General features: G+C 59.5%; 202 protein-coding genes, 3 tRNA genes and 1 pseudogene (1 of these 206 cut by a window edge). 89 read left to right on the top strand and 117 right to left on the bottom strand.

The window, feature by feature from the left end:
- Positions 1 to 12: 12 nt before the first annotated feature.
- Positions 13 to 789 carry a 3-deoxy-manno-octulosonate cytidylyltransferase gene (kdsB, locus tag P0N66_RS08090; RefSeq protein ID WP_275804161.1) on the bottom strand — a complete coding sequence of 259 codons (777 nt, stop codon included), beginning with the start codon at positions 787 to 789 and terminating at the stop codon, positions 13 to 15.
- 217 nt (positions 790 to 1,006) lie between these two features.
- Between kdsB and P0N66_RS08085 the strand changes: the two genes are divergently transcribed.
- The gene (locus P0N66_RS08085) at positions 1,007 to 1,786 is read left to right on the top strand and encodes a class I SAM-dependent methyltransferase (RefSeq protein ID WP_275804158.1); all 780 of its coding nucleotides are present in this window, start codon (positions 1,007 to 1,009) and stop codon (positions 1,784 to 1,786) included.
- Here P0N66_RS08085 and P0N66_RS08080 read toward each other — a convergent pair.
- Positions 1,770 to 2,978 (bottom strand): DegT/DnrJ/EryC1/StrS family aminotransferase, encoded by a 1,209-nt coding sequence (locus P0N66_RS08080; RefSeq protein ID WP_275804156.1) that lies wholly within the window; start codon positions 2,976 to 2,978, stop codon positions 1,770 to 1,772. The genes P0N66_RS08085 and P0N66_RS08080 overlap by 17 nt on opposite strands.
- Before the next feature lie 12 nt (positions 2,979 to 2,990).
- Complete coding sequence (locus P0N66_RS08075) at positions 2,991 to 4,163, bottom strand: iron-containing alcohol dehydrogenase (protein ID WP_275804154.1); 1,173 nt, start codon at positions 4,161 to 4,163, stop codon at positions 2,991 to 2,993.
- A 237-nt stretch (positions 4,164 to 4,400) separates the two neighbouring features.
- Here P0N66_RS08075 and yjgA point away from each other — a divergent pair, with 237 nt between their 5' ends.
- Both yjgA and P0N66_RS08065 read left to right on the top strand, forming a co-directional pair.
- Positions 4,401 to 4,994 (top strand): ribosome biogenesis factor YjgA, encoded by a 594-nt coding sequence (yjgA, locus tag P0N66_RS08070; RefSeq protein WP_275804152.1) that lies wholly within the window; start codon positions 4,401 to 4,403, stop codon positions 4,992 to 4,994.
- A 102-nt stretch (positions 4,995 to 5,096) separates the two neighbouring features.
- The gene (locus tag P0N66_RS08065; RefSeq protein ID WP_275804150.1) at positions 5,097 to 5,537 is read left to right on the top strand and encodes a PPC domain-containing DNA-binding protein; all 441 of its coding nucleotides are present in this window, start codon (positions 5,097 to 5,099) and stop codon (positions 5,535 to 5,537) included.
- Between the two features lie 118 nt (positions 5,538 to 5,655).
- Here the strand turns inward: P0N66_RS08065 and P0N66_RS08060 are convergent, their stop codons facing one another.
- The 7 genes from P0N66_RS08060 to P0N66_RS08030 all read right to left on the bottom strand — a co-directional run bounded on the left by P0N66_RS08060 (position 5,656) and on the right by P0N66_RS08030 (position 13,399).
- The gene (locus P0N66_RS08060; protein ID WP_275804148.1) at positions 5,656 to 7,329 is read right to left on the bottom strand and encodes a phytoene desaturase family protein; all 1,674 of its coding nucleotides are present in this window, start codon (positions 7,327 to 7,329) and stop codon (positions 5,656 to 5,658) included.
- A gap of 276 nt (positions 7,330 to 7,605) precedes the next feature.
- Positions 7,606 to 8,481, bottom strand: a complete 876-nt coding sequence (sucD, locus tag P0N66_RS08055) for a succinate--CoA ligase subunit alpha (RefSeq protein WP_275804147.1) — start codon at positions 8,479 to 8,481, stop codon at positions 7,606 to 7,608.
- A complete protein-coding gene (locus P0N66_RS08050; RefSeq protein ID WP_275804146.1) occupies positions 8,478 to 9,887 on the bottom strand; it encodes a succinate--CoA ligase subunit beta in 1,410 nt (469 codons plus the stop codon). Before P0N66_RS08050 ends, sucD begins: the two co-directional genes overlap by 4 nt.
- Before the next feature lie 252 nt (positions 9,888 to 10,139).
- A complete protein-coding gene (locus tag P0N66_RS08045) occupies positions 10,140 to 10,733 on the bottom strand; it encodes a 2-oxoacid:acceptor oxidoreductase family protein (RefSeq protein WP_275804145.1) in 594 nt (197 codons plus the stop codon).
- A gap of 179 nt (positions 10,734 to 10,912) precedes the next feature.
- Positions 10,913 to 11,848 carry a 2-oxoacid:ferredoxin oxidoreductase subunit beta gene (locus tag P0N66_RS08040; protein WP_431190030.1) on the bottom strand — a complete coding sequence of 312 codons (936 nt, stop codon included), beginning with the start codon at positions 11,846 to 11,848 and terminating at the stop codon, positions 10,913 to 10,915.
- Positions 11,849 to 11,874: 26 nt separating this feature from the next.
- Positions 11,875 to 12,960: a 2-oxoacid:acceptor oxidoreductase subunit alpha gene (locus P0N66_RS08035; protein WP_431190029.1), complete on the bottom strand. Its 1,086-nt coding sequence runs from the start codon at positions 12,958 to 12,960 to the stop codon at positions 11,875 to 11,877.
- A gap of 166 nt (positions 12,961 to 13,126) precedes the next feature.
- A complete protein-coding gene (locus P0N66_RS08030; protein ID WP_275804139.1) occupies positions 13,127 to 13,399 on the bottom strand; it encodes a 4Fe-4S dicluster domain-containing protein in 273 nt (90 codons plus the stop codon).
- A 328-nt stretch (positions 13,400 to 13,727) separates the two neighbouring features.
- Between P0N66_RS08030 and P0N66_RS08025 the strand changes: the two genes are divergently transcribed.
- Genes P0N66_RS08025 through P0N66_RS08015 form a run of 3 tightly spaced genes read left to right on the top strand, consistent with a single transcriptional unit; the run spans position 13,728 to position 17,105 of the window.
- Complete coding sequence (locus tag P0N66_RS08025; RefSeq protein WP_275804137.1) at positions 13,728 to 14,387, top strand: succinate dehydrogenase/fumarate reductase transmembrane subunit; 660 nt, start codon at positions 13,728 to 13,730, stop codon at positions 14,385 to 14,387.
- A 19-nt stretch (positions 14,388 to 14,406) separates the two neighbouring features.
- Entirely contained in the window at positions 14,407 to 16,335 is a 1,929-nt protein-coding gene (locus P0N66_RS08020) for a fumarate reductase/succinate dehydrogenase flavoprotein subunit (protein WP_275804135.1), read from the top strand.
- The gene (locus tag P0N66_RS08015) at positions 16,332 to 17,105 is read left to right on the top strand and encodes a succinate dehydrogenase/fumarate reductase iron-sulfur subunit (protein WP_275804133.1); all 774 of its coding nucleotides are present in this window, start codon (positions 16,332 to 16,334) and stop codon (positions 17,103 to 17,105) included. Before P0N66_RS08020 ends, P0N66_RS08015 begins: the two co-directional genes overlap by 4 nt.
- Positions 17,106 to 17,336: 231 nt before the next feature.
- Here P0N66_RS08015 and P0N66_RS08010 read toward each other — a convergent pair whose 3' ends face one another.
- The 8 genes and pseudogenes from P0N66_RS08010 to P0N66_RS12810 all read right to left on the bottom strand — a co-directional run.
- Positions 17,337 to 18,263 carry a GGDEF domain-containing response regulator gene (locus tag P0N66_RS08010; protein WP_275804130.1) on the bottom strand — a complete coding sequence of 309 codons (927 nt, stop codon included), beginning with the start codon at positions 18,261 to 18,263 and terminating at the stop codon, positions 17,337 to 17,339.
- A gap of 126 nt (positions 18,264 to 18,389) precedes the next feature.
- Positions 18,390 to 19,667, bottom strand: coding sequence for a sensor histidine kinase (locus P0N66_RS08005; protein ID WP_275804128.1), 1,278 nt, complete (start codon positions 19,665 to 19,667; stop codon positions 18,390 to 18,392).
- A gap of 182 nt (positions 19,668 to 19,849) precedes the next feature.
- A complete protein-coding gene (locus tag P0N66_RS08000) occupies positions 19,850 to 20,170 on the bottom strand; it encodes a putative quinol monooxygenase (protein WP_275804125.1) in 321 nt (106 codons plus the stop codon).
- A 62-nt stretch (positions 20,171 to 20,232) separates the two neighbouring features.
- Positions 20,233 to 20,388, bottom strand: a complete 156-nt coding sequence (locus tag P0N66_RS07995) for a lmo0937 family membrane protein (RefSeq protein ID WP_275804122.1) — start codon at positions 20,386 to 20,388, stop codon at positions 20,233 to 20,235.
- 12 nt (positions 20,389 to 20,400) lie between these two features.
- Positions 20,401 to 20,631, bottom strand: a complete 231-nt coding sequence (locus P0N66_RS07990) for a DUF3185 domain-containing protein (protein ID WP_275804119.1) — start codon at positions 20,629 to 20,631, stop codon at positions 20,401 to 20,403.
- Positions 20,632 to 20,644: 13 nt separating this feature from the next.
- On the bottom strand, positions 20,645 to 21,280 hold the full coding sequence (locus P0N66_RS07985; RefSeq protein ID WP_275804117.1) for a DUF2959 family protein: 636 nt from the start codon (positions 21,278 to 21,280) through the stop codon (positions 20,645 to 20,647).
- Between the two features lie 299 nt (positions 21,281 to 21,579).
- Positions 21,580 to 23,307: a sigma 54-interacting transcriptional regulator gene (locus tag P0N66_RS07980; protein WP_275804115.1), complete on the bottom strand. Its 1,728-nt coding sequence runs from the start codon at positions 23,305 to 23,307 to the stop codon at positions 21,580 to 21,582.
- Between the two features lie 12 nt (positions 23,308 to 23,319).
- A pseudogene (locus P0N66_RS12810) lies at positions 23,320 to 25,854 on the bottom strand (chemotaxis protein CheB); the annotation flags it as partial.
- A gap of 556 nt (positions 25,855 to 26,410) precedes the next feature.
- Between P0N66_RS12810 and P0N66_RS07965 the strand changes: the two are divergent.
- A complete protein-coding gene (locus tag P0N66_RS07965) occupies positions 26,411 to 26,755 on the top strand; it encodes an isoamylase early set domain-containing protein (RefSeq protein ID WP_275804112.1) in 345 nt (114 codons plus the stop codon).
- A 184-nt stretch (positions 26,756 to 26,939) separates the two neighbouring features.
- On the opposite strand, the gene P0N66_RS07960 is transcribed toward P0N66_RS07965, so the two are convergent.
- The 3 genes from P0N66_RS07960 to rnc form a co-directional block, all read right to left on the bottom strand.
- A complete protein-coding gene (locus tag P0N66_RS07960) occupies positions 26,940 to 28,847 on the bottom strand; it encodes a biotin/lipoyl-containing protein (protein ID WP_275804110.1) in 1,908 nt (635 codons plus the stop codon).
- Positions 28,848 to 29,125: 278 nt separating this feature from the next.
- Complete coding sequence (locus P0N66_RS07955) at positions 29,126 to 30,568, bottom strand: acetyl-CoA carboxylase biotin carboxylase subunit (RefSeq protein ID WP_275804109.1); 1,443 nt, start codon at positions 30,566 to 30,568, stop codon at positions 29,126 to 29,128.
- Positions 30,569 to 30,828: 260 nt separating this feature from the next.
- Positions 30,829 to 31,527: a ribonuclease III gene (rnc, locus tag P0N66_RS07950; protein WP_275804107.1), complete on the bottom strand. Its 699-nt coding sequence runs from the start codon at positions 31,525 to 31,527 to the stop codon at positions 30,829 to 30,831.
- A gap of 51 nt (positions 31,528 to 31,578) precedes the next feature.
- Here rnc and P0N66_RS07945 point away from each other — a divergent pair.
- From P0N66_RS07945 to P0N66_RS07910, 8 genes are all read left to right on the top strand, one after another.
- Positions 31,579 to 31,653: transfer RNA gene (locus P0N66_RS07945), tRNA-Cys, on the top strand.
- 100 nt (positions 31,654 to 31,753) lie between these two features.
- Complete coding sequence (locus P0N66_RS07940) at positions 31,754 to 32,251, top strand: hypothetical protein (RefSeq protein WP_275804105.1); 498 nt, start codon at positions 31,754 to 31,756, stop codon at positions 32,249 to 32,251.
- A gap of 103 nt (positions 32,252 to 32,354) precedes the next feature.
- Positions 32,355 to 34,289 (top strand): putative nucleotidyltransferase substrate binding domain-containing protein, encoded by a 1,935-nt coding sequence (locus tag P0N66_RS07935; protein ID WP_275804103.1) that lies wholly within the window; start codon positions 32,355 to 32,357, stop codon positions 34,287 to 34,289.
- Positions 34,290 to 34,326: 37 nt separating this feature from the next.
- Complete coding sequence (locus P0N66_RS07930) at positions 34,327 to 35,043, top strand: 3'-5' exonuclease (RefSeq protein ID WP_275804102.1); 717 nt, start codon at positions 34,327 to 34,329, stop codon at positions 35,041 to 35,043.
- A gap of 166 nt (positions 35,044 to 35,209) precedes the next feature.
- Positions 35,210 to 35,461, top strand: coding sequence for a DUF4212 domain-containing protein (locus P0N66_RS07925; RefSeq protein WP_013163189.1), 252 nt, complete (start codon positions 35,210 to 35,212; stop codon positions 35,459 to 35,461).
- A 238-nt stretch (positions 35,462 to 35,699) separates the two neighbouring features.
- Positions 35,700 to 37,475 (top strand): sodium:solute symporter family protein, encoded by a 1,776-nt coding sequence (locus tag P0N66_RS07920; protein ID WP_275804096.1) that lies wholly within the window; start codon positions 35,700 to 35,702, stop codon positions 37,473 to 37,475.
- A 338-nt stretch (positions 37,476 to 37,813) separates the two neighbouring features.
- Positions 37,814 to 39,226, top strand: coding sequence for a sigma-54-dependent transcriptional regulator (locus tag P0N66_RS07915; RefSeq protein ID WP_275804094.1), 1,413 nt, complete (start codon positions 37,814 to 37,816; stop codon positions 39,224 to 39,226).
- Positions 39,223 to 40,965, top strand: coding sequence for a two-component system sensor histidine kinase NtrB (locus tag P0N66_RS07910; RefSeq protein WP_275804092.1), 1,743 nt, complete (start codon positions 39,223 to 39,225; stop codon positions 40,963 to 40,965). Before P0N66_RS07915 ends, P0N66_RS07910 begins: the two co-directional genes overlap by 4 nt.
- A 72-nt stretch (positions 40,966 to 41,037) precedes the next feature.
- Here the strand turns inward: P0N66_RS07910 and P0N66_RS07905 are convergent, their stop codons facing one another.
- Together P0N66_RS07905 and P0N66_RS07900 are read right to left on the bottom strand one after the other, a co-directional pair.
- Positions 41,038 to 42,105 (bottom strand): polysaccharide deacetylase family protein, encoded by a 1,068-nt coding sequence (locus P0N66_RS07905; RefSeq protein ID WP_275804089.1) that lies wholly within the window; start codon positions 42,103 to 42,105, stop codon positions 41,038 to 41,040.
- A gap of 62 nt (positions 42,106 to 42,167) precedes the next feature.
- Entirely contained in the window at positions 42,168 to 43,208 is a 1,041-nt protein-coding gene (locus P0N66_RS07900) for a glucosaminidase domain-containing protein (RefSeq protein ID WP_275804087.1), read from the bottom strand.
- A gap of 169 nt (positions 43,209 to 43,377) precedes the next feature.
- On the opposite strand from P0N66_RS07900, the gene P0N66_RS07895 reads away from it, so the two are divergent.
- Entirely contained in the window at positions 43,378 to 43,956 is a 579-nt protein-coding gene (locus tag P0N66_RS07895; RefSeq protein ID WP_275804085.1) for a peptidylprolyl isomerase, read from the top strand.
- Positions 43,957 to 44,037: 81 nt separating this feature from the next.
- Here P0N66_RS07895 and P0N66_RS07890 read toward each other — a convergent pair whose 3' ends face one another.
- Both P0N66_RS07890 and P0N66_RS07885 read right to left on the bottom strand, forming a co-directional pair.
- The gene (locus P0N66_RS07890) at positions 44,038 to 46,020 is read right to left on the bottom strand and encodes a DNA topoisomerase IV subunit A (protein ID WP_275804083.1); all 1,983 of its coding nucleotides are present in this window, start codon (positions 46,018 to 46,020) and stop codon (positions 44,038 to 44,040) included.
- Positions 46,021 to 46,181: 161 nt separating this feature from the next.
- Positions 46,182 to 48,011: a DNA topoisomerase IV subunit B gene (locus P0N66_RS07885; RefSeq protein ID WP_275804081.1), complete on the bottom strand. Its 1,830-nt coding sequence runs from the start codon at positions 48,009 to 48,011 to the stop codon at positions 46,182 to 46,184.
- 338 nt (positions 48,012 to 48,349) lie between these two features.
- Here P0N66_RS07885 and P0N66_RS07880 point away from each other — a divergent pair, with 338 nt between their 5' ends.
- The 14 genes from P0N66_RS07880 (at position 48,350) to P0N66_RS07815 (ending at position 62,070) form a co-directional block, all read left to right on the top strand.
- The gene (locus P0N66_RS07880) at positions 48,350 to 50,122 is read left to right on the top strand and encodes a M3 family oligoendopeptidase (RefSeq protein WP_275804079.1); all 1,773 of its coding nucleotides are present in this window, start codon (positions 48,350 to 48,352) and stop codon (positions 50,120 to 50,122) included.
- A 132-nt stretch (positions 50,123 to 50,254) separates the two neighbouring features.
- A complete protein-coding gene (locus P0N66_RS07875; protein ID WP_275804077.1) occupies positions 50,255 to 50,581 on the top strand; it encodes a hypothetical protein in 327 nt (108 codons plus the stop codon).
- 364 nt (positions 50,582 to 50,945) lie between these two features.
- Complete coding sequence (gene rpsB, locus P0N66_RS07870; protein WP_275804075.1) at positions 50,946 to 51,719, top strand: 30S ribosomal protein S2; 774 nt, start codon at positions 50,946 to 50,948, stop codon at positions 51,717 to 51,719.
- A 185-nt stretch (positions 51,720 to 51,904) separates the two neighbouring features.
- Positions 51,905 to 52,498, top strand: a complete 594-nt coding sequence (gene tsf / locus P0N66_RS07865; protein ID WP_275804073.1) for a translation elongation factor Ts — start codon at positions 51,905 to 51,907, stop codon at positions 52,496 to 52,498.
- A 14-nt stretch (positions 52,499 to 52,512) separates the two neighbouring features.
- A complete protein-coding gene (pyrH, locus tag P0N66_RS07860; protein WP_275804071.1) occupies positions 52,513 to 53,286 on the top strand; it encodes a UMP kinase in 774 nt (257 codons plus the stop codon).
- A gap of 71 nt (positions 53,287 to 53,357) precedes the next feature.
- Entirely contained in the window at positions 53,358 to 53,912 is a 555-nt protein-coding gene (frr, locus tag P0N66_RS07855; protein WP_275804069.1) for a ribosome recycling factor, read from the top strand.
- Positions 53,912 to 54,646, top strand: a complete 735-nt coding sequence (gene uppS / locus P0N66_RS07850; protein ID WP_275804067.1) for an undecaprenyl pyrophosphate synthase — start codon at positions 53,912 to 53,914, stop codon at positions 54,644 to 54,646. The genes frr and uppS overlap by 1 nt, the downstream gene beginning before the upstream one ends.
- A gap of 10 nt (positions 54,647 to 54,656) precedes the next feature.
- Positions 54,657 to 55,457 (top strand): phosphatidate cytidylyltransferase, encoded by an 801-nt coding sequence (locus P0N66_RS07845; RefSeq protein ID WP_275804065.1) that lies wholly within the window; start codon positions 54,657 to 54,659, stop codon positions 55,455 to 55,457.
- Between the two features lie 93 nt (positions 55,458 to 55,550).
- Positions 55,551 to 56,750: a 1-deoxy-D-xylulose-5-phosphate reductoisomerase gene (locus P0N66_RS07840; RefSeq protein WP_275804063.1), complete on the top strand. Its 1,200-nt coding sequence runs from the start codon at positions 55,551 to 55,553 to the stop codon at positions 56,748 to 56,750.
- Positions 56,747 to 57,820, top strand: coding sequence for an RIP metalloprotease RseP (rseP, locus tag P0N66_RS07835; protein ID WP_275804061.1), 1,074 nt, complete (start codon positions 56,747 to 56,749; stop codon positions 57,818 to 57,820). Before P0N66_RS07840 ends, rseP begins: the two co-directional genes overlap by 4 nt.
- Positions 57,821 to 57,960: 140 nt before the next feature.
- Complete coding sequence (gene tsaB, locus P0N66_RS07830; protein WP_275804058.1) at positions 57,961 to 58,728, top strand: tRNA (adenosine(37)-N6)-threonylcarbamoyltransferase complex dimerization subunit type 1 TsaB; 768 nt, start codon at positions 57,961 to 57,963, stop codon at positions 58,726 to 58,728.
- 4 nt (positions 58,729 to 58,732) lie between these two features.
- On the top strand, positions 58,733 to 59,392 hold the full coding sequence (locus P0N66_RS07825; RefSeq protein WP_275804056.1) for an HAD family hydrolase: 660 nt from the start codon (positions 58,733 to 58,735) through the stop codon (positions 59,390 to 59,392).
- A gap of 95 nt (positions 59,393 to 59,487) precedes the next feature.
- Positions 59,488 to 59,886, top strand: a complete 399-nt coding sequence (acpS, locus tag P0N66_RS07820) for a holo-ACP synthase (RefSeq protein WP_275804054.1) — start codon at positions 59,488 to 59,490, stop codon at positions 59,884 to 59,886.
- Positions 59,887 to 59,907: 21 nt separating this feature from the next.
- Complete coding sequence (locus tag P0N66_RS07815) at positions 59,908 to 62,070, top strand: thioredoxin domain-containing protein (RefSeq protein ID WP_275804052.1); 2,163 nt, start codon at positions 59,908 to 59,910, stop codon at positions 62,068 to 62,070.
- Here P0N66_RS07815 and P0N66_RS07810 read toward each other — a convergent pair.
- Genes P0N66_RS07810 through P0N66_RS07800 form a run of 3 tightly spaced genes read right to left on the bottom strand, consistent with a single transcriptional unit; the run spans position 62,067 to position 64,099 of the window.
- Positions 62,067 to 62,216, bottom strand: coding sequence for a hypothetical protein (locus P0N66_RS07810; protein ID WP_275804050.1), 150 nt, complete (start codon positions 62,214 to 62,216; stop codon positions 62,067 to 62,069). The two genes, P0N66_RS07815 and P0N66_RS07810, sit on opposite strands and share 4 nt — an antisense overlap.
- Positions 62,213 to 62,923, bottom strand: coding sequence for an arginyltransferase (locus P0N66_RS07805; protein ID WP_275804047.1), 711 nt, complete (start codon positions 62,921 to 62,923; stop codon positions 62,213 to 62,215). The genes P0N66_RS07810 and P0N66_RS07805 overlap by 4 nt, the downstream gene beginning before the upstream one ends.
- Positions 62,924 to 62,935: 12 nt before the next feature.
- On the bottom strand, positions 62,936 to 64,099 hold the full coding sequence (locus P0N66_RS07800; RefSeq protein WP_431190028.1) for an exo-beta-N-acetylmuramidase NamZ family protein: 1,164 nt from the start codon (positions 64,097 to 64,099) through the stop codon (positions 62,936 to 62,938).
- A 299-nt stretch (positions 64,100 to 64,398) separates the two neighbouring features.
- Here P0N66_RS07800 and P0N66_RS07795 point away from each other — a divergent pair, with 299 nt between their 5' ends.
- Both P0N66_RS07795 and P0N66_RS07790 read left to right on the top strand, forming a co-directional pair.
- Positions 64,399 to 65,157 (top strand): ATP-binding protein, encoded by a 759-nt coding sequence (locus P0N66_RS07795; RefSeq protein WP_275804043.1) that lies wholly within the window; start codon positions 64,399 to 64,401, stop codon positions 65,155 to 65,157.
- A complete protein-coding gene (locus tag P0N66_RS07790) occupies positions 65,154 to 66,302 on the top strand; it encodes a glucokinase (RefSeq protein ID WP_275804041.1) in 1,149 nt (382 codons plus the stop codon). Before P0N66_RS07795 ends, P0N66_RS07790 begins: the two co-directional genes overlap by 4 nt.
- On the opposite strand, the gene P0N66_RS07785 is transcribed toward P0N66_RS07790, so the two are convergent.
- The gene (locus P0N66_RS07785; protein WP_275804039.1) at positions 66,289 to 67,509 is read right to left on the bottom strand and encodes an amidohydrolase family protein; all 1,221 of its coding nucleotides are present in this window, start codon (positions 67,507 to 67,509) and stop codon (positions 66,289 to 66,291) included. The two genes, P0N66_RS07790 and P0N66_RS07785, sit on opposite strands and share 14 nt — an antisense overlap.
- A 350-nt stretch (positions 67,510 to 67,859) precedes the next feature.
- Between P0N66_RS07785 and P0N66_RS07780 the strand changes: the two genes are divergently transcribed.
- The 5 genes from P0N66_RS07780 (at position 67,860) to hrpB (ending at position 73,082) form a co-directional block, all read left to right on the top strand.
- On the top strand, positions 67,860 to 68,270 hold the full coding sequence (locus P0N66_RS07780) for an MFS transporter (protein WP_275804037.1): 411 nt from the start codon (positions 67,860 to 67,862) through the stop codon (positions 68,268 to 68,270).
- A 95-nt stretch (positions 68,271 to 68,365) separates the two neighbouring features.
- On the top strand, positions 68,366 to 69,169 hold the full coding sequence (locus P0N66_RS07775) for a DUF3786 domain-containing protein (protein ID WP_275804035.1): 804 nt from the start codon (positions 68,366 to 68,368) through the stop codon (positions 69,167 to 69,169).
- Between the two features lie 108 nt (positions 69,170 to 69,277).
- Entirely contained in the window at positions 69,278 to 69,991 is a 714-nt protein-coding gene (gene pgl, locus P0N66_RS07770) for a 6-phosphogluconolactonase (RefSeq protein ID WP_275804032.1), read from the top strand.
- A 51-nt stretch (positions 69,992 to 70,042) separates the two neighbouring features.
- Complete coding sequence (locus P0N66_RS07765; RefSeq protein WP_275804030.1) at positions 70,043 to 70,483, top strand: NUDIX hydrolase; 441 nt, start codon at positions 70,043 to 70,045, stop codon at positions 70,481 to 70,483.
- A 25-nt stretch (positions 70,484 to 70,508) separates the two neighbouring features.
- A complete protein-coding gene (gene hrpB, locus P0N66_RS07760) occupies positions 70,509 to 73,082 on the top strand; it encodes an ATP-dependent helicase HrpB (protein ID WP_275804028.1) in 2,574 nt (857 codons plus the stop codon).
- Between the two features lie 41 nt (positions 73,083 to 73,123).
- On the opposite strand, the gene P0N66_RS07755 is transcribed toward hrpB, so the two are convergent.
- The 10 genes from P0N66_RS07755 to P0N66_RS07710 form a co-directional block, all read right to left on the bottom strand.
- Positions 73,124 to 73,846: an N-formylglutamate amidohydrolase gene (locus P0N66_RS07755; protein WP_275804026.1), complete on the bottom strand. Its 723-nt coding sequence runs from the start codon at positions 73,844 to 73,846 to the stop codon at positions 73,124 to 73,126.
- Positions 73,836 to 75,086 (bottom strand): carboxylate-amine ligase, encoded by a 1,251-nt coding sequence (locus P0N66_RS07750; protein WP_275804023.1) that lies wholly within the window; start codon positions 75,084 to 75,086, stop codon positions 73,836 to 73,838. The genes P0N66_RS07755 and P0N66_RS07750 overlap by 11 nt, the downstream gene beginning before the upstream one ends.
- Entirely contained in the window at positions 75,083 to 76,567 is a 1,485-nt protein-coding gene (locus tag P0N66_RS07745) for a RimK family ATP-grasp domain-containing protein (protein ID WP_275804021.1), read from the bottom strand. The genes P0N66_RS07750 and P0N66_RS07745 overlap by 4 nt, the downstream gene beginning before the upstream one ends.
- Entirely contained in the window at positions 76,536 to 77,282 is a 747-nt protein-coding gene (locus P0N66_RS07740; protein ID WP_275804019.1) for a C39 family peptidase, read from the bottom strand. The genes P0N66_RS07745 and P0N66_RS07740 overlap by 32 nt, the downstream gene beginning before the upstream one ends.
- A 35-nt stretch (positions 77,283 to 77,317) precedes the next feature.
- A complete protein-coding gene (locus P0N66_RS07735; protein WP_275804016.1) occupies positions 77,318 to 78,265 on the bottom strand; it encodes a YihY/virulence factor BrkB family protein in 948 nt (315 codons plus the stop codon).
- On the bottom strand, positions 78,249 to 78,986 hold the full coding sequence (locus P0N66_RS07730) for a class I SAM-dependent methyltransferase (protein ID WP_275804014.1): 738 nt from the start codon (positions 78,984 to 78,986) through the stop codon (positions 78,249 to 78,251). The genes P0N66_RS07735 and P0N66_RS07730 overlap by 17 nt, the downstream gene beginning before the upstream one ends.
- Entirely contained in the window at positions 78,983 to 79,786 is an 804-nt protein-coding gene (locus tag P0N66_RS07725) for a class I SAM-dependent methyltransferase (protein ID WP_275804012.1), read from the bottom strand. The genes P0N66_RS07730 and P0N66_RS07725 overlap by 4 nt, the downstream gene beginning before the upstream one ends.
- Positions 79,787 to 79,914: 128 nt before the next feature.
- A complete protein-coding gene (locus tag P0N66_RS07720; RefSeq protein WP_275804009.1) occupies positions 79,915 to 80,208 on the bottom strand; it encodes a type II toxin-antitoxin system RelE family toxin in 294 nt (97 codons plus the stop codon).
- A complete protein-coding gene (locus P0N66_RS07715; RefSeq protein ID WP_275804007.1) occupies positions 80,198 to 80,449 on the bottom strand; it encodes a type II toxin-antitoxin system Phd/YefM family antitoxin in 252 nt (83 codons plus the stop codon). Before P0N66_RS07715 ends, P0N66_RS07720 begins: the two co-directional genes overlap by 11 nt.
- 158 nt (positions 80,450 to 80,607) lie before the next feature.
- A complete protein-coding gene (locus P0N66_RS07710; RefSeq protein WP_275804005.1) occupies positions 80,608 to 83,850 on the bottom strand; it encodes a type I restriction endonuclease subunit R in 3,243 nt (1,080 codons plus the stop codon).
- 241 nt (positions 83,851 to 84,091) lie between these two features.
- On the opposite strand from P0N66_RS07710, the gene P0N66_RS07705 reads away from it, so the two are divergent.
- The 4 genes from P0N66_RS07705 (at position 84,092) to P0N66_RS07690 (ending at position 85,460) form a co-directional block, all read left to right on the top strand.
- Positions 84,092 to 84,346 carry a type II toxin-antitoxin system RelE family toxin gene (locus P0N66_RS07705; protein ID WP_275804003.1) on the top strand — a complete coding sequence of 85 codons (255 nt, stop codon included), beginning with the start codon at positions 84,092 to 84,094 and terminating at the stop codon, positions 84,344 to 84,346.
- Positions 84,347 to 84,356: 10 nt separating this feature from the next.
- Positions 84,357 to 84,728, top strand: a complete 372-nt coding sequence (locus P0N66_RS07700; RefSeq protein WP_275804001.1) for a helix-turn-helix domain-containing protein — start codon at positions 84,357 to 84,359, stop codon at positions 84,726 to 84,728.
- Positions 84,729 to 84,791: 63 nt separating this feature from the next.
- The gene (locus tag P0N66_RS07695) at positions 84,792 to 85,112 is read left to right on the top strand and encodes a type II toxin-antitoxin system RelE/ParE family toxin (protein WP_275803999.1); all 321 of its coding nucleotides are present in this window, start codon (positions 84,792 to 84,794) and stop codon (positions 85,110 to 85,112) included.
- 15 nt (positions 85,113 to 85,127) lie between these two features.
- A complete protein-coding gene (locus P0N66_RS07690; RefSeq protein WP_275803997.1) occupies positions 85,128 to 85,460 on the top strand; it encodes a helix-turn-helix domain-containing transcriptional regulator in 333 nt (110 codons plus the stop codon).
- Positions 85,461 to 85,483: 23 nt separating this feature from the next.
- Here the strand turns inward: P0N66_RS07690 and P0N66_RS07685 are convergent, their stop codons facing one another.
- Positions 85,484 to 85,708: a hypothetical protein gene (locus tag P0N66_RS07685; protein ID WP_275803995.1), complete on the bottom strand. Its 225-nt coding sequence runs from the start codon at positions 85,706 to 85,708 to the stop codon at positions 85,484 to 85,486.
- 1 nt (position 85,709) lies between these two features.
- Complete coding sequence (locus tag P0N66_RS07680) at positions 85,710 to 86,258, bottom strand: DUF6933 domain-containing protein (RefSeq protein WP_275803993.1); 549 nt, start codon at positions 86,256 to 86,258, stop codon at positions 85,710 to 85,712.
- 181 nt (positions 86,259 to 86,439) lie between these two features.
- Here P0N66_RS07680 and P0N66_RS07675 point away from each other — a divergent pair, with 181 nt between their 5' ends.
- Both P0N66_RS07675 and P0N66_RS07670 read left to right on the top strand, forming a co-directional pair.
- Positions 86,440 to 86,715, top strand: a complete 276-nt coding sequence (locus tag P0N66_RS07675) for a type II toxin-antitoxin system RelE family toxin (RefSeq protein ID WP_275803991.1) — start codon at positions 86,440 to 86,442, stop codon at positions 86,713 to 86,715.
- Entirely contained in the window at positions 86,684 to 87,049 is a 366-nt protein-coding gene (locus P0N66_RS07670; protein WP_275803989.1) for a helix-turn-helix domain-containing protein, read from the top strand. Before P0N66_RS07675 ends, P0N66_RS07670 begins: the two co-directional genes overlap by 32 nt.
- Positions 87,050 to 87,075: 26 nt before the next feature.
- On the opposite strand, the gene P0N66_RS07665 is transcribed toward P0N66_RS07670, so the two are convergent.
- The 6 genes from P0N66_RS07665 to P0N66_RS07640 all read right to left on the bottom strand — a co-directional run bounded on the left by P0N66_RS07665 (position 87,076) and on the right by P0N66_RS07640 (position 93,290).
- Positions 87,076 to 88,323, bottom strand: a complete 1,248-nt coding sequence (locus tag P0N66_RS07665) for a restriction endonuclease subunit S (RefSeq protein ID WP_275803987.1) — start codon at positions 88,321 to 88,323, stop codon at positions 87,076 to 87,078.
- Positions 88,313 to 89,887 (bottom strand): type I restriction-modification system subunit M, encoded by a 1,575-nt coding sequence (locus P0N66_RS07660; RefSeq protein ID WP_275803985.1) that lies wholly within the window; start codon positions 89,885 to 89,887, stop codon positions 88,313 to 88,315. The genes P0N66_RS07665 and P0N66_RS07660 overlap by 11 nt, the downstream gene beginning before the upstream one ends.
- 69 nt (positions 89,888 to 89,956) lie before the next feature.
- Positions 89,957 to 90,646, bottom strand: a complete 690-nt coding sequence (locus P0N66_RS07655) for an HNH endonuclease (protein ID WP_275803983.1) — start codon at positions 90,644 to 90,646, stop codon at positions 89,957 to 89,959.
- A 303-nt stretch (positions 90,647 to 90,949) separates the two neighbouring features.
- A complete protein-coding gene (locus P0N66_RS07650) occupies positions 90,950 to 91,540 on the bottom strand; it encodes a reverse transcriptase domain-containing protein (RefSeq protein ID WP_275803981.1) in 591 nt (196 codons plus the stop codon).
- A 545-nt stretch (positions 91,541 to 92,085) separates the two neighbouring features.
- Positions 92,086 to 92,850: a DUF1829 domain-containing protein gene (locus P0N66_RS07645; protein WP_275803979.1), complete on the bottom strand. Its 765-nt coding sequence runs from the start codon at positions 92,848 to 92,850 to the stop codon at positions 92,086 to 92,088.
- A complete protein-coding gene (locus tag P0N66_RS07640; RefSeq protein ID WP_275803977.1) occupies positions 92,847 to 93,290 on the bottom strand; it encodes a DUF6978 family protein in 444 nt (147 codons plus the stop codon). The genes P0N66_RS07645 and P0N66_RS07640 overlap by 4 nt, the downstream gene beginning before the upstream one ends.
- A gap of 421 nt (positions 93,291 to 93,711) precedes the next feature.
- On the opposite strand from P0N66_RS07640, the gene P0N66_RS07635 reads away from it, so the two are divergent.
- Positions 93,712 to 94,128 carry a secondary thiamine-phosphate synthase enzyme YjbQ gene (locus P0N66_RS07635; protein WP_275803975.1) on the top strand — a complete coding sequence of 139 codons (417 nt, stop codon included), beginning with the start codon at positions 93,712 to 93,714 and terminating at the stop codon, positions 94,126 to 94,128.
- Positions 94,129 to 94,183: 55 nt separating this feature from the next.
- Here P0N66_RS07635 and P0N66_RS07630 read toward each other — a convergent pair whose 3' ends face one another.
- From P0N66_RS07630 to xerC, 4 genes are all read right to left on the bottom strand, one after another.
- Complete coding sequence (locus P0N66_RS07630) at positions 94,184 to 94,702, bottom strand: zinc ribbon-containing (seleno)protein DG (protein ID WP_275803973.1); 519 nt, start codon at positions 94,700 to 94,702, stop codon at positions 94,184 to 94,186.
- Between the two features lie 16 nt (positions 94,703 to 94,718).
- Complete coding sequence (hslU, locus tag P0N66_RS07625; protein WP_275803971.1) at positions 94,719 to 96,218, bottom strand: ATP-dependent protease ATPase subunit HslU; 1,500 nt, start codon at positions 96,216 to 96,218, stop codon at positions 94,719 to 94,721.
- A 218-nt stretch (positions 96,219 to 96,436) separates the two neighbouring features.
- A complete protein-coding gene (gene hslV, locus P0N66_RS07620; protein ID WP_275803969.1) occupies positions 96,437 to 96,967 on the bottom strand; it encodes an ATP-dependent protease subunit HslV in 531 nt (176 codons plus the stop codon).
- A gap of 81 nt (positions 96,968 to 97,048) precedes the next feature.
- On the bottom strand, positions 97,049 to 98,032 hold the full coding sequence (gene xerC, locus P0N66_RS07615; RefSeq protein ID WP_275803967.1) for a tyrosine recombinase XerC: 984 nt from the start codon (positions 98,030 to 98,032) through the stop codon (positions 97,049 to 97,051).
- Positions 98,033 to 98,270: 238 nt separating this feature from the next.
- Here xerC and xseB point away from each other — a divergent pair, with 238 nt between their 5' ends.
- From xseB to dxs, 3 genes are all read left to right on the top strand, one after another.
- Positions 98,271 to 98,501: an exodeoxyribonuclease VII small subunit gene (gene xseB, locus P0N66_RS07610; RefSeq protein ID WP_275803965.1), complete on the top strand. Its 231-nt coding sequence runs from the start codon at positions 98,271 to 98,273 to the stop codon at positions 98,499 to 98,501.
- Between the two features lie 80 nt (positions 98,502 to 98,581).
- Positions 98,582 to 99,475 carry a polyprenyl synthetase family protein gene (locus P0N66_RS07605; RefSeq protein ID WP_275803963.1) on the top strand — a complete coding sequence of 298 codons (894 nt, stop codon included), beginning with the start codon at positions 98,582 to 98,584 and terminating at the stop codon, positions 99,473 to 99,475.
- 20 nt (positions 99,476 to 99,495) lie between these two features.
- Positions 99,496 to 101,391, top strand: coding sequence for a 1-deoxy-D-xylulose-5-phosphate synthase (dxs, locus tag P0N66_RS07600; protein ID WP_275803961.1), 1,896 nt, complete (start codon positions 99,496 to 99,498; stop codon positions 101,389 to 101,391).
- Between the two features lie 225 nt (positions 101,392 to 101,616).
- Here dxs and P0N66_RS07595 read toward each other — a convergent pair whose 3' ends face one another.
- Together P0N66_RS07595 and pal are read right to left on the bottom strand one after the other, a co-directional pair.
- A complete protein-coding gene (locus tag P0N66_RS07595; RefSeq protein WP_275803959.1) occupies positions 101,617 to 102,168 on the bottom strand; it encodes an OmpH/Skp family outer membrane protein in 552 nt (183 codons plus the stop codon).
- 162 nt (positions 102,169 to 102,330) lie between these two features.
- Positions 102,331 to 102,918: a peptidoglycan-associated lipoprotein Pal gene (gene pal, locus P0N66_RS07590; protein WP_275803957.1), complete on the bottom strand. Its 588-nt coding sequence runs from the start codon at positions 102,916 to 102,918 to the stop codon at positions 102,331 to 102,333.
- Positions 102,919 to 103,451: 533 nt separating this feature from the next.
- Here pal and glgP point away from each other — a divergent pair.
- Positions 103,452 to 105,641 (top strand): alpha-glucan family phosphorylase, encoded by a 2,190-nt coding sequence (gene glgP, locus P0N66_RS07585; protein ID WP_275803955.1) that lies wholly within the window; start codon positions 103,452 to 103,454, stop codon positions 105,639 to 105,641.
- 59 nt (positions 105,642 to 105,700) lie between these two features.
- Here glgP and P0N66_RS07580 read toward each other — a convergent pair whose 3' ends face one another.
- Complete coding sequence (locus tag P0N66_RS07580) at positions 105,701 to 107,095, bottom strand: PAS domain-containing sensor histidine kinase (protein ID WP_275803953.1); 1,395 nt, start codon at positions 107,093 to 107,095, stop codon at positions 105,701 to 105,703.
- 264 nt (positions 107,096 to 107,359) lie between these two features.
- On the opposite strand from P0N66_RS07580, the gene P0N66_RS07575 reads away from it, so the two are divergent.
- Entirely contained in the window at positions 107,360 to 107,746 is a 387-nt protein-coding gene (locus P0N66_RS07575; RefSeq protein WP_275803951.1) for a response regulator, read from the top strand.
- 10 nt (positions 107,747 to 107,756) lie between these two features.
- A complete protein-coding gene (locus tag P0N66_RS07570; protein WP_275803949.1) occupies positions 107,757 to 108,578 on the top strand; it encodes a pyruvate, water dikinase regulatory protein in 822 nt (273 codons plus the stop codon).
- 18 nt (positions 108,579 to 108,596) lie between these two features.
- Here the strand turns inward: P0N66_RS07570 and P0N66_RS07565 are convergent, their stop codons facing one another.
- The gene (locus P0N66_RS07565; protein ID WP_275803947.1) at positions 108,597 to 110,069 is read right to left on the bottom strand and encodes a sensor domain-containing diguanylate cyclase; all 1,473 of its coding nucleotides are present in this window, start codon (positions 110,067 to 110,069) and stop codon (positions 108,597 to 108,599) included.
- Positions 110,070 to 110,478: 409 nt separating this feature from the next.
- Between P0N66_RS07565 and P0N66_RS07560 the strand changes: the two genes are divergently transcribed.
- Positions 110,479 to 111,195, top strand: a complete 717-nt coding sequence (locus P0N66_RS07560) for a response regulator transcription factor (RefSeq protein ID WP_275803945.1) — start codon at positions 110,479 to 110,481, stop codon at positions 111,193 to 111,195.
- The gene (locus P0N66_RS07555) at positions 111,185 to 111,532 is read left to right on the top strand and encodes an Hpt domain-containing protein (protein WP_275803943.1); all 348 of its coding nucleotides are present in this window, start codon (positions 111,185 to 111,187) and stop codon (positions 111,530 to 111,532) included. The genes P0N66_RS07560 and P0N66_RS07555 overlap by 11 nt, the downstream gene beginning before the upstream one ends.
- A gap of 92 nt (positions 111,533 to 111,624) precedes the next feature.
- Here P0N66_RS07555 and P0N66_RS07550 read toward each other — a convergent pair whose 3' ends face one another.
- Positions 111,625 to 112,380, bottom strand: coding sequence for a DUF362 domain-containing protein (locus P0N66_RS07550; protein WP_275803941.1), 756 nt, complete (start codon positions 112,378 to 112,380; stop codon positions 111,625 to 111,627).
- A gap of 328 nt (positions 112,381 to 112,708) precedes the next feature.
- On the opposite strand from P0N66_RS07550, the gene P0N66_RS07545 reads away from it, so the two are divergent.
- From P0N66_RS07545 to P0N66_RS07520, 6 genes are all read left to right on the top strand, one after another.
- Positions 112,709 to 114,331 (top strand): putative bifunctional diguanylate cyclase/phosphodiesterase, encoded by a 1,623-nt coding sequence (locus P0N66_RS07545; RefSeq protein ID WP_275803939.1) that lies wholly within the window; start codon positions 112,709 to 112,711, stop codon positions 114,329 to 114,331.
- A 12-nt stretch (positions 114,332 to 114,343) separates the two neighbouring features.
- The gene (locus P0N66_RS07540; protein WP_275803937.1) at positions 114,344 to 115,519 is read left to right on the top strand and encodes an RtcB family protein; all 1,176 of its coding nucleotides are present in this window, start codon (positions 114,344 to 114,346) and stop codon (positions 115,517 to 115,519) included.
- Between the two features lie 278 nt (positions 115,520 to 115,797).
- Positions 115,798 to 117,579 (top strand): putative bifunctional diguanylate cyclase/phosphodiesterase, encoded by a 1,782-nt coding sequence (locus tag P0N66_RS07535; RefSeq protein WP_275803934.1) that lies wholly within the window; start codon positions 115,798 to 115,800, stop codon positions 117,577 to 117,579.
- Between the two features lie 179 nt (positions 117,580 to 117,758).
- Entirely contained in the window at positions 117,759 to 119,879 is a 2,121-nt protein-coding gene (locus P0N66_RS07530; RefSeq protein WP_275803932.1) for an ABC-F family ATP-binding cassette domain-containing protein, read from the top strand.
- A 69-nt stretch (positions 119,880 to 119,948) separates the two neighbouring features.
- On the top strand, positions 119,949 to 120,998 hold the full coding sequence (locus P0N66_RS07525) for a deoxyguanosinetriphosphate triphosphohydrolase (protein ID WP_275803930.1): 1,050 nt from the start codon (positions 119,949 to 119,951) through the stop codon (positions 120,996 to 120,998).
- A 3-nt stretch (positions 120,999 to 121,001) separates the two neighbouring features.
- On the top strand, positions 121,002 to 123,755 hold the full coding sequence (locus tag P0N66_RS07520; protein ID WP_275803927.1) for a valine--tRNA ligase: 2,754 nt from the start codon (positions 121,002 to 121,004) through the stop codon (positions 123,753 to 123,755).
- Positions 123,756 to 123,911: 156 nt separating this feature from the next.
- Here P0N66_RS07520 and P0N66_RS07515 read toward each other — a convergent pair whose 3' ends face one another.
- Entirely contained in the window at positions 123,912 to 126,407 is a 2,496-nt protein-coding gene (locus P0N66_RS07515; protein ID WP_275803925.1) for a pentapeptide repeat-containing protein, read from the bottom strand.
- A gap of 450 nt (positions 126,408 to 126,857) precedes the next feature.
- Between P0N66_RS07515 and P0N66_RS07510 the strand changes: the two genes are divergently transcribed.
- Both P0N66_RS07510 and P0N66_RS07505 read left to right on the top strand, forming a co-directional pair.
- On the top strand, positions 126,858 to 129,677 hold the full coding sequence (locus P0N66_RS07510; RefSeq protein WP_275803923.1) for a transglycosylase domain-containing protein: 2,820 nt from the start codon (positions 126,858 to 126,860) through the stop codon (positions 129,675 to 129,677).
- 25 nt (positions 129,678 to 129,702) lie between these two features.
- Positions 129,703 to 130,230 carry an SEC-C metal-binding domain-containing protein gene (locus P0N66_RS07505; protein ID WP_275803921.1) on the top strand — a complete coding sequence of 176 codons (528 nt, stop codon included), beginning with the start codon at positions 129,703 to 129,705 and terminating at the stop codon, positions 130,228 to 130,230.
- A gap of 162 nt (positions 130,231 to 130,392) precedes the next feature.
- Here P0N66_RS07505 and P0N66_RS07500 read toward each other — a convergent pair whose 3' ends face one another.
- Both P0N66_RS07500 and P0N66_RS07495 read right to left on the bottom strand, forming a co-directional pair.
- Positions 130,393 to 131,580 carry a hypothetical protein gene (locus P0N66_RS07500; RefSeq protein ID WP_275803919.1) on the bottom strand — a complete coding sequence of 396 codons (1,188 nt, stop codon included), beginning with the start codon at positions 131,578 to 131,580 and terminating at the stop codon, positions 130,393 to 130,395.
- 74 nt (positions 131,581 to 131,654) lie between these two features.
- Positions 131,655 to 133,649: a BCCT family transporter gene (locus tag P0N66_RS07495; protein ID WP_275803917.1), complete on the bottom strand. Its 1,995-nt coding sequence runs from the start codon at positions 133,647 to 133,649 to the stop codon at positions 131,655 to 131,657.
- Positions 133,650 to 133,728: 79 nt separating this feature from the next.
- On the opposite strand from P0N66_RS07495, the gene P0N66_RS07490 reads away from it, so the two are divergent.
- Entirely contained in the window at positions 133,729 to 133,857 is a 129-nt protein-coding gene (locus P0N66_RS07490) for a hypothetical protein (protein ID WP_275803915.1), read from the top strand.
- A 122-nt stretch (positions 133,858 to 133,979) separates the two neighbouring features.
- Here P0N66_RS07490 and P0N66_RS07485 read toward each other — a convergent pair whose 3' ends face one another.
- Positions 133,980 to 134,531 (bottom strand): YqgE/AlgH family protein, encoded by a 552-nt coding sequence (locus tag P0N66_RS07485; RefSeq protein WP_275803913.1) that lies wholly within the window; start codon positions 134,529 to 134,531, stop codon positions 133,980 to 133,982.
- Positions 134,532 to 134,789: 258 nt separating this feature from the next.
- On the opposite strand from P0N66_RS07485, the gene glgB reads away from it, so the two are divergent.
- The 6 genes from glgB to P0N66_RS07455 all read left to right on the top strand — a co-directional run bounded on the left by glgB (position 134,790) and on the right by P0N66_RS07455 (position 141,075).
- The gene (gene glgB, locus P0N66_RS07480) at positions 134,790 to 136,994 is read left to right on the top strand and encodes a 1,4-alpha-glucan branching protein GlgB (RefSeq protein WP_275803912.1); all 2,205 of its coding nucleotides are present in this window, start codon (positions 134,790 to 134,792) and stop codon (positions 136,992 to 136,994) included.
- Positions 136,991 to 137,197 (top strand): hypothetical protein, encoded by a 207-nt coding sequence (locus P0N66_RS07475; protein ID WP_275803911.1) that lies wholly within the window; start codon positions 136,991 to 136,993, stop codon positions 137,195 to 137,197. Before glgB ends, P0N66_RS07475 begins: the two co-directional genes overlap by 4 nt.
- A 117-nt stretch (positions 137,198 to 137,314) precedes the next feature.
- Positions 137,315 to 138,148 carry a 4-hydroxy-3-methylbut-2-enyl diphosphate reductase gene (gene ispH / locus P0N66_RS07470; RefSeq protein WP_275803909.1) on the top strand — a complete coding sequence of 278 codons (834 nt, stop codon included), beginning with the start codon at positions 137,315 to 137,317 and terminating at the stop codon, positions 138,146 to 138,148.
- 67 nt (positions 138,149 to 138,215) lie between these two features.
- The gene (gene ftsY / locus P0N66_RS07465) at positions 138,216 to 139,424 is read left to right on the top strand and encodes a signal recognition particle-docking protein FtsY (protein WP_275803907.1); all 1,209 of its coding nucleotides are present in this window, start codon (positions 138,216 to 138,218) and stop codon (positions 139,422 to 139,424) included.
- The gene (locus P0N66_RS07460; RefSeq protein ID WP_275803905.1) at positions 139,421 to 140,278 is read left to right on the top strand and encodes a DnaJ domain-containing protein; all 858 of its coding nucleotides are present in this window, start codon (positions 139,421 to 139,423) and stop codon (positions 140,276 to 140,278) included. The genes ftsY and P0N66_RS07460 overlap by 4 nt, the downstream gene beginning before the upstream one ends.
- Before the next feature lie 53 nt (positions 140,279 to 140,331).
- Positions 140,332 to 141,075 (top strand): TVP38/TMEM64 family protein, encoded by a 744-nt coding sequence (locus P0N66_RS07455; protein ID WP_275803903.1) that lies wholly within the window; start codon positions 140,332 to 140,334, stop codon positions 141,073 to 141,075.
- Positions 141,076 to 141,173: 98 nt separating this feature from the next.
- Here P0N66_RS07455 and P0N66_RS07450 read toward each other — a convergent pair.
- The 3 genes from P0N66_RS07450 to malQ form a co-directional block, all read right to left on the bottom strand.
- Positions 141,174 to 141,249: transfer RNA gene (locus P0N66_RS07450), tRNA-Glu, on the bottom strand.
- Positions 141,250 to 141,299: 50 nt separating this feature from the next.
- A complete protein-coding gene (locus P0N66_RS07445) occupies positions 141,300 to 141,878 on the bottom strand; it encodes a flavodoxin family protein (protein ID WP_275803901.1) in 579 nt (192 codons plus the stop codon).
- Positions 141,865 to 143,430, bottom strand: coding sequence for a 4-alpha-glucanotransferase (malQ, locus tag P0N66_RS07440; RefSeq protein ID WP_275803899.1), 1,566 nt, complete (start codon positions 143,428 to 143,430; stop codon positions 141,865 to 141,867). Before malQ ends, P0N66_RS07445 begins: the two co-directional genes overlap by 14 nt.
- A 270-nt stretch (positions 143,431 to 143,700) precedes the next feature.
- Between malQ and P0N66_RS07435 the strand changes: the two genes are divergently transcribed.
- The gene (locus P0N66_RS07435) at positions 143,701 to 145,038 is read left to right on the top strand and encodes a sigma-70 family RNA polymerase sigma factor (protein ID WP_275803897.1); all 1,338 of its coding nucleotides are present in this window, start codon (positions 143,701 to 143,703) and stop codon (positions 145,036 to 145,038) included.
- 13 nt (positions 145,039 to 145,051) lie between these two features.
- Positions 145,052 to 147,661, top strand: a complete 2,610-nt coding sequence (locus P0N66_RS07430; RefSeq protein WP_275803895.1) for a DNA internalization-related competence protein ComEC/Rec2 — start codon at positions 145,052 to 145,054, stop codon at positions 147,659 to 147,661.
- A 79-nt stretch (positions 147,662 to 147,740) separates the two neighbouring features.
- On the opposite strand, the gene P0N66_RS07425 is transcribed toward P0N66_RS07430, so the two are convergent.
- Complete coding sequence (locus P0N66_RS07425) at positions 147,741 to 148,823, bottom strand: type IV pilus twitching motility protein PilT (RefSeq protein WP_275803893.1); 1,083 nt, start codon at positions 148,821 to 148,823, stop codon at positions 147,741 to 147,743.
- A 245-nt stretch (positions 148,824 to 149,068) separates the two neighbouring features.
- On the opposite strand from P0N66_RS07425, the gene P0N66_RS07420 reads away from it, so the two are divergent.
- The 4 genes from P0N66_RS07420 to P0N66_RS07405 all read left to right on the top strand — a co-directional run bounded on the left by P0N66_RS07420 (position 149,069) and on the right by P0N66_RS07405 (position 152,518).
- Positions 149,069 to 149,962, top strand: a complete 894-nt coding sequence (locus P0N66_RS07420; RefSeq protein WP_275803891.1) for a PHP domain-containing protein — start codon at positions 149,069 to 149,071, stop codon at positions 149,960 to 149,962.
- Positions 149,963 to 150,148: 186 nt separating this feature from the next.
- On the top strand, positions 150,149 to 151,534 hold the full coding sequence (locus tag P0N66_RS07415; RefSeq protein WP_275803889.1) for a sigma-54-dependent transcriptional regulator: 1,386 nt from the start codon (positions 150,149 to 150,151) through the stop codon (positions 151,532 to 151,534).
- 176 nt (positions 151,535 to 151,710) lie between these two features.
- Positions 151,711 to 152,091 (top strand): DUF948 domain-containing protein, encoded by a 381-nt coding sequence (locus P0N66_RS07410; RefSeq protein WP_275803887.1) that lies wholly within the window; start codon positions 151,711 to 151,713, stop codon positions 152,089 to 152,091.
- A 34-nt stretch (positions 152,092 to 152,125) separates the two neighbouring features.
- Positions 152,126 to 152,518, top strand: a complete 393-nt coding sequence (locus P0N66_RS07405) for a YtxH domain-containing protein (protein WP_275803885.1) — start codon at positions 152,126 to 152,128, stop codon at positions 152,516 to 152,518.
- 11 nt (positions 152,519 to 152,529) lie between these two features.
- Here P0N66_RS07405 and P0N66_RS07400 read toward each other — a convergent pair whose 3' ends face one another.
- From P0N66_RS07400 to lpxK, 4 genes are all read right to left on the bottom strand, one after another.
- On the bottom strand, positions 152,530 to 153,363 hold the full coding sequence (locus tag P0N66_RS07400; protein WP_275803883.1) for an NAD(+)/NADH kinase: 834 nt from the start codon (positions 153,361 to 153,363) through the stop codon (positions 152,530 to 152,532).
- A 1-nt stretch (position 153,364) separates the two neighbouring features.
- Positions 153,365 to 154,189: a pyrroline-5-carboxylate reductase gene (proC, locus tag P0N66_RS07395; protein ID WP_275803881.1), complete on the bottom strand. Its 825-nt coding sequence runs from the start codon at positions 154,187 to 154,189 to the stop codon at positions 153,365 to 153,367.
- Positions 154,190 to 154,545: 356 nt separating this feature from the next.
- Entirely contained in the window at positions 154,546 to 155,526 is a 981-nt protein-coding gene (gene lpxC / locus P0N66_RS07390) for a UDP-3-O-acyl-N-acetylglucosamine deacetylase (RefSeq protein ID WP_275803879.1), read from the bottom strand.
- Positions 155,527 to 155,870: 344 nt separating this feature from the next.
- Complete coding sequence (gene lpxK, locus P0N66_RS07385) at positions 155,871 to 156,968, bottom strand: tetraacyldisaccharide 4'-kinase (RefSeq protein WP_275803877.1); 1,098 nt, start codon at positions 156,966 to 156,968, stop codon at positions 155,871 to 155,873.
- Between the two features lie 326 nt (positions 156,969 to 157,294).
- On the opposite strand from lpxK, the gene P0N66_RS07380 reads away from it, so the two are divergent.
- The gene (locus tag P0N66_RS07380) at positions 157,295 to 158,224 is read left to right on the top strand and encodes a 16S rRNA (uracil(1498)-N(3))-methyltransferase (RefSeq protein WP_275803875.1); all 930 of its coding nucleotides are present in this window, start codon (positions 157,295 to 157,297) and stop codon (positions 158,222 to 158,224) included.
- 29 nt (positions 158,225 to 158,253) lie between these two features.
- On the opposite strand, the gene murJ is transcribed toward P0N66_RS07380, so the two are convergent.
- Positions 158,254 to 159,849: a murein biosynthesis integral membrane protein MurJ gene (gene murJ, locus P0N66_RS07375; protein WP_275803873.1), complete on the bottom strand. Its 1,596-nt coding sequence runs from the start codon at positions 159,847 to 159,849 to the stop codon at positions 158,254 to 158,256.
- A gap of 354 nt (positions 159,850 to 160,203) precedes the next feature.
- Here murJ and P0N66_RS07370 point away from each other — a divergent pair, with 354 nt between their 5' ends.
- Positions 160,204 to 160,704: a MogA/MoaB family molybdenum cofactor biosynthesis protein gene (locus P0N66_RS07370; RefSeq protein ID WP_275803871.1), complete on the top strand. Its 501-nt coding sequence runs from the start codon at positions 160,204 to 160,206 to the stop codon at positions 160,702 to 160,704.
- Positions 160,705 to 160,768: 64 nt separating this feature from the next.
- On the opposite strand, the gene purM is transcribed toward P0N66_RS07370, so the two are convergent.
- Positions 160,769 to 161,833, bottom strand: a complete 1,065-nt coding sequence (gene purM, locus P0N66_RS07365) for a phosphoribosylformylglycinamidine cyclo-ligase (RefSeq protein ID WP_275803869.1) — start codon at positions 161,831 to 161,833, stop codon at positions 160,769 to 160,771.
- Between the two features lie 812 nt (positions 161,834 to 162,645).
- Here purM and P0N66_RS07360 point away from each other — a divergent pair.
- Both P0N66_RS07360 and P0N66_RS07355 read left to right on the top strand, forming a co-directional pair.
- Complete coding sequence (locus P0N66_RS07360; RefSeq protein ID WP_275803866.1) at positions 162,646 to 163,308, top strand: zinc ribbon domain-containing protein; 663 nt, start codon at positions 162,646 to 162,648, stop codon at positions 163,306 to 163,308.
- Between the two features lie 91 nt (positions 163,309 to 163,399).
- Positions 163,400 to 163,476, top strand: a tRNA-His gene (locus P0N66_RS07355).
- A 124-nt stretch (positions 163,477 to 163,600) separates the two neighbouring features.
- Here the strand turns inward: P0N66_RS07355 and P0N66_RS07350 are convergent.
- From P0N66_RS07350 to P0N66_RS07330, 5 genes are all read right to left on the bottom strand, one after another.
- Entirely contained in the window at positions 163,601 to 164,989 is a 1,389-nt protein-coding gene (locus tag P0N66_RS07350; RefSeq protein ID WP_275803864.1) for a BUD32 family EKC/KEOPS complex subunit, read from the bottom strand.
- The gene (gene cysC / locus P0N66_RS07345) at positions 164,986 to 165,588 is read right to left on the bottom strand and encodes an adenylyl-sulfate kinase (RefSeq protein ID WP_275803862.1); all 603 of its coding nucleotides are present in this window, start codon (positions 165,586 to 165,588) and stop codon (positions 164,986 to 164,988) included. Before cysC ends, P0N66_RS07350 begins: the two co-directional genes overlap by 4 nt.
- 254 nt (positions 165,589 to 165,842) lie before the next feature.
- A complete protein-coding gene (locus tag P0N66_RS07340) occupies positions 165,843 to 166,946 on the bottom strand; it encodes a glycosyltransferase (RefSeq protein WP_275803860.1) in 1,104 nt (367 codons plus the stop codon).
- Between the two features lie 60 nt (positions 166,947 to 167,006).
- Positions 167,007 to 167,771, bottom strand: coding sequence for an FkbM family methyltransferase (locus P0N66_RS07335; RefSeq protein ID WP_275803858.1), 765 nt, complete (start codon positions 167,769 to 167,771; stop codon positions 167,007 to 167,009).
- Between the two features lie 23 nt (positions 167,772 to 167,794).
- Complete coding sequence (locus P0N66_RS07330; RefSeq protein WP_275803856.1) at positions 167,795 to 168,859, bottom strand: glycosyltransferase family 4 protein; 1,065 nt, start codon at positions 168,857 to 168,859, stop codon at positions 167,795 to 167,797.
- Positions 168,860 to 169,169: 310 nt separating this feature from the next.
- Between P0N66_RS07330 and P0N66_RS07325 the strand changes: the two genes are divergently transcribed.
- The 3 genes from P0N66_RS07325 to P0N66_RS07315 are packed head-to-tail and all read left to right on the top strand — an operon-like array spanning position 169,170 to position 171,592.
- On the top strand, positions 169,170 to 169,970 hold the full coding sequence (locus tag P0N66_RS07325) for a sulfotransferase family protein (RefSeq protein WP_275803854.1): 801 nt from the start codon (positions 169,170 to 169,172) through the stop codon (positions 169,968 to 169,970).
- Between the two features lie 56 nt (positions 169,971 to 170,026).
- Positions 170,027 to 170,788 carry a sulfotransferase family 2 domain-containing protein gene (locus P0N66_RS07320; protein WP_275803852.1) on the top strand — a complete coding sequence of 254 codons (762 nt, stop codon included), beginning with the start codon at positions 170,027 to 170,029 and terminating at the stop codon, positions 170,786 to 170,788.
- A 51-nt stretch (positions 170,789 to 170,839) separates the two neighbouring features.
- Complete coding sequence (locus P0N66_RS07315) at positions 170,840 to 171,592, top strand: sulfotransferase family 2 domain-containing protein (RefSeq protein ID WP_275803850.1); 753 nt, start codon at positions 170,840 to 170,842, stop codon at positions 171,590 to 171,592.
- Positions 171,593 to 171,762: 170 nt separating this feature from the next.
- On the opposite strand, the gene P0N66_RS07310 is transcribed toward P0N66_RS07315, so the two are convergent.
- The 11 genes from P0N66_RS07310 to P0N66_RS07260 all read right to left on the bottom strand — a co-directional run bounded on the left by P0N66_RS07310 (position 171,763) and on the right by P0N66_RS07260 (position 182,749).
- On the bottom strand, positions 171,763 to 172,509 hold the full coding sequence (locus P0N66_RS07310; RefSeq protein ID WP_275803848.1) for a hypothetical protein: 747 nt from the start codon (positions 172,507 to 172,509) through the stop codon (positions 171,763 to 171,765).
- Between the two features lie 3 nt (positions 172,510 to 172,512).
- On the bottom strand, positions 172,513 to 173,322 hold the full coding sequence (locus P0N66_RS07305) for a phosphotransferase (protein WP_275803846.1): 810 nt from the start codon (positions 173,320 to 173,322) through the stop codon (positions 172,513 to 172,515).
- 300 nt (positions 173,323 to 173,622) lie between these two features.
- Entirely contained in the window at positions 173,623 to 174,714 is a 1,092-nt protein-coding gene (locus tag P0N66_RS07300; RefSeq protein ID WP_275803843.1) for a glycosyltransferase, read from the bottom strand.
- Positions 174,711 to 175,619 carry a sulfotransferase family protein gene (locus P0N66_RS07295; protein WP_275803841.1) on the bottom strand — a complete coding sequence of 303 codons (909 nt, stop codon included), beginning with the start codon at positions 175,617 to 175,619 and terminating at the stop codon, positions 174,711 to 174,713. Before P0N66_RS07295 ends, P0N66_RS07300 begins: the two co-directional genes overlap by 4 nt.
- Positions 175,616 to 176,782: a glycosyltransferase gene (locus P0N66_RS07290; protein WP_275803839.1), complete on the bottom strand. Its 1,167-nt coding sequence runs from the start codon at positions 176,780 to 176,782 to the stop codon at positions 175,616 to 175,618. The genes P0N66_RS07295 and P0N66_RS07290 overlap by 4 nt, the downstream gene beginning before the upstream one ends.
- Positions 176,783 to 178,198, bottom strand: coding sequence for an O-antigen ligase family protein (locus P0N66_RS07285; protein ID WP_275803837.1), 1,416 nt, complete (start codon positions 178,196 to 178,198; stop codon positions 176,783 to 176,785).
- A complete protein-coding gene (locus P0N66_RS07280; protein WP_275803835.1) occupies positions 178,195 to 179,055 on the bottom strand; it encodes a sulfotransferase domain-containing protein in 861 nt (286 codons plus the stop codon). Before P0N66_RS07280 ends, P0N66_RS07285 begins: the two co-directional genes overlap by 4 nt.
- A 123-nt stretch (positions 179,056 to 179,178) precedes the next feature.
- A complete protein-coding gene (locus tag P0N66_RS07275; protein ID WP_275803833.1) occupies positions 179,179 to 179,904 on the bottom strand; it encodes a sulfotransferase family 2 domain-containing protein in 726 nt (241 codons plus the stop codon).
- A 66-nt stretch (positions 179,905 to 179,970) separates the two neighbouring features.
- Complete coding sequence (locus P0N66_RS07270) at positions 179,971 to 181,074, bottom strand: glycosyltransferase (protein ID WP_275803831.1); 1,104 nt, start codon at positions 181,072 to 181,074, stop codon at positions 179,971 to 179,973.
- 8 nt (positions 181,075 to 181,082) lie between these two features.
- A complete protein-coding gene (locus P0N66_RS07265; protein ID WP_275803829.1) occupies positions 181,083 to 181,781 on the bottom strand; it encodes a sulfotransferase family 2 domain-containing protein in 699 nt (232 codons plus the stop codon).
- A gap of 230 nt (positions 181,782 to 182,011) precedes the next feature.
- A complete protein-coding gene (locus tag P0N66_RS07260; RefSeq protein ID WP_275803827.1) occupies positions 182,012 to 182,749 on the bottom strand; it encodes a 3-deoxy-D-manno-octulosonic acid kinase in 738 nt (245 codons plus the stop codon).
- On the opposite strand from P0N66_RS07260, the gene P0N66_RS07255 reads away from it, so the two are divergent.
- A complete protein-coding gene (locus tag P0N66_RS07255) occupies positions 182,748 to 183,830 on the top strand; it encodes a glycosyltransferase family 9 protein (RefSeq protein WP_275803825.1) in 1,083 nt (360 codons plus the stop codon). The genes P0N66_RS07260 and P0N66_RS07255 overlap by 2 nt on opposite strands.
- On the opposite strand, the gene P0N66_RS07250 is transcribed toward P0N66_RS07255, so the two are convergent.
- Genes P0N66_RS07250 through hldE form a run of 3 tightly spaced genes read right to left on the bottom strand, consistent with a single transcriptional unit; the run spans position 183,809 to position 186,435 of the window.
- Positions 183,809 to 184,363: a D-glycero-alpha-D-manno-heptose-1,7-bisphosphate 7-phosphatase gene (locus tag P0N66_RS07250; protein ID WP_275803823.1), complete on the bottom strand. Its 555-nt coding sequence runs from the start codon at positions 184,361 to 184,363 to the stop codon at positions 183,809 to 183,811. The two genes, P0N66_RS07255 and P0N66_RS07250, sit on opposite strands and share 22 nt — an antisense overlap.
- A 36-nt stretch (positions 184,364 to 184,399) precedes the next feature.
- Entirely contained in the window at positions 184,400 to 185,005 is a 606-nt protein-coding gene (locus tag P0N66_RS07245) for a D-sedoheptulose 7-phosphate isomerase (protein ID WP_275803821.1), read from the bottom strand.
- Complete coding sequence (gene hldE / locus P0N66_RS07240; protein ID WP_431190026.1) at positions 185,002 to 186,435, bottom strand: bifunctional D-glycero-beta-D-manno-heptose-7-phosphate kinase/D-glycero-beta-D-manno-heptose 1-phosphate adenylyltransferase HldE; 1,434 nt, start codon at positions 186,433 to 186,435, stop codon at positions 185,002 to 185,004. Before hldE ends, P0N66_RS07245 begins: the two co-directional genes overlap by 4 nt.
- Before the next feature lie 341 nt (positions 186,436 to 186,776).
- Here hldE and P0N66_RS07235 point away from each other — a divergent pair, with 341 nt between their 5' ends.
- Together P0N66_RS07235 and P0N66_RS07230 are read left to right on the top strand one after the other, a co-directional pair.
- Positions 186,777 to 188,024 (top strand): serine hydrolase domain-containing protein, encoded by a 1,248-nt coding sequence (locus P0N66_RS07235; RefSeq protein WP_275803817.1) that lies wholly within the window; start codon positions 186,777 to 186,779, stop codon positions 188,022 to 188,024.
- A gap of 214 nt (positions 188,025 to 188,238) precedes the next feature.
- Positions 188,239 to 189,711 (top strand): ketol-acid reductoisomerase, encoded by a 1,473-nt coding sequence (locus P0N66_RS07230; RefSeq protein WP_275803815.1) that lies wholly within the window; start codon positions 188,239 to 188,241, stop codon positions 189,709 to 189,711.
- Between the two features lie 186 nt (positions 189,712 to 189,897).
- Here the strand turns inward: P0N66_RS07230 and P0N66_RS07225 are convergent, their stop codons facing one another.
- From P0N66_RS07225 to P0N66_RS07215, 3 genes are all read right to left on the bottom strand, one after another.
- Positions 189,898 to 190,467, bottom strand: a complete 570-nt coding sequence (locus tag P0N66_RS07225; protein ID WP_275803814.1) for a response regulator — start codon at positions 190,465 to 190,467, stop codon at positions 189,898 to 189,900.
- Between the two features lie 231 nt (positions 190,468 to 190,698).
- Positions 190,699 to 192,429: an ATP-binding response regulator gene (locus P0N66_RS07220; RefSeq protein WP_275803812.1), complete on the bottom strand. Its 1,731-nt coding sequence runs from the start codon at positions 192,427 to 192,429 to the stop codon at positions 190,699 to 190,701.
- 1 nt (position 192,430) lies between these two features.
- Positions 192,431 to 193,633 carry a deoxyguanosinetriphosphate triphosphohydrolase family protein gene (locus P0N66_RS07215; RefSeq protein ID WP_275803810.1) on the bottom strand — a complete coding sequence of 401 codons (1,203 nt, stop codon included), beginning with the start codon at positions 193,631 to 193,633 and terminating at the stop codon, positions 192,431 to 192,433.
- Positions 193,634 to 193,800: 167 nt separating this feature from the next.
- On the opposite strand from P0N66_RS07215, the gene P0N66_RS07210 reads away from it, so the two are divergent.
- From P0N66_RS07210 to P0N66_RS07195, 4 genes are all read left to right on the top strand, one after another.
- Positions 193,801 to 194,886 (top strand): histone deacetylase family protein, encoded by a 1,086-nt coding sequence (locus tag P0N66_RS07210; RefSeq protein ID WP_275803808.1) that lies wholly within the window; start codon positions 193,801 to 193,803, stop codon positions 194,884 to 194,886.
- A gap of 109 nt (positions 194,887 to 194,995) precedes the next feature.
- Positions 194,996 to 195,781 carry a CBS domain-containing protein gene (locus tag P0N66_RS07205; RefSeq protein WP_275803806.1) on the top strand — a complete coding sequence of 262 codons (786 nt, stop codon included), beginning with the start codon at positions 194,996 to 194,998 and terminating at the stop codon, positions 195,779 to 195,781.
- A gap of 72 nt (positions 195,782 to 195,853) precedes the next feature.
- The gene (locus P0N66_RS07200; protein ID WP_275803804.1) at positions 195,854 to 197,956 is read left to right on the top strand and encodes an acetate--CoA ligase family protein; all 2,103 of its coding nucleotides are present in this window, start codon (positions 195,854 to 195,856) and stop codon (positions 197,954 to 197,956) included.
- Positions 197,957 to 198,054: 98 nt separating this feature from the next.
- Positions 198,055 to 199,941, top strand: a complete 1,887-nt coding sequence (locus P0N66_RS07195) for a bifunctional acetyl-CoA hydrolase/transferase family protein/GNAT family N-acetyltransferase (protein ID WP_275803802.1) — start codon at positions 198,055 to 198,057, stop codon at positions 199,939 to 199,941.
- Between the two features lie 13 nt (positions 199,942 to 199,954).
- On the opposite strand, the gene P0N66_RS07190 is transcribed toward P0N66_RS07195, so the two are convergent.
- The 25 genes from P0N66_RS07190 to P0N66_RS07070 all read right to left on the bottom strand — a co-directional run bounded on the left by P0N66_RS07190 (position 199,955) and on the right by P0N66_RS07070 (position 224,685).
- Positions 199,955 to 201,049: a beta-ketoacyl synthase N-terminal-like domain-containing protein gene (locus P0N66_RS07190; protein WP_275803800.1), complete on the bottom strand. Its 1,095-nt coding sequence runs from the start codon at positions 201,047 to 201,049 to the stop codon at positions 199,955 to 199,957.
- Positions 201,046 to 201,510: an acyl-CoA thioesterase gene (locus tag P0N66_RS07185; protein ID WP_275803798.1), complete on the bottom strand. Its 465-nt coding sequence runs from the start codon at positions 201,508 to 201,510 to the stop codon at positions 201,046 to 201,048. The genes P0N66_RS07190 and P0N66_RS07185 overlap by 4 nt, the downstream gene beginning before the upstream one ends.
- A gap of 102 nt (positions 201,511 to 201,612) precedes the next feature.
- Positions 201,613 to 202,005 carry a 3-hydroxyacyl-ACP dehydratase FabZ family protein gene (locus tag P0N66_RS07180; RefSeq protein ID WP_275803796.1) on the bottom strand — a complete coding sequence of 131 codons (393 nt, stop codon included), beginning with the start codon at positions 202,003 to 202,005 and terminating at the stop codon, positions 201,613 to 201,615.
- Positions 202,006 to 202,090: 85 nt separating this feature from the next.
- A complete protein-coding gene (locus P0N66_RS07175) occupies positions 202,091 to 202,648 on the bottom strand; it encodes a hypothetical protein (protein ID WP_275803794.1) in 558 nt (185 codons plus the stop codon).
- Positions 202,645 to 205,167 (bottom strand): MMPL family transporter, encoded by a 2,523-nt coding sequence (locus tag P0N66_RS07170; protein WP_275803792.1) that lies wholly within the window; start codon positions 205,165 to 205,167, stop codon positions 202,645 to 202,647. Before P0N66_RS07170 ends, P0N66_RS07175 begins: the two co-directional genes overlap by 4 nt.
- A complete protein-coding gene (locus P0N66_RS07165; RefSeq protein ID WP_275803790.1) occupies positions 205,103 to 205,768 on the bottom strand; it encodes a LolA family protein in 666 nt (221 codons plus the stop codon). Before P0N66_RS07165 ends, P0N66_RS07170 begins: the two co-directional genes overlap by 65 nt.
- Positions 205,765 to 206,214 (bottom strand): hotdog family protein, encoded by a 450-nt coding sequence (locus P0N66_RS07160; protein WP_275803788.1) that lies wholly within the window; start codon positions 206,212 to 206,214, stop codon positions 205,765 to 205,767. The genes P0N66_RS07165 and P0N66_RS07160 overlap by 4 nt, the downstream gene beginning before the upstream one ends.
- A gap of 90 nt (positions 206,215 to 206,304) precedes the next feature.
- On the bottom strand, positions 206,305 to 207,033 hold the full coding sequence (fabG, locus tag P0N66_RS07155) for a 3-oxoacyl-ACP reductase FabG (protein ID WP_275803786.1): 729 nt from the start codon (positions 207,031 to 207,033) through the stop codon (positions 206,305 to 206,307).
- A gap of 25 nt (positions 207,034 to 207,058) precedes the next feature.
- A complete protein-coding gene (locus P0N66_RS07150) occupies positions 207,059 to 207,910 on the bottom strand; it encodes a beta-ketoacyl synthase chain length factor (RefSeq protein ID WP_275803784.1) in 852 nt (283 codons plus the stop codon).
- The gene (locus tag P0N66_RS07145; RefSeq protein WP_275803782.1) at positions 207,907 to 209,148 is read right to left on the bottom strand and encodes a beta-ketoacyl-[acyl-carrier-protein] synthase family protein; all 1,242 of its coding nucleotides are present in this window, start codon (positions 209,146 to 209,148) and stop codon (positions 207,907 to 207,909) included. The genes P0N66_RS07150 and P0N66_RS07145 overlap by 4 nt, the downstream gene beginning before the upstream one ends.
- A gap of 55 nt (positions 209,149 to 209,203) precedes the next feature.
- Complete coding sequence (locus P0N66_RS07140) at positions 209,204 to 209,458, bottom strand: phosphopantetheine-binding protein (protein WP_275803780.1); 255 nt, start codon at positions 209,456 to 209,458, stop codon at positions 209,204 to 209,206.
- A 219-nt stretch (positions 209,459 to 209,677) separates the two neighbouring features.
- Positions 209,678 to 210,616 (bottom strand): lysophospholipid acyltransferase family protein, encoded by a 939-nt coding sequence (locus P0N66_RS07135; protein WP_275803778.1) that lies wholly within the window; start codon positions 210,614 to 210,616, stop codon positions 209,678 to 209,680.
- A 63-nt stretch (positions 210,617 to 210,679) separates the two neighbouring features.
- Positions 210,680 to 211,858, bottom strand: a complete 1,179-nt coding sequence (locus tag P0N66_RS07130) for a DUF2062 domain-containing protein (protein ID WP_275803776.1) — start codon at positions 211,856 to 211,858, stop codon at positions 210,680 to 210,682.
- Positions 211,842 to 213,194 (bottom strand): lipid biosynthesis B12-binding/radical SAM protein, encoded by a 1,353-nt coding sequence (locus P0N66_RS07125; protein WP_275803774.1) that lies wholly within the window; start codon positions 213,192 to 213,194, stop codon positions 211,842 to 211,844. Before P0N66_RS07125 ends, P0N66_RS07130 begins: the two co-directional genes overlap by 17 nt.
- A 10-nt stretch (positions 213,195 to 213,204) precedes the next feature.
- A complete protein-coding gene (locus P0N66_RS07120) occupies positions 213,205 to 214,473 on the bottom strand; it encodes a B12-binding domain-containing radical SAM protein (protein ID WP_275803772.1) in 1,269 nt (422 codons plus the stop codon).
- Positions 214,470 to 215,021 (bottom strand): beta-ketoacyl-[acyl-carrier-protein] synthase family protein, encoded by a 552-nt coding sequence (locus P0N66_RS07115; RefSeq protein ID WP_275803770.1) that lies wholly within the window; start codon positions 215,019 to 215,021, stop codon positions 214,470 to 214,472. The genes P0N66_RS07120 and P0N66_RS07115 overlap by 4 nt, the downstream gene beginning before the upstream one ends.
- A gap of 69 nt (positions 215,022 to 215,090) precedes the next feature.
- Complete coding sequence (locus P0N66_RS07110; protein WP_275803768.1) at positions 215,091 to 215,723, bottom strand: acyloxyacyl hydrolase; 633 nt, start codon at positions 215,721 to 215,723, stop codon at positions 215,091 to 215,093.
- Positions 215,690 to 216,742 carry a radical SAM/SPASM domain-containing protein gene (locus tag P0N66_RS07105; protein ID WP_275803766.1) on the bottom strand — a complete coding sequence of 351 codons (1,053 nt, stop codon included), beginning with the start codon at positions 216,740 to 216,742 and terminating at the stop codon, positions 215,690 to 215,692. The genes P0N66_RS07110 and P0N66_RS07105 overlap by 34 nt, the downstream gene beginning before the upstream one ends.
- Entirely contained in the window at positions 216,742 to 218,061 is a 1,320-nt protein-coding gene (locus tag P0N66_RS07100; RefSeq protein WP_275803765.1) for a phenylacetate--CoA ligase family protein, read from the bottom strand. The genes P0N66_RS07105 and P0N66_RS07100 overlap by 1 nt, the downstream gene beginning before the upstream one ends.
- Positions 218,062 to 218,233: 172 nt before the next feature.
- Positions 218,234 to 218,983 carry a lysophospholipid acyltransferase family protein gene (locus P0N66_RS07095; protein ID WP_275803763.1) on the bottom strand — a complete coding sequence of 250 codons (750 nt, stop codon included), beginning with the start codon at positions 218,981 to 218,983 and terminating at the stop codon, positions 218,234 to 218,236.
- On the bottom strand, positions 218,967 to 219,236 hold the full coding sequence (locus tag P0N66_RS07090; protein WP_275803761.1) for an acyl carrier protein: 270 nt from the start codon (positions 219,234 to 219,236) through the stop codon (positions 218,967 to 218,969). Before P0N66_RS07090 ends, P0N66_RS07095 begins: the two co-directional genes overlap by 17 nt.
- Positions 219,233 to 220,465, bottom strand: a complete 1,233-nt coding sequence (locus P0N66_RS07085) for a beta-ketoacyl-[acyl-carrier-protein] synthase family protein (protein WP_275803759.1) — start codon at positions 220,463 to 220,465, stop codon at positions 219,233 to 219,235. Before P0N66_RS07085 ends, P0N66_RS07090 begins: the two co-directional genes overlap by 4 nt.
- Positions 220,456 to 221,958, bottom strand: a complete 1,503-nt coding sequence (locus P0N66_RS07080; protein ID WP_275803757.1) for a phytoene desaturase family protein — start codon at positions 221,956 to 221,958, stop codon at positions 220,456 to 220,458. The genes P0N66_RS07085 and P0N66_RS07080 overlap by 10 nt, the downstream gene beginning before the upstream one ends.
- 40 nt (positions 221,959 to 221,998) lie before the next feature.
- On the bottom strand, positions 221,999 to 223,258 hold the full coding sequence (locus tag P0N66_RS07075; protein WP_275803755.1) for a beta-ketoacyl-[acyl-carrier-protein] synthase family protein: 1,260 nt from the start codon (positions 223,256 to 223,258) through the stop codon (positions 221,999 to 222,001).
- A complete protein-coding gene (locus P0N66_RS07070) occupies positions 223,258 to 224,685 on the bottom strand; it encodes a B12-binding domain-containing radical SAM protein (RefSeq protein ID WP_275803753.1) in 1,428 nt (475 codons plus the stop codon). The genes P0N66_RS07075 and P0N66_RS07070 overlap by 1 nt, the downstream gene beginning before the upstream one ends.
- Positions 224,686 to 225,062: 377 nt before the next feature.
- Between P0N66_RS07070 and P0N66_RS07065 the strand changes: the two genes are divergently transcribed.
- Both P0N66_RS07065 and P0N66_RS07060 read left to right on the top strand, forming a co-directional pair.
- Positions 225,063 to 226,358: a B12-binding domain-containing radical SAM protein gene (locus P0N66_RS07065; RefSeq protein ID WP_275803751.1), complete on the top strand. Its 1,296-nt coding sequence runs from the start codon at positions 225,063 to 225,065 to the stop codon at positions 226,356 to 226,358.
- 4 nt (positions 226,359 to 226,362) lie between these two features.
- Positions 226,363 to 226,860, top strand: the beginning of a protein-coding gene (locus P0N66_RS07060) for a beta-ketoacyl-ACP synthase III (protein ID WP_431190027.1). Its footprint extends 654 nt past the window's final position; 498 of the gene's 1,152 nt are visible here — the first part of the coding sequence; the start codon lies at positions 226,363 to 226,365; the stop codon falls past the right edge of the window.

Genomic DNA, 226,860 nt, shown 5'->3' with positions numbered 1-226,860 from the left:
ATTTTTTTCTCCTTAGTCTTTAATCAGTTGCTCTACTCGCTGCAAATCATTGGGGGTATCAACCTCCACCGAGTCGTGTTCGGTGAGCACCACCTGGATGGTGTAGCCGTACTCCAGGGCCCGCAGCTGTTCCAGTTTTTCAAAATATTCCCATTCTCCCTCCGGCAGGCCGACAAAGGTGAGCAGAAAACCTTTGCGGTAGGCGTAGAACCCCAGGTGCTTGTAGTAGGTGGGGGTGCCGCCTTCGGGGTCGCGCTGGTGCGGGATGGGGGAGCGGGAAAAATATAAGGCCCGACCTTGGCGGTCGAAGACCGTTTTTACGTGGTTGGGGTCGTTGATCTCCTCGGGGCGGATAATGCGGTAAATCAGGGTGGCCATGGGCAGGGCCGGATCGGCCAGCAGCGGGCCGGCCACCTGCCCCACCACCGCCGGGTCGAACAGGGGCTGATCGCCCTGGATATTGACCACCACGTCATGTTCGTCGATATCCATGATGGTGGCCGCCTCCGCCAGGCGATCGGTGCCCGAAACATGATCGCTGCGAGTCATCACCGCCTCGCCGCCGAAGGCGCGCACACACTCGGCAATGCGCTGATCATCGGTGGCCACCGCCACCCGCGAGAGCATGGGCACTGCCTGGGCGCGCTCATAGACCCGCTGGATCATGGGCTTGCCCTTGATCAGGGCCAGGGGTTTACCCTCGAAACGATTGGAGTGGTAGCGGGCCGGAATCACCGCCACCACTTGCGGCTGTTTTTTTGAGGGCTGTTCTTTCGCTGCGGAATCCATTATTTTGTTCCTTTATAACGGCCGGGGCATTCGGCCAAAGATACACTGCAACTTTCCAGACACGGTTGTAATGATAACGGTCCAGCAACGCACGATAAGCGATAAGCGGGTCCTCATTGCCGTGTTTCTCAAAGACACCGAAAACCGGCCTTGTCACCACCTCAAAAATGTTGGCGAGCTAACGCCAACTACCAACTGCCATGATTATAAAAAAAACATGACCAGCAATCTCGCCGTATCCGCCACCGATCCTGCACGGTGGGCCGATGCCCGCCAACTGGCCGAGCGTTTGGGATTACCCCTGTTCGACCCCGACGGCCAAGACAACCCGCCACTGCTGCTGCAACTTACCCCGAAACGCCTGGAGTTGCGCCAAACCGGCAAGCAAGCGCCGGGGCCGGTGTATGTCGATTTTGCCGCCGAGCGGCTGGCTTATCGCCGCCGCCAGAGTGGCCGTCGCCGGGAAAACCTGGCCCGGGCCGTGGGCCTCAAGGGCGGCTATCGCCCCGCCGTCATCGACGCCACCGCCGGCCTGGGCCGGGATGCCTTTATCCTGGCCGCGTTGGGCTGCCGGGTGCAAATGCTGGAACGCTCTCCCATCGTCCACGCCCTGCTGGCCGATGGCCTGCAGCGAGCCGCCGGCACGGCCGACATCGCCGCCCTGGTACGGGAAAATTTGCAGCTTCTGGCCGGCGACGCCCTCACCTTCCTTACACAAAGCCCTTTCCCGGCCGCCGATGTAATCTACCTGGACCCCATGTTCCCGGAACGAACCAAAAGCGCCCTAGTCAAAAAGGAAATGCGCCTGCTGCGCCAAATCGCCGGCGACGACACCGACGCCGGGCCACTGCTGGCCGCCGCCCTGCAAAAGGCCGGCCGCCGGGTGGTGGTCAAAAGGCCCCGCCACGCCCCCGCCCTGCCCGGCCCGGCCCCCGGCTTCTCGCTCAGCGGCAAAAGCAGCCGCTTTGATGTTTATTTGCTCAACAGGCGGCCTTGACCGCCTGTTCGATCTGTTCCAGGCGTTCCTCGCTCAGCTTGATGGGCACCGGGTAGACCAGCAGCCGGTCCATGATGGCCGCCGACTTGGGCAGGGCCCGGGGGTCGTAGTGGACCCGGCGGCGGCCGTCGGCTCCCCCCTCCTTGACCTTGAAGGGCCAGCCGCTCTTGGCCAGGGTGGAGCCGGCCAGCAGATGCTCCCACTTGGGGTAGTAGTGCCAGGTGTTGTTGGCGAAATAAACCGCCCCGGCGCCGTTTGCCGCCAGGGTTTCGTTGACCTTCAGGGCAGAAGCGGCATCGGGCAGGAAAAAGGCCAGAAAAGAGGCGTTGTCGCCGGCGGGGTCCAGCACGGTGCGGAAGGTTACCCCCGGCAACCGGCTTACCACCTGGCGCAGGGCCTCCTTGTTGCGCCGCTGGGCGGCGATAATGTGGTCGAGCTTGGCCAGCTGGGCCAGGCCGATGGCCCCCTGCAGTTCCATCATGCGATAGTTGAAGCCGATGAAGCTGCGGCCCTCGCCGCCCCTGGCGCCGGGGTTGGGCACATGGTCGTGGCCGTGGTCCTGGTACTCGCTCATCCGTCGCCACAGATCCTGGTCGTCGGTGATGATCATCCCCCCCTCGCCGGTGGTCATGGTCTTGACCGGGTCGAAGGAGAAGGTGCCGCAAAGCCCGAAGGATCCGCATTTTTTGCCATCAATGGCCGTCCCCGGCGCCTGGGCGGTGTCTTCCAGCACCGGAATCCCGTGGCGGTCGGCGATGGCCATGATCTCGGCCATGCGGGCCGGAGCACCCATCATGTGCACCGGGATGATGGCGCGGGTTTGGGGGGTGATCTTGGCTTCCAGGTCGGTCGGGTCCAGGTTCAGGGTGTCGTCCACCTCGGCAAAGACCGGTACCGCGCCGACATCGAAGATGGCCTCCCAGGTGGCGACGAAGGTGAAGCCCTGGGTGATCACCTCATCGCCGGGCCCCACCCCCATGGCCGCCAGGGCCACCTTGAGGGCGGCGGTACCGGAGGTCACCGCCTGGGCGTGTTTGACCCCGCAGTAACGGGCGAATTCCTCTTCAAACTGGCGCACCTTGTAGATGCCGCGCCGCTCGTTGGGAAACTCGTAGCGAAACAGCACCCCGGTGTCCAGCACCTCGGCGATTTCCTTCTTTTCTTCCGCCCCAAAAACTTCAAAACCAGGCATCGTTATTTCTCCTTACTGCCAACCGTTAAATGCTTCTTCGTAGACCGCCATCACTTCGTCAAGGATTGGCCGGCGGGGGTTATTGGCCACCGGGCGGGCCACGGTAAGGGCGATCTTAGCCATCTCCGGAATATCTTCTTTGGATACTCCCAACTCTTCCAGGTTACGGGGAATCCCTACATCCTGATTAAGGTTCCAGACCGCCTCCACCGAGGCCTCCGCCGCTTCCCGCAGATTCATGGCCGCGGTATCAACCCCGAACATCTCGGCCAGGGTGGCAAAACGCTCCGGGGCGCCGATGAGGTTGTAGGCCATCACGTAAGGCAGCAGCACCGCGTTGGCGAGGCCGTGGGGGATCTGGTGCATGCCGCCCAAAGGATAGGCCATGGCATGCACCAGCCCGACCCCGGCGGTGGCCAGGGCCTTGCCCGCCAGCAGGCTGCCCAACAGCACGGCGCTGCGGGCCTCCAGGTTGTCGCCGTGAGCGTAGGCCTTGCCCAGATTACCGGCGATCAGCTCGATGGCCTCCAGGGCGTACATGTCGGAGATGGTGTGGGCCTGGGTGGAGGTGTAGGCCTCCAGGGCGTGGGTCAGGGCGTCGATGCCGGTGGCGGCGGTGATGTGCGGCGGGATGCTGAGGGTCAGGGCCGGGTCCAGGATGGCGGCGTCGGGGTACAGGGGGTCGCCGTTCATGCCGGCCTTGGAGCTGGTCTTCTCGTTGATGAAAACAGCGGTGAAGGTCACCTCGGCGCCGGTGCCGGCGGTGGTGGGGATCATGATCTTGGGCACTCCGGGCTTGCTTATCTTGCCCAGGCCGATGTAATCCTCGGCCTTGCCGCCGTTGGTCAACAGGATGCTGACCGCCTTGGCCACATCCATGGCCGAGCCGCCGCCGACACCCACCACGCAATCGCACTTGCCCTTCTTGGCCAGCTTGGCGCCGTTGTCGGCCAGCTTCAGCCCCGGCTCCGGGTCCACCTGATCGTAAACGGTGAAGGGAATCTTGTCGGCCTTGAGCGAGGCCTCAACCTTATCGAGCAGGCCGGCGGCCACCACGCCGGGGTCGATGACCAGGAAAACCCGGCTGCCCCCCAGCTCCCGCACCATGGCGGCCAGGTCGTTGACGGTATCCACTCCGAAGCGGATTCGGGTGGGCTGGGTGACGGTGAAATTCTGCTCTTGCATGGTCGTATCCTTGATGTCGGAATTTGGTTTACAAAACCACCGGCGGCTGGTTAGTTGCGGGCAACCGCCGGTTTTACCGGTTAGTGAAAGGGGCAACTTTGATGGCCTTGCCAAAAACACCAAACGCATTGGTCGGCAAAGCGAAAACAAGCAGCTACAAAGCGTGCCCAGTCGGCGGCGCGGCTTCTTGCGACGCCGACAAGTTTAACGTAGCTCAACTAGGAATACACGCAAAAGATGCAAATGGACATCAGCCGATCAGAAAAAAAACGCCAGGCTGCCCGGGTGGAAAAGATGGCCGGTGAACTGGCGGCGCTGTCGGCCGGCGAGATCAAAAATCTGCCGGTGGCGGAACCCCTGCGGCGGGAGATCCTGGCCGCCGGCAAACTAAACGCCGGGGCCCGCAAGCGCCAGGTCAAGTTTATCGCCAAAGAATTGCGCCAGAACGAGGAAGATTACCGGCAACTGGGGGATTTTCTGGCCCGCCGCAAGGGCTCCAAGCTCAAGGATAACGAGGAGTTGCACCAGGTGGAGCAGTTGCGCCAGGGGATTATCACCGACGCCATCGCCGCCTTTGAAGAGGCCCGACAGCAGGAAGAACCCATGCCCGCCCACTGGCCCAGCCCGGCCCTGGACCAAGCCCGACAATTGCTGCCCGAACTGGATTCCCAGGAGATTCGCGGCCTGGCCGCCCGCTACGCCCGCAGCCGCAAAATCACCCACAGCCGGGAGATTTTCCGCCACCTCAAGGGGCTGCAGGAAAGACAAAAGCTGCTGGCAGCCCAAGAGGCGGCGCAAGGTACCGCCCGGAGCGACAGCCCGCAAGACTAATCAGTCCTTTTAAAAAAAGTCCGATAGCCTTTCAACAGGCTGTTAAGTCACGACTGAACCAACTCAACGAATCAACGAAGTAACGAGCCAGGGAGGCAAGAGATGGACTACCGCAGCGGCACCTGCGGCCGCGTGTTCAGCGTCCGCTTTGACGAGGGGGATGATTTTCTGGACGGCCTCACCGAGGTGATCCGCCGGGAGGAGATTCGCAGCGCCTGGTTCTGGGTGATCGGCGGCCTGCGCCAGGCCGGAGTGGTCACCGGCCCCAAAGAACCGGTGATGCCCCCGGACCCGGTCTGGCAAGAGGTGGAGGGGGCCCGGGAAACCCTGGGCAGCGGCAGCATCTTCTGGAACGAAAACAACGAGCCCAAAATCCACCTCCACGCCGCCCTGGGACACCACGGCGACACCATCACCGCCTGTGTGCGCAAGGGCACCAAAACCTACCTGGTGCTGGAGGTCTGCATCATGGAAATCAACGGCCTCAACGCCTCCCGCCCCTGGTACCCGGCCGGTGGCTTCAACCGCCTGACTTTTGACTGACAATCAACACTTTGAGGTAGACTGAAAATGATGGACACCTCCACTCTGGGTTATGAATGATCAGAGTTTTCGTGTCCATCATTTTCAGCCTACCTCATTCCAAGAGAGTTCACATTAATCATGAAATAGTTGGACTTGAGAGTTGAAAGTTACCTGTAGAGCTATTTTGCTTCCGCGCAATTCGATCAACGAGCGCAGCCGGCCAGGTCTCCGGCTTTTCAGCCGAAAAGGTGCGCATCCGTTGGGTTGAATTTCTTAACAGGTCTTTTCGTTTGCAAGCAAGAACAGCGACGGCGGCATCGAGCCCCGAGAACGCAGCGCCGCTCACCCCGTGGGACGAGGTACTTGCACCACACAGATAAAGATTTTCGATTTCGGTCCGAATTTTATAGGCAAAAGGACCAATCTGAAAACGGCTTTTTTCAGTTCCGTAACTGGCCCCTTCGGTAGTGTTGATAAAATGCCGGCTTGTCGTAGGCGTACCCAACTCACTAAAGACAATGTGCCGGGAAAGTCCGGGCACCGCACGATCAAGAGTCTTGATCATCATCTTTGATATTTTTTCTTTTAATTTGAGATATGCCGCCGGTCGAGAGTTGGGATTTGAATTTTCAAACTCTTTAAAGGCCTCGAATCCCACAAAAGTCACAGCCTCAAGCGTATGATGCCGGCCGTTGTATTGCGTAGGATCCTTAAGGCTCAACGCCGTAACAAAGAGTCCCTCAAATTCGTCCTGCTCAAAAAGTTTTGCTGATATCGCGCGATCAAAAATCCCATCAAAGTCGGTGCTCTTCATGTACCAGACATTCCCCGAACTCATTCCAAGTTTACGAACATCCACGTCGACCGCAAAAAATAAACTGATGGCCGGAAGCGAGTAGCGGGTTTTGTCGAGCTTCCTTTTCAGGCCCCGGCTCAAATTAACAAGGCCAACGAGGTTCGAGTAAGTTTGATGAGGATCCGCATTTGAAACCACAAACTTCGCCCTTAGTTTAGTTCCGTTGATAAGTTCCACACCCACGGCTCGGCGATTTTCTAACAGTATTTTGGTGACTCGAGAGTTCAGCCGAATTTCTCCGCCGTGCTTTTTAAGAGCTTTTCTCAACGCCAGCGGAATCGCCATCCCGCCGCCGACAGGGTAATATCCGCCATTAAAATAATGGCCCATGACTCCGCAATGAAGACCAAATGGCGCAAGACGCGGAGGAAGACCATGGTCGCCCGTCTGAATCGACAAAAAGGCCCGGGCCAACGGATCGCAAACTCTTTTTTTCAGCATTGATTTTAGAGAAAATAATCCGTACCTGCCGAGATGCCTCGTACGGTAAGGCACGGTCACCAGATCCAGAACGGAACTAACGTCAGACATTAAGGGGATTTGATTGTACGCAAGCTCCAAGATTTGAAAATAGTCCTTCAATCCTTTGGCATCGGCCGGAAATCTCTGTTGAAATCGATCGCTTAACTTGTGGACGTCCCGGCAATAGTCAAAGCGCCGGCCATCAACTATGCATTGCTCAAACGCATTTGAATCAAGTTCGAAAAACTGAAGATCGTCGGCTACACCAAGGCCCTCGTAAATTTTTGCGGTAGTACCGCCCGCCTCCAATTGTCCGACGTAGTGAACACCAGGAGAAAAATGATAGCCCCCGCGGTTGAAGCTGTGGCACCAGCCGCCCGGCGCCTCGTGCTGCTCTAAAACCAGGACTCTTTGCCCGCTCTGAGCAAGGCTTACTGCCGCAGTCAAGCCGCCTGAACCCGATCCAATGACAATGACATCTGCGTCTAACACTCAATTACCTCTCATCGAGACGGCGAATTGACATCCGAGACAACCCCCATGCAACTTGCTCATCAAGAACCGAGTTTCATAATACTTGCACGCCCATGGGGTTTTTCGCTTCATATAAATATTGCTGGAAGCCAATGAACAGTTCCCGGATCTCCGGGATACTGCCGAGACTAGCGGCGGCGTCACTTAGGACATTGTATTTCACTTCCAGCAAGGTCGGTAGTGAGGTCGGTCGTCAATAGTGGACATCCATCATTTTCAGCCTACCTCAGTATATTACTTGTCGAAAAAGCGGGCGCAAAAACCGCCCAGCCCGGCCAACTCTTCCACTACCTGCACCCCGTGCTCGCGCAGGGCCGCCACCTTGCCGGCGGCGCTGCCGCTGGTGCCGCTGACAATGGCCCCGGCGTGGCCCATGCGTCGTCCCGGCGGAGCGGTCAGGCCGGCGATGAAGGCCACCACCGGCTTGCGCATGTGGGTGGCGATGTAGCGGGCCGCCTCCTCCTCGGCGCTGCCGCCGATCTCCCCCACCAGCACCACCCCGTCGGTCTCCGGGTCGGCCTCGAAGGCGGCCAGGCAATCGATGAAACTGGTGCCCTGGACGGGATCGCCGCCGATCCCGACACAGCTGCTCTGGCCCAGGCCGGCCCGGCTCAACTGCCACACCACCTCATAGGTCAGGGTACCGGAGCGGGAAACCACCCCGATGGGGCCGCCGGGCGCGTGGATGGCCCCGGGCATGATCCCCACCTTGCACTGGCCGGGGGTGATCAGGCCGGGGCAGTTGGGGCCGATCAGGCGAACCGGGCGGGAGGCCAGAAACGCCTTGACCCTGAGCATATCATGAACCGGAATCCCCTCGGTGACGGCAACGATCAGCCCCACCCCCGCTTCCGCCGCCTCCATGATGGCCTCGGCGGCAAAGGGCGGCGGGACGAAGATCAGGCTGCAGTCGGCGCCGGTGGCCTTAACCGCCCCGCCGACGGTGTTGAAAACCGGCACCCCGTCCTGCTCCAGGCCGCCCTTGCCGGGGGTGACGCCGGCCACCACCCGGGTGCCGTACTCGCGGCAATGCCGGCTGTGGAACTGCCCCTCGCGGCCGGTGATCCCCTGGACCACCACTCGGGTATCACCATTGACAAAGATACTCATGGCCGCCGCTCCCGATGGCGATTAACGGCCCCGGCCACCGGTGATGCCGGTGACGTCGGCGACGCGACGGGATTGCCAGCGGCTTGCCCGGTCATCGCTTCCTGCTTGTTCGCAGCGCCAGCGTCCTGCTTACCGGCGGTCAGGGCGGCCACCGCCCGACTTACCTCACCAAGGTCGGCGGCAAAGGTCAGGTCAAGCCCGGCGTCATTCAAGATTTGCCGCCCCTGCTCGACGTTGGTCCCTTCCAGCCGGACAATCAGCGGCACCTTGACGGCGGTGTGGCGGGCGGCCTCCACCACCCCTTGGGCCAGGAGATCACAGCGGAGAATGCCGCCGAAAATATTGATCAACACCGCCTCCACCCGTGGGTCCTGGAGGATGATCCGCAGCCCCTCGGCCACCATTTCGGCACTGGCGCCGCCGCCCACGTCGAGGAAGTTGGCCGGCTCGCCGCCGGCCTGCTTGATCAGGTCCATGGTCGCCATGGCCAGCCCGGCGCCGTTGACCATGCTGGCGATATTGCCATTAAGGCCGATATAGTTAAGGCCCGCCTCCCGCGCCCGCCGTTCCGGCTCCGACTCTTCGTCGGGGTCGCGCAGCTCCGGCAACTCGGGGTGGCGAAACAGGGCGTTGTCATCAAATTCCAGCTTGGCATCCAGGGCGACAAAACGGGGTGCCGGGCCGGAGTCCTCTTCCGTCGCGCCTGAACGGGGGCCGCTACCGGGTTTCGCGGCCCCCACCCCGGTGCCGCGACCAAGAACTTGGCCGGCAAGAGCTTGGCCGGATTCCCGGCTGGTCAAAACCAGGGGGTTGATCTCCAGCAGCAGGCAATCCAGGCTGGTGAAACAGTGGTAGAGATTGCGGCACAGGGCGCCGAACTCCCGGTGCAACTCGGGCGGCAGTTCCAGGCCGAAGGCCAGTTGGCGCAGGTGAAAGCCCTGCAGGCCGGCCAAGGGGTCCACCGCCACCCGGACCAGCATTTCCGGGCGGCTGGCGGCCAGCTCTTCAATGGCCATGCCGCCAACGGCGCTGGCCAGGAAGGTGATGGTCGCCGTGGCCCGATCCACCAGCAGGCTGAGATAAAACTCCTGCTCGATGGCCACCCCCTGCTCCAACAGGATCCGGTTGACCAGTTGCCCCTCGGCCCCGGTTTGCGCGGTGACCAGGCGCATCCCCAAAATGTCCGCCGCCGCCGCCAGGGCCTGCTCGCGGTTGGCGCACACCCGAACCCCGCCGCCCTGGCCCCGGCCGCCGGCCAGCACCTGGGCCTTGACCACCAGGGGGAAGGTGTCGGCCCGGGCGATAATTTGCCGCACCACGGCCATATCCGCCGCCACTGCCCCCGGCGGCACCAACACCCGGTGACGGCTTAACAGCTCCTTGCTCTGAAATTCGTGGATTTTCACAGATGTTTTCCATCTTCCAGCGCCGCGCCACAACCTGGCACGAACTGGACAGTTACCGTTCTCATGATAAAAGTTCGCTGTTGAAGGAGTTTTTCCCGTAACTGTTGCCGAATGGCTTGTCAATAAATATCGCCCACCCTGCTATTGATCTGGTACCTCAAGGGCAACCAAAAGGCCTATAATGAACAGATTTTTCATGTTTCCGAAGAGATATCCGTTGAACCGGGAAACTGGCCGGAAGACAACCCGGCCTTAAATTTCCTGCTCTTCCTGGTCAGGGACGATGGAGCGGGGGAGGTTTTCCAGCTTGATTTTTTGGGCGGCGGCCAGGCCGGCGGCGAAGGCTTCGCGGTTGAGGGTTTGGGTGTGGGGAGGGACCCGGGCCAGCACCGCCTCCAGCAGGTGGGCTTCCTCCACCCTGGGGCAGAGGTGGGCCAGGGCGCCCAGGGCCACCACGTTGGCCACCATCTCTTGCTCGAACTGTTCGCGGGCGATACGGGTGAAAGGAATGGCAATGGCCCGGCTGGTGGGCGTCTGCTTAACGAAGGTGGCGTCCACCACCAGCAGGCCGTTGGGTTTGAAGTCGTAGAAGTAGGCGTCCAGCGAGGCCTGGTTCATGGCCAGGAAGAGGTCCATCCGGATTACCTTGGGGTAGTCGATCTCGCGGCTGCTGATCACCACCTCGGCCTTGCTCTTGCCGCCCCGGGCTTCGGGGCCGTAGCTCTGGGTCTGACAGACGTGGTTGTCGCCGTGCAGGCCGGCGGCCTCGGCCAAAATCACCGCCGCCAGGATGATACCCTGGCCGCCGGAGCCGCCCAGCCGTATTTCGTAGCGTTCTTCTTCCATAACGGTCATTTCCCCAACGGTGATGATGTCGCAAAAAGTCCGTCCATGGACTTTTTGCTCCCCGGAAAGCGAAAACGCGGTTTCCGCTTTCCTTACAAATCAATAGCTTACACGGCAAGCTATTGATTTGCGCGCCCATCCATGGGCGCGTTGATGACTTCTTGCGAAGTCATCAACGGTTATTTTCCCGCATTCCCGGCGTTTTGGGCGTTGAGGCGGGACGCCGCCCGGAGCCTGGCGTATTCGGCGATGTAGTCGGGTTTTTCCACGTCGGTGAGCACCCCGATGGCGAACTTGCCGTCCAGCGTATCGAGGGAGTCGGAGTCAAGGGCGCCGGCTGACGCGGCGGCGCCCGGGGTGTCGGAAGCGCCAGCGGCAACGGCAGTGCCGGGAGAACCGGCAGCGCCCGGGTCCTTGACGGCCACCGCCCGGTCGCGCAATTTCTCCATCATGGTCACCGCGTCGCCCATCTTGTTGCGCCGACCAAACTGGGTGTGGCAGTAGGCCATGATCTCGATCACCGCAAAGCCGTTTTTGCGAATCCCCTGCTCGATCAACTTGTCCAGGTGGGGCACATGGTAAACCGTACCCCGGGCGACGAAAGAGGCGCCGGCGGTCACCGCCAGGTCGGCGATGGAGAAGGCGTGTTCCAGGTGGCCGCCGGTGGCGGTGGCGGCCTTGGCCCCGTAGGGGGTGGTGGGGGAATACTGGCCGCCGGTCATGCCGTAGATCTGGTTATTGATAATGATGGCGGTGAGGTTGAGGTTGCGGCGGGCGGCGTGGATGAAATGGTTGCCGCCGATCCCGGTGGCATCGCCGTCCCCCATCACGGTGATCAGGTTCAGCTCGGGCCGGGCCAGCTTGATGCCGGTGGCAAAGGTCAGGGCGCGGCCGTGGGTGGTGTGCAGGGTGTTGAAATCGGCATAGACCGGCATCCGCCCGGCACAGCCGATGCCCGAGGCCAGCACCACCTCGTCCTTGCTCAGGCCGATTTTATCGATGGCCCGGATCAGTGAACCCAGAATGATGCCGTTGCCGCAACCGGGGCACCAGACATGGGGAAACTTTTTGTCGTGGCGCAGGTAGTAGTGGCGCAGCTGTTCGACTTTTTCCATTTTCATGCCGGCCTTGCTCCCCTCGCTCAGTTACTGATTTCCTGAAAAATTTCCGCCGGGGTGATGAGCTGGCCGTCGATCCGATTAACGGTGAAGACCCGGCAGGTACGGTTGACCCGCTTGACCTCGCGACTGATCTGGCCGAAGTTCATCTCCGGCACAATCACCGCCTTGCACTGGCGCAGCACCTGGTCCACCGCCTTGCGGGGAAAGGGAAAGAGGGTCACCAGTTGCAGCAGCCCGGCCTTGATCCCCTGCCGGCGGGCCATCCGCACCGCCCGCTTGGCGGAACGGGCCACCGCCCCGTAGGCGATCACCGCCACCTGGGCATCCTCCAGCATGAAGGAGCGGGTCAGTTGAATTTCGCCAAAACCGCTGCTGATCTTGCGCATCTGGCGCTTCAGCTGGGTCTTGACCTCGTCGGAGCGTTCGGTGGGGTAACCGGACTGGTCGTGGACCAGGCCGGTGACGTGGTGGCGATAACCGTCGCCCATGGTCGCCATCGGCGGCACCCCGCGAGAGTTGTCGGCATAGGGCTTGTACCACTGCGGCGGGACGCTGGGGCGAATCCGGTCCACCACCTCCAACTGGGCGCTTTCCGGCAGGACGATATTCTCGCGGGTGTGGGCCACCACCTCGTCGGAGAGCAGGATCACCGGCACCCGGTATTTTTCCGCGAAGTTGAAGGCGGTTACCGTGATCTCAAAGCATTCGGCCACGGTTGCTACCGACAGTACGATGATGGGATGATCGCCGTGGGTGCCCCAGCGGGCCTGCATCACGTCGCCCTGGGCCGGGCTGGTGGGCATGCCGGTGCTGGGGCCGCCCCGCATCACGTTGACCACCACACAGGGCACCTCGGCCATGCAGGCAAAGCCCAGGTTTTCCTGCATCAGGGAAAAACCGGGGCCGCTGGTGGCGGTGAGCGACTTGACCCCGGCCAGCGAGGCGCCGATGACCGCCCCCATGCTGGCGATTTCATCCTCCATTTGAATGAAGGTACCGTTTTCCCGGGGCAGCCGCACCGACATCAGCTCGCTGATCTCCGAGGCCGGGGTGATGGGGTAACCGGCAAAAAAGCGGCAGCCGGCGGCCAAGGCGCCCTCCACCATGGCCTCATTGCCCTGCAGTAAACGGCGTCGGGGCACCGCATTTTGCGACGATCGGGCCGGCTCACGGGCTGGAACACGCATCGCCGTCCCGCTTGCCGCAACCTGCGGTGCCCCGACGCCGTTTACCCCGGACTGGGGCTGATTATCATTTTCACGGCTGGCTTTTTTATCGCTCATCGGCCGCCTCCTCTATGCTGGTTTGGGCGGTGTGGGCGGCGGCGGATCGGGATGGGGCGTCGACGGCGCTGATGGTGATGGCGAAATCCGGGCAATGGAGTTCACAAAAGCGGCAGCCGACACACTTGGCGGCATCGGCAACCACCGGCTGGCCCTCTTCATTGCGGCGGTACACCTGCTTGGGGCAGAAGGCCACGCATAAACCGCAGGCCTTGCACCAGTCATAAAAAATATGTTGGCGATAGCTTTTTTTCTTGGCCATTTTCCCTACCTAACATATTTGCCGGAGAGTTTCCGCCATTTTCCGCCTTTTTTTCATCGCCGCTTTCGACGGTGCCCCGTGATCGCTTACGACACGATTGATCATTTACCACCGGCGCATTACGTGGTAAAAGCGGAACTGATCTGATCAACCGAACTTTTGTGGTTAAACGGGGTTGTAACTATCCAGTTCATTCTGGCACGTAACTGTTCAGCAGTGCCCCAGGTTGCGGTAAGCCAAGTCGGCGTAGCGTACATCAGATACTCAAGCCGACCTGATCGCCGCAAGATGGGGTGCTGCTGGACAGTTACACGGAGTTAAGCAAGCTATGGCCTGGGTTGCACGGACCATTAATTCTTCCATCGGCAAAAAGGCGGTGATGGCGGTCAGCGGGCTGCTGCTGGGGCTTTTCGTGCTGGTGCACATGCTGGGCAACAGCACCGCCCTGGCCGGCCGCGACGCCTTTCTGGCCTACGCCGCAGCACTCCACGCCCATGACCGCCTGCTGCTGGTCTTTGAGCTGCTGCTGCTGGTCTTTTTCCTTGTCCACGTGACCCTGGCCCTGCTGCTGACCCTGGCCAACCGGGCCGCCCGGCCCGTCCCTTACGCGGTCACCGGCCGGGCCGGCGGCGGCGCCGGAATCGGGCCGGGCTCCCGGACCATGCTGTACAGCGGTCTGTTCCTGCTGGTTTTCCTGGTTGTCCACCTGGTGCAGTTCAAATTCGGCGGCCGGGAGTTGCCGGTGGCGGACCTGTTGCGCCAGGTGCTGGCCCAACCCCTCTTCACCATTTTTTACCTGGCCGCCGTCCTGGCTTTGACCCTGCATCTCAGCCACGGCTTCTGGAGTCTCTGGCAGTCACTGGGGGTCGAGCACCCCAAGTACAACCCGCTCTTACAGCGCGGCGCGGTGGCCCTGGCCGTCCTCACCGGTTTGCTGTTCAGCCTGGTGCCTCTGGCCATCCTCTTTTTTCCCGATTTTCTCCGCTAACCCAAGCCCCCGGAAAGCAATGACCGCATCGCCCTCCCCTGACCTGGACGCCAAAATCCCCGCCGGCCCGCTGACGGAAAAATGGGATCGTCACCGCAGCGCCCTGAAGCTGGTCAACCCGGCCAACAAGCGCAAATATTCGATTATCGTGGTAGGCGCCGGCCTGGCCGGGGCGGCGGCCGCCGCCAGCCTGGCCGAACTGGGTTACCGGGTCAAGGTTTTCTGCCTGCAGGACAGCCCCCGTCGGGGTCACAGCATCGCCGCCCAGGGCGGCATCAACGCGGCCAAGAATTACCGCAACGACGGCGACTCCATTTTCCGCCTCTTCCACGACACCATCAAGGGCGGCGACTTCCGGGCCCGCGAGGCCAATGTTTACCGCCTGGCCCAGGTCAGCAACCAAATCATCGACCAGTGCGTGGCCCAGGGAGTACCGTTTGCCCGTGAGTATGGCGGCGGCCTGGCCAACCGCTCCTTCGGCGGCGCCCAGGTTTCCCGGACCTTCTACGCCCGCGGCCAGACCGGCCAGCAACTGCTGCTCGGCGCCTACGGCGCCCTGATGCGCCAGGTTGGGGCAGGGCAGGTCACCATGCTGCCCCGCCGGGAGATGCTGGATTTGGTGGTGGAGGACGGCCGGGCCAGGGGCATCGTGGCCCGCAACCTGCTCAGCGGCGCTGTGGAGCAACACGCCGCCCACGCCGTGGTGTTGGCCACCGGCGGTTACGGCAACGTCTATTTTCTCTCCACCAACGCCATGGCCTCCAATGTCACCGCCGCCTTCCGGGCCTGGAAAAGGGGGGCCTTTTTTGCCAACCCCTGTTTCGTGCAGATCCACCCCACCTGCATTCCGGTGCACGGCGATTACCAATCCAAGCTGACCCTGATGAGCGAAAGCCTGCGCAACGACGCCCGGGTCTGGGTGCCGCGCCGCCCCGGTGACCATCGGCCGCCTGCCCGGATCCCGGAAACGGAGCGGCATTACTTTCTGGAAGAAAAGTACCCTGCCTTCGGCAACCTGGTCCCCCGCGACGTCGCCTCCCGCAACGCCAAGGAACAGTGCGACCAGGGCAAAGGGGTGGGGGAAACCGGCCGGGCGGTCTACCTTGATTTCAGCGAGGCCACCGAACGGGAGGGTAAGGCGACGATCCTGCAAAAATACGGCAACCTGTTCCAGATGTATGAAAAGATCACCGCCGTCGACCCGGTTCGGCAGCCGATGATGATCTACCCGGCGGTCCACTACACCATGGGCGGCCTCTGGGTGGATTACAACCTGATGAGCACGGTGCCGGGGCTTTTTGTCCTCGGCGAGGCCAACTTTTCCGACCACGGGGCCAACCGCCTGGGGGCCAGCGCCCTGATGCAGGGGCTGGCCGACGGTTATTTTATTCTGCCGGTCACCGTCGGCAACTACCTGGCACAGCTGCCGCCAATGCCACCGGACCCGGAAAGTCCCGTTTTCAATGAAATTAGCCGGCAAAGTGAAGAGCGGGTCAAGGGCCTGCTGGCCATCGGCGGCAAACGCCCGGTCGATGAATTTCACCGCCGGCTGGGTTTGCTGCTCTGGGATCATTGCGGCATGGCCCGTAACGAGGCGGGCCTGCGCCAGGCGCTGCAGCAGGTTCCCGAAATCCGGGCCGAATTCTGGCGCGACCTGCGATTGCCGGGCAGCGGCGCCGAGTTGAACCAGTCCCTGGAACGGGCCGGCCGGGTGGCCGATTTCCTGGAGTTTGCCGAGCTGATGATCCTGGATGCCCTGACCCGCACCGAATCCTGCGGCTGCCATTTCCGCCAGGAGAGCCAGACCGCCGACCACGAGGCCCGCCGCGATGACCGCCGCTTTGCCCACGTCAGCGCCTGGGAGTACCGCCCCGGCCACCAGCCCCTGGAACACCGCGAATCGCTGGATTTTACCAGCGTGACCCCCAGCCAAAGGAGTTATCAGTGAGCACTGCCAAGGCTCCGATCCGCTTGACCCTGAAGATCTGGCGGCAAACCGGCCCCGACGCTCCCGGCGCCTTCCGGGAGTACCCGGTGGGGCCGCTGTCGCCGGACATGTCTTTGCTGGAAATGCTTGACGTGTTGAACGAGGAGCTGACCCGGCAGGGCGAGGAGCCGGTGGCCTTCGATCATGACTGCCGGGAGGGCATCTGCGGCATGTGCGGGGCGGTGGTCAACGGCCGGGCCCATGGTCCGCAACCGGCCACCACCCTTTGCCAGTTGCACCTGCGACATTTCAAGGACGGCGACGTGGTGGTGATCGAACCCTTCCGGGCCGGCGCCTTCCCCCCGGTGCGCGACCTGGTGGTGGACCGGGGCGCCTTTGATGTGCTGATCGCCGCCGGCGGTTATGTTTCGGTCAATACCGGCGGCGCGCCGGAGGCCAACACCCTGCCGGTGCCCCGGGCGGCGGCGGAAAAGGCCCTGGACGCGGCGGAGTGCATCGGCTGCGGCGCCTGCGTGGCCGCCTGCCCCAACGCCGCGGCCATGCTCTTTGTCGGGGCCAAGGTTTCCCACCTGGCCCTGCTGCCCCAAGGCGAGCCGGAGCGGGCCCGCCGGGCCCTGAACATGGTCCGCAAGATGGATCAACTGCGGTTCGGCAACTGCGGCAACGAGCAAGAATGCCAGGCGGCCTGCCCCAAGGGGATCAAAATCGACAACATCGCCCGCCTCAACCGGGAGTTTCTGCGGGCCGCCATAAAATCCGAAGAAACGTAAACCAAGAGGCCACACATTTTTTTTGTTGACATAACCGGCTGCGATTATCCAATACGGCAAAAGGGTTACCCGTGCGGGGCTGTTTTTTGTTTCAAGAAAAGTGGACGGCCAGTGGCTCAATGAGTACCACGTCGACGGCCTGTGTTGGGACATGATCATCTATATCAACAGCGTTGACGGGAATGAAGGATGAATTATGCCATTATGTTGTCGGAGATACCGTGGCAACCTTCACGCCATCGCCCCGTCAGCAGGGGCAACTTCCACGCAATTACGGCCGTTTTCTTTCGCCCGGTAAAGTGCCTTGTCGGCGGCATTGATGAGTGAATAAGCATCTTTAAGCCGGTCATTACTGCTCGCCGCTACGCCAAAACTGAGGGTGATGGAGATCATTCCCTCCGGAGTGTCAATACTGTCGCTGCTCACGGACAGCCGGAGTCTTTCGGCAAACGCGGAAGCGTACTCAAGACTGCATTCGGGAAGGATAACCAGGAACTCCTCGCCGCCATAACACCCGATAAAATCGTAGGCACGCATCATGGAAAGCATTTTTCCGGCAGTCAAACGAAGCACCATATCGCCCGCCAGATGACCATGGGTGTCATTGATTTTCTTGAAGAAGTCGATATCGGCCATGATCACGCCCACGCTATTCTTTTCCCGCTTGGCCCGGGCCAGCTCATGGCTCAGGATCTCGACGATTTCCCCATGGTTCCACAGGCCGGTGAGAGCATCGTGGGAAGCTTTGGTCCGAAACATGTCACGAGCCGCAAGCAGCTCGTTCTGCAGTTCGATGATGCGCCTTCCGGCGCGCAGGCGTAACCGCAGCTCATTGTGCTTGAATGGCTTCATAATGTAGTCGTCGGCACCGGCTTCCATGCCGGTAATGATATCACTGTCCCGTCGCTGGGAAGTCAGCATAATGATGTACTTATAGGCTTCTTCCTTTTTTTCCCGAACTATCCGGCAGACTTCCACTCCTTCCAGGCCAGGCATTATCCAGTCAAGCAGGGCGAGTCGCGGCGAGTCATCGGATTGTAGAATCTGCAGAGCCTCATTGCCATCCTCAGCAATGACGGCTTCGAATCCCCAGGCGGTCAGCTTTTTTTCCATGAAGCGACGAAAACTCAGATCATCTTCAGCTATCAATATTTTCAAGGCTTTCCTTATTCAATTTATGGTGGAGGGTCCGTTTCTTCAGGGAAGCGACGTCCCCGGATTACCAGTTATTTTCGTGCTCTATTCACCAGGACTTTGAGGTTGGATGAAGAGTGAACGGCTAAATTACTCCAAGGTAAAATAGAAGGTCGCTCCCTTGCCGGGCTGGCTTACGGCCCACACCTTGCCGCCGTGCCGTCTGACGATCCTTTCCACTGTGGCGAGGCCGATACCTTGTCCTTCGGTGCCCGCCCCGACGAGGCGCTGGAAAGGGATGAACAGCTTGTCAGCCAAGGCCATGTCGAAGCCCGGCCCGTTGTCACGAACAAAGTAGGCTGGCTTGCCGTCAACCTCAGTCGCGCCGAATTCTATGACTGCTTCCTCTCGACTGCCGGCAAATTTCCAGGCATTACCGATTAAATTATCCAAGACCACCTGCAAAAGGCCCGGATCACCTTCGGCCACAATCCCGTCGGTGATCTGGAAGGTGACCCGGTTCTCCGGTGTGGCCAGTTTCAGTTCCGCTGCCACCGAATTCGCCTTGGCGCTCAGATCAACCAATTCATGGTTGATTGCGACACGGCTGACACTGGAAAAGGTCAGTAGGGTGTCAATGAGCCGATTCATGCGCAGGGAACCTTCATTAATTTCCTGGATAAAATTTCGGCATTGGGGGTCGAGTTTGTCGCCGCACAACTCCTCGATCTCCTGACACAAGCTGTTGATTAGGGTCAAAGGGCGGCGAAGGTCGTGGGAAACGCTGTAGTTGAATGCCTCCAGCTCGACATTCGCAGCTTCCAGTTCGGCGGCGCGGCTTGTCAGGTCGGCGTTAAGCCTCTCGACCTCTTCCTCCGCCCGCTTCCGCTCGGTAATGTCGATCAAGGCCAGGCGGCAATTCTGCATCGAAGCGGTGGCCAAGGCTTCGATCTGCACGATGAGTTGTTGCCTGTTCTCATTCAGGAGCGCCACTTCGCTCACTTCCTTGACCTGGCTGGTAAAGACTTTGCCGAGGAAGGCTTTAAAGGCGAGGAGATGTTCTTTCGTGACGAACTGCCCAAAGTGCCAGCCGGCCAGCCGTGATCGCTCAACACCGAGGAGAGCGGCGCCACTGAGGTTTGCGGCATGGATGACCCCGTCGCGATCGAGGGTTAAATAGCCTACCGGGGCAAAATCGTAGAGGTCGGTATACTTTTCCAGCGCATTCTCCACCTCGTCCCTGGCCTGGCGAAGCTCGGAGTTCTGCATCTCCAGTTGGATCTGGTGAACCTGCAGTTCGTGAAGGACACTCTGCATTTCAACAACCGTCCTGGAAGCATTCTTTTTAGGCCCTTGCGCGATCAGATAGTTTTCCGCCCGGCGGCGCAACTCATCTATTTTTACTAACGGGTTCTTGTTTGTTTCCAATGTATGACCTCGCATTATCAGCACTTACCAACTTAATCCAACACCATGATCTTTGATGGGCGCTTCGGGGGGATCCCGTCGTTGTCCCTGGTTCGTTGTCCGAAACGGCCCTCTCAGAAACATTTTTCCGGAACAACCGAATATATATTCAGCACAGCGGTCATGATGAGTAGCTGGAGTTGTCACACTTGCAACTTTTTCAGCTCCTCCACTCCAGTTGTGGAAATAATGGAGTTGAATCTAATTTCCGGCTCTTCGGTGAGCATTTTCATTGCGCCGAGCAGAATGCCGAAATGAACGGATCGTACGTGTGCGCCCAGATAGCCGCGGGTTTCCCATTCTTCCTTGATGTAGATTGAGTTTTCAGACTCAATATCGACGTAGCAATGACAGTTAATGCAGCCCTGCTCGAGCCTGATCGGCCCAAGTATCGCTTTAACGGCTTGCAGTATCTCTTTACGCTTGGCGGGTGGGACCGTCAGCTTGATTGAGGCATCCATCATGATTACACCTTGGCTGTTTATAGCAGGCTCAACTCAAAACCCCCTCACTTCCCAATGTTCGTTCAGTCTAATGTTCTGCCTCTCCCTTGGATGAGATTAAGCAGCACAACGATAACGGCAATAACCAGAAGGACATGTATAAGGCCCCCCATGGTGTAGCTGCTCACCAGCCCCAGCACCCACAGAACGATTAGTATTAACGCTATTGTCCACAACATGATAACACCTCCTTAATTTTTTTTGCGGCCCATAACCAGCAGCACAACGCCGCCTACAAGCGCGACGGCTCCCACAATCGGGGGCAGCGGCAGCGTTCTCGTCCGCTCCGCCGTCATATGAAGTGGTCCAATATCGACAACTTTCTCTCTGGTCGTGTAGTTAATTCCCTGATAGGCAAAAGCAAGGACCGCTATGCCAACCAGGATGATTCCTAACAACATTTGTGTTTTCATTTTTTTCATATCCTCGTCATTATTAATTTCCCTGGACCATTCCTGATCTAACCTGGCCAATGGCGACCAGCACAGATTTGATCGATTCCTGCAGACGGTCGCCATCCTTAACAGCCCGATCAGCGGTCGGCCTGATGGAATCAATCCCCTGGGGGGTCAGGTCGTTGGAGAGATACCTTTGTATTTCTCTGATGTCATTCAGATATGACTGGAGAGCACCTTTCACTCCTATGCTGGCTTCGGGGATTTTTTCGTAGGCTGCCCGCATCTCGACGCGGCGCTGTTCGCTAAGCTCCTGGATTTCGGCGCTGTCGTACGAAGTTTCCCATTTTTCGAAATACGCGTCGCGCTGGCTCTGCATCTCATCGGCATGCCGGTTCAAACGGGTGCCCAGAGCCTCCATCTTTTTGACCTCTGTGGTATAGACATTGTAGGCTTTTCGAGTGTCTATCTGAGTCGGCAGCACAAGATTCCTCAGAGCTGCGTTGGTGGCATCGATCTGTAAACTGGCCTGTTGATAGTCGTTCTCCAAGGCCTGCATGGTGTCGGTGGTTTTTTTCGCCCGATCCATTCCAATCGTTGCGCAGCCGGACAAATAAATGATTGCACCGAAAAGCACGACGCTGGAAAGAACGGCCTTTGCGAGTCTTGATTTCATAAATGCTCCTTTGTGTAATAGGTGGTACCCATGCCGTTTTTCCACCGGCTGCGGAATGTCTCCCGGAGAAAACCGACGCCACTACGTTAAAATGCACGACGGGGCACATGTGCCGCACTAAGTGCCACTCGCAACTAGCGTGCCAGCGAAAAGCTGCCAACACCAATAAGTGCAAGATACTGATTATGCTAGACAAGACGAAAAGAAGACAAGCGGAGTGGAGGCAAAGATGGTAAAGACATCCGTCATATTTGATACAACTGTCATATATGGTGGTTAGGGTGATAGTAATTTTTATTTTATGGGCGCTGGAGGTTGTATTTCCGCATGCGGGCTCGAAGTGTGCTGGGATTGAGGCCTAGAATAATCGCCGCCCCCTTTTTCCCCTCGATGCGCCAACCGGTTTCCTGCAGCACCTTTAGAATGTGGTCGCGTTCCAGGTCGGCGAGGACATGGGTCTCGTGTTGTGCGCCCCCCGGATTCCGAAACGTATCGAAGCGGTCCAGCACCTGGAGTTCAGACCCATGACTGGTGATGATCGCCCGCTCGATGACATTTTCCAGCTCCCGTACGTTGCCGGGCCACTGGTATTCCTGCAGGGCGTTCATGGTTTCCTGCGAAACGGTACCGATCTCCTTGCCTATTTTCTTGTTGTACTTGGCGACGAAATACTGGACGAGGATGGGGATGTCGTCCTGGCGCTGCCGCAGGGGGGGGATGGTGATGGGAAAAACGCTGAGCCGGTAGAACAGATCCTCTCGGAAGCGGCCGGCACGAATCTCTTCCTCCAGCTTGCGGTTGCTGGCGGCGATGATCCGGACATTGACCTTGATGGTGTGGGGGCTGCCCAGGCGCTCGAACTCGCCGTCCTGAATGACCCGCAGCAGCTTGCACTGCAGCGACAACGGCATTTCGCCGATTTCGTCGAGAAAGATGGTGCCGCCATTGGCCAGCTCGAAGCGCCCCATCTGCTGGGCGTTGGCGCCGGTGAACGCCCCTTTTTCCCGCCCGAAGAGTTCGCTTTCGATGAGGTTTTCCGGTAGCGCCGTGCAGTTGACGGTGATCATCGGCCGGTCCTTGCGCGCGCTGCGACTGTGGATGGCTCGGGCGATCAAACCCTTGCCAGTACCAGTCTCCCCCAGGAGAAGCACCGTTGCATCCTGCGGCGCCACCTGCTCAACCCGGAAGAAGACATACGAGATAGCGTCGCTTTTCCCGATGATATCACCGAAGTCGTAACCCCGGGAGATCTCCTGCTGGATGTTGATATTCTCCTCCTGCAGCCGATCCGACAACATTTTGATTTCTGCGTTTGCCTTACGCAGCGAAGCTTCGGTTGCCTTGTGTTCCTCGATTTCCTGCAGCAGTTGTTCGTTTGCTCTGACCAGCGCCTGGGTTCGTTTCTCTACCATCTGCTCCAGTTGGCCATAGGCTTTTTGCAGTGCGTCTTCCGCCCGCCGGCGGTCGCTGACGTCGACGACCGTGGTATGGATATAGTCGACCCTGTCGCCGATATTTCCCACCATGATGCTATGCAGTTGAACAGGCAGCGTCGTGCCATCTTTTCCCTTAAGGTCGATTTCACATTTCTGCATGCCCTGGTTATGTGAAACCGCGTCGCGGTGCCTGGAAAAAACCTCCCTGCTGGCAGCATTGATAAGCAGATCGACAAAAGACATTTTGACCAGCAGTCGCCTCTCTATCCCCAGAAGTTGCGCCCCGGCAAGGTTCACCTCGCGGATCAAGCCGCGCGCATCAATGGTGAAATAGCCCACAGGGGCAAAGTCATAGAGTTCAGCATACCTGTTCCGCGATAATTCCAGCTGCTCCCTGGCGTTGTGCAATTCAGCATTCTGCATCTCCAGTTCGATCTGGTGGACCTCAAGTTCATGCAGGAGACGCTGTTTCTCTGGCTCGGTTCGGGCCGGGTGCCCTCCCCCTCCCCCCGACGACCGCAGTTGCTCGGCCTGCTGGTGGCGCGGTTCGCCGGCTGCGGTCTGCTGGGGACTACCTTTGTCGATTTCCATGGTCAACCTCCTCTAACTCCTGGCCTTGAGTCTGGCAATCTCCGCGCGCAGTTCCGCTTCCAACGTCTTGGCGGCGGTGATGTCGGCAAAGGTAATCACCACCCCCCCGATGACGTCATCAATGGTGCGGTAAGGCATGATGCGCACGGTAAACCAGCGTCCGTTGGTGGCGGCGATCTGCTTCTCCGTAAAGGCCAACGTCCGCAAGACCTCCTGCACCTCTTCGGTCATCCCGGGATAAAACAAGTCACTGACGATGTCGGAAAGCGGCCGCCCCACATCGCCGGGGATCAGCTTGAAGAGTTTGTTCGCTCCGGGGGTAAAGCGCTGGACGCGAAGCTCGTTGTCCAGAAACACGGTAACGATTTCCGTGCTGTTGAGCAGATTGCGCATGTCATTGTTGATGCGCGCCAGCTCGTCCATTTTTGACTGTTGCTCGGCATTAACCGTTTGCAACTCTTCATTCAGAGACTGCATCTCTTCACGGGAGGTGGTCAGTTCCTCGTTGGTGGACTGCAACTCCTCGTTGGTGGACTGCAACTCCTCGTTGGTCGATTTAAGCTCCTCCTGCGAGGATTGCATTTCCTCCTGGAGCATGTGCCTTTCTTCAAGGGCCTGTTGGATTTTCTGCTCCAATTCGCGCACCCTGGCGTTGTTGGCAGCCATGGTCCGGGAGCGTCCGGGAGCTTTCTTTTTCACGGGGGTCGGCACGTCCCTGAAAACGATCATCGCCGTGCCCCGCAGCGCTTCCGGCTCATTGATCACCTGGACGGTGAGATCGACGGTCTGCGAAAAGCCGCCCTCACCGACCCTGAGCCCCTTGACGGTGATCGCCTCTTTCTGCCGGAAAGCTTTCTGGAAGGCGACCCCAAGTTCGAATCGGATCCCGTCACGGGCCATGGCGAAAATATTCCAGTTGGCCTTGCCGGCCGCCGGCTCCAGGTATTTGCCGGTTCGCCCGCTGATGTAGATGATGTCGCCCCGGTCATTGACCAGCACGGCGGGCGGGGCAAAGTGCTGCAACAGCACCTGATCCGCAAGCGACTGGACATTGGCGGTGGATTTCAAAATCGTCCGTTCCTTGGAAGCTCCCGGCGGAGCGGGGACAGACATGGCGGGAAACGCAATCGGTTCGTCCGGCTGAACCGATTCACGCCGCCGGAAGAGCCGCGACTTAAGGTTCAAGGGGACAAACAGATCGTTGTGGGCGCTGACGGTCTCCGCGCTCCCCAGAAACAGGATCCCGCCGGAGTTAAGACTGTAGTGAAAAAGCGGCAGAAGTTTTTTCTGTAGTTTTGGTGTCAAATAGATCAACAGGTTGCGGCAGACGAGGATATCCAGTTTGGTGAAGGGCGGGTCCATGATGACGTTCTGTGTGGCGAAAGTCACCATCTCCCGGATTTCCGTACCGATCCGAAAGCCATTTTCTTCGGGGATGAAAAACCGATCCAGGCGTTCGGCGGAGACATCCGCGGCGATGTTGGCCGGATAGATCCCCTGACGGGCCTTATCGATGGCGTCCCGGTCGAGGTCGGTGGCAAAAACCTGCAAGGTGGAACCAGCCTTGGGCTTGATTTGGGTCAGTGCTTCCTTAAACACCATGGCCAGCGAGTAGGCCTCCTCCCCGGTCGAGCAGCCGGTCGACCAGGCCCGTAACTGGCCGGTGGGGTTGCCCTCCAGGAGCGCCGGGATGGCCTCGTCCCGGAGTTGCTCCCAGGCCGCCGGGTCGCGAAAAAAACTGGTCACACCAATCAACAGTTCCCTGAAAAGAAACTCCACCTCCTGGGGATTTTCCTGCAAGTAGCGGACGTAGGCGGCGATCCGGCCGATCTGATGGATACCCATACGCCGCTCGATTCGGCGATAGACGGTGTTCTTTTTATACAGCGAGAAGTCGTGACCGGTTTTGGCGCGCAACAGGATGACGACCTTCTCCAGGGCGCTCCGCTCCTTCTCCGCCAGAGGGGAGGCGGCCCTGGCGCTGACACGGGCATGACGCAGATAGCCGATGATCTTGTCGGGCAGCTCTTCCGCCGGGGCAACCAGGTCGGCCAGGTCGGCATCGATGGCGCTGCGGGGCATGCTGTCGAACTTGGCCGAGGACGGCTCCTGCACCAGCGCCAAGCCAGCCTTTTCCTTGATGGCCCGCAGGCCCATGGTGCCATCTGAGCCCATGCCGGAAAGGATGACCCCAATGCTTTGCTCCCGTCGGTCGTCGGCCAGGGAACGGAGAAAAAAATCGATGGGCAGCCGCAGGCCACGGGGCGCCGTCGGCGCAAGCAGATGCAGCGTACCATGCAGAATGGACATGTCCTTGTTGGGGGGGATCACATAGACGCAGTTTGGCTTGACCTTCATCCGGTCCCGAACCTGCAAAACTTCCATGCCGGTGGCGCGCTGAAGAAGTTCGGGCATAACTCCCTTGTGGGTCGGGTCGAGATGCTGGACGACAACAAAGGCTATGCCGCTGTCTTCCGGGACATGCTGCAGGAACTGCAACAGCGCCTCCAGCCCGCCGGCGGAGGCTCCGAGGCCGACGACGGGAAAGGGAGGACTTTCTTACGCCATCGAGGCGTCTTCCGCCGCAGGCCGGGTTTTAGTGCTGTTGGTCGTGGGCTTAAGTCGTTTTTTCATGGTGAAATCATATGATGATTTAGTCAGGTGTCAATAACTAATTGGCCCAAATATTTACCATAAGGAGATCCGGACCGTGAACCATCGTATCACAACGTCTGAGCCAATTGCTGGATTTCTGCCCAGACGTGAATTTGAGTTACCGCCTGAATCCGTGAGCGTCTCTGGCCAGATGCGGGTCATTCCTTGAACTTGGCGTTGAGATTCCGCCGGCCGATTTTCATGGAACTGGCCCATGGCATGAAAACAAGGGAGAGTTGAATCAACCACGGCCCTCGCTGATGGTGATGGCGAAGTCCGGGCAGCGGCGTTCACAAAAGCGACAAGTTATTCAGCGGAGAACTTCCGCTTTTTTTATTGACACAACCGGCCATCATTATCCAATATAACAAAAGGATTATCAGTGGGGAGTTCCCGGAGTGTGCGGGTTTATTTTTATTTAAGGTAAAATTGACCGGAGGAGATTTTCATGTCAACCAAAGCTTCCACAGCCCCGAAAACGCAAAAGAAGACCTGTAAAAGCAGTAAAACCTGTAAGCAGGGTACCACATCGGCCGGCGCTAACCAGGAATTCAGCCTGATGGCCCCGGACGCCGCCGAGGTTTACGTGGTGGGGGATTTCAACGACTGGAAAAACGGCAGTGACAAGATGCGCAAGCTGAAGAGCGGCCTGCACAAAAAGAGCAAGAAACTCAAACCCGGTCGCTACGAGTACCGTTTCGTGGTGGACGGCCAGTGGCTCAACGACCCGGCCTGCGACCAGCGTTGCGCCAACCCCTTCGGCGGAGAAAACTCGGTAATCGAAGTCCGCTAACACCAGCAAACAAAAGACGCCCCGGCCGAATGCAACCGGTCGGGGCGTCTTTTGTTTGGGGCATCTGCCAGGATGGACCCGTAAACGTTCAGCAGTGCCGCAGACTGCGGCAAGCGGACCGGCGCCGCGTACAACAGGTACGCAAGCCGGGCCGATCGCCGCAAGGTGCGGTGCTGCTGGACGTTTACGAGTTTACTTCGACCAACTCGCCGCCGGCTTTTACCGCATCGCCCACCTTGACGGCGACCTTTTCCACCTTGCCGTCGACTTCGCTCTTGATGGGGGTCTGCATCTTCATGGCCTCCAGGACCAGCAGCTGGTCGCCGGCCTTGACCTCGTCGCCGACCTTGACACTGACCTCACAGACATTGGCCCCGAACGGCGCCCGGTAGTCGCCGGCGGCGGCCAACTCTTCAATCTCCTTCTTGGAGAGCTGCACTGCCTTGGCCGCCCCGCCGGCGCTTTCACTGACCTCCGGCTCGAACTCATAGCGCCGCTCGCTGTGATCCACGTTGAGGTAAACGTGGGCGGTGCCGGACTCGTCGGACTGCATGGGGCCAACTTCCACCACGTGCTCCTTGCCTTCGTGGTCGCGGAATTTCAACATCTCGCCCAGCTTGAAACCGCCCCGCCGCAAAAAGATCGCGGGCGGCAGCACGTAAACCCTGCCGAATTTTTCCTCGAACTTGAAGAAAGCCACGGCGTCGTTGGGGTGCTGCAGGTAGTTGACCAGTTGCTGCTCGGTGGGCTCATAGCCCAGCTTTTCGGCCAGATCCCGGCGTTCCTGCTCGATATCCATGTCGGCGATTTCGTCCATGCCGCCTTCCTTCTCCAAGGTCTCCTTCCAGTTGGGGCCGAAGATCTTTTCATAGATCCAGTCCGCCGGCTGGTAGAAGGGAAAGGGTCCGTACTTGCCCAGCAGCAGGTTTTTCAGGTCACCGGAGGGGGTGGAGTAGCGATCGCCGGCCTGGACGTTGGCCACCGCCGTGGTCCAGAGGATCTGGGAACCGGGGGTCACACTCCAGTAGTTGCCCAGTTCTTTTTGTACCTTGGGCAGCTCATCATGCAGGATAGTCGGCATCTTATCGAGAAAACCGCCCTTGGTGGCCTGCTCGAAGCTGCTGCCGGCCGCCCCGCCGGGCAGCTTATGGATCTGCACGGTGGGGTCGAAGCCCTTGAACTGGGATTCGAAATATTCGTAGTACTGGCGCTCGTTGCGCAAGGCTTCCGAGGTTTCAATCACCGCTTCCTCGCTGAGGCCGATGGCTTTATAGCCGTACTCGGTCAGGGTGTTGACGGCGGTGAGAATGGAGGGCGGGCCGTAGAAGCCGGAAAAGGCGTGGTCGGAGGCATCGACGATCCGGGCCCCGGCCTGGACGGCGGCGGTGATCCGCCCCACGTCGTTGCCGTCGGTGTTATGCCCGTGGTAGTGGATTACCAGGTCCGGGTATTTTTGCAGGATGGCGCTGACCAGGTCGCCGATCCGCTTGGGGGTGCCCAAACCGCCGTGGTTCTTGATGCACAGCACGATTTCCCGACCGGTGACATCAAGGATTTCACCCACCTTCTTGACGTAAAAGTCATCGGTATGCTCAGGACCGGTGGAAAAGCAGACCGCCGGCTCCAGGATCTTGCCCGCCTTCTGCACCTCTTCAAAAACCGCCACCATATTGGGAACATGGTTGAGAAAATCGAACACCCGCCAGACATCCACGTACTTGGCGTACTCGCTGACCACCATGCGGATCACGTTCTGGGGATAGGGCCGGTAACCAAAGAGGTTGATGCCGCGGCAGAGGGTCTGAAACATGGTCTTGGGCATCCGTTCCCGCAGCAGTTCCAGCTTGAGAAAGGGATCCACCTGTTTGCGCAGCATATCGACGTGGATGGAGGCCCCGCCGGTGATCTCCAGGGAAAAGAACCCCGCCGCCTCCCGGGCCGGGGCGGCCAGCAGGTCGGTGTGCAGCAAAATCCGGTTCTTGTAGTCGGACTGGGACAAATCGCGGGCGGTGTTGGTCACATAGTAACCATCGGCCTTGCGCAGGGTCTCAATCGCCTCGCCGGGACTCATACCGTGGACAATACGTTCCATGTCTATCTCCTTATCAGCTTTGTGCCGGACCAAAGGAATCACCAGAGCCGGCGTCTATTTAAAAAATCGTGCGTCCAAAAAACCATATTATCAAAAACACCGAATCAAGCAGTAAACGAGCAGCAATTACCAAGCCAGCAAACACCAAACCCGGAGTATAGCCAAAGGCCGGAGTGTAAACGTTCAGCAGTGCCGCAGATTGCGGCAAGCGGACCGGCGCCGCGTACACCGGTACGCAAGCCGGTCCGATCGCCGCAAGCTGCGGTGCTGCTGCACGTTTACACAGCGTAGGGGTTTTGTTGGCGGTAGTGTATTTCGGCAATCAAATGGGCCAGCTTGTTGCCCTCCGTGGTGAAATCTTCGTATTCCAACAGGTAATCGTGGGTATCGAGAAAGGAGGTATTGAAATCACCGCCCTTGAAATCCGGATCGTCGATCACCCGCAGGTAGAAAGGAATGGTGGTCTTGGGGCCGACAATGACGAAGTTGTTAAGGCAGCGCCGCAGCCGATCCACCGTTTCGTTCCAGGAAAAGCCGTGCACGGTCAATTTAACCAGCAGCGAGTCGTAAACCTCGGGGATGGTGTAACCCTGGTAGGCAAAGCCGTCCAGCCGCACCCCGTAGCCGCCCGGTGAACGATAAACGGAAACGGTCTTGCCGCCCTCGGGCATGAAGTTGTTCTGGGGGTCCTCGGCGTTAACCCGCACCTCGATGGCGTAGCCGCGCACCTGGACGTCATCCTGGCAGAAGGCCAGCTTCTTGCCCAGGGCCAGCTTGATCTGGGTGCGGACGATGTCAATCCCGGTGACCATCTCGGTGACCGTGTGTTCCACCTGGACCCGGGTGTTGATCTCCATGAAGTAGAAGTTCCAGTCCTTATCCACCAGGAACTCCACGGTACCGGCGTTGAAGTACTTGGCGGCCTTGGCGGCCTGTACCGCGGTTTCACAGATCTTGTCCACCAGGGCCTGGTCGGGGATCAGGGAGGGGGCGATTTCGATCAATTTCTGGTTGCGGCGCTGGATGGAGCAGTCCCGGGAACCCAGGTGCACCGTGGTGCCTTCCTTGTCGGCGATCACCTGCACTTCGATATGCTTGGGGGTGAGCACCAGTCTTTCCAGAAACACCGCGTCGTTGCCAAACGCCGCCTTGGCCTCGGCGCGGGCCACCGGAATTTCGGCCTTGAGCTGCTTTTCGTCATCAATACGACGAATACCGCGGCCGCCACCGCCGGCGGTGGCCTTGAGCATCACCGGGTAACCGTGGGTGTTGCAGAACTCAACGGCCTCGGCCACCCCGGCATCACCGGGGGCCAGGCTGGAGGTGCCGGGCACCAGGGGAATGCCGGCCTCCTGCATGATCCGGCGGGCCGTAACCTTGTCACCCAGGGCCTGGATGACGTCGGAGGGCGGGCCGATGAAGATGATCCCGTTATCTTCGCAGGCCTTGGCAAAGTCGGGGTTTTCGGCCAGGAAGCCGTAGCCGGGGTGAATGGCGCAGGCGCCGGTTTTCTTGGCCGCCTTGATCACCTTATCGATATTGAGGTAATCACTGCGGGGGCCGTCTCCCAGCCAGACCGCTTCGTCGGCGGTGCGGATATGCAGCGCCTCGTTGTCCGGGGTTTCGTAGACGGCCACGGCGGCATGGCCCAGTTCCTGGATGGCGCGGATCAGCCGCAGGGCGATCTCGCCTCGGTTGGCGACAAGGATTTTCTTTTTCAAGGCACACCTCTCTGGCTAAGAGTTTATCTTACCTGGCAAACCAGTTGTTGACGGGGCGGGAAAAGGGTCCGAAACACGAAAAATGACCGCAAAAAAGGGGACCACCAAGCCACGCGGTGGTCCCCTTTATGGACCCTTACAGAACACGCTAAAAACGCTATCTACCATAAATTGTGATCACGGGCAAGTTTTGCGGGATGTTTTTCCAGGGAACCGTCAAGGTCATTGGTCACGGCACCCGGGTGGGGCCTGAACGTTTTTTAACGGTTGACCAGCGTGGCCAAAGCGGCGCGGGCGGCGGCCTGTTCGGCCTCTTTTTTGCTGCGGGCCCGGCCCTGTCCCATCACCTGCCCCCGAAAATCGACCTCCACCGTGAAGCGTTTATCGTGGGCGGGACCCTCTTCATCCACCAGCCGATAGCCGGGGGCCGCGCCGTGGCGTTCCTGCAAGATTTCCTGCAGGGCGGTTTTGGCGTCACTATCCTCGGGGCCGGCCTGGTTGACAACCCAAGGGTCAAAAAGCTCGCCTAATAAATCCAGGGCCGCCTGGCACCCGCCATCCAGATAAACCGCCCCCAACAGGGCCTCAAAGGCATCGGATAAAATCGACGGTTTGTCGCGGCCGCCGCTTTGGGCCTCGCCCCGGCCCAACAGCAGCAAGTTATCCAGTCCCAACCGCCGGGCCATCCGGGCCAAGTGGGCCTCATTAACCAGAGCGGCCCGACGACGGGACAGCTCACCCTCGCGCATTTTCGGGTATTGACGATAAAGCAGTTCGCCTACGGCCAAATCCAGCACCGCATCGCCCAGAAATTCCAGCCGTTCATTGTGGGGGTGCCCCCGCCCGCCCGCCTCGGCGGCATACGAGCGATGGGTAAGGGCCTGGCGCAGCAGTTGCGGGTTGTGAAAACGATACCCCACCCCCGCGCACCATTCTATTAGTTGCTCATTTGTTGCCATAAATCTCTTGTCAAACCAGGCAAGCCTGTTTATGATTGCTCCTTCCAAAACGGCGGCGTAGCCAAGTGGTAAGGCAGTGGTCTGCAAAACCATTATTCACCGGTTCAAATCCGGTCGCCGCCTCCAGCATTACCAAAGGGGGGCACCGTTTTTCGGCTGTCCCCCTTTTTTCTTAGCAACTTTAAGAAAAGTATCCCCAATCACCTTCGCGGAGCATCGGCAAAATATGGCCCAACCGAAACCCCAACCCCAGTCGCTGGAAGAAAAAATCGAAGAATCCCTGCTGGCCGGGCAATCCCGGCGGCAGATCATCGACCGCCTGAAAAACGAAGAAGACCCCCAGAAGCTACTCTTCCACGCCAACAATATCTCCAATCCGGCCGTGCGCGGCAAATACGTTTATCTCAACCTGCTGCTGGCCTTTTTCCTGCTGTTTGTCACCAGTAAAAAACTGCTGACCATCGTACAGTTCGGCGCCATCGACCTCTTTTTTTTCCTGTCTTTGGTGCCGGTGGTAATCAACTTCTATCTGTTGCGGGAAATACTCCGTTTTCGCCGGATCGGCTACCATTTTCTCCTGGTACTGGCCCCGCTTTCCCTGCTGTTACCGGAAAACCGCCTCTACCCTGAATTGCCCATGATCCTGGCCATGACCGTGCTCAGCGGTTTTCTGTTTTTTCGAATGTTCCCCCCCGGGGAATTGATTAAAACCCTGGAGAAATGATAAGCTGACCAAGTCAGCCTGCCCTGGGGCGACATGACGGGCAAGAAACCTACCGTCCCTCGGCCCCCAACCAGCGTAACCGTTCAGCGGAGCACAGCCAACCATGAGCACCGGCAAAAACGACGCCCACAACATCGCCCCGGAAACGGTGCTGGAGTTTTTGCGCCACACCATGCCTTTCAACGAACTGGACGACGACCACCTGCGGGAACTGGCCAGGCACTGCATTATTGACTTTATCCCCAAGGGCACCCTGATCTTCCGCCAGGGGGAAACCGAGGTGGAACACTTTTACCTGATCCAGAAAGGTGGGGTCAAAATTTATCTGGAAGACGATCAGGGCGAGGTAACCCTCAAGGATTTCCGCGGCGAAGGAGAATACTTCGGCGCCCTGCCGATTATCCAGAATACCCGGGCCAACCTCAACGTGGAAACGGTTGAAGACACCTTCTGTTTTCTTTTCACCAAGAGCGCTTTTCGCCAGCTGCTGGACACCTCTCCCCGGGTCAGCCAGTATTTTTTGCGCAGTCTGTCGGAAAAGATGATCAACACCGCCTATGCCGAACTGCGCCACCACCGGGTAACCCCCCGCACCGAAAGCGCCCTGTTCCTGTTTTCCACCCAGGTGGGCTCCGCCGTTAAAGGTGAGCCCAAAACCATTCCCGCCGACGCATCGGTACGCCGGGCCGCCGCCCTGATGGCCGAACTTAAAATCGGCTCGCTGCTGGTCACCGACCCGGCCGGGGAAATTATCGGAATCGTCACCGACAAGGATCTGCGCACCAAAGTGGTGGCCGCCGGGCTGGATTACCAGACACCGGTGGAAAAGATCATGGCTTCACCGGTGATCACCATTCCCGGCCACGCGGTCTGCTTCGACGCCATGCTGCGAATGATGCGACAGCGCATCCATCACCTGGCCATTGAAAAACAGGGAAAAATCGTCGGCATGATCACCACCCACGACATCATGCTGCTGCAGGGCACCTCACCCCTATATCTCTTCCGGGAAATCGTCGCCCAGCGCACCCTGGAAGGGCTGCACCCCCTGGCTCGCAAGGTACCGTCGGTGGTCCGCACCTTGATCGAGGAAGGAGCCAAGGCCAACAACATCACCAAAATGATCACCGTACTCAACGATCATATCCTGGAGCGACTGCTGACCCTGCTCATTGAAGAACTGGGGCCGCCCCCCCTGCCCTTCTGCTGGCTGCTGATGGGCAGCGAAGGGCGCAGCGAGCAGACCTTCAAAACCGACCAGGACAACGCCTTGATTTACGCCTGGCCCCAAGATGAAAAAAAAGCTGCCGAGGCCGAAGAATACTTCAAAGCGCTTGGCGAACGGGCCATCGAAAACCTGGTGTTGTGCGGTTATCCTTTATGCCCCGGCGAAATGATGGCCTCCAACCCCAAATGGCGAATGTCGGCCCCAGCCTGGCAGCAATGTTTCGACGGCTGGATCATGACCCCGGAGCCCAAAGAGGTGATGCATTCCACCATCTTCTTCGACCTCCGGCCCGGCTACGGTGATTTTGGCCTGGCCGACAAGCTGCGCCACCACCTGGCCCGGACCATCCCCAAACAGGAGCTGTTCCTCTATCATCTGGCCCAGAACGCCATGGAGGCCCGGCCGCCGCTCTCTTTTTTCCGTAACTTAATCGTGGAAAAAGACGGCGAGCACCGTAACGCCCTGGATCTGAAGACCAAAGGTCTGGTGCCCTTTGTCGATTTTGCCCGGCTCTTTGCCTTAAAGCACGGCATTGGCGAAAGCAACACCCTGGTGCGGCTGCAACTGCTCCGGGAGGGAGGGCACATCAGCGCCGAAATGTACCAGGAAACGATCAAGGCCTATGAGTTTCTCATGCAGTTGCGACTGGTCCACCAGTTGCACATGATGGAAAACGGGCAGGAACCCAACAATCACATCAACCCCGCCAATCTTTCCGACCTGGAAAAACAGACCCTCAAGGAATCATTCGAGGTGGTCCGCCGTCTGCAAAGCCACATCAAAGCGGAATTCCGCCTTGGCGAGCGCTAACCCACCATCGCACCGCCCCCGGGCGCCAAGGCCGAACATGTTTAAAAAAATGCTGAGCCGTTTCGGCCTGATTCCGCCGGCCCATCCGCTCTTTGCCGACAACTGGCATTATTTCCGACGGCTCGACCAGAATCGCCCTTTGAGCGATTACGAGTTCGTGGTTTTCGACACCGAACTCACCGGCCTCAACCGGCGGCAGGATGAAATCGTCTCCATCGGGGCGGTTAAGGTCCGCCACCTGCAGATCATGGTGGGAGAAACCTTCCACGTTTACGTCAAGCCTTCCCGCCCCCTGCCCAAGAACAGCACCCTGATCCACCGGATCACCCCGCAGCAGATCGACCAGGCCCCACGGCTGGCCGAAGTGTTGCCGGATTTTATCTCTTTCTGTGGCCAGGCCCTGCTGGTGGGGCACTATGTCGGGCTGGACGTGGCCTTTCTCAACCGGGCCTGTCGCCGTCATTACGGGGCGCCGGTCTCCAACCCATGCCTGGACACCATGCGCCTGGCCCAGACCTACACCGAAATGCAATGGCAACAGTACCATGACCGTTTCCGTATGGATGTCGCCTATAATCTGGCCGCACTCGGCCGGGAATACGGTCTGCCCGACTTCACCCTCCACGACGCCTACGAAGACGCCCTGCAAACCGCCTACCTGTTTGTTTTTCTGATTAAGCAAATGCGCTCCAAAGGGATCGTCACACTAAGGGATATCTTCAGCGCCGGCCAGGCCTGGCGCAACCTTTTCTGATACCACATTGTAACACATCAAAGAGGGTAAATTTTCCAGTTGATTTTTTTTCGTGCTTTGCTTAGAGTGCCGTGCTGTTCAGGTTCCGGTACACTAAAAAATTGAGCACGTCACGGAAACGGGGGTTTCGGACACGTGCTCGCCAGCTTACTGCGAGGAGAGAGAAATGACCAAAGACCTATCGATGTACTGGAAGAAGAACCTTACCTACATGGTGATTCTCCTCACCATCTGGGGCGTGGTTTCCTATGGCTTCGGCATCTTTTTTGTCGAACAACTCAACAATTTTTACCTGGGCGGCTTTCCATTGGGGTTCTGGTTTGCGCAACAGGGTGCCATCTATGTTTTTGTGGTCCTGATCTTCGTCTACTATTTTCTGATGCAGAAACTGGACCGGGAGTTTGACGTCAACGAATAAGCTCCTTCTGTTCTTTAGCATTTTCAAACAGTCTCGCTTTACCATCGAAAAAACAATCAGCTAGCGGTTCGCCGGGCACCTGACCTCGCGGTCGGCCCCGCCACCGGCAAGTTGGGTCCCAAAAAGCTGCGCCCGACAAGCCCGCCACGGCTGGCAAAAAGACAATTGTCATCAATCGTTGACAGTCGGCGACCCGGCCCGCGGCCGTCCCGACCATAACCGAAGAGGAGAATACACCATGTCGATTCTGGCCTGGACTTACATCATGGTCTTTCTGACCTTCAGTCTTTATCTAAGTATTGCCTGGATTGCCCGGGTAAAAACCACCAAGGGCTTTTACGTGGCCGGCGGCGGCGTCTCGCCGCTGGCCAACGGGATGGCCACCGCCGCCGACTGGATGAGCGCCGCCTCCTTTATCTCCATGGCGGGCATGGTCTCGTTCATGGGTTACGGCGGTTCCATCTACCTGCTGGGCTGGACCGGCGGTTATGTTTTGCTGGCCTTGTTTCTGGCCCCCTACCTGCGGAAATTCGGTAAATTCACCGTGCCCGACTTTGTCGGTGACCGTTACTACTCGGACACCGCCCGGCTGGTGGCCCTGATCTGCGCCATATTTGTTTCCCTGACCTATGTCGCCGGCCAGATGCGGGGCGTGGGCATCGTGTTTAGCCGCTTTCTGGAGGTGGATGTCAACACCGGGGTGATGATCGGTATGGCCATCGTCTTTTTCTACGCCGCCCTGGGCGGTATGAAGGGCATCACCTACACCCAGGTGGCCCAGTATGTGGTGCTGATTTTTGCTTACGTGATCACCGCCGTGGCCATCTCGATAATGATCACCGGCCATTTCATTCCCCAGATCGGTTTCGGCTCGGTGATCACCTCCGGCCCGGACACCGGCAAGTACCTGCTGGAAACCATCGACGCCCTGCACCGTGATTTGGGCTTTTCCGAGTATACCCAGGCCTTCGGCCCCGGCAGCAAGGGCATGCTGGATGTCTTCTGCATCACCCTGGCCCTGATGGTGGGTACCGCCGGTCTGCCCCACGTGATCATCCGTTTTTACACCGTACCCAGCGTGCGCGGTGCCCGGATCTCCGCCGGTTACGCCCTGCTGTTCATCGCCCTGCTCTACACCACCGCCCCGGCCGTGGCTTCTTTTGCCCGTTACAACATGATCAACACCCTGCATGAAACCCCTTACAGCGAAGCCCCTTCCTGGGTGCGGAACTGGGAACAAACCGGGCTGATCGCCTGGGTGGACAAGACCGGCGACGGCATCATGCACTACGCCCCCGGCGACGCTTTTGAGGGCCGCCCCAGCTTCACCGGTGAAACCGGCGAGTTCGGCCAGCGCCTGGTCAGCAACCCCATCACCGACAACGCCAACGAGATGTTCATCGACCGCGATATCATGGTGCTGGCCAACCCGGAGATCGCCAACCTGCCGGCCTGGATCATCGCCCTGGTGGCGGCCGGTGGCCTGGCAGCGGCTCTTAGTACCGCTTCGGGGCTGTTGATCGTGGTGTCGTCATCGATTTCCCATGACCTCTATTACCGGATGATCAATCGCCAGGCCACCGAGGCCCAGCGACTGTTGGTGGGTCGGGTGATGATCGGCGTGGCGGTGATGATCGCCGGTTACTTCGGGATTAACCCGCCAGGCTTCGTGGCCCAGGTGGTGGCCTTCGCCTTCGGCCTTGCCGCCTCGTCGTTCTTCCCCATCATCGTGCTGGGGATCTTCGACAAACGGACTAACCGCGAAGGTTGCATCACCGGCATGATCCTGGGGATGGGCTTCACCTTTTTCTACATCATCCATGTTAACTTCATGGGTGCGGCCCCGTGGTTCCTGGGCATCAGCGCGGAAGGCATCGGTGCGGTGGGCATGGCCATCAACTTCATCGCCGCCGTGGTGGTTTCCCGCCTGACCCCCCCGCCGCCCCAGGAGGTACAGGACATGGTGGAGAGCATCCGCTATCCCCGCGGCTCCAGCAGCGCTTACGACCATTAAACGGGCAGCAGCACCGCATCTTGCGGCGATCGACCCGGCTTGCGTACAGGAGTACGCGGCGCCGGGTCGCTTGCCGCAACCTGCGGCACTGCTGACCGTTTAATTTTCATTTTGCTCCTTTTTTTTGGGGGGACGTTGCCTGGCGGCACGTCCCCCCCTTTTTTTGTTCTCCTTTTCCCTTTTCCCTTTTCCCTTTTCCCTTTTCCCTTTTCCCTTTTCCCGTTTCCCGTTTCTCTTTCCTTTCCTGTTCTCTGGTCTTTGTTTCTGGTTCTCTGACCCCTGATTTGTGATTACCGTTTTCTGTTTTCTGTTTTTTGCATCCGCGTTATAGTCTGGTTATGAAACGGATTCTGGTGGTTGATGATGAGTTGAGCATGCGGGAGTTTCTGAAGATCCTGCTGGAAGAGGAGGGTTATGCGGTCAGTTGCGCCGACGGTGGGGTGGCGGCGCTGGAGCGGCTGACGGCGGAAGATTATGACCTGGTGATCTCCGATATCCGCATGCCGCCGCCCGACGGACTTGAGCTTTTGACCCGGATCAAGGAAATCAGGCCCGAACTGCCGGTGGTCCTGGTCACCGCCTTCGCCTCGCCGGATGATGCGGTGAGCGCAATGAAAAACGGGGCTTTTGACTATATCACCAAACCTTTCAAGGTCGGCGAAATCAAGGATATCGTCGGCACCGCCCTGCACAGCCAACAGCCTGTTCCGGCCGTGCACGGAGAGGGCGACCTTGAGACGGTCAGCGAATTCGAGGGCATTATCGGCGGCAGCCCGGAAATGCGCAAAATTTATGATATTATTACCCGGGTGGCCCCCACCCGGGCCAACATCCTGATCCAGGGCGAATCCGGCACCGGCAAGGAACTGGTGGCCCGGGCCATTCACCGCTTGAGTCCGGCCACCAACCATGAGTTCGTCCCCATCGTCTGCAGCGCCATTCCGGAAAGCCTTTTTGAAAGCGAGGTGTTCGGTCACACCAAGGGCGCTTTCACCGGTGCTTCCAGCAGCCGGGCCGGACTATTCGAACAGGCCAATCACGGCACCGCCTTTCTTGATGAAATCGGGGAGTTGCCCCCCATTATCCAGACCAAACTGCTGCGGGTGCTGCAGGAGCGGGAAATCAAGCGGGTGGGCGGCACGGAAAACGTGCGCATTCAGATCCGGGTGATTTCGGCCACCAACAAGGATCTGGAACAGGAGGTCATGGCCGGCCGCTTCAGGGAAGACCTCTTCTACCGCCTGGCGGTGGTGCCCATCCGGGTGCCGCCGCTGAGGGAACGCAAGGGGGATGTGCCGCTGCTGGTGGAGCATTTCCTGGCCAAGTACGCCCGCCTGTTCGACAAGGACATCCACCGGATCTCCTCCTATGCCATGCAGGTGCTGCTGGACTACGATTTTCCCGGTAACGTGCGGGAGCTGGAAAATATCATCGAGCGCGGGGTGGCCATGGAAAACTCCCAGATCATCCTGCCGGAAAGCCTTACCCTGGCTGGCCATCGCCGCAGCCAGACAACATCCCCCACAACCGGCACCGCCGTCACCGCCACCGGCGACCGCCAGGCCATCACCGAAGAGGTTTTCAGCCGCGGCCTGGAGCCGACCCTGGCCGATCTGGAACGGGAGATGATCGTCAGCGCCCTGGAAAAAGCCGGCAACTCCAAGACCAGGGCCGCCGAATTGCTGCGCACCAGCTTCCGCTCCCTGCGCTACAAAATCAAAAAATACGGCATCGACGCCGACCGGCCATGAGCAGTCAACAGCCCGAATTTCCGGCCAGTACACCCCCGGTAAGCCACGAGGGGAGCCACCCTCAGCCACTGGCGCAGTTACCTGCACCAGACTCCGAACCTGCCGACCCCGGCCGGTTATTAAAAAAACAGTTGGCCTGGTATTTTCTCCTGCGGGTCACCTTTCTTACCCTCATCCTTGGCATCACCGCGGTTCTGGAGGCCCGCGGACACCGGCTGACCACCGACCTGTACCATTATCCCCTGCTGTTTGTCGCCGGGTTTTACCTGTTTACCATTATCTCCGCCACCCTGCTGGCACGGATAAAAAACACGCAACGTTTCGCCTTTCTGCAGATCTGCATCGACATCCTGCTGATCTCCTGCCTGGTCCTGTTTTCCGGCACCAGTCAATCGCTGTTTACGGTGGTTTATTTTCTGCCCATCATCGTCGCCGCTTTCATGCTCTTTAAGCGCAGCGCCCTGCTGATGGCCTCCCTCTGCACCTTTGCCTACGGTTTTCTGCTGCTGCTGGAATACAGCCACTATGATTTCAATCTGCTGACCATCGGCCCCCGAGCCGAAGTCAGTCTGGAGCGGCTGCTCAACCTGTTTGCCATCAACGGCCTTTCCTTTTTTCTGGTCGCGGCCCTGGCCGGCACGCTGGCCGGGCGTCTTTACCGCACCGAAGCCGCCCTGTCGCGGACCGCCTCCCATTATGACCGCCTGAGCAACCTCTACAAACAGATCTTCGATGATATCACCACCGGCATTATCACCGTCGACGGCCAAGGCCGCATTACTTCCTGCAACCGGGCGGCGGAAGGCATCAGCGGCTGGTCGGCCGATGAGATTAGGAGCCGCAAGGCGGAGGAGATCATGCCGGAAATCAAGTCCGGCCTGGAACCGGGCACCAAAGGCCGGGCGGAAAGTGAGCTGACCCGCAAAAACGGCGAAAAAATCCCGGTGGGCTACTCCTGGAGCCGCCTGTATGGCACCCACCGGGAAGAGGACGGCGGCGCCATTCTTTCCCTGCAGGATCTCAGCCTGATCCGGGAAATGGAAGCCCGGGTGCGGCAAAGTGAAAAGATGGCGGCGGTGGGGGAAATGGCCGCCGGGGTGGCCCACGAATTCCGCAACCCGCTGGCCGCCATCTCTGGTTCCAGCCAGCTTTTAGCCCAACGCTTGCGAAACCACCCCGGCCAGGAAAAACTGCTGACCATCATCACCCGGGAGTGCGACCGCCTGGAAGCGGCGGTAAGCAATTTTCTGCTCTTCTGCCGGCCTTCAAGCCCGCAAAAACAATATTTTAACCTGAATGACCTATGGGAGGAATGCGCCGCCCTGATCCGCCAAATCCCGGACTGTACCGAACGCCACCGACTGACCGGCGGGATACCTGCAAAGTTGGAAATTTGGGCCGACCGGGAGCAAATGCGGCAGGTGCTGCTCAACCTGCTCAGCAACGCCTGCCAGGCCACGCCCACCGGCGGGGAGATAACCTGCCGGGTGGAGACCTTTCACTCTGACAATGATAACAGGGAGAAAGGGGTTACCATCCGTATCCAGGACCAGGGCAAGGGCATCTCCCAGGAGGTTCTGGACCGGATCTTCGACCCCTATTTCACCACCCGCCAGGAGGGCACCGGCCTGGGCCTGGCCATCGTCCACCAGATCATCGAAGGCCATGGCGGCCGCATCCGGGCGACCAGCACCCCCGACCGGGGCACCACCTTCAGCATCGAGTTAACAGCCCTTTGAAAAACGAGCTGTTGGCGGCCGGCCCATGGATGGCCGCCAACTTCATTGGCTCTTTCGGTGCCAATGAAGTTGTCAATGGGGCCGAGTTAACATCCAGAAGCGCAACGCGGTGCGGCCAGTATCCTTTTCCCGGGCGCTGATCATCACCCGATTGATGCGTCGCTCCAGCACGGTGTCGTTGTCGATATAAACAAAATCGCCGTCAACCTTGGCCGGCTGCCAACCCAGTTCACTGACAAATATCCCGAAAGTGCCCGGCCGGTAGCGCTCAGGATAGAGCAGGCGAGCGCCGATCCGGGGCGGCGGATTCTCCTGGAGGGGCTGCAGCCCCGGAATATGGTCGGTGAAAGGCAGGTCCACCCGCTGGAGCACTTCCTGAAAATGATCCAGGGTCGACCAGTTGGTGCCCAAGATGGGCTCCCGGGAGATCATGAACAGCTCGGTGTCGTCGCTCACCGAGCCGGCATCCTGGGTAAAAATCGCCTCATAGCCGAATTTCTGCGCTTCCTCCAGAACGATGTGATTGTACTCCCCGTAGGGAATAGCAAAAAAACGGGGTTCTTCACCCAGCCGTCGGGTCAGAATCTCCCGCCCCTGTCGCAGATCTTCCCGAATCCAGCGACGGTATTCTTCCTCACTCTGCCCTTGGGGCCAGTCGGCCAAACGGTGATGGGAGTAGCTGTGGTCCTGAAAGTCCACCCCGGAGGCGGCCATCTCCTCCACTTGATCCCAGGTCATGTAGTTGGAGTATCTTCTCTCCAGCCCCTCGACGTAGATAAAGACGGTGAAGGGGAAATCGTACTCTTTAAAAACCGGCCAGGCTTTGGTGTAAGTGGTCCGGTAACCGTCATCGACGGTAATAACCACCGTCCGGGGCGGCAGGGGAATACCATCACGCAGCATCTCGACCAGCTCCGCCAGAGGAATAACGTTATAGTCATGAGCCGCCAGGTAGGCCATCTGCTCTCGGAACTGTTCCATGCTCACATTGGTGGTGGGGTAGCGGTCGTCACCAAAATGATGGTAAATAAAGATCGTTGCATCACCGCGCGGCGCCTCCGCGGCTGTCACCACCGGCAACCCCGCCGGTACCGCCAGCATAAGCATGAAAACTAAAAACAATCGACATCGATAAAACATGGTCTCACCTCTTTTGGCACTACCGTTCACAAGTGGCTAAACACTTCTTCGCCGGTTCAAGCTCAATCAAGTCTGGTTTGCCGAAACGACTCCGTAGACAACTGTTTTTGTACTTCCGCCGGCTCCAGGGAAATGGTCAGGATATCATAACGCTGCATCTGGTTGGTTTTGATCAGCCGGCGCAAGTCATCAACATAGCGCTCTCTTTTTTCCGAATAATAACGCAAGCCGTTAACCAGGGCCAGGGAGTCCATGGACTCACGCCGAATTTCCCGCAAGGTGCTGTAGGCGGAAACCCGGTTGAGCATCAACAGGTAGGCCCGCACGGAATCCAGCAGGGAGTCATAAATGGCCACCCGATGGGTCATCCCGGGAGCCCGGTTGGCCGGGACCATCCCCTCACTGCCCCAGGTCCAGACGCCAAAGATGTTGTTACCCTCCTGAACAAAACGGGACCCCCCCCAAGCCGACTCCATGGCCGCTTGCGCCAGCACCAGGCTCAACGGTATCACGTTGACCCGGTTTAGCAAGACATCCATTCGTGCCGTGCGATATTTGGCGCTCAAGAGCCGCAGAAAATCGGCCTCCGCGCTGACCAGACCGCAATCCTGGTAAGAAACTTCCTCCCTGATAAGTTTTTCCAGGGTGCACTCGGCAAAATCCATGCGGCCCACCACCCGCAACAACTCGGCTCTCTCGTGGGCCACTTCCGCCAGGGCAACCATGGCGGTGGGCGCCAGGGTGTGCAGGAAAAGGCGTTTGCGGGTCGACGCCCGCAATTGGCCCATATCGACCGGAAAAGAGGTAAAAACCAGCGGTGGCAGAGGCTTTTGGGCATCCATCTCCCACATCCCTTCCGACCGCAGAAAATCGATTACAGCCCGGCTATCACTGGCCTCAATCATTGTAACATACGACTTGTCCTGCTCCAGGGTTGTCCAATCGGCACCATCGACCCAAGGTAGCCTGACGGCGCCCAGAATCAGCAAAACCAGCAACATCGCCAAACCGACCACAAATCTGGTATAATCAGGATCCACCGCTCTTTGGCCGAAATAGTGGCAACAACCTTCCCGATCTGCTATGCTGTCCGTCCCTGTCATCTATCCACCAAATTGCATTTTATTGAAGGTGACATCTGTTTACGGTTTCATACTGCAGACCGTGCCCCGCAGCTTGTAAACAAACGTCAATATAGTAACACAAACCTGCATCAACTGCAAAACCGGCCTTACGCGGCCATTGAGCCATTGACCAAAAAGGAGAGAAAAAATGAAACTGCTGCTGCTTGCAACCATTTTCTGTCTGCTGTTGACCGCCCAGGGCAAAGCGATGGCCGAGTCCGCCGACCCCCGACCCCGGGTAACCATGGAAACCACCGCCGGCAATTTGACCATTGAGCTGTTCACCCCTGAGGCCCCCATTACAACCGCCAATTTTCTGCAATACGTCCAGGACGGTTTTTATGACGGGCTGATTTTTCATCGGGTGATCCCCGGTTTTGTGATCCAGGGCGGCGGTTTTGCCCCGGACATGGAGCAGCGCCCCACCCGTGAGGCGATCAAAAACGAAGCCGACAACGGCCTGAAGAATCTGCGCGGCACCCTCTCCATGGCCCGGACCGGAGTAGTGGACAGCGCCACCAGCCAGTTTTTCATCAACCTCAGCGATAACGCCAATCTGGATCACCGGGGCACCAGCCCCAATGCCTATGGTTATGCCGTTTTCGGAAAGATAATCGAAGGTATGGATGTGGTGGACCAGATCGCCGCTCAACCCACCACCAGTAAGGGTTTTTTCCAGGACGTACCGGTAAAGGAGGTCAAAATAATCAAGGCTTACAGCCGTTAAGGCCGACGGAAACCATAGAAGATAGACGTACTCCGGGCGGTAGCCAGTCGCAGCCGCCCAGACAAGACCGCCAAGGCGGTCTTATTTTTTGTCAAACAACTGGGTTTGCGGGTTTTTTTCCTCTTCGGCCTTGGCCGCCACCGCGTCACTGATCTCCTCCACCCGGCGGATGGGCCGCGGCGCCAGGCGTTTACCGATGGCCGCCGCTCCCTTGATCAAAAAATCGTCACAACGAAAAACCTCCCGGTTTCTCCGGGTCCGGGGTGACGGCGAAAGATGGGCACGGAGGTTGATCCCTGCCCCGGTCTTCAAGAAAATAATCTCCGAGCGCCGGTGCTCTTCAAACAGCCGGTATTCCTTGTCTACAATGAACTTGGGAGTTACAAAGCGTTTCAGGTAGCACAGGTTCTGTTTGCCATCGCGGTAGACCACGTTGAAGGTCTGCTTATCAGCCACCCGCCCCCACCAGAGCAGATCGTGGCCGATGAAGATCTTCTCCGGCACGTTGACTACCTTGTACCACCCGCTTTTGTCAATCAGCATAATCTTATCGTACTCCGAGCAGGCCAGGGAGCTCTCCGCTCCAGCCTTGACCTGGGTGCCGAAAAAACCGCTTTCCCGATCATAGCCCAGGGTTAGATTGGTCAGAGCCACTTGGCTGGCCTGGACTTCGGCAAAGGTGGCCAACTCGGTGCGCCGGGGGTAATCCTGGCCGTAACGGGTCAGCAGATCATCAAGGAAACGGATACAGAAACCGGTCATGTCCCTGAGATTTTTCTCCACCTCCTTGATCTGCCGCTGAGTGGCTTTAACCTCTTTCTTCTTGCGCTCAATATCGTAGCGGGAGATCCGTTTGATCTTGATCTCCAGCAGTTTTTCAATATCTTCCCGGCTAACCGGCCGCACCAGGTCGGCAGCATAAGGTTTTAAAGCCTCATCAACGGTTTTGATCACCAGTTCAAAGCTGGGACATTCCTCGATCTCTTTATACAGCCGCTCTTCAATGAAAATACGCTCCAACAGATGGGATTGCAGCCGCTCCTGGAGGCGGTTGAGTTCCAACTGCAACTCCTTTTCCAGCAGGTAGTAAAGACGGCTGGTATTTTCCCGCAACACCTCACTCACCGATAAAACCGCCGGATTATGGTCGCGGATTACCGTGAGGTTAGGACTGATGGCAAGCTCGCAGTCGGTGAAGGCGTAAAGCGCCTTGATGGTCTCCTCGGCCTTGATTCCCCGGGCCAGCTTGATTTCGATCTCCACCTCCTCGGCGGTGTAGTCGTTGATGGAGAGAATCTTGAATTTGCCCGCCCGGGCCGCCTTCTCGACACTTTCAATCAACCCCTGGGTGGTTGTACCAAAGGGGATTTCCCGAATGATAATGGTCTTGTCGTCCTTCTCCTCGATGCGGGCCCGGCAGCGCAGCCGGCCATTACCGTCGTCATAGGCGGCAACATCCAGCAGGCCGCCCTGGTAAAAATCGGGATAAACCACAAACTCTTCACCATGGAGGATCTTTTTCTGCGCCTCCAGCAACTCACAAAAATTGTGCGGCATGATTTTGGTGGCCATGCCCACGGCAATCCCCTCGGCCCCTTGGAGCAGCAGCAGCGGAAGCTTGGCCGGCAGGATCACCGGCTCTTTCATCCGGCCGTCGTAAGAGTCGGTGAATTCGGTAAGCTCCCGGTTGAACATGGTCTCCCGGGCCAGCGGGGTCAAGCGGCACTCTATATAGCGAGCCGCCGAGGCCGAATCGCCGGTGTAGATGTTGCCGAAATTGCCCTGCCGGTCAATAAGGTAACCCTTGTTGGCCAGGTTCACCAGGGCCGAGAAAATGGAGGCGTCCCCATGGGGGTGCAGCTTCATGGTCTCACCCACCACATTGGCCACCTTGTGAAAACGGCCGTCATCGACGTTGTGCAGAGTCTGGAGCAGTCGCCGCTGCACCGGCTTAAGCCCGTCGGCCACGTCGGGGATGGCCCGCTCTTTGATTACATAGGAGGTGTAGTCGATGAAATTTTCATCGAACATTTTATGTAAATTGCCGTATTTCGCTGTTTCCATCGGTTACACCGTAATCGTTCACGAGGACCAACAAATTGTTGGCTTAACGAGCTGCAAACGAACACCCGTGCCCCAGATTCGGGCAAGCAGCCAAGCGCCGCGTCCCCCCGTACGTGAGCTTGGCTGATCCGCCCGAAGGTGGGTGCGGCTGTTCGTTTACGTTACACCAAGTGCGCCATAATGTAGTCGCGGCGTTGAGGGGTATTCTTGCCCATGTAAAATTCCAGAATCCGGGGTACTTCGCTTAAGGTATCGATATCCACCTGCTGCAGGCGCATTTCTGAGCCGATAAACTGCTTGAACTCCTTGGGAGAGATCTCCCCCAACCCCTTGAAACGGGTAATTTCCACCGGGCGGCTTTTTTTACCCCGGCCGGCCAGCTTTTTCTCCGCCTCGGCTCGTTCCCGGTCAGAATAGCAGTAAATCGTCTCTTCCTTAGTCCGCACCCGGTAAATAGGGGTTTCCAGGATGTAGATATGGCCCCGTTTGACCAATGATTCAAAATAATGAAGAAAAAAGGTCAGGATCAGGTTGCGGATATGCAGCCCGTCCACGTCGGCGTCGGTGGCGATGATGATCTTGTCAAAACGCAACCGACCGATGGAATCTTCAATATCCAGAGCCCGCATGATATTGTACATCTCATCGTTTTTGTACAAAGTGGCCAGGGGCTGGCCATAGACATTGTAAGGCTTGCCCTTAAGGGAAAAAACCGCCTGGGTCATGGGGTCGCGGGCACTGACAATGGAACCGGAGGCGGACTGGCCCTCGGTAAGGAATACCATATTTTCTTTGCCCGGCGGGGAAGGCTTGCCCGGGGTCGGGTGATACTTGCAGTCCTTGAGCTGGGGGATTTTAAGGGCCACCTTGCGAGCCTTGGCCTTGGCCTCCTTGCGGACGTGCTGCAACTCCTTTCTGACCCGGGCGCTCTGCTGGATTTTTTCAATAACCAGTTCGGCCAGCTCGGTGTTTTTGTATAAAAAGGCGCTGACCTCATCGCGCACCACGGCCACGATGCCGGCCCGAATATCGGTGTTACCCAGCTTGTTTTTGGTCTGGGACTCGAAAATCGGCTCCCGCACCTTGACCGCCACGGCACCCACCACTCCCTCCCGGACATCTTCACCGTCGAACTTCTTGCCGGCAAACTCGTTGATCCCTTTTAACAGACCTTCACGGAAGGCCGACAGATGGGTGCCGCCCTCGTTGGTATAGGTGCCGTTGACAAAAGAAAAATAGGTTTCTCCGTAGTTGTCGGTATGGGCAAAGGCGAACTCGATGGTCTTGTCGCGAAAATGGATGGGCTCATAAAGCTGGGTACCGCTGGTTTCGGCTTCCAGCAGATCCAGTAGGCCATTTTCCGAAAAAAAACTTTCACCGTCGAAATCGAGATGCAAACCGGCGTTAAGATAGGCGTAACGCTTGAGTCGTTTGCGGATAAATTCGCGGTTAAATGAGTAATCTGGAAACATCGCCGGATCGGGCTTAAACTCCACCAGGGTGCCGTTTTTCTCCCCAGTCGAACCTTTTTCCTCTTCCTGCAGTTCCCCGGCCACAAACACCGCCCGGGCGAATTCACCATCACGATAGGAGGTCACCTCGAAACTTCTGGACAAGGCATTGACCGCCTTGGTCCCAACCCCGTTGAGGCCCACAGAGAATTGAAAGGCGTCGGTGTTGTACTTGGCGCCGGTATTGATTACCGACACGCACTCCACCAGCTTGCCCAGCGGGATCCCCCGGCCGTAATCCCGCACCATCAGCGTTCCGTCCTCGCCCACGGCGATTTCGATGGTCTTGCCGGCCCCCATGATAAACTCGTCCACCCCGTTGTCAATGACCTCTTTAAGCAGGATATAAATCCCGTCATCGGGGTGGCTGCCGTTCCCCAGGCGGCCGATATACATCCCCGGCCGCATGCGGATATGCTCCAGCGAGCTTAAAGTTTTTATCTTGCTTTCATCGTACACGGCAGCGGTATTAGAGGTCATGGGCAATGTGGGGGAAAATTTCAAAAAACGGGAGACTAAGACCTATGGGCGACCGCCGGCAATAACGACCGGCCAAAGTCAAATGACTGCCTTGTATATCGCGCCTGCCCTTTCCGTGCAATCAGATTTTGTCGGGACCGACACTATTCACTTGACCGCCGCCGGATATTTTCCTATCCATTCAGCTTTGCCGTCACATACAAAATTATCGGCGCCGCAAAAACGGCGGCGCCGACGGGGCACGACTTGTAACTGCCTGTTTTCGCTTTACCAACCAATCAAATAACCAAACCCGCCGACAGCGCCCCAACCGCACCGACCAGTGCAAGGAGTCAATAATGAGCGAAGATCTGAACACCAAACTGGGCACCACGGAAGTTATCTGGCAACTGACAGACCTCTATCAGGGGGCCGAAGATCCCTTACTGACCGCCAATCTTGCCACCTGTGAAGAAGAGGCCGGGGCCATCCGGGCCGAATTTGCCGGCCGTTTGGCCGAACTGGAGGCCGCCGGCCTGCTCGATCTGATCCGGCGCCTGGAAAGCCTGGAAGCCCGCCTGGGCCGGGCCGCCACCTACGCCTACCTTAATTTCGCCACCCAAACCAAAGATGCCGCCGCCGGCGCCCTGCTGCAGAAAATCCGGGAGGCCGGCAGCCGAATCAGCAAGGAAACGGTCTTTTTCGAACTGGAATGGAGCCGGCTGGCGGCCGCCACCGCTGAACAACTGCTGGCCGCCCCGGAACTGGCTGAATACCGCCATTACCTGGCCGCTTTGCGCCGTTACGCCCCGCACCTGCTCAGTGACGCCGAAGAGGCCCTGCTCATCGAACGGGCCCCCGCCGGCCGGAGCAGCTGGACCACCCTGTTTGACAAGGTGATGGGGCATCTGCGTTTTGGTGAAGATGGGCGCAGCGAAGAGGAGGTGCTGAGCGATCTCTACCTGCCGGACCGTGACCGGCGCCGTCGGGCCGCCGCCGAACTGACCACCGGCCTTAACAGCCAGTTACACGTGCTGACCCACACCTTCAACACTCTGCTGGCCGACAAGATGATCGATGACCGCCAGCGCCGCTACCCCCACTGGCTCAGTTCCATGAACCTCTACAACGAACTTAACGACCCCACGGTGGAAACCCTAACCAAAGCGGTAACCGCCCGTTACGACATCCCCCAGCGTTATTACCGGCTCAAACGGCAAATACTGGGGCTGGATGAATTGCTGGACTACGACCGCTATGCCCCACTGCCCGACCTGCCCACCACCACCGTCGACTGGTCGCAATGCCGGGAACTGGTCCTGCAGGCTTTCCACGACTTCAGTCCGGAAATGGCCGATTACGCCGAACTCTTCTTCCAGCGCCGGTGGATCCACGCCCCCCTGCGGGAAGGTAAACGGGGGGGAGCTTTTGCCCACCCGGCGGTGCCGGAGGTGCACCCCTACATCATGATCAACTACACCGGCAACCTGCGGGACATCTCCACCGTGGCCCATGAACTGGGACATGGAGTACATCAGTACCTGGCCGCCAGGCAAGGTTATTACAACAGCTCCACCACCCTGGTGCTGGCGGAAACCGCCTCGGTGTTCGCCGAACTGCTGTTGTTCCAGCGCCAGCTTGGCCTGATCAAAACCCCCGAGGCCCGGCGAGCCTTTACCTGCCAAAAGCTGGAATCGATCTTTGCCACTGTTTTCCGGCAGATCGCCATGAACCGTTTCGAGGATCGGGTGCACAACGCCCGCCGCCGGGAAGGAGAGTTGAGCAGTGAGCAGATCTCCGCCCACTGGCGGGCCAGTCAGGAGGAGATGTTTGCCGACAGCGTCAAGCTGACCGAGGATTACCACAGCTGGTGGTCTTACATTCCACATTTCCTCAGCACCCCGGGCTATGTTTACTCCTATGCCTTCGGCGAGCTGCTGGTGCTGGCCCTGTTCAAGCTCTACCAGCAGGACCCGGCGGATTTTGTGCCCAAGTACCTGGAACTACTCAAGGCCGGCGGTTCCGCCACCCCCTACGAACTGGTGGCCCCCTTCGGGGTTGACCTGGACAACCCGGCCTTCTGGGCCGGCGGCCTGCAGGTGATTGACGAAATGCTGCAAGGAGTGGAATAGCAACCATTCACCAGGGATCCATCAAAGTCATCGGTTTTGGCACCGGTGTGGGGGGCCGGAAAACTTGCCAAAACGTGCCCGCCTGTGATATTGGAAAGTATCACCGTCCATCAAGTTGCACACGGAGACCCCATGGCCCTGGAAATCGGCACCCATACCCCGGCCTCGGCGCCGGAAGTCACCCAGGCTCTGGTGCACCGCCGGGAACCCGCCGGGGATGACGACACCCTGCGCTCCGGGCGCCAGGTACGCCAAGCGGAAAGCCGGCGCCAGGAGGCCGAACATGAGGTGCGCCGCTCCCAGCGCCAGAAACAACAGGCCATGGAGCGCTTGCGCCAGGCCCGAGCCGATGAGCAGAAGGCCGCCCGCCGCCTGCGTGAGGCCCAGGCCGAGCACATGGACGTGGTCAACGCCGGCCAGGGTCGTAACCGAGGCGCGGTGATCAACATCTTGGTCTAACCCCCCTTTCCATCTTATTCCCGCTTGCAAATTTACTCGCCTTAATGTATCGTCAGCGGGTTTCACAACTACGTGCAAACGTTCAGCAGCACCACATCTGGCGGCGATCGGCCCGGCTTGCGTACTGATGTACGCAGCACCGGACCACTTGCCGCAATCTGCGGCACTGCTGCACGTTTACAGCCCCGTTCTAGCGACAGCTTTGCGGGGGTTCTTGTGAACACTTAATTACTACGCACATCCCTGACGGGTCCGGCCTTTTTCGGTCGCTGCCCCGAATGTCCCGCTGGTGCCCGGAATCACAGTTAACCGGGTGGGGAACAAGGGATGGAGGATTAACCAAAATCAGTTGCAAGGAGAAACCATGTCCCACGTATCCATGAAGGAAATGCTCGAAGCCGGTCTTCACTTCGGCCACCAGACCCGCCGCTGGAACCCCAAGATGAAACCCTACATCTTCGGGGCCAGAAACGGCATCTACATCATCAACTTGGACAAAACCCTGCCCTTGTTCAACAAGGCCTGCGATGTGGCACGCGATATCGCCGCCAAAGGCGGCAGCATACTCTTTGTCGGCACCAAGCGCCAGGCCCAGGAGATCGTCCGGGAAGAGGCGGCCCGCTGCGGCATGTTCTACGTTGATCACCGCTGGCTGGGCGGCATGCTCACCAACCACCAGACCATCAAAAAGAGCGTGGAACGCCTCAAGAACTACACCAGCATGCAGGAAGACGGCAGCGTCAACCGGTACAAGAAAAAAGAAATCCTGATGATCCAGAAAGAGACCGTCAAGCTGGAGCGCAACATCGGCGGTATCAAGGAAATGAAAACCCTGCCGGCGGCCGTTTTCGTCATCGACCCCAAGCGGGAGAGCATCGCCGTAATCGAGGCCAACCGTCTGGGGATCCCGGTGATCGCCATCGCCGACACCAACTGCGACCCCGACGGCATCAACCACCTGATTCCCGGCAACGACGACGCCATCAAGTCCATTCGCCTGGTCAGTGCCAAACTGGCCGACGCCATTTTAGACGGTAAGGAAAGCCATGCGGCTGCCCAGCAGGCCGCCGCTGACAAACAGGAAAGCGAAGCAGCCGCCGCCGACAAAGAAGAAAAGGCAGCGCCGACCGCCGCCTGATTGCTTACTGGCCTGTTCCGTACGGTCTTCGGCGGACAAACCGTTCGAAGACCGTCGTTCCCATGCGGGCCCCTGCCGATGCCACCTGCCTGTTCCGGGCTTAAGTGGCTCGTTTTTTTGTGCCAAACACCAGCTAAAACCAAGGCTTTAATCTAAATATTTGCTAACCAGATAAAGGTGACACCGTGCAGATTACTTCCCAGATGGTCAAGGAACTCCGCGACAAAACCAACGCGGGGATGATGGATTGCAAGAAGGCCCTTAATGAAACCGACGGCGACATGGAAAAGGCCGTCGACCTGCTGCGCCAGAAAGGCCTGGCGGTTGCCCGCAAACGGGCCGACCGCGCCACCAGCGAAGGGGTGGTTGAGACCTACATTCACGCCGGCGGCAAACTCGGGGTGATGGTGGAAGTAGGCTGCGAAACCGATTTTGTGGCCAAGAACAGCGATTTTCAGAATTTCGCCAAAAATATCGCCATGCACATCGCCGCCGCCAGCCCCATCGCCATTCGCCGGGAAGATGTTCCCGCCGACTCTTTAGAGCGTGAACGCAATATCTACAAGCAGCAGGCCCTGGACTCCGGCAAGCCGGAGAATATCGTGGAAAAAATCATTGACGGTAAAATTGACAAATATTACGCAGAAGTCTGCCTGATGGAGCAAAAATACGTCAAAAACCCGGATCTTTCCATTCAGGACCTGCTCAACGAGCTAATCGCTACCCTGGGAGAGAACATCTCCATCAAGCGTTTTGCCCGTTTTCAGGTTGGCGCCTGAAGCGGTTATTTATAATGAGTGATCCAACTGCCAGCAACAGCGACCATGACCCCGGCGGTAAAAAGTGCCGCCGGGTGATGCTCAAACTCAGCGGCGAAGCGCTGATGGGTGAGCAATCCCACGGGATCAACCCGGCCGTGCTTGATTATCTGGCCGAGGAAATCCGCGAAGTTACCGCCGTCGGGGTGGAAACCGGCCTGGTGATCGGTGCCGGCAACATCTTTCGCGGCATGGCCGGCTCCGCTTCCGGCATGGACCGGAGCACCGCCGACAACATGGGCATGCTGGCCACGGTGATCAACGCCCTGGCCCTGCATGACGCTCTGGAGCGCCATGGCGTTCCGGCCCGGGTTCTTTCCGCCCTGGCCATGCCCACCGTCTGTGAACCATATTCCCGCCAGAAAGCCTTTCATCATCTGGCCAAAGGACGAGTGGTAATTTTTGCCGCCGGCACCGGCAACCCTTATTTCACCACCGATACCGCCGCCATGCTCCGAGCACTGGAAATAAAGGCCGATCTGGTCTGCAAGGCCACCAGGGTGGACGGGGTGTACGACAAAGATCCTCTGCACCACGACGATGCCGTACGCTTCGAACACTTAACTTTCAGAGATGTGCTCAACCGGCAGCTCAAGGTGATGGACTCGGCGGCGATTTCCCTGGCCATGGACAACACCACCCCCATTATGGTCTTCGACATGATGGTGGCCGGCAACATGCGCAAGGCGGTATCCGGCGAGCAGGTCGGCACCCTGATCGGCGACGTGGGGGGTCAAGTCTTGACATGACAGTTCGGTCAAGCCAAACTGCCATGTCAAGACTTGACCCCCCCACCAAAAAAAAACGTAGGGAGGCAGCCATGGATGAAGTAATTCTGGAAATGTCCGACAAGATGGAAAAAAACATCGAAGCCTATCGCCGGGAGTTGGCCAGGATTCGCACCGGCCGGGCCTCACTCAACCTGCTGGACGGGATCAAGGTCGAAGCCTACGGTTCCAGCATGCCGCTGAACCAGGTCGCCACCCTGACCATTCCCGAAAGCCGGATGATCGTGATCCAACCCTGGGACACCCAGCAGGTTAGCGCCATTGAAAAAGCCATTCATGGTTCCGACCTCGGCCTGACCCCCAACAGCGACGGCAAGGTGATCCGCCTGGTCATTCCCCAGCTTACCGAAGAACGCCGCAAGGAAATGGTCAAACAGGTCAAAAAGATCAGCGAAGAGTACCGGGTGGCCATCCGCAATTCCCGCCGAGACGCCATCGACGCCCTGAAAAAACTGAAAAACGACAAACAACTGCCCGAAGATGACTTTTTCCGCCTCCAGGATGAAGCCCAGCAGGAGACCGATCGTTTTATCAAGCAGATCGACACCATCATGGCGGACAAAGAAAAAGAGATGATGGAAGTCTGATGCGCCATGACCCGGCCAATCTGCCCCGTCATGTCGCCATCATCATGGACGGCAACGGCCGCTGGGCCCATCAGCAGGGGAAACCCCGCATCATGGGCCACCAGGCCGGTGTCAGTTCAGTGCAGGCGGTGGTGCGGTGCGCCGGAGAGCTGAACCTTGATGCCCTGACCCTGTACGCCTTTTCCACCGAAAACTGGCAACGGCCGGGCCCCGAGGTGGAAGGCCTGATGGGGCTGCTCAAGACCTACCTGGAAAATCAGCTCGAGCAACTGGTCCAAAACCGTGTGCGATTGCGAACCTGCGGCCGGATCGATCGTTTACCCAATCAGGTCCGGCGGATCCTGGAAAACTCCATCCGGGAAACCGCCGGCAACGACGGCCTGATCCTCAACCTGGCCTTAAGCTACGGTGGTCGCGATGAACTGGTCCGGGCCACCCGGCAGTTGGCCGCCCGCGTAGCGGCCGGGGAACTGACCCCCGAGCAAATCGACGAATCAACCCTGGCCGCCGGGCTGGACAGCGCCGAGCTGCCCGACCCCGACCTGCTGATCCGCACCGGCGGCGAGCGGCGGCTGAGTAATTTTCTGCTCTGGCAACTATCCTACAGCGAACTCTATTTCACCAAAACTCTTTGGCCGGATTTCGGGCGGGAACAGTTCCTGGCCGCCCTGACCGACTATCAACAGCGCCAGCGCCGCTTTGGCCGGGTCAACGAACCGCCGGCGGACACCTGAACAGGCCGCCATGCAGAGGATACTGACCGGCATATGCACCGGCGTGGCCTGGCTCTTGCTGCTGCTCTACGCCCCCTTCTGGCTCTTCTGGCTGACGGTCGGCCTGCTGACATTATTGATCCTGCATGAATACGGCAACATGCTGCTGGTAAAAGGCGGCGAACCACCTCTGCGACCGGCCTTGCTGGCCTTTGGCCTGTTGCCGGTGCTGGCGGCCGGCCAGGCCAGTCACACCCTGATGGTCGGAGCCCTGGTTATCGCCTTGACAGGTCTGCTGCTGCTCACCGTTTTTCGCTATGGCAGCCTGGAACGGCCGCTGTTTTTTCTGTTTTCCGCCGCCTTCGGCATTTTTTACCTGGGCCTGTTGATGGCCCACCTGCCGCTGCTGATTAACCTTGAGAACGGTCGGCACTGGCTGATCATTGTCAGCCTGATCACCGTGTCGGCCGACAGCGGCGCCTATTATGTCGGCACCCATCTGGGCCGCCATAAACTCTGCCCGGCCTTGAGCCCCGGCAAAACCGTGGAAGGACTGCTCGGCGGGGTGGCTACCGCCCTGCTGGTGGTGGGGCTGGCGGTGATGGTGTTTTTCCCGGCCATCAACCTGTTGCAAGCGCTGCTTTTTACCTTTATCCTTTCACTACTGAGTGTGGCCGGTGATCTGGCCGAGTCTCTGCTCAAGCGCGGGGCCGGGGTCAAAGATTCCGGCACTCTGCTGCCGGGGCACGGCGGTATTCTGGACCGCATCGACTCCCTGCTGCTGGCCGCCCCGCTGCTTTATTACCTGCTGCTGACCGGCGACATGTTTTAGTCGCCGGCAACCGGCCGGATTTTGTAACTATCCAGTTCATTCTGGCACGTAACTGTTCAGCATTTTTTTACTTTTTGAGTGACGGCAAAGATCATGACCAAAAACATTTCCCTGCTGGGCTCCACCGGCTCTATTGGCTGTAACGTGCTGGACGTGGTGCGTCAGTACCCCGGTCGCTTCCGGGTGGTGGGAATGGCAGCGGGTGGTAATATCCGGCTGCTGCGGGAACAGATCGAGGCTTTCCACCCGCTGCTGGTTTCGGTGGCCGACGACGCCGTGGCCGGGGAGCTGATCCAGAGCCTGCCGCCGGGCTGGGGGGAGCGGGTACTGGTGGGCCGGGCCGGCAACGAAGAAGTGGCCGCCCTTGATGAGGCTGACCTGGTGGTCTCAGCCATCGTCGGCGCCGCCGGCCTGACCCCCACCATGGCCGGCATCGAAGCCGGCAAAGATATCGCCCTGGCCAACAAGGAAACCCTGGTGATGGCCGGCGAACTGGTGATGAACGCCGTGGCGCGGAAGCAGGTACAACTGCTGCCCATCGACAGCGAACACAACGCCATCGCCCAATCCCTGAGCGCTGGCCGCCACCAGGACATCCACCGCCTGATTCTCACCGCGTCCGGCGGTCCCTTCCGGGACAAGTCTACCCGGGATCTGTGGGAAGTCACTCCCGAACAGGCCCTTAATCACCCCAACTGGTCCATGGGTCGTAAAATCTCCATCGATTCGGCCACCCTGATGAACAAGGGTCTGGAGGTGATTGAGGCCCACTGGCTGTTCGGCGTCCCGGTGGAGAAGATCGAGGTGCTGATTCACCCCCAGAGCATCGTCCACTCCATGGTGGAGTATATTGACGGCTCGGTGATCTCCCAGATGGGGATTCCCGACATGCGAGTCCCCATCGTCTACGCCCTTTCCTACCCTGAGCGCCTGCGCCTGGACCTGCCCCGGCTCAACCTGACCAAAACCGCCAATCTTAGCTTCTTCCCGCCGGACTTTACCCGCTTCCCCGCTTTGGAGCTGGCTTACAAGGCCTGCAAGCGAGGCGGCACCCGGCCGGCCGCGCTGAATGCCGCCAACGAGGTGGCGGTGGAGGCCTTTCTGCAAGGCAAGATCCGCTTTCCGGAAATCGCCCTGGTGGTGACGGAAACGGTGAACCGGATCGAGCACAAGCCGGTGGATCGCATCGCCACCGTGCTGGCTGTTGACCTGGCCGCCCGGATGATGGCCGAATCGGTGGTGGAATCATTGATGATTAAGGCCAAACAAAAAAGAAACAAGGTTACCCCATGAATACCATTCTTTCCTTTATCGTTGTTTTAGGCATACTTATTTTTGTCCATGAATTTGGGCATTTTATTGTGGCCAAGCTGTTCAACGTCAAGGTGCTGAAATTCTCTCTGGGATTTGGCCCTCGGCTGTTCGGCCGCCGCATCGGCGAGACCGACTACCAGGTCAGCGCCCTGCCCCTGGGCGGCTATGTCAACATGCTGGGGGAAAATCCCGGAGAAACCACCGACCATGATGATACAGAGCGCTCATTTTCCGGCAAACCCTTATGGCAGCGCTTTTTGATTGTCGCTGCCGGGCCTTTTTTCAACCTGGGCTTTGCCGTTTTGCTTTTTTTCCTGATCTACGCCTTGGTGGGCCTGCCGCAGCCGGTGCCGGGCACCAAGATCGGCGAAGTGGCGCCAGATTCTCCCGCCGCTGAGGCCGGCCTGCTCGCCGGGGACCGCATCCTGACGGTCAACGGCATGGCCACCGAAGACTGGGAGGATGTCTCCCGGCTGATCCGGGACAGCGAAGGGCGGCCGGTAACCCTGGATATCCACCGTAATGGTGATGTTCTGCAGGTAACCAGCACCCCGGAACAACAGGAAGTAAAAAACATCTTCGGGGAAGTGGTGGGCCAGCGCTACATGCTGGGGGTCACCCGCAGCAGCGAGGTGGAATACCGGTCCATTTCCCTATTTGAGGCCCTTGGTGCCGGCTTCTCCCAGACCTGGGGCCTGATCTGGCTGACCCTGGTGGCCATTGTCAAGATGATCCAGCAGATCATCCCTGCCACCGAACTGGGTGGTCCCATCCTGATCGCCCAACTGGCGGGGCAGCAGATGGAGGTGGGTTGGATCAACTTTGTCTACTTTATCGCCCTGATCAGCATCAACCTCGGCATTTTAAACCTGTTGCCGATCCCGGTGCTGGACGGCGGCCACCTGGTCTTTTTTACCGTGGAGGCCATCACCCGCCGGCCGGTGAGCATGAAGGTCCGGGAAGTGGCCCAGCAGGTCGGCATTCTGCTGCTGCTGGCCCTGATGTTTTTTGTCTTCTACAACGACATAATGCGACTGCTTAATGGGTAAACGGGCAGCAGCACCGCATCTAGCGGCGATCAGGCCGGCTTGCGCACTGATGTACGCGGCGCCGTCCTGCTTGCCGCAACCTGCGGCACTGCTGCCCGTTTACCGGTTTGATATCAACCTTAATCCTGTCAGATAATTTTATGGCCAAACCAATTTCCACCTCTCCGGCTCCCTCGCCGCCATTGATTCTGGCCCTGGAGACTTCCGGGAGTTGCGGCAGCGTGGCTCTGGTGGACGGCCGGGGGTGCCGGGCCGAGTACTCCCTGCAGTCCAGTCGCACCCATTCCCGGCGGCTGCTGGAGGCGGTGGAACATCTGATGATGGCAAGCGACACCGCCTGGCAGGATCTGGACGCCTTGGCCGTGGGACTGGGACCGGGGAGTTTCACCGGTCTGCGCATCGGCCTGAGCAGCGTTAAGGGCCTGGCCCTGGCCACCGGCAAACCCTTGATCGGCGTCAGCTCCCTGGACGGCCTGGCCGCCCAGGCGGTAGCCCTCCCTGCCTGCTCCCTGCCGGTTTGCGCCCTGATCGACGCCCGCAAGCAGGAGGTCTTTGCCGCCTTTTACCGGCCGACCGACAAGGAGTCAGACCACAACCAGGCAGGGGGGGAAGAGCAAATCGGGCCACTGACCCGCACCAGCCCCTATCTTGCCCTGCCGCCCGCCGAGTTGGTCACCCTGATCAGGCAGCCAACCCTGTTGCTGGGCAGCGGCGCCGAACTGTACCGGAAACTTTTAGCAGAAAAACTGGCGCAGCAGGCCCTTTTCGCCCCGCCCCAAAGCTGCTTTGCCCGGGCCACCGCCATCGGCTGGCTGGCCCAGGAACAGTGGCGGCGCGGCAATCTGGTCGATCCCGGCCGCGTCACCCCCATCTACGTTCGTTCCGCCGACGCCAAACCCCAGGAGTAGGCCCATGCGCAAATATCAGGCCGTACTGTTTGATCTGGACGGCACCCTGCTCGACAGCCTGGCCGATATCGCCGATTCCATGAACAAGGTGCTGGCCGATTTGAACCTGCCCACCCATCCCCACGTCCAGTACCGCTATTTTGTCGGCTCCGGCATGGAAACCCTGGTGCGCCGAGCCCTGCCTCCTCAACAGGTTCCTGAAACCACCGTGGCCAAAGCCTTGGACGCCATGCGCCGTGAGTATCACCGCAACTGGCAACGCCAAACCCGGCCTTACCATGATATCCCGGAACTGCTCTCAACCCTGGCCGGACAACATTTCAAGCTTGCTATTCTTTCCAACAAACCCGATGATTTCACCAGGAAATGTGTAGCCAACCTGTTGGATCACAAACTTTTTACCGTAGTGCGCGGCGCCCGTCCCGATACCCCCAAAAAGCCCGACCCCGCCGGAGCCTTGGCGGTGGCGGCCCAACTGGCACTGCCGCCGGAGAGTTTTTGCTATGTTGGCGACAGCGGTATCGACATGCAAACCGCCAGGGGGGCCGGAATGTTTGCCGTGGGGGTGCGGTGGGGGTTTCGTGAGGCGGAAGAGCTGCTGGCCAACGGGGCCGACAGGTTGATCAGCCGGCCCCTCGAACTGCTGCAACTGCTGGACCATTAACCGCCGACCAAGCAAACGAAAACCGCGTTTTCGCTTCCCGGAGAGCAAAAAGTCCATGGAAGGACTTTTTGTGGATTCATCAAGCAAGGAACACCATGATTTACGGGATCGGTACCGATATCGTCAGCATTCGCCGGATTGAATCGGCCCTGGCCCGCCATGGCGACCTGTTTGCCCGCCGCATCCTGGCTCCCGACGAGTGGCAAGAATACCTGGCTCTGCCCCACCACCGAACACAAGCCACGGCAGCCTTTCTGGCCAAACGATTTGCCGCCAAGGAGGCCGCCGCCAAGGCCCTTGGCACCGGCTTCAGCCAGGGCATCACCCTGGCCGATATTGCCGTGGTTCACGACCGGCTGGGCTGTCCGGGGCTGGAATTCCACGCCGCCGCCGCCGCGTACTGCCGCAACCAGGGTATTGGCCGCGGCCTTTTATCGCTCAGTGATGAAAAACAATACGCCCTGGCCTTTGTCACCCTGTTGCATCAACCCTAACCTCTCTCGAGGAGGTTGCCCATGAGCAACAACACCGCCGCCCACTTCGTCGAGCAGCAACTGGCCCAGGGCAAAAAGCCCAACCGCCTGATCGACGAGCAAAGCCCCTACCTGCTGCAGCACGCCTTCAACCCGGTGGAGTGGCTGCCCTGGGGGGAGGAGGCCCTTGCCCGGGCCCGGCGGGAAGACAAGCCGGTATTCCTCTCCATCGGCTACTCCACCTGCCACTGGTGCCATGTCATGGCCCATGAGTCTTTTGCCGACCCGGCCGCCGCCGCCGTTCTCAACCATCATTTTATCCCCGTCAAGGTGGACCGGGAAGAGCGACCCGACGTGGATCACCTCTACATGACCGCAGCCCTGGCCTTAAACGGCGGTGGCGGTTGGCCCCTGTCGGTTTTCCTCACCCCCGAAGGACAAGCCTTCTACGCCGGGACCTACTTCCCGCCCCAACCCCGGCACGGGCTGCCCGGTTTCAAGCAACTGCTGGAACTGATCAGCAATCTCTGGCAGGAGCGGCGGGACAAGGTGATGGAAGTGGCCGCCGGGGTTATCGACCACCTGAGCAAAAATGTCTCCCCTCCGGAAAAAATCGAGGCGGGCGACCAGCTGGCCGCTCGCGCCTACACCATGACAGCAGGCGATTTTGATGCCACCCACGGCGGCTTCGGCGCGGCTCCCAAATTTCCCCGGCCGGTGCTGTCCAACTTTCTTTTGCATCATCACTGGCAGAGCGGCGAACAGGCGGCTCTCCAGATGGTTTTGTTCAGCCTGGACAGAATGGCCGCCGGGGGGATATACGACCACCTGGGGGGCGGTTTTCATCGCTATTCGGTGGACGAGCAGTGGCGGGTGCCCCATTTTGAAAAAATGCTTTACGACCAGAGCCAACTGGCCGCGCTTTATCTGTCGGCCTATCAGCTCGGCAGCAACCCCCGCCACGCCAAAGTGGCGGCGGATATTTTCGCCTATGTGCTGCGCGATCTGCAGGCGCCGGAAGGGGCGTTCTACTCCGCCGAAGACGCCGACAGCCTCGATCCGGAAGAGCCGGCCAATCCAGAGAAACATGGAGAGGGGCTGTTTTACCTCTGGCGCGAGACGGAAATCCGGCAACTGCTGGACCCGGTCAGCGGCGAGCTGTTCTGTCGCCATTACGGCGTGCGTCAGGAGGGCAACGCCCTGGCCGACCCCCACGGGGAGTTCCAGGGCAAAAATATTCTCTACCAGGCCGCCGACGTGGCCGCCACCGCCGCCACCTGTGACCTGCCGGTGGAGGCCGCCACCGACCAACTGACCGCCGCCCGCCAAAGGTTGTTGGCGACCCGCACCAAGCGGCCCCGGCCCCACCTGGACGACAAGATCATCACCTCCTGGAACGGCCTGATGATCAGCGCCCTGGCCCGAGGCTTCCAGATCCTGGAGAGGCCGGAATACCGGGATACCGCCGTCCGGGCCGCCAACTTTCTGCTCAGCAAACTACGTGATTCCGCCACCGGCCGGCTCTTCCGCCGCTACCGCAACGGCCGGGCCGGCCTGCCGGGCCAGTTGGCCGATTACGCCTTTCTGGTCCAGGGTCTGCTGGATCTTTATGAAACTACTTTTGCGATCAACTGGCTGGCCGAAGCGGAAAAGCTGACGGCGAACCAAATAGCCCTTTTTCACGACCCCCAAAACGGCGGTTTTTTTGATGCCCCCGAGGGGGACAACACCATCCCGCTGCGGCTTAAGTCCGACTACGACAGCGCCGAGCCCGCCGGCAACTCGGTGGCGGCCATGAACCTGCTGCGGCTGGCCGGTTTCATCAATAAACCGGAGTGGCGGCAATTGGCCGTGGACACCATTGGCGCCTTTTCCCCTCGCCTGCAGGAATACCCTTCTGCTCTGCCGCAAATGCTGGTGGCCCAAAGCTGCGCGGCAAACCCACCGCGCCAGATCGTCATAGCTGGCACCCCGGCGGAGGAGGGCTGCCGGCAAATGCTGGCCGTCATCCGGCGGCGCTACCTCCCCAACACCCAGGTAATGTTGGCCGACGACGGCGCCGGGCAGCAGTGGCTGGCCCAGCGCCTGCCACTGCTCAACGACACCGGCAGGCTGAATGACCGCCCCACCGCTTATCTCTGCCAGGATTTTCACTGCCACCGGCCGGTTAACGAACCGGAAGAACTGGCGCAACTGCTGGATTAGACACCGCCAGCAGCATCATAACTGAGCTCATGGGCCCTGGCTTGGGGAGTATACGCTACCCCCGCCACCCCCACGGCGCAAGCGCTGTCGCGGCGGTAATTGGCGGTCTCGAAATCAATGGCGGCGAAAGCGGGGAAAACACTCACGCCACAGTCCGCCACTGCTCATCGATCAGCAACTGGTGAGGCTTGAAACGGGACTTGTAACTCATGGCCGGCGCATTTTCGATCCAGTAGCCCAGGTAAAGGTGTTCCAGATTGGCTTGGCGGCACAGTTCAACGAGCGAGAGAATATTGAGCACCCCGGGGCTGCGATGGCCTTGGTCGGGATCAAAATAAAAATAGACCGCGTTCAAGGACGTGGGGGCGATATCCACCACCGCCAAACCAAGCAGCCGACCCTCAACCCGATAGACGACCTCCCAGGTTTCGGTAATGGAGTTGAGAAAAAAACCGCCGTAATAGTCGACAGCCCGGCCGTCTATCCCCTCCGCCCCCGGCACACTGTCCTGGTCGGGATAGCGGCAGGCCAGGAAGTGTTCGCACAAATCCAGCTTGTCGGCACTCAGCTGCAAAGGACCCTGGCTGACCCGCACATCCTGATTGCGCTGCCAGACCCGGCGCTGGTTGCGGTTGGGCTTGAAATCCTTGACCGCCAGCCGGATGGGCACACAGGCCTGGCAACCGGGACAGGCCATGGTGTACATCACGTTGCCGTTGCGCCGAAACCCGGCCTGCAGGAATTTTTCAAACATCTCACCGCCCAGGGGCGGACATGGGGCCTGGCGGTACACCGCCCGGCTCTGCAAGCCGTAGGGGCATTCGGCGGCAATGTCAAATAGGTAGTCACGCATGGGTAAACGGGCTCAGTACAGCAGGTAATCCTGGCGGCGCCGGGCAAAGTCATCCAACTCCACCTGCCAGCCGGCCTCCAACTCCAACAGCGGTTCCCCGGCCTGCAGCCGGGGCCAAAGACCTTCATCACCAAGGATCAGGTGAATGGGCGTTTTTTCATACTCATATTCGTAGGGCGGCGACTTCAGGGCAAATTCCTGGTGACGGCGGGCCGTCGCCTGCAACAGGGCCAGGGTGGTACGGAAAGGCAGAAAGCTTACCGGGTCGGTAACATGCAACTGGTAACCGACACAAGGCTTACCGGCCCACTTACCGGCCACCGGCTCAAAGACCAGGGGCCGCAGATAACAGCCCGGCAGCGGAGTGGCGGCCAGTTCCGCCAGCATTTCGTCATGGCGCCAGAAGGGGGCGCCGAACAGCTCAAAAGGCAGGGTGGTGCCCCGCCCTTCCGAGATATTGGTGCCTTCCCAGATCACCTGGCCGGGGTAGACCAGCGCCGTCTGTGGCGTGGGCATGTTCGGGGAGGGAAAGACCCAGGGCAGACCGGTGTCGGCAAAGAGCATCTCTCGCCGCCAGCCGGCCATGGGGATCACCTCCAGGTCGCAGTCCAGTCCGTATTCCCCCTTGAGCATCAGGGCCAGCTCGCCCATGGTCAGGCCGTGCCGCATGGGAATCGGATACAGCCCCACAAAAGAGCGGCAGGAGGGCTGCAGCAAATTGCCTTCGAGAGCCAGGCCGCCAACCGGGTTGGGGCGGTCCAGCACCACCACCTGCTTGCCCTGCTCCGCCGCCGCTTCCATGCAGTAGGCCAGGGTATAGAGAAAGGTGTAAACTCTGGTGCCCACATCCACCAGATCAACCAACAGCACATCACAGTGCTCCAGCATGGCCGGGGTGGGTTTGCGCACCTCACCATAGAGGCTGAACAGCGGCAGGCCGGTGACCGGATCGGTCATGTGCCCGGATTCGATCATGTTGTCCTGCTTTTCGGCAAAAAAACCGTGCTGGGGGGAAAAGAGACAGCACAGCCGGGGGCCGAAACGCCCATGCACCAAGTCACGGGCGTGACGCAGGCGGCGGTCGGTGGAGGCCTGGTTGCACAGCAGCCCCAACCGTTTACCCTGCAGGGAAGGCGGGGGATCCTGCAGCAGACGTTCAAGACCCAGGCTGATAATGGCCACACCAAGCTCCTTTTTGATTGCGGTTTTACCGCCTTTGGTTACACTTATGAAAATATCAGACTGATTAAGCTCACCGCTAAACTTACCCCGAAGGCGGCGAAAAATCACGCCCAGAAAATAATGATGACTTCGCAAGAAGTCATCAACGCGCCCATGGATGGGCGCGCAAATCAATAGCTTGCTCTGTAAGCTATTGATTTGTAAGGAAAGCGGAAACCGCGTTTTCGCTTTCCGGGGAGCAAAAAGTCCATGGACGGACTTTTTGCGACTTCATCAATGATAGGAAACACGAGATGAAAATAGCCATCAGCGGTAAAGGCGGGGTAGGCAAGACCACCATCATGGCACTTCTGGCTCGCCAGTTCAAGGAGATGGGCAAGGAAGTACTGGTCATCGACGCCGACCCCAGCCCCCACATGGCCCAGAGCCTGGGAGTACAGGAGCCGGAAAAAATCCGCCCCATTTCGGAAATGAAAGACCTGCTGCGGGAACGCTCCGGCCGGGTGGAAGGTTCCGCCTTCTACAACATCAACCCCCAGGTGGGCGACCTGGCGGAACGTTTCACCCTGGAGGCCGGCGGCATCAGGCTGATGGTGCTGGGGGCGATTCAAAGTGCCGAGAGCGGATGCGCCTGTGCGGAAAACACGGTGCTCAAAAGGCTGCTGACCACCATGCTGCTCAAGCCCGCCCAGGTGGTGCTGCTGGACATGGAGGCCGGAGTGGAGCACCTGGGCCGGGGCACCATCGCCGGGGTGGACCGCCTGCTGATCGTGGTGATCCCTTCGCAATCGGGTATCCGCACCGCGCTCAAGATCAGGAAGCTGGCCGAGGAGTGCCGAATCAAAAATATTTCCTACGTGGGCAACCTGGTCCAGGACGAGGATGACCGCCGGTTTTTGACTGCGGGGCTGGGCGAAGAACCCATCGCCTTTTTCCCCGATTCCCGAGAAATTCGCCAAACCGAGCGCCGGGGCGAGGCGGTGGTCACCGCCCTCGAATCGGTGGCCCAAAGCACCGGTGAGCTGGCGGCCAAACTGGAAAGTCGGCCATGAACGACGGACGGCGGATATACCGGCTGCTCTGCGCCGATATTGGCGGCACCAACAGCCGCTGGGCCTTTTTTACCCTGACAGTGGCGGACGACAGCGGGACCGGGCCGGCAAGCCCGCAAAACTGGCACCACGGCCTGCAACTGGAGGCCGAACAATGGCTGGACACCGACCCGGGGAAAAGCATCAACGACCAGTTACGCAAGCTTTACGCCAGCGGCTTTCCTCTGCCCCCGGAGCAGACCGACCTGGCGGTGCTGGCGGTGGCCGGGCCGGTGCAACGGCGGGGGCGCTACAGCAAGCTGCCCTTAGTCGGCCTGGAGGTGGACCTGGACCTGGTTGAACACTATTTTCCCATCCCCCGCGCCCTGCTGATCAACGACTTCACCGCCCAGGCCCTGGCGGTGCTGGCCCCGCCGGGGATAAAGGCGCAAAAGATTTTGCCGGGTGGCCCCGACCCCAAGGACCCAAACGCCCCCCTGGCCATTATCGGGGCCGGCACCGGCCTGGGCAAAGCCCTGTTACTGCCCGGCGGGGCGGCCTTTTTTTCCCCGGTCCCGGCCCTGGCCCCGGCAACTCCTTTGCCCCTGGCTTCGGCAACTCCTCCGGCTCCGGCCTCGGCAACTCCTCCGGCCCCGAGCTCGGCCGTCGGGCAGGCCCTTCCCCTGGTAATCCCCTCCGAGGGGGGGCATGCCGATTTCCCTTTTGCCGGTGGCCGGGAACGGGATTACCTGGAGTTTCTGCTGAAACAACGGGGTGAGGAGCGGATCAGCGGCAACACCGTGGTCTCCGGCCGGGGCTTGAGCTACCTGCACCACTTCCTCACCGGCCAAAAGCTGGAGCCGGCGGCGGTCACCGCCACCTTCACCCCGGAGTCGGAGACTTTAGCCTGGGCCGCCCGTTTCTACGCCCGGGTTTGCCGCAACTACGCCCTGGAGACTTTAGCCACCGGCGGCCTGTTCATCGCCGGCGGAGTCGCCGCCAAAAACCCGCAACTGCTCACCCACCCCGCCTTCGCCCGGGAGTTCCAGCACTCGCCCACCATGGACGGTTTGCTGCAAACAATCCCGGTCCACCTGATCAACGCCGAAAACAGCGGCCTCTGGGGGGCCGCCATCAAGGCCCGCTTGCTGCTTACCCCGGCTTGAGCGGATTTTTTTGGTAGGACTTGCTGGCAGCACCGTTGATAAAAATATTTTCCAGGTAGGATAATTTGCGGGGCAGTTGACCGGCGCTGCCGCGGCTTATCAGGAAGGTGGCCGGGCGGCCGGGGACCAGTTGGCCCAGATGGTCCAGGCCGAAGAATTCGGCGCCGTTTACGGAAGCGCAGCGGATGGTCTCGGGCAGCGGAAAGCCGGCCTTGGCAAAAAGTTTCATCTCTTCCACCACCGCCTCGCCATGCAGGATACCGGTCCGGCCGGCCCCGGTACCAATGGCCACCTGTACCCCCAACTCGCGGGCCCGGCGCAGTTGGAGCAACTGCCCACCGAGCACCCGCCGCCACAGCTCCTCGCCGCCGGGCAGCGGCTTCCCCGGCGCCACGTATCGCTGGGAGAAGCGGCAGCAGACATCGCCGCCGCCGCGAGCGCCGTCCAGGGCGTTTTTGGCCCGCAGCAGGGAGGGAATCCACAAGACCTTCCGCGCCGCCAGCCGCCGAAGATTTTCTTCTCCCATGTCATAACCTTGCTCGACGGCGTCACAGCCGGCCGCCAGGGCCGCGGCCACCGCCTCGGCACCATTGGCCACCACCACCGCTTTCAACTCGCCTTTGTACCGGATATGCCGGACCAAATCATCCAGGCGCAGCCTGCCGGCCAAGGCGTCCGGAGTGGCATCATTTTCTATGTCGGAGGAATAGTGAATCTTGAGAAAATCACGGGTTGCCGCCGGATCGGGGACAACCTCCAGGCCATCGGCCAGGTCCGAACCGGCAGTGCGAATAGCAACCAGATCATCATCCGCCATCGGCTTACGCCGCGCAGCAACCAGCCCGGCGGAATAACCTCCATCGGCCACCCCCAATACCCCATGGCTATGGCAATCGTACAGGTGGCGGGCCAGCAGGGCCTCCAGCTCCGCCCCATTTGCAAGATGCCGCTGATCTTTCATCAGACCCAGAGACGGCGAACGAGCCAGGACGACGCTGCAATCAACCAAAGGCGGGACAATGGTACAATGGGAGAGGTCGACGAAATTTGACGCCCCAACCGGCACCTCAGCCCCGGCGTCGATGGCGGCGATCACCCCGTTGTCAACGGTAAGCAGCACCCGGCGCTGGACCGCGCCACCACTACCATCGACCAGGTTGCCCGCCAGGATCAGCGCCGACCGGCCAGAATTCAACCCGTCGCTCACCGCTCACCCCTAACGCCGATTTTCTCGATTATTTTGCGGCGATACTTGTCGTCTTCCACCTGTTTAAGTCGCCCCCCAAGATCGTCATTTATCCATATACACGCGCATTTTTCGAGAAACTAACCAGTATGATCTTGGGTGACAAGCAAAAAATCGGCGCCCCAAAGCGGTTCATCGTACCAGACAGACAGGTCACTCAGGGCGGTGGAGTTGAGCAGGCAGACCACCCGACACGCACTGTTTGACTCCCACCGGAAAGCTTCTTTACCGGTCGCCTGAAAGGGTGTTATGCTGTTGGCTGCCGAAGCGCAAGCCGTATCGACATAGTTGACGTAATTTAAGGAAAAGACATGAACATTTTGCTGGGCACCTTTATCGGCCTGTTGCTGATCTACCTGATCGCTTACACCGATTTCGTCCTGAGCCGCAAGCTCAAAGAACGAGTGACGGCCATCAACGACCAGGGGTGGCGGAGTTATTCCCATCGGCCCTTGAGCTGGCCGCTGGCGGCGGGGCTGGCCCTGGGCTGCTGGGTGGTGCCAGGGCTGCTGCCCCGCCAGACGCTGTACCTGGAATACCGCATCCTGCTGACCCTGCTGGTTTGGGGGATAATAGCCGGGGTGCTGTACTGGTTGCTCAAGCGGCGCACCGATGCCAAACTGGCCGGGCAGGCCCTGCCGCTGCTGATGGCCTTTGCGGTGATCAGCGGGCTGCTGCTGGCGCCACTGGCCAACCTGCTCAACCAACTGCTGCCGTGGTAATCTCCGGTTGCGTGACTTTTGGCGAGGTTGTCATTATTCTTGCCGACAATATCCTTGCTCTTAAGAAGCGCAATTCGGGACTGGTGTGAACTGCCATGCAACCTTTTGAACTATTCAAAAAAACTCCGAAAACCAACTGCGGCCGCTGTGGTTACCCCACCTGCCTGGCCTTTGCTGCCGCCGTCTGTAAGGGCGGCGAGGACTGGCAAAAATGTCCCGATCTGGACAGCAGCGGCCTGGAATCTTTGGCCGGCGGAGGTGCTGCCCTGGAGGAACTGCCCCGCCAGCGCGACCAGGAACTGGTAACCCACCTGCAAAGCAAAATCGCTCCTCTTTCCTTTGCTCGGCTGGCCGCACCCTTGGGCTGTGAAATCGGGACCGACACCCACGGGGAAGTGTTACGCTTCAGCTATCTGGGTCAGCCGGTGGAGTTGGGCCGGGGCGGGATTTTACTGGCCGGGGAGGAGCCCGGCGATCACCGGGACCAGATTCTGCTCTACAACTACGTCTGCTGCCAGGGCGGTGAGCCGCCAACCCTTGAGTGGGTGGGGCTGGAGAGTTTACCCAATACCATCTCCAAGGTCAGAACCTTGGCCACTTACTGTGAACAGCCTTTAGCCCGCCTTTTTGCCGAGCACCCGGCAGCGGCGGTGGCGGAATTCTGCCGGAACCTGGGCGGCCGCCCGTGGTCCGAGGCCGCCGCCGACCTGGCCATGATCATCCCGGTGCTGCCCCGGGTGCCGCTTGCCGTTTTATTCTGGGCCGCCGCCCCCGAGGATGGTTTCGCCGCCCAAGCCAAGGTGCTGTTCGATCGCCGGGTTCTGGACTTCCTTGATGTGGAATCCCTGGTCTTCGCCGCCGAACGCCTGGCCGAACGCCTGGAGCAGCAGCAAAGATAAGCACGGCAACTCTTTTGTTTGCACTTGTACTGTGCTATACGGAAGAATGGACCGTGAAAGTTGAGATGTTTTTCAACACAAGCATGCATGAGCACGCAGGAAACTCCAATGGAAATCCAAAAATTTGCCGATACCGACCAGATGGCCCAAGCCGCCGCCGAGTTGGTGCTAACCAGTGCCCTGGCGGCGGTGATCGACCGGGGTGTTTTTTCTCTGGTGCTGGCCGGCGGCGGTACCCCCCTGCCCCTTTATCGGCGACTGGCCGCCCCGCCCTTTTTGGCGCAAATGCCCTGGGAGTTGACCCATCTTTTCCAGGGGGATGAACGCTGCCTGCCGCCGGAACACCCGGACAACAACTTCGGCCGGGCCGCCGCCACCCTGCTGGCGCCTGGCCAGGTGCCGGCGGACAACATCCACCGCATGGCCGGCGAGGACCCGGATCCCGAGCGGGCCGCCGCCGACTACCAGCGGCGGATCAAGGATTTTTGCCGCGACCTGGCGGTAACGGATTTCGACCTGCTGCTGCTGGGCATGGGCGACGACGGCCATATCGCCTCGCTCTTCCCCAGCTCGCCGCTGCTGGCGGAACAGGACCGGCTGGTGGCGGCGGAAACCAAACCCGCCGGCAAGCCGCCGGTGCCCCGCCTTACCCTGACCCTGCCCGCCATTAACAGCGCCCGCCGGGTGCTGCTGATGATCAGCGGCCCGGAAAAGGAACGGATCATGACTGAAATCACCACCGACCCCAAGGCGGCGGCCGCCAAATACCCCGCCGCCCTGGTGGCCCCCCGGCAGGAGTTGTACTGGCTGGTGGCCCCTTGAATATAAAAGGCGGTCCCTTATGATTGTAAAAATTTTTACCGGATTCCGGTCATGACCAAGATAAGCAAAGTTTCAGAGCAAGAGCCGGAAAAGCTCCTGATCATGGCCGCCGGCGGCCTTGTCGAACGGGGCCGGGGCCCGGATTTGCGGATCGCCCTGGTGCAGCGCCAACGTTACCACAATGACCTGAGCCTGCCCAAAGGTAAGCAAGACCCCGGCGAGAGCCTGCCGGCCACCGCCTTGCGCGAGGTGTACGAGGAAACCGGCTGCCGGGTCACTTTAGGTGATTTTGCCGGCTGTGTGCAGTATTTTGTCGGGGACGTGCCCAAAGTGGTGCTCTACTGGAAGATGTTGCCCTTTGGCGACCCCGATGCTTTTCAGCCCTCCGGCGAGGTGCAGCAACTGCATTGGCTGCCGCCGGCCGAGGCCCTGGAAAAGATTACCTACGAAGATGAGAAGGAACTGTTGCGCCGGGTTTACAAGCTTGCCTGAGCGCCACTCCGACACCACTTAACTCATGCCATCATTCCCCCTGCCGGTCCACCACATCCTGCCCCGCCTGTGCGCTGAACTGGCCCGGCAACCGGCGGTGATTATCACCGCCCCGCCCGGCTCCGGCAAAACCACCCTCACCGCGCCGGCCCTGCTGGAGGCGGAGTGGCTGGTCGGGCAAAAAATCCTGCTGCTGCAACCTCGCCGCCTGGCCGCCCGGCTGGTCGCCACCTTTATGGCCCGGCAACTGAATGAGACGGTGGGACAATCAGTTGGTTACCGGGTCCGCTTTGAAAGCCGGATCTCGGAGGCCACCCGCCTGGAGGTGCTCACCGAGGGGATGTTCACCCGGCAGTTGCAAAACGATCCGGAACTGGCCGGGACGGGGCTGGTGATCTTCGACGAATTCCATGAACGCAGCCTGGACGCCGACCTGGCCCTGGCCCTCTGCCTGGATGCGCAACAGGGCCTGCGGCCGGACCTGAAAATCCTGCTGATGTCCGCCACCCTGGACATTACCCCGCTAAGCGCCCTGTTGCACCACGCCCCGGTGCTCGAGGCCGCCGGCCGCAGCTACCCGGTGAGCATCGAATATTTTCCGCCTCCCGCCGGGGCGCAACCCTACCCCCGGGAAATCGCCGGCCATACCGCCGCCGCCATCCGCCGCGCCTGGCGCGAGCAGCCCGGCGACATCCTGGCCTTCCTGCCCGGCGCCGGGGAAATCCGCCTCTGCCGGCAAATGTTGCACGACCAGCCGCCCACCGCCAGTGTTTTGCCAGGCCCCCCCACCGACGCGCCGCTGCTCTTCCCCCTCTACGGCGACCTGCCCCTGGCCGACCAGGCGGCGGCGGTGCAGCCGGACCCGGCGGGCCGCCGGCGGATCATTCTGGCCACCGCCATTGCCGAAACCAGCCTTACCATCGAGGGCATCCATACCGTGGTGGACAGCGGCTGGCAGCGCCGTCCCCGCTTTGACCCCAACAGCGGCCTAACCCGCCTGACCACCGGCCGCATTTCCCGAGCCGCCGCCACCCAGCGCACCGGCCGGGCCGGACGCCTGGGCCCCGGCCACTGCCTGCGCCTGTGGAGCCCCGGCGAAGAGCAGAGCCGGCCGGCCTTCGAGCCACCCGAGATCCTCAACGCCGACCTGGCCCCCTTGCGGCTGGAACTGGCCTGCTGGGGGGTCCATGAGCCCGCCCAACTGACCTGGCTTGACCCGCCCCCGCCCGGCCCCTGGGCCCAGGCCGGGGAGTTGCTGACGGCGCTTGGCGCCCTGGACCGGCAGGGGCGGGCCACCGAGCAGGGGCGGCTAATCAACCAGTTGCCGGTCCACCCGCGCCTGGGCCTGATGCTGCTCCGGGCCAACGAAACCGGCGCCACGGCCACCGCCGCCGACCTGGCCGCCCTGCTGTCGGAACGGGATATCATCAAGGGACGGGACAAATCGGCGGACCTGGATGAACGCCTGGAGGCCCTGCAGGCCTGGCGGCGAAACAAGTCGGCGAGTAAGCGATCGGCGGGTGCGGCGGCCGAGATCGACGGTGCCGGCTGCCGCCGGGTGGAGCGTACCGCCCGGCAACTGCGCAGTGTTCTGCCCCGACCCCGGCGCGTTAGCCCCGACAACACCTTGGACAGCGGCGAACTGTTGGCCCTGGCCTACCCGGATCGCATCGCCCGGCAACGCCCCTCCTTGCGGGGCAAGTACAAGCTAAGCGGCGGTCGCGGCGCCTCGCTGCCCCCCCACGACCGCCTGGCAGCCAGCGAATACCTGGCGGTGGCCGAGTTGGACGCCGGCCGTACCGAAGGCCGGATTTTCCTGGCCGCCGCCCTGGCACCGGAGGCCCTGTCCCGCCTGTTCCCCCAGCGCCTGCAAAGCCGGGACGAACTTTACTGGGACCAGCAGGCCGGCGCCGTCAAAGGACAACGACGGTGGCTTTTCGATCAGCTTGAACTGGCCGCCGAACCCCTGGCCAACCCCGACCCGGCGGCGGTGCAACGGGTACTGCTGCAGGCCGTCACCGACCATGGCCTGCAACTGCTGCCCTGGAACGACCAGGCCCGCGAGTTCCAGGCCCGGCTGGCCTGCATCGGCCAGTGGCAGCCGGAAGGCAACTGGCCCCGGGTGGATGACGAGTACCTGCGACAAAACCTGGAGCAGTGGTTGTCCCCCTGGCTGGCGGGGATCAGAACCGCCGACCAGCTTGGCCGGCTGAACCTGACCACCATCCTGGCCGGCCTGCTTGACTACCGACAAAAGAGCTACCTGGAGCAAGAGGTGCCCACCCACCTGCAGGTGCCCAGCGGCAGCCGCCGCAAGCTGAGCTACCAGCCCGGCGGCCCACCGGTGCTGGCGGTCCGCCTGCAGGAGATGTTCGGCCTGGCCGACACCCCCCGCATCGTGCAGGGCCGGGTGCCGGTGCTGCTGCACCTGCTCTCCCCGGCCGGTCGCCCGGTCCAGATCACCTCGGACTTGCGCGGCTTCTGGGACAGCGGCTATCATCAAGTAAAAAAGGAATTACAGGGGCGCTACCCCAAACACCACTGGCCGGACAACCCCTGGCAGGCCCAACCCACCGCCCGCGCCAAACCCCGCCGCTGAGTTTCCCCGCGTTCGGTTCAGCAGCTTGTCTCTCAGCAAACTTATGCCCGTGGGGCTAAGGGCAGCGCCGAGAGGCTCTGCTGTATCAGTGTCTGCAGTTCTACCCACGCCTCTCCCCCCTGCAGCGGCCATTTCTGGTTCACCTCCAGTTCCAGCCCAAGGTAGGCGGAGGCGGGAAAACGTCGGCGCAAGGAGGTGACCAAGGCATCGGCTACGCCGCGATAAGGGTAGTTGCGCCGCACCCGAAATTTCCCTTGCCGCTCTGTCAGCAGGTGCTTCCACTGGCTGCAGAAACGCCTTTCCAAAACCCGTCGGGGATCGTAGAGCAGGCCGATATCAGTCTGGCGCACCTCGCCGTTGAGCTCCGGGGTAAAGCTGTGCAACGAGATATGGCAGACCGCCCCGCCGGCCGCGATTATCGCCTCGATCCGCTCCGTTACTTCCTGCCGGTAGGGATAATAATAACGCTCCATCAGCCGGTGCCGTTCTTTTTCCGGCAATCCCCGGCTGAATTCCGAGAACAGCTCCGGGTGACCGGGGGAGCGGTTGAGTTCAACCAGCAGCCGGGTGACCGGGGCCAGGCTGAGCGGCACCCCAAGGACCTCTGCCAGTCGTCCGGCCAAGGGGGCAATGCCGAGGTCGTAACCGCGATGGGTGGCAAGCACCTCCCGGGCGGCACCGAACAGTTCCGCATATTCCGGCGGTACCCGGTTGCTCCCGTGCTCGCAGGAAAGGATCAACTGCCAAGCGGATCTAGCTTGCAAACAAGACTCCTTGTTCAAGACAATCGGCCAGCCGCCGGTACAGTTGGCAAAGATCCCGCCGCCCGAACTGTTGCGGCAGAGCCCGGAGTATACGCTGCGCCAGTGAACCCTGTTCGAGGATCTGCCGCAGCGGGGCATGATACCCCGGCGCCACCTCGGCCTCCACCGCCGTATAGAGATGTTGCCACAACGAAGAGACCGGCAGGGGGCCACCGGTATGCCCGAAACAGGCCAGCCCGAAACAAGCCAGATAGTCGGGCGCGGCGATGAGCTCGTCCCCGCCGTGTTGCAGCACGCGGACCAGCAGTTCGGCCAAAGGTCCGGTGCCGACCTGCTGCTGGCAAGCCAGCGGACTCCAGGTTTCGCGGCAGAGCGCGCGGATCACCGCGCAGACCAGGGCGGCGATGGCCAGATCGGCCAGGGGACATTCCTGCAGGTCCAGCAGCCGGATTTCGATGGCGCCACGCTCAAAACGCGCTATCGCGCCACGCGAATTGAGCCATTCATCCTGCAGGATCCCCTGCGGGTCGTACGGGGCAATCGCCGCATAGCTGCGCTGTAGAATCCGCTGTTCGTAGTCCGCCCTGGAGAATACCGGCTCCGGAACGATCTGACCGGCGATCTGCGGAATCTTTTGCTGATTGTGACGATAGAACTCCAGCCGGCTGTCAAGCAGTCCGCTCCTGGTCCCACCGTAGATCGGCGAACTGGCGGCCAGCGCCGCCAACAACGGCAGCACCAGACGGATCGCGGCATGCAAGCGACCGAACTCTTCGTCGCCGCAGAACGGCAGGTTGATGTGCATGCTCTGCAGGTTCGACCAGCCATGCCCGCGGCAGTCGAAGATTCGGTTGTAGGTCGCGTAGATCGAACTGTTGTCGTGCGGCCAGAGCCTCGTCTCACGATGCGGGTCCATCCAGGGGTGCATCGCCGTGCCCAGCAGCCTGGCATTCATCCCCTGCAAACGTTGGTTGACCCGGGCGACACCATCCTGAAAAACCGAAGCCAGGCCGTCCAGCGACCGGGCGGGGCCGTTGGTTTTCAGTTCCACGACATGCAGGACCAACTCGTTTGACCAGCACAGCGGCCCCATCTCAACCTCGTTGACCAATGTACCGGCCACCTGCTCCAACAACAGGTCGGTCACCGGCCTGACATCAAGCGAATCGCGGTCAACGATCATATACTCCAGTTCGATGCCGTAGCCGGCAAACAGACGGAGACACTCCGTTTGACTCATGCCGGCCAGCCCTCCTTGCGCCGCTCGACCCGGCGCAGCATCACCCGCATAACCCGCAAATAGAGCTCTTCTTTAAGCACCTGATCCTCGACCCCAGCGTCAAGATTCGGGTTGTCATTGACCTCGATGACGTAGACTTTTTTGCCGACCTGTTTCAAATCGACCCCGTAGAGTCCGTTGCCGATCAGGTTCGCCACCTTCAGGGCTGTTTTGACCACGGCGCTCGGCACGTGCTCGATCGGCAGGGTTTCAAACTTGCCTTCGTCATTCCTGACCCCGTTGCTGTCATGCTGGATAATCTGCCAATGCCCCTTGACCATGTAGTAGCGGCAGGCGTAAAGCGGTTGCCGGTCGATAATGCCGATCCGCCAATCGTAATCGGTTGGCAGGTATTCCTGGGCGATGATCAGTTCCGACTTATCGAGCAGTTTGTTGACCGCTTCCTTGAGGGCGGCTGCCTCCGTCACCTTGACCACTCCCTGTGAAAAGGAACTGTCCGGCTGTTTCAGCACCACCGGCAAGCCAAGCTCTTCGGCCACCCGGTCGCGGTTGTCACGATGGACGATCATGGTCCTGGGGGCCGGAATATTGTTGCGTTCCATCAGTTCGGCAAGAAACACCTTGTTGGTGCATTTGAGGATCGACTCCGGATCGTCGATGGCAATCAGCCCCTCTGCCACCGCCTTGCGGGCAAAGCGGTAGGTATGATGATTGACGCTGGTGGTCTCGCGGATCAGCAGGGCATCAAACTCCCCAAGCCGGCTAAAATCGTCGCGGCTGATAAACTCCGTGGAGAAACCGACACGCTCGGCAGCCCGAACAAAACGCTTCAACGCCTTTTCATCCGATGGCGGTTGGGCTTCCTCCGGATTGGCCAGGATCGCCAGATCATAGCGGTGGTTTTTCTTGCGGGTAACACGTCGGCGTTTGCCGGAGAAATAATCCCGGGCCACGGCCACCACAAATTCCCGGTGCTCTTCGCTAATATCGCCGGCACCAATAACCCGCAGGTTGGCCAGCGTCCACTTGCCGCTTTTCCCCCCAACCACGAAATTAGCTCGCAGCAATGGCGCCTGAAACAGGTTGAAGAGCTGGGCGGCCAGTCGGGCATAGCGCTTGGCCACATTCTGGCCGAAATAGATACTGAGGACGAATTCCTTGGACTGGATATGGGCCAGGCTCTTCTGAATCAGCTCCTGCAGATCGTCCGAGGCGATCCGCATGATCGTCTGCGATTTGAGATCCTGGACGGCGGTGACGCTGGGATGTGGTTTGTGGCCACGGGCCGCGGCCAGCAAGGAAACATAATAACCGCTGCTCTGATAACGATAGGACCGGCAAAGGTTGTATACTTCGGCCTTTTTCAGTGACTGATACCCCGGGTCGGTCAGATAGGCGCGCGCCGTGATCCGTTCAACACCGGCGATTTCAACGGGCCACTGCGCCGGATCATCGACGACGATCAGGATGGCTCTGGGCATTTTTCTTCTCCCTGGCAGGCTGAATTATCAGCAAGTTGGCATCATAGGTTAACACGCCCAGCAAAATCGAGTTAATCACCCGGTCGATGCTTGTTGCATATTTCCGCGATTCGCTCAGGGGGTTGCTCTGCAAAGGATCGGCGACATGCACCATGCGCTGCTGCTGATCATAGCCGTGCAGCACGACGAAATGCCCGGACGGCTCCCCGCGGATATCGTCATAATCGCAATTTGGCCCGTATTCCCGGGCGCTGTGATACAGATAGGTTGCCGACAGCCCGGTGATGATCGGCGTCCCCTGGTTGAGGAAACCGCGAAGCATTCTGCCGGTTAAATCTTTGGTCCGCAGTTCTCCGCCAAGCTCAAGAAACCTGAGATAGGCGGTGGTGGCAACCTGCAATTTTTCATCCTGCTTGAACCGAGCCTGGGCTTTCAGTTTTTCACCAAGCGCTGCCGCCGACAACCCGGCCCAGGTCGGATCGAAAAGCTGCAGTTTGTAGGTGTAGATAGTCGCCCGGTAGCCACGCTCCAGGGCGTGGCAGGCGAGCAGCACGGCGAGCGTCCCCCCCTCTTCGAGCATCGGCACCTCGGCAATCGTCTGCTCAAGACTGATCTGATCCCGGTAAAAGCGATAGATCGCATGCAAACAGGTCGGACCACAGGTAATCTCATCCGGCTGACGGGCTATCTCGAAGGGAACCAGCGATTTCATCATCTCCTCGTAAGCGGAACGTAGCTACGTCCTCAACTTCAGCTTTCCTGCACTTCGTCGATCAATTCTCGGTGCACACGAACCGCCGTGCTCTTGGGCAAGACGGGCATGCCTCTGCCTTCGAGGTGCGCCCGGGTAAACGCAGCCCCGAACAGGAGGATCATGGAGGAATAGTTCACCCAGATCAGGAGCAGCGCCAGAGAACCGGCGGCGCCATAGGCCGATGTTGTCGCAGTATAGGCCAGATAGATGGAGATCAGGGAACGGCCCAGCGTGAACAGCATTGTAGTGATGAACGCACCGAGCAGGACGTCTCGCCAAGACAGCAGCACGTCGGGCAGGATCTTGAACAGCGCCGCGAACAGGAGCGTGATCACGAGCAGCGACAGGAATATCTCCATGCTCACCATCGCCCAACCAGGAACCGGTAGCCATTCCTCCGCGAACACCATCACGCCACGCAAAGCCACTGACAATATTAACGAGACCAACAGGGTGAACCCGATGGCCAGGATGATGGTCAGCGACAGCACCCGCCTCTTGACGAAGATCCACATGCTGCTCCTGGAAGGACGTGGCGCAACGTCCCAGATCTGATTCAGGGACAGCTGCATCTGGGCGAAAACCGTGGTGGCACCGACGATGGTGGCGACGATCCCTATCAACGCCGGCCAGATGCCACTCTGATCAATCTGCGAATTGATCACTGCTGTCTGCACCACACCTGCCGCTTCCGGGCCGAGAGCCCCCTCGAGCTGCTCGAAGAGTTCACCCTTGACAGCACTCTCGCCAATAACCAGCCCGACCAGAGTGACAATCACTACCAGGATCGGCGCGATGGAGAAAACGGTGAAGAATGCCAGGGCTGCGGCATAAATGAAGGCCTGGCTCGCCAGCCAATACTTGATCGCAGCAGCCAGGATGCCGAGCCAGTGCCTCACCGGAGCGGGAAGTTTGTCGTAGATGCTGTCATCCTTTTTTGACACAGGCGAACACCGTGTAATCATCCTCTCCCGGATTGTACCGTCCCTCATGCACCTCGAAACCCGTTTCGCGCAGAACATGTCTCCAAGTGTCCAGGGAGAATACCCCCATGGTCCAGTGATCGGTCTCAATCCGAAGGCGTCCGTGGTCGCGAATGAGATACATGATCGTCGTTTCATACTGCTCATCCGTGGGGTCGGGATCATACACGTTCTCGACGAAGACAACGTCCAATCCGTTCCGCGTGGCCGAGGTGGTGCTGGTCTTGTTCTGCTGGAATGTCTCGGTTGTTACGTCCGGAGTGGCGACCAGAACGCCACCAGGGTTCAGGTGGGCATGCGCGGTGCGGAACGCTGCCACGAAATCCGTCCGGCAACTCATGTATGAGATCGCATCGTCCATCAGCACGGCATCAAAAGCCCTACCGAGTCTGCATGTCCGCATATCGCCCTGGACGAACGTGCACTCCGGATTCAGTTCCTTCGCCTGGGCAAGCATGACGGCACTCAGATCGACACCAGTGACGTTGAATTGTCGCTTCAGGTTCAGGACGTTCTTCCCGCCCCCGCACCCGATGTTTAGCAAGGTGGTTGCCGGGCGCTTGGCATACTGACGAATCAGAGCCGTGACGTGCCGGCAATAGTGCGCGTATTCCGTGGTGGCATCACCCCACATGGGCCACAGCCACGCCAGGTCCGTGTAGAGGTGGCAGGTGTCTTTCATTTCCTGTTCGAGCTCTTCATGTTGTCAGCCTTCCGGGATACAGGACGGCGCGCGACGAAAAATTCATAGGCGTAGTATTCTGAGTATCTACGGTGCATTTCGGGTTCCCGCGCGATTTGGTCGAGGATGGCAAGCGCCTCGGCATCGTCGTCATACTTGCCGCGCAACTCCTTGATGCGCTGTTCCATCGGCGAGTAAAAGTCGTCCCACCAGGCCTCATCCGGCAGGGTGAAGCGACCGAGAAAATCAAGGCCGCCCTGCTGGATGGCCGTCACCACGTCAGTGGCCGTGGCCATGGCTGGGTAATCCAGATCGAAGCTTGCCTTAACCTCCGGTGGTGGGTTCTCCTTGCGCCAGACCGCGTCAGTGAAAGCAAGATAGCCGCCGGGGAGCAGCAATCCATGGCAGATGCGCAGGGCTTTCCCTATCCCGATATTGTAGAGCGCGCCCTCGGACCAGATCAGGTCGAAGCTTTCCGGCGGCAGCTCCAGATGAACCATATCACCAACCTGCGCCTGGACTCGTTGCGAAAGATCTCGCACAACGAGTGTCGCCTTCAGCCGCTCGATGCTGGGGGCATGGCTGTCGATCGCCATGATGGAACCGGTCGTCAGTTCGGCGAGTTGCAGCGTTTGCCCGCCGACTCCGCAGCCCAAATCCAGAATCATGGGTGTACGGGGAAGTCCCACGCAGAGACGAAGAGCTCTTGCGGCGCAATCACGATTGCCCGGTCCCTGCCTGGGCAAGTGCTCATAAACCTCAAAGAATATCTTCCAGAAACGGGGACTGGGCTCGTTCATGGGTAGGTATTCCCCCCATTTTTAATGGGCACCAGAAGTAGAGCCATGGCCAGCTTATGCAGAACCTCTTCAAAAAAAATACGCTAAAATTATACTTCTGGACACCCTTAATTTTCGGGGGATTACCCTCACCCGGTGAAGTATCGTTTTCGTGCCTTTTTGTAGACTTCGTTTTTATCTCTTTTTCCAATTGCAATGACAAGGACACATATTTCGTTATCTATAACTTCGTACACGAGTCGATAGCCGCTTGCCAACAATTTGATTTTATAATGATTCTCGAAGCCCCTGAGTAGGCTCGATGGCACACGAGGATTTTTAAGCCGCTCTTTTAATTTCTTTTTAAGCTGAGTTTGAACGGTGTTATCGAGCTTTTTCCATTCCTTAACGGCTGTTGGGAGAAATTTCAGCTTATAGTTCATCGATATCCACTTCGATGGCTGAAATTTTCTCTTTTTGCCTTTCTCTTACAATAATCCCAAGCTGGTAGTCCTCGATACTGTCCAGCAGAGCTTCATACGTTTCAGCAGGGATAAGATATGCAGTTGGTTTGTTGTGATTAAGGATAGCTATCGGCTCTCCATCGGCCTGGTCGATAAGGGCGGTAGGATTACGTTTTAATTCAGATATGCTCGCTGAGCAGCTTGCCAGTACAGCTTTCATTTTGGTCACCATATATAGGTTTCAAATAAGTCCTAAAATATGGTCATATATTAGCGCTTAATATCAGGTCGGTCAATATTCATTTTTAGAAGGCATCTCAGAAAGCAATTCGTCATCGCTATGCTCGATTCGTTTGGCGCGACGAGTAAGAACATTTTTTAGGCCAACAAACGGTTCTGCTGGTATTTTTTGAAGTTCTCGGCCTGTTCGAAGATCTCCCGGTACACCTCGTCGCGGTCCACCGGGGGGTAGCCGTGCTTGGCCAGGATCAGGATCAGCTCCACCTTTAGTTCGGCCTTGATGTCCGCCCGCTGGTTCCAGTCGGTGTATCTGACCTTGTCGTCCACCACCAGCTTGACCGCCTTGGCCAGGGCGAGCAGTTTGTCCTCGGGGTAGGTGAAGTCATACTTGATCATCAGATCCTTGAGGATGTCGTAGAAGGCCTTCTCTTCCAGGTCGATGCCTAAATCGGCGAAGGAGTCGCGCTCCTTTTTCAGGGCCTGGATCAGGTCGATGATCTCGACGGAAAAATCCTCCAGCACGTTGCCGACCAGCACATCCTCTTCCTTGCGCTGGTTGTAGGCATCCACCAGGGTCTTGAACTTTTTGGCAAAATCGAGCCCCCGGGTCTTGTTGACCTGCTTGAAGTCGGCAATGGCCCGGGCCAGCAGTTGTTGCAGGAGCTTGATTTTGGTGTTGGGAAGCTTGATCTTCTCGATCCGGGCCAGGTAGTCATCGGCGAAGATATCAATTTCCCCGGCCTTGTCTTCCCCCAGCTTGAAAATCTCCTCCACCCCCGCGCTCTGCAGGGCCTCGCCGATCAGCTCCCGCACCCGGGCGTTCATTCGGGCGGTATCCGGGGCATCTCCCTTGGTCAGCTTGAAAACGATGGAGCGCACCGCCAGGTAGAAGTGAATCCGGTCGCGCTCCTCCCGGCTCAGCTCTTCTGCGCCGCTGCAGATGTCATAGGCGGCCTTGAGGCGCTTGACCAGGTGCATGAAGCGCTTTTCGATCTTATCGGTAATCTGCGCGTACTCCGCCGCCAGGTTGAGGCAATTAAGCTGCTCCACCGGGCTGCCCCGGAAATAGCCGGTGGTGTCGAAGCGGTGAAAGATCCGGCCCAGCAGATCGAGGTGATCTCTTACCACCACCAGCGACTGGCCGATCTCCTCGATGTTCTGCCGGTCGGCCTGGTTGTAGTGGGCCAGGGCCAGGTTCATCTGCTTCTTGATCCCGATATAGTCCACCACCAGCCCCTTCTCCTTGCCCGCGTAGCGGCGGTTGACCCGCGAAATGGTCTGGATCAGGTTGTGGCGCTGGATCGGCTTGTCGATGTAGATGGTGTCGAGAAAGGGCACGTCGAAGCCGGTGAGCCACATATCGACCACGATGGCGATCTTGAAGTTGGACTCCGGCTGCTTGAACTGGCGGTCCAGCTCCTTGCGGTATTCCGGGGTGCCCAGCAGGTCGTAGAGTTCCTTGGGGTCGTCCGCACTCCGGGTCATGATCAGCTTGACCCGCTCCATGGGCTTGATCTCCCGCCGCCGGGCCGCGCTCAATTCCGCCCCTTCGCCGCCGGCCCGCGCCTGGTTCCACTCCGGCCGCAGGGCGATCAGCTCCCGCCACAGGGCGTAGGCGATCTCGCGCTTGCTGCAAACGAACATCGCCTTGCCCATTACGCTGGCCCCCTCCTCCAGCCGCCGCTGGTAATGGTGGACAAAATCGATCGCCAGGGCCCGAATCCGGTCCGGGTCGCCCAGGATGGCGTGCATCCGGGCGCTGGCCTTCTTGCTCTCCTCGATCTGGTAGTCGCTGGCCCCCTCCTCGGCGCACTTGGCGTAATAGGCCTCGATCTCTTCGAGCTTGCCGTTGTCCAGGATCACCTTGGCCGCCCGCCCCTCGTAGACGATGCGCACGGTGATCTCGTCCTTCACCGACTCGGTCATGGTGTAGGCATCGACCACCGGGCCGAAGACATCCAGGGTGGCGTCGATGGGGGTGCCGGTGAAGCCGACATAGGTGGCATGGGGCAGGGAATCGTGCAGGTACTTGGCAAAGCCGAAGGTGCGCCGGACCCCGTCTTCGGTCAGCCGCACCTTCTGGTCGAGATTGACCTGGCTGCGGTGGGCCTCGTCGGAGATGCAGATGATATTGGCCCGGTCGCTGAGCAGCCGGGTATCCTCGGTGAACTTCTGCACCGTGGTCAGAAAGACCCCGCCGCTGTTGCGGCCCTTGAGCAGCTCCCGCAGCCGGGCCCGGCTCTCGACGCTGATCACCGTCTGGTCGCCGATATAGCCCTTGGCATTGGTGAACTGGTGGGCGAGCTGGGCATCGAGATCGGTGCGGTCGGTGATCAGCACGATGGTCGGGCTCTCGAACTCCAGGCTCTTCATCAGCAGCCGGGTGAGAAAGAGCATGGTGAAGCTCTTGCCGCAGCCGGTGGCGCCGAAATAGGTGCCGCCCTTGCCGTCGCCCCCGGTGCCGTCCGGCAGCTTCCGGTGGGCCAGGATATTGCGGTAGAGTTTGGTCGCCGCGTAGAACTGGGGATAGCGGCAGACCACCTTCTCCTCGCGCTTGGAGACATCGGGGAAGTAGATGAAATGGCGGATCACCTGGCGCAACCGGTCTTGGTCGAACAGCCCGGCGATCATGGTATGGAGGGCGTTGATCCCGTCCTGGTCGATGGTTTCCTCGCCGCTGACCTTGCGCCAGGTATAGAAAAACTCGTAGGGGGCAAACAGCGAGCCCAGCCGGCTGTTGACCCCGTCGCTGATCACGCAGAGGGCGTTGAACTTCATCAGCTCGGGAATCGCCCGGACATAGCGGGTGGTCAGTTGGACGTAGGCATCGTGAATGGTGGCCTCTTCCCGGATGGCGCTCTTGAACTCGAAGACCACCAGGGGCAGGCCGTTAATGTAAAGCACGGCATCGGGAATCCGCTTTTCGTGACCGACCACCTCCAACTGGCTGACCAGCCGGTAGATATTGCCGTCGGCCCGGTAGGCGGGCGACTGCTCCGCCGTCAGGGTCTCCACCTCGCCGGGGCGGGGGAGGCGCTGGGCGGGCAGCCCGGCGTAATCGATCAGTTGGATGTAAAGATCCTTGCGGCTGCGATCCTCGCGCTTGAGCAGAAAACCATCGGCCACCAGCCGGTGGATGGTCCGGTTGGATTCATAAAGATCAAGGGCGGGCAGCCGCTCCAGCCGGCGGCAGATGGAAGCAATCTCGCCGGCGGTGATCCCCTCGCCGCCGTAACGACGGGCCAGAAACTCGCCCAGATCATCCCGCAGCAGCACCTCGTCGGGCCGCCGCGCCAGCGCCTCGCCCCGAAAGTGCGGGTAACCCTGCTCCTCCAGCAGGGTGATGATCGCCTGTTCCAGCTTGGCTTCGGTGAACTTCACGATAACCTCCTACGATATTGCTGCAACCACCAACATGCCGCACCGTATTGTTTCCGATACATAGCCGCAAGTAAAAACACACCTCTCCAGCCTCATCGACAAAGCCATAGGTTGCCGCTGACAGGTGGAGGAGGAGCTAGGCTGATGGTGGTTTTAACCAAGCGCCTGAAGCCGAGTTAATCATTTGCATATTGCAACTTAATAGTTGACATAAAAATTGCTTTTCGCTACCATGTTTTACATGAAGAAACTCACCTACAGCCGGGACGCCTTGAAAACACTGGGACGAATGCCCGCCGACACCGCCCGCTTGATCCGGTCAATACTTGAACAGTACGTGGCGGAACCGGCAAGCCTGACCAACAATGTCAAAGCTATTAAGGGCCAACAAGACTATCTTCGGCTCCGCATTGGCGACTGGCGAGTGATTTTTTCGGATAACGGCGAAGTTATCGCCGTCATTAAGATCGCGCCGCGTGGCGGCGCTTACAGTTAGGAGCAAGACCATGCACGAACAGATTATCACCACCGCCGGAGGAGAACGCCTGGTTGTAATTCCCGAGGCCGATTACCTTGCCATGCTCGACACCATTGAAGATCGCGAGGATATCGCGGCAATTGAAAAATTCCACCGCCGGCTTGCGGCAGGTGAAGAGGAACTGCTGCCCGCCGAAATGGCCGATCGCATCCTTGACGGCGAAAACAAAATCCGGGTCTGGCGGGAGTATCGAGGGATGTCGGCACGCGAGCTGGCCTCCACGGCGCAGATAAGCACTTCCTATCTGTCGCAGGTGGAAACCGGCTCCCGCGAAGGCGGTATCGATACGCTCAAACGCATAGCCGCCGCCCTTCACGTATCAATCGATGATCTCGTGTAACTATCCAGCGGCAAGCTGACCGGTGCCGCTTGACAAACATTCGTCTATAAACGATAATAGGCCATGCTCAAGATCAAACACTACCTTACCGTTGATGGTCGCGACATTTTTACCGAATGGCTGCGCAAGGTAAAAGATACCAGAGCAAAAGCGGCCATCTTTCGTCGGGTGAACCGCCTTGAGCTGGGAAACTTCGGCGACCATCGGCCTTGCCGGGATGGCGTCTGGGAACTGAAAATCGATGTTGGGCCAGGATACCGGGTTTATTACGCACAAGCAGGAAAGACCGTTATCCTCTTGCTGTCTGGTGGCGACAAACGCTCTCAGACGGCAGATATAACCAAAGCCTGTGAGCTCTGGCGGGACTGGCAGAGCAGAAATTGAGCCAAAGGAAACAACATGAAAGACCGAAACCACGATGAAGCGATGGCAGAAATTCTGCGGGAAGATCCAACCTTGGCCGCCGAAATACTGAATGGCATCCTGGAGGATGGCGACCAGGCCGAACTGCTGATCACCCTCCGCCAAATGACCAAGGCGTTCGGCGGAGTTGCCCAGGTAGCCCATGAATCGCACCTGAACACAACTCAGCTTTACCGCACCTTATCCCCAAAGGGAAATCCCCGCTTCAGCAGCCTGGCCGCAGTATTGAAGGCCATGGGTTTGCGTTTGGCCGTCCATCCAGTCAAGCAAGGCCGTCCCTTGTCTCGCAAACGTGCGGCTCAGGCTTAATTTTTGCGGTCAGGCGCACCAGGTCACACCCCACGGTCATCATTACCACACCGAACAGCCTTGATCTCTGCCTCAAGCTCTTCCGGCGAAAGCCGGTCTGTCCCTTGCTCAACCGACCGGCGCTGGAGGTAAGCGGTTGCTTCAACAGCGCGGGCCGTGCTTTTTTCCAGCGAGCCTTCCTCGGCCAGAAAGTCGTCAAAGTTGCTTCCCCGGTGAGGGTTGTCGGTTTTCTTCACGATGACCTTCATATCAGCTCTCCAACAGCGCCAGCATTTCCCGTGCCGGCCAGAAGTAGTTGCGGGCGCCCTTTGCCGAGCAGGGGCGCTCGGCCAGCCGGGCCCCGGTTTTGTAGGGCGACAGGTCCATCACCGAGGCGCGGTCGTAGGCCAGCATTATATCCAGGTCTTGTCCCATCTGGTTCATGGTGCCCTGGGCCGAGCGGTTGCAGTCGTTGTCGCAGACCAGCGGCGCCAGCAGCTTTTCCGCCGCCTTCATCTGCCGGTCGTCGGCGCCGACCTTGAGCAGGGTGTTCATGAAACCGTCCTGAAAGAACCAGTCCAGGTCGGCCAGGTCATCTTTTTTGAGCGCCGGGACAAAGACCGGAAAACGGGTGGCATCGTGGACGAACAGCACGCACTGGCGGCGTTGCAGCAAAAGCAGATTGGCGTGCCAGCCGCTCAGCGGGGATTCGCCCGCGTCGCCGGCGGCAGGGGGCACACCCCGCCGGCTTTTCAGCCGCCCGTCCGCATCACACGGCAGCTTGACCAGCAGCTTTTTGGTGCAGTGCAGGCGTATCATATGGCATCCGCTACAAGTTTTTCCGCATCGGGGTTGTTGAAACCCTTACCATAAATACAACCACGATCAAAAGGAGATTCGCGGTTTGCATTATTACCCCCTATCGAATATATCCCGTATATCCGGCAAGAGCTGCATGTCGGCGGCGCCTTGACTTATACTCATAAAAGGTATATTAATTATGCGATGGCAGGTCAAGCTGACCAAGAAGGCCGAGAAGCAGAGCCTGAAGCTGCCCAAAGGGGCTCTTGCCGCGCTTTATACGCTGATGGCCAGTATCCGCCGAGGTGGCCCGGTTCGGGGTGACTGGCCGAATTACTCCAAACTGGGTCCCCACAAGCACCACTGCCATCTCAAGAAAGGCAAACCGACCTATGTGGCGGTTTGGACCGAAGACAAGGCCACCATCACCGTGGAGATCATCTATGCCGGCACCCATGAAAAAGCGCCATACTGACAAGGAACTGGTTACGCTCCGGCTCAAGGTTCATCCGGCCAACGTGGAACGGATCAAGCGTTTCGTGGCCGCGGTCGAGCCGGCCGCGACCGGAGCAGACGGGATCACGGCCGATCAGTTTTACGCCAAACATTTCACCGGCCAGCCGGAATGGGCCGTTGCCCTGCGCGGCTACCGTTATCGCGAAGACCTTACCCAGGCCCAACTGGCCGAATTGACCGGTATCCCCCAGCGCCATATCTCGGAAATGGAAAACGGCAGGCGCCCCATCGGCAAGGAGCGGGCCAGAAAACTGGCCGCCGCCCTGAATGCGGATTACCGGCTCTTTCTGTAGCCGAGTAGATCGCAGCTTTGTCATGGTCAGGTGACCTCGGCAAGCAGTTGTTCGGCATCGGGGACGCGGAGTTGGCCGGAGATCATTTTGGGGAGCAGGGTGTCGCGGAGGCCGGAAAGTGTTTCATTCTGGCCAGACAATTCTTTACTTCTCGAATTATATGCACCAACCTGCGTCAGGTATCCATCAAATATGACTTTGGCCGGAATCGCTAATGATCTGGCGTAGACCGCATTTCGGTTTACGCCTGGCACAGCCGAATCCGCCCCCATGGATTTTATGTCAATTAGCTGCAGGCTCTGATATAGCCAATAAAGCGGCACATGGATCTTGCTGACCACATAAAAAACGGTATCGATGGGGAAGAAATTGCCATCCACCCAATACAACGAACCAACTGTGCCTTTTCTGCCAATGACCACACCAGGCCCATCCACTAATTTTTCGTTATGAAATCCGGACATTCCTCCAGAGCCATAAACCGGAATGTCACCTGCGCGACGCTTTGTTGCAGGTAATGACTTACCATATGCAAGCTCCAAAATTTCTCCAATTTTTTTGACCTCCCACCCCTCCGGCACCCAGCCCATTTCTTCGGTGAAGACGAAGCGGCTGGGGAACTGTTTTTGAATTGCTGCGGGGAGGGGTTTGCGCTGGTCGCCCAGGGATTTGCGGGCCTTGGCGCGGGTTTGCAGGGGTTCGGGGATGGGGTTGCCGGCGGCCAGGGCGTTGTCGATGACCGGATCGAAATCGACAAACCAGCTCTTGAACAGCGCCCGCGCCATCGCTTCCAGAGTGGCGTTCATCCGGCGGTTGAGTTCGATTTTATCGTCAAGGCACCCGAGGATGTGGGCGATGGCTTTTTGTGTCCCCAATAGTGGCAAATTAACTTCAAAAGGCGCGAGAACTTTCATTGTCAGGAATTTGGTGGCAGTTCCCAGCGACAGTGATTCAAACGCACTTCCAAGTGTTTTTAGAGTGTAATAGATGAAATCAAGTGAGACTTTTTTGTCATCCTTTGCTGTAATTATGTAAGTTCGCTGGTAAGCGTTAAATTTTCCCTTATATCTGTTGACATGAAAAACACCATTGGCATTATTTCCTGCCAAAAGGATTGCATCCTCATCGTACGCAAATTCGTCGATATTTAATGGATCAGGGGCACACGTAAAGAACGGGTAAAGTCCATTATTTGTGGCACGATTTGAATCAAGCTTACCAGTACGGATGTTAACGATTTTATCTAACGTTGTTGAATTCCACTCACCCCCCATAACCCAACGCCTCCAAATTCCTGCGAATCACCTCATCGAGCTTTTCCGACTCGGCCATCTGCTGGTAGAGGGTCCGGCTTAGTTCGGCCACCTTCTCCTCGAAGGGGATGCCGTCGTCTTCGATTTCGGCGGCGCCGACGTAGCGGCCCGGGGTCAGTACGTAGTCGTTGGCCTTGATCTCCGCCAGGGTGGCGGCTTTGCAGAAGCCGGGTTGGTCCTGGTAGGCGCCGTCCTTGGCTTCGCCGCGCCAGGCGTGGTAGGTGCGGGCGATCACGGCGATGTCGTCGCAGGTCAGTTCCTTGTGGGTGCGGTCGATCATGGTGCCCATATTGCGGGCGTCGATGAAGAGGGTTTCGCCTCGACGGTCACGGTGGCTGCTGTCGCTGTGGCCTTCGATCCGCTGGGCCTTTTTGTTCCTGGTGATAAACCAGAGGCAGACCGGGATCTGGGTGGTGTAGAAGAGCTGGCCGGGCATGGCGATCATGCAGTCGATCAGGTCGTTTTCGATCAGCTTGCGGCGGATCAGGCCCTCGCCGGAGGTGTTGGTGGACATGGAGCCGTTGGCCAGGACAAAGCCGGCAACACCATTTGCCGAGAGCTTGGAGACCATGTGCAGAATCCAGGCGTAGTTGGCGTTGCCGGTGGGGGGCACTTCGTAGCCGGCCCAGCGCGGGTCGTCGGTCAGCTCGTTTGCGGCCCGCCACTCCTTGAGGTTGAAGGGCGGATTGGCCATGATGAAGTCGGCCTTGAGGTCCGGGTGCTGGTCCTTGAAGAAGGTGTCGGCGGGGGCTTCGCCCAGGTTGGCGGCAATGCCCCGGATCGCCAGGTTCATCTTGGAGAGCTTGTAGGTGGTGGAGGTGTATTCCTGGCCGTAGATGGAGATATCCTTCTTGCTGCCCCGGTGGCTTTCGACGAATTTGACCGATTGCACGAACATCCCGCCGGAGCCGCAGCAGGGGTCGTAGATCTTGCCCCGGAAAGGCTCGATCATCTCGGCGATCAGCTTGACCACGCACTTGGGGGTATAGAACTCGCCACCGCCCTTGCCTTCGGTGGCGGCGAACTTGCCGAGGAAGTATTCGTAAACCCGGCCCACCACATCCTGCTCGTGGTCGGCGACGGTGTCGATGTTGTTGATGGAGTCGATCAGGGCCGCCAGCTTGCTGGCATCCAGCCCCAGGCGGGAGAAGTAGTTGTCCGGCAGAGCGCCGCGCAGGGCCGGGTTGTTCTTCTCCACCGTGTGCAGGGCGGTGTCGATCCGCACCGCGATGTCATCCTGCTTGGCCGCTTTCCGGATGGTGGACCAGCGCGCCTCCTCGGGCAGGTAGAAGACGTTCTGCATGGTGTAGAACTCCACCATGTCAACATAATCCCCCTGGCCCTCGGCGATCAGCTCCCGCTTGCGCTGCTCGAACTTGTCGCTGACGAACTTGAGGAAGATGAGGCTGAGCACCACATGCTTGTACTCGGAAGACTCCACCGTCCCCCGCAGCCGGTCGGCGGTTTCCCAGAGGGTTTGTTCGAAGCTTTTTGTGGGTTTTTTGGTTGGTTGTTTTATGGGCATGGTTTTTCTTTTGTGATTGGGCGTCATGCCCGTTTTTCGTATCTGTGTTGTACGGGTTTACGCCAGCCATCATAGGCGGCAAACTCGTAGGTTCGCGAAGGGTTTGCCGCCCTCTTGAATGGCATTGCTCTCACTTTGTTCCGCGACCCGCTTTCTCAACTGGCCAACGCTAAGCGCCGGCTTTTCCCGATGTAGCATCCTATGACAATTTGAGCAAACCAATGCCAGCTCGGATATTTGTGTTTTTCGCTTTCCGTCCAATTCCGATATAGGCACCGTGTGATGGGCCTCAATGAACCCCTCTCCAAGTTCACCGTACACATCCAGAAAGGAAAATTTACAGACTTCACACCGAAGCGCACCGGTTTGCCTAAGACGCTTCACCTTAGCTTTCTTCGAGAAAGCGGCATCTCGTTCCTTCAAGCGGTGCAAGCGGAAACGTTCTTTGCCCTCTGGGGAGGCGGATTCATCATCTTCAATTGCTATATGCCGTTCGGTCTTTCCTTCTCTGCGATCAATTACCCGATACCCCCGGCTCACAAAATAATTTTTCGCCTCAACTGCGTTGAAGCTATCCGAAGACAACTCCTCCCCGTCAAGGTACTTCGCTGCAATTGAGATCACATACTTCGGCGGGTACTTCTTGCCATTCAGGACAAGATCATAATGGACAGAAGCGCGCTCGTTCGGTACGCCATCCCTATCTATCTCCTTCGCAGCACTCTCAAAATGAACTGAAGTTAGACCTTTGGGGATCATCCTATTCTCCTTGAACGCAGCCATCACCGGGTCGGCCGAGAAGTTAATTTGGTATGCCAATCGTGAACCGACTCCGGTTAATGGGCCTGGTTCTAAGCTCTCTTGCCGAATACCATTTTAAAACGGAGAAGATTCTGTATGCCCCACCCATGAATCTCTTGAAGGTCTTCTGAAGAATCTTCAATCGATCCCGGGCGACAAATAGCAAGGGAGAAAAGGGGTCGCGGTAGGGATGCCGGTTGCCCGGCACCCCCCGCGCAGATCCCGGCGTGCGGGACTACCGCACCGGGCTCCTGCCTCGGGTCAGACGCAGAGGCGCTGATTCGGGTATGGGTGGGTTACTCTCGCCGTCGGTATCCAGCGTCTTATCCATTTCTGCAAGCGTTGCCAGGTCAGGTTTGACCCTTTGTGACTGCGGCGACGTAGGGCACGCAGCCAACCTTTGATCGCTTCGGTGCGAAAGGCATCCATTGCCTGGTGGTTGCCGGGGACTCCAAAATAGTTGAAGTGCCCTTGGACCACCGCCCGTAGCCATTTGGCCTGCTCAGGGAGCGGGCGGTGCATGCCGCGTTTCAGCGCCTGACGCACCGAGCTCAACTTGGACCGCAGACGCTTGGCTATGGTCTTGCGGCGGATGGTGAAACAACCGTCCGCCTTCCTTTTCGCGCAGATGTGGGTAAAACCAAGAAAGTCGAATGTTTCCGGCTTTCCCTCATCCCGTTCCTTGCGGTTTTCGATGGCAAATCGGCCGAATTCGATCAACCGGGTTTTGTCATCGTGCAATTCCAGGCCAAACCGGCCCATTCTGGCCGCCAGGGCTTGCCGAAATTGCTCCGCGTCGGAGCGGTACTGGAAACCTACCACGAAGTCATCGCAATAGCGAACGATGTACACCTCGCCACGGCCCTTCTCTCCCCAGACTCCGCCGGTGGTTGGCCACTCTTTGGTTGTGCACCTTTGTTCGTCTGCTTCATCGATACTATTTCCGTGTCCGACTTCCCGGTTACGTGCACGCAGGGGGTGCGGCCTCGGCCTTTCCCTGCCGGACCAGGCGCGGGACTACGTTGGTCGCTTCCGGGATCTCCCGGCTTCCGGACAAAGGGCGTGTTGACATGCCTTGGTTCTACGACTCCGCGGGTTCACTGAAGCACTCGCGATAGCGCACTCCAGCATGCTGCCTTCCCCATCAGACAACAAGGTCGGCAACCCGGATGAGGTGATTTCGGAGCTCAATAGCCCGGCCTGCCAGTACCCCTGTCAACGCTTCGCCGCCCGCCTTACAACGGGCCGACGCATGACTCGGGGCCATGACTGGTCGCTAGCCTTTATCATGCGGGGGACTTACACCCCCTACCCTTTGCCGGCTTTGGCCGGCGCTTTCTGTCTGACCCCATTTTTCCGCATTTTTCCGCAAGTCAGAAGCCGCCTAGCAATGACCACTATGCAGCCAGCCTATCCAGCATTTCATCTCGCCTGGTCCAGATCATCGGCGTGATCTCATAATTCTGCAAGGCTTCGATAACTGAAGGAGTAATCTGGCGCCCCTCGTCATTGAGGACGGCAAAGGCGGTTGCCTCCGGGGAGCGGGCTTCGCGGGTATCTAGCCAGGAAAAGGCGGTTGCCTGGGCATAATCCTTGTTCGGATTGTTGATGGCTTTCAGGATTCGCTCCGGCTGTCGTTTCGATTTGGGGACAACGAAATCGAACATGTGGTCATAGCCGCTGCGTCCGGCGAACTTGACCCGTTCGGTGTAGCGGATGTCGTGGCTGTCAAGCCAGAGCGCCACGTCCTCGAAGAAGAAGCTCGCCACGGTCGGAGATGCCAAATAGAAAAGATCGTTGACCGCCAGTATGGCTTGTAACAAGTTGTGCTTGCGCAATGCGAAGTTCGCCGGGGTGGCCTGGACCTCCAAGGCTTGGCCGCGCAGGTGAACGCCAAAACCGTTGATGGTCATCTGGAGAAGCTTTTGCCGTTTGGGACTGTCAAGACTACAGCCCGCCTGGATCAGGTCGGTAATGGTATGGCTGTCGTCGGTGAGGACGTATTTATCCCCTTCTTGTTTCAAATAAAGCTGAATGTAGTCATTGTGCCTGTCCAGGTAGGGGGTGGTGATTTCCACCCAATCCTTGTTGATCGCACGCCAAGCTGTCTTGTCCCGGAGCCAGGAATAATAACGGTCGATAAGGCTGGCGACTTGGTTCATGCGAACAGCCCTCTAATAATTTTTGGTTCTTCCACAACATTGCAGTAACGCATGAAGTCCAGCAAGCACTGCCAAGCGTTACCAAGGTCACATAACATCCCAACGGGGACGGGATAAGCCCATTTGTCACCAAACCCCTCGCGATAGAGATGCAGGTGCGGCACCCCGATTTCAGAGTCATCAGGGTTTCGATGCGGCGCCCCGAAGTCGAGTCTCGCCAGCACCACGACCTGCCGGCCTCGTACCTGGTACTTCGTAGTCAAGGCAATCCTTTTGCGGCTGATGTCAAGAGAGAAGGTTTCCCGCTGATTACGTGAAATCAACGGCACCTCCAGATTGCCTCCAAAATCAGGAAAAATCCTTCTTTGGTCATCTGCCGCGACTTTCTCCATTTGCAGCAAGAAATCGGCGTCAGCTTGGGGCATGATAATTTCAGCCAATAGCGGAATTCCTCCGGTTTCAAATTAAATACTCTCTCTGTCCGGCTCTCAACACGGACTCAAGATTGGTGTCGGTGAACAAAAGGCGGTGACCATCGATGATTGGCATCCACTTTCCCCCATCTTGGCGTTTTTCCAAAATAGCACAATGTGTAAGCTAGCCAAACCGGCGGGGGTTGACAAGCAAAAAAAGATGCTCTCCGGCGGAGTAGGCCCGAGAGCTGTCTCAGCCAAAGGCATTTTGGATGGTATGATGAAATTGGTTTGCGATAATTGAAAAAACTTCTTGCTGCCTCCAAATTGCCATGTAAAAAGGAGTTGGCCGGGATGAGAGCCTTGCCGGCCGAGGCCCCGAACACCCTGCCGGATATCCTGCGCGATCCCCAATAAGTTGATTCGCCAAACCGAAAAGGAGTCGAAAATGAAAAGTTATCGTCAGGAATTATGGTTTAACGTGCCCGGGCGGCGGGCCTTTATCAATATTACGCCGCAGGTGGAGGAATGCCTGCGGGCATCGGGGGTGAAGGAAGGGCTGGTGCTGGTCAACGCCATGCACATCACCGCTTCGGTGTTTATCAATGATGACGAATCGGGGTTGCACCACGACTACGAGGTCTGGCTGGAGAAGCTGGCGCCGCATGAGCCGGTTAGCCAGTACCGCCACAACGGCTACGAGGACAACGCCGACGCCCACCTGAAGCGCCAGGTCATGGGCCGCGAGGTGGTGGTGGCGATCACCGGCGGCAAGCTGGACTTCGGCACCTGGGAGCAGATATTCTACGGCGAATTCGACGGCGGCCGCAAGAAACGGGTGCTGGTCAAGATCATCGGTGAATAATCGGAACGTTTTCCCCGGTGGCCGCCCGGCTGGTTGATGAACAACGGGGCCGGGCTCAGCCGAAATTGAGGCCGCAGTCGGGGCATTCGGTGGTGGTGGGCGGGAACTTGAAGCCGCAGGCCGGGCAGGTGGTTTCTTCGGCCTCGGGGTTGAAGACGGCGTCGGCGGCCACCGGAGCGTGGTCGTCCAGGCCGGTCAGCCGGCGGTACTCCTGCTCGACAATCCGCGCCGCATCCTGGGCGTCGGTCTTGCTGACCTCCATGACAAACATGGGCGGCCCGCAGCCTTTCTTGCAGCCCCCCTCCTCGGCGGAGATCCGCACCGCGATCCGCTCTTCGGCCAGCAAGGCCTCCAGGTGCCGCAGATCGGCCAGCGGTGCCCGCTGCAGTTGGATCATTTCCTCGCCGCCGGTCAAGTTACCGGTGCGGCTCATTTTTTTGGCCTCGCGTTCGCTGTCGCGGGACTGCATCTCGGCTCCGGAGAGCAGGGTTACCTCGCAGGCGCCGCAGGTGAAAATTTCCGGCCGGAACTCGCCGCCGCAGGAGGGGCAGTATTTCAGCATCAGGTCGTACATGGCACCACCTATTGAATTAAAGAATAAAACGACTCAAATCCTCATCGCCCACCACCTCGGCGAGCTGCTCCCGGACATATTCGCCGGTCACCCTGAACTCCCGATCCGTCATGTCCGGGGCCTCAAAGGCCAGGTTTTCCAGCAAGCGCTCCAGCATGGTGTGCAGCCGCCGGGCGCCGATATTTTCGGTACGGGTGTTGACCTCGGCGGCCAGCCGGGCCAGTTCCCGGATCGCTTCATCGGTGAAGGAAAGTTCGATATTCTCGGTGGCCAGCAGAGCGCTGTACTGCTTGAGCAGGGCATTCTGGGGTTCAGTGAGGATGCGGTAGAACTCCTCTTCCCCCAGGGAACTCAGCTCCACCCGGATGGGAAAGCGCCCCTGCAGTTCGGGAATCAGGTCGGAAGGCTTGCTGACGTGAAAAGCGCCGCTGGCGATGAACAGGATGTGGTCGGTGCGGACCATGCCGTGCTTGGTGGTAACCGTGGCCCCCTCGACAATGGGCAGCAGATCACGCTGCACCCCTTCCCGAGAAACCTCCGGCCCCTGGCTGGAGCCGCCGCCCCTGGAGGCGATCTTGTCAATTTCATCAAGAAAGATGATTCCCGACTGCTCGGTGCGACGGATGGCCAGACGTAGCACCCGTTCGTGGTCGATCAGTTTTTCCGCCTCGCTCTGGCGCAAGATCTCCCGGGCCTCGCGGACCTTGAGCTTGCGCTTGTGGCTTTTGCGGGGGAACATCTTGCCGAACATTTCCCGCAGGTTGCCCTCCATCTCTTCCATGCCGCCGGCGGCGAACACATCGAACATGGGGGTGGACTGCTGCTGTTCCACCTCGATCTCCACCTCCCGCTCATCCAGCTTGCCTTCTCGCAGCATGCGGCGGAATTTCTCCCGGGTGCTCTCGCCGGTACCGGTTTCCAAGGCAGCAGCGGCCCCGGCGGCCGGTTGGCCAAAACCCTCGGCGGCGCTGTATGGCAGGTTTATTGATGCCGCCGCCTTCGAGGTGGAACCAGCGGTGCCGGAATGCCGGGGAGGCGGCGGCACCAGCAGATCCAGGATCCGCTCCTCGGCCAGTACGCCGGCTTTCTCCTGCACCTTTTGCCGCTCTTCCCCACGGACCATGCCAATGGCCAATTCCAGCAGGTCGCGGATCATCGATTCCACGTCCCGGCCCACATAACCAACCTCGGTAAATTTGGAGGCCTCCACCTTCAAAAAGGGTGACTGGGCCAGGGTGGCCAGGCGACGGGCGATCTCGGTCTTGCCGACCCCGGTGGGGCCGATCATGATAATATTCTTGGGGGCGATCTCATCGCGCAGGGGTGGCGGCACCTGGCGGCGGCGCCAGCGGTTGCGCAGGGCTATGGCCACCGAGCGCTTGGCTTCCCCTTGGCCGATGATATAGTCGTCAAGCTGGCGCACGATCTCCCGGGGGGTGAGGGAATTTACCGCCCCGGCCGGACCATTGTGCTCCAACTCGGGCTGCTCGGGGTTCGAGGCAACAGGTATAATCATTTAATAAACCTCGTCATAAAAAATCAGCTATCCTAAATGTTTGATGAAATCGCAAAAAATCCGTCCATGGACTCTTTGCTCCCCGGAAAGCGAAAACGCGGTTTCCGCTTTCCTTATAAATCAATAGTTTTCAAGGCAAGCTATTGATTTGCGCGCCCATCCATGGGACGCGGGGGGCGCATTGATGACTGACTCTTTGCGAAGTTAGTCATCAATGCTTAAAGCACTTCCAGGTGAATACTGTCGTTGGTGTAAATGCACAGACCGCCGGCGATCTCCATGGCCGAACGGCAAATTTCCGGGGCATCCAGCCCGCTGTGGGCTACCAGGGCCTTGGCGGCGGCGTGGGCGTAGGGCCCGCCGGAGCCGATGGCCAGGATTCCGTCATCGGGCTCGATCACATCACCGTTGCCGGAGAGTAACAGGGAACGTTCAGCATCCACCGCCACCATCATGGCTTCCAGGCGACGCAACATGCGATCGGTACGCCATTCCTTGGCCAGTTCCACCGCCGCCCGCAGCAGGTTGCCGCTGTATTTTTCAAGTTGCAGCTCCAGCTTGTCGAACAGGGTGAAGGCGTCGGCGGTGGCCCCGGCAAAACCGGTGATCACCCGGCCATGGTAGAGGCGACGAATCTTGCGAGCCTGGTGCTTGACCACCACGTTGCCCATGGTGACCTGGCCATCCCCGGCCATGGCCACCATATCCCGGTGCCTGACCGCCACCACGGTGGTAGAACGTACTTTCATGACTTTTTACTCCTTAAAAATTTATCCTGCAACCGTTCACCACGGCCAATAATCTGCTGTTTTAACGGCTGGTGCTAGATCTCAACCCCGTGCCCGCGGGTGGGCCTGGTCATAAACCGCCGTGAGATGATCCAGGTTGAGATGGGTGTATCTCTGGGTGGTGGACAGGCTGGCATGGCCCAGCAGTTCCTGCACGGTGCGCAGATCCGCCCCCATCTCCAGCAGATGGGTGGCAAAAGAGTGGCGTAGGGCATGGGGGCTGACCCGGGCGGCAATACCGGCCCGCTCGGCGTACATTTTCACCTGCCGCTCAATGCTGCGGGTGGTCAGCCGCCCGCCTCGGGCGTTGACCAGCAGCGGTTGCGCGCGCTCTTCATTGTTGACGGCCCCACCGCGCCTGCCATTTTTGCCGCCGCCCGCCTCAACGGAGTCCGGTGTTTCCCGGTTGCCGGCCCGCAGCAGCACTTCCCGCTGGGGCAGATATGCCTTCACCGCCTCGCAGGCGGGAGTACCCATGGGCACCAGGCGTTCCTTGTTGCCCTTGCCCCGTACCCGGACCATACCTTCAACCAGGTCCACCTGCTCCAGGTTCAGGGCGGCCAGTTCCGCCACCCGCATCCCGGTAGAGTAAAGCAACTCCAGCATGGCACGGTCCCGGGCGGCGTAGGTGTCGGCCAGGCCCGGCATTTCCAGCAGGGAAAAAACCTCATCCACGCTCAAAACCGTGGGCAGGTAACCTTCCGCCTTGGGGGCGGCCACTGCGGCCGCAGGGTCACCGGCAATTACCCCGTTTTTCTGCAAATAGCGAAAAAAACTGCGCAGGGAGGAAAGCTTACGGGCCACCGAAGAACTGCGGTTACGGCCATGCAGGCTGTAGACGAAGGCCCGGACCCGCTGGACATCAAGTTGGGCAATGCTTTCCACCGGGCCAAAACCCCGATCAAGCGACGCAAATTCATGGAGGTCCCGACGGTAGCTGCTGACCGTGTGGGGGGAATACCCCTTTTCCACCTGGAGCCACCGCAGAAAACCTTCGATATGCTCAGCCACCCTGTCACTTCTCATCACCGATAACCTACCACAGGCCGGTTTTTTTGGAAAGAGATTGCCCCTCGACGGTGCTTCATTGTATGTTGGAAAACAGTGACGGCACACCACAATCTTGCCAAGATTGGAGTGGCTCCGGTGCTGAAGCACGCATCGCCGTTCCGCTCACCGCGCACCCCCCTGTAAGCATGCCGGGCCAATCGCCATTTTCGGCGGTGCTGCTGGACGTACATGGTTAACCCAAGGAGACACAACAATGGCCAAACAGAACTTCGAAGACGCCATGGCCAGACTGGAAAAGATTACCAGGGAACTGGAGGAAGGCGAGTTGAGCCTGGAGCAGTCATTGAAAAGGTTCGACGAGGGCATCCGACTGGCTGCCTTTTGCCGTAACACCTTGGATGAAGCGGAAAAAAAAGTGGAAATCCTGCTGCAAAAAAACGGCGAGGTGATCGCCGAACCCTTCAGCGAAGACGACCAAACCTGACCAGGCTCCCACTGCGGATGATATTTTCGTTAGCAACCATTAGTTAGCAATCAATTGAAACCGGGCAACCATTTCACCCCATGGACATCAAACAATATCTCAACCAGCGGCGCCAGGAAGTAGAGCAGACCCTGGACCGGCTTCTACCCCCAACAACCGGGGCACTGGCCGGTCATGTTGAGGCCATGCGCTACAGCCTGCTGGCCGGGGGCAAACGCATCCGGCCGATTCTTTGCCTGGCGGCCGCCGAGGCTCTGCCGGCGGATTCCAAACCGCTGCTGCCGGTGGCCACCGCTTTAGAGTGCATCCACACCTACTCTCTGATCCACGACGATCTGCCGGCCATGGACGATGACGATCTGCGCCGGGGGATGCCCACCTGTCATAAAAAATTCGGCGAAGCAGCCGCGATCCTGGCCGGGGATAGCCTGCTCAGCTTTGCCTTTGAACTGCTGGCCCGGCCATTGGACCGGGGCAGGATCAGCGCCGAGGAGCAATTGCAACTGCTCGGCAATATCGCTAAAGCTGTCGGCCCGGGAGGCATGGTGGGTGGCCAGGTACTGGATATCGAGGCCGAGGGGCAACCCCAGGTCGACCTGGCCCAACTGCAACGGATTCATCGGTGCAAGACCGGCGCCCTGATCACCGCCGCCGTACAAAGCGGCGCCATCGGCGGCGGCGCCAACCGCCGGCAGTACGAAGCCCTGACCACCTACGGCGAACAAATCGGGCTGGCCTTCCAGATCGTCGACGATCTGCTTAACGTTACCGGTGACACCGCTACTTTGGGCAAGGCCGCCGGCAGTGATGCCGCCCGGGGCAAGGCCACTTATCCGGCCCTGCTGGGCCTGGAAGCAACCAGGCGCAAAGCCGACGAGGCGGTGGCCGGCGCCATTGCCGCGCTGGCCACTTTCGATGGACATGCCGACCCCTTACGGGAGCTGGCCCGTTACATATCCGCCCGCAAAAATTAACCAAGCACCAACAGGTTATCATGAACGACCAAAACGATCATAAGCCGGCCGACGGTTGTCTGTTACCGGCCATCGAATCACCCCACGACCTGCGCCGCCTGAAAAGCGAACAACTGCCGGCCCTGGCCGCCGAACTGCGGGACACCATCATCAACACCGTGGCCCACACCGGTGGGCACCTGGCCCCCTGCCTGGGGGTGGTGGAACTTACCCTGGCCCTGCATTACGTCTTCAACACCCCCAGCGACAAGATCATCTGGGATGTGGGGCACCAGTGTTACACCCACAAGCTGATCACCGGCCGCCAAGAGCGCTTCGGCACTCTGCGCCAATTAGGGGGAATCAGCGGTTTCCCCAAGCGGGAGGAGAGCGAATACGACCATTTCGACACCGGCCACAGCAGTACCTCCATCTCCGCCGCTTTGGGCATGGCGGTGGGCACTGAACTGAAGGGGGAAAACAACAAGACCATCGCGGTGATCGGCGACGGCTCCATGACCGGTGGCCTGGCCTTCGAAGGACTGAACCAGGCCGGCCACCTGGGAAAAAACCTGATTGTCGTTTTAAACGACAACGAGATGTCTATCTCGCCCAATGTCGGCGCCTTGTCAAGTTTTTTGAGTCGTAAGCTCACCGGCCGCACCATGGTACGGATCAAAAAGGAGCTGGAACACCTGCTGAAAAATTTTCAGATGGGGGAGAATGTGCTGCACCTGCTGAAACGCAGCGAAGAAAGTCTGAAAGGCTTTTTTACCCCCGGCATGCTCTTTGAGGCCCTGAAGTTTGAATACATCGGCCCCATTCCCGGCCACCACCTGGAGTCCCTGCTGGAAACCTTCCGCAACGTAAGAGATTTCAGCCAGGGCCCGGTGCTGATCCATGTAATCACCACCAAGGGCAAGGGGTATACCCCGGCCGAAGAACGCCCCGGCGACTTCCACGGCGTCGGTCCCTTCGAGGTAGCCACCGGCAAACTGGCCGCCACTGCGGGGCCGCCCAGCTATACCAAGATTTTCGGCGATACACTGGTGGAGCTGGCAACGCAAGACCCCAGAATCTGCGCCATCACCGCCGCCATGCCGTCGGGCACCGGGTTAAGCCGCTTTGCCGCCGAGTTCCCCGACCGTTTTTTTGATGTGGGCATTGCCGAACAGCACGCCGCTACCTTTGCCGCCGGCCTGGCCAGCGAAGGACTGCGGCCGGTGGTGGCGGTTTACTCCACCTTTTTGCAGCGGGCCTTTGACCAGGTGATCCACGACATCTGCCTGCCGGAACTGCCGGTGATTTTCGCCATCGACCGGGGCGGCGTGGTGGGCGATGACGGCCCCACCCACCACGGGGTCTTCGACCTCTCCTTTTTGCGCATCATCCCCAACCTGGTGATGTTGGCCCCCAAGGATGAAAATGAACTGCGCCATATGCTGTTCACCGCCCTGCAATGCCCGGAACCGGTGGCCATCCGCTATCCGCGGGGGGCAGGACTAGGGCTGCCCCTGGACCAGGAACTGCAAAAAATCCCTTTCGGCAAAGGGGAACTACTGCGGGAAGGATCAGATGTACTGCTGCTGCCGGTGGGCAACCGGGTGGCGCCGGCCATGGAAGCGGCGGCCGAATTGGCCAAGACTGGAATCTCGGCGGCGGTGATCAACCCTCGTTTCGTCAAACCGCTGGACGGGGAGTTGATCAGCGAGTGGGCCGGCAAAACCGGCCGGGTAGTAACGGTGGAAGACAACGTCCGGGCCGGCGGGTTTGGCTCGGCGGTCATGGAACTGCTCCAGCGCCGCGGCCTGGCCCAGGTGCGGGTAAAAACCCTGGGTCTGCCGGATCGCTTCCTGGAGCATGGCAGCCAGCCGCAGCTCTGGCAACTGGCCAGGATCGACGCGGCGGCCATCAGCGCCGCCGTCCTCGAGAATTAGCAACCGCTACCGTTATGCGGGGAATTGCCCCTTGATAATTAGCCACAGAACGGTTGCCGGATCACCTTAAGCTTAACTTATTGTAACTATCCAGCTCATTCGGGGCACGTAACTGAACAGACGTGCCCCAAGTTGCGGTAAGCCGAGTCGGCATAGCGCACATCAGGTACTCAAGCCGACCTGATCGCCGCAATACGGGGGTGCTGCTGGACAGTTACAACTTATTTACTCATCACCCAGCCGGGCATCAAGTTTTTCCTGCACCTTAATACTGATATCCAGAGAATCAGTGGCATACAGCAAACCGGTACGGGTGCGCAGGCCCTTCATGGTGTATTCCAATATCAGGTCGTAACCATTTTCCCGGCCAACTTCATCGATAATCTCATTTAAGGCCCCCAGCACCGGTTCCATCAACTCCTGTTCCAGTTCCTGGACGGCAAGCTGGGCATCCTCGTTGCGGGCTTCAAACTCCCGGTAGCGACGCTGCAATTCGCGTTCCTTCTGGGTGCGCACCTGCTCACTCCAGACCGCGCTTTTCTGTTCAATTTCCTGGTGCAACTCCTCCAGCTCACGTTGCTCCCGCTGCAGAGAAGTCCGGTGTTTTTCAAATTCGGCCTCAATCTTCCTGCGGGCCTCACCGGCGACTGCAGAATTATCCAACACTTTCTGGACACTCATGGTAGCGATCCGCCCTTCCGCCGCCGCGGCAGGCACGGCCCAAAACGCCAGCAACAAAAAAACGGCCAGCAACGATGCGGCAAACCTGTTTTTCATGATTTTTAACTCCTTTTTCTGGTTACAGTCATTTCTGGTTAACTTGCCGTGCGGTAAAAAAAACCGGGACGAGTCAACCCGTCCCGGTTTTTTCATCTTCAGCACTGCCGATCACAGCATCCCAGTCGCCAATCTGGTAACAACCGGCAACCATTACGGCAGTTATTGGATGATGACAAAGTCAGATCGACGATTAAGCGACCAGGAAAGCTCGTCCCGACCGAAACTGATCGGCTTTTCCTCGCCGTAGCTGAGGGTTTCAAGGCGCTCAGCGGCAACCCCCAGGTCAATCAGATACTTTTTGGTACTCATCGCCCGCCGTTCACCCAAGGCCATGTTGTACTCACGAGTGCCGCGTTCGTCGGTGTTGCCTTCAATGCGCACCCGCACCCGGGGGTTGTCAAGCATATATTCGCCGTTGTGAACCATCCGCTCTTCCTGGTCGGCACGGATACTGGAACGGTCAAAATCATAGTAGACCGGCAGCAGCGGGGCCGAGGTCCGCCCTTCCTTAATGGCCAGATCGGCCCCGGCGGTGTCATCCAGTGACTCGTCCTCAGCTTCACCGGGCCAGGTGCGGGCAGGTTCCCACGGGGTGTGGGCCGGCTCGGTTTCCGTCACCGTCGGCTCAACCGCCGGCTGCTCATCACCCGGATCCACCGCCACCCGCTTACCGCAACCGACAGCAAACAGGAAAACCGCACAAACAATTGCCACCGCAGTGAAAATCCGTTTCATTTCCTTCTTCATCGGGCCATCTCCTCTAAAAGTGGTAAGTTGTCGACTCCGCAAAAAACCGTCACCCGAACACCTCGGCGCACTGGCCTTTGCCCGTCGGCGGCCGGACCATTCGCCCTCTGCGAAGCAGTCACATTTGAGCAAGCTACAATTTATTCAACAATTCTTTACACACTAACGGCTAGCGCCACCAAATGGGTAGCAGCGAAGCAATGTATAGAAAAGAGTCTGAAATTTCAAGCGCTTTTTCCTTCTGCCGGGGTCTTGTAGTTCCTTGCCGACGCACACTTTTCCCTTTTACAAAAGCGACCAAAACCGGTAAGTTTGTTGGCCTTGCAAAAAACCGCCAAAAATGTTGGCCGGCAACGCAAAAGCAATGACTTACAGTGTGAGCCCAGCCGGCGACACAGCAACGGTGACGACTGGTCGCAAAGGCCATGTTGAAGTTGCCTATCCGACGGCTTCGACTCCAGAACACGATTATACGCGCAAGGCAAACTCAATCACGGAGATGACAGCCAATCATCCGTCAAGGCAGAGAAGCAATGAAAACAGAGCAAAAACCACTCAACAGTGTAACGGCCATCAGTCCGTACGGCACTTTTTTGGGCATTTCCCAAACCTGCTTTGACCGGGTCTGGCAGACCCTGACCGCCCCGCAAGGACAATCCGTCACCTATGTATCCATGGAAATCGGTGCCGACCGGGACGTCTACCACCCGATCAAGAATCTCCTGCAGGCGATGACAAAAGGGGATGAGATCCCCCCGGACCTGCCCCCTTTAGCCGACAAATTTCTCCACGGTCCGGAAAAAATCCCCACTTACAGCGGTGGCCTGGGGATTTTAGCCGGTGACACCCTGAAGAGTTTTGCCGACTGCCGGCTTCCGGTGGCGGCCGTTTCCCTGCTTTACCGCCACGGCTATTTTTCCCAAATGGTGGACATGAATCTCGGCCAGGTGGTCTGGTCCCGGGGATGGGAACCAGAGGAAGTACCGGGGCTTTATCCACTGCATCAGCCCGGCAACCCGGACCAGCCTCTCACCGTCACCGTTGATTTTTATGATCAGCACGATCAGCCAATCCAGGCCGTGGCTCAGGTGTGGCTGAAAATGGAGATCGGCAGCGGCCTGGATTTTTTCGTGCCCGAGATCCTGCTTGATTACGACATTCCCGCCTCGCCGGAATGGATCAGAAAGTCATCCCACCGGCTATACGACAGCAGTTCGGAGGCATCCAAGGCTATCCAGCGCCGTCTACTGGGCGCCGGCGTGCTGCCGGTGATGCGCACCCTGGGCCTGACCGCCAACACCATTCACCTCAATGAGCAGCACGGAGTGGTACTGGTACTGGGGCTGATCAGCGAAATTCTCCATCGTCAGCTGGGGGATGATTTCCGCCAGCGGGCCACCGACCGGGACATCCTGGCCGCCGCCGAGGAAGCGGGCAGGCATGTCGTATACACCATTCACACCCCGGTCAAGGCCGGCCATGACCGTTTTCCCCGCGCTTTGTACCACGGACTGGAACACTCATTTTTCCGCCGGATCCTGCAACTGCTGGCGGTGGATGAACAAACCCCCGAAGTCTATAACTTTACCGCTCTGGCCATGCGGGTCAACCGGACCACCAACAGTGTCAGCCGACTGCACCGCGAGGTCACCCGCGCCCAGTTCCCCCAGTTTAAGGAACGCATCAGCGCCATCACCAACGGTGTTCACCACCTTACCTGGATCAGTGAAAACAAGGCCGAAGCTTACGACTCGGCCCCGGAACTGACCGGCTGGCGCCAGGACCCCAGCGTCTTCCGTCAGGCCATCCAGCTGCTGCACAACAAAAAATTCCGCCACGCCTTCGCCGACGCCTGGCGGGCGGACAGCAAATATCTTATCGATCATGTCAACGCCATGCTGGCCGAACATCGCCATCAGCGCATCTCCACCTGGATCGACCCCCCCAACTACCTTTCTTACCTGGACGAAAAAGAGAGCCGGCTGGACCACCGCACCTTCACCTTCGGCTTTGCCCGCCGCTTCTCCACCTACAAGCGGGCCGACCTGGTTTTTGAGGATCTTGACCACCTGGCCCGCATCCTGGTGGACCAGCAGTGGCCCATCAACTTCATCTATGCCGGCAAGGCCCATCCCGCCGACAAGCCGGGGCAGGGACTGATCAAAGCCATCATCGACATCCAGGAAGAATTGTACCAGCGCACCGACGGCCTGGCCCGACTGGTGTTCATCCCCGACTACGACATGGCGGTGGCCAAAATGATGGTAGCCGGCTGCCATGCCTGGCTCAACAGCCCCAAACGCCCGCTGGAGGCCAGCGGCACCAGCGGCATGAAGGCAGCCATGAACGGGGTGCCCAACGTCAGCATCATGGACGGCTGGTGGGTGGAGGGTTACCACGAAGGTCAGACCGGCTGGAAGTTCGGCTTTGAAGGGCCGGTCAACCCGGATCTGCTCAGCGAGCAGCGGGCGGAAATGCTCTACCGTGAAGATGCCACCTCCTTTTACGAGACCCTGCCGGACATCCTGACCACCTTCTACCAGGAACCGGAACCGAAAGAGTTCCTGGACCGCGGCCTGATGAACCTGGCCTTAAACTGTCCGATCTTCAACACTCACCGCATGGCAGCGGAGTACGTAGAACGCTACCAGCTCGACCTGCCGAAAGACACCGAAGAGCAAATGGCAAAATTCCGGGCACTTTACCGCAGCGATATAGAATAATCGCGGTAACTGTCCAGCATGAGCTGGATGGTTACTAACCGCAAACGTTTACCGGCCAATCACTCATCTTGTTTCTCCTTGCCCACCGGCAGCAGCACCCGGAAGGTGGTACCCGCACCCGGAGCACTGGCGGCCATGATCTCGCCGCCGTGCTGCTTGACCACGATGTCGTAGACGATGCTCAGCCCCAGGCCGGTGCCTTTGCCCACCTCCTTGGTGGTGAAAAAAGGTTCGAAGAGGCGGGAGAGGTGTTCGGGGGCAATGCCGCTGCCGGTATCGCTGATCAGGATCCGGACCCGGTCGCCGGCCGCCCGGGTCTTGATGGTGATAATCCCCCTGGTGGCAATGGCCTGGGCGGCGTTCATCAGCAGATTCATGAATACCTGGTTCAACTGCTGGGGATGACACCACACCGGCGGTAGTTCGCCGTAATTCTTGCGGACCTCGGCCTTGTACTTTAACTCGTTCCAGATGATATTGAGGGTTTCTTCCAGACACTGGTTGATGTCGGCCCAGCCGAACTTGGCCTGGTCCAGACGGGCGAAATTTTTCAGATTCTGGACGATGACCTTGACCCTCTCCACCCCGTCCAGGGACTCCTTGAGCAGTTCGGGGACATCCTCCTCAACGCTGTCGATTTTGAGGCCCCGCCGCACTTTCGCCGCCGCCGCCTGCAGTTTGGGCCCGCCGCCCCGGCCGATCAACTTTTCGAGCATGGCGGCGAACTCCCGCAAACGGCCGACGTATTTGCCTAAAGTGCCGAGATTGCTGGTGACGAAACCCACCGGGTTGTTGATCTCGTGGGCAACACCGGCGGCCAGTTGACCGATGGAAGCCAGCTTTTCCTGCTGCAGCAGCTTGGCCTGGGAGGCTTTCAGTTCGTCGTAGGCCGCGGCCAGCTCCCGGTTATTGGCCTTAAATTTTTCCGCCAGCCTGGTCTGGGCGGTTACATCCTGGAGGGTGATCACCTCACCGACCGGCGGTACCTTACCGACCGCCCCGGATCCGCCGGAAGAGAGCCGCCCCCCATCACCCGGATGAGCGAAATCGGCCGGAGTAGCGGCCGACACCGGCCCCCGCTCCCGGCTGCCACCGAACAAAGGGTAGTGCCGACAGCAGAAAATCCGTCCACTGGCCGGATGGTGATACTCCCGGCAGCCATGCTCACAAGAGCCGGCCGCTCCACGCTCCAGCCCGCCGACCACCAGCAGCTGCTCCCAATCGCGGCCGATAATTTCCTGGTAGGTCAGCCCGACGTAGCCGGCAAAGGCCCGGTTGCAGCGGCGGATACGGCCGGAGTTATCCACCAGGACAATGAGATCGCCCACACAGTCGACAATGCTTTCCAGATCCAGCTTGGCCCGGATTATTCTGGCGGTCATCTCCGACGGGAGAAGGTCCCGGTCACGTGCGCGGTGGCCGTTCTCGCCACTGTCATAGCTGTCTTCATCCATCGTTCATCTTTCCTGTTTTCGATTTCTTTAGCCAGCCCTCTGACATCGCCCCCACGGGCGGTACCGATCTGCAACAAGCGGACAGCTCCGAAGCCGGCAAACATCCGGCCGAGTCCTTAAGATGTTCTACAACATAACGACTATGCGTTTTTTTATCCTGTCTTTTATCCTTGCCGACGGGCACCTTATTGATTATCTTTCGCACTCCGGCAGTCAACCGAACAACTATTCATCTACCGTTAACCATCCCGAAACCGACACCCCATGAAAGTCCTGATCGCTGAAGACAGCCCCGTGGTTCGCCGCGGCCTGCAAAATTTTATGAAAAAGTGGGGATATGAACCGGTGGAGACCACCAACGGCAAGGAGGCCTGGCAAACCCTGATGGCCGACCCTGCCATCCGGCTGGCCATCCTTGACTGGAACCTGCCTGATTTAACCGGCATACAGGTCTGCCATCAACTCCGCAAAAAAAGGCTGCAGCCTTACGTTTACATAATTATTTTCAGCGCCCGCACCTCCACCGAAGAGCAGGTGGCAGCCCTGGAACACGGCGCCGACGACTACCTGGCCAAACCGGCCAAACCTTCCCTGCTCAAGGCCCGCCTGGCTGTTGGCCGCCGCCTGATCGAGCAAATTCCAACCGGATAGTATTTTTGCCATGTGGAACTCCAAAGACATCTACTTCGTTTCCGACAGCACCGGGATTTTAGCCACCAACCTCGGACATGCCATGATCCGCCAGTTTCCCGAGGTGAGCTTTCACGAGGAGCGTTTCCCGTTTATCCTCAGCCGGGAGGAAGCGGAAAAGACCCTGGCCTACATCCTGCAACACTCGGGCGGTCGCCGACCCCTTATCTTCAGCACCATCATGGACCGGGAAATCCGCCTGGTTTTTGATCATCCCGAGGTGGAGTTGTTTGACGTCTTTGAGGCTTTTCTTGAACGGCTGGAGGGTTCGCTGGAGACCAAGGCTTTAAGGGTGCCGGGCTTTTCCCGGCAGATTGACAACATCACCATGGCCAAGCGGGTGGAGGCCATTCATTTCAGCCTGGAGCACGACGATGGAATTCGCTCCAACGAGGTCGACGAAGCGGAGGCTATCCTGCTGGGGGTCTCCCGCACCGGCAAAACCCCGGTCTGTGTTTATCTGGCCACCCAGACGGGCCTGAAGGCCGCCAATTTCCCTTTAACCACCGAATATCTGCGGGAGTACAAGCTGCCGGAACCCCTGCGCCGCAACGCCCGCCGGGCCGTGGGGCTGACCACCACCCCGGAACTGCTGCACAACGTGCGAGAAAAGCGCTACCCCAACAGCTCTTATGCCAAATTGACCACCTGCCGCAAAGAAATCAAGCAGGCGGAGGAGATTTTCCGGACCTACAATATCCCCGTCATCTCCACCGCCGGCCGCTCCATCGAAGAAATCGCCACTCAGGTTACCCAGGAATTGGGAATCAGCCGCAAACCCACGGATAGTTAACCGTCCATCGCCGGTTAACTATCCCAAAGAAGAACAGAGGCAACGCCAGGACGACACGTCATGGCTGCCCACCTCCACCCCCATCAGGTAACGACTGTTACCCAGCTCTTCCACATGCCGCACCTGGACGGCAAATTGCTGCAGAGTGCCGCCGTTGCGGGGGTCGGCAACAGCCCGGCAGAGATAATCGGCGCCCAGCCGAGGCTCGAACGACACCAGGCTGTTGAACCCTTCCCGGCTCACATCTATCAGGGCACAGAACTCCCACTGCTGGTCATGCATAATATCGATGGAATGCACCATCCGATCCGCCCCAACATGAGCCGGCATAACCCGCAACGCCGCCCGTTGCCGCGGGTTACGCCGGCGATTGTCAGCCGGCGCCGTACCCGGGGTCGGTGCTGCGGGTCCAACCACCCGGTTACGCCCTTCCCCTTTACCCTTATAAAGCCGCCGGTCGGCCACCACCAGCAACTCAGTGATGCTAGCTCCGTCCTCGGGGAAGGATGCCACCCCAACAGTCATGGTCAGAGTCCTCCGCGCTTCATGCCGGGGAGACGCCACCAGTTCCGACGCCACCTTCCGGCGCAACTTTTCCGCCAGGCAACATGCATCCTGCCCGCTGGTGGCCGGCAGTATAATCACAAATTCCTCCCCACCGTAACGGGCCGGGATGTCACTTTGCCGAATATCGTTCTGCAGGATGGCAGCCACCTGCCGCAACACCTGGTCACCGAAGACATGGCCAAAATTATCGTTAACGTCCTTAAAATGATCAATATCCAGGAACAGTAAAGAAACGCTGTGGTTATCCCGTCGGCTCTTGCTCAACTCACGCTCGGCGCATTCAAGAAAAAAACGGCGGTTGTAGATGCCGGTCAACTGGTCATGCATCGCCTCCTGACGGGCGTTTTCAAACAAGCGAGCACGCTCCATAGCCACCGCCAGGTTGTGGGCGACGGCACAAAAAAACTCCTTGTCCTTTTCCCGGAAGGCCTGGGGCTTGGCCTTGTGAATATTGAGCACCCCGAAAACCTGGTTATCATTGCCCAGCAGCGGCACCGAAAGAAAAGAACCGATTCCCTGGAGCATCCCCTTGTAATGGAGAAAACGCTTGTCCTGGCTGACGTCCTGCACCAGAATCGGCTTACCATCGGCCGCCACCAGCCCGGAAATCCCCTCACCGCTGCAAAAACTGACGTCACCGGCCGCGGCCATCACCCGCTCATCGGCACTCCACACTTCAAACAGACCGCTTGCCGGATCCTTCAGGAACAGGCAAAACTCCTCCACTCCAAGAGCGTTTTTCAGCAGATCGACGATCTTGATAAACAGGGTGCTGGTCTGCATGGCCATACTGCATGTACGGCTGGTGGTATAAAGCAGATACAGCTCCAGCAGCCGCTCCTTCAGCGCTTCGCTCTCCCGCTGGGCGGAAAGAAAGAGGCGGTCATCCAGGCCCGAAAATGTGCTGTCCGGCGCTGTCATCATTATCCTCCTTGTTACTGTACACTGCTTGGCAACAAAAATTGACCCACTGCTCAAGGCCGAAGAAACTTACCCGAAAAGATCCTGAGTGGCAAGCGCGTGCCACCGAAAACTTTGTAAAAGCAGGGTGTTAACATGGCGTTAACAAACCACCCCCTCAGCTTATCCGGTTAAAACCGGGTAACCCCCTCAGGTCGCTTCAAAAACAACTGTCGGCCACCGAATCGTAAACAATCTGTAAACAGCAAGCGCAACCGAACCGTTCTTACATCTAAACGAGTATACGTTTTTTTCCCCTTGCCGCCAGCCAATGCATTGGTTACTCTTAGCGCAGTTATCCTATTGAGTAGCATACGACGGTGATGATCTCAGACGGTCGCAAGGCCAAAAAAATAGGGCGGGACAACACTCTGTGAGCAGCGGTACCTACAGCCATCGCATCCTGGTCATCGACGACGACCCTTCTCTGCTCTATCTGTGCGCCACGGTGCTCCTCAAGGAGGGCTACCAGGTGGACTACGCTGCCAACCAGGCCGAAGCCCTGCCGGCCCTGGAGCAGAACGAATACTCCCTGGTGGTACTGGATCTCAACCTGCCCGACGGCGACGGCTTGGAAATCGGCCGCCGCCTGCAACAGCGACAAACCCCCTTCCTGGTGATGACCGTCCGCAGCCAGCCGGCGGAACGGCTCCTCGGCTTTGAGTCCGGGGCCGCCGACTACCTGATCAAACCCTTTCTGCCCCACGAGCTTACCCACCGGGTTAGACGCATCCTGCCAAGCTGGGAGGAGCAGGCGCGGCAACAAAACAATTCACGCGTACCGCTGGGGCGCTGGCAATTTGATCTCAAGCGGCAGGCGCTGGTGGCCGAAGATGGTCAAATGACCAGGTTGACCGGCGGCGAGTTCAAACTGCTGGCCGCCCTGATCACCGCCGATGGCCGGGTGATCAGCCGCGACCGGTTGAGTACGGTGGTGGCCCGGGAGGAAGGCGGCGGCCATTTTCGCACGGTGGATGTGCTGGTCTCTCGCCTGCGCAAAAAGATCGAAGACAATCCCCGGCAGCCGGAGATCATCCTCACGATAACCGGCGCCGGCTACCGGCTGGAAAAAAGTACCGATGCTCAATGAAGATCTGCTGCAGACCTTCAAAAAGTGCCTGTCCGCCTCTGAGCTGGAGGAATTTTTCCGGCATCATCACGAGATGATGCAACAGGAAGAAGAACGTATTCGCCAGGCCCTGGCCGACGACGACTTGCCGGCCCTGGGCCACGCCGCCCACAAAATCGCCGGCTCCGCCGGCACTCCTTGTCTCCCGCTGGTCTACCGCCTCTCTCTGGACCTCAATGAGGCCGTACGAATCGGCCACCGGGAACAGGCCCGGACTTTAGCCGCGCAATTGCTTACGGCCAGACCAAAAGCATGGAAAATGCTTGTCGACCGCCTCCCCCAGCGCAATCCCGACTAACTTCACCAGCGTTTTGGCTTTATCACGACTATCACTATCCCCAAGATCCTCGATCTCACCGGAAGTGCGGATTGCTTTAAGCAAAGGTTAAACTAAACCGCAACCACCGTCAGCGGCTCGGCAAAACCCAGTTCACCGTGGAGCTCGCGGATATGGTCGATTTCCCGCCAGTCCAGGTTCAGCAGATCGGCTCCGTAGGCATCCAGGGCCACCGGATCAAACGAGGCGGCCAGCAACCCCGGGGGCGGCTTACAGGGCGGCCCGCCCAAGTGCGACTGGGCCAGGCCGACGGTGGCATCCAGCAGGGTAAAATCCGGGCTGCGATAGCGGTTGAGATCGGCCACCGCTGCCTGTATATCATGGTGAAAAGCCGCTTTTTTCCAATGACCCCCCTGCTGATAATGACAAGGCGGCGCCGCCCCCATCATATTTTTTAAGGTCAGGGTAACCTTGGCCAGGGTGTGCACCTTGAGCACCGGCAGCGACACCAGAAAGGACTCGAACAACAGGGCGGGCAGATGCATTTCCGGCCAGCGTCGACAGTCGGGAAGGGTCAGACGAATGGTGGGCTGCCGGTTAAGGTCGACCAGCTCCACCCCTTTGGCCGCCGCCAGTTCATGGTACCCCAGCCGGGCAAAACAGTGATCGGTGTCATAGGTTTTGGAACCGCAGCCTTCGGCGATGATGATTTCGGCCTGGGGCACCGCAGATCGCAAAAAATCCACCACCGCCGCCGTCAGTTCCACCGGGGTGGTGATCGGCGGCAACGCCGCCTCCACCAGATTAGGCTTAAGCACGATCCGCTTGTGGCGGCCGGCCACCGACGCCAGTCCGGCTCGCGTTAGCAAATTTTCTACTTCTGAATGCCAATCTGCTCCATGCCGACAGACATAAATTTTACTTTGGCCATCTTTTTTGCCATCCTGCTGCATGCCCACTCCTTATTCCAAATAATTTTTCAACCGTATAGGGTAGCACGAGCCGGGCTGCTTGGCAAAAGTTCGGTGACCAAGCGCGGGATCACGCCGAAATCACACTCCCCCGCCCCAGAACCTTAGTCAAGGTTTATGGCGGGCCGCGGTTGTCAAGTTGGCCATCCATAAGGTATGCTTCAAACACACTTAATGACCCCGATCCGGATTGCAGAAAAAAGACCAAAGGACAGCCGCCATCAACATGACACCGCAAACCAGATACGCCCTGCGCCTGGCTGTTATTTACGCCATATTAGGCGCCTTGTGGATATTTTTCAGCGACCGGCTGCTGGTGACCATGGCCCTGGAACCGGAAGTCTTCACCCTGCTACAGACCTACAAAGGCTGGCTCTACGTCCTGCTCACCGCCGTCCTGATTTTTTTACTTATTTTAAAAGCCGAATATCGCTTTCAATCTACTGAGCAGCTTTTTCAACAAGCGGAGTCACAACGGGAACGGCTGACTTATTACGACCCTCTCACCGGCCTGCCAAACCGCCAGTTGTTGCAATTTCACCTGGAACACGCCCTGGACTGGGCCCAACGGCACCAGACCCTGGTGGGCATCCATTTCATTGACCTGGACCGCTTCAAGGAGGTCAACGACAGCCTGGGTCACCAGACCGGCGATGAGTTGCTGGCCATGGCCGCTCAACGTTTAAGCGGCATTATGGGCCAGGACGACACCCTGGCCCGCTTTGGCGGCGATAAGTTTATCCTGCTTCAGGAAGTCCTGACCGACCCCCGGGAGACGGCCACCAAAGCCCAAAAAATGCTGACCGCCCTGGCCGCCCCATTCAGGCTGACCGATCAAAACGATTTTTTTATCGGCGCCAGTATCGGCATCAGCGTTTTCCCCAGCGACGGTCAGACCGTTTCCGACCTGCTGAAAAATGCCGAAGCGGCCATGTATCATGCCAAAGAAAACGGCCGCAACCAGTTTAATTTCTATACCGGCCTGATGAACATCGACGCTTTGGAGCGCCTGAACCTGGAAAACGCCTTACGGCAGGCCATCGGCCGCCGTGAACTGGAGCTGTTCTTTCAGCCCAAGCTTATGATTGTTCCTGCCTCTTCATCGCTCGGTGACGCATCCGGTGGCCTGGCCGACAGCGGCGGGGGCCACGGCAACCAGGGCAGTTATCAGTTAAGCGGCGCCGAAGCACTGATCCGCTGGCACCGTGAAGGAAAACTGGTACCCCCCGGCAGCTTTATCCCCCTGGCGGAAAAAAGTGAACTGATCGAACAGATCGGCAGTTGGGTAATCGACGAGGCCTGCCGCCAGATAAGGGCCTGGCGCGACCAGGGTCACCCGGAGCGGTCGGTGGCGGTCAATGTCTCCGCCCGCCAGTTCCGGGCCGGCAACCTGGCGGAAGTGGTCGCCGAGGCCTTGGGTAAGCATCAAATCCCCCCTCACCTGCTGGAACTGGAACTGACCGAAAGCATTCTGATGGAAAAACCGGAAGAGGCGGTAGCGCTGCTGACCGAATGCACTGAACTGGGAGTCAGCATCTCTCTTGATGATTTCGGCACCGGCTACTCCAGCTTCGCCTACCTCAACCGTTTCCCCATTGGCGCCTTAAAAATCGACCAGTCGTTCATCCGGGATCTTGAACATCGCTCCGACGCCGCCATGATCGCCGACTCCATCATCGGTTTGGCCCACCAAATGGGGATCATCGTGGTGGCCGAAGGGGTGGAAACAATCTCCCAGCTCAACTACCTGCAGCAGCGCGGCTGTGACCAGGTCCAGGGCTATCTTTTCAGCCCGCCCCTGCCGGCCCGGGAATTCACCCGATTGCCCGACCGCCTGCACCCCGCCTGAGGTCAACCAGCCATGCCGGTCAAAAAGGTGATCACCAGCGAAAAACAGCCCATCAAAGTCTGGCTCGACAACCTTGAGGCAGGCGCCCTGGAGCAGGCCAAAAATCTGGCCAACCTGCCCTTCATTCATCGCCATGTAGCCCTGATGCCCGACACCCACCTGGGTTACGGCATGCCCATCGGCGGGGTCATCGCCACCACCGAGATGGTGATTCCCAACGCCGTGGGGGTGGATATCGGCTGCGGCATGGGGGCGGTGCAAACTTCGCTCAGTGAAATCAGCAGCGACAAACTCAAACAGGCGCTGGCCCTAATCCGGCAAAAAATTCCTCTGGGCTTCAAGCATCACCGCCAGCCGCAAGATAAAAAGTTAATGCCCAAAAGTCCGGTTCCCGTCTCGGACCTGCCTGTAATCTCGGAAGAATTCCGCAACGCTCTGTACCAGCTTGGCACCTTGGGCGGCGGCAACCATTTCATCGAAATCCAGCGGGGCAGCGATGGCCACATCTGGCTGATGGTCCACTCCGGCAGCCGCAACCTGGGCTTCAAGGTGGCCAACTATTTCAATCGCCTGGCCGCGCAACTCAATCGTGAACAAAAATCCAAGGTACCGGCCAACTGGCAACTGGCCTACCTTCCCGTCGACAGCCCGGCCGGCCGGAATTATCTGCTGGCCATGCAGTACTGCGTGGATTTCGCCTATGCCAACCGCGACCTGATGCTGACCCGGATCAAGGAAACCCTGCAAGAGGTACTGGGGCCGGTAACCTTTGCCCCGATGATCAACATCGCCCACAATTATGCCGCCCTGGAAGAGCATTACGGGCAAAAAGTAATCGTCCACCGCAAGGGAGCCACCCGGGCACTGGCCGGGGAAATCGGGATCATCCCCGGTTCCCAGGGCACGCCCAGCTACCTGGTGCGCGGACTGGGCAACCCGGAGAGTTTTCGGTCCTGCTCCCACGGCGCCGGCCGCAAAATGGGCCGCAAGCAGGCCCAGCGGCAGCTCAGCCTGGAAGAGGAAAAAAGGCGACTGGACCGCCAGGGCATTATCCACGCCGTACGCTCCAAGGGTGACCTTGACGAGGCGGCCGGAGCCTACAAGGAAATCGACCAGGTGATCGAAAACCAGCTCGACCTGGTGGAGGTGCTGGTGGAAATGCACCCCATGGCGGTTATTAAGGGATGATCTTTGATAAGTTCGCAAAAAACCGCCAAACTCGTTGGTCGGCAACGCGAAAACAAGAAGTTACAAAGCCTGCCCAGTCGGCGGCGCGTTTTTTTTTGACGCCGACAATTTTGCTACCGCGGCAGTGGGTTACAGGGCTACCCCCTCATCATTAACACTTGTTTATCTTTCCCGCCCGTTTTATATTGTTGCCCCACCACCATCGGCGCACACAGGCAGCCTTTTCAAGAATAACTCACGGCCAGGCCAGGCAATGGCAGGCAATTTTCGGAGCAACCTTGTCGCAGAAAAAACAACCACATAGCGACTCATTAATCAAAGTTCTGGTGGTAGAGGACGAACTCGGCGACGCCCTGCTGATCCAGCATACCCTGCTTGGGGCCGGCCCGGGCCGCTATGCGGTGGAGACCGCCGCCAGCCTGGCGGAAACCCGCCAGGCCATCATCAATACCACCCCCGACGTGCTGCTGCTTGATCTGGCCCTGCCCGACTCTACTGGCCTGAAGACGGTGGAGAGTGTGCGCCGGGAGGCGCCGCAAACCCCCATCGTGGTATTAACCGGCCATGACGACGAAGAACTGGCCCAGGCCGCTCTGGAGGCTGGCGCCCAGGATTATATGACCAAAAACACCCTGGGCAGACATTCCCTGAGCAGGGCCATCCGTTACGCCGTCACCCGTTCCCGCCTGGAAAACCGCCTGCTTGAGTCCAACCGGCGACTGGAGAATCTGCTGGATGAGGTGCGCAGCCTCAACACCTACGACACCCTCACCGGCCTGCCCAATCGCCGCTACCTGCTGGAGCAGCTTGCACGCGATATCGCCGTCCACGCCCGGGCCCAACAGTACGGCGCCCTGCTGGGGATTGACCTGGGCAATTTCCGCACCGTCAACGACACTTTAGGCAATGATATCGGAGACCTGCTGCTGGTGGAAACCGCCCGGCGGCTGGGCTTGGGGGTGCGGGAAACCGATACCGTGGCCCGGCTGGGCAGCGACGAATTTGCCGTCATCCTGGACCACCTGGGCCCCGACTACAATCAGGCCGCTGTCAGGGCCGAAGAAGTGGCCAAAAAATTGCGCCGGGCCATTAACCGACATTTTTCCCTCAAGGGACATGAGTGCCACGTTACCTGCTGCATCGGGGTTTGTATTTTCGGACGCCGGGACGAACTGTTCGACGAACTGCTGATCCGGGCCAACGTCGCCACCTACCAGGCCAAAAAAAGCGGGCCCAACACCATCCGTTTTTTTGACGACGCCATGCAGAGCGCCCTGGAAGAACGGGCCCAACAGGAAGCCGAATTGCGGCGGGCTATGAAAGAAAAGCAGTTGCTGCTCTACTTTCAACCGCAAATCAACGGCACCGGCCGGAGTTACGGGGCCGAAGCACTGATCCGCTGGCAGCATCCCACCCGGGGCCTGGTTTCACCGGCGGATTTTATCCCCCTGGCCGAAGAAACCGGCTTGATCCAGCCCCTCGGCCAAATGATCCTGGAACAGGCCTGCGCACAGCTCAGAGCATGGCAACAGCAGCCGGAATTGGCAGATCAGGTGATGGCGGTCAATATCAGCGCCCACCAGTTTCACCAGGCCTACTTTGTCGACCAGGTCAGGGAGGCTCTGACGACCAGCGGTGTCCGCCCCCAAGGACTGAAACTGGAACTCACCGAAAGCGCCCTGCTGACCAACCACCGCGATGCCGTGAGCAAAATGAACACGCTGGTGGCAATGGGGCTCAGCATATCCCTGGACGACTTCGGCACCGGCTATTCCTCCCTCTCTTACCTGAAAATCCTGCCGGTCAACCAACTTAAAATCGACCGCTCCTTCATCGCCAATGTCACCAGCGATCCCAGTGACGCCGCCATTGTCCGGGCCATTTTGGCCATGGCCGCCGAACTGGAAATCGAAGTGGTGGCCGAAGGGGTAGAAAATGAACAGCAACTGGCCTTTCTGCGACAACACAATTGCCGTAATTTTCAGGGTTTTTATTTTGCCCGCCCCATGCCTGCCGCTGATTTTTACACTTTCATTAATACCCCGCCGGTTTGCCCCTGAAAGCCCCTCATCGATTTCCGTCCATTCTTAACGTTTGCCTGCCCCCCAGAGTACCGTGTAACCCGACCAGAACCAAGGCCAAGGGCTTTGACGCACCACCAAACCTTCGCCGATTTTGCTGGGCAATATGCGAGTCGATGTGTTAGATTAGTTGCTTTTTTCATCGGAACTGAGAACCTATGCTAACCATCCAGAATCTATCCATTCAGTTCGGCGACAAGCACCTGTTCAAGGACGTCTCGGCCCGGGTCAGCCCCCGAGACCGCATCGGCCTGGTGGGGGTCAATGGGGCCGGCAAGTCCACCCTGATAAAGATCATGGCCGGCGTGCGCAGCGTCGACGAGAAGGTCTTGAGCCGGGCCAAAAGTGCCACGGTGGGCTACCTGCCCCAGGAACTGGATGGATTTGCCCCGGGCCGCACCCTGTACCAGGAGGCGGAAAGCGCCTTTGCCGAGGCCCTGGCCCTGCAGGAGGAACTGGAGGAAGTTAACCGGCAGCTCTCCACCATGACCGCAGCCGGTCCCGACTGCCAGGCCTTGCTCCAGCGCCAGGGCGAGTTGCAGGACGCCCTGGAAAGCCAGGATGTGTTTCGCATTCGCTCCCAGGTGGAAAAGATCCTGGTGGGGCTGGGGTTCAAGGAAGATGAGTTCGAAAAGGACTGCCATGCCTTTTCCGGCGGCTGGCAGATGCGGCTGCAACTGGCCAAGCTGCTGCTGGCCCGCCCCGCCCTGCTGCTGCTGGACGAACCCACCAACCACCTGGACCTGGAGTCGCTGACCTGGCTGGAGGATTTTCTTCAGAGCTACCAGGGCGGGCTGGTGATGATCTCCCATGACCGGACCTTTTTAAACAACATCTGCAACTCCATATGGGAGTTGAGCCTGGGCAACCTCAACGCTTACAAGGGCAACTACGACCAGTACTTGCGCCAGAAGGAAGAAAGGCTGGAGATCCAACGGGCCGCCTGGGAAAACCAGCAGGCCAATATCCAGCAGACCATGCGCTTTGTCGACCGCTTCCGAGCCAAATCCACCAAGGCCAGCCAGGTGCAGAGCCGGCTCAAGCAGTTGGACAAAATGGAAAAGCTGGAATTGGAGGAAAGCGAGGCCAAGGTGGATTTCCGCTTTCCCCCGGCCCCGCCTTCCGGCCGGATGACCGTGGAGGTGCGGGGGCTGACCAAGAGCTACGGGTCACTGCAGGTCTTCAACGGTCTGGACTTGCTGCTGCAGCGGGGAGAAAAGATGGCGGTGGTGGGGGTCAACGGGGCCGGCAAGTCCACCCTGGTCAAGACCATGGCCGGTTTGCTCAAGGCCGATGGCGGTGAGATCCGTTTCGGCCACAACGTCAAGGTCTCCTACTTCGGCCAGCACCAGGCCCAGGACCTGGACCCGGAACTGACGGTGTTCGACACCGTTTTCCAGGCCACCCCCAACCTGACAGTGACCCAGGTCCGCTCCCTGCTGGGGGCCTTTCTCTTCCGGGGGGAAGACGCCGACAAGCGGGTTTCGGTGCTCTCCGGCGGCGAGAAAAGCCGCCTGGCCCTGGCCAAGATGATCGCCGTACCGGCCAACCTGCTGATCCTCGACGAGCCCACCAACCACCTGGACATGACCTCCCAGGAGGTGCTGCAGGAGGCCATGCGCCGTTACGACGGGGCCATCATCGTGGTTTCCCACAACCGCCACTTCGTCAACGCCTTTGCCGACAAGGTGCTGGAGATCCGCCAGGGCCGAGGCACCATTTACGAAGGCAACATCGACGAATACCTCGATAAGATCCGCCGCGATCAGGAGGCCGCCCTTAGCGCCCCGCCGGCAGGTGGCAAGGCCCAAGACCGCCCCGGCACCGGTCAGCCGGCCGGCAGCAAGGGAAAAAAAACCGGCGCCAAAGGGAAAACCTCCGGCCCCGCCCAAGCGGCGACACCGCCAAAGTATGCCGCCGACAACGACCAGGCAACCGGCAAAAACAATGGTAATGGCGGCAACACCGCCGACGACCAGGGCCGCCCCCGGGGCAAGGAAGTCCGCCGGCAACAGGCCCAAGAGCGCCAGCGCCTCAACCAGCTCCTCGGCCCCCTGCGCAAGAAAGCCGTCCAAGCGGAAAACGAGGTGGAGAAACAGGAGCAGCGCAAGGAAGAACTGGAAAAAAGGCTGGCCGACCCGGAAACCTACAGCCGCCAGGAAGAATTTGCCGAACTAAGCAAAGAATACGCCGACCTGGAACACCGCCTGGAACGCCTCTACGACCAGTGGGAAAAACTCAACAGCGAAATCGAGGAGATCACCAAAGGCCAAGCCTGAACATGTCACTTAAGCCCCAAACGGTTTACGGCTTGACCACAACCCGTTTTCTCAGTATCTTCCGCCGCCATGAGCCTGATTCGTCAACAAATAGAGGAGCGCGAGGCCCTCAACCTTGCTCCCGCCGCCGCTCGCAGCCGCGAGTCGCGCGGGCGGGAGCGGCCGGAGGAGGAATGTTCCATCCGGGTGGCCTTCCAGCGGGACCGGGACCGGATCATCCACTGCAAGGCCTTCCGCCGCCTCAAGCACAAGACCCAGGTCTTTCTGGCCCCGACCGGCGACCATTACCGCACCCGGCTAACCCACGTGCTGGAGGTTTCCCAGATCGCCCGCACCATCTCGGTGGCCCTGCGCTTGAATGGCCATCTCACCGAGGCCATCGCCCTGGGCCACGACCTGGGCCACACCCCCTTCGGCCATGCCGGCGAGGCGGTGCTGGCCGAGCTGCACCCGGAAGGGTTTCACCATTACCAGCAGAGCCTGCGGGTGGTGGACCGACTGGAGAACAAGGGCCGGGGCCTGAACCTGACCTGGGAGGTGCGCGACGGTATTGCCAAACATTCCAAGGGCCGGGGCGCCATCCTGCCGCCGGTAACGGCGGACAACTCCCCGTCGCCCGCCACCCTGGAGGGCCAGGTGGTGCGCCTGTCCGACATCATCGCTTATGTCAACCACGACCTGGATGACGCCGTACGGGCCGGCCTGCTACGGGACGACGAGATCCCCCAACACCTGATCAAGCGTCTGGGCGCCACCTCCTCCCAGCGGGTCAACACCATGGTCTGCGACCTGGTGGAACAGACCCTGGCCGCCGGCGGTGAGCAGTTGACCATGAGCCCGGAGATCGTCGCCGGGATCGACGAGTTGCGCACCTTTCTCTTTGCCCGGGTCTACGAAAACTACAAGGTACACACCGATTTCTTCAAGGCCATGAAGGTGATCCGCGAACTCTACCAGTATTTTCTGGCCCACGACGACCACTGGGAAAAATCCATCCATTACCCGGCCGACACCACCCGCGACCGCATGGTCTGCGATTTTGTCGCCGGCATGACCGACCGCTACGCCCTGGACTTATACGCCAGGGTTTTCCTGCCCAAACCCTGGAGTGTTTTGTAAACCATGAGCCAATCTGCCGCCAACCCCGACGCCAAGCCAGCCGCCAACCCGTCCCAACAGCTTCCCAAGGCCTACGAATTTCGCGAGGTGGAAGACCGCTGGTACCGGAACTGGCTTGAACACAAAAATTTCCGGGCCACCATGGATGAGTCCCGGCCCTCATTTTCCATTGTCATTCCGCCCCCCAACGTTACCGGGGTGCTGCATGTGGGCCATGCCCTGAACAACACCCTGCAGGACATCCTGGTGCGCTACCGCCGCATGCAGGGCTACAACGTGCTCTGGCTGCCGGGCACCGACCATGCCGGCATTGCCACCCAGAACGTGGTGGAGCGGCAACTGGCCGCCAAGGGGGTCAGCCGCCAGGAGATGGGCCGGGATAAGTTCATCGAGCGGGTCTGGCAGTGGAAGGAGGAATCCGGCGGCCAGATCATCAACCAGCTCAAACGGCTGGGCTGCTCCTGCGACTGGGACCGGGAACGCTTCACCATGGACGAGGGGCTGTCCAAAGCCGTACGCGCGGTCTTTGTCCGCCTTTACAAGGAAGGGTTGATCTACCGGGGCAACTACATCATCAACTGGTGCCCCCGCTGCCACACCGCCCTGGCCGACGTGGAGGTGGAACACGAGGAGACCGCCGGGGCGCTCTACCATATCCGCTACCCCCTGGCTGACGGCAGCGGCCACCTGGTGGTGGCCACCACCCGCCCGGAGACCATGCTGGGGGACACGGCGGTGGCGGTGCATCCCGGCGACGAGCGTTATCGCGACCTTAAGGAGGCGGCGGTGATCCTGCCGCTGGTCAACCGCAAGATCCCCATCGTTTACGACACCCATGTGGAAAAGGATTTCGGTTCCGGGGCGCTCAAGGTAACCCCGGCCCACGACCTCAACGACTTCGAAATCGGCCGCCGCCACGAACTGCCGGTACTGAAGGTGATGGACGACCACGGGGTGATGAACGAGGAGGCCGGCGCCTATGCCGGGCTGGATCGCTTTGCCTGCCGCAAAAAGATTGTCGCCGACCTGGAAGCCGCCGGGCTGCTGGAAAAAATCGAGGACTACCAGCACGGGGTAGGCCAATGCTACCGCTGCCAGACGGTGGTGGAACCGGCTTTGTCCCGCCAGTGGTTCGTGGCGGTCAAGCCCCTGGCGGCGCGGGCCACCAGCGCCGTGCGCGAAGGCGAGATCAACCTGCTGCCCAAGATGTGGCACAACACCTTTTACGAGTGGATGGACAACATCCGCGACTGGTGCATTTCCCGCCAGATCTGGTGGGGCCACCGCATTCCCGCCTGGACCTGCGAGTCCTGCGGGGAGCTGATCGTCGAAGAAAGTGATCCGGATCTCTGCCCCCAGTGCAACTCCGACAATCTGCGCCAGGAAGACGACGTGCTGGACACCTGGTTCTCCTCGGCCCTGTGGCCTTTTTCCACTTTGGGCTGGCCGGAGCAAACCAAGGAACTGCAGATGTTCTACCCCACCAGTGTGCTGATCACCAGCTTCGACATCCTCTTTTTCTGGGTGGCCCGGATGATGATGATGGGCCTGCATTTCATGGACCAAGTACCCTTCCGGGATGTCTATCTGCACGCCCTGGTGCGGGACAAGCACGGCAAGAAGATGAGCAAGTCCAAGGGCAACGTGCTGGACCCCCTGGAGTTGATGGATAAGTACGGCACCGACGCCCTGCGCTTCACCATGGCCGCCTTCGCCGCCCAGGGCCGGGACATCAAACTGGCCGAGGAACGCATCGAGGGCTACCGCCACTTCATCAACAAACTGTGGAACGCCGCCCGTTTCACCCTGATGCAGATAAGCGATCACCAGGAACCGCACCTTGCGGCGCCTGGCGACCGCTTATCCCGGGAGCAATCACCGGCACAAGTGAATGAGGTCGCCAGCCCAACCGACGAACTGTCCCTGCCCCACCGCTGGATTTTGAGCCGGGCCGGTAAGGTGGCCGACGAGGTAAGCCGGGCGCTGGATGACTACCGCTTCAACGATGCCGCCAATGTCGCCTACCAGTTTGTCTGGAAGGAGTTCTGCGACTGGTACCTGGAGTGGATCAAGCCCGAGCTGTACGGAGACGACCAGGCGGTCAAGGCGCACAGCCGGGCGGTCCTGCTGCGGGTGCTGGAGGATATCCTGAAGATTCTCCACCCCATGATCCCCTTTGTCACCGAGGAGATCTGGCATGCCCTGCCGGGAGCGCGCTCTTCCATCATGGTGGAACCCTTCCCGGTGGCCGACCCGGCCCGGCAGGATGACGCGGCCGAAGCCCAGGCCGAACTGCTGATGGAGGTGGTGGGCGGCATCCGCAACATCCGCAGTACCTACCTGCTGCACCCCTCGGCTACCATCAAGGTCGGCATCATCTGCACCGAGGCAAACAGGGTCGCAACCCTGCAGGAACTGGCAGGGGCCATTAAGGGCCTGACCCGCAGCGACAGCCTGGAGATCATCACCCAAGGCCGGCGGCCGGAAGGTACCGCCACCCACATCCTGCCCGAGCTGGAAATTTTCGTGCCGCTGGCCGGCCTGGTGAACGTGGCCGCCGAATGCGCCAAGCTGGACAAGGAAGAAAAGAAGCTCAACCAGGAACTGCAACGCATCCAGGGCAAGCTCGGCAATGAAAAATTCATGGCCAAGGCCCCGCCGGAGGTGGTGGCCAAGGAACAGGCCAAAGAGGCCGAACTGCTGGCCACCCTGAACACCATCCGGGAAAACCGCCGGCGGCTGCAGGCCATCGGCTGATTAACGGCCGAGTGATCTGACAGCCCGTTAAATCAATATTTTGTTGGCCTTGGTGAACGGTTTACGACCACCCCGCTTATTGCCGGCGTCGCAAAAAATCCGTCCATGGGCACGTTGATGACTTCATGTGAAGTCATCGTAACCGGCGACACAAATTTATGATCGGCGGCCGGTGGGCGGGGCCACCGTCAGTTCCTGTTCGCCGATGGCCCGGCCTTCGTAGTAGAAACGGATTTTCCAGATACCGTTGACGTTACCGGCTTCCGGCGGGATGGTATACGAGATCAGTTGCCGGCGGGCATTATGCACCGTCTGCTGCTGGGAGGCCACCTGGCGGCCGTCGGGCCCGAACCAGCGGATTTCCATCTCCAGCGGCTGGTCGGCGGGGATGAAATTGACCGCGAACAGGGCCCCGAAGGTGACCCCCGGTCGGCCGGGGATGCTGTCCGGCGCCGTGGCGAACAACTGGCGGCGCAACAGAGCCGCCTCGATGTTGCTGGACTCACCGATCACCCGGCCCAGTTCGCTCATCCCCTGGTACTGTTCGGCGACCATCCCGGCGCCTTCAATATCCACTCCCCATATCTTCACCGGTCGGCCATCCCCGCTGCCGGTCGCTTCCTCTTCCAGCGCCAGGGCGGTCAACGCCACCGACTGCTCACGCTGTGAATCTTCCCCGGCCGGCCCCGGCTCATATCCCTTAGCCTGATCCAGCATTCTCGCTTTATCGAGATTTTTGACGTTAAAGAGGCTGGCCTTGGTGAGGTTGGTCTCGGCAAAGACAGTCCGATTAAAATCGGCATCGTTGAGGCTGGCGCCGCTTAAGATCGCCCCGGACAAATCGGCGTCGGTCAGGTTGACCCAGCGCAGATCGGAACGACTGAGGTTGGCTCGCTGCAGGTTGGCCTGGCGCAGATCGGCGTTGCTCAAGTCAGCATCGGCCAGGTCGGCATCGCGCAGGTTGGCGTTGACCAGGTTGGCGTTGCGCAGATCATAACGGATCATCCGGCCGCCAAAGGAGACCGCGCTCCGCAGACTCTGCAGCACCGTGGCTCCGGCGCCGAGGTTGACCCCGGTCAGGTTGGCTTCCCGCAGGTCGGTGTTACTCAGGTCGGCATCAACGATGGTGGCCCAGGAAAAGTCGGTCCGCTGCAATGAAGCATGACTCAACCGCACCCGGCGAAGATTGGCCTCGCGAAACACCGCCCCGGTGACAATCGCATTGCTCAGATCAGCCCCCTGTAAGTCGGCTTTTTGCAGGGAAGCGTTGGTAAGATTGGCCCGGATCATGGAAGTCCGTGCGGTGAGATCGGCCCCATCCAGATTGGCCGTGGTCAAGTTGGCCTCCAGCAACTTTGCTCCGGCCATTACCGCCTCGCTGAAGACCGCAGCGGTGAGGTTGGCCCCGGTGAAATCAGCCTGGCTGAAATCCCCCTTCTGGGCCGCCACCCGGGTTAAATTGGCGGCCCGAAAATCGGCGTTGTGAGCCACTGCAGACAGCAACCGAGCACCATGCAGGGTGCCGCCGGCAAAAACCGCTTTATCCAGTCGGGCGCCGGCAAGGTCGGCAGCACTGAGGTCGGCCTCCACCAGGCTGGCGTCACTCATATCCACCCCACGCAAATCCGCCCCGTACAGATTGGCCTTGCTGAGATTGGCTTTGACCATTTTAACCCCGGCCAGAGCCAGCCGACTCAAATCGGCGCCCTCCAGAGCCGCCCCGGCCAGGTTGACCTGTTGGAAAACTCCGCCGGTGAGATCGGTGTCGTTGAAGGCGGCCCGGGAAAGATCGGCGCCGCTGAAATTGGCCTGCCGGAAAGTCGCCTCGCGAAAATCGGCCCGGCGCGCATCAACATGGCGAAAATCGCTTTCGCTGAACAGCACCTGTCGCAGATCCGCCTGCCGTAAACGAGCCTGACTGAAGTTGGCCCGGGAAAGATCCGCCCGGCGCAGATCCGCCCCGCCCAAGTCGGCCAGAGCCAGGTTGGCCCGGACCAGGTTGGCGTCCACCAGCCGGGCCTCCCGCAGATCCGCCTCACTGAGATCGGCGTGCATCAAGTCCGCCCCGCTGAAGTTGGCCCCTCGCAGGTTGGCCCCCTGCAGGTTGACTCCATGTAACCGGCTGTCGGCAAAATTCACCCCTCGCAGATCGAGCCCGGCCAGATTCAGGGTACTGAGGTCTTGGCCCTGCAGGTTGCGATCACCGGCCAGGGCCTGCTGCACGCGACTCATGGCGATCTGTTCCCGGGCTTCAAGGTCGTCAAGCACCGCCGGCGCCGAGGGCGGAGCCGGAATCATCATGGTGGCGAAAGGCAGCCGGGAGGCCAAGGGCTGCTTGCTCCCATCACCCAAAAGATATCCGGCCAGGGCTGCCGCCCCCACCAGCAGCAGCACGCCCACCGCCACCGCGCCCCGCCCGGGGCGAAAACGCCGCCATTTTTGCGGGCCTCCCGGGGGGGACGGGTTAACCGACAGACCCGGCGTTACCGCCCGCACCTGCCCCCTTGTCTTGCACCGCGGGCACGGAACTGTTTTACCGGCATGCCGGCCGGCCACCTCCCGTTTAAAATTACAGGCCGGACAGCGAAAGACCGCCGACGACGCCTGCGGAGCAGCATTCTGCGTGTTCTGCTGGGGGGCTGCTTTGCTCATTACACCTGAATCCAAGGTTATCGTTCCTGCCCACAGGTTGCGGCTGAAAGTTTGTTTTATTTGTGGCGGTTGCCTTATGTCATAGTATATCGGCATTCCCCGGCGGCACCTGAGAACTTTTTCCGCCGTTGTGCCGTCTTTTGTTTTGCCTGGCGCAACCCGGGTCGGTTATATTCACACCCAGCAGCCGTTTGCCGATATGTTAACCAGGTGTAACTGTTCATCAGTGCCCCCGAAAGCGGCGATCAGGTCGGCTTGAGTGCCTGGTGTACGCTACGCCGACTTAGCTTACCGCAACCTGGGGCGCTGCTGGATGGTTACCTGTCGGAATGGGCTTGATAGTTACAACCAGGTTCTCAAAAATCAATCTGACCGGTGCCGGCTCGTCCTCCGGCTGCGGTTACCCGTAATCCTTGTATGGAGCAGTCGTACTGGTAGTACGATAATATCGTGAGCGATCCCCAAGAACAAAAGCCCACCGGCACCGCCAAGCAACCTGCCGCCGACGGCCGGCAGAATTCACGACGGCGTGACCCTCGGGAACAGGCGGTCAAATACAAGGCCTTCAAGCACACCTTTTCCGAGGATGCCATCCGGCAAGGTTTGAGCGAGAAGGACATGGACAAGAAGTTGCGGCGCAGCAACAGCCTGGTGGAACGCTACCGCCACTACCAGGAACTGCGCAAACAGGGCGGGACCATCAATCTTGCCTACCCCTGGCGCAATCCCTTCAACCGGCTGATGTTCGCCACCTTCTTCTGGCTGCCCCGCATCGTCCGCTGGGTGGCGCTGACCCTGCTGGCCCTGCTGGCCATCAATTATATCCCCGGCCCCACCCAGCACATTGTGGAAATTCTGGCCGCCCGCGCCGTTTACGACACCGCCCCCATCGCCCGCCTGCCGGCCAGCCTGGAAAGTTACGCCCACTCGGCCCGGATTATCGACCGCCACGGCAACATCATCAAATCTTACGGCCGCCGCCAGGTGACCATGGAGGTACCAAAACGGGCCCAAAAAGCCATCATGGCCTGCGAGGATCACTATTTTCTGCCCCATGAGGCTTATCCCTGGTACGTCAACGCCTTTCTGGTGCACCCCGGGGTCAGCTGGTTCAACCTGGCCGGGGCGGTACGCGATACCCTGGCCGGCAATCCTCGCGGCGCCAGTACCGTGGTGATGCAGAACGCCAAAAAGATCCTGGGCAACACCGAGCGGACGGTGGCCAACAAGCTGGAGGAGGTTATCCTGGCCTACATGATGGTGGCCCGTTTCGGCAAGGAGCAGAACCTGGATTTCTATATCAATACGGTTCCGGTGGGGGCCAATATTTACGGCCTGCCGGCCGCCGCCGAAAGCTATTTCCGCAAAGAGCTGGCAGAGCTTAATTACCAGCAACTGGTGGCCATCGGCGCCTTCATTCCCAATCATTTCCGCCAAGTCGCCTTTTACCGGATCGTTGGCGGCCAGAATTTCGACGAGCTGGACCCCAACCTGGCCGCCCACGCCCGGGCCGCCGTCAACAAGACCAACCTGGCCCTTGGCCACCTGCACCGCCTGGGAGAAATCAGCGACCGGGAATACCGCCAGTGGCGTCTGCATGATGAAGAATCGATCCGCAACATCGGTTTCCGGGACTTTCGCTCGCCCCTGTACGGAGAAGAGGAATGGACCTCGTGGAACGTCATCCGGGAGGTAACTTCCCGCACCTACCGGATCAACGGCCGGGAGGTAAGCGGCAGCCAACTGCTGCTGGACGAACCGGGAGATGTGGTAATCGAAACGGCCATTGATCTTAATTTTACCGAAAACGCCAAAAAGGTCATCACCGAGTTTCTGGCCTCGGAGGAATATCGCGATGTCCTGCGCCGAAGCAACCGCAACCTGTGGCGGCGGGAACTGGAACGCTACGAAGATCAGCCCCGCGAGGCCCCATTTGAAGATTTTACCGGCTTCATGCGGCAACTTGAACGACACGTCAATATCGGCATTATCGCCATCAATCAGCACGGTGAAATCGTCTCTTATGTGGGCGGCAAGGAATTTGCCGGCGCCGAGGGAGCCGCCAACCTGATCGCCGCCGACCACCAGGCCGCCGACCAGCCGCGTCCGGTGATCATCGACCTGATGAACCGCCGGGCCACCGTGGCGCCTTCCTCGACCATCAAGCCGGTGGTCGGTTACTACGCCATGGTGGCTGCCGATGTCCGGCCGGAACACACCTTTGCCGATGAACCGGTGGAATTCAAATACGTCGAAGAAGAAGGCCGCCAGATATGGCTGCCCCGCAACTGGTATGATTACGACCGGCGCGGCAGCGGCAACAACCGTTATCACGGCCGGCAATACAGCCTTACCGACGCCCAGGTGCTGTCGGTCAACACCATCTTTGCCCGGCTCTACACCAACCGCCTGGTACAAAATGCCATGCTTAGCGCTTTTGACCGGGTAGGGCTGGAGTACAATCGGGAGGACGCCCGCTACTGGCCTTTCGGCATCGGCGCTTCCGACCTGCCGGTACAGCAGTGGCTGGCGGTTTACAGCGCCTTTCTGGACGGATATTATCGTCAGCCGGCTTTTGTGAGCCGAATCACGGTCAACGACCGGGTGATTTACCAACGCGCCGAAGACCCGGCTTTACGCCCCTTACCGCTTTTCGACGCCCGGCGAGAACGGGAGGCGAGCCTTAAGATCCTGCATGAGGTGGTCAACCGAGGCACCGGCGCGGCCATGCGGGACAATTTTCCCTACTTCCGCAACCTGGTTTCCGGCAAGACCGGCACCGCGCCCCAGGGCCGCTCATCGCTGTTTATCAGCCACTTCAACCCCCAGCGGGACCGCAGCCGACACCAGGAGGAAAACCTGACCATGATGGTGCTGTTTACCACCAATACCGGCGGCTTCAAAAGTGTAGGGATGGCCAGCGAAGGTCCGGTCAAGGTGACCGGCGAGATCTACCGTCATATTTTCACCCAGCGCCTGCAAAAGATGATGGACCGCAAGATTGACGAGGCCCGCCGGGACAACGCCCATTTTCGCAACAACCACGTCTACTGGGCCAACGTCAATCGCTATCTTGACACCCTGCTCACCGACCGCTGCCCCAACAACCGGGATTATATCCATGAATACGTGGTGGGGGTTGACGGTTTTGCCGAGGCGGTGGAACAGATTTTAAGCCCCAACAATCAGATCTACACTGGCCGGGACGACATTTTCAACGCCCTGGTCCACTACTACTGCGACCAGGAAAGAATAATCCGTATCGATTGACCAACAGACAAGGAGAGTTGCAATCATGAGCAAAATCGGCCGTAACGACCCCTGCCCCTGCGGCAGCGGCAAAAAATTCAAGAAGTGCTGCCTGGAGCAGCAACGCCTGGCCGGACGCACCCCGGCGCCGGCCAGCCAGCCACCCTCGCTGACCGGCGAGATCAAGGCCCTGCAGGAAGCCGCCGTCGAAAAGCAGATACGGTTTAAATCCCTGGGGGTTTTTGTACTATTCACCACCGAAGCGGGTGACGCCTGGGTACTGGAAGTAACCGAAATGGACGCCGTCCAGGTGGCCCGGGAAGGTGAAGCCGTAAGCGTGGAAATCGAGGAAACCCCCGAAACCCTGGAAATCAACTGGACCCACCGTTTCCAGCTCACCGACAAAGGTAAAAAACTGCTGCTGGAAAGCTATGCCGACCAGAGCGAGAGCACCATTCCCCATTGCCCCACCCAGCAGGTCCGGGCGGCGGTGAAAAAGATCAAGGCCCGGATCTCGCCGGAGTTGCTGGAGTCCATCCATCTGCAACAACAGAACGAAGAACCAAAGAGCTGAGGCGGGCACAGGGTACTCATGGCATGCTGCAAAACCGTCGGTTGTGAACCAGGGGGTGTGGGGGGACTGCGGCAACCGTCCAGGCCGCAACACGGCGAGTACCTGCCCATGGCGTGCTCACAACCATCGCAGTTGGTGCGTTGTCATCCTGCCGCCGGGAGCTTAAAAGTAGTAGCCGAAGTTGATATTGAAGCGATACTCCCATTTGTCATCGGGATTTCCCCCGAAACGCTCCCACCCGGAAGTGTTGCCGACAAAATCGTTGCCGTTGGAGTAGGCCAGATCGGTGTAGCTGTACCAGTTACCACGGGCCCATGCCGCCCCCACAACCAGCATTTCACTGTCATTGAAGCCGCTCTCGGTTTTCATCAGTGAGCTGTATTCGATGTAGGGCACCAGGTAATCCAGCCAGTCCAGTTGCGGCGTTTCCAGGTAATATCTTAACGATACCGCCGGAATCCAGGCCTCGGCCGCCACCAAAGTGTAATAATCGTGGGCTCCCATCTGCACTAAAGTGTCGGTGCCCAAGGGCTGATCCTCGTCCACGTCATATTTGTAGTAGGTCAACTGGGTCGCCAGAGTCCAGTTTTGCCACTTGGTCACGGCATGCAGCGAACCGGCGTAGTGATCGCCGTCGCTCTGGGGGCCCTTGCTCTTCAACTCGCCGTATTGCAATGAGGCGCCAATGTCCATCCCGATCCCGGCGGCGGTGGTCAGACTGTAAATGGTCCGGGCGTTGAACTGATTGCGCTCTTCATAACCGTCACCATCACCGTTGACCACGTCATAAGAGTAGCGGGCGGCCTTGGTGTTGCTGCCGGCATAAGACCCTTCATCACCGTAGTAATAGGCAACATCCACGGTCCAGTCCGGGTAGGTACGGGTATATTTGATACCCATATCCATGTCATCAGCCAGGCCCACATAGTAGTGCTGATCGAACATCCAGCTCTGGGACACCCCATAAGGTCCGGGGCCAAAGGGTACCCGATTGACCCCCACCTGCAACTGGCTTTCATCGGCAAAGTTGTAACCCAGCCAGCCGGTGTGCAGGAAATGATAACCGTCGTAGAAACGGTACTCGACCTTGCCCCTCCACTCATCCCGGGTATAATCCAGGTTGAGCCGGAAGGTATCAAGCACGAAGTTGCCGCCATCACCCTCGGCCCGGGAGGGGGATCCGATCTCCGGCTCATAGTCGCCGATGGTATAGTTAACCCGCATGGCGCCGCCCAGGGTCAGCGGCCCGAATTCAATGGAGCCGGCGGCCGAGGCCGGGACCAGCATCCCCGCCGTCATGATGCCGGCGACCAGCAGGCCGCCGCTTCGTTTAACCGGATTTTTCCACATTGTTATCATCTCCTCTGTTGATCGTGGCCATGACGCCGCGCCGTGGCGGCGACCGCCGGCCTTTATTTATTCATTTACCGTACGGCCTGCAGGAAATGGACATGCCGTTCATACTGCTCCAGCACGTCACTGATAACGTACTCTTTGCTCCAGCCCATGATGTCGTAATCCTGCCCCCCTTCCAGCAGATGCACCTCGGCCCGGTAGTATTTCAAGGCTTCCGCCCGACTGGCGCGGGTATCACGCATGACCAGGGTCGGCGCTTCATAGGGCCGGGGCCGTACCGAATAAAAGAAATCCACATCATCTTCGGCGGCATGCCGGACCTCGACCCAAACCCGGCCGTCCTCGCCTTCCTCCACCCGGGCGTCAAGCTTCTGTTTGCGCAACTCCTCGGCCACTTCATGCAGGGCCGGTTTGACCACCGAAGTCAGGAACTCCAGCACCTCCCGCTTGCGGGGCTGGTGAATCAGGGTACGCAAACGCTGTTTCCAACTCAAGGCGGCATGGGGGCCGCGGGGCATGACCCGGGCATCCCGCAGGCTGACCCGCTTGATCTCTTCAATGCGCAGGGCGCGCAACAGGCCCCAGGCCATAAGGATCATGATCGCGGTGAAGGGCAAGGCACTGGCGATGGTGGCGGTCTGCAGGGCCGCCAGGCCGCCAGCCAGCAACAAAGCTGCGGCCACCACCCCTTCCACCAGGGCCCAAAAAATCCGCTGCCAGACCGGCGATTCTTCTTTGGCCCCGCCGGAGGTCAGGATATCCACTACCAGGGAACCGGAGTCCGAAGAGGTAACAAAAAAAGTGATAACCAGCAGAGTGGCGATCAGGGCGGTAAGGGAAGAAAGCGGCAGGTGCTCGAAAAACTGGAACAGGGCCACCGAGGTATCCGCCGCCACCGCCTCGGCCAGGGCGCCGATGCCCTGGATCATGATCATATGCAGGGCAGTGTCGCCGAAAAAGGTCATCCACATGAAGGTGAAGCCAACCGGCACCAGCAACACCCCCACCACGAACTCGCGGATGGTGCGCCCCTTGGAGACCCGGGCGATAAACATCCCCACAAAGGGAGCCCAGGCGATCCACCAGCCCCAGTAGAACAGGGTCCAGCCGCCGATCCAGTCGGTGGGTTCATAGGCATAGAGGTTGAAAGTCATCTCAAACAGGGAGGAGATATACATGCCGGTGTTCTGCACCAGAGTTTGCAGCAGAAAAACCGTAGGGCCGGCTATCAGTACAAAAGCCAGCAGAGCGGCGGCCAGAATCATGTTGAGCAGAGACAGTCGGCGGATGCCGGCATCCAGCCCCAGGGCCACCGACAGGGTGGCAATGGCGGTGATCACCGCGATCAGGAGCACCTGCACCCCCACCGTGGTGGGCACCGAAAAAAGATAGTTCAGACCGGAGTTGATCTGGATTACCCCGAACCCCAGCGAGGTCGCCACCCCGAAGATGGTGCCCAGCACTGCGAAGACATCGACCGCGTGGCCGATGGGGCCGTAAATCCGGTCGCCGATCAAAGGGTAGAAGGAGGAGCGAATGGTCAAGGGCAGGCCCTGACGGAAGGAAAAGTAGGCCAGCGACAAGGCCACCACCGCGTAAATGGCCCAGGCATGCACCCCCCAGTGGAAAAAAGTGATCCGCATGGCCTGTTTGGCCGCCTCAGCGGTTTCGGCATCACCCACCGGCGGACTGACATAGTGCATCACCGGCTCGGCCACCCCGAAAAACATCAGCCCAATCCCCATCCCGGCGGAAAAGAGCATGGCGAACCAGGACCAGTAGCTGTAGTCGGGCTCGCTGTGGTCGCTGCCCAGCTTGACCCGGCCATGTCCGGAAACCGCCAGGCCGATCACAAAAACCAGGAAACCGGCCACCGCCAGCACGTAAAACCAGCCGGCGGACTCGGTTATCCAGCTCTGGGTGGCATCAAAGAGGGCGCCTGCGGTTTCGGTGGCAACCATGGCAAAAGTGACAAAAGCCACCGTTAGCACGGCGGACAGAATAAAGACCGGGGGGTTTATCTGGATCCAGGATCGGCGCTGGGCGATGCTTTGTTCTTCCACGCTATTTCCTCCCGCTGTTCTAGGGTTGGTTTAAGAAATCGTGTTATTTGCCAACAGATTTTCGGGAGCCACCGTAAACATGATCGGCATGGTCAGCAAGTTTTTTTTCGGCAACAAACCACAAGCGTTGCAAGGTAAAAAAGATGTAACTATCCAGCTCATTCCGGCACGTAACCATCCAGCAGCGCCCCAGGTTGCGGTAAGCTAAGTCGGCGTAGCTTAACATCAGGTACTCAAGCCGACCTGATCGCCGCAAGACGGGGTGCTTACCGGACAGCTACCAAAAGATGGCACAAGAAAGGACAGGAGAAGGTGCAGGAAAAACGGCGATCAGGCCGAACCGCTGACCCCGCCGAACAGGCCGATATCGACTCCATGCACCAGAGCGGCCTGTCGCCATTTGCGATGATCGGCGGTGGCAAAGATGATTTCATCACGGGCCGGCAGTACCAGCCAGCCGTCAACGCTCAACTCGGCCTCCAGTTGCCCGGGCCCCCAGCCGGAGTACCCCAGGGTCACCAGGTAGTTTCCCGGCCCGAAACCGCCGGCCAGATCATAAAAAAGGCGCGGGTCACGGGTTAACGAGACGGAGGGGCTTACCTGGAGTTGATTGTCGAGCTGATAATCAGTCGAATAGATCACAAACACATGACTGGTCTCCACCGGACCACCCAGGTAAACGGGCCCCAGCGGACGCTCCGGCAAAGGAATCTCCGCATTCCGGAAAATATCTTCCAGTTGCACATCTTTGAGCGGCTGATTGACGATCAGCCCCATGGCCCCTTCATCGTTGTGGGCACAGAGAAAAATGACCGTTTCCATGAAACGGGGGTCGGACATCTGGGGAGTGGCGATCAAAAACTGACCTTGCAGGCTGTCCACGATGGCAATGACCCTTGGCAAAGATACAGCAATTAAGCCGGTTACCGGCCGACAACTGAAGCTACCGCTGAACATGAGCCTACCTGATGGATATGGCAAAATCAATTGTAAAAAAGGCTCTTGTCGGCGCTGCGAGGAACAAGATCTTTGCTTGTCAGCCATGACCAACCTGTGCTACAACGAACAAGCACCACAACCGTAAATTCACTAAATTGCCGGCCCTACCGCCATAAACTTTCCAACCGAGTTAAGCCAATCATGACCCACCCCTTGCACGCTGATTTTACCCGGATCATCAACTCAGACCACCACGACCCGTTTCAGGTTCTGGGGTTTCACCTGCTCTACGACGAAACGCCGGCGGCGGTGGTGCGCTGCTTCCAGCCCGCCGCCAACCAGGTTTTTCTGCTGATCCAAGGGGAACGCCGGGAGATGTACAAGGTCCGCGAGGAAGGTATCTTTGAATTCACCCTGCCCGGCTGCCGGGAGTTTTTTCCCTACCAGTTGGAGGCCCATTATTCCGACGGTGCCAGCCACCAGTTTGAAGACCCCTACCGCTTCTGGCCACAGTTGAGCGATTTTGACCGCTACCTGATCAACAACGGCACCCACTATCAGCTTTACGACAAGCTGGGCGCGCACCCGGTCACCATCGACGGAGTACCAGGCACCATCTTTCGGGTCTGGGCCCCCAACGCCAGGCGGATCAGTGTGCTGGGCAATTTCAATTTCTGGGACGGGCGCCTGCACCAGATGCGGGTGCTGGCAGGTTCCGGCATCTGGGAGCTGTTCCTTCCCCACGTGGGGGTAGGCGAACCATACAAGTTCGAGATCCGCACTGCTGGCGGCGACATTCTGGAAAAGACCGATCCTTGCCAGTTTCTCAGCGAAGTGCGCCCCAAAAGTGCTTCGGTGGTCTGGGACACCGGCAATTTCTCGTGGAGCGATGATGAGTGGCTGGCCCGGCGGCGTAAAATTTCAACCTACCGCCAGCCCATGTCCATTTATGAAATGCATCTGGGCTCCTGGCGGCGGGATCCGTCAGACCCCTCCCGCTTTCTCTCATACCGGGAAATCGCCGACGCCCTGATTCCATATCTGCTGGAGATGGGTTTTACCCACGTGGAGTTTTTGCCGGTTGCCGAGCATCCGCTGGATGAGTCCTGGGGATACCAGGTGATCGGTTTTTACGCGGTAACCAGCCGCTTTGGCACCCCCGATGATTTCTCCTACCTGGTCAACGAATGTCACCGCCACGGCATCGGGGTGATTCTGGACTGGGTTCCCTCGCACTTTCCCACCGACGGCCACGGGCTGAGCCGTTTTGACGGCACCTGCCTTTACGAACATGAAGACCCCCGCAAAGGCGCCCACCAGGAATGGGGCACCCTGGTGTTCAACTACAGCCGGGCCGAGGTGGCCAACTTCCTGATCGCCAACGCCCTGTTCTGGTTCGAGCGCTATCATATCGACGGCCTGCGGGTGGATGCGGTGGCCTCCATGCTGTACATGGACTACGGCCGCCAGGACGGGGAATGGCTGACCAACGAGTATGGCGGCCGAGAAAACATTGAGGCCATCGAGTTTCTCAAACATCTCAACAGCATCGTCTATGACCGTCACCCGGACATCATGATGATCGCCGAGGAATCCACCAGCTACTTCGGGGTTTCCAAGCCGGCCAACTGGGGGGGGCTGGGGTTCGGCTACAAGTGGAACATGGGCTGGATGAACGATACCTTAAGCTACTTCCAGCATGACCCCCTGTTTCGCAAATATCACCACGGCGCCCTGACCTTTTCCCTGCTGTATGCCTTCAGTGAAAATTTCATTCTGCCTCTTTCCCACGATGAGGTGGTCCACGGCAAGCGTTCGCTGCTCAACAAAATGCCCGGCGACAACTGGCAGCGTTTTGCCAACCTGCGCCTGTTGCTGTTTTTCCACTGGACCCATCCCGGCAAGAAGCTGCTCTTCATGGGCGGTGAGTTCGGCCAACTGTCCGAATGGTACTGCAAGGTGAGCCTGGACTGGCACCTGGTGGAAGAGGGCGAAAAACACCGGCAGCTGCAGCAGTTTGTCCGGGAGTTGAACCATTTTTACCGCCAAACCCCGGCCCTGTGGGACGACGATTTCTCTCCGGCGGGTTTTCAGTGGCTGGACTTCAACGATGTCGACAACTCCATCATCAGCTTTGCCCGTTTCACCGAAGACCGTAAAGAGTTCGTGGTTTGCCTGCTGAATTTCACCCCGCAGGTGCACTACAACTATAAACTAGGCGTACCCCGGGGCGGCCGCTACCGGGAAGTCTTGAACTCGGATCTGGCCGGAGCGGGCGGCAGCGGAGTGAACAACCCTGAACCGCTGAACAGCATCAACCAGCCCTGCGGTCAGGCCCCGGAACACCTGCTGGTCAAGGTTCCACCTTTGGGGGGCGTTATCTTCAAGCTGAAGGAGGAACCATGAGCGACGGCCGAAATATTCAGCCCCCCGGCGAAAAAATGCGCCGGGCCCTGGCCTGGGTTGGTGAGTGCCTGGCCGCCGAGCCGGATCGTAATCGCCTGACCTTGCTGCGGGAGGCGGAAATCCGCTTCGACCTGTCGCCGGCGGAATGTGAGTTTCTGGACCATAACTTCGACTGTCGCCGCTGCAACCAACACCACGGATAAACCATCCCCCGCCGTAAACCCTGTCGGCCGAGCATGCAACCATGCCGCCGACCTTTGTTTTTTACTACTGCGAGACAGATTGCCGTTCTGTCCCTAAATCCAAATGGAGGAACCAGAATGAAAGTTGTTCTGGCCCGACACGCCGGCTTCTGCATGGGGGTCCGGCGGGCGGTTGAAACCACCCTGAAACTGGTGGACAGCCGACAAGGCCCCATCAGCACTTTCGGCCCCCTGATTCACAACCCGCAGGTTCTGGAGATGCTGGAAGAAAAGGGGGTTAAAGTAATGGAAGAAGTCCCGGCCGACACCAAAGGTACGGTGGTGATCAGGGCCCACGGGGTGCCACCGGAACGCAAACGCCGTTTGGAAGAAGGCGGGGTGGTGGTGGAAGACGCCACCTGCCCCCGGGTGGTCAAGGTGCAGGCAATTATCGACAAGTACCAGAAGGAAGGCTATACTACGGTGATTGTCGGCGACCGCGATCACGCCGAAGTTGAAGGCCTGATGGGACACGCCGGGGCGGCGGGGATTGTGGTCAGCCGGCTGACCGATCTCGATGAACTGAAGCTCGATCATCCCTACATCGTCGTCAGCCAGACCACCCAGGACGAGAAGGTCTTCCGGGAAATCACCGAGGCCATTCTGGAACGCTTTCCCGGAGGCAAGGTATTCAATACCATTTGTGACTCAACCCACAAGCGTCAGGACGAAGTGAGGAAGATGTGCCAGGAGATCGATACCCTGGTGGTGGTGGGGGGGCGCAACAGCGCCAACACCAAGCGACTGGCTGAAATCGCCCACGGCCTTAACTGCCCGGTCTTCCTGGTGGAAACCGAAGATGAACTGGAACCCGAGAAGCTGAAAAAATTCCAGTGCGCAGGGGTGACCGCCGGGGCCTCGACCCCGGCCTGGATCATCCGCCAGGTGGTAACGGCTCTGGAGTCAATCTAAACTGGATGAACTTTTTGCGACTTCATCAAATTATGCGGATCGTATTAGCGACAAGGAAACAACGGCAATGCTGAGCTGGTTTAAGAAAAAATTGCGGCGGGAGACCGACAGGCCGGATACGGAAGCCACGCCCCGACCAACCGAACAGGAAGGCCAATATCGCTCTGAAGAGCAAACCGCCATCGCCCCCCCGGCGGCGGCGAGTGAAAACGGTCACCCCCCTGGCCCCGTTGAACAGGCTCCCGATGCGGCAGCTCCCCCACCAGAATCCCGGCCGGCCACCACCGCCACCGGCTTTTTCGACCGTCTGCGCCAGGGCCTGAGCCGAACCCGGGAAAGCCTGGTCAATCGTATGGACGAACTCTTCCTGGGCAAAAAGGCTATCGACGCCGAACTGTTTGATGACCTGGAAGAGATTCTGATCACCGCCGATCTCGGCGCCGCCACCACCAACGAACTGCTGGAAAAGGCCAGGGAACGGGTTAAACGGGACGAGTTGAGCGATCCCAGGGCGCTTGAAGCAATTCTTGAGCAACTGCTGCAGGAGCACCTGGTTCGGGTCGACCGGCCGGCTGAACTGGTAATGCCGGCCAGCGGCCCGTTTGTGATTATGGTTTTGGGGGTCAACGGGGTGGGCAAGACCACCACCATCGGCAAACTGGCCCACAAGTTTAAAAAGTCCGGCCAGAAGGTACTAATGGTAGCCGCAGACACCTTTCGGGCCGCCGCCATTGAACAGCTCCAGGCCTGGGGCAAGCGGGTGGATGCCGAGGTGATCGCCCAGCAGCAGGGAGCCGATCCATCTTCAGTGATCTACGACGCCTTCGACTACGCCCGCCCCCGGGATTTCGATGTGATCATCGTCGACACCGCCGGCCGGCTGCACACCAAAGTCAACTTGATGGAAGAGCTACGCAAGATCAAACGGGTGATGAACCAGAAGATCCCCGGGGCCCCCCACGAGGTGATGCTGGTCATCGACGCCACCACCGGCCAGAACGGGATCTCCCAGGCCAGGCTGTTTCATGAGGCGGTGGAGGTCAGCGGTATTGCTTTGACCAAACTGGACGGCACTTCCCGGGGCGGAATCGTGGTCAATATCTGCCGGGAGTTCAATATTCCCATCCGCTTTGTCGGTATCGGCGAACAGATGGAAGACCTGCGCGATTTCGACCCCCGCGAGTTCGTCAAGGCGCTCTTTGCCCGGGATCAGGCGAAAAACGGGCCGATCAAGGCTGCTGCCGGGGAGAACGGCAACAGGCCCGAACAATCATGATTATCTATCAACGCCGCCCTCCCGGCGGGCCTGGTTGCGGCGGCTGTCTGCTGCTGCTGGCCCTGACGGTGCTGCTGCTGGGCGGCGCTCCGCTGTTGTTCAACTTGGTTGGTGCTCTGCTGCTGGGCCTGGGTATCGTGTTGCTGGGCGCCATCGGTGCCCTGTGGTCCTTCACCTGGTACGTCCGCCGCAAGATCCGGCTCTACGAACAGTCCCAAACCGAAAGCCACAACCTTTTTGTTTACCTGCTGGTCCATATCCTGATTCGGATCGCTCAGTTGGACGGTGAGGTAAGCCGGGCAGAAACCGCCGCTATCAGCGATTTTTTCCGTACTCAGTTGCGCTACAACCACCAGCAGATGCTCTGGGTCAAGGGGCTGATCAAGGAGGCCATGGCCTCGCAACTGACTCTGAACGACCTGCTGAACGAGTTCCGCCGCCGCTTCGGCTACGAACCCCGCCTGATCCTGCTGGAGCTGATCTACCGGGTGATGTACGTCAAGGAGGTCTCCCCGCGGGAGTTACAGACTCTGCAGCAAATCGCCGACTTCCTGGAGATCAGCCCCTACGACCACCAGGCGATCCGGGCCCGCTATCAGGCCGGCGGCCGCCCCGGCAGCACCCCCGGCAGCTTCCGCTATGCCGACCAGGAAGCCCGCTATTACCAAGCCCTGGGCTTGGAACCAGGCGCCGATTTTGAACAGGTCAAAAGCGCCTACCGCAACTTGAGCAAGCAGTACCACCCGGACAAGGTCAACCATCTGGGTGAGGAGTTCAAAAAAGTGGCGGAAGAAAAGATGAAAGAAATCAATGAGGCCTACCAGTACCTCAAGAAACGCCAGGAACAGGGCTGAGTTGTGACTGGTCAGCCAAGGCTTGGGGCAGACCGGGCAACGGTACTGCTCCCATGAGTTTTTTCGCCAGGCTCACTGCCCACCCGGCCTTTTCCCACCTGCAGGAAAACCGCAACTTCCTGCTGATGCTGCTCTTTTTTGCACTGCTCCCCTTGGTGGCATCTTCCTTGTTCATTTATGCAGCGCAAGCCAATCAACATCTGCTGGCGGAAAGGACCATTTCCATGCTGGTTCTTTTTCATCTGGCCGCCATTCCGGCCATGGCCCTGGCCTTGACCCCCACCACCTTCATCGCCGTTATCAGCGGCTATTTTTTCGCCTGGTACGGACTGGCAGGCTTACTCCTCTCCTACCCCCTGGCCGCTTTGCTGGGCCTCAAATTCGGCCGGACAGCCCAAAAACTGGTGTTGAGTAAAAATTTCTACCACAATCCCAAAATCCGTCGCTTCCTCGAGCAAATCGGCCAGGATGAATTTACCATGATCGTTTTTGCCCGTCTTTCGCCGGTGCTGCCCTTTGCCATGACCAACATGGCACTTTCCGTTCTGAAGCTCGGCCTTATCTCCTTTATGCTCGCGACGATGATCGGCATGTTGCCGCGGACCTTCATTTTCTTCCTCCTCGGCAGGGACGCCCCGGAAATCTGGGCCTTCGTCCGAGACCCCACCCTGGAAGACTTTCAGCAGCTTATCCCCCTGCTGCTGGCCATTATATCCGCCACCGGGCTGCTGTGGGTCGCCAAAAGGACTGTTGCCCGGATGAATGAACAGACACAAGAAACAACCGAATCGGGGTAAATATATTGCTTGGCGAGGAAGCTGAAGTAAAAGCCGAAAGGCTCCAAATAAAAAAAGAGAATCAAAAGGCTGGCCTCTGATTCTCTTTGGTGAGCTCGTGGTGACCCCTACGGGACTCGAACCCGTGTTACCGGCGTGAGAGGCCGGCGTCCTAGACCGCTAGACGAAGGGGCCAGCAAATGGAAGCCGTTCTTTTACCTGATCGGCTTAAGTAATGTCAAGGTTTATTCTTGCACCAGAGCGCAACCAAACCTGGTAGCACGTTGCAGGCTTTCCGGCTGTTGCGCAGCATCGCCGGGAACGTCCAGTCCCCGCACCAACAGTTCTCCTCCGTGGGCAAACCCCATGGCATCGAAAGCGTATTTAGCGGTGAGAATAGCGCCGTCAAAAACCTTCGGTCCTTTGGTGGCCGCCACCGCCAGCAACAGGCCCCGACGCTGCGGAGTCCGCCGACCCCGCTCCAGTCCTAGACGCCCACGGTTCCACAACGCCTGGCTGCGATCCACCAGGGCCTTGACCTGGGCGGTAAGGCCGTAAAAATAGATGGGCGAGGCCAGCACCAGCCGGTCGGCCGCCATAATTTGGGGGTAAAGGGCGGCCATATCGTCTTCAATGATACACTCCCCGGTCTCGTCACAGGCCCCACAAGCTGTGCAGGGCTGAATATCCAAATCACAAACCCGGATGGTAACCATTTCGCCCCCGGCACCAGCCACTCCTTCTTCAAGGGCGGCCAGCAGGGTGGAGGTGTTGCCTCCGGCCCGGGGGCTGCCGTTGAAAGCCAGAACTTTAAGTTTGTTCATTATCTTCTCCCTTTTGCTCCGGTTGCATGAGCCGGTTATAAAATTTGGTCTCATCCCGCAGTTGGGCCGCCACCTCGTCGGTAAGAAAACGCCCCGCCACCCGCCAGCGCCAGTTGCCCTCGGCGGTACCGGGAACGTTCATCCGGCAATCGCTACCAAAGCCCAGCACATCCTGGAGAGGAACAATCACCACTTTGCCCACCGAAGCCAGAGCCAGGCGAATGAAGTCCCAATGTACCGGATTACCGTCGCGGCCGTTGGCATAGCGCAAAAAACGCTCTTTGGCGTCGGGGTTGACTTGATTGCTTAAATACCATCCCAGTGAAGTATCGTTATCGTGGGTCCCGGTATATACTACGCAGTTGGGCTGGGCATAGTTATGTGGCAGGTAGGTATTGGTTTCATCGGAATCAAAGGCGAACTGCAGCACCTTCATGCCGGGAAACCCAAGCCGGTCACGCAGTTTTTCCACTTCCGACGTGATCAGCCCCAGGTCCTCGGCAATAATCGGCAACTTGCCCAGTTTTTTTCCCATTTTGTGGAAGAATTCCAGCCCCGGGCCGGGCACCCATTCTCCCCGCACGGCATCGGGCTCCTCGGCAGGGACCTGCCAAAAAGACTCAAACCCCCGGAAGTGATCGATCCGAACGATATCGGCCTGCTCAAGCTGGTGGGCAAAACGCCGGGCCCACCACTGATAAAGCCGTTTTTGCACCGTCGGGCCGCCATCATGCCAGCGAAACAGCGGATTGCCCCAACGCTGGCCGGTGGCGCTGAAATAATCCGGCGGCACCCCGGCCACATGGGTGGGTTGATGAGTTTCCGGGTCCAGCAGGAAGCAGTCCGGCCAGGCCCAAACTTCGGCGCTGTCCTGGGCGACGTAGATGGGCAGATCGCCGACCAGCCGCACTCCCCGAGCCGCCGCCCGCACCCGCAAACGCTGCCACTGGCGGTAGAAAATAAATTGGACAAATTCATGATAGCTAATCCGGGCCGCCAGCCGCCGCCGCTCTTCCTGCAGGGCAGCCGGTTCGCGCCGGGCCAGAGGTTCGGGCCAGTCATGCCAGGGGCGCCCCTGCTGATCTTCATGAAGACAGATAAACAGGGCGTAATCCGCCAGCCAGGGCTGATCGGCCTTGAATTCCGCCAATTGCCGACGGAACTCACCCCTCTCCGGCAGTTGCCGAAAGGTTTTAAAAGCGGCGGCCAGAACTTGCTCCTTGAAGGCTCTGACCGGGGCAAAATCCACCAGGTAATCGGAAAATTCCGGCCCCGACGACAGCAGTTCATCGCTTGCCAGCCCATCTTCCTGCAACAACTCGGGACTGATCAGCAAGTGATTACCGGCGAAGGCGCTGAGGCCCATGTAGGGTGAGTTGTCCAACCCGGCACTGGTGGGGCACAACGGCAAAAACTGCCAGTAGCGCTGCCCGGCTGCGGCCAGAAATTCCACAAAGGCATGGGCTTCGGGCCCCAGATCACCGATGCCGAAAGGACTCGGCAGGGAGGTTATGTGCAACAGTACCCCACTGCCTCGTTCAAGATCAGTCAATTCACCGCTCCCCAAAAAATGGTTGAAAAATTACAGCTAATAGCTTGACCAGCATACCATCGAAAAAGATATCAGTCCAAGATGAATGTCTACAATGTTCCACACAATCGTTGTTTTTTCTTTTTCTCCTTGCCCTTTGGACAATCTATTATTAGTGTATAGTGTTTGACGATACTTAAGCCAAGCGGGAACCATCCCCTTGCCAATTATCAGCTGGCCCCACCCCGGCAAGCGCTTGATAACACCGCCAGAAACCAGGAGAAACGCCACGTGTCCGCCAACATCAAAAACAAGTTGCTTGAAGCCGGCAAGGACGACGGCTGCATCACCCTTTCCTTTCTCAACGACCTGATTCCCGACGACAATGATCCTGATGCCATCGACGGCATTTTTGATTTTCTGCAGGAACACAACATCGAAGTCATCACCCACGATAAGCACGGCGGCAAGAAAAACCTGGACGGCAAGCGCCTGGACGACAAGGACCAGGATGATGCATCCGACATGGATGATGAAGAGCCGCTGGCCGCCAAGATTGCCGGGCGGGAGGATCTGGCCGAACCAGAAGAAACCACCACCACCTACCTCAGGGAAATGGGGCAGTTTGACCTGCTGACCCCGGAAGAGGAAGAAAAATATTCCAAAACCATTCGAGAAGGCTTCAACGCCATCATCAACGCCATCCGTAAAGACCGCTCCGGCCTGGCGGAAATGAAAGAGCTGGCAGAGCGCATTGAAATGTGGGAAAAAAGAGATCCCACCTTAAAGCCCAAAAAACGGCACCTAAACAACATGGTGCGCAGCATGACCGCCATCTGCCGCAAGTATCCGGACAAAAAGCGGCTGCGCCAATGCTACTGCCGGATCGAGCTTTACGCCCGCTCCATCGAGGTGGCCAAGGATGCCATGATCAAGGCCAACCTGCGGCTGGTGGTAAGCATTGCCAAGCGTTACATGCACCAGGGCCTGACCCTGGCCGACCTGATCCAGGAAGGCAACCTGGGCCTGATGCGAGCGGTGTTTCGCTTCGACTACACCAAAGGCAACAAATTCAGCACCTATGCCAGCTGGTGGATCCGCCAGGCCATCACCCGGGCCATTCTCGACAAGACCCGGACCATCCGCCTGCCGGTCCATTTTCTGGAACTGCGCAGCCAGTTTTTCAAAGCCTTTTATTCTCTGCTCAAAGAGCTGGGACGGGAGCCGACCCCGGCGGAAATCTCCGAAAAAACCGGCCTGCCGATGGAAAAGATCCTGGCTATTTTTGAGGCATCCCGGGAACCCATCTCCCTGGAAACCCCGGTGGGTGATGATGACTCCACCCTGGGCGATTTTCTCGAAAACCAGGAATCGGTTTCGCCTTACGAAGCGGTCAAGGGTAATCAGTTAGCGGAGCGGGTCACCACTATTCTCTCCACCCTCAGCCCGCGAGAGGAAAAAATCATCCGGCTGCGCTTCGGCATCGGCGAAGACGCCGAATACACCCTGGAAGAAATCGGCAAACGCTTCAACGTCTCCCGCGAACGCATCCGCCAGATCGAAAAAAAGGCATTAAACCGTCTACGCCATTCCAGTCGCCGGGAAAAACTGAAAAACTTTCTCGACTAGATCGGGGCTGCCCATGGCCCCCCCGATCGCCCCCGCCAGCCCCCTGCCCGGCCGCCTGGTATTACCAGTCCTGTCCTTAACCGCCGGCATCGCCACCGCCGGTTGGCTGGAGTTGCCACCGGCCACAACAATCATCCCCCCGCTAGCCGTCCTCTTGTGGCTCCTGGTTATCATTCTGCGACCGCTCCTGCTGCGGCTGATCCCGGCTTCGCTCACTTGGGTGAATTTCCGCCGGTGGCCAACCTGGCCCCCCGCCCTGCCCAGATCGCCGTACCTGTTCACTCTGCTGCTGCTGATCTTCTTTAGCGCCGGCTACAACCTGGCCCGCCCCCAGCTGACCCTGCCCCCCACCCCGAGCCATCTTTACAACCAGCTGACGTCCCACCAGCAGCTCAAGGCAACGGGCCAGGATTCTCATGATGTGGTGCTGGTTGGTGTTGCACAGGAATTGCCCCGCCAAAACGGAGAACGCACCAGGCTGGTGCTGGCGGCCGAGGAATTGCACCGATCGGCGGGCGCCACCGCTACCCATGGCCTGGTTCAGTTGACCGTCAACGGCCCACTCGAGCAGGAGATAAAACCCGGCGACCGCCTGATGGTGCGGGCCCAAATAGGCCCGGTGCGTGCTTTCGCAGTCCCGGGCGCTTTCGACTACCGGCAGTTTCTGGCCCATCGCGGCATTCACCTGAGCGGCTGGCTGGCCAATCCTTTGCAACTGGCCCAAATAAATGAACCTGCCCCGGAAAGCTTCCGCCACCGACTGACGTATCTGCCGGAACGGCTGCGTACCAGGGCCAGTGAATTGTTGAACCGGCACCTGGCGGCAGAAGAAAACCTGCCGGTACTCCGAGCCTTGCTCATCGGTGATCGCAGTGGCATTGAAGCCGCCACCCTGGAGGCTTTCAAGGCCGGCGGCGCCATGCACTTGCTGGCCATTTCCGGCATGCACCTGGGATTGATCGCCCTGCTCAGCATGGCCGCGGCGGAATGGCTGCTCAAACGCTCCTCTTACCTGCTACAAACCATTCATGTTCGCAAAGCCGCTCTGCTGCTGGCCCTGGTCCCCATTATCGGCTATGCCCTGATTACCGGCCTGCAACCACCTGCCCTGCGGGCCCTGATCATGACCCTGGTTTTCATGGCGGCGGTGCTGAGTGACCGCCAGTGGTGCAGCCTCAACAATCTGGCCCTGGCGGCGATAATTATCCTGGCGCTGGACCCGACGGCCCTGTTCGGGGCCTCGTTTCAGCTTTCCTTTGCCGCCACCGCCGGCATAATCATGCTGGCGCCGGCCCTGCAGGACCGCTACCAGGCAACCACCACCGCCGGCCGACAACTGCTCTTCTGGGTCATCACCAGTTTGCTGGTTTCAACCGTGGCCACCCTGGTCACCGCCCCGCTGGCCATGTATCACTTTCATCGGGTTTCGCTGCTCAGTCCGCTGACCACCCTACTGGCCACCCCGCTGATCTTCTTCTGGACCCTGCCGCTGGCGTTGGTTGGGCTGTTCCTGGCCGCCGTCAGCGAAAGCGCCCTGCTCACCGGGCTGGCCGAACTATTGCTAACCGCCGCCAGCCGTGGCCTGGACCTCACCGTCAGCCTGACCGTTTGGCTGGCGGAATTGCCGGGCAGTTTTTTTTACCTGGCCCCGCCGTCAACAGCGGAGTTTCTATGCTGGGGAATTTTGCTGATGACTCTGGCCCTGGCGCGCCGTCATGCCGCCTTCCCGGTTGCCGCCGCCATGATGGCGCTGCTGCTGGTCCTGCTGCCCGTTTATCACCAGTGGCAAAGGCAACAGGAACCCAACAGCCGAGTCAGCTTCATTGAGGTGGGCCACGGCAAGGCCACCGTGGTGGAGATGCCCGGCAACCGGAACTTCCTGGTGGACGGCGGCGGGCCGGCCACCCTGAGTACCGACGTGGGCGAACAGCTGATCGCCCCCTTTCTCCGGCAACGGCGGATCAAACGCCTGGAGGCGGTGGTGATCAGCCACCCACACGCCGATCATTTCAACGGCATCCCCTTTCTGCTGCAGCACTTCCGGCCGCAAGTTCTGTGGATTAACGGCCGCCCGGACGGCAGTCGAGAGTACCGGGCCCTGCTGGCCCTGGCCGAAGAGCTGGGGATTGAGGTCAGAATACCGGAAGAAAGCGGCCAGGTCCTGGCCGGCCAGGCGACCAATAACGCCACCCAACCGGTCATCATGAAAAATGTGGCCGATTTTCACCTGCAAGGGCCAACCGATTTCAACCCACCCCTGGCAGACCCAGTCAACGATCAGAGTCTGATCATCAGCTATCGGCACGGAGAGATTTCTTTTCTGCTGCCCGGCGATATCGGGATGGAACAGGAGCGGCGACTGGCGGCAGAACACGGCGACCGATTCCGGTTCCGGGTGCTGGCAGCCTCCCACCACGGGCGCCGCTCCTCCATGGCCCCGGAGTTCATCCGCATCACCGATCCGGATTATATCATCGTTTCCGACAACGAACAGCGGGTGGATCAACAACGACTCAATTCCTGGCAACAGCAGGGGTATGCGGTAATGACCACCGGCCGCTATGGCACCGTAATCTGCACCACCGACGGAACAAAACTGCAGTGCCGCCCCAGCCGCCATTGAGTAGCATCAACGGGGACGCAACTAACTCACGGGGGAGGGGCAGGAGGTAAGCGATCACGGGGAATTGCCAGGCAATTGCTCAGGCGTCGGTAAAGTCCGCCGGCGGGGTTTTCAGATACTGTACGAATTTGCTTTTTTCAATGGCGTTGATGTAGGCGTCCTCACCGGAAATCCAGCCTTTCTGCAGCACATCCATGATAGCGTCATCCAGGGTCTGCATGCCGAATTTTTTGCCAGTCTGCATGGCAGAGGGGATCTGGTAGGTCTTGCCCTCCCGGATCAGGTTGCGCACCGCCGGGGTGCAGATGAGAATTTCCAGGGCGGCACAGCGGCCTTTTTTGTCGATGCGTTTAAAGAGGTTCTGGGACACCACCGCCTTCAAAGCGTCAGCCAAAGTTGAGCGCACCTGGGCCTGCTGGTTGGAAGGGAAAATCTCAATGATCCGGTCCACGGTCTTGTTGGCGTTCAGGGTGTGCAGGGTGCCAAAAACCAGATGCCCGGTCATGGCCGCTTCCATGGCCAGGCTGATGGTTTCCAGGTCCCGCATTTCGCCCACCAGAATGATGTCCGGGTCTTCACGCAAAGCCCCGCGCAGGGCAGAGGAAAAACTTTGGGTATGCAGCCCAACCTCCCGGTGGTTGACAATACAGTTATGGCTTTTATGGACGAATTCAATGGGATCCTCAATGGTGAGAATATGGTCCTTGCGGGTTTTGTTGGCCTGATCGATAATGGCCGCCAGGGTGGTGGATTTGCCGCTGCCGGTGGGACCGGTAACCAGCACCATTCCTTTGGGAAGGGTGGCCAGGCGGGAGACCACCGCCGGTAGCCCCAACTGATCACAGCCCAGGATCTCACTGGGAATTTCACGAAAAACCGCCCCGATCCCGTTTTTCTGCATGAAAAGATTGCCACGGTATCGAGCCAGCCCGGGGATCTCATAACCGAAATCGATATCGCCGGTTTCCTCGAAGACCTTGATTTTTTCCTCGGAAACGATTTCGTAGAGCATGGATTTAAGGGTGTCATTTTCCATGACGTTATATTTAACCTTTTCCATGTCGCCGCGGATCCGCAAAACCGGCTGCTGCCCGGAAACCATATGGAGGTCGGAAGCACCCTGGTCGTGCATCAATTTAAAAAACGCATCGATCTGAGCCATGGCAAAGAGTTCCTTTGTAATTAAATTTGTCGGCGACCGCATCGGTGGCGGCACTGGAGCGCGCGTGACAGCTTGCGGTTAACACGTTACCGAACAAAACGTTTGATGGTTTTTTGCAAGACCATTAAAGTTGTCAAATTTGCCCGGCTAATGTGGTACAATCCACGATCAATATCACAAAATATCGCCACCTCGGCAAGCGTTTTTCTTGCTGCCAGCGACCCGAACGACGGAACTACCACTCCATGAGCTGGATAGATTTACATACTCACTCGACTTTCTCCGATGGAGCCCTGACCCCCGAGGAGCTTATCGATCTCGCCCTGCAGCGCGGCCTGCAAGTCCTGGCCCTCACCGACCACGACACCGTGGCCGGCCTGCCCTCCTTTTTTGCCTACGCCGCCGACAAACCGCTCCAGGTGCTGGGGGGGATTGAAATCAGCGCCTGGCACCAACTGAGTTCCATGCATATTCTTGGTTACGGCCTGGACCATACCGACACCAATCTCAATCGGAGCCTGAAAGAACTACAGCGAGCCCGCCATCAGCGCAATCTGGACATTTTAACCAGGCTCAACGAAATGGGGATTGACATCAATTACTTCGACCTGAAATTTCAGCAGGATGGTCAGGTGGGGCGCCCCCATATCGCCCGGGCCCTGGTGCGCATGGGGGTAGTTAGCTCCTTCCAGGAAGCTTTCTATCGTTACCTGCGCCGGGGTGCAGCCGCCTACGTAAACAGTTCCCGCATTCACGCCCTGGATGCCATCCGGATGATCAGCAGGGCCGGCGGCGCCGCAGTCTTGGCCCACCCGGCGGTCAACGATGCCGACCTCAACAACCTGCCGGAACTGCTGCCGGAGTTATGCCAGGCCGGACTGGCCGGGCTGGAAATCCATTATCCAGCCCACAGCCACAAACAACACCAGCAGTTGTTGCGACTGGCAGCCGAACACCGTTTGCTGGTCACCGGGGGAACCGATTTTCACGAAACGCTGCCCAATGGCGCCCCGCTGGGCGGCAACTGTCGCAGTGGGCGCACCCCTTTTGCCTGTTACCAAGAGTTGTGCGATTTTATTGCCCTGCAAACAGGCCAAGGGAAGTTCGGCCAGGCGGCCCCCCTCAACCACTTTCGATGACTTCGCAAGAAGTCATCGAAAGTGCCCTCCGCGTCCCCATAGATGGGCGCGCAAATCAATAGATTGCTTGTAAGCTATTGATTTGCAAGGAAAGCAGAAGCCGCGTTTTCGCTTTCCGGGTAGCAAAAAGTCCATGGACGGACTTTTTGCGGATTCATTAAGTCAAATCAAGTCCGGGAAAAGACCATGCAAACCATTCTGGTCGTCGATGACGAGCCGAACTATCTGGTGATCCTCTCCGAGCTGTTGCGGGATGAAGGCTACGAAACCTTTACAGCCGCCAGCGCCGAAGAAGCTCTCAAGATCGCCCGACAGACCGATCTTGACCTGATCATCACTGATATGCGGATGCCCGGGATGGACGGCCTGGAGCTGTTAAAAACCGTCAAAAGCATCAATCCGTCCCTACCGGTGATCATGATCACCGCCTTCGGCGAGGTGGAAAAGGCGGTGGCCGCCATGCGGACGGGAGCCTTCAACTATCTGACCAAGCCTTTTGACAACGACGAGTTGCTGGTGAGCATCCGCAAGGCGGTCGAACATTATGAGGTGGTCCGCGAAAACACCCGGCTGCGGGCCGAAATCAGTGAGCGCACCTCATACGCCAGAATGGTGGGCAAAAACCCGCGTATGCGGGAGATTTACGGCCTGATCGAAAAAGTGGCCCCCACCCCTACCTCGGTCCTGATCACCGGCGAGTCCGGCACCGGCAAAGAACTGGTGGCCCGAGCGGTGCACAGCAACAGCCGCCGCTGCGAAGCCCCGTTTATTTCGTTAAACTGTGCCGGGTTACCGGAAAGCCTGCTGGAAAGCGAGTTGTTCGGCCACGAAAAAGGGGCTTTCACCGGCGCCGTTGCCCTGCGTAAAGGCCGCTTCGAGCTGGCCGACGGTGGCACCCTGTTCCTGGATGAAGTGGGCGAAATGCCGCTCAGCCTGCAGGTCAAACTGCTGCGGGTCATTCAGGAACGCACCTTTGAGCGGGTGGGCGGCAGTCGCACCATCAAGGTCGACGTACGTATCATAGCCGCCACCAACAAGGACCTCAAGGAAGAGGTGGAGACGGGAAAATTCCGTGAAGATCTCTACTACCGGCTCAACGTGGTTCATATCCACCTGCCGCCGTTGCGGGAAAGAACCGACGACATCCCCATGCTGGCAAAACACTTCGTGGCCAAATTTGCCCGGGAGTTGCATCGTCCCGGCCTGCAGATTCAGCCGGAAACCATCAGCCTGCTCGGCACGCTGCCCTGGGAGGGCAATATTCGCGAACTTGAGAACGCCATCGAACGCGCCGCCGTACTTTGCAGCAACGAAGTAATCACCCCGGAGGACGTGCAACCGGAAAACACCAGCGACCAGCCCGGCGACGGCTGGGGTGACAACCTGCAACTTGAGCAGTGCATTCCCCCCGACACCCCACTACCCGAGATCCTGAACACCATCGAGAAAAAAATGGTGGCCGAGGCCTTAGCCAAAGCCGATTATGTGCAAACCCGGGCCGCCGACAACCTCGGTATTACCAAAAGCCTACTGCAGTACAAAATAAAAAAATACGGCCTGCAAAAAAAATAATAAATTCGCCAAAAATTTCGCTTACAGCGCTTCCTGATTGCCATCCGGGTGTGATAAACTGCAAGCGTTGAGCAGCAGATGTCAGGGCCGGTGAACGGCCACAACAAACTGCTTGCATGCTGCCCGCCGGTACCGTCACCGGCACTTACTCAAACAAGCCGCCGGGAGGAGAAGTTGTGACACCGCTGGATATTTTCCTGATTTTCACCGCCGGTAGCATCCTGATTCTGACCGCCGTTTTGGTGCCCACCCTGCTCCAACTAAAGCGGACCTATAAAAAAGCGGAAGAAACCCTGCAGGTACTGGAACGGGAATGGGTTCCGATGAGCAGAAAAATCACCGCTGGCGCTGCCGAGGTGGAACTGCTGGCGGCCTCCTGCACAGCCAAACTGGAAGAAACCGATGAGGCAATCCGGGCCGTCCGCCGGGCCGGGGACACTTTACTGCTGACTTCCCAGGCCCTGAGAGATTCGGTCCGCCCGGTCATCAGCGGGGTCGGCGGCGTTACCGCCGGTCTGCAAATGTTCGCCCGGGTGCTTTGGGGCGGCAAAAAATGATAACACCAGCCAGACAAAGCAAGGAGGAAACACCATGAGTCATCACAATGAGAACTGTAACGCCGGGTTAACCGTTATTTCATTTTTGGCCGGGGCAGTCACCGGCGCCGCCGTGGCTCTGCTGCTCGCCCCCCAGTCCGGCCGCGAAACCCGCGAACAACTGGCCGGCTACAGTGAGGAGTTGCGCGAAAGGTGTCGTCATTTTCCCGATGACGTCAAGGAACATGCCGGCAGTGCGGTGGAGCACGGCAAAGCCATGATCGACCAGGGACGGGAGCTCATTGAGCGCGGCAACAAGCTGGCCGGCCAGGGCAAGGACTATCTCGACCACAAGAGGAAAAGCCTGAGCGCCGCCATCGAAGCCGGCCGCCAGGCCATGGCCCAGGAAAAGGAAGTCCTGGACCAGGCTATGGAAGAAAAGGATTAGGTGCGGCCTGCTCAGCGACCGCCGCTCCAGTTGAGCTTGCCCCGGAGAATTTCGAAATAGCCTTTCCAAGGGGAGGTCACCAGCCGCAGCTTCCGGTCCGCTGCCGCAATCTCCAGAATGTCTCCCGGTCGCAGCTCGCCGCAGCGATGGCCATCGGCGATAACCTGGAGATTGGCAGCCACCTTGGCAGTCCCCGTGCTGCTCTCGGCGATCCGGACCTCTAGCCGACAGGAACCGGTCAGCAACACCGGCCGGCTTTCCAGCATGAAGGGACAGATTGGGGTAACCACGATGGCGTCGAGGCGGGGATGTACCACCGGCCCCCCGGCGGAGAGATTGTAGGCGGTGGAACCGGTGGAACTGGCAATAATCAGGCCGTCGGCCCGGTAAGTGGCCAGGTATTCACCATCGGCCCAGGCCTCCAGTTCAACCATCCGGTCCACCGCGCCTTTACTGATCACTACGTCGTTTAGGGCCTGGTGCCATCCCTCCGCCGCCTCACTACGGAGGCGAATCTTCAGCATCATCCGCTCTTCGACGGGCAACTCTTCGCTCAACAGTCTTTCCAGAATAGCCCACCGATCCTCCACCGCCACCTCGGTAAGGAACCCCAGGCCACCCATATTTATCCCCAGCACCGGAATCTCGTAACCGCCGGCCTCTGCCGCCACATGGAGCAAGGTGCCGTCTCCTCCCAGGATGATGAGCAGGTCCTGGTCGGCTTCAATGCGGTCAACGCTCACGTCTATCCCGCGGGCGGCGAACCAGTCCGCCATTTCACCGCCGATACGCCGGGGTTCGGCGGAATCCCGCTTGAGAATAATCCCAACTTTACCGAGCTTCATCTCAGTTGCCGCCCAGTTCTCGGGAACGACGAGTGGCGGCCTCCACCGCATCCATGATCAGGGAACGGAAGGCCCCGCGCTCCAAAGCATGCAGCCCGGCGATGGTGGTTCCGCCTGGCGAGGTCACCATGGCCCGCAATTCGGCCGGCGACTGCCCGCCTTCCTCGACCAGTTGCATGGAGCCGGCAATGGTCTGCCGGGCCAGCAACCCGGCCACGTCCCGACTCAGGCCAACCTTTACTCCGGCATCGATCAGGGACTCAAGAAAGGTAAAGACGTAGGCCGGCCCGCTGCCACTAAGGCCGGTGACCGCATCCATGGCTGTTTCAGGCAGAGTTACGGTTCTGCCCACTGCGGCGAATATACCTTCCGCCAGCTTAAGATCATCTTCATCGGCATGCCGGCCAGGACTCAAAGCCGAGGCACCGGCCAGCACCAGGGCCGGGGTATTGGGCATAACCCGAACAACCCGGACCGGCTGCGGGGCCAATACATCTTCAATAAAAGCTGTAGAAACGCCGGCGGCAATGGAGATCAGAAGGTGTTTCCGTTCGTCCGCCACCGGCCGGGCCTGCTCCAGCACCGCCCCCATGATCTGGGGCTTGACGGCCAGCACCAGTACCCCGCACTCTTCCCACAAGGGGCCGGCATCCGGATGAACCCGCACCCCGTAACGCTCAGCCAGCACTTCCCGGCGCGGGGCACTGGGTTCCGCCACTGTCAGTTCGGCAGCTTGATACAAACCTGCGGCCAGCACCCCCTTGATCAGGGCCTCACCCATCTGACCGCCACCGATGAACCCAAATTTATTTCGTTCTGCTATCATTATTTTTGCCTCATTGATTACTCCAGACAGTCGAGACTGACACCACACACCAGCACGTTAGGTACGGCTGAACGATCGGCATCAATACTCAGCGCAACCAACCGCACAACCATACAACGCGAAATTTTCCAGGAATGAGGCAAGAATAGCCGATTAAAAACACCAGGTCCAGCCCAAGTCCCAAAAAATACAGGGGATCCGTCGTAAACGTTCAGCAACAAGTTACGGGGATTGATGAACTCTTTTAATAAACAACAAAAAAACCCGCAGAGAAATCTCCCTGCGGGTTGTATGCCTGGAACCGGCAAACCGGCTCGCCAACCAATTACGGCTGCGAAGCTGTAAACTGAGGGTGTTTAAGCACGGGTGGGAGCCAAGGCCAGTGATGGCGGCAACAGGTAGGGCAGAATCCGGTCGCCCATCGCTTTGGTACTTTGGGCCAGCTGCTGCAGCACCTGGAACTCACCGCTGCTTTCAAGCGCTACGATATCCCAGGCCTCGGGATGAGCTGATACTGCCTGCATCAGCCCAAGATGCTGACCATGACCAGATTTCTCCGCCACCACCCGTCCCAGCAGGGGGAAGCCCAGCAAGGCAAGGTCACCCACCAGGTCCAGCACCTTGTGCCGGACAAACTCATCGGCATAGCGCAGGCCGTCACTGTTCATAATACCTTGGTCATTGATAACCACGGCGTTATCCAGTGAGCCGCCAAGGGCGAGACCGTTACGACGCATCTGCTCCACTTCACGAAAAAAACCAAAAGTGCGGGCGCCGGCGATTTCAGTGGCAAAATTTCGCGGCGTCAGATCGATCTCAAATTGCTGACGGCCAATCCTGGCATGGGCAAAATCAATCCGGCAACTGACCTGGAAGCCGTCATAGGGTTCGATCCGGACCGACCGCCCCTGGCCGTCGCTGAAACGCACCACTTCGTTGAACTTGAGCATCCAGCGCTGAGCCTGTTGCCGGCGGCGGCCGATCCGGCGCAGCACCTGAACAAAAGGAGATGCACTACCGTCCATAATCGGTACTTCCGGGCCATCCACCACCACCACCGCATTATCAATCCCCAGCCCATAAAGGGCGGCCAGCACATGTTCCACCGTGGAAATCGAGGCGTTTTCCATCGTTTCAACAGTGGTTGCCAGGCGGGTATCAACCACCCGGTCCATAAAGGCCGGGGTCGGCTCCAGTTGATTAAGATCAGAGCGCAGCAGACGAATGCCGCTGTTGACTTCATCGGGGTAAATCGCCATCCGCACCGGTTTGCCGCTGTGCAGGCCGATACCGGCGAAGCTGACACTTTTTTTCAAGGTATGTTGCAGTACATCCATTTCTATTGATTCCGTTTATTGGGGTGAAGATTAGAGTAATTTTGTCGGACCGGACAAGTGATCCCACCGACGCAGTGTAATGCAATTTACAGGCCAGCAGCTGGACAAAACACCATACAAAAAATAAAACACCATATTACAACGACAAAACAAACAACAACAAGATTGGGGTAACTTTTGTGAACCTATTGAGTGTGGCAAAAAAAACACACTTACGGCGCGGCACCCCACCAACTTGCCACAGCAGCAAGGACTCATCCGGCCGCTACTTTATGTCCGGCAATTTTCACCGTCTCGCCCAAACCAGTCCATCTTGCCGGCCGGTAACGTTAAACAGCGACCTATCAAACACCATCGGGCGGTAGCGCAACCTGATGCGGAATTGACAATCTTAAACGGATAAAACGGTCGAAGGCTTCTTCCATGAACAGGGACACCCGCAGAGCCAGCAGGGGGAAATCATCCGTCAACGGGGCAAGCTTGACCAGATCTTTTTCGGTGGTGATTAACGCTGCGGCTGACTGCTGCCTGGCGGCCTGAACCAGACCACGGTAATCAGCCGCAGTGTAATGATGATGATCGGCAAAGGCCCGAAAACCATTGAGGCGATAGCCCACCCGCAACAAAGTCTGCCGAAATGATTGCGGTTGGGCAATCCCGGCAAAGCCGTACAGGGGCTGCCCCTTCCCCTGATCCAACGCCATGGCGGCATCGAAACCGCCGACCAACAGGCAGACCGGCCGATACTCCCCGGTAAAACAGGGAAGCTGCGGCCAGCGGACTTTTAAAAATCGCTGAAAGGCGGCCACTTCCGGCAAACTTTCCGGCGTAACCCCGGTGATCACCACCGCGTCGGCCCGCCCCAAGGCCGACCATGGCTCCCGCAACGGGCCGCCGGGGAAAACCCGGACCCGCAGGGGCAAATTCCGGGCACTGAAAAGGGCCAGATCAAGATCCCGGTCCAGAGCCAGATGCTGGAAACCGTCATCCAGGATCAGGCTATCGGCTCCCAGCCGTTCCACCGCGTAACGACCGCTTGCCGCCCGGCGCACCCCAACCAACACCGGCACACCGGGCAGCGAACGGGCCAGCAGTACCGGTTCGTCCCCCGCCGCTTCCGGCCCCTGCAACAACTGCCGGCCATCGGCCACCACCAGCGGCTGGTGCCGGTCACCCCCTCTCCGGCGGGGCCGCCCATAACCCCGGCTCAAAACGGCCGGGCGGCCCCCCACATCCTTGAGCAGACGGGCCAAATAAAGCACCAGCGGGGTTTTTCCGGTCCCCCCCAGGGTCAGGTTGCCGACACTGATCACCGGCACCCTCATTTTTTCCCGCCGCCACCAGCCACGCCGGTAAAGCCAGGCCCGTAAACGCATCAGGCCGGCATAAAGCGGTGCCAAAGGACGGCCCAAAACAAACAGTAGATCGAGATGAGATCCCACAATCCTCCTCCGCCGAGCCGGGAACAAGGTCGTCCACTCCGTCACCAGTCACTCCGGCTTTGCCGTCACCGCTCAGCGGCGACATATCTTCAAGCTCACAATCGGGGCACATCCGCCGACGGCCAGGCTTTACCTTTAGCACCGTGGCACGGTTACGCTTTGACTATCAGAGCCGAACAAATTAGAATCGGACCCGGCTGTGCCGGGCTGTTCCGCCCACGAGCCGGTTGCCGCAAATAAAACCGTAAAGTGAAGCCAGATAACCAAACCGGTCGAACCGTTCACCAGGGCCAACATTCCGCGACTTTAACAGGCCAACCTCTACCATGAACATCATCCTGCTGGAACACGACGAGATAGTTGCCAACACCGTTAATCTCCGGGACCGCCGTGCCGAGCACATCGGCCGGGTACTCAAAAGCCGGCCCGGAGATCTGCTGCGGGCCGGCATTATCGACGGCCCCATGGGCTCGGCCCGGGTGCTGGCCACCAGCCGCCGAGAAGTCACGCTCCAGCTTGACTGCCACCAAGACCCGCCGACCAAAGCCGCCACCGCCCTTATCCTGGCCCTGCCCCGGCCGATCATGCTCAAAAGGGTGCTGGCCCAGGCCGCCGCCATGGGGGTTGACCGCATCATGCTGACCAACGCCCGGCGGGTGGAAAAAAGTTTCTTTAACTCCTCGCTGCTCGCTCCCGCCGGGATCAGAACGGCCCTGCTCCAGGGCCTGGAACAGGCCGGCGACACGCGGCTGCCAACCGTCAGCGTGCATACACGCTTTCGCCCTTTTATTGAAGATGAGCTGCCGTCGCCCCACCCTGCCGGTCCTTTACGACTGCTGGCCCACCCCGAAAAGGCGCCCGCCGAGGCCACCGACTCCGGGCCCCGCCGGCATACCACCAACCGGCAGCAAAATCCACCCGCCGGCGCGCCGCCATCCGGCACCGCCAAAGCCCTGGTAAGCGGTCACAAGGGGCCGCAGGTTACGGCAGGCGAGACGGCGATGGATGACCAGGGACAAATTTCATATCTGCCCCCTTCAGCGCCGGCGCAATCACCGCTTTCACAGGTGCCCCGTGATTGCTTACGCGATCTGGCCCAACGCCGACTGCTGGCCATCGGCCCCGAAGGGGGGTGGGTGGACTTTGAAATAAACTGCTTTCAAGATCAAGGTTTTATTCCTTTCTCCTGGGGGGCGCGCATCCTCCGGGTGGACACCGCCGTGCCGGTGCTGCTGGCCCTGGCGGAAGCAAGGTAACCGTTCAGCCGGTATCTGATCGGGCGCGACTAACGCCGCAGCAAGCGCCGAACCAGCAGGTTCATCTCTTCCAGTTTCAACAGGTGCAAAACCAGCCCGTACAACAAAGCGCTGCTGCCGATGCAGACCGCCACCGCCGCGATATCCAGCAGCAACCGGTCCTCGGTGAGCCCGCCGGGGAACAGCAGCCGCTGCAGACCGTAAAGCCAGACGGCCATCAACATGGAAGCGAGCACAATCTTGCCCAGCCCGCGGGCCAGTTCGACCAGGGGATAACCACCCATCAACCGATAAAGCATGGCACTCAAAAAGATGAAGTTGACCGTCATCGCCCCCGAGATGGACAGGGCCAGGGCCCGGTGTTCCAGGTGCTCGAGAACGGCCAGAATGATCAACAGGTTGACCAGCATGGTCAGAAAGCTGCCGATCACCGGATAGCGGGGCCGGTCCAGGGCATAAAAAACCGGCACCATGATCTTGACCGCGGCATAGGCAAACAACCCCACGGCATAGCAGGCCAGCACCTCGGCGGTACCCACCGTTGCCGCCACATCAAAGCGGCCATGCTGAAAGATCACCCGGACGATGGGCCGGGCCAGCAGAATCAGCCCCACCGAGGCCGGTACGCTTAAACAAAAGGCCATGGTCAGCGAAGAGACATAGGTGCTTTTCAGGTTGGGCATGTCACGCTGGGCGGCAAAGCGAGAAACCACCGGCATGGTGGCCACCGACAGAGCCACCCCGAAAAGCCCAACCGGCAGCCAGAAAAGGCGAAAAGCGTAATTAAGCCAGGAGAGAGTGCCCTCGGCCAGGGAGGAAGCAAAATAGGTATTGATTACGATGTTGAACTGCAACGGCGCCAGGCCGATGACCGCCGGCATCATCAGTAACAAAATCCGCTTAAGTCCCGGATCACACAGGTCAAGGTGGGGGGTAAAACGGAAACCGGTACGGTACAGGGTCGGCAACTGGCAGACCAACTGCAGTACCCCGCCGATCAGCACCCCGATGGCCATCCCGACGATGGCCGGCTGGTCAAAGCGGGGCATGAGCAGGGAAAGAGACACGCCTCCGACCAGGGCCCCGAGGTTGAAAAAACTCCCGGCCATGGCCGGCACAAAAAACCGTCCCTTGGTATTGAGCACCCCCATCACCACCGCCGCCAGGGAAACCAGGGTCAAAAAGGGAAACATGATGGCCGTGAGTCGGGCGGTCAGCTCTACCTTGCCCGGCACCTGGACGTAGTCATCCTGGACCAGCAGGCGAACAAGGTGTTCCGAGGCAAAAATCCCCACCAGGGTGAGAACACTCAAAAACAGCCCGAAAAAAACCAGTACATTGCTGGCCAATCGCCAGGTTTCCTTTTCACCCTTTTCGTTGTAGGCGGCAAAAACGGCGACAAAGGCAGCGCTCAGGGCCCCTTCGCCAAAGAGATCCCGCAGCATGTTGGGAATCCGAAAGGCCACCACAAAGGCGTCGAAGGTATAACCGGCCCCAAAGAGGACAGCAAAGGCCTGCTCCCTCACCAGTCCCAGAATTCGGCTGCACAGCACCGCAAAACTGACCACGGCGGCGGAACGGGCGATGGTTCCGGTTTGGCCGGCTTGGATGGATAGTTGGGACATAGAGTTGTACCTTGGTCCAAAAGGCTGGCAGATCGGTGCTGCTGAACGACCAACAAATTAGCAGGCCGCGGCGGTAAGTCAAGCACCTTAACTGCGGGGACAAGTGTCCTTCAAAATCGCATCGCGCTTGAACGTGGCCCTGCCTGAGGCTAAGGTGCTTGACTTACCCGGTTGTTCCCGAATAACATGACCCCGGCATGACTTGTCATGCGTCGCCTATACTACGCCGATCGGGCACGCACTGTAACTGTTTGTTTTCGCGTTACTGGCCAACACTTTTGGCGTTTTTTGGCCTGGCTGTCATAATTAAGCAGCCAAGAACCGGCAACCCCGGCACAATAATAAGGAAAACACATGACTGTTTATACCTGCGCCGTACTCACCACCAGCGACAAAGGAGCCAGAGGCGAGCGGGAAGACACCAGCGGCCCGGCCCTGCGCGAACTGCTGGTCGCCCACGGCTTCAAAGTGGCCGCCCACACCCTGGTCCCCGACCGGATCGAAGAGATCCACCGGGTGCTGCAGAACTGGGTGGACCAGGACAAAATCGACCTGATCATCACCACCGGCGGCACCGGCCTGACCCCCAGCGATGTTACCCCCGAAGCCACCCTTCCCCTGCTGGAGCGGGAAATTCCCGGCATGGCCGAGGCCATGCGGGCCGCCAGCTTTGCCAAAACGCCCCATGCCGTAATGTCGCGGGGGCTGGCCGGCATCCGGGGAGAAAGCCTGCTGATCAACCTGCCGGGCAGCCGCCGGGCGGCGCTGGAAAATATCGAGGTTCTGCTGCCCGCCCTGCCCCACGCCCTGGCAAAAATCAAAGGCAGCCCCGAAGACTGCCAGCCCGGGCAATAAAAAAGGCGGTTGTTCCGTCAACCGGAAACCGCCTTTTACAAGGTACCAAACCTAAAAACAAAAATTAATCGCAGTCAATTTCTACCAGCGGCTCATCTTTTTTCTTCTTCGACCGGGCGGCGATTTCCCCGATTACAAAGGGTTTCTCCCCCAACGCCTGCAACTGCATCCGTACATCGTCGGCCTCCTTGGCGTCCACCACCACCACCATGCCGATGCCGTTGTTGAAGGTCCGGCACATTTCCTCCGCCGACACCTTGCCGTTTTGCCGTAAAAATTCAAAAACCGGCGGCACCTCCCAGCTCTTGCCGTCCAGCACCGCCTTACAGCCGTTGGGCAACACCCGCGGCAGGTTGTCGATGATGCCGCCGCCGGTGATATGCACCAGCCCCTTAACCCTGAAATTCTTGATCAGATTGAGCAGCGGCTCGGTGTAAATCCGGGTGGGCCGTAGCAGTTCCTCACCCAGGGTGCAACCAAATTCTTCGATGTGATCATTGACCGAAAGCTTCATCTCTTCAAAGCAGATCTTGCGGACCAGCGAATAACCGTTGCTGTGCACCCCACTGGAGGCCAGACCGATCAGGGTGTCCCCCACCCGGATATCGGAGCCGTCGATGATTTTGTCCCGCTCGCAGATACCCACCACAAAGCCGGCCAGGTCATACTCACCGGGGGAATACATGCCGGGCATCTCAGCGGTTTCGCCACCGATCAGGGAGCAGCGGGAAATTTCACAGCCCTTGGCAATCCCCTGCACCACGGCGGCGGCCACTTCCAAATCCAAACCGCCGGAGGAGAAATAATCCAGGAAAAACAGCGGTTGGGCCCCGGAAACCACAATATCGTTGACACACATGGCCACCAAATCAATACCGATGGTATCATGCCGATTACACATTTGGGCGATCAACAGCTTGGTCCCCACCCCGTCGGTGGAAGAAACCAGCACCGGATCCTTGTACTTGCCGCTGCCCAGGGCAAAAAGCCCGCCAAATCCGCCGATGCCGGTCAGTACCCCGGAACGGAAGGTAGAAGCAACCATGGGCTTGATGCGTTCAACGAACTCATTGCCTTTGTCAATATCAACCCCGGCCTCGGCATACCGGGAGCTTTCTTTCTTAGCCATAAATTCTCTTCTTTAACTCCAAAAACTCAGCCTGACCTGACCGATAACCGCCAGTAGACCGGGGTTGGTCTTAATTTGCCGGGCAACTCAGCACCACTTGCCGGCCGCAGCTTGCGCATAAATCACGGAACCAGTTTAACAGAACCTCTGAACGGAGAACAGCCCCGGCAATCCAGGGCCGCCGAGGGTTTTCCTCTTGGCTCTTGCCAGGGCTGTCAAAGAAGTAATACTTACTGAGGGGCGGGCGAAAAGTCAATGAATTTTGACGCTCACAGCAAAATCCGCCACCCGCCGAGCCCGCCGTTCAGGGAAGCAAAAACGGCAAAACACAATACGTTCCCGATCGGTACCGGCATAATTATGATGACTTCGCAAGAAGTCATCAACGCGCCCATGGATGGGCGCGCAAATCAATAGATTGTTGTGTAAGCTATTGATTTGTAAGGAAAGCGGCAACCGCGTTTCCGCTTTCCGGGGAGCAAAAAGTCCATGGACGGACTTTTTGCGACATCATCAATTATGATGGCACCGGCGATTTTGTCGACACCCCCAAAAGCGTCGTCGCTACTAGGCACGCTTGGCAACGGCCGGTTTTCTCCTTACCAGCCAACACGCTTGGCGGTTTTGGCATGGCCATCAATTTTACCACTTCGCATTGACCCCGCGACCTTTGTGCATTACCTTCACTGGGTCCAAGTTCGACCGCAATCGACCCACCGTCGTGGCGGAGCGCCCCCTGGTTGTCCCGGGCTGCCCTGCCCGCCACTGCGGTGAAGTCCCCATTTTTTTCAATACCCCAAGGAGTAACCAAGATGATCGAAGATCGCACCGAACGCTGCCTGCGCCTGGCGCAGGAGGAACATTACTGCCCCCACTGCCGGCAACAGCTGTCCTGCTGTCAGGCCCCGCCATTTCATGTCGGCGACGGTCTGGGCTGGGGCTCCGACATTCTCTTTATATGTCTTAACGACGAGTGCTCACTGTACGTGAAAAGCTGGCAGGAATTTGAAGACCGCTACGGCCATGCCGCTTCCTGTCGCTATATTCTCTGCCCCGGCAATGAAAAAGGCGAAGCCATGATGGTGGGGGGCCAGCAGGCTTTCAAGGGACTGGAGGTAAATATTGAAGCCCTCCAACAACAAAACCAGCGCCACGCCAGGGAAAAGGAGGCGGCGGCCAAACTGGACGGCTGCGTCGAGGCCGGCGACCTGGCCCCGGTAATTTATCTGCTCACCGATGAACATGCCGACCTGGCCATCCGCAAACAGGCCTGTGAATTGCTGGCCCAATTTCAGGACCTTTCCTGTCTGGATCCCCTGCGCAACCACAAATTCCGCAACCCCGAACTGGAACAGGAGGTTAACCTGGCCATCGGCACCATGCTTAAAGCCATGTACAAGAAGGAATGTCCCAATTGTGCCGAAATCATCAAAAGCCAGGCTCCGACCTGTAAACATTGCGGTTATCGGTACTAAACAGATTTTCCCTTGCCAAACCGGGAGGCATTAGCTATATAAATAACCTTCCGGCACCGTTCGCCCCGGCTGATGGTTCCGGAAACCTGTGGTGGGCGTGGCTCAGTTGGTTAGAGCACCGGGTTGTGGCCCCGGAGGTCGTGGGTTCAAGTCCCATCGCTCACCCCACAGCAATAACCGGCATCAACTAGATGCCGCTAAAAATGCCCGCTTTTCCCCGCTTTTCCATGAGGGGAAAGCGGGCATTCTTGTGCAAGCTTATCCGGGGCAACAGCAGTGAACTGGCTTTGCATCAATCCACGTGCAGCTCCGCTTGAACAATTGGTGCAAAAACAGTTAATTCAGACGGAACTACCCCGGCGGCAACCAGATCCTTTTGCAATTCCTCAAGAAAACAACGCCAATGGCCTGTAAAGCCGGAGCGCCGGAGAGGATACAACTCAATGGCCAGGGCGTCGATGATATGCAGCCGCCGGCCGTCCCAGCCGAAAGCAGACAGACCGGCAGGGCCAATGGTGATCCGGCTTGCCTTCATGACCGCAAGCCGGTCATGAAGCTGCCCCAGCAGGTTGGTCAAATCTTCAGTATCCATGTCATGCAGACAGTCGGGAAGAGGACTGGCGCCAATCGCCTTTTGCACCATTACGGTGGCCACCGCTCCCCTGGTCACAAGGCCGGGCAGGATAAGCGCCAAGTGACGCTCTGTAAAAAGCCCCAAACGATGAGCGGTAAGCAGCGCCACCCAGGTATGGCAGGCCCTGCGGCCATTCAGCCACTGCTGCACCGGCGAAATACGATCAGGAATCTCACCAATGGGCTGCCAGCGCACGGTCCGGCCATCCTGCTCAATGGTGCCACCGTTCGGTTGCGTTTCGGATTCTTTACGCAGGGATGCCAGCAAGCGGCGGGCTTGAGCCTGGTCGAGGCAGCGACGGTCACGAATAATCGTGAACCCATCATGCCGTCTTCGCGGGTAATGTTTCCAGCCCCGACAGGCGCGATGAGCGACCTCTTCCGCATGCCGCCGCCGGGCCCGCTGAACCCGGGCGATGAAGCGCTCCTCGTCGACACTGCCGAAAGACCACCGGCGCAGCTCCATGTATTGCCGAAAACCTTCCCGCACCGTGGTTTCGGGCAACTTGCTCTTTGAGGCATAGAGCCGAACCAGATGCCCCAAACCCTGCCTTGGGCCAAGAGGCGAACGCTGGCGGCGGACCCGATCACCATCAATGGCGTAAAGGCTCCCCTGGTGGGGAATGAAGTTCAGCCAGTTGAGATCGTTTTGAATGATTCCCGCCAGATGATGAGTGACCAGGGTCTGAATCAGACGGGCATGCGCCGCACCGCTGTGCTCATCTTCCGCCGGCGGCCAAAACTCGTCGGCCTCGATCCACTCCTGAACCGTCAGCCAGGCACTGACCTCGGAGCGATAACCCGCATAGTGAAGGGCCGGAGTCGCCACCCCCGACCGGATCAATGCCTTGGTGCCACGGAGCCCGCGGTACCATTCATAGGCCTGTGCCACCGGCGCCACATAGAACTTGGCCACCACCGGCACACCGTTGAGCTGACCATGAACCAACGCCCGTTTGCCGGGGTACCGGTGGAAAACCCTTTTGGTATAAAGAATCCCATCCCGGCCCAGGTCAAACCGGCGGTCGGCCAGATGTTCATCGCTCATCGGGTGCCGTGCATCTTGGCCATAATAAAGTCAACAGTGGCATCTACGCACTCTTCAAGCGATTGCTCACAGGTATCCAACACCAGATCCGGCTCCTGGGGCTCTTCATAAGGGGCCGAAATTCCAGTGTAATTCTTGATCTTACCCTGCCGGGCCATTTTGTACAGGCCTTTGACATCCCGCCTTTCACATTCGTCCAAGGAACACTTGACATAAACCTCGAAAAAACGGCCGCAGTCGATCAACTCTCGACACTTTTGGCGGTCGGCCCGCAGGGGGGAAATAAAGGCTGTCAGGCAGATAATTCCGGCATCGAGAAAGAGCCGGACCATTTCCGAGATCCGGCGCAGGTTCTCCGCCCTCCCCTCGGGGGAAAAGCTCAGATCGCTGCACAGACCATGACGGACATTATCACCATCAAACACATAGGACAGGCGGCCCAGCTCATACAGTTTTTCTTCCACCGCATGGGCGATGGTGGATTTGCCGGATCCGGAAAGGCCGGTAAACCACATAACCATACTTTTCTGACCAAGCAGTTTTTGCCGTAATTCACTGTTAATTTTTCCCCGATAGGGGACGGTGTTGGGGCTTTTCATAAAATCAAAAATGGGTGTAATTATTTAATTTGACTCGCTCCGGCGGGGCATGGGGAGCTCACGGGGAAAGCAAAAAAGGAGTCTGGCAGATTTTGCCCCAAAATTGTCGGCATTGCAAAAAGCCGCGTCGATTCTTAGCTGCTTCCGGGTAGATTGTCAATCAGAAGATTGTTTTCGCCCCGCCAGTCACCAGCGACAACCTCTCATGCTATCACCCCAAAAAAACGCCGCCGATCTCTTTAAGATGTCGTGTTTTAATCACTTACACCCAAAGCGGCGAGATAACGACGAGCAACAACTTCCGTGCGATTGGCGACAACCGCCTGTCGCAAATAATCAGGATCGGGCGGATAATCCAGGGTAGCATTAATCGCTTTAGCCATCTTTGCAACATCCCCCACCGGCACCAACCGGCCATAACGCCCGTTGGCCAGGGTCTCAGCCGGTCCGCTGGGGCAATCCGTCGACACCACGGGAGTCCCACAGGCCAGTGCCTCCACCACCACGGCGGAAGCCCCCTCTCTCTGCGACGCCAGCACAAACAATCCGGCGCGACGCATGTGCCGATACGGATTAGGATCAAAACCGGGCAGATCTACATCTTCTGCCACGCCAAGTTGCGCAGCCAAGGCCAGCAAGTCGGACCTTTGTCGGCCTTTGCCAAGGATAATCAACCGACAGCGCCGCTCGGCCCGCACCACGGCAAAGGCCTTAATCAAGGTGGTAAAATCCTTACGCGGCTCCAGCGAGCCAACCCCCAGAATCACCGGCCAATCGGTATCGCCATACCATGAATGCTCCACCGGCTCCTCGGCAAGCTGGAAAAAGCGCTCATTAACAATGGGGTTACGGATCACCGACAGACGTCCGGGTTGCACTCCGGCAATTTTCACCAGATCATCACCCACCCCCTGTGACGGGGTAACGGCTGCATCCGCCAGGGGATACCAGCGTCGCATGGAGGCGAACAGGGCATCGCGTTGTGCCGGTTGCAAATCTCGGCCCTTGGCACTCACCGACATCCCCATGCGGATCACCACCCGCGTCGGCACCCCGGTAATCCTGCGCGCCAGCAGCAAGGCCCGGTTGAGTTCATGGTTGGCGGTCAGCATCGCCTCGGGCCGATGGCGCCACAAGTACCAGAACAGGCACGGCAGCACCGTCTTTTTACTGCCCACCGGCAACCGAATCACCCTGATATTGTCCGGCACCGTATCGAGGTAGGGCCCATGTCCCCGAATCAGCAGCAGGTCAAAGCGGTGAGGAGTACGACCAAATTCCGGCAGCAGGTTCTGTACCACCCGGTCAACCCCGCTGTGACCAGAGGTGGCAAACAGCAATGCCAAATGCCGGCTCATTGTTGACTTACCTTGAGGGTGGTGTCTGCTGTGGCAACATTTGGTTCCATAGCCGTCGCCTCAAGAAATACCGGCCAGAGCAGGCCGCAGAGCGCAGGTATCCCGGCCATGTTCAAACCACAAATACCCGGCCCTGGCAAACCAGGTGTGCATCTCATGCCGAGCTTTTTGGCTCAATCCTTTATGCTCGAGATTCACCAGGGATGGGAGCGCCGGCAATACCGCCACCTGCTGAAGAATATTCCAATCCTCGCCTTCGGCATCAATTTGCAGAATATCCACCCTGGGATGGCCATATTCCGCCAGCAAGCCCGGCAACGTCGTGGTCTTTACATGGCAAATCTCAAGCCTGGCCTCGACTTCCTGATCACTACCCAGTCCACATTCCTTTTTTGTTTTGGCGATGGCACTTTCCTTTGAGAATGTCGCCTTCCGGGAAGCATCCAGACGCTCCGCAACCGTTGCGTTTTCAGGCAGACCCGCCACATACAGCTTCATCATCTCCTCGCTGGATCCTATGGCCCGCTGCACCAGGACGACGTTCGAATGTTCCCGGTACGTTTCACGCAGTATCTCAAAGGCTTCCGGCAGTGGCTCCACGCAAATCCCTGCAAGCCTGAACTTCTTGATGCAGGGAAAGAGGGGGTCATTGGTTTTACCATCATTGGCCCCGATCTGGAGAAACCTCGCGCCACCATGGGCTTCGTGCAACCGACAGTACTGCTCCAGCAAACCCGCAAACAATCCTTCCAAGGCTGATTTTCGGGCCAGCTTGGCGGCCTTTTTTTCAGCTGTACGGCACAGCCATGATCGAAAATCTCCCATATAACTCTCCTGCGCTAAATAGGTCAAAAGCCGGCGGTTTTTTTGATTTGATCGACAAAATCTGCATGCCGGTGATGTTCGCGGATGGTTGTGGCAGCGTTCTGCCCTAAAGAACGAGTATAATCGGCATCAGCCAACAGCCTGCGCAAAGAATCCCGAAACTCCCCGTATGAACTACTTGCAAAAATCAGCCCATCCTTGCCATCAGTCATATATCCTGTGGCTCCGGCCCCACTGGAAGCCACCACGGCACAACCTTGGGCCATCGCCTCAACAATAGAAATCCCCAATAACTCTTTGGTTGATGGTAACACGAAAATATCGGCCTGCTGATAAAGCTCCGGCATCGACTCGTGGGGAATATCCTCCAAAAGTTGCACTTTGCCTTGGTGCTGCGGGGCGTTCAGGGTTTTTCGCACTTGCTCGTAGTATTCACGACTCCTTTTACCGGGAGTTGTCGTGTGACTGTCATCACCGGCCCCAGCCACCAGCAGCCGATATGGCCCGCCGAAAGACTCCAGAGCATCAAGCACCCACAAATGTCGCTTCTTTTTATTGGCCAGTCGCCCCACCATTAACACCGTAGGGATTCCGTCCCGAAAATATGGCCGCTCAGTCACCCTGTCTGGAACCGGCATGGGGACTCGAACCCAGTGGCGCCAGAGACGTGGCACATCTCCCTGGCCACGGGTGGTGGTAATGCCTACGCGGGGATGGCCAAGCCTGGCCCGCTTAAAAGCCAATCGTACTTCCCGATAGAATCCCCGGATGCCGGCAGGACGAAGGTAAGGTCGCTGATCGTAGTAAATGGCGGATGCTCCTCGGCGTCGGGCCGCCCTGACAATACGTCGAAATTCATGACTCTTGCTACGGATGATAACCAGGTCAGGCTGAATCTCTTCGGCTATCTGCTTTGCCAGAGTCTCGCTCACTGTCTTCGGGGGAATAATACGCGGCTCTACTCGCTGAACCCTGTTCACGGCCCCACCGCCGGCAATGACAGAAACACTCCATCCTTCCTGACGAAACGCGGCAACCCATTCTGTAAGGTTGGGATGAAACCGACCAACCAATATCAGGACCCTCATGTTTCCTCCTCGGCGCTGGAAACTATACAGTGGATAAACGGTGACAGGCAGGCTATCCTCTAGCGACTACCAGTCAGCTTGTCAAGCAAAAACAAAAAGTTAAAAAGCAGCAGGCTCCCGTTAAACTGCCACGGGCTGTAACTGAACGGGCAAAACCATAGATGGCATTTCCACATCGGTTGTCGATCAAACACCATAATTGTTTGACAACCAGCGCAACAATCTATAAAAGATCGTTTTTGTGAACTGCGAACAGCCTGTAATTTTTAGTATTTGAATACATTAGCTGCTTACCCTTAAGGGAGGGAATGTGCAAACCGCCATTCAGAAGCTTTCCAGACATATACGTTCGTTTCGCTACAGCTGGAAGCCATTCTATCGGCATTGCGGACTGAACCACTCAGATCACCCGGTGCATGCAAGTGCCGATGTGCCGACGATTGATGCCCGTATCGCCATAAGTCACCAACATCGTTTCCTTTTCGTTCGTATCCCCAAATGTGCCAATACCACCATACTCACCACCCTGTGGTTATGTGAAAGCGGGACGTCTTCCGATGTCATCGAAACCATGGACCCCCGGGAACGCAAGCTGCTGCTGCGCAAACCAAACATGATGAAACTGTTCACGCGTCCCTCCAGCTTGTCCCGTAACGACACCCGGGAAGTACTCAAGAACTACTGCAAGGCGGTTATCGTACGCAATCCACACAGCCGCCTGGCTTCAGCTTATTTGTACAAAATTCGCAAAGGGCCGACGACGCAGCGGCTGGGGCTACCGAAAAATCTCTCTTTTGCCGGCTTTTGTGATTACTTGCACGATGGCGGACTCCACGCCGACATTCACTGGATGCCCCAAAGCCACATCTGCCCACTGCCCCCGGAAGAACTGAACTTCATCGGCAAGATGGAAAACCTGGCCGAAGATCTGCCGAGGTTAACCCGGATCGTTTATGGGCGCTCAGCCAGGATCTTTACCCGCCAGCATCATGCCACACAGGCGAACAAACACCTGCACGAACTTTATGGCAAGTATGAAAAACAGCGAGTGGCTGAACTCTACGCCAAAGATTTTGCCTTTTTCGATTATGATCCCGAAAAATTGCCATAAGCTTTTTCACCGAACCATGCCCACAATGAGCAACAAAATCCTTCAGGACACAACACATGCATCTGTCGCGCCGGCTCAGTGAGCTTTTCAATCCTCTATTGAACTCTTTGGATGGCCGGGTACAGCGCCACCGCGTCAACAGCCGGATTCTGGTTTCCGAAGCCAACCGCTTCGTTTTTTACCGGATTCCCAAAGCCGGCCACTCCACGGTAGGCAAAACCCTGGTGCATTATGATCCGCACCTTTCGGCAGAAGAGCGTCAGGGAATAGAGATCAGCGGCAGCAAATCGGGCCCTTATCTCCACCCCCGGGAGTTGGGGCGCCGCCGGGCGCAGGTTGCCTGGCGGGAATATTTCAAGTTGACCTTTGTACGCAACCCATACCGGCGCGTGCTCTCAGCCTACCTCGACAAGATTACCCGCAACAAACCGGCCACCAAAAACCTTAAGACCTCCCCCACCGACGAACATGGCCAGCCGTTGACCTTTCTTGACTTCCTGGCGCAGATTAAAGGTGTGGCCCTTTACGAAGGACCACACTGGGCGCCACAGGTCGCCCTGTTGCCCCGTGACCGTTCCCGTTTGGACTTCATCGGGCACCTGGAAAAAATTGATACCGATCTGGCCAAGGTGGTACAACGAGTTTACGGTCGTCAAATGGCCGACGGGGTGAAAAGCTGGGACGACCACAAGACCAAATCAGGGGATGATTTTCACCGATATTATGACGGCCCGGCAATCGACGCGGTGCGCAGCCTGTACCGCGAAGACTTTGCCGCTTTTGGTTATTCGTCGGACCCGGAAGCGGCCCTCCGCTGACCGACAATTAAGGCTTCCGTGGCGACACAATAACCCCACGAGGAAATTATTATGATCATCAGCCACCGTTACCGTTTTATCTTTGTCCACTGCCGCAAGGTGGCCGGCAGTTCCATGAAAGTAAGCATTGCCCCGCACCTGGGTCCAACCGATATCGTTCTGGGAAGCTACCAGGAACTTTATCGCGACCGCAGTTTTTTTAACCGTCAGGCGCTGAGCGAGGCCGTACGGCCTCACGGTCTGCGGGAGCTGGCCTCGGGCCTGCTCCGGGGCCGGAGCTGGCGCGATTCATTAAACAAGGCGGTGAAGAGACGCTACAAACAGGCCTTCGGTCTCTCCTCATCCGGGCACCCCACCGCCACCGATATACAGCGGGCTTTTCCGGAAGAATGGCACAGCTATTTCAAGTTCTGTTTCGTACGTAACCCTTACGAGCGGGCGGTTTCCGACTATCTTTACCTGACCCGCGAGAGCGCCGACGCGCCCTCATTCAGCAACTACATTCGCAACTTGAGTGAATCCAAACGGGATGTCCATGGCCGAGACAAATATGACAACTGGCCCATGTACACCATCGGCGATCAACCGGTGATGGATTTCATTGGCCGTTACGAGAAGTTACAGGAAGATTTTGCCAGAGCAATGGAACGGGTCGGACTTCCCGAGGTCAGACTGACCGCCTCGGAAAAGCGACGCAACTACCGGAAACCATGGCGGGATTACTACGGACCAGGCGACCGGGAACTGGTGGGAGCGCTGTACGGCAAAGAAATCAGCTATTTTGATTATACTTTTGAACCGTGACCAAGAGGGATTTGACAGCAACCCCTCGGGCGCATAATTCCGACCGGAAATTTTGATGGCCTTGCAAAAAACCGCCAAATGCATTGGTCGGTAACGTGAAAATTAGTACTTACAAAGCGCGCCCAGTCAGCGGCACGGCTTTTTGCGACGTTGACAATTTTGCCCTGCCCTCATTTATCCTCTTTAATCAAGCTGACCGCCGCGGCCACCGCCATGGCCGGTGGTTGCTCGGTGTTCACCACGGCCACGACAGCGCCCCGCTCGGCCAGAATACGGCATCCCTCTTCACTGATGGCCCGGGCTGGCTCCACCATGGCGTGAAAGCGCTGCACCGCCTGGTTACGCTGGGTCAACCGGGCATGAATAAGCTCGTCGGGGGCGGTAACCTTAATCACCATCGCCGGGAGCGGCATGAGCCGGAAATAAGTCTGGACAAGCGCCGGATCGGCCCCTTGCCCCAAACTGATCCCCCGCTGGGCCAGGCCTTCATCGCACAAAACCACTTCTCTGCCGGGCAGGCGATCCACGGCATGGGCCAGAGCGGCCTGACGAATAAAGCTAAGCATGCGTTCAAGCCGCAAAGCCGGATTCTCGTCGGCCGAGGCGCTGTTGGCCAAACCATGGGCAAGGAATTCCGGCCAGGGTGAGGCAGCCTCCCGCAAACGCTTGTACTCCCCGCGCACCATCTCTTTTTCGTATTTGTGACGCATCCAGCGCTGCAACCCGCGGCGGCCGTAGAGCCAGGATTCAAGCCACCGCTGCCCCGGACCGGCCTGCTGCTCTTTAAGCTTAACCATCAACGGCACCCAGCGGGCGGGCAGCACCGCACACCCCTGTCGACGCAGGGCCTGCTGCAGGGCTCCCAGGATGGTCGTCTTGCCCACTCCGGGAGGGCCGATGAGTTCAAGGCGTTTCATGTTTTAGTCCATTCTGCAGTCGTGGCGGATTTTATCGGCGGCTCCGATCAGCTTCTCCCGGCGCCGCTCGGAAGTTGCACCGCAAAACTGGGGTCGAAAGGCATGGGCCACCGTCATCGCCAGCAGGGCCGCAATCCGCCACCGGGGTTGCCACGGCTGCCCTGCCGCCGCCCAAAGGGACGCCATTTCAGCATCATATTGTCCGGCCAGATAGGCCTGACGCAACGCGGCATTGACCTTGCCGGAACCGCGCAGCAGAGAAAGAGCGTCGAAAAAGAAGGGCAACGACTGAACCCGTTCCAGATCGATCAGGATGAGGTTGCCGTCGGGCTGAACCACCACATTACCGTTATGGCAGTCACTGTGGCCGGCCAACAGCGGACAGCCATCCAGGAGATCTTTAATATCCTGCTGATATTTACCAAGGGCCCGCTCCAACCAGGTGGGGACTTGCCAGCTACTCAACTCCGCCAGCACCGGGGTATAATCGAAACTTCCTTGCCGCCAGGCAACATGCTTCTGGCAAGCGGCCAACAGTTGCCGGAAGACCGAATCCCATTGTTCCGACTTGGCTGAGCGAATGGGTTGACCCGCCACGAAGGCTTCACGCACCCCGTAAAGTCCCGCCAATCCCACCGAAGTCGCTTCAATCCACGGCACCGGAAAGGAACGGCGCAACCATTCGGCATTATGGGTCAAGCGCGCCGCCAACTCCGGCCGGGAAGTCAACCGCAGCACGTGGTCCCGCCGCTTGGCTACCAGGATAATCCAATCCCGTCGCTGAATGAGGGTATCATACAGATAATCCCTCACCCCTGATCGGGGTGCTATTTTATATGACCAGCCAGCGGCCCAGCGCGTCGGCCTGGAACAACCGGCGGCCATATTTGCTTGCAGGGCAAGCTGGTAGTCGTCCAACTGCCCGTCCGGCCCGGCCGGACTCAGCGCCGCACCAGGGTAAACCTGATAACTTCCCGGCTGCATCAGAGATTGCAGGCGAGTCAGTGATCGCCTGACCTCATACCGGCGTCGCATCACCACCAATAGCCCATCACCGGCCATCAGGTTGCCATCCTCAAAACTTTTTGCACTTTACCAAGCAAACGCATTCCCCTATCGCAACCCCATGGTCCGCAAATAGTGCGTTGCTACTTTATCGCTGCGAAAACGTTCCAAACCCTCCTGCAACAAACCGGCCGGCGGCGGAGAGGTCAACACCGCGTTCATGGCTTCGCTCATGGCATCCACATCACCGATGGGTACCAGGGGCCCCAGCCTGCCGCCCAACAGAATTTCATCCGGACCACTGGGGCAATCGGTGCAAACCACCGGCGTGCCGGCCGCCAGCGCCTCGATGATCACATTGGCCAGTCCTTCGTAGCGGGAGGACAGGACAAAAAGTTCGGCCCGGGCCAGCCAGGGCATCGGATCCTGAACGTAGCCCGGCAGATCAAAGTCTTCTTCGATCCCCAACTCGCACGCCGTAGCATGCAGGTCTGGCCGCAACGGTCCCTCCCCCAGGATAATCAATCGGCACGGCCGGTGTTGGCGCAACCGGGCAAAAGCTCGCAGCAACGTGGCAAAATCCTTCTGGGGAGTAAGCCGCCCGAGTCCCATGATTACCGGCGGGCCATCGTCGGCAAGCCAGGGGTGTGCAACCGGCTGCCGGCAGCGCAGGGCGATATCCGGCGTCACCGTCGGATTGTAGATCACCTCAATCTGTTCGGGGGGAATGGCAAAGTTGTTAATCAGGTCACTGCGCACCCCGTTGGAGACGGCAATCAGTTTGTCGGCATAGCTGTACAACCAGCGGGCGGAATAACGCTTGAATGGACGCCGCAGCGTTTCACTGAGGGTGTTGGTGATTTTAACGTAGATGGGCACCTGCACCCGACTCAGGTAACGGCTGATCAGCGCCACCTTGGCCGCATGATCTTTGGCGGTCAGCAGAGCCCGCGGCCGGGTATGGCGAAGATGGCGGGCCATTTTCAGCACCCCGTCCCGCTTGCCACGGTTGTCGAGGCTTACCACCTCAACCCCGGCGGGGAATTCATCGGGATAAGGCACCTGCCCGCCCCGGGCCAGAATCAACTGTAGCCGCACCCCCTGGGCCAGGAATTCCCGACACAGGATCATGATCTTACGTTCAATCCCCCCCCATGCCTTAAGCGGCGCAAAAATGGCAAGATCCGGTGGCTGGCTCATGCTGTTCCCTCGGCAAGTTGACTCTCCCGCAAAGCCGGGTAACCATACATGGCCAGCGTCGGCTGGTGACCAACGGTAAACTCGCGCAATTCTTCCAGCCGGCTCCAGGCATGTACCCGCTCGGAACGAAAACCAGCCGCAACCGCCCGCAGACTGCTTTCATCCATCACACAACCGCAGAAATCCAACGCTTGGCGCAGATTGGGCAAGGGATCGGTCAGCAGTGCTTCATATTTTATGGTAAGAGCTTGCCCCCCCAGAAATTGAACGTGTTCCATCGCCCGTTCCACATAAAGCTGCCAGAGCTCAAAGCCACCCTCCAAGGTACGGCACCGCACCTGGGGACCGAAACCTCGGTGTTTGGGGGCCAGGGGGTTCAACCAGGTCCATCGGCGTCGCCTTCGATAACGTGCGACCCGCGCCGCAAATTCCTCCTGGCGCCGCCGGCGCAGGCTGGCGGCCACATCAACTCCATGACGGACAATATGCAGCACCCGGGCTTCGGGAAAAAGTTCCAGCCACAGAGGCAACGTAAAAGTGTTACGGGGGTCTTTCCAGCCCCAGGGGGTACATTGAGCGGGCAAACCACCACCCCGCAAGCCCCGTTTGAGGCCAAGAAAGCGCAGAGCCGCAGGACCACGAATGATCCCGCCGATATAATCCCGCAACCATGGCCGCAGCTCCTGGTCGGCCAGCAGCAGGTCCATGGATTCAGGGCAATCCCAGGTGGCCGAGGCCTGACGAAACAGCCAGGCATTGATGGCATTGGTAAAAGCCGCTTCTTCGTTACGGCTGGTCCCGCGGCCCATGAAAAAACCGGCCTGCTGCAGCACCCGGGTCAGCAGACTGGTACCGGAGCGATGCATGCCGATGATGATTACCGGAGAGGTTGCAGATGGGCTCATGCTAAGGCTTGCCTGTTATTACCCGGCTCCCGCCGAGGTTTGATACCAAAAAAATCAAGGTAGGCCCGGGCAGCGGTCTCGGCCATGAAAGGACGCACCGCCTCAGTGTAGTCAAATCGGGGCGCTTCGCCACGTAAAACCCGCAAAATCCCCTCGGCCATGGCCTGCTCATCCTGCATTGGCACCAGAATGCCGTAACGCCCGCCGGCCAGGATCTCCCTTGGACCGCTAGGACAATCGGTGGAGACAATGGGCGTACCCACCCCCAGCGCCTCCATGACCACGTTTACCAAACCTTCCCAGCGGGATGAAAGGGCAAAGACATCGGCCCGGGCCATATAGGCATATGGATTACCGGCAAACCCTGGCATGTCTACCCATTGGCTGATCCCCAGTTCCACCGCCAATCGCTCCAAGGCCGGCTGCTCCCGCCCTTTGCCCAGTATCAGCAGCCGGGCCGGGTGCTCCTTTACCACCAGGGCAAAGGCGCGCAACAGCATGGGGTAATCCTTTTGAGGCACCAGTCGTCCCACGGAAAGTACCACCGGCAATTCTTTCTTCACCAGCCAGGGATGATCCACCGACTCTTTGGCCCGGGCCAGGTTGCCAGGCGCCACCGAACCGCTGTATATCCGTTCAATATGCACCCCGGTAAGGCCGATATTATCGCGCAGGTCATCGCGTACGCCGTCGGAAACCGCAATCACGCCATCGGCCTTGGGATATGCCGCCCTAATTTCACGAAATTTTTGCTCACGCTTACGGGGTGAATCCAGTCGCTTTTCCGACTGCCCAAAGGTGTTTGGCACACTAAGGTAACGCCGGGTTATTACCCCCGGCAGGTAGCCGGTACGGGCCAGAATCATGTTGCTGATATGATTGACCGAGAGAATCACCCGCGGCTGACGGCGACGTAGATAGCGCCACAGGGCCAAAATGGTGGTCAGGCGGTGTGAGGTGTCCAGGTGAACCAGGCGCACCGACGCGGGCATTTCATCGGGATAAAACATCTCCCCATCGCGGAAGGTTACCAGTTCCACCTGCAGACCCATGGCCAACCAGACATGGATCTGGTTCATCAGGCGACGATAAGTGCCACCCCAGGAACGGAAGATGCCGAATAAAACGATATCCGGCGGTTGTTCAGGCTGCGAATTGCTCATTTATGAATGATGGCCTTTTACGTAATTTATTTCATTTGCCCCGGACCCGGAGGACAAAAGGCGGGCAAACTGACCGGCACACATGGTACCAATAATTATGGAGTACAACTGTGACACATCAAAACGGTGCATAATTTGCGCATTCATCGCCCAAAAGGCCAATGCCACAGTAAACCCGACAACATAAAGGCCCAAAACCCGACCTGCTCCCCCTTGCACCAGGTTCCGACGAGCCTCGTGCAGCGCCAGTACCACAACCAGCAACACCGGAATGTATCCCGCCAAGCCAAATCTCAGCAGGATGTCGAGATGTGAATTGTGATATGTATCGCCACGGTTTTTCAGTTGATGGGGAATCGGGTACTCGTCGGTCAGGTGACGCTGGTCGGCAGCTCCGTACCCAAACCAGAGACGCTCTTTAAACCGCTCCCAACCAAAAGCCCAGTAGGCCACCCGCACCCCCACTGAATCTCTTTTCAAACTGTCCACATCTCCACCGAAAGGAAGTGCGACAACCTGGGTAATGGTAGCGGCAACCGGCCGCCAGCGCTGTTCAATAACTTCCCAGTTGTAGTACAACAATCCGCCAATCAGCATAACCAAAAGCAGCACACTGGTGATTGCCGCACGATTGAAATAAAGCAACTGTGCACGATAGTACCACAGTGCCAAAGGCACCATTACGGCGAGTGCTACTAAAAGGGTCAACCAACCATTACGGCTTTTAGTGGCCAGCAACGCCGCAACCATGCCCATTGCTGCCAGGCTCAGCAATCCTCCCAGCATTACGAGCCACAGCCTGCCCCATCCTTGAAATCGTGATTGTTCAGCCAAACGCGCCAAAAGGTATGGTGATAAAACCAGCACTCCTAAAATTGCGGTGGGCAACGTAATGGCCGACACCCGAAAACCAAGATCAAATTCAAAGCGGGTAGGCCCCTGTAAAGCAGCCAGAAATTCATCCGGCGAAAAATTGACCAGGAGGTTCAAGCCAACAGCGACCAACAAAGCAAACAGCGCCCCCAAAGAATGACGGGTCCAATTACCCGTCGCCGCCAGCCCCATACCCAGCAAAATAATGGGCACAATGGCGGTTTTGTGCCATGTTCTGACGCCATCCCACTGTTCAGCGGCTAAATCCGGGCGCTCATAAATTGCCGCGATACTGCCCCTGGTGATAACATAAATAATAAAAAAGAGTGCCAGCCAGATCAGTGGTGAGCGGATCAGAACCTGCCAGTGGCGGGCAAAAAAAACCAAGGCGACAACCAGCACAAAAGCATGCGCCAATTGCCCCAGAGAGGTGCTTAACGGCGAGAAAAAAGCCATCGCATATACCGATCCAACAGCCCAACATTGCAGGCTATCCTCCGGCCTGGCAAACCAGGCCGGCAGGCGTGGTAAGGTCCTGGTCACAGATCCTCCTTTACAGGTTTGCCAGCAGGTCCCGGGCCAATATAACGCCAATAAAAGGGATCCAACCGTTCACCGATCACCTTTTCCACGTAAGCCAGCCCCTCGCCATTAAGATAGTCCCCATAACCGCCGACCTTGCCCTTGCGGGTCTTGTAGCTTTCTTCATCATCGGCTTCCCGGGCCGACAGGGCGCTGGTACCGAAGGCGTTGCCGGCTTCCAGCCGGCGCATGTTGTCAAAACGGCAGAACTCCACGGCTTCCTCGACAACGGCCTCGCTCACCTCGCCGTAACCGATGAACTCCAGCACCCGCCGCAATTCACCGGCGGGGTCGGCATGCAGATCTTCGTAGCTGATCAGGAGAAAATCTGCCGGCACCTGCCGATTGCGGGCCCAAATGTTGTAGAACTCGATGATTGATTCAATACCACCTCGGCGTTCGTGTACATACTCTTCCATGGTACCCTGGTAATTGGCATTGCGCTTGGTCTTTTGAAAGTATGAGGAGACCAGCACATCACGCGGATCACGGATCATGAAGATCACTTTGCGCCCGGCATAAGCCGATTTGTCGGTGCCCAGTTCTTCGGGTTGGAGAAATTCCGGCCCGCCATCATGGTGCTGCAAGATGTACGGGATATTACGCCATGGTTTGGCAAAATCGCGCAGGCGCAACGGGTTGTGGACCTTAAGACCGTGGTGCAGCGCCAGGGACTTACCGATCAGCAGAGCCAGCCAGGTGCGACCGCACTTGGGGTAGGAAATCAGGTGAATATCGGCTCGCCAGCGGCGCCAGCGGCGGCGGCAGATCTGCAGCAGGCGGCGCAACGGACCGCGTTTTCGTACCAGGGGGGGCATAATAATAAGCAGTAGTCTTTTAAAATTGTTGCACCGCAAAGCAGCGGCGCCAACCGGGAGCGCTTTCTGTATCTTTGTTATCGCATTACCGGCCAACGCGGCTGGCGGGGTTTTGCAAGGTTGTCAAAATTGATAACCGAAAGCCTCGATCTCCCGCCAGCACAGGCGCGCAATCAGCTCCAGGTCGGTCTGACTCAAAACCTCGGCGTAGGGTTGTCGGTTTTGGCGAATGCCACCTTTGGCGCGCCGAGACGGCAGGCTGATGTCGCCGTCAACTCCCAGATCGAGGCGCAACCGCTCCAACTCTTCGGCCAGATTTTCATAACGCAGCACCCGGTCCACGGCGATTTCGCCGTCGATGGTATAGTGACCCCAGTTACTGAGCCAATGGGGCTTGTGACGCTCCAGCCATTGCAGGTATTCACTCAGGCTGGGAAAGTTGCGGCGTCCCTTCTCTTCCCAGCGGTGTTTCTGCCACCAGTAACGGGACAGGGCCCGATCCCAAGGGTTGCGCTCGACGGTGAAACGATAATAGCTCGACCAAACCTCTGAGCCCACCAAGCGACGAATCTCTGGGGCGGTGCTGTGCTCGCCGTACTGGGTCCGCTGGCCTCGGGTCAACAGCCGCCGCCACTCCTTGAAGCCGCGATGTTCCCGGATTCGTTTGAGGTAATTGCAGGGACCCACCCCACCCTCTTGCCGCCGCAACTCCTCCTCGCCCCGCTGAGCGCTTAAGGGAGTAATCAGGTCCTCCGGCCCGCATACCCGGGAAAGGCCAATCTCCAGGCTGCTGCCGGCGGTTTTGCGGGTCTTGATAAAAATAAAGCGATTACGATGGCTGATAATCAAAAGCGATAAGCTCCCGTCACATTTTTTGCGGTGCCGGGCCATTAGAGCAGATGAGTCAATTATTTGTCAACATTCAATAACTCCCATCTCAGCCAGATAAGCCCTACTGCTGGCTTCCACGGTGTAGGCGGCCACCGCCTGGGGCAGCAGCGCGCGATCCGGCGGCGCCGCCAGCACCCGCGCCATGGCCTGTGTCAGCGCCTCCGGATCATCCACCGGTACCAGCGGTCCGTATTTACCACCCTGCAGAATCTGGTGCGGCCCGCTTTTACAGTCGGTGGCCACCACCGGCGTCCCCAGCGCCAGCGCCTCCTTAAGCGCGTTGGGGGAACCTTCAAAACGGGAGGAGAGCACAAAAAGGTCGGCCCGGGCCAGGTAGGCATAGGGGTTATCGACAAATCCCGGCATCTGTACCCGACCGGACAGCCCTAGCCGCCGGATCTCTTCCTCCAGCTGCCGCCGGTCCCGCCCTTCTCCCAGGATCAACAATCGGCTGGGCTGCTGTTCCTGCAGACGGGCGAAGGACCGCAGCAAAACATCAAACCCCTTCTGGCGGGTCAGCCGGCCGACGGCAATGATCATTGGCGGACCGGGCTCGTTGAACCATACATCATCGGGCTCCTCGGCGGCCAACCGCTGCAGTTCCGGGGTTACCGTGGGGTTGGCGATCACCTTCAAATGCCGACGGGGCAGACCGGTGATTTCCGCCAGGTCGTCTGCCATCCCTTCAGAAACACAGACAATGCCGTCCGCCCAAGGGTACAACCAGCGCACCGGATAGTAGCGCAGCGCCTTCTGCAATCGGGTTTTACCCGCCAGTGACTGGCTCAGGTGCATGCCCAACCGCAGCACCACCCGGGTCGAAACCCCGGCCAACCGGCGGGCCAGCAGGGCCACCCGGGCGGCCCGATCCTTGGCGGCCAGCAGCGCCATCGGCCGTTCCCGCCGCAGATAACGGATCAGCCAGGGCAAACTGAACAGCGAGGTACGGGCATTCAGCTTGATGATCCGCACCCCGGGCGGAATAGCCGCCAAATGACCGCCGCCGGCCTTAATCAGAATCAAATCCACCGCCACCCCGGCGGCCAGAAAACCGGCGGCCAGATTGCCCACCATCTTCTCCACCCCGCCGTCGCCGGAATAGGATATGAAAATTGCGACTTTCGGCAAAACCGGACTCAACTTTGCGGCTCGGCCCAAGGAGGAGGCGCCGCCGACGGTTCAAACTGGTAGTTCAGAATCTCAATATCCCGGCGGTAATGTTGCGCCACCAGTTCGGCCAACTCGTCGGTGTAATAGCTGCGATAATCCCGCCGCTCCTTGGCCTGCCGCAGGTGCGGCAGGTTAAAGGGCGTAATGCCGATGCGACGGCAGATGGTGTTGAAATCCTCCTGCAGGCGCTCATAGCGACCGATGAAGTCGACAATCACGTTGCCGCGCAGGTCAATCAGGTATTCATGCTGAAGTTCGGCCGAGACGTCGAGCATGTAGTCATAGGGGCGCTGGGGATCGAATTTCAGCTTGAGAAAATCCTCGAAGGTCTTTACCCCCGCCAGCACATGGGGTTTTTCCCGCCGGATGTGGTAAAAGGAACTCACCTGCAAATCCCAGGGGTTACGCACCACGGTGAACTTGAACAGATTCCGGAACACCGGGGCGGGCAGCATCTCATGGGCGGCAACAGCCTTGGCGTGCCGGGGGAATTTCAGCCCCAGCTTGTGCCGCGGCCGGGTCAGCTGATCGGCCTGACTAGCCAGCCACAGGGGAATGGTATACCAGCCGCCCCAACGATAACGGCGCAAAGCGGCCCGGATGCTGGTCCCCCCAGTCTTGGCGATATGCACAAAAAGAAAATTATGGGAATATGAAACCAGCATTTATTTAATTATGATCAATTGGCAATAATTTGGTACGTGAAAACAGCCGGGCAGGTAATAAACCTGCCCCGAACGGAACCGCTCGACCGCCACCAAATCTTTGTTAAGAGGAGGTTCTCCCCTTACCAGGTGTCACCTTGTCTGTCAACCTGAAAGCCGCTCCAGAACGCTGCCATAACCGGTGACAGGGGCCGTAACCGGGTGGTTTTTGTTGGCGGGGCAGGATGTTTTCAGGTACATTCCGGGGCGATGAAAGACCGGTATCCGGCCAACAGCAGCGGCCAGTCAGCTTCCTCGAAGTAAAACGGGGAGTGGCTGTTTTTGATTTTACGCAGCGAGCGCAGCAGCCGCGCAAGGTTCTGCCGCGGTCCCAACCCGATCTTAAGCCGCCCCTGATCGAAGTCGATCAGGAAAACCTTGCCCTGGCGGTCAAGCAGAATATTACGGGCATTCAGATCCGGATGCCAGATGCCCAGGTGGTGAAAACGGGCAACCACGTGGCCGATGCGGCCCCAGGTGATGGCCTCCAGCTTCCCGGCCGCCAACCAGTCGGCCAGGGAACTGGCGTCGGCAAGGCGCTGGGTGACCAGGTCGGCCCGATAAAAAAAACGGCCCGCTGCCACCCTGGCCGCCACCGGCCGAGGGACCGGTAAACCCTGGCGGTACAGCCGGGCCAGCAGCCGCCATTCTAGCCAGGAACGGGATTCTTCAGGCTCCCGCCCCCAGTAGAGATCCACCAGGAGTTTTTCCATGACTCCGCCCCGGCGAAAATGGCGCAGCACCAGGTCCAACTCGCCATGTCGGAAAAACCAGGCCTGGCCCCGGCCCACGGCCTCGCCGGTGAGCAGCCCGGCGGCGGCCAGCTGCCGGGGGTCAAACAGTTGCTCCGGGGGAGCCGCAAACAGCGCGGCGTCATAAAGGATTTTTTGCTTGCCGATCAATGCCGTTGCAGGACTAATAGCCACCATGCTTTCCCTTAAAACCCCACCCCAAAGCCTCTGTCTTTTACGCCTTTCGGCCATCGGCGACATCACCCATGTCCTACCGGTTTTGCATACCCTGCAGCATCATTGGCCGCAAACGGCCATCACCTGGATCATCGGCAAAACCGAAGCCGCCCTGGTCAACGATAGCCCCGGGGTGGAGTTCATCGTTTTTGACAAATCACAGGGCCTGGCGGCCTACCGGCAACTCCGCCGCAAGCTCAAGGGACGCCGGTTCGATATCCTGTTGCACATGCAGGTTTCTTTCCGGGCGAGCCTCTGCAGCCTGGCGGTCAGGGCACCGATCCGGCTGGGTTTTGATCGGGCCAGGGCCAAAAATATGCAATGGTTGTTCACCAATGCTCAAATCGCCGCCAAAGCCAGGCAACATGTCCTGGACGGTTTCCTGGAGTTCCCCAAGGCCTTGGGCCTCAAAGAGGCTGTTATGAAGTGGGATCTGCCAATCTCCCCGGAGGCCGACGACTTCGCCGCCAGCCTGCTGGCCGGCCCCGAGCAGTTCCTGGCCGTCAACCCCTGCTCCAGCAACCGCCGGCGCAATTTCCGCAACTGGAGCATCGAGGCCTATGCGGCGGTAATTGACCATGCCGCCCGCCGGCACGGTCTGCGCACCGTCTTAACCGGCGCTCCGTCTGACGAAGAGCGCGAATACGCCGCCGCCATCGCCGAAACGGTCGAACAACCGGTGCTAAACCTGGTGGGCCGGACCAACCTCAAGCAACTGGCGGCGGTGCTGAGCCGTTGCCGGGCCACCATCGCCCCGGACACCGGCCCGGCCCATATCGCCAGTGCCGTCGGCACTCCGGTCATCGGGCTTTACGCCACCTCCAATCCCGAGCGCACCGGCCCTTACCGCTGGCTGCAAACCACCGTCAATCGCTATCCCGAGGCGGTCTACCGCGAATTCGGCCGGACCCCGTCCGATCTTCCCTGGGGCAAGCGTGTCCGCAACCCCCACGCCATGGAACTGATCACCGTGGCCGAAGTTACCGCCCAACTGGACCGGATCATGACGGTTCTAGCGAATCATGACCAGTCCTTAAGATAGGAACAGACTTGGACCGGGTTTTGCACCACCGCGGTTGCCCCCACGGCCGTCCGGCAGTCGCCGGCCGGGGCCAACAGCAGATTACAGCCGACCCCCGCCGCCCGGCCCGCCTCGACATCGCTTTCCCGGTCGCCCACCAGCACCGACCTGGTCAGATCGATACCATGCTCCCGGGCCGCCTGCTTGATCATCCCGGGCTGCGGCTTGCGGCAAGAGGCGGCCTTTTTATACTCCCCCTGACCGTGTTCCGGGTGGTAGGGACAAAAATAAACCGCATCGATGGGGCAGCCTTCAGCGGCGAAAACCTCCAGCATCCAATCGGTTAAAGCCCAGAAATCTGCCTCGGTGTAATATCCCCGCCCGATCCCCGCCTGGTTGGTCACCACCACCAGCAGATAACCCCGCTCTCTGGCCGTGCGACCCAGCTCAAAGATGCCATCCACAAAGACAAAATCTTCCCGGCGGCAGACGTAGGCATAATCTTCGTTGATCACCCCGTCACGATCCAGAAATAGTGCCGGCCGACCACTCATGTCACCACCATTCGACCTCGCCGCCGCACCACCGCATCACTCAATCGCCTGGTCTCCGAAAATGGCGTTTTCCACCAGGCCGCAGATAATATGGCCCAGCATCAGGTGACCCTCCTGAATCTTGGCGGTATTCTCGGCCGGCACCACCAGCAGATAATCGCACAGCTTGACCATCGGGCCATCGCCGCCTTGGGCGCCGGTCAGACCGACGGTTACCAGGCCACCGGCCCGGGCCGTCTCCAGGGCCTGCAACACGTTGGCCGAGGCACCGGAAGTAGAATAACCGACCAGCACATCCCCCCGCGCCCCCAAGGCTTGCACCTGGCGGGCAAAAAGCCGTTCGAAACCGTAGTCGTTGCCCACGGCGGTGATGATTGAGGTGTCGGTGGTCAGGGCCACCGCCGGCAGGCCCGGGCGATCAAAGGCAAAACGCCCCACCAGTTCCGCCGCCACATGCTGGGCATCGGCGGCACTGCCGCCATTACCCGCCAGCAGAATCTTGCCGCCCTTTTGCAGACAGGCCACCCAGGCCGCCGCCGCCGCCGACAGGGTGGCGCACAACTTCTGATCCGCGGCCATGGCCTCCACGACCCGCCGGGTTTCCGCCAACTGTGCCGCAATCATGATGCCCCCGTCACTCATTCCGTTTGGTTAATCCGGGCTATAATTCTGCTGGTTGAGCAGGCATAATCAAATTCCAGCACCGTAACCTCGCCCCCGGCGGCCAGCACGCACTCGTGGCCGGCAATCTGCTCCGGCCGGTAATCACCGCCCTTGACCAGCACGTCGGGCAGTACCTGGCAAATCAGCCGGCGGGGGGTATCTTCGGCAAAGGGAATCACCCAGTCCACCGCCGCCAGACCGGCCAACACCTCAAGTCGCTGTTCCAGCGGATTGATGGGCCGCCCCGCCCCTTTGAGGGCCCGCACCGAGGCATCATCGTTGACCGCCACAATCAGGCGATCACCCAACTTGCGCGCCTGCTTAAGATAAGAGACATGGCCGGCGTGCAGCAGATCGAAACAGCCGTTGGTCATCACTATACGTTCCCCGCCGGCCCGCGCTGCCGCCACCGCGGCCAGCAGTTCTTCTTCGCTCAGCACCCCGCGCCGGCTGTCATCGGAATCCTGCAGGGCCCGGCGCAGATCGGACACCGACACCGAGGCGGTGCCTAGTTTGCCCACCACGATGCCGGCGCCAACATTGGCCAACTGCACCGCCTCCGGCAGAGAAAGACCGGCCGCCAGCGAGGCCCCCAGGGTGGCAATCACGGTATCGCCGGCCCCGGTAATATCGAAAACCTCGCGGGCCCTGGTGGGCAAATGCAGTGGCTCGGAACCGTCCGTCTGCACCAGGGTCATGCCTTGGGCTCCGCGGGTAACCAGCAGGGCATCCAGGCCGCACTCCCCGGCCACCCGCAGGGCCCGCTCCGCCAGTTCCGTTTCGCTTCGGCTCTCACCGGCCACGGCTTCAAATTCACTCAGGTTGGGGGTCAGCAAGGTGGCGCCGCGATAAACGTTAAAATCCCGGTTTTTGGGATCGACCAGCACCGGCACCCCAGCCTCCCGGGCCGCCGCCACCAGTTCCCGGCTGTGGCTCAAAGTACCCTTGCCGTAGTCGGAGAGAATCGCCACCGCCACCGAAGACAGCAGGCGGCGAAACTTTTCCGTCAGCGGCGCGGCATCGCTTGCACTGAAAGGGGCTTCCCGATCCACCCGCAGCAGTTGCTGATGACGGCTGAGAATGCGGAGTTTGTTGATGGTGCGCTGCTGCGTCGGCGAACTGAAATCACAGCGAACATTTTGGGAGGTCAAAATATTTTCGAGGGTCGCCCCTTCTTCATCCATGCCGGTCAGTCCGAGCAAAGCCACCTCGGCGCCCAGGGCCGCGATATTAAGAGCCACATTGCCCGCCCCGCCGGCGCGCTGTTCCTCTTCCCGGTCCACGTGCAGCACCGGCACCGGCGCTTCCGGCGAGATACGATGGGTAGCGCCGTACAGGTAACGATCGAGGATCAGATCGCCGATCACCAGTAGGCGGGCCCGTTCAAAAATTGGCACTCTCAGTTTCATGTTGCTTTAAGACGGTCTTGGTTGACGGTTGACAGATCCCCGTTTTCATAACATATCCCGCCCCTAAGATCATGCAATAATAATGTCAAAGTTTGCAGCCCGATGAAGCATCGGGTTCTTGGCCAGGCAATATCCACCTCCACCCGGCACGGTCGGCTGGAGTTTTTGGCAAGCTCGCCGGTAAATTGTTATAATGGAGTCGTTGCCAGCTTTGGCCATCAGAGTTCCGCCTGCCGTTTAAGCCCCTGTTAGGAGTTTTGGCGGCGGCTACGCGCCGTAAAAACTCCTAGTTCGTTGGACGGAGTTGCGGGGGTCGGCAAAACCAGGCTATGCTTATCAATATGCGCAAAATTGCAACTTTTTTGCCGTTGGCCGCGGCCACTGTTTTACTGCTCCTGCCGACGGCATGCGGCGGGCCGTTTACCCGCATTGAACTCGATCCCGACCAGGAGGGCGCCCGGCGTCTGGCCCAGACCGGCGATATCGGGGCGGAAGTGGACGGTCTGGTCCGCCCGCTTCAGCGGCGCAATATCACCCCCGGAATGGTGGTGGGGGTGCTGCTGCCCGACGGTAGCCGGCAGGCCTTTGGTTATGGGGTCACCAGGATCAATGGCGGCCACCGGCCCGACGGAGAAACGCTGTTTGCCATCGGTTCGTCGAGCAAGGGTTTGGTCAGCGCCACCGCCGCCGTGCTGGTGCAGGAAGGACGGCTCTCCTGGCACGATACCATGGCAGATTTGTTGCCGGAGGCCGCTTTGTTCAGCCCCGATGCGCAAAAAATCACCCTGCTGGAACTGGCCACGCACACCTCGGGACTGCCACGCCATCCTTTTACACCGCGGTTTCTCGCACACTTCACCGAGTTTTTATTTACCGGGAACAATTTTTATCGCTATCTCGACCGGGCTTACCTGTTGGACTACCTGGCCGGCTTCAAGACCCCGAAGAGCCCGGGGGTCCGCTATTCCAACATCGGCTACGGACTGCTCGGCCATGTCCTGGAAAGCGTAACCGGCAAAGATCTGGCCACCCTGATCAGTGAGAAGGTGCTGCTGCCCTTGGGCATGCAGGCCACCGGTTATGACCCGACGCACTTGCCCGATTATCATCAGCGGGCGTTTCCCCACGCCGGGGATCATCCCAAATTCATCCGCCGCGGCCGACCGGTTCCCGAATGGGAGTTTACCGACATCCTCCACGGGGCGGCGGGGCTTTACACCAACGTTTACGATCTGCTCAGCTTTGCCGCCGCCCTTTTGCAACCGGTGGGGCAGCCGGTTCTGACCCGGGCCCTGCAGGACACCCTGGAGGTGCGAATCCAGATCCCGGACCAGCACGACCGGGCACTGGCCTGGGCTGTGGACCAGGTAGACGGTTTCACCATCACCTATCAGGTCGGCTATGTCAGCGGTTACAGCTGTTATATCGGGCTGGACCGGAAAAACCGGACGGCGGTGGTGGTGCTGCAAAACAGCCTGAACTGGCAGGAAAGCATCGGCCACCGGTTGCTGTTGCGCCTGGGGTACGCCGCCGAGGGCGTTGACCGGGACGGCGATGGTCCGGCGTCGTTGCTCGAGACGGAGCCATAAGTTCATTCCCAAGCTGAACCGTGCGCCGTTATCCCGTGTCCTTTCAGTACCGCATGGCACATGGCCGCCATCTGTACATCTACCGACCTTGATCGGTCTCTGGTTGGTTGTTTTTATCATTTACGAGCCGATCTCTTTCGGTTATAAGGAGGGATTGACCATTAATCCGGGAGAAACTGCCCCCGGAGATCCATCAGCACGGAGGAATATACCCATGGATCTGACTTTCAAGTCCGATGTTTTCACCACCGAAACCTTAGAGCTGGCCGACACCGAAGAAATGATCGTCCGCGGCGGCCGTGACAAATTTTCCCTGTTACCCCAGGCATTTGCCGGCATCAAGCAGATCGGGGTCATCGGCTGGGGTTCCCAGGGGCCAGCCCAGGCCCAAAATCTGCGAGATTCTCTGGAAGGCACCGATATCCGGGTAAAAATCGGCCTGCGGCCGGGCAGTTCATCAATGGCTGCGGCTCGCGAGGCTGGCTTCACCGAAGAGGCCGGCACCCTGGGGGAAATGTACCAGGTGATCCGGGAATCAGAGATGGTACTGCTGCTGATCTCCGACGCCGCCCAGGCCGAGCACTACCAGCAGGTTTTCGACAACCTCAAGCCCGGCGCCACATTAGGCCTGTCCCACGGTTTTCTGCTGGGCTACCTGGAAAGCATCGGCAAATATTTTCCCAAAAACGTCAATGTCATCGGGGTCTGCCCTAAAGGCATGGGGCCGTCGGTGCGCCGCCTGTATGTCCTGGGCAAAGAGGTCAACGGGGCCGGTATCAACAGCAGCTTCGCCGTTGAACAGGATATCGACGGCAAGGCCACCGACCAGGCGCTGGGCTGGGCCGTGGCCGTGGGCGCGCCCTACATCTTCAGGACCACCCTGGGGCACGAGTTCCGCAGCGATATCTTCGGCGAACGGGGGATCCTGCTGGGCGCGGTGCACGGCATCGTGGAGATGTTGTATCGCCGCTACGTAATGGAGGAGGGCCGGGATGAAAATCAAGCCTTCATTGATTCGGTGGAAACCATCACCGGTCCGATCAGTAAAACCATCTCCTACCATGGCATCCTGGCGGTTTACGAGCAGCTGAGCGGCGAGGAGCTGGAGATTTTCGAGCGGGCCTACTCGCACTCATACCGTCCGGCCTTTGATATCCTGCTGGAGATCTACGACGAGGTTTCCAGCTGCAACGAAATCCGCAGCGTGGTCATGGCCGGCCAGCGCCACGAGCGTTTCCCCATGGGCACCATCGACGGCACCCGGATGTGGCAGGTGGGCGAAAAGGTTCGGGCCGCCCGCAGCGGCGAGACCAAAATCCACCCCTTCACCGCCGGAGTTTACTGTGCCACCATGATGGCCCAGATCGACCTGCTGATTGAAAAGGGCCATTGCCTGAGCGAGGTGGCCAACGAATCGGTGATCGAGGCGGTGGATTCCCTGAACCCCTACATGCACCACAAAGGGGTGGCCTTCATGGTGGACAACTGCTCCACCACCGCCCGCCTGGGCTCCCGCAGATGGGCCCCGCGGTTTGACTACAACCTCAGCCAGCAGGCCATGACCGACTTCGATGCCGGCAAACCGGCGGACCAGGATTTGCTGGCGACCTTCAAAAAGCACAAGATCCACCAGGCCCTGGCCGCCTGCGCCAAACTGCGGCCTTCGGTGGACATCGCCTTCGTTTAGAGGTAAACGCTCAGCAACACCGCAGATTCGGGCAAGCGGCCCGGCTTGCGTACATCATCAGTACGCAAGCCGCGGGCCGCTCGCCCGAAGATGCGGTGCTGGCCGAATGTTAATCGATTTCCACCAGCCCTTCTGCTCTCGTCTTGTAACTATCCAGCTCATTCTGGCACGTAACTCTTCAGCTTTTTATTTCATATCCTTGGTCACCTGCTCAAAACAGTGGGGGCAATAGGTGTGACTGGAGCGCAGGCCGGCCTTCTGGGCCAGGAACTGCTCCATGCTGAGCCAGGGGCCACTGCCCGGCTCCCGCCCCTCATCGTCGCGAATTTTACGGCAGACCGAACAGACCGGCAGAATCCCCTCATAGGCTTTGATCCGTTTCTTCAAAGCCCTTTTCTCCAGGCAGATATCAAGCCTGATCTGCAGCTCCTCAAACTGATAGGGCTTAAGCAGATAATCATCCGCCCCCAGCCGAATAGCCTCAATGGCCGTGGGCAGGGCCCCGTAACCGGTGAGAATAATTACCCCGACCTCCGGCGCTTCGGAACGCAAGGCCCGCAACAGTTCGATCCCATCCATCCCTTCCATCAAAAGATCGGTAATCACCAGTTCGAAGTCCCCCCGGCGAAACATATCCAGGGCCTCCTCACCTCCCGAAGCCGCTTTGGCCGCATAACCCGCTTCCACAAGATCCATCGCCAGGCTGGCCCGGATCAAATCCTCATCATCAACCAGCAGAATCTTTGCTTTTGCCATTCCCCCTCTCCAACCTTGTCGCTATTATCGGCGAGGTACCAAAACCGCACACCGCCTGAAAACACCCTGCAACTACGGTGTCTGCCACATTAACCGGCAAGCTTAACGGTCCTTTACAAAGCCGTTACTTTTGTCGGCGGCGCAAAAAACGGCGCCGCCGACTGGGCACGCTTGGTAACTGCTTGTTTTCGCGTTATCGCCCAACCCGCTTGGCGGGTTTTTGCGAGGTTATCACTTTTCCGTCAACGGCAAAAACAGTTTAAAACAGGCCCCCTGGCCCTCCTGGCTCTCAACCTCCAGCCGGCCGCCGTGCCGCTGCACAATCCCGTAACTCACCGCCAGACCCAGGCCGGTACCCTTCACCGCCGGCTTGGTGGAAAAAAAGGGCTCAAAAATGCGCTCCCGGTTTTCCGCCGCAATCCCGCAGCCGCTGTCACAAAAGCTGATCATCACCTCATCGCCTTCCCGACGGGTGGCAATCACAATCCGACCGCCATCCGGATCGATGGCCTCGCGGGCATTGGTCAACAGATTGAGAAACACCTGTTTCAACTGGTCGGGCACCGCCCGCACCGGCGGCAAGTCCGGCGCCAACTCTTTTTCCACCTCGATCCTGCTATTTTCCAGATCTTTCCGGCAAAGCAGCAGGATGTCATTCAGGGCCGCATGCACATCCAGCAGGGCCATTTTGGCCGAGGTAGGACGGTTGAAGCTCTGCAGGTCGTTGGTCAGGCGGGCCACCCGGTCACATTCCCGCACCGCCATATCCACCAGGTCATGATCACCCGTCGCCATGGTCTGTCGGCGTTGCAGGCCCTGCAGTACGTTACGGATACCGCAGATGGGGTTATTGAATTCATGGGCAATTGAGGCGGCAAGCTTACCCACCGCTCTTAATTTTTCCGAATGAAGTAACTGGCTGTAGAGTTTCTCCACTTCCGCCGTCCGCGCCGCCACCCTTTCTTCCAGCTCATCATGGGAGGCCTGCAGGGCCGCTTCCGTCTTTTTGCGCCGTTCCATCTCGGCCTGCAGTTCCCGGTAACGCTGGGCCAGCTCGGCGGTCTGCCGCTCGATTTCCTCCTCCAACTGCTGCTGATAGCGCTGCTGCAGACCGGCCACTTTTTTGCGCTCGGTGATGTCATGGATCACCAGCCAGCAGGAGGAGTCGTGCCGCTCGGTGAGCGGCAGCAGGGTAAGCAACACCTGGCGCCGGCCCAGAAAAATATCTTCCTCCTCACCCAGCACGCACGGGGCGGCAACCTGGCCGGTGGTGGCAATCTCCCGCTCCCGGTCGGCCAGAGCAACCGCCAGCAGGGTGGCTGATTCCGGTGAGATATGCTTCAAAAAGTTGCTGGAAAGAATCTTTTCCTCCGGCCAGCCAATCATCTCAGTTACGGCCCGGTTGACAAAAACGATACGGTGCTGCCGGCTCAACTGCACCACGCCGTCGTTCATACTCTGCAAGATGGCGTCAAAATAACGACGAATATCCAGCAATTCACGGGTCACGCCCCGCTGCAGGAGGTTATCGAGACCGATGATTTCCCGGACGGCCCGCTCCGGCTGCTGCACCAGCATGCCCAGTACCGCCCGGATATTTTCTTTAAGTTCGGCAAAAGGGCCTTTGGCGATGCAGGCATCGGCGCCAAAGGCCAGAAAATCAACCTGTTCCTCCGCCACCACGGCAGACAGTACTACCAGGCGCACTCCCCGCAAAGAATCGGTGGCCCGGATCACCCGGCACAGCTTCTCGCCACCGATATTGGGCATGATAAGGTCGACAAAGATCAGGTCGGGAACAAATTCATCCAGGATCTGCAAGGCCGCCAGGCCGTCGGCGGCGCTCTTCACCTCATAACCCTCATCGGCCAGGAAGCGCTCCAGCATCTTGACGATCAAGGGGTTGTTGTCGACGATGAGAATCCGGTGGATCAGGCTTTTTGTCTGATGATCAGGATGCACTTTATCCCCTCAAAGTTTGGCGTATCTTCGGCACAGGGCAACCGCAGTCGGCGGCCTGGCGTAGAAAGTAATCGTCGGTCATCCCGGCAATAAAATCTCGCACCACCGCCGCCTCGGCACTCCGTGCACGGTAACGGGGCGCCAGTTGCGCGAGAAAATCTTTAAAGATCGGCGACTCCTGCCGGTTGCCGGCAAGGTCGTCAAGATAACGGGTAAACATGGTCCGGTAACAGTTGCCGATCAGCTCTATACCCTGCTTGATCAGAGGGTTGAGGTAAATCCGCTGGTAATTGAACTGCTTTAAGTCGTGCAGGGCTCCGGCAATCTGCGGAGAAAAGGCGATCCGGTCATTGACGATCCCCCGGTCGGCGGTGGTGTTACTGGCAATCAGGTCGGTGACCAGCCGGTAAACCATGGAGCCGTTGCTGTTGCCCAGCACCTCAGCGCAGGCGGGGGGAATTTCCTCCCGCTCAATCATCCCCAACTCAATGGCATCTTCAATGTCCCGGCCGATATAGGCGATGGTGTCGGCCAGCCGCACCACACATCCCTCCAGGGTCATGGGCAGCAGTTCCCGTCGGTGGTCCTGTTCCTTGGCGGCAAATTCCCGTTCGAAATCAGCAAAGGTCTTGGACCGGCTAGGCTCGAGTTGCCGCTGATGAATCTCACCGTCATGGCACATGATACCATCCAGTACCTGCAAGGTCAGGTTCAGCCCCCGTCCCCGCTTTTCGATGTTTTCCAGGAAAACCACGCTTTGCAGGTTGTGTTGAAAGGAAGGCAGGTCGTGCTCCCGGCACAGTTCGGCCAGCAGTTTCTCACCATCGTGACCGAAAGGAGGGTGGCCTATATCATGGCCCAAAGCAATGGCCTCGATGAGGTCTTCATTGAGACTCAAAAAGCGGCCGACGGTCCGGGCGATCTTGGACACCAACTGGACATGGAGCACCCGGTGGGTGATATGATCGTTGCGCACCAGGTAAAACACCTGGGTCTTATCGATATAACGGGTATAGCTGCGGGAATGGAGAACCCGGTCGGTATCGGTGGCGAAAGGCAGGCGGTGGCCTTCCCGCTCCTCCTCAATGCGCCGCATCCCGTCCTTACTCCGGGCAGCCAGGGGGGAAAGCTGACGCTCTTCCCTGGCCGCCAGGGCCTTTTTCAACTCCAGCAATCGCTCGTCGTTTACCGAAATAAAGTTCATGCTCCACCCTATGCCCCCTCAGCGGGGGGTAGCCAAGCGTTTATAACAAGCAATCATGACCTTTTCCGCTCCGAGATGCAAGCTCATTGTCACCGGTCCCCAGGGATCCGTAAATGTCATTGGTTTTGGCACCGGAGTGGGAGCCGCGAAGCCCGGTAAAGGCATCGATGAAGAAATTGATCAACATTGTGGCCGCCGACGACAAAAACGGCCTGGTCAGCCGCTTGACAAGAGTGCCAACAAACAGCTACACCATGAACATGCGCTCTCCGCCCCCCAAGTTGCTGCTGGTTCGTGACGACGAATTTCTCATGCACGACACCGGCCGTGATCATCCCGAAAGTCCGGCCCGGTTGCAGGAGGTTTACCGGTTGCTGGACCGGGGATTTTCTGGCCACCGCCTTCCCGTCGGCGCCATTGGCATCCTGCCACCACGGCCGGCGTCCCGCGAAGAACTGACGGCCATCCATTCAGAGGAGTATCTGCTGCGCCTGGAAGAGGCGGCCTTGGCCGAACGCGGCTACCTGGACCACCCGGACAACCGCTTAAGTTACGACTCCTACCGGGTGGCCCTGCTGGCGGCCGGGGCCGGCCCGGCAGCCATCGACGAACTGGAGGCGAAATCGGCCACCGCCGCCGGCGCCCTGATTCGTCCGCCGGGGCATCACGCCGAACGGGCGGCGCCTTTGGGGTTTTGCTTTCTCAACAACGCGGCGGTGGCAACCCGTTACTGGCAGCAACGCCACGGGCGAAAAAAGATCATGATCATCGACTGGGACGCCCACCACGGCAACGGCATCCAGGCGGCCTTCGAAGATGATCCGGAGGTTTTTTATCTCAGCATTCACGAGCACCCCACCTGGAGTTTTCCCGGCACCGGCTGGAGCGAGGAACGGGGCCACGGCCCGGCCCGGGGCACCACCCTCAACCTGCCCCTGACGCCGGGCAGCGGCGATGAGCCAGTGCTGCGGCTGCTCAAGGAAGTAGTCGATCCGGCAATGGAAAGCTTTGCCCCCGAGGCCCTGATCATCGCCGCCGGCTTCGACGGCCACCGCGACGACGATATGTCCGGCCTCGCTTACAGTAGTGGGCTTTATCACCATTTAGGCCGCCACGCCGCCACCGGCGCCGCCCGTTACTGCCCGGGCCGGCTGCTTTTCCAGCTGGAGGGCGGCTACCAACCCGCCCTGCTGGCCACCTGCCTGGGCAATTTCCTGGCCGGGCTGCTGGCTGCTGCGGCCGAGGAAACATAAAAATCATTCATCACTTGGACGGGGGCTGTGCAACCCGGCAGCGACGGGTTCGCCCGCCGCTGGACGCATGGACGCACAGGAGGCGGCGGGCGCCTCGGAGGCGGGCAGGATGCCCGCCGAGAATGAGTCGCTACCGGGTTGCACGGCCCCCACCCCGTGGCCAAAACCTCTGACTTTGCCGTTGCCCTGGCCGACGGCGGCCAAAAGCGAGATTAACCAGAGCAAACAACAGAAGGAAGCCGGTATGGATATCAAAAAATATATGAGCACCCCGCCCGTCACCATCCCCCCGGCGATGACCATCCCCGCCGCCCGCTCCCTGTTGCAGTCCCACCACTTCCGTCACCTGCCGGTGGTCGATGAACAGGGAAAACTGCTGGGGATGGTTACCGACCGGGATCTGCGCTCGGCCTATCCCTCCAACATCCTGGACCAAGACAGCCGGCAGCAGCTGGCCCAATTGCAGCACAAACCGGTAAGCGAGATCATGAGCCGGACCACTTTCACTCTGCCGGCGGCAGCCAGCATCGACGACGCTCTGCTACTCCTGGATCGGGAACGGATCGGCGCCCTGCCGGTGGTGGATGACCAGCACCGGGTGCTGGGGATTTTTTCCATCCGTGACCTGATGGGGGCCTACCGCCGCCTTTTTGGCCTGGGCGAACGCGGCTCGGCCATGCTGACCATCATCGACGACGGCTCACCCCGGCAATTGAGCCGCCTGGGCGCCGCCCTGGAGGCCGCCGACATCCACTTTACCCGGCTGCTCAAGATCAAGGGCCAGGAACCGGAAGCGGGAGAAGAGAATCTGATCTATCTGCGGGTCACCACCTATAACCTGCCGGCGGTGCGCAAGGTGCTGGCTGACGCCGGCTTTAAGGGAAAAAACTGGTAATTACGCACCCGCACCATTATCCAGTGGCCATGACCTGGAGTATTCAACAAAAGTAACCGGAGAATCAACTTTATGTCGGAACTCTCAGCCCTGCTGTACCCGCAAACGGTGGCGGTGATTGGCGCTTCGCGCACCCCCGGCAAGGTGGGCCACGATATTCTGGCCAACCTTACGGCCGGCGGTTTTACCGGCCGGCTGCTGCCGATCAACCCGGCCGCCAAGGAGATCCTAGGCCTGCCCTGCCTGCCGGCCCTGCAAGGCTCCGGTGAACAGATCGACCTGGGCGTTATCGCCGTGCCCCGCCCTTTGGTGGAGGCGGCGGTGGAGGACTGCCTGGCCGCCGGGGCCCGGGCGGTGGCGGTGATCACCGCCGGCTTCAAGGAGATGGACGCCGCCGGGGCGGCGCTGGAGAGCAAGCTGGCGGAGTTATGCCACCGTCGACAGGCCCGCCTGCTGGGCCCCAACTGCCTGGGGCTGATCAACAGCCACCACCGGCTCAACGCCTCTTTTGCCGGCAAAATGCCCACCTGCGGCAACATCTCGGTGATTTCCCAGTCCGGGGCCCTGGCCACCGCCATTTTGGATCTGGCCGCCGGGCGCCACCTGGGGCTGGCCAAGCTGGTCAGCATCGGCAACAAGGCCGATCTCAGCGAGGTGGACCTGCTCTCCGCCCTGGCCGCCGACGACCAAACCGGGGTAATCGTGGCTTACCTGGAAGACATCAGCTCCGGCGATGACTTTGTCAGGGCCGCCACCGAGGCCAGCAGCCGCAAGCCGGTGATCATCCTCAAGTCCGGCACCACCGAAGCGGGCCGGCAGGCCGCCACCTCACACACCGGGGTGCTGGCCGGGGCCGACATCGCCTATGGCGCCGCCTTCCGCCGGGCCGGGGTCATCCGGGCCGACACCTTTGAAGCGCTGTTCGACAGCGCCACCGCCCTGGCCATGCAGCCCCTGCCCCGGGGGCCGCGGGTGCTGATCATCACCAACGCCGGCGGCCCCGGCACCATGGCCGCCGACGCGGTGGAACAGGCGGGCCTGCAGGTGGCGGCACTGGACCAGAACACCGCCGCCGCCTTACGGGAAAAACTGCCCCGGGCCGCCAGCGTCGGCAACCCCATCGACGTGCTGGGCGACGCCGAACCGGAACGTTATGCCGCCGCCGTCAGCGCCGCCCAGGACGACCCGGCGGTGGACGCCATCGTGGTTATCCTCACCCCCCAGGCCATGACCAAACCAGCGGCCACCGCCCGGGCCGTCGCCGCCGGCCTTACGGGCGACAAACCGGTGCTGGCGGCCTTTATGGGCGGGGAGGAGGTGATGCCCGGCCGGGCCGAACTGGTGGCCGCCGGGCTGCCTGATTATCCCTCGCCGGAACGGGCGGTGGCGGCTCTTAAGGCCATGCACGATTATGCCAGCTGGCGCCGACGGCCGCCCCGGGTGGTAACCCGCTTCCGGGTCAACCGGCGACGGGCGGAACGGATCATCACCCGCCGTCGGCGCTCCGGCCACCGGCAACTGGGTGAGGTTCGGGCCAAGAACGTCCTGGCCGCCTACGGCTTCCAGATACCCGAAGGCTACCTGGCCACCACCGCCGACGAGGCGGTGGAAGCCGCTCGACGCATCGGTTTCCCGGTGGCGATGAAGGTGGTCTCCCCGGATATTGTCCACAAATCGGACCTGGGCGGAGTCAAGCTCAACCTGGTTGACGCCGAGGCGGCCCGCGACGCCTTCGATCTGATGAGCCTGCGCATCGGCCAGCGGGCCCCGGAAGCTCGAATTGAAGGGCTTTATGTGGAAAAGATGCTGGGTAAAGGATTGGAGGTGATCATCGGCATGACCAGGGATCCCCAGTTCGGCCCCATGCTGATGTTCGGCTTAGGCGGTATCTTCGTGGAAGTGATGAAGGATGTAACCTTTCACCTGGCCCCCATCAGCGAGGCCGAAGCATTGCTGATGCTGAAAAGCACTCGCTCCTACGAGATCCTGGAAGGACGCCGGGGACAGCGGGGGGTGGACCTGGCCGCCATCGCCCACGGTCTGCAGCGGATCAGCCAATTAACCACCGATTTCCCGCAGATCGCCGAACTTGATATCAACCCCTTTATTGTCGGGGAAATCGGCACCCAACCCATGGTTGCCGACGCCCGTATCACCCTGGAAAAGGTGCCTTAGCGCCAGACCGGCAAGCGATCAGACCCCGCCGCAGTAACGCGACGCCAACCACGCGGCGGGCCAGCGCGAAATGGATAAAAAAATATGAGGCTTCAACCATGACTTCGCATTTACAGGCCCAACCCGACCCCGAATGGCGGGAGCGATATGGGGAGATGATCCGCAGCGCCGATCAGGCCCTGGCGCTGGTGCGCCCCGGACAGCGGGTGTTTATCGGCACCGCCTGCGCCGAGCCCGGCGCACTGGTGGCGGCGCTGACCCGGCGCTGCGGAGAGTTGCGCGACGTGGAGATCATTCAGTTGCTCACCAAAGGCGAGGCCGCTTACGCCACCAAACCGCTCCAGGAGTGTTTCCACATCAACAGCTTTTTCATCGGCCGGGCGGTTCGGGAGCAAATCCAGCAGGGGCTGGGAGATTACACCCCCACTCTGCTTTCAGACATCCCCCGACTGTTTGCCTCCGGACGACTGCCGCTGGATGTAGCCCTGATCCAGGTGTCCGAGCCCGACCACCGGGGCAAGGTCAGCCTGGGCATCGGGGTGGACGTGACCAAAAGCGCCACCGAAAACGCCTCCCTGGTCATCGCCCAGGTCAACCCCCGGATGCCCCGCACTCTGGGCGACAGTTTCATCGACATTTACGATATTGATGTGCTGGTACCTCAGGCGGCGGCGATCTTGGAACGTCAGTCCAGCCGCCCCAACGCCGCCACCCGGCGAATCGGGGAGCAGATCGCCGCCCTGATCGAGGACGGCTCCACCCTGGAGTTCGGCATCGGCCGGATTCCCCACGCCCTGGTGGAGTTTCTCAAGGACAAGCGTGACCTGGGAATTCACACCGAAATGCTCACCGATTCCATGCTGGAGCTGATCGAATCCGGGGCGGTCAGCGGCAAGCACAAGAGCATCGACCGGGGCAAAATCGTCACCAGCTTCTGCATGGGCAGCCGACGACTCTACGACTTCGTCGACAACAACCCGCTGTTCAGCTTCCGGCCCACCGAGTACGTCAACGACGACTACATCATCAGCCGCCAGCACAAGATGGTGGCCATCAACATGGCCCTGGAGATCGACCTCACCGGCCAGGTTTGCGCCGACTCCCTGGGTTCACGCTTTTTTTCCGGAATCGGCGGGCAGGTTGATTTCAACCGGGGGGCGGCCCGCTCCCTGGACGGCAAGGCGGTGATCGCCATGGAGTCGACGGCCCAAAAAGGCACGGTTTCGCGCATCGTCACCCGGCTGACCCCCGGGGCCGGGGTGGTCACCACCCGGGGCGAGGTCCATTACGTGGCCACTGAGCACGGCATCGCCTACCTGCACGGCAAGAGTGTGCGGGAGCGGGCCATGGCCCTGATCAGCATCGCTCATCCCAGCTTCCGGGAACAGCTCTTCCGCGAAGCCTTGGAGGCCAATTACCTGCACCGGGAGCTGGCCGACCTGGACGGCCGGGTGCTGCTGACCTCCGGCGAACTGGCCACCACCAGCCTGCTCGAAGACGGCACCCAGGTCTCATTCCGCCCGGTCCACCCCACCGACGAGCCGCTGATGAAGGATCTGCTCTATGCGCTCTCCCGGGAGACCCTGTACTACCGTTTTATGAGTTCCAGCGGCCGCTTCGCCCACCAGGAGATCAAAAACTTCGTTTACATCGACCATCGCAAGGACGCGGCCATCGTCGGCACCGTCCCCGAGGCCCACGGGGAGGATATCATCGCTGTGGGCCGCTATTATCTCGACGAAAAAACCAACCGAGCCGAAGTGGCCTTCGTCATCCGGGACGACTGGCAGAACCGGGGCCTGGGCACCGCCCTGTTCAAGCACCTGGTAAGTATTGCCAAACGCAACGGCATTGCCGGCTTCACCGCCGAAGTGCTGCGGGATAACCGCCGCATGCAGGCGATCTTCAACCACAGCGGCTATACCGTGCAAAGCCGGGTGGAAGATGATGTCTACAGCTACCACCTCGACTTCAGCCAGCTTTAAACCAGGAAAGGGGTCAGGCTGCGGCAAAGACCACTGCGGCGTTAATGCCGCCGAACCCGGAGTTGCAACTCAACACCGAAGGATGGCGCAAAGGCAGGGAAGACGTGCCGCTAACCGGCACCTGCCCGCTTTCCGCTGTCCGCAAACCGACGGTGGGCGGCAGCACTCCTTCCCGCAAGCTGCGAATGGCCACAATCGCTTCAAGAACGCCGGCGGCGCCCAGGCAGTGGCCGATGGCCCCCTTCACCGAATGGACCGGCGGCGGTTGCCGCCAGATGGTGCCAAAGGCCAGCATCTCCATGGCGTCATTGTAGGTGGTTCCGGTGCCATGGGCGTTTATGCCGCCCACTGGCCGGCTTCCCTGCTCCGTGGCCTGCTCCAGCGCCCTGATCAAACCACTGGCCTGCCGGCAGGGGGCGGTGATATGGGTGGCATCGCAGGAAACACCGTAGCCGGTGATGGCGGCCAGCACCGGCCATTGCCGGGCTGCCGCCTGCTCGGCGGTGGTCAGCAGCAGCCAGCCGCCGCCCTCGCCCAAGGAAAGCCCGTCCCGGTTGTCGTCAAAAGGGCGGCAGCCGTCGGCGGCCAAGGCCTGCAGGCTGGCAAAACCGGCCTGCACAAAACGGCTTATCAGGTCCACCCCAACCACCAGGGCGGCCTCGCATTCCCCACGGCCCAGCCGCAGCACCGCTTCCATGATGGCCACCGTCCCGGAGGCGCAGGCAGCGCTTACCGTTCGATACTCGTGGTTGATCTTAAGCCGGCCGGCAACGGCGGCCGCCAGTTCCGGGGGCTGTCCCGGCCAGGGAGCCCCGGGGGCAAGCAGCAGCTCATCCACGGCGCCCTTGGTGGTGGCGCAAATCAGGGCGGTTTGGGCCGGCAGCTCCGGTACTCCGACCAGCAGCCGGGCCAGCAGGGCCTGCAGACGCTCATCGGTGCCGGGAGCGGCGGCCAGCCCGTCAACCCGGCCCATCACCAACGGCTCGGCAAAACTTTCCATGGCATGACGCCGCAAACCGGAGCGCCCCGCCCGCAAAGCCTGCCAGGTGGCCTCTGCATCGCCCAGGGCGGTCGCCATCGCCGTTTTTACCACCACCACCTGCTTCATGACCATTCTCCCCGGCGCCACCGATCTTTGAACTCCTCGATCCAGTCCGGCGGCGAGAGCAGCAGGTTATCCTCCCGGTCCGTCAGCAACTGCATGGAATATCCCCGGGCCACCAGCCGGGCCTCAGGGCCGTTGATCTGAAAGGAATAATCCAGCCGCATGGCCTCATTCCAGTGCATACGGGTAACGATCTCCATGGTCTCATCAAAATAGAGCGGAGCATGGTAATCGATATGCATCCTTACAATGGGCGCCCTCACGCCGCGGTGGATAAAGTCTCGGTAACCCATGCCATAACGATCTCCCAGGGCCACCCGACCATCTTCAAAATAACTCACATAACGGCCATGCCAGACAATACCCATCAGGTCGATCTCTTCAAACCGCACCCGGCGGCTGACGCCGACCGTCAAAGGGGCGGGAGAATCGGGAGCGGGCGGAAAATATTCAGTAAAACCCATAACTTGACAACCTCTTTAAAAAACACCAAAAATGCCAGACTGGACGATAAAAGCCAGTTCGGCCACCAGTCATTTTCGTCGCCGCCACAAATTATCCCATCATTACGGCTGATTAATAAAATTAAGTTTGCCACTGGCCACCAGACCATCAGCCTTGGTCAATTTGAATTTTGCCTGCCAGCCGACCGGATCAACCAGCGGGGTGAGGTCGAAGGCCACCGTCAGCCGCTCCTGTGGCCGTACCATGCCCCGGAACTTGGCCCCAAGACAACCCGCGGTCAGCAGCTTGCCGGTCACGGCCAACTCCGCCAACTGACGGACGGCGGCCAATTGTACCACCGCCGGCAAAATCGGCCAGGCGGGAAAATGGCCGGCAAAGCCCGGAAAGTCCGGGGCAAACAGATACTCCCCGGCAAGCCTCATCCCATCTGATTCCCGCCGTTCAAACTGCCAGGAGGACAGGGATTGCCGCAAGGCTTCCTCGAGAGACAGCATAATAATTCTCCACTGAGTTTTATCGGCATCGCAAAAGCCGCACCGCCATCCGGCAAAGGTTACCGGGTGATGCGGACCAGCGCAATCAATCCGCCACCAGCTGCAATGTTACCCCGAGCCAGGTATTTTTAAAAGTTATTCCAGGTTGTTGTGATTCCTCGGCCGCCGTTACGTACTCCACCGACCACCAGGGCAAAAAACCGGCTCGAGCGTATTTTTTCTCGCCTTGTGCGGTTTCCCGCCGGCAGAGTTGCAGCAGAAAATTCCGGCTGCAAGGCGTTGCCGCCGGTTCCAGGAGGAAAATCCGGTACAGGGAAGTGGCGAGAAAATCAGGCAGCCGATGCCCATCAAAGACCCCCAGCTGGCGCAGCTTCGTCATTTCTCCGTCGGCGCTCAGCCTGGCGGCCAGCAAGGTAACGCCGGTACCGTCCAGCAGGACATAATGCAAACCGCCATTTTCCCGCCTGGTACCCAGCAGACCGCTGAACTTCCGCTCCTCTCCCTGACTGATGGTCACCCGCCACAGGGCATCGGCGGCGATATCGATATACGACGCCTGCAAGGAAGGCTCCGGTGGCCGGGCCGGCAGGGCGCAACCGGCAAGCAGCATGACAAGCAAAATCAGCGCGGCTGCCTTCATCATCCCTGTCCCTCCCCTGTGGGGACGGCAGCGGCCCCGGTGGTTAAGACCTTACCGGCCAGCACCGGGGAGACCAGCAGAGCCGTCGGCCAGGCCGCCCCAATCCCGCACAGCACCGTAATGCCCAGGGAATGCAGGGCTGGGTGCTGGGCAAAGGCCAGAACCCCGAAACTGATCATGGAGCTGGCAGCACAGATGGACACCGCCAGCAGGGTGGTGGCCGAACGCCGCTCACCCCGGGCACAAACCACAAAAATGCCGTAATCCACACTCAAGCCGATCACCATGATCCCCATCAGCAGGTGCATCATGTTCAACTCACCGCCGGTCAACCGGCTGAACAGGATCATGGCCGCCAGGGCCGACAGCACCGGCGCCAACACCGCCAATACCGACCGCGGACGGCGAAAGAAAATAACGGTCAGCAGGAACAGCAACAGCGCCGCCGTCGAGGTCAGCACCGCCAGATCATGACGCAACAGCCGTTCCACCTGCTGCCGCCATTTCTGGTTGGCCAGCACCGTGATCCCCGGTTGACCATCAGCCCAGGCCAGCAGTTCCGGCAATTGATCGGTATCGGTCAGTTCCGCGGTGGTCAGCAGCAGGAATTCGGCGGGCCGGTGGTCTTTGCCCTGCTCTTCCGGCCGGCGCAGCATCATGCTCACCATGGGGCGCAGCGGGCCGGTCAGTATCGCTTCTGCGTCCAGCAGCCGCGGCTCGGCGGTCAGCCGCGCAAGAAAGGAATCAAAGGCTCCGGGCGCAAAACCGGCCTGAGCGGCGGCCTGGCGAAAACGGGCCGGAAAATCCTCGCCCCGGGCGGCCCAGAAGGCCTGCCAATCCGCCAGTCGCTGTCGCTGAACGGCGGGACCGGGCAGCAGCGGCGCGACACTCTGGAAACTGGACCCGTGGTGCTGCTGTAAGTGGCGATAAACCTGGTCGTTATAATCCCTGGCCTGGGCCAGGTCCGCCGCCGCCGCCACGATAAAAGCCTGCTCACCCTCCCGTCCCCAGGTGTCCCGAAAATGTTCCTCATCGGCCAGCACCCGGGCATCGGGGGCATCAAGCACCCGCAAATCCCCGGTATACTGCAAATCAGGCCAGGAGAGCAGGCCGCCGACCAGCAAGCCTGCCCAAAGGCACAGCACCAGCAGTCGGCTCCCCCAGGATGACAGCACCGGCGGCGTAAACCAGGTCGCCGGCGGACGGCGCCTGGGGCGGATCAGGGTGGGCAGCAGCAGCCAGGAAAAGAGCACCGCCAGCAGGATGCCGGTCAGTGCCAGGGTGGCCATCTGCCCATGGGACGGCACCTGGGAAAACAGCAGCACCACGAAAACCCCGGCGGTGGTGAGGGTGGCCAAAGAGACCGGGCGCAGCAGACGGCGCAGCAGGGCCCGGGGCCCACCCTCTTCCCGGGCCAGGGCCAGATAGATATGCACTGCGAAGTCCACCGCGATCCCGATGAGCACAATGCCAAACCCCAGGGCCAGGGCACTGACCCGGCCATGGATCAGGCCCATCACGGCAATGGCCGCCGGCGCCGCCAGAAAAGGGATGGCCAGCACCAGCAGCACCCGGCTGTCCCGCAGGGCGACCAGGAGCATGGTGAGCAGCAACCCCGAGGCAATGGGCAACAACAATCGCAGATCGCGCTGGACGGCCTGGTAATTGGCCAGAGTATGAGGCAGGGAGCCGATAATGCCCCAGTCGACCCCGGTGGGCAGATTGGCCGCCATGACCTCCCGCAGCAGGGCGTCAACCTCGGCAGCCCCGCGGGAATCGGTCAGCGAACGGTTGCTGTCGGCCAGAATCAGGGCACTGAGGCGGTCTTCGCTAAGGAAAAAACCATCCACCATGGCGCCGTCATGTTCCTGCTGCAGGCGGGAGAGTTTTTGCAGCACCGGCGGAAGCAGGCCCAGGGGATCATGCTGAACCTGTCTTTTGACCACCATCCCGGCGGGGCTGTTGAGCAGGTTGAAATTGTCCGCCATGATCCGGGCAAGTCCGGCTTCATCCAGCTTGGGAGCCAAAGCGGCCAGATCCTGGCCGTCGAGCAGCACCGGCAGATATGGCTCCAGGGCCTGGGGCAGCTTGCGCACCAGATCCGGCGGCAGACGATAGACCACCTCCGCCAGCAGCTCACTGGCCGCCATGGCACCGCCGGCCCGCTCTACTCCCTGTTGCAGGGCAGCGCGGGCTTCGTTGGCAGAGGGGTAGTAATCCGGATCGACGGTCAGGGTGATGAAAAGGCGATCCACCAGTCCCAGGCGCTGCAGCAGCGACAGATCACCGCGCACCGCCTCCCCCGGCAGCAAGTCCAGGGCATCATCATTGATTTGCAATTGCAGGGCCTGGAACAGGCCGGCCAGCACAATCAGCAGCACCACCAGCCAGCGCAACAGCGCCGAGCCGGGCCGAGCCGTGGGCAGGGGCGGCTCCGCCCCGGGCTGCGCCAGCGGCTCACTCACCGTCACCGCACCGGCTGAACAGCGCATCATCCGGGTCGGGGTCGGGTTGGCAGTCATGGAAGACAAGTCTGGTCAGGTCACCCCCGGCTTCCCTGATTTCCACCTGCCGGGGTTGATGCGTATCCGGATCGAAGTCAATGGTCAGAGAGGTGACAAACTCCGCCACTCCTGGGTCTTTAGGTTCAATCAAGAGGGTGGCCGCGCCGGCCAGGGTAAGATGATACTCTTCCGCCAGGCGGTGGTGATCTCCCCCCAGCCACAGCCAGAGCTGCCGGGCCACCATGCGCATGACCGGGTCTCTTTGCAGGTCGAAACGGACCGGCGGCGAGTCGCCGTCACAGCGCAAACCGCTGTCTCCTTTAAAAATCAGTACCGAATTGATGGGGCTGGCAAACTCCCAGCGCAACCGATCGGGCCTGACCAGATCCAGCTTGCCGCGAAAAACCACCGGCCGGTCAAACATGGCCAGTTCCTTTTCCTGGGTAAAGGCACAGCTCATACCGCGCATCTCGGCCGCAGCCCGGTCAACATCCTGCAGGAGCGCCGCCAGTTCCTCGGCTTGTCCCGCCGTCCCGGAAGCGGTCGGCAGGATCAGTACCAGCAACAGCAACAGCAGGACGTTTTTTTTGCTCATCTGCCATAAATTCGACATCATCATCTTGGGCCTTCCTCCATCATCTCTCCTTCCCATACCTTAATCTCGACTTCGGCCAAATCAGCCTCGGCGGAACGCACCCATCCCTTAATGATCTTCACCGCCCCGAATTCAAAAGTCTTTTTAAGCTCAACCAGCACGGTGGCACCGGGCCGGGGAACTTGGTACAAGCGAAAGGAGTCCACCCCCACCAGCATGCCGCTGCCGGGGGCAGCACCCGCTTGCATGGCGTCATAACCGTTGGCGGCGGCCATGGCCTGGGCCACCAGTTCAATCCAGTACTCTGTCGGCACCCCGGTCTCGGGATCGTACCAGATTCCCGCCGCCGGCACCACGGCCCGGGCCAGAGCCCGGCCGGGCCGCCACTCCAGCAATTCATCCACCAGCAGCATCGGCGGTCGTTGGGGCACCAGTTCCAGCGCCGGGCGGGGCAAGGTCAGGGCGTTCATCTTTTTCCTTTTCGGTTACCGTTCATCGTGGCCCAGAACCTTCTGCTCCAGCGGGCCGTAAACATTCAGCAGGACGCAAAAGCGGCCAGGTTACATATAGAGCCCGCCGTTGACCCCGATGACCTGGCCGGTGATGTAACCTGCTTCCGGCCCGAGCAGAAAGTTGACCACGCCTGCCACCTCCTCCACCGTGCCGACCCGGCCCATGGGGACCATGGGCAGAATACGTTCCAGGGGCAGGTCTTTGATCATCTCGGTATCGATCAGTCCCGGGGAGACCACGTTGACCAGGATGTTGCGCCGGGCCACTTCCCGTGCCAGCGACTTGCAGGCAGCGATCATCCCCCCCTTGGCGGCGGCGTAATTAACCTGACCGGCCTGACCGGTTTCGCCGGAGACGGAAGCCACAGCGACGATCCGTCCCTTTCTTTTACCCAGCATGGCTTTGGAAAACAGCCGCCCCAGCAAAAAAAACCCGGTCAAATGGGTGGCCAGCACCCGGTCCCAGTCCTGGCGGCTCATCATGGGCAGCAAAGTATCGCGGGTAATCCCGGCGTTATGCACAAAACCGTAAGGTGTTTCTTCAGCCAGTAAAGGCTCCAGAGCGGCCCCGACCGCCTCTTCATCGGCGACATCAAAGGGCAGCAACCGGCAGCGGCGGCCTTTTTCTTCGATTTCCGCCTGCAGGGCGCGGGCCTCCGCGTGGGCCGAATGGTAGTTCAGCCAGAGATCATAACCGCTGTCCGCCAGGCGGCGGGCGATTCCCGCCCCGATCCCGCGGCTGGCACCGGAAATAAAAACTACAGGGGCATCAGACATGGTTTTATCACCTTGTTTTGGTATGTTACGGCAGTTCAATCAACACTTCGGCCCGCCCACAGGGGGCGGACGCCTGCCAGTGCAGTGAAGGCTCTCCTCTTCTCGAGCATTCCTCCAGGGCGCGGCTCAAGGCCAGCGCCGCCGCCAGGCTTCGCGGCACCTCAGCCGGCCGGGCTGCCGCGTCCGGTCGAAACCGCTCCCCGGAACGCAATAAATAAAAGTCCGGGTTGCTGGGTTGCTCGGCCAGCATAATCTCACGCAGCCGCATACCGTCAGCCACCCCCGGCTCGACGGCCTCCAGCAGCCAGGCAACCGCCCCCCGACGACAGGCGGTTGATTCTTGCTGCTCCTCTCCATCTGCTTGCCATTCTCCGGTCGCCACCGTCAATCGCTCGCCGGCCTCAATCAGCAACGGTGATTCTTCTTCCGCCGCCACCACCAGAGCGGCGGCCAGCTCAGTGTTTTCCAGGGCCGCTTGGGCCTCCGCGAGTGCGGCCAAAAAGGGCCAGCCGGGTGAAGTCAGGGTCAGCGCCGGCCCCTGCAAATTCAGCAGCCGGGCCAGGTAACCCACGGCGGCATTATGGACCGAATGAGAAAACAGGGTGGGTGAGGCCTGGCCTTCACCGTTGTCAAAGAGGGTGTCCAGAAAGCGAAAATTGGTTTCCAAAGGACCGGTGGTGGTACCCAGGAACACCCCGATATCCGGTCGGCCTTCCTTGGGTGAAGTTTCAGCATCGGCACCCATGGCCCCGACACCAGCCAGCACCGCCAGGCGGGAAAAATCATCGGCCCGCCGCAGAGCCCGTTGCCAATGGGCCGGAATATCGGCCCCGGAGGTCTCAACTCGCACCGCCCTGATCCGCACTTCGCGCTTCATGACGCCGCCTCCAGAATCAGACCGCTATTACCGCCACCAAACGCCAGCGACTGGGAAAGCCCGATGGGACCGGCCAAGACTCGCTCTTCGTCTTCCGCCAAAGGACAATAGTGGAAGGCTGGGTCGGGCCGCCGGCAGCGGCGGGAACCGACGGTTTTCCCGGCCTGCAGGGCCAGCAGCGTAAAGATGGCCTCAATGGCGCCCGCCGCCCCCAGGGTATGGCCGGTGAGCGCCTTGGTGGAAACCAGCGGAACCTGTCCATTTTCCCCGAACACGGCCGCCACCGCGGTGGTTTCCGCCAGATCGTTAGCCGGGGTCCCGGTGCCGTGGCCGTTGATCAGGGATATATCCCGGCGCTGCAAACTGCTGCCTTGCAGGGCCGCAGCAATGGCCCGTTGCATACCGATCCCCTCCGGATGAGGGGCGGTGGGATGCCAGGCATCGCCGGCGGTGCCAAAGCCCCTGATCCAGCCCTGCGGACGACGACCTTCACGGGTCGCACTTTCCCGCCTTTCAAGTAGCAGCACCCCGGCCCCTTCACCCAAATTCAAGCCCTGCCTACTCTCATCAAAGGGACGGCAGGGGTCGGCATCGGTGAGCAGCAGCGAGGTGAAGCCGTTACCGGCAATCCGTGACAGAGCATCAGCGCCGCCGGCGATGGCCAGTTCACAGCGTCCCCGGCGCAACCAATCAGCAGCCACCCCGATGGCATCAGTACCTGAGGCGCAGGCATTGGTGATTACCAGGGCAGGACCGGCAAGCTGCAGGATCGCCTGCAGGGCGGTGCTGATATTACCCTGCAGATAACGCTGCAACGGCGCCAGCGGCGGCCGCCGTCCCTGCCGCCAGGCCCGGTAATAATCCTCATCGTTAAAGGCGCAGCCCACGGTGGTTCCCAGGCAGACCCCAACCTTGCGGCCGCGCAGCGAGGCCGGGTCCAGCCCGGCCCGGGCAATGGCTTCCAGCGCCGCCGCCAATGCCAGCCGGCCGGTACGGCTCAGGCCAGCCACCGCCGTCATCGTTGCCTCATCAGTCGACAACCCGCCGACCACCGCCCGGATATCCCCGGCCACGCTGAACACCGGAAAGGGTAAAGAGGTAGCGTAAATCTCCGCCGGCACCGGGCCGCAGTTGACCTCACCACCGGCCAGCGCGTTGCGGTGCTCATCAAGGTTTAAACCGGCAGCGGAGAGGCACCCCAGGCCGCTGACGGCAACTGCTGCTGCCGAATCACCCATCAACACTCCTCGGGGCATCCTGTATGCACCGCCAAAAACACCAGTTTCATAGAATTTATGCCTGATGCTCCCGGATATAATCGGCCAGATTGGCAATGGAGGTAAAGGCCTTCTTGCCCTCCTCCATGTCGGAAATCTGGACCCCGAAATGTTTCTGGATCAGCACCACCAGTTCCACCGCATCCAGCGAATCAAGCCCCAGTCCGTCACCGAACAGCGGCATGTCATCTTTGATGTCGGCGGGGGTAATGCCCTGCAGTTTGATTTCGTCAATTAAAATATGTTTGAGCTTCTCTTTCAGGTCTTCCATGCCTTTTCAGTTTTTCCTCGCGGTAGTTGTCTTGATAGGATCAGCGGCCCGATAAGTTGTAAACGTTCAGCAGCACCCCACCTTCGGGCGATCAGCCAAGCTTACGTACACGGGTACGCGGCGCTCGGCTGCTTGCCCGAATCTGGGGCACTGCTGAACGTTTACAGCCCGTTAAATAAGTAGGTTAGCACCCCTGGTGAACGGTTACGATAAGTTTGATTATTGCTGCCAAAAATCGTAAAAGTTGTACCATTGATAGGGATACTCGTCAACGTGCTCCTGCAGGTTGCGGGCAAAGCGGGCAGCGCTTTGCCGGCAGGCTTCCGCCCTCTGCTCCCGTTCCTGCCAGCCGGGATACCAGATATCCCGAATCCTCAGCAGGTAACTGCGCCGGCCGGTCTTGGCGGCAAACATGGCCACCACCGGGGCGCCCACGCAACCCGCCAGCACATAAGCCGCATCGGGCAGGCGAACCGGATCACCCAGGAAATCCACCGACACCGACGAGCCCTTGACCAACCGGTCACCCATGATGGTGACCACCTCCCCCCGCTGCAGGGCCGCCGTCGCTTCTACCATTCCCCCCAGCGGCCCGTCGGTGCTGATGATATGGAAGGGCCGCCGCCCCTGACCCAGGTCGAAATAATGCTTGGCTGCCGCCTCCCGATCGTAATGCATCAGGGCGTGGACCGGTACCGGCAGCTGCTCCAGGTGGGCCAGCGCCGTCTGCCAGTTGCCCACATGGGCGGTCAGCAGCACCGCCCCTTGGCCCTTGCTCACCAGTTTAAGCAAGCGCTCGTAACCAATGGTTTCACCCTCGAGGGTACGCCCCCGACCGGTGCCCAGCCAGGCCCGATCCACCAGCACCCGGCCGAAGGAATGGACGATTTTGCCGGTGGCCAGCCATAATCGCCAGCGGTTAAGTTCGGGGAAACGGCGCCGCAGATAGGGCCTGATCCGCCGGTGAATCTCCCGGCTGCCAAGCAAATAAACGGCAACCACGGGCAGCAGTAACAGATACCCCCCGGTGCGGCCGAAAAGACGCAAGGTAAGATAAAAACAGTAATGGCCCCAGGCCTCCAGGCGTTGCCACCAGCTGCGGGCCGGCGGCCCCGGCCCGGCACCACTGTTTTCCAGTCCTTTACCGACGTTTTGCATCTTCTCAGTCAATCCAACGTAGCCTGCACCGGGTTCAATCCGAAATAAGCGCCCACGGGACAATCAGTTGTCCGTAACGCGACAGGGAAACATCCTGGTCCGGGCCCAATATATCAACCCGGCGCCGATCAGCCCCAGCACCGGCCCCACCACCAGAGAGCCGAGCAACCAGTCCCACAGGCGCAAGTGAATCTCCAGCAACCATTTTTCCCAGGAGAGATCCAGCAGCAGCCCCCCTTCACGCATGAAATAACCCACCTGAATACATAACACCGGCACCACCGGCGGCATGCAAAACTGACTGGCCGCCACCGCCGCCAGTTTGTTTAGATGCAAGCGGTGGGTGACATAGATAATCGCCACCGTATGACAGGCAATCAGGGGCAGGGCTCCCATGAACAGACCGATCCACACCGCCGTGGCCAGCCAGACCGGCGAGGTGTGCTCGGAGCAGATCCTTTTCAAGGTCTGCCAGGGCCGTCGCACCGCCAGTTTTTCGGCCGTGGGCGGGGACTGGCCGGCGACCCGGTGATGGGACAAAGGCAACAGGCGGCGCAGCAGCAGACGGGTGTGCAAGACGGTCAACCGCAGATTGTCCCGCCATTGGCTGAAATGACTTACCCGTTCGCCACTGGGCGGATAATGCACCGAAATATCAACTGAATCTATATCCACCCCGGCCCATGAGGCCCGCACCAGCACCTCGATTTCAAAATCGTAGCGACTGCTGCCGAGCTTCAGAGCCAGCAGTTCACGTACCGGATAGAGTCGCATACCGCTCTGGGTATCCGGCAGCTCACGGCCGGTTTCAAGCCGGACCCAGAAGTTGGAAAAGGAACGACCGAAAAGGCTGGCTTTAGGCACTGTTTCCTGCACCATGCGCCGCGCCCCGATAACAATGGCCGGTCGGCCGAGGGCCGCCGCTTTTGCCGCCAGCAACTCGGCCTCGGCCGGGTCATGCTGGCCGTCGGCATCCACGGTGATGATCCAGGCGAAACCAAGTTCGGCGGCTTTAGTGGCCCCGGCCATGATGGCCGCGCCCTTACCTTTATTTACCGGCAGCCGCAGCTTATGGCAATCCAGGTCGGCAATCCGCTGCCAGCCGTCATCGGTACTGCCGTCATCCACCACCAGTACCGGCCAGCCCGCCGCCCGGGCCCACTGCACCACTTCCCGCAGGGTGGCGCCATGGTTGTATACCGGCACCACAACGATGGTCGGTTGCTCATACCGAGCGCGCATTTCTTACCCGGGGCGGACGCAGCAAAAAATCCCAGAGCGGCCCGGTATGCCCCATCTCATGCAAAACTGTCAGATGACCGATAATCTGTGAAACTGGAAAGATCCGGTCCGTTCGCGGGGCAAAAGCGGCGGCCAGTTCCCGGTTAAGCTCGGCGGCCGGCAACTGGGGCGAAAAATAAAAAGTCGGGGTCAACAAAGATTGGTCGGCGGTGATCACCCCGTCCGCCACCGCCCTGGCGGCCAGCGCGGTTCCCGGCAGAATCCGGATGCCGGAAAAAGCAAAGACGATACACTTTTCCAGCCGGGATAAATTATCAAGCCCTTCGGTCAAGGTCCGGCGGTCCTCATCGGGGCCGCCGAACATCACAAAATGGGCGCAGGGAACCCCCTCTTCCACCGCCAGCCGGTTGGCCCGCAGCACCTGATCGAAGTCAAACCCCTTGTCCAGGCCCGCCAGGGTTCGGTCACAGGCGGCATCGGTACCTAGTTCCATGGCCGCCAATCCGGCTCGCTTGAGCAGCCGCAAATCTTCCCGCTCCAGGTTCTGGGGGCGAAAAAAGGCGCACCAGGGAGTGGTGTTGCCATTTCTGATCAGGGCTTCGGCCAGGCGGCGAAATTGCCCGGCCCCGTCGTTGAACACCGAGTCGGTAAAGAAAATGTACCTGGCACTGTGTTCCGACACCAGCCGGGCCACCTCTGCCGCCGTCTCGTCCGGATCCCGGTAACGCAGGGTGTGTCCCTCGATGGTGGGATAGGAGCAATAAGCGCAATGATAAGGACAGCCGCGCTTGGTCTGCACTCCCAGCATGCCGCCGTGGGCCAGATAATAACGCAGCGGGCTTTCATCATATACCGGCCGGGGCCAGAAGTCCACCCGGCGCTCATTGCGCAGAATCTTCTGCCCGGGCGGCCGGCCGGCAGCCAGTTCATCGGCCAGCCAGGGCAGCAGCACCTCGCCCTCGCCCACCACCCCGTAGTCGGCGCACAGAAATCCCAACAGCTGTTCCGGCATCAGGGAAAAGGCCGGCCCGCCGAGCACCACCGGCGCCGGGGAGACCTCCCGGATCAAGGCAACGACCGCCGCCACTTCGGGTACAAAATCGTTGGGGTCACAACTGTCGACGGTGTCCAGGTTGCGAATGGAAAGGCCGATCAGGTCATAGCGGCGCTCGATCAGCCGCTGCCGCAGGCCCGCGGCACCGCCATCGGCCAGCAGATCAAAATGCTCGGCCACATGCCCCGCCTGCTGCAGGCTGCCGCACAGATAGGCGACCCCAAGGGGGTATACGGGATAAGGCACCACCGCCTGATTAACCGACACCAATAGACAGTTCATGGTCTTTCCGTCAATTCCGAGCGGCCTGCCATTGGCGTTCGGCCGCCTGCCGGTGGGGCACATAGGTTCCGTCCTCCATCTCCTTTTTCACCACCTCGCTGAACAGCCGGGCCATCCGCAGCGGCTGCGGCAACTCCTGATAAAAAGTGCGCCAGGCATAATCGTACATTTCCTGCAACTCGTCGGGAGTCATCTGTTTGGGCTGAAAGCAGACCTCGGCGGTGGTATAGCGCCGCCAGTCGCGGTGCAGGATGCGCCCTTCCTGTTCGAACTTGGTGGTAACCGGGGTATGGGGAAAGGGGGTGAGGATGGAAAACTCCGCCATCTCCACATCGATTTCCAGCAGAAAATCCACCAGTCGCTTGATATAGTCGGCATCCTGGTTGTCCGGCCCCAGTAGCACCGCCGCTTCAACCCCGATACCGTGCTCTTTCAGCCGCCGCACCCGGTTGCGGATCACCTCGGAAGTATCGAACACCGCCTGGTAGACGTACCAGCAGCCGGCGTCCGCCGCCGCGGCCAGCACTTCGTCGTCATCCAGGATGGGGTGCGAGATCCATTTCTTTTTAAGCGGCTTCATGGCCGCAAACAGCTCCAGCACCCAATCCTTGTCCTGGGCCAATGAGTTGTCCACCATGAACAGGCGGTTGTTGTCAATCCCGGCCAGTTCTTCCGCCACCCGGTCCAGCGGCCGCGGCCGAAACTGGCGGCCGCCCAGATAGGCAGTGGCGCAGGGGAAACAGTTGAAGCGACAACCTCGGGAGGCATGGACCAGATCCACCATCTTCACCCCCCGGTAGATATACCGGGACTGATTGAGAATCTCCCGCCGGGCCGGACCTACGCTTTCGATGGGCGGAAAATCATGGAAGTAGTTATAGAGGGCCTGCAGTTTGCCATGGCGACAGTCCTCCAGCACTCCAGCCAGCCGCCCGTTTTCCACCTCGCCCAGAAAAACACTGTCCACATGTTCGGCGATCTCTTCGGCGTGCAACATGGTGGCAATCCCGCCGCTGATCACCGACACCCCCCGCCGCCGGTATTCGGCCGCTATCTCCTTACCCCGGGGGAGCTGGCAGGTCAGCATCATCGATAACAGTACCACATCGGGCTTCCAGTCCAAGTCCAGTGAATCGACATTTTCATCGGTGAAACGGACCTCGTACTGCTCGGGAATCGCGGCGGCCACACACACCGGCCCGTGGGGCGGCAGATGAAATTCGGTCTGTTCCGGAATCTTGTCCCATTTAGGATACACCAAGGCAATACGCATACTCATTCACTCACAACGGCAAAGGTTAAGGAAAGGACGACAGCTTCATCGGCGCCGGGACGGCTGTCGAAGACGCCGGCCAGCATCAGGTCCAGCTCAGGACAACCGGCCAGCCACCGCTCGGCCTCGGTCCGGGCGGCGGCCATGAGCGGCTGGTGGCCGGGGAAAACCGCATAAACCGGCCCGGTCAGGCCGTAATGACTGGCAGCCTCGGAAAGCGCGATATTGGGCAGGGTATAGCCAAAAAGCGCCGGACTGGCCAACTGAAAACCGCCATCCAGGCTGGCGGCAAAATCCAGGTCGGTGCTCAGCGAACCGGTGGTGGTGGCCCCGATCAGCCCCACCTTAATACCCCGTTCATGCAAACGACGACCGCCGGTCAGCAGGTCGGCAGCGGCCAGCACCCGACCGGTTTCCACCACCAGCGCCCGACTCAATGGCGGCATCCGCCCCCAACGGCCGGGAACTTCCTCCAGCACCGCCAGCACCTCCTCGGGTGGGGTGGCGGCAAAGGCGTAACGGTAATCGTGATTGGCGGCAAGTTTATCCGGCATGGGCCATCATAATAAGTTAAGTTAAAAAAACTAAAATGGTCGGCACCGCTAACCTCGTCGCCGACCAGGTTAAAAAGTCATGCCCACCAGCAGTTTACTGGAGTTCAGTGGTTCGTTGGGTTTGCGGCGCCCCCCGCTGGACACATGGTGAAAGCGGTATTCAAGCTTCAGATAACGGTGGCCTTCCAAAGGGCGGCGCACCCCAACCCCGAACTGATAATTACCGTTGAGCCTGGTTCCCATCCCCGCAATATCCGTGGCCGTATAAAGAGGGCCTCCACCGGCAAAGAAGTAAGGCTGGATGGCTCCCAGCCCGGTCATGGTCCAGCCGGCCAGAAAATTTATCCCCACCATGGGGGTCAGGTCATAATTGGTGATCAGGTGCAACGGCAACTCCAGCAGCAGCGAATGCCGGAGGCGGTACCAGGAGGTCCCGATTTCAGCCCGGACCACCTTTTCGTACCGGGCCACCAGGTCCAGGGTTTCCACCCGGGTTACGGTTTCTCCCCAGCCTGGGTGACTGGTGCCGTAACCGGCCAGCCAGGACCAGCCGCCGGGCGGTTTGACCACCGGTTCGGCCGCCGCCATTAAAGGCGACCCAGAAGTGAGCGCCACGAACAGCAGCAGCCCGACTCCCAGCCCCACCAGCCGACGGCAACCCCGCACCACTACTTGGCGGCGTCCTTGCTTTCCAACCAGCACAATGGATCCTCGGCCAGATAGTCGCCGGTCACCTGATAGGCATGCCCCCGGCAACCATAGCAGGTGGTGTTATGGTCGCAACCCGAGCATTTACCTTTTATGGTATGGCGAATATCCCGCAGTTCCCGAATAACCCGGCTGCCGGCCAGAATATCGGCCAAAGATTGCTGGCGGACATTGCCCACCCCCACATTGACCCCGGGGCAAGGGTTGACATCGCCTACGGAAGTCACGGTGCAGGAATATTCATGCCGAGAACACTGGGAGGCGGCCAGCGGCGGCCGGGGCGACCAGTTGAAACCAAACTCTTCTCGGTCGATGCGGGCCAGTTGCTCAAACAGGCTCCGAATCTCGGGGCCGGTAACCTCCAGTTCGGGGTGCTCGACGGCCCGGCCCTGCAGGGTCATCATCTCCACGTAGGGGATGATTCCCTGTCGCCGTGCCCAGCGCCAGAGATCAGGCAATTCCGCGTAGTTATGGCGGCAGACAATGGTCTGCACCCCCAGCAGCAGATCCTCACCGGGATAGCCAGCCTCCCGCAAGGCCGTCAGCCCTTTTTCGATGGCGGCAAATGTTCCCGGACGACCGGCCAGCAGATCCTGCACCTCGGCATCCAGGCTGTTCCTCTTAACCACTACCGCCACCCGGCGTTCTTTAAGGCGACCGGCAACTTCCGGCGTGACCAGGGTGCCGTTGGTGAAGATATCCGCCTGCATGCCTCTGCTCCGGATATAGTCGATCACCGTAAAAATCTCCGGATACATCAGCGGTTCCCCCCCGCCCAACACGATGATCTTACGGGCTCCCAACTCCGCCGCCTGGTCGATGACCTGTTTAATTTCCGCCATGGAAAGCTCATCGGCCAGCGGTAACCCGGAACCGGCATAACAGTAAATACAGCGGATATTACAGGCCAGCGACAGCTCCAGCTCCAGCGAGAGTAAACCGTTTCTCGCCTTGGCCGCGGCAATCTCCCCGGGGGTGAATTCCTGCCCCCAGTACTCACTTAAACATGACATTATCGTGCAACCTCGCGCAAATCAAAAAATCTCTTCACCTTTCGGCTCCCTCCGCTTTCGATGACCGCCAGCACTTCCGCCGCCGGCCTGACAACAACTTCCGGCATCACCCGTAAACGGGCTTGTAACATATCCCTGATCTTTTCCAAACTGATATCTCCCCCTCCGACTACCACTCTGATCTCATCGGAGAGATCGTAGGAAGAGCTTACTTCCAGGTAAAAATCCCGGACTCCCGGCACCTCCTGCAACACTTGAAAAATGCTTTCCGGATAAAGGGTGGTTCCCTTGTATTTCAAACGCTGGGCCAGGCGCCCTTCAATGGGGCCGAGCCGCGGGGTTTGCCAGCCACAGGGGCAGGGTTCATGGTGCAGCCGGGCGACATCACCGGTGCGGAACCGCACCAGGGGGAACCCCTCCACTCCCAACGGGGTTACCACCACTTCTCCGGGCTCGCCGGGGGCGACCGGCCGCCCCTGCTCATCGATAATTTCCGCCAGCATCAGTTCAGGGTGCACGTGCCCGCCGCAGCCAGCGGTGCATTCACCAAAGGCGGTGGCCATCTCGGTGGCCCCGTAAGAGGCATGCAGCCGCGCCCCCCAGGCCTGCTGCAACAGGGCTCCCAGCGGGGTCAGGGTCATATCGGCCCGCCGCACCGGCTCACCGATGGTAACCAACGCGGTAACGCCGCTTTGCGCCGGCGCCAGCCCGTTTTCCTCCCCCCAGCGCGCCAGTTTCAGCAGAAAGGAAGGAACCCCCACCAACACCGTGGGACGCAGATTGGCAATCAGTTCCCAGTGCTGCGGCGGCTTGCCAGGCCCGCCTCGGATGGCGGCGGCCCCCAGCCGCACCAGTCCTGAGTAATAGGCCAGGCCGGCGATAAAACAGCGGTCCAGAGTCACGAACAACAGAGCCCGGTCGCCGGGCCTGACCCCGGCGCCGTAAAAGGCCATCATCTCATTGTATGCCAGCCGTTCCAGATCATGGGCGGTGTAAGGAATGGTCACCGGCCGCCCGGTGGTGCCGGAGGTCAGGGCCAGGTCCACCGGCGGCAAACCGGTGGCTGGCAACAATGAGGTCGGAGAGCGGTCAATGTCGGCCCTGGAGGTCAAAGGCAGAACCGGCAGGTCGGTCAGGGAATCAAGCCGGGCGGGGGAAAACCCGACCGAGGCAAACATTTCCCGGTAATGGGGAGCTTTTTGCGCCAGGGTCAAGTGTCGGCGCAGCATCGCCAACTGCACCGCTTCCCGCTCGACGGCCGACGCCTGCCGCAGCCGCAGCCCCTGCTCCAGGGTATAGAGTTCCGTTGCCGGTTGCATCCGGGTTTCACCTTGCCACATAATTAATCGTAACCAATCACGGGGGTTGTCCCGTAAACGGTCACGGGAGACCGCAGGTTGCGGCTGCTGGGACGGCGATGCGTCCCTCAGTACGTAAGCCGGTCCGCTCACCGCTTTCGACGATGCCCCGTGATCGCTTACAATTCATCTCTCACGCCGGTTGGCGCTGCCGGCCCACCAGCTCTTCGCTGATCGACCGGCGGGCTTCGGCCAGCAGATATTCCGGGGTAAGCGGCCCCTGATCCGCCGCCGGCAGGGATACCGGTGGCAGAATGACCACCTTGATCCGGCCGGGATTAAAAAAGAGGCTTCCCGGCGGCAACACCCTTCCCGAGCCCAGAATACAGACTGGTACCACCGGCCGCCCGGTAGCCACGGCCAGTTGGAATGCTCCTTTTCGAAAGCGCCTCATTTTTCCGGTGCGGGAGCGGTGTCCCTCGGGCCAGACGATAATCGAACTGCCGGCGGCCAGCAGTTTTCGCCCCTGGCTCGCAACCGCCGACCAGCCGAACCGGACGTCGATGTAACCGGCCCTTTGCATGATTTGGCGGTAAAACGGCATCTGAAAAGGCCAGCTGGTAACAAAGGCGTTTTCCACCGGCAGCAGACCGAACAGATAAGGATCAATCGCCGAGTTGTGGTTGGCCACAAAAATCACCGGCAGGGGCAACTCCCCGGCCTTATTTTCCAAGCTTACGGGCACCACCGGCCTGAACAGCCGCAGCAGCAGACCACCATACTGCCGGACCGCCAGGCGTATCGTCCGGCCCGGCGATTTCTCCCCCAGAATCAGCGCTCCGGCCATAATCAGCGGCAGGGCCAGCCCGAACAGCAAGGTTAACAGGACAAACAGCGGCCAGGCGTAAAGGTTGACCCCCAGCTTTTTAAGTCTGCTGGCCACCCTGGACTCCCTTCAAACGGATCAGGAGCTCAAAAAGGTCGTTCATGGTTCTTACGGCCTGCAGGCTTTCTTTGTCCGTCAACTTCATGCCGAAGGTTTTTTCCAGGGCCACCACCATGTCCACGGCATCGAGGCTGTCCAGCCCCAGGTCGTCAAACAGGGTCGCCTCGGGCTGCATCGCTTCCGGATCCAGCTCAAACTCTTCAGCCAGGGTTTCAACCACCTTGCGGCGCAACTCGTCATCGGTCATCATGATTCCTGCCTCCTAATCACCAGAGCTGAATTAACGCCACCAAGAGCAAAATTATTCTTCAGCACCATATTCAAGTTTCGTTTCTCCACTTTCTTGATCAAATCAACCACCGCACATTCCGGATCGGGATTTTCCAGGTTGAGGGTGGGGACAGCTTCCTGCCGGCGCAGCATCTCCAGCACCACAATACTTTCCAGGGCCGCTGCGGCGCCCAGGGTATGCCCGATATGCCCCTTGCAGGAGCTCACCGCCGCCCCGGGCCCCAGCACCATGCCGATGGCCCGGGCCTCCGCCAGATCGCCCTGCAGGGTACCGGTGGCATGGGCATTAACGTAGTCCACTTGACTGCCCTCGACCCCGGCTTCCGCCATGGCCTTGCGCATGGCCCCGGCCATGGCGTCCTCGTGGGGATTGGCAATATGTTCGCTGTCGCTGACGTTGCCGAAACCGATAATCTCTCCCAGAATTGTCGCCCCCCGGGCGCAGGCCGCCTGATAATTCTCCAGCACCAGGATACCGCTGCCCCCACCGCAGACCACACCGTCGCGATCCCGGTCAAAAGGTCGGGGAGAGGAGGCGGGCTGCCCATTACGCTGCGAAGCCGCCCGCACCACGTCAAAAACGCCAGTAACCGAAGGATGCACCTCATCGGCGCCACCGCACAGCATCGCCTGCTGGCGACCGCTTTTAATCAGCAGGTAGCCCAGCCCGATGGCCTGGCAGGAAGAAGCACAAGCGCTCACCGGGGCCCACTGCTCGCCGCGGATCCCCAAGGCCAGACAGACATTGGCAGCGCAACTGTGCCCCATGATTTTAAAAAATTCACCGGACTTGATCCCGTCGATGGCCTCATCTGGCAGATAGCGCCGGTAAAAATCCTCGTAAGCGGAAGGACTGCCGGTGGTGGAGCCAACCGCCACCCCGACCTCGCCGGAAGCCAGATAATCCTCATTGAGCGCGGCCTGAGCCACCGCCTCACGGGCCGCCAGAGTGGCATAAATCGCCATTGGCCCCATGGTACGGCGCAGATTGCGCGACAAGAGCTCTTTGACCGCCAGTTCCGGCACCGGGGCGGCCAACAGGCTGTGCAAACCGTCGATCCGCCCCCACTCCGGCATGGCCTGCACGGTGGCCCGGGAGGCCCAGACTCCGTCCACCAGGGCCGCAACTCCCTGCCCATAAGGGGAAATCGCCCCGCAGCCGGTAATGACCACTCTGTTTAACGACACTGCCTGACCTCTTCCCACGTATTTTCCAGTTCCAGGATTTCGCCGGCACTGACCAGGCCGGCCAGAGCCGCCCCGACCACCCCGGTCATCAGGGTGCTCTGGCCGCTCAGCCAGAAGCCCGGCAACCGGGTACGGGCCGTCGGGTTGTGCTGTAAAAGAGAGTGCTGAGCGCCGTAGGCTGCCCCCTCGGGCGCCGCCAGTTCATCCCGGAAAGTCAGCGGTGTGCCCACCGCCAGCGGCCGGAGGGCGCCGTATCGGGCGCCCCATTGCCGCCGGGCGGCGGCCAGCATCTCTCCGGCCACCTCCTCCTTCCAGGCCTTATATGCGGGCGGACGATTCCGGGGGGTGCTGTCCCAAAACCGTTCACCTTCGCTCCAAAAGGCGGGGCTGAGCAATATAATCCCCCGGTTGGGTTCCCGCAAGCTTCCCGTATCCCGCCTTTCCGGGCTGGTCATCATCAAACTCCGCCGGGCCAAAGAGCCCTCACGGTGCCGGGCGACAAGATCCAGGCCGGCGGGCAGCTGATAATAGTTAACCCAGTCCGGCGACGGCACCTTGTCTCCCTCCGGCACCGCGAAAACGGCATACATGGAGCAGGTGTTCTGCAACTCCTGCAATCTTTTGAGGTAAATCGGCCGGAACAAAGAGGCCGGCACCATGGCCGGCACCGCCGCCGGATGGCCGGTGTAAATGACCTCACGACAGGCAATAACCTCTTCCCGCTCGGTAACCACGCCGGCCACCCGACCCTGTGCCGCCAGCACTTTTGTCACCCGGTTACCGGTCAGCACCCGGGCGCCGGCCCGGGCCAGCACCTGCAGATAGGCATCCACCACCGCCTGGCCACCGCCATCGATGGTGTAGGCCCCCTGGTAAAAACCATGGGCCACGGAGGCGTGGACCGGCAAGGCGGCAGCCTCCGGCAGCACCCCGTAAAGAAAGGCCGGAGCGGCCAGGGCCGCCTGCAGTTGCGGATTGGCGGTAATCGATCGCAAGTATTCCGCCAGGGACGGCGGCCGCTCTTTAATGCCCCGCAAAAACGGCGATAACGGCAGGTCCAGGTTGTAAAAAGGAATCTCCTGGCAGATATCCCTTACTTTGTCCAGATAGGCGCCAATCGCCGCCCGCTCAACGGGGAAAATCCGCTGCAGTTCCTCGGCCAGTTGCACATAATTAAAATAGGCTCGAACCGGCTGAGCACAACCACTGATGTTCAGTTCATCGTATCCTTCCGGGGGAAATTGCCGGATTTCAAGCCGGTCCCGCACCCCCAGGTAATCCCACAGTACCGCCAGAATTTCCCCGTCACCCAGACAACCGGAATAATGAAAGCCGACGTCAAAAGAAATCCCCTGCCGCTTGAAGCGCTTGAGGGCGCCGCCGGGCCGGGCGGTGCGCTCAATGAGCATCACCTCCCGGCCCTTACGGGCCAGCAGGGCGGCGGCGGTCAAGCCGCTGATGCCGCTGCCGATCACCACCACATCCGTTTTCAAATCACCGTTTACCAAAGTCAAAACCCTTGCGCCGCGGAGTTCATAAGGCCTGCACCACCAGGCTGGCGTTAACTCCGCCGAAACCCGCCGCGTTGCACAAAATATGGCGGGGGGCGACGGTTATGGCGGCCGTGGGAATCCGCAGGCCCGCCGCCGCCGGCGCCGGTTCGGTCAGATTGGGATGAGGGCCGACAAAACCCGCCCGGCTCATCAGCAGGGCATAAATCACCTGGGAAGCCCCGGCCATCCAGAATTCGTGCCCGGTGAGGGCCTTGGTCGCCGCCACCAGCGGCCCCTGGTTACCCCGCGCCAACCCGAAAAGCCGGCTCAGCGCCTGGGCCTCTTTTTCATCCCCCACCGGGGTGGAGGTGGCATGGGCCATCACCAGATCAATCTGCCCGGGCTCCAACCCGGCATCGGCAATGGCTCCGGCCATGGCCCGTTCCAGCCCTTCGCCGCTGGGCACGGAAATATGATAGCCATCGGCGGCAAAATCATAACCGCAAATTTCAGCCAGGATCTCCGCTCCCCGCTCTCGGGCCTTCTCTTCGGCCTCCAGCAGCAGCACCGCCGCCCCGCCGCCGGGCACCAGGCCATCACGGCCCTGGTCAAAAGGGCGTGAGGCTTCCGACGGCGCCTCTTCCCGCCGGGCAAAAGCGCCCACGGCATCAAAACTGCACATGGACTGCCAGGAAATCTCCTGCCCACCGCCGCAAAGCATGCGGTCCTGCCGCCCCCGGGCGATCAGCTCGGCGGCCTGGCCAATGGCCATGGCGCCGCTGGCACAGGCGCCGCTCACCGTCCAGGAGGCACCCCGCAACTGCAGCTTGGTACACAGGTTCAGGGTTACGGTGCTGGTGAGCAGCCGAAAGATATGGCCGCTGCCGATCCCCCGGGTCTCCCCCGCCGCCCGCAGCATCTCACACTGCTCGACTCCGGTTACCACCGACGAGTCGTTACCGAAGAGAAAGCCGGTCCGGACATCTTCTGCCAAGTCGGCCGGCTCCACCCTGGCCTGCTCCAGGGCCTGGCAGAGGGCATCCCAGGCCCACCAGCCGAACTCCGGCAATTTGCTGCGGTATTTACGATCCAGCGGATAGCCCGGGGTTGGGGTAAAACCTTTGATCACCCCGCTCAAACCGCTTTGAAAGCCCAGTTCCTTGCGCTCCGACAGCAGCGCAATCCCGGGTGTCCCGTCATAAAGGGACGCCCGCACCTCCCGGCGCGACAACCCCAGGCAGGAGACAATCCCCATGCCGGTCACCACCACCCGGCGCTGCTTATCCAACCGGCTGTTCATTAACCCTCAATCCGCTTATTGGAACGGGCAAAACGCAAAAAGCTGGAGAGATTGCCCAAAAACCGCCACCAGCTGTGGGGTGATTGCCAGAGCATGGCCAGATAGCCCAGTAATACCCGCGGTCGCATGAAATGGCGGCGGTAAAACTCCAGAAAGAGCTCTTCCAGTCTTTCCCTGGTCATCCCTTTGGTGACAAAAACAAAATTCATGCAGTCCATCTTCCGGTAATCTTCCTCGAACTCGCCCAATTCATGGATTTTCTGATAGATGGGCGAACCGGGAAAAGGGGTAAACTTGGCCAGATTGAAATCATCGATGGGCAAGGAAAAGACGTAGCGCATGCTGCGCTGCACACTCTCCTCGGTTTCTCCCGGCAGCCCCAGCATCAGCAATCCTTTGACCCTGATCCCGGCCCGGTGGATATCATGAATCACCCGAGCCAGCATGTCGAGATCAGCGTTTTGCCGGTGCTGGGCCAACAGGTCCGGATCTCCGGTTTCAATGCCCAGGCTGATCATCCAGCAACCGGCTTTTTTCATCAGGGCCAGCAGTTCCGGGTCCACGTGCTCGGCCCGCACCGCGCAGTTGAAGGTCATAGCAAGGGGGTGCTCAATCAGCCGTCGGCAAAGTTCCACCACCCGGTCCCGGTGGAAAGTGAATTGATCGTCATAGAAGTTTAGATGGCGAATCCCCCAGCGCTGCCGCAGGTACTGCATGTGCCGGTAAACATAATCGGCGGAATTGTACTTGAAGCTGCGCCGGAAGACCGAGCGGTCGCAGTAGCTGCAGGAGTATGGACAGCCCCGGCTGGAAAGGCAGCTGGCGTTGGGATGACGGGGATAGTTGAAGATCGGTAACTGGTAGACCTCGGGGTAACCGCGCAGCTTTTCGTAGGCCGGGAAGGGCAAGTCGTCCAGTTCCACCCCACGCCCCTGCAAACCGGTAAAACGCACCCCAGCGTCATCCCGATAAACCAGGCCGGCAATGTTCGCCAAGGGTGCCCCCTGCAGCAGTTGGGTCAACGGCAACTCACCCTCCCCCACCACCGCACAATCCACCTCCGGATACTCGGCCAGGATTTTTTCCTTGCAGGCGGAAACATGAACCCCTCCAAGCACGGCCTTAATTTCCGGCCGGGCCTGTTTCACCATGCGCACGATTCGCACCGCATCGAGAAAACCGTTGGTGGTGCAGGTCAAGCCGATCCAGTCCGGCCGTTGTTCTTCAAGATACTCCATGATCCGGGCATCGGAATCCAGGTGGGCAAAACAGTCGATAATGGCCGTCCGGCAGCCCTGCCGGTCGAGATAGGCGGCAATGCTGCACAATCCCAAGGGCGGCATCAGATTGGCCAACCGGGCGATATCGGTTTTCTTCCCCTCGGCGGTGTAGCCCAGGGGGTGAATCAGGAGAATGTGCTTGGCCATCACTGCCTTCCCAACCAAATAAGGATTACGGCAACAAAACAGGGAACCATGGGGCAAGATCGGCAAAACTAGCATATCCATTACTTCCGCACAAGACTTTGGTAAGGTTTATTAAGTTTTTCTCACATCTTCACCGGAGACGGGGTTAGAAGTTTCCATAATATTGAAAACTTACCTTAATTCGGGTCGGTGCCGCCGGGGTTTTGGTAACCTTTGTTAAATTTGCCGTGACCAACCGGTCTCTTGTGTTATAATGGCCGCCGCCAGCCGCCGGTAAAATCGTTAACCGGCGGCGGAGTTATGGTTTTACCGGCAGTTCAACCAACCGCCGGCTACAAGCACACCATAATCCGGCTCAGATCCGGGGAAACGCCGTTATGCAAATTCTGTTGATCAATCCTCCCAATTGCGGGCGCAGTATTCCCGAAGAACGCTACGGAATCACTTCCGTCAGGCAGATTTTCCGGGGTGAACCCCTGGCGCTGGAAGAACTGGCCGGCAACCTGCCCGACCACGAAGTGCGAATCCTGGATTTGAAAGCCGAGCCTGGCGGCCTAAGCCGGGCCCTGAGCGAAGCCTTGCCGGACCTGGTGGGGCTTACCGGGGTAACCTGCGAGGCCAACACCGTGCGGCGCCTGGCCCGGGAGGTGAAGGCGGCGGGGGTGAAGAGCGTGGTGGTGGGAGGCATCCACGCCAGCAACGACCCGGCCTTTTTCAATCATGAAGAAGTTGACTATATCTGTATCGGCCTGGGTAAACTTTCCTTCCGGGAACTGGTTGAGGCTTTGGAACAGGGCCGGCAGCCGGCGGATCTCCCCGGCATGGCCAAAACTTCGCCGGGAAACCGGCTGCAATGGCTTAACCGGGATTACCGGGAGGCCGACCTGGTTTCCCATCACCCGCCGGCCTATCAACTGGTCGCCCATTACCGGGAGCACTACCGACTGGAAAGGCTCAAGGTCAGCATGGGCTTTGTCGCTTCCGCCGCCGGCTGCCCTCACCGCTGCTCGTTTTGTTGCATCAAAGGTCAAAGCGACGGCCGTTACCTGACCCGCCCCCCGGACCAGGTAATCCGGGACATCGAACTGCTGGCGGACATTCCGGTGATCCGGCTGATTGACGCCAACACCTTCGGCAATCTCGAACAGGCCCGGCAACTGGGAGAGGCGATCAAAGCCGCCGGGCTTAACAAACAATTTCTGGCCGACGTGCGCTCCGACACGGTGGTCAATCACCCCGAGCTGATGCGGCTGTGGCGGGAAGCCGGCTTAAGGGCGGTGATCATCGGTTTTGAAGAGCTGGACGACCAAAGACTGGCGGCCATGAACAAGGCCAACCGGGCGGATGTCAACCGGGAGGCGGTGGGGATCCTGCAGGAGATGGGGATCACCATTGTCGGGGACTTCATCGTGGCCCCCAGCTACGAGGAGGAAGACTTCCGGCGCTTGAGCGACTATCTGGCCGCCAGCCGGATCGATCTGCCCATCATCACCGTACTTACCCCCCTGCCCGGCACCGAGTACCACCGTCGGCAACGGCAGGAGATCATCAACCATGATCTGGATTATTACACCTTAACCAATGCCGTCACCCCCACCCGGCTGGCGGAAGAAGAATTTTACCGGCTATATGCGGAGTTGGTCCGCACCAGCCATCAACAGGCCAAACTGTGAAATGATGAACGTCTTTATCACCGACCTTGCCGCGTTTCTTCCCGGACCGCCAATCAGCAACCAGGAGCTTGACGCCTACCTTATCGGCGCCGACCGAATTTCGGCCAAAACCAGGAAGATCATTCTGCAGAACAACGGGATCACTACCCGACATTACGCCCTGGAACCGGGCACCGGACGGCTAACCCACAGCAATCGGGAACTGACCGCCGAGGCCGTCCGCGCTCTTTGCGCCCAAGGCAGATGCAGCCTGGAGCAGATTGCCTGTCTTTCCTGCGGCACCGCTTCCCCGGACCAGCTGATGCCGGGCCACGCTTCCATGGTCCACGGCGAGTTAGGGGCGGCACCCTGCGAGATCAACACCGCCAGCGGGATCTGCCTTTCCGGCATCATGGCCATGAAATACGGCGCCATGGCGGTGGCCATGGGCCTGGCCGACAACGCGGTGGCCACCGGCTCGGATCTCTCTTCCAGCTTTCTCCGCCCTTCGTTCCTTAAGCCA

It is taken from the genome of Desulfurivibrio dismutans, from assembly GCF_029210385.1.
Lineage (GTDB): Bacteria > Desulfobacterota > Desulfobulbia > Desulfobulbales > Desulfurivibrionaceae > Desulfurivibrio > Desulfurivibrio dismutans.
This window is presented reverse-complemented; position numbering and strand designations above follow the sequence as displayed.

What these genes read in the sequence shown, in the direction of transcription:
- P0N66_RS07915 (WP_275804094.1), top strand. Translation starts at nt 37,814, where the DNA reads ATGAAACGGATTCTGGTGGTTGATGATGAGTTGAGCATGCGGGAGTTT.
- P0N66_RS07290 (WP_275803839.1), bottom strand. Translation starts at nt 176,782, where the DNA reads ATGAGCAATTCGCAGCCTGAACAACCGCCGGATATCGTTTTATTCGGC.
- P0N66_RS08065 (WP_275804150.1), top strand. Translation starts at nt 5,097, where the DNA reads ATGGACTACCGCAGCGGCACCTGCGGCCGCGTGTTCAGCGTCCGCTTT.
- cysC (WP_275803862.1), bottom strand. Translation starts at nt 165,588, where the DNA reads ATGAAAAGCCCCAACACCGTCCCCTATCGGGGAAAAATTAACAGTGAA.
- P0N66_RS07140 (WP_275803780.1), bottom strand. Translation starts at nt 209,458, where the DNA reads ATGGAAGACCTGAAAGAGAAGCTCAAACATATTTTAATTGACGAAATC.
- P0N66_RS07225 (WP_275803814.1), bottom strand. Translation starts at nt 190,467, where the DNA reads ATGGCAAAAGCAAAGATTCTGCTGGTTGATGATGAGGATTTGATCCGG.
- rnc (WP_275804107.1), bottom strand. Translation starts at nt 31,527, where the DNA reads ATGGCAACAAATGAGCAACTAATAGAATGGTGCGCGGGGGTGGGGTAT.
- hrpB (WP_275804028.1), top strand. Translation starts at nt 70,509, where the DNA reads ATGCCATCATTCCCCCTGCCGGTCCACCACATCCTGCCCCGCCTGTGC.
- hslU (WP_275803971.1), bottom strand. Translation starts at nt 96,218, where the DNA reads ATGATTATACCTGTTGCCTCGAACCCCGAGCAGCCCGAGTTGGAGCAC.
- dxs (WP_275803961.1), top strand. Translation starts at nt 99,496, where the DNA reads ATGAACGACCAAAACGATCATAAGCCGGCCGACGGTTGTCTGTTACCG.
- P0N66_RS07430 (WP_275803895.1), top strand. Translation starts at nt 145,052, where the DNA reads ATGGCCCCCCCGATCGCCCCCGCCAGCCCCCTGCCCGGCCGCCTGGTA.
- P0N66_RS07890 (WP_275804083.1), bottom strand. Translation starts at nt 46,020, where the DNA reads ATGGAAACAGCGAAATACGGCAATTTACATAAAATGTTCGATGAAAAT.
- P0N66_RS07575 (WP_275803951.1), top strand. Translation starts at nt 107,360, where the DNA reads ATGAAAGTCCTGATCGCTGAAGACAGCCCCGTGGTTCGCCGCGGCCTG.
- P0N66_RS07115 (WP_275803770.1), bottom strand. Translation starts at nt 215,021, where the DNA reads ATGCCGGATAAACTTGCCGCCAATCACGATTACCGTTACGCCTTTGCC.
- murJ (WP_275803873.1), bottom strand. Translation starts at nt 159,849, where the DNA reads ATGTCCCAACTATCCATCCAAGCCGGCCAAACCGGAACCATCGCCCGT.
- P0N66_RS07935 (WP_275804103.1), top strand. Translation starts at nt 32,355, where the DNA reads ATGAGCACCGGCAAAAACGACGCCCACAACATCGCCCCGGAAACGGTG.
- uppS (WP_275804067.1), top strand. Translation starts at nt 53,912, where the DNA reads ATGCGCCATGACCCGGCCAATCTGCCCCGTCATGTCGCCATCATCATG.
- P0N66_RS07420 (WP_275803891.1), top strand. Translation starts at nt 149,069, where the DNA reads ATGAGCTGGATAGATTTACATACTCACTCGACTTTCTCCGATGGAGCC.
- pyrH (WP_275804071.1), top strand. Translation starts at nt 52,513, where the DNA reads ATGAGTGATCCAACTGCCAGCAACAGCGACCATGACCCCGGCGGTAAA.
- P0N66_RS07235 (WP_275803817.1), top strand. Translation starts at nt 186,777, where the DNA reads ATGCGCAAAATTGCAACTTTTTTGCCGTTGGCCGCGGCCACTGTTTTA.
- P0N66_RS08085 (WP_275804158.1), top strand. Translation starts at nt 1,007, where the DNA reads ATGACCAGCAATCTCGCCGTATCCGCCACCGATCCTGCACGGTGGGCC.
- P0N66_RS07720 (WP_275804009.1), bottom strand. Translation starts at nt 80,208, where the DNA reads ATGAACTATAAGCTGAAATTTCTCCCAACAGCCGTTAAGGAATGGAAA.
- P0N66_RS07340 (WP_275803860.1), bottom strand. Translation starts at nt 166,946, where the DNA reads ATGAGCCGGCATTTGGCATTGCTGTTTGCCACCTCTGGTCACAGCGGG.
- rpsB (WP_275804075.1), top strand. Translation starts at nt 50,946, where the DNA reads ATGTCCCACGTATCCATGAAGGAAATGCTCGAAGCCGGTCTTCACTTC.
- P0N66_RS07545 (WP_275803939.1), top strand. Translation starts at nt 112,709, where the DNA reads ATGACACCGCAAACCAGATACGCCCTGCGCCTGGCTGTTATTTACGCC.
- fabG (WP_275803786.1), bottom strand. Translation starts at nt 207,033, where the DNA reads ATGTCTGATGCCCCTGTAGTTTTTATTTCCGGTGCCAGCCGCGGGATC.
- P0N66_RS07960 (WP_275804110.1), bottom strand. Translation starts at nt 28,847, where the DNA reads ATGGAACGTATTGTCCACGGTATGAGTCCCGGCGAGGCGATTGAGACC.
- P0N66_RS07655 (WP_275803983.1), bottom strand. Translation starts at nt 90,646, where the DNA reads ATGATCCCCAAAGGTCTAACTTCAGTTCATTTTGAGAGTGCTGCGAAG.
- P0N66_RS07135 (WP_275803778.1), bottom strand. Translation starts at nt 210,616, where the DNA reads ATGCAAAACGTCGGTAAAGGACTGGAAAACAGTGGTGCCGGGCCGGGG.
- P0N66_RS07070 (WP_275803753.1), bottom strand. Translation starts at nt 224,685, where the DNA reads ATGGCCAAGCACATTCTCCTGATTCACCCCCTGGGCTACACCGCCGAG.
- P0N66_RS07540 (WP_275803937.1), top strand. Translation starts at nt 114,344, where the DNA reads ATGCCGGTCAAAAAGGTGATCACCAGCGAAAAACAGCCCATCAAAGTC.
- P0N66_RS07705 (WP_275804003.1), top strand. Translation starts at nt 84,092, where the DNA reads ATGAAGAAACTCACCTACAGCCGGGACGCCTTGAAAACACTGGGACGA.
- purM (WP_275803869.1), bottom strand. Translation starts at nt 161,833, where the DNA reads ATGGCTAAGAAAGAAAGCTCCCGGTATGCCGAGGCCGGGGTTGATATT.
- acpS (WP_275804054.1), top strand. Translation starts at nt 59,488, where the DNA reads ATGATTTACGGGATCGGTACCGATATCGTCAGCATTCGCCGGATTGAA.
- P0N66_RS07875 (WP_275804077.1), top strand. Translation starts at nt 50,255, where the DNA reads ATGGCCCTGGAAATCGGCACCCATACCCCGGCCTCGGCGCCGGAAGTC.
- pgl (WP_275804032.1), top strand. Translation starts at nt 69,278, where the DNA reads ATGGAAATCCAAAAATTTGCCGATACCGACCAGATGGCCCAAGCCGCC.
- P0N66_RS07250 (WP_275803823.1), bottom strand. Translation starts at nt 184,363, where the DNA reads ATGAGTGGTCGGCCGGCACTATTTCTGGATCGTGACGGGGTGATCAAC.
- P0N66_RS07525 (WP_275803930.1), top strand. Translation starts at nt 119,949, where the DNA reads ATGAGCCTGATTCGTCAACAAATAGAGGAGCGCGAGGCCCTCAACCTT.
- P0N66_RS07825 (WP_275804056.1), top strand. Translation starts at nt 58,733, where the DNA reads ATGCGCAAATATCAGGCCGTACTGTTTGATCTGGACGGCACCCTGCTC.
- P0N66_RS07845 (WP_275804065.1), top strand. Translation starts at nt 54,657, where the DNA reads ATGCAGAGGATACTGACCGGCATATGCACCGGCGTGGCCTGGCTCTTG.
- P0N66_RS08080 (WP_275804156.1), bottom strand. Translation starts at nt 2,978, where the DNA reads ATGCCTGGTTTTGAAGTTTTTGGGGCGGAAGAAAAGAAGGAAATCGCC.
- P0N66_RS07105 (WP_275803766.1), bottom strand. Translation starts at nt 216,742, where the DNA reads ATGTCATGTTTAAGTGAGTACTGGGGGCAGGAATTCACCCCCGGGGAG.
- P0N66_RS07320 (WP_275803852.1), top strand. Translation starts at nt 170,027, where the DNA reads ATGCATCTGTCGCGCCGGCTCAGTGAGCTTTTCAATCCTCTATTGAAC.
- P0N66_RS07740 (WP_275804019.1), bottom strand. Translation starts at nt 77,282, where the DNA reads ATGATGAAATCGCTGGTTCCCTTCGAGATAGCCCGTCAGCCGGATGAG.
- xseB (WP_275803965.1), top strand. Translation starts at nt 98,271, where the DNA reads ATGGCCAAACAGAACTTCGAAGACGCCATGGCCAGACTGGAAAAGATT.
- P0N66_RS07400 (WP_275803883.1), bottom strand. Translation starts at nt 153,363, where the DNA reads ATGAAGCTCGGTAAAGTTGGGATTATTCTCAAGCGGGATTCCGCCGAA.
- P0N66_RS07670 (WP_275803989.1), top strand. Translation starts at nt 86,684, where the DNA reads ATGCCGGCACCCATGAAAAAGCGCCATACTGACAAGGAACTGGTTACG.
- P0N66_RS08025 (WP_275804137.1), top strand. Translation starts at nt 13,728, where the DNA reads ATGGCCTGGGTTGCACGGACCATTAATTCTTCCATCGGCAAAAAGGCG.
- P0N66_RS07455 (WP_275803903.1), top strand. Translation starts at nt 140,332, where the DNA reads ATGAGTTTTTTCGCCAGGCTCACTGCCCACCCGGCCTTTTCCCACCTG.
- P0N66_RS07530 (WP_275803932.1), top strand. Translation starts at nt 117,759, where the DNA reads ATGCTAACCATCCAGAATCTATCCATTCAGTTCGGCGACAAGCACCTG.
- lpxC (WP_275803879.1), bottom strand. Translation starts at nt 155,526, where the DNA reads ATGGATGTACTGCAACATACCTTGAAAAAAAGTGTCAGCTTCGCCGGT.
- P0N66_RS08035 (WP_431190029.1), bottom strand. Translation starts at nt 12,960, where the DNA reads ATGGTGGAGGGCGCCTTGGCCGCCGGCTGCCGCTTTTTTGCCGGTTAC.
- P0N66_RS07280 (WP_275803835.1), bottom strand. Translation starts at nt 179,055, where the DNA reads ATGCCCCCCCTGGTACGAAAACGCGGTCCGTTGCGCCGCCTGCTGCAG.
- P0N66_RS07985 (WP_275804117.1), bottom strand. Translation starts at nt 21,280, where the DNA reads ATGAAATCAAGACTCGCAAAGGCCGTTCTTTCCAGCGTCGTGCTTTTC.
- P0N66_RS07715 (WP_275804007.1), bottom strand. Translation starts at nt 80,449, where the DNA reads ATGAAAGCTGTACTGGCAAGCTGCTCAGCGAGCATATCTGAATTAAAA.
- P0N66_RS07310 (WP_275803848.1), bottom strand. Translation starts at nt 172,509, where the DNA reads ATGAAACGCCTTGAACTCATCGGCCCTCCCGGAGTGGGCAAGACGACC.
- P0N66_RS07500 (WP_275803919.1), bottom strand. Translation starts at nt 131,580, where the DNA reads ATGTGGAAAAATCCGGTTAAACGAAGCGGCGGCCTGCTGGTCGCCGGC.
- frr (WP_275804069.1), top strand. Translation starts at nt 53,358, where the DNA reads ATGGATGAAGTAATTCTGGAAATGTCCGACAAGATGGAAAAAAACATC.
- P0N66_RS08040 (WP_431190030.1), bottom strand. Translation starts at nt 11,848, where the DNA reads ATGGAAAAAGTCGAACAGCTGCGCCACTACTACCTGCGCCACGACAAA.
- P0N66_RS07815 (WP_275804052.1), top strand. Translation starts at nt 59,908, where the DNA reads ATGAGCAACAACACCGCCGCCCACTTCGTCGAGCAGCAACTGGCCCAG.
- P0N66_RS07065 (WP_275803751.1), top strand. Translation starts at nt 225,063, where the DNA reads ATGCAAATTCTGTTGATCAATCCTCCCAATTGCGGGCGCAGTATTCCC.
- hldE (WP_431190026.1), bottom strand. Translation starts at nt 186,435, where the DNA reads ATGAAACTGAGAGTGCCAATTTTTGAACGGGCCCGCCTACTGGTGATC.
- P0N66_RS08075 (WP_275804154.1), bottom strand. Translation starts at nt 4,163, where the DNA reads ATGCAAGAGCAGAATTTCACCGTCACCCAGCCCACCCGAATCCGCTTC.
- P0N66_RS07315 (WP_275803850.1), top strand. Translation starts at nt 170,840, where the DNA reads ATGATCATCAGCCACCGTTACCGTTTTATCTTTGTCCACTGCCGCAAG.
- P0N66_RS08045 (WP_275804145.1), bottom strand. Translation starts at nt 10,733, where the DNA reads ATGGAAGAAGAACGCTACGAAATACGGCTGGGCGGCTCCGGCGGCCAG.
- ftsY (WP_275803907.1), top strand. Translation starts at nt 138,216, where the DNA reads ATGCTGAGCTGGTTTAAGAAAAAATTGCGGCGGGAGACCGACAGGCCG.
- P0N66_RS07685 (WP_275803995.1), bottom strand. Translation starts at nt 85,708, where the DNA reads ATGAAGGTCATCGTGAAGAAAACCGACAACCCTCACCGGGGAAGCAAC.
- P0N66_RS07555 (WP_275803943.1), top strand. Translation starts at nt 111,185, where the DNA reads ATGCTCAATGAAGATCTGCTGCAGACCTTCAAAAAGTGCCTGTCCGCC.
- P0N66_RS07150 (WP_275803784.1), bottom strand. Translation starts at nt 207,910, where the DNA reads ATGAAGCGCGAAGTGCGGATCAGGGCGGTGCGAGTTGAGACCTCCGGG.
- P0N66_RS07380 (WP_275803875.1), top strand. Translation starts at nt 157,295, where the DNA reads ATGAACATCATCCTGCTGGAACACGACGAGATAGTTGCCAACACCGTT.
- P0N66_RS07795 (WP_275804043.1), top strand. Translation starts at nt 64,399, where the DNA reads ATGAAAATAGCCATCAGCGGTAAAGGCGGGGTAGGCAAGACCACCATC.
- P0N66_RS07360 (WP_275803866.1), top strand. Translation starts at nt 162,646, where the DNA reads ATGATCGAAGATCGCACCGAACGCTGCCTGCGCCTGGCGCAGGAGGAA.
- P0N66_RS07145 (WP_275803782.1), bottom strand. Translation starts at nt 209,148, where the DNA reads ATGGGTGATTCGGCAGCAGCAGTTGCCGTCAGCGGCCTGGGGTGCCTC.
- P0N66_RS07160 (WP_275803788.1), bottom strand. Translation starts at nt 206,214, where the DNA reads ATGAACGCCCTGACCTTGCCCCGCCCGGCGCTGGAACTGGTGCCCCAA.
- pal (WP_275803957.1), bottom strand. Translation starts at nt 102,918, where the DNA reads ATGAAGAAGGAAATGAAACGGATTTTCACTGCGGTGGCAATTGTTTGT.
- P0N66_RS07335 (WP_275803858.1), bottom strand. Translation starts at nt 167,771, where the DNA reads ATGGGAGATTTTCGATCATGGCTGTGCCGTACAGCTGAAAAAAAGGCC.
- P0N66_RS07415 (WP_275803889.1), top strand. Translation starts at nt 150,149, where the DNA reads ATGCAAACCATTCTGGTCGTCGATGACGAGCCGAACTATCTGGTGATC.
- ispH (WP_275803909.1), top strand. Translation starts at nt 137,315, where the DNA reads ATGAAAGTTGTTCTGGCCCGACACGCCGGCTTCTGCATGGGGGTCCGG.
- P0N66_RS07260 (WP_275803827.1), bottom strand. Translation starts at nt 182,749, where the DNA reads ATGGTGGCTATTAGTCCTGCAACGGCATTGATCGGCAAGCAAAAAATC.
- P0N66_RS07725 (WP_275804012.1), bottom strand. Translation starts at nt 79,786, where the DNA reads ATGAACGAGCCCAGTCCCCGTTTCTGGAAGATATTCTTTGAGGTTTAT.
- P0N66_RS07475 (WP_275803911.1), top strand. Translation starts at nt 136,991, where the DNA reads ATGAGCGACGGCCGAAATATTCAGCCCCCCGGCGAAAAAATGCGCCGG.
- P0N66_RS07350 (WP_275803864.1), bottom strand. Translation starts at nt 164,989, where the DNA reads ATGAGCGATGAACATCTGGCCGACCGCCGGTTTGACCTGGGCCGGGAT.
- P0N66_RS07425 (WP_275803893.1), bottom strand. Translation starts at nt 148,823, where the DNA reads ATGGCTCAGATCGATGCGTTTTTTAAATTGATGCACGACCAGGGTGCT.
- rseP (WP_275804061.1), top strand. Translation starts at nt 56,747, where the DNA reads ATGAATACCATTCTTTCCTTTATCGTTGTTTTAGGCATACTTATTTTT.
- P0N66_RS07300 (WP_275803843.1), bottom strand. Translation starts at nt 174,714, where the DNA reads ATGAGCCAGCCACCGGATCTTGCCATTTTTGCGCCGCTTAAGGCATGG.
- P0N66_RS07665 (WP_275803987.1), bottom strand. Translation starts at nt 88,323, where the DNA reads ATGGGGGGTGAGTGGAATTCAACAACGTTAGATAAAATCGTTAACATC.
- P0N66_RS07700 (WP_275804001.1), top strand. Translation starts at nt 84,357, where the DNA reads ATGCACGAACAGATTATCACCACCGCCGGAGGAGAACGCCTGGTTGTA.
- P0N66_RS07255 (WP_275803825.1), top strand. Translation starts at nt 182,748, where the DNA reads ATGCTTTCCCTTAAAACCCCACCCCAAAGCCTCTGTCTTTTACGCCTT.
- P0N66_RS07520 (WP_275803927.1), top strand. Translation starts at nt 121,002, where the DNA reads ATGAGCCAATCTGCCGCCAACCCCGACGCCAAGCCAGCCGCCAACCCG.
- P0N66_RS07995 (WP_275804122.1), bottom strand. Translation starts at nt 20,388, where the DNA reads ATGTTGTGGACAATAGCGTTAATACTAATCGTTCTGTGGGTGCTGGGG.
- P0N66_RS08000 (WP_275804125.1), bottom strand. Translation starts at nt 20,170, where the DNA reads ATGATGGATGCCTCAATCAAGCTGACGGTCCCACCCGCCAAGCGTAAA.
- sucD (WP_275804147.1), bottom strand. Translation starts at nt 8,481, where the DNA reads ATGAGTATCTTTGTCAATGGTGATACCCGAGTGGTGGTCCAGGGGATC.
- P0N66_RS07775 (WP_275804035.1), top strand. Translation starts at nt 68,366, where the DNA reads ATGCAACCTTTTGAACTATTCAAAAAAACTCCGAAAACCAACTGCGGC.
- P0N66_RS07245 (WP_275803821.1), bottom strand. Translation starts at nt 185,005, where the DNA reads ATGAGTGACGGGGGCATCATGATTGCGGCACAGTTGGCGGAAACCCGG.
- P0N66_RS07690 (WP_275803997.1), top strand. Translation starts at nt 85,128, where the DNA reads ATGAAAGACCGAAACCACGATGAAGCGATGGCAGAAATTCTGCGGGAA.
- P0N66_RS07675 (WP_275803991.1), top strand. Translation starts at nt 86,440, where the DNA reads ATGCGATGGCAGGTCAAGCTGACCAAGAAGGCCGAGAAGCAGAGCCTG.
- tsaB (WP_275804058.1), top strand. Translation starts at nt 57,961, where the DNA reads ATGGCCAAACCAATTTCCACCTCTCCGGCTCCCTCGCCGCCATTGATT.
- P0N66_RS07460 (WP_275803905.1), top strand. Translation starts at nt 139,421, where the DNA reads ATGATTATCTATCAACGCCGCCCTCCCGGCGGGCCTGGTTGCGGCGGC.
- P0N66_RS07265 (WP_275803829.1), bottom strand. Translation starts at nt 181,781, where the DNA reads ATGCTGGTTTCATATTCCCATAATTTTCTTTTTGTGCATATCGCCAAG.
- P0N66_RS07120 (WP_275803772.1), bottom strand. Translation starts at nt 214,473, where the DNA reads ATGAGTATGCGTATTGCCTTGGTGTATCCTAAATGGGACAAGATTCCG.
- P0N66_RS07980 (WP_275804115.1), bottom strand. Translation starts at nt 23,307, where the DNA reads ATGGAAATCGACAAAGGTAGTCCCCAGCAGACCGCAGCCGGCGAACCG.
- P0N66_RS07910 (WP_275804092.1), top strand. Translation starts at nt 39,223, where the DNA reads ATGAGCAGTCAACAGCCCGAATTTCCGGCCAGTACACCCCCGGTAAGC.
- P0N66_RS07680 (WP_275803993.1), bottom strand. Translation starts at nt 86,258, where the DNA reads ATGATACGCCTGCACTGCACCAAAAAGCTGCTGGTCAAGCTGCCGTGT.
- P0N66_RS08030 (WP_275804139.1), bottom strand. Translation starts at nt 13,399, where the DNA reads ATGGCCAAGAAAAAAAGCTATCGCCAACATATTTTTTATGACTGGTGC.
- P0N66_RS07805 (WP_275804047.1), bottom strand. Translation starts at nt 62,923, where the DNA reads ATGCGTGACTACCTATTTGACATTGCCGCCGAATGCCCCTACGGCTTG.
- P0N66_RS07100 (WP_275803765.1), bottom strand. Translation starts at nt 218,061, where the DNA reads ATGCAACCGGCAACGGAACTCTATACCCTGGAGCAGGGGCTGCGGCTG.
- P0N66_RS07175 (WP_275803794.1), bottom strand. Translation starts at nt 202,648, where the DNA reads ATGATGAAGGCAGCCGCGCTGATTTTGCTTGTCATGCTGCTTGCCGGT.
- P0N66_RS07695 (WP_275803999.1), top strand. Translation starts at nt 84,792, where the DNA reads ATGCTCAAGATCAAACACTACCTTACCGTTGATGGTCGCGACATTTTT.
- P0N66_RS07490 (WP_275803915.1), top strand. Translation starts at nt 133,729, where the DNA reads ATGATCGGCATGGTCAGCAAGTTTTTTTTCGGCAACAAACCACAAGCG.
- P0N66_RS07990 (WP_275804119.1), bottom strand. Translation starts at nt 20,631, where the DNA reads ATGAAAAAAATGAAAACACAAATGTTGTTAGGAATCATCCTGGTTGGC.
- P0N66_RS07445 (WP_275803901.1), bottom strand. Translation starts at nt 141,878, where the DNA reads ATGAACAAACTTAAAGTTCTGGCTTTCAACGGCAGCCCCCGGGCCGGA.
- P0N66_RS07880 (WP_275804079.1), top strand. Translation starts at nt 48,350, where the DNA reads ATGAGCGAAGATCTGAACACCAAACTGGGCACCACGGAAGTTATCTGG.
- P0N66_RS07195 (WP_275803802.1), top strand. Translation starts at nt 198,055, where the DNA reads ATGACTTCGCATTTACAGGCCCAACCCGACCCCGAATGGCGGGAGCGA.
- P0N66_RS07165 (WP_275803790.1), bottom strand. Translation starts at nt 205,768, where the DNA reads ATGATGATGTCGAATTTATGGCAGATGAGCAAAAAAAACGTCCTGCTG.
- P0N66_RS07965 (WP_275804112.1), top strand. Translation starts at nt 26,411, where the DNA reads ATGTCAACCAAAGCTTCCACAGCCCCGAAAACGCAAAAGAAGACCTGT.
- P0N66_RS07565 (WP_275803947.1), bottom strand. Translation starts at nt 110,069, where the DNA reads ATGATGACAGCGCCGGACAGCACATTTTCGGGCCTGGATGACCGCCTC.
- P0N66_RS07200 (WP_275803804.1), top strand. Translation starts at nt 195,854, where the DNA reads ATGTCGGAACTCTCAGCCCTGCTGTACCCGCAAACGGTGGCGGTGATT.
- P0N66_RS07940 (WP_275804105.1), top strand. Translation starts at nt 31,754, where the DNA reads ATGGCCCAACCGAAACCCCAACCCCAGTCGCTGGAAGAAAAAATCGAA.
- P0N66_RS07185 (WP_275803798.1), bottom strand. Translation starts at nt 201,510, where the DNA reads ATGGGTTTTACTGAATATTTTCCGCCCGCTCCCGATTCTCCCGCCCCT.
- xerC (WP_275803967.1), bottom strand. Translation starts at nt 98,032, where the DNA reads ATGAGAAGTGACAGGGTGGCTGAGCATATCGAAGGTTTTCTGCGGTGG.
- P0N66_RS07840 (WP_275804063.1), top strand. Translation starts at nt 55,551, where the DNA reads ATGACCAAAAACATTTCCCTGCTGGGCTCCACCGGCTCTATTGGCTGT.
- P0N66_RS07370 (WP_275803871.1), top strand. Translation starts at nt 160,204, where the DNA reads ATGACTGTTTATACCTGCGCCGTACTCACCACCAGCGACAAAGGAGCC.
- yjgA (WP_275804152.1), top strand. Translation starts at nt 4,401, where the DNA reads ATGCAAATGGACATCAGCCGATCAGAAAAAAAACGCCAGGCTGCCCGG.
- P0N66_RS07745 (WP_275804021.1), bottom strand. Translation starts at nt 76,567, where the DNA reads ATGCCCAGAGCCATCCTGATCGTCGTCGATGATCCGGCGCAGTGGCCC.
- P0N66_RS07515 (WP_275803925.1), bottom strand. Translation starts at nt 126,407, where the DNA reads ATGAGCAAAGCAGCCCCCCAGCAGAACACGCAGAATGCTGCTCCGCAG.
- P0N66_RS07885 (WP_275804081.1), bottom strand. Translation starts at nt 48,011, where the DNA reads ATGACCTCTAATACCGCTGCCGTGTACGATGAAAGCAAGATAAAAACT.
- P0N66_RS07730 (WP_275804014.1), bottom strand. Translation starts at nt 78,986, where the DNA reads ATGAAAGACACCTGCCACCTCTACACGGACCTGGCGTGGCTGTGGCCC.
- kdsB (WP_275804161.1), bottom strand. Translation starts at nt 789, where the DNA reads ATGGATTCCGCAGCGAAAGAACAGCCCTCAAAAAAACAGCCGCAAGTG.
- P0N66_RS07295 (WP_275803841.1), bottom strand. Translation starts at nt 175,619, where the DNA reads ATGAGCCCATCTGCAACCTCTCCGGTAATCATCATCGGCATGCATCGC.
- P0N66_RS07130 (WP_275803776.1), bottom strand. Translation starts at nt 211,858, where the DNA reads ATGCGCGCTCGGTATGAGCAACCGACCATCGTTGTGGTGCCGGTATAC.
- P0N66_RS07895 (WP_275804085.1), top strand. Translation starts at nt 43,378, where the DNA reads ATGAAACTGCTGCTGCTTGCAACCATTTTCTGTCTGCTGTTGACCGCC.
- P0N66_RS07645 (WP_275803979.1), bottom strand. Translation starts at nt 92,850, where the DNA reads ATGAACCAAGTCGCCAGCCTTATCGACCGTTATTATTCCTGGCTCCGG.
- P0N66_RS07580 (WP_275803953.1), bottom strand. Translation starts at nt 107,095, where the DNA reads ATGGATGAAGACAGCTATGACAGTGGCGAGAACGGCCACCGCGCACGT.
- glgP (WP_275803955.1), top strand. Translation starts at nt 103,452, where the DNA reads ATGAAAACAGAGCAAAAACCACTCAACAGTGTAACGGCCATCAGTCCG.
- P0N66_RS07765 (WP_275804030.1), top strand. Translation starts at nt 70,043, where the DNA reads ATGACCAAGATAAGCAAAGTTTCAGAGCAAGAGCCGGAAAAGCTCCTG.
- P0N66_RS07215 (WP_275803810.1), bottom strand. Translation starts at nt 193,633, where the DNA reads ATGAACTTTATTTCGGTAAACGACGAGCGATTGCTGGAGTTGAAAAAG.
- P0N66_RS07210 (WP_275803808.1), top strand. Translation starts at nt 193,801, where the DNA reads ATGAAGAAATTGATCAACATTGTGGCCGCCGACGACAAAAACGGCCTG.
- P0N66_RS07605 (WP_275803963.1), top strand. Translation starts at nt 98,582, where the DNA reads ATGGACATCAAACAATATCTCAACCAGCGGCGCCAGGAAGTAGAGCAG.
- P0N66_RS07090 (WP_275803761.1), bottom strand. Translation starts at nt 219,236, where the DNA reads ATGATGACCGATGACGAGTTGCGCCGCAAGGTGGTTGAAACCCTGGCT.
- P0N66_RS07170 (WP_275803792.1), bottom strand. Translation starts at nt 205,167, where the DNA reads ATGACTGCCAACCCGACCCCGACCCGGATGATGCGCTGTTCAGCCGGT.
- P0N66_RS07405 (WP_275803885.1), top strand. Translation starts at nt 152,126, where the DNA reads ATGAGTCATCACAATGAGAACTGTAACGCCGGGTTAACCGTTATTTCA.
- P0N66_RS07180 (WP_275803796.1), bottom strand. Translation starts at nt 202,005, where the DNA reads ATGCTGTCTCTCGAGGAAGCCTTGCGGCAATCCCTGTCCTCCTGGCAG.
- P0N66_RS07920 (WP_275804096.1), top strand. Translation starts at nt 35,700, where the DNA reads ATGTCGATTCTGGCCTGGACTTACATCATGGTCTTTCTGACCTTCAGT.
- P0N66_RS07660 (WP_275803985.1), bottom strand. Translation starts at nt 89,887, where the DNA reads ATGCCCATAAAACAACCAACCAAAAAACCCACAAAAAGCTTCGAACAA.
- P0N66_RS07750 (WP_275804023.1), bottom strand. Translation starts at nt 75,086, where the DNA reads ATGAGTCAAACGGAGTGTCTCCGTCTGTTTGCCGGCTACGGCATCGAA.
- P0N66_RS07570 (WP_275803949.1), top strand. Translation starts at nt 107,757, where the DNA reads ATGTGGAACTCCAAAGACATCTACTTCGTTTCCGACAGCACCGGGATT.
- P0N66_RS07205 (WP_275803806.1), top strand. Translation starts at nt 194,996, where the DNA reads ATGCCCGCCGAGAATGAGTCGCTACCGGGTTGCACGGCCCCCACCCCG.
- proC (WP_275803881.1), bottom strand. Translation starts at nt 154,189, where the DNA reads ATGATAGCAGAACGAAATAAATTTGGGTTCATCGGTGGCGGTCAGATG.
- P0N66_RS07790 (WP_275804041.1), top strand. Translation starts at nt 65,154, where the DNA reads ATGAACGACGGACGGCGGATATACCGGCTGCTCTGCGCCGATATTGGC.
- P0N66_RS07125 (WP_275803774.1), bottom strand. Translation starts at nt 213,194, where the DNA reads ATGAACTGTCTATTGGTGTCGGTTAATCAGGCGGTGGTGCCTTATCCC.
- P0N66_RS07905 (WP_275804089.1), bottom strand. Translation starts at nt 42,105, where the DNA reads ATGTTTTATCGATGTCGATTGTTTTTAGTTTTCATGCTTATGCTGGCG.
- hslV (WP_275803969.1), bottom strand. Translation starts at nt 96,967, where the DNA reads ATGAAAGTACGTTCTACCACCGTGGTGGCGGTCAGGCACCGGGATATG.
- P0N66_RS07505 (WP_275803921.1), top strand. Translation starts at nt 129,703, where the DNA reads ATGAGCAAAATCGGCCGTAACGACCCCTGCCCCTGCGGCAGCGGCAAA.
- P0N66_RS07925 (WP_013163189.1), top strand. Translation starts at nt 35,210, where the DNA reads ATGACCAAAGACCTATCGATGTACTGGAAGAAGAACCTTACCTACATG.
- P0N66_RS08020 (WP_275804135.1), top strand. Translation starts at nt 14,407, where the DNA reads ATGACCGCATCGCCCTCCCCTGACCTGGACGCCAAAATCCCCGCCGGC.
- glgB (WP_275803912.1), top strand. Translation starts at nt 134,790, where the DNA reads ATGACCCACCCCTTGCACGCTGATTTTACCCGGATCATCAACTCAGAC.
- P0N66_RS07190 (WP_275803800.1), bottom strand. Translation starts at nt 201,049, where the DNA reads ATGAAGCAGGTGGTGGTGGTAAAAACGGCGATGGCGACCGCCCTGGGC.
- P0N66_RS07230 (WP_275803815.1), top strand. Translation starts at nt 188,239, where the DNA reads ATGGATCTGACTTTCAAGTCCGATGTTTTCACCACCGAAACCTTAGAG.
- P0N66_RS07330 (WP_275803856.1), bottom strand. Translation starts at nt 168,859, where the DNA reads ATGAGGGTCCTGATATTGGTTGGTCGGTTTCATCCCAACCTTACAGAA.
- P0N66_RS07630 (WP_275803973.1), bottom strand. Translation starts at nt 94,702, where the DNA reads ATGTACGACCTGATGCTGAAATACTGCCCCTCCTGCGGCGGCGAGTTC.
- P0N66_RS07075 (WP_275803755.1), bottom strand. Translation starts at nt 223,258, where the DNA reads ATGAACAGCCGGTTGGATAAGCAGCGCCGGGTGGTGGTGACCGGCATG.
- P0N66_RS07930 (WP_275804102.1), top strand. Translation starts at nt 34,327, where the DNA reads ATGTTTAAAAAAATGCTGAGCCGTTTCGGCCTGATTCCGCCGGCCCAT.
- P0N66_RS07635 (WP_275803975.1), top strand. Translation starts at nt 93,712, where the DNA reads ATGAAAAGTTATCGTCAGGAATTATGGTTTAACGTGCCCGGGCGGCGG.
- P0N66_RS07595 (WP_275803959.1), bottom strand. Translation starts at nt 102,168, where the DNA reads ATGAAAAACAGGTTTGCCGCATCGTTGCTGGCCGTTTTTTTGTTGCTG.
- P0N66_RS07900 (WP_275804087.1), bottom strand. Translation starts at nt 43,208, where the DNA reads ATGACAGGGACGGACAGCATAGCAGATCGGGAAGGTTGTTGCCACTAT.
- P0N66_RS07780 (WP_275804037.1), top strand. Translation starts at nt 67,860, where the DNA reads ATGAACATTTTGCTGGGCACCTTTATCGGCCTGTTGCTGATCTACCTG.